The organism is Tolumonas osonensis (genome assembly GCF_014202415.1).
GTDB classification, from domain to species: Bacteria; Pseudomonadota; Gammaproteobacteria; order Enterobacterales; family Aeromonadaceae; genus Tolumonas; species Tolumonas osonensis.
Genome location: NZ_JACHGR010000001.1, coordinates 230686 through 461371 on the forward strand (window position 1 = coordinate 230686; position 230686 = coordinate 461371).

Annotated in this window: 207 protein-coding genes, 1 tRNA gene, 1 other RNA gene and 3 pseudogenes (2 of these 212 running past the window's edge); 105 read left to right on the plus strand and 107 right to left on the minus strand. The window is 51.1% G+C overall.

From position 1 onward, the window contains the following. Together HNR75_RS01040 and HNR75_RS01045 are read right to left on the minus strand one after the other, a co-directional pair. On the minus strand, window positions 1-95 hold the beginning of the coding sequence (locus HNR75_RS01040) for a YceI family protein (RefSeq protein WP_188025158.1). Its footprint begins 466 nt before the window's first position; 95 of the gene's 561 nt are visible here — the first part of the coding sequence; the start codon lies at window positions 93-95; the stop codon falls past the left edge of the window. Next, a complete protein-coding gene (locus tag HNR75_RS01045; RefSeq protein ID WP_188025159.1) occupies window positions 92-637 on the minus strand; it encodes a cytochrome b in 546 nt (181 codons plus the stop codon). Before HNR75_RS01045 ends, HNR75_RS01040 begins: the two co-directional genes overlap by 4 nt. A gap of 117 nt (window positions 638-754) precedes the next feature. Between HNR75_RS01045 and HNR75_RS01050 the strand changes: the two genes are divergently transcribed. Further along, the gene (locus HNR75_RS01050) at window positions 755-1648 is read left to right on the plus strand and encodes a LysR family transcriptional regulator (RefSeq protein ID WP_188025160.1); all 894 of its coding nucleotides are present in this window, start codon (window positions 755-757) and stop codon (window positions 1646-1648) included. A 153-nt stretch (window positions 1649-1801) separates the two neighbouring features. Here HNR75_RS01050 and HNR75_RS01055 read toward each other — a convergent pair whose 3' ends face one another. The 3 genes from HNR75_RS01055 to pepA are packed head-to-tail and all read right to left on the minus strand — an operon-like array spanning window position 1802 to window position 6667. Next, on the minus strand, window positions 1802-4654 hold the full coding sequence (locus HNR75_RS01055; protein ID WP_188025161.1) for a valine--tRNA ligase: 2853 nt from the start codon (window positions 4652-4654) through the stop codon (window positions 1802-1804). Between the two features lie 18 nt (window positions 4655-4672). Next, on the minus strand, window positions 4673-5134 hold the full coding sequence (locus HNR75_RS01060; RefSeq protein WP_188025162.1) for a DNA polymerase III subunit chi: 462 nt from the start codon (window positions 5132-5134) through the stop codon (window positions 4673-4675). Window positions 5135-5164: 30 nt separating this feature from the next. Beyond that, the gene (gene pepA / locus HNR75_RS01065; protein WP_188025163.1) at window positions 5165-6667 is read right to left on the minus strand and encodes a leucyl aminopeptidase; all 1503 of its coding nucleotides are present in this window, start codon (window positions 6665-6667) and stop codon (window positions 5165-5167) included. Window positions 6668-6832: 165 nt separating this feature from the next. Here pepA and lptF point away from each other — a divergent pair, with 165 nt between their 5' ends. Then, a complete protein-coding gene (gene lptF, locus HNR75_RS01070; RefSeq protein WP_343043231.1) occupies window positions 6833-7936 on the plus strand; it encodes an LPS export ABC transporter permease LptF in 1104 nt (367 codons plus the stop codon). After that, window positions 7936-9006, plus strand: a complete 1071-nt coding sequence (gene lptG, locus HNR75_RS01075; protein WP_188025165.1) for an LPS export ABC transporter permease LptG — start codon at window positions 7936-7938, stop codon at window positions 9004-9006. Before lptF ends, lptG begins: the two co-directional genes overlap by 1 nt. A gap of 52 nt (window positions 9007-9058) precedes the next feature. Here the strand turns inward: lptG and HNR75_RS01080 are convergent, their stop codons facing one another. Beyond that, window positions 9059-9592 (minus strand): RDD family protein, encoded by a 534-nt coding sequence (locus HNR75_RS01080; protein WP_188025166.1) that lies wholly within the window; start codon window positions 9590-9592, stop codon window positions 9059-9061. Window positions 9593-9793: 201 nt separating this feature from the next. Here HNR75_RS01080 and HNR75_RS01085 point away from each other — a divergent pair. Then, window positions 9794-9879, plus strand: a tRNA-Leu gene (locus HNR75_RS01085). 58 nt (window positions 9880-9937) lie between these two features. Here the strand turns inward: HNR75_RS01085 and HNR75_RS01090 are convergent. After that, entirely contained in the window at window positions 9938-10261 is a 324-nt protein-coding gene (locus HNR75_RS01090) for a type II toxin-antitoxin system RelE/ParE family toxin (RefSeq protein ID WP_188025167.1), read from the minus strand. Further along, complete coding sequence (locus HNR75_RS01095; RefSeq protein ID WP_188025168.1) at window positions 10236-10466, minus strand: ParD-like family protein; 231 nt, start codon at window positions 10464-10466, stop codon at window positions 10236-10238. The genes HNR75_RS01090 and HNR75_RS01095 overlap by 26 nt, the downstream gene beginning before the upstream one ends. Before the next feature lie 333 nt (window positions 10467-10799). Between HNR75_RS01095 and ettA the strand changes: the two genes are divergently transcribed. Then, window positions 10800-12467: an energy-dependent translational throttle protein EttA gene (ettA, locus tag HNR75_RS01100; protein WP_188025169.1), complete on the plus strand. Its 1668-nt coding sequence runs from the start codon at window positions 10800-10802 to the stop codon at window positions 12465-12467. A 312-nt stretch (window positions 12468-12779) separates the two neighbouring features. Beyond that, entirely contained in the window at window positions 12780-13253 is a 474-nt protein-coding gene (locus HNR75_RS01105; protein WP_188025170.1) for an Lrp/AsnC family transcriptional regulator, read from the plus strand. A gap of 259 nt (window positions 13254-13512) precedes the next feature. Here the strand turns inward: HNR75_RS01105 and HNR75_RS01110 are convergent, their stop codons facing one another. Next, on the minus strand, window positions 13513-13794 hold the full coding sequence (locus tag HNR75_RS01110) for a type II toxin-antitoxin system RelE family toxin (protein ID WP_188025171.1): 282 nt from the start codon (window positions 13792-13794) through the stop codon (window positions 13513-13515). Continuing rightward, window positions 13784-14035, minus strand: a complete 252-nt coding sequence (locus HNR75_RS01115) for a type II toxin-antitoxin system Phd/YefM family antitoxin (protein ID WP_188025172.1) — start codon at window positions 14033-14035, stop codon at window positions 13784-13786. The genes HNR75_RS01110 and HNR75_RS01115 overlap by 11 nt, the downstream gene beginning before the upstream one ends. A 484-nt stretch (window positions 14036-14519) precedes the next feature. Between HNR75_RS01115 and purH the strand changes: the two genes are divergently transcribed. The 8 genes from purH to HNR75_RS01155 all read left to right on the plus strand — a co-directional run bounded on the left by purH (window position 14520) and on the right by HNR75_RS01155 (window position 23317). Beyond that, window positions 14520-16112, plus strand: coding sequence for a bifunctional phosphoribosylaminoimidazolecarboxamide formyltransferase/IMP cyclohydrolase (gene purH, locus HNR75_RS01120; protein ID WP_188025409.1), 1593 nt, complete (start codon window positions 14520-14522; stop codon window positions 16110-16112). Window positions 16113-16478: 366 nt separating this feature from the next. Beyond that, complete coding sequence (gene purD / locus HNR75_RS01125) at window positions 16479-17765, plus strand: phosphoribosylamine--glycine ligase (protein ID WP_188025173.1); 1287 nt, start codon at window positions 16479-16481, stop codon at window positions 17763-17765. A gap of 279 nt (window positions 17766-18044) precedes the next feature. Then, window positions 18045-18470 (plus strand): pilin, encoded by a 426-nt coding sequence (locus HNR75_RS01130; RefSeq protein WP_188025174.1) that lies wholly within the window; start codon window positions 18045-18047, stop codon window positions 18468-18470. A gap of 74 nt (window positions 18471-18544) precedes the next feature. Then, a complete protein-coding gene (gene pilB, locus HNR75_RS01135) occupies window positions 18545-20251 on the plus strand; it encodes a type IV-A pilus assembly ATPase PilB (RefSeq protein ID WP_188025175.1) in 1707 nt (568 codons plus the stop codon). Between the two features lie 17 nt (window positions 20252-20268). After that, entirely contained in the window at window positions 20269-21531 is a 1263-nt protein-coding gene (locus HNR75_RS01140; RefSeq protein ID WP_425506752.1) for a type II secretion system F family protein, read from the plus strand. Between the two features lie 14 nt (window positions 21532-21545). Continuing rightward, window positions 21546-22421, plus strand: coding sequence for a prepilin peptidase (locus HNR75_RS01145; RefSeq protein WP_188025176.1), 876 nt, complete (start codon window positions 21546-21548; stop codon window positions 22419-22421). Further along, complete coding sequence (coaE, locus tag HNR75_RS01150; RefSeq protein WP_188025177.1) at window positions 22421-23050, plus strand: dephospho-CoA kinase; 630 nt, start codon at window positions 22421-22423, stop codon at window positions 23048-23050. The genes HNR75_RS01145 and coaE overlap by 1 nt, the downstream gene beginning before the upstream one ends. A 48-nt stretch (window positions 23051-23098) precedes the next feature. Next, window positions 23099-23317 (plus strand): DNA gyrase inhibitor YacG, encoded by a 219-nt coding sequence (locus HNR75_RS01155; protein ID WP_188025178.1) that lies wholly within the window; start codon window positions 23099-23101, stop codon window positions 23315-23317. Here HNR75_RS01155 and mutT read toward each other — a convergent pair. From mutT to mraZ, 17 genes are all read right to left on the minus strand, one after another. After that, window positions 23314-23712, minus strand: a complete 399-nt coding sequence (gene mutT, locus HNR75_RS01160) for an 8-oxo-dGTP diphosphatase MutT (protein ID WP_188025179.1) — start codon at window positions 23710-23712, stop codon at window positions 23314-23316. The two genes, HNR75_RS01155 and mutT, sit on opposite strands and share 4 nt — an antisense overlap. 94 nt (window positions 23713-23806) lie before the next feature. Further along, the gene (gene secA, locus HNR75_RS01165) at window positions 23807-26530 is read right to left on the minus strand and encodes a preprotein translocase subunit SecA (RefSeq protein ID WP_188025180.1); all 2724 of its coding nucleotides are present in this window, start codon (window positions 26528-26530) and stop codon (window positions 23807-23809) included. A 263-nt stretch (window positions 26531-26793) separates the two neighbouring features. Beyond that, window positions 26794-27717: a UDP-3-O-acyl-N-acetylglucosamine deacetylase gene (gene lpxC / locus HNR75_RS01170; protein WP_188025181.1), complete on the minus strand. Its 924-nt coding sequence runs from the start codon at window positions 27715-27717 to the stop codon at window positions 26794-26796. A gap of 124 nt (window positions 27718-27841) precedes the next feature. Further along, a complete protein-coding gene (gene ftsZ / locus HNR75_RS01175; protein ID WP_188025182.1) occupies window positions 27842-29005 on the minus strand; it encodes a cell division protein FtsZ in 1164 nt (387 codons plus the stop codon). Window positions 29006-29041: 36 nt separating this feature from the next. Continuing rightward, window positions 29042-30298 (minus strand): cell division protein FtsA, encoded by a 1257-nt coding sequence (ftsA, locus tag HNR75_RS01180; protein WP_188025183.1) that lies wholly within the window; start codon window positions 30296-30298, stop codon window positions 29042-29044. Next, a complete protein-coding gene (locus HNR75_RS01185) occupies window positions 30258-31094 on the minus strand; it encodes a cell division protein FtsQ/DivIB (RefSeq protein WP_188025184.1) in 837 nt (278 codons plus the stop codon). The genes ftsA and HNR75_RS01185 overlap by 41 nt, the downstream gene beginning before the upstream one ends. A gap of 112 nt (window positions 31095-31206) precedes the next feature. Further along, on the minus strand, window positions 31207-32661 hold the full coding sequence (gene murC / locus HNR75_RS01190) for a UDP-N-acetylmuramate--L-alanine ligase (RefSeq protein WP_188025185.1): 1455 nt from the start codon (window positions 32659-32661) through the stop codon (window positions 31207-31209). A gap of 18 nt (window positions 32662-32679) precedes the next feature. Further along, window positions 32680-33747 carry an undecaprenyldiphospho-muramoylpentapeptide beta-N-acetylglucosaminyltransferase gene (gene murG, locus HNR75_RS01195; protein ID WP_188025186.1) on the minus strand — a complete coding sequence of 356 codons (1068 nt, stop codon included), beginning with the start codon at window positions 33745-33747 and terminating at the stop codon, window positions 32680-32682. Continuing rightward, on the minus strand, window positions 33744-34898 hold the full coding sequence (gene ftsW, locus HNR75_RS01200; RefSeq protein ID WP_425506755.1) for a cell division protein FtsW: 1155 nt from the start codon (window positions 34896-34898) through the stop codon (window positions 33744-33746). Before ftsW ends, murG begins: the two co-directional genes overlap by 4 nt. Window positions 34899-34918: 20 nt before the next feature. After that, on the minus strand, window positions 34919-36211 hold the full coding sequence (gene murD, locus HNR75_RS01205) for a UDP-N-acetylmuramoyl-L-alanine--D-glutamate ligase (protein ID WP_188025187.1): 1293 nt from the start codon (window positions 36209-36211) through the stop codon (window positions 34919-34921). 6 nt (window positions 36212-36217) lie between these two features. Further along, on the minus strand, window positions 36218-37300 hold the full coding sequence (gene mraY / locus HNR75_RS01210) for a phospho-N-acetylmuramoyl-pentapeptide-transferase (RefSeq protein ID WP_188025188.1): 1083 nt from the start codon (window positions 37298-37300) through the stop codon (window positions 36218-36220). Then, complete coding sequence (gene murF / locus HNR75_RS01215) at window positions 37294-38667, minus strand: UDP-N-acetylmuramoyl-tripeptide--D-alanyl-D-alanine ligase (RefSeq protein WP_188025189.1); 1374 nt, start codon at window positions 38665-38667, stop codon at window positions 37294-37296. The genes mraY and murF overlap by 7 nt, the downstream gene beginning before the upstream one ends. Then, window positions 38664-40133: a UDP-N-acetylmuramoyl-L-alanyl-D-glutamate--2,6-diaminopimelate ligase gene (gene murE / locus HNR75_RS01220; protein WP_188025190.1), complete on the minus strand. Its 1470-nt coding sequence runs from the start codon at window positions 40131-40133 to the stop codon at window positions 38664-38666. The genes murF and murE overlap by 4 nt, the downstream gene beginning before the upstream one ends. Further along, on the minus strand, window positions 40117-41877 hold the full coding sequence (locus HNR75_RS01225) for a penicillin-binding transpeptidase domain-containing protein (protein ID WP_188025191.1): 1761 nt from the start codon (window positions 41875-41877) through the stop codon (window positions 40117-40119). The genes murE and HNR75_RS01225 overlap by 17 nt, the downstream gene beginning before the upstream one ends. Further along, window positions 41874-42185: a cell division protein FtsL gene (ftsL, locus tag HNR75_RS01230; RefSeq protein WP_188025192.1), complete on the minus strand. Its 312-nt coding sequence runs from the start codon at window positions 42183-42185 to the stop codon at window positions 41874-41876. The genes HNR75_RS01225 and ftsL overlap by 4 nt, the downstream gene beginning before the upstream one ends. A gap of 2 nt (window positions 42186-42187) precedes the next feature. Beyond that, window positions 42188-43114, minus strand: coding sequence for a 16S rRNA (cytosine(1402)-N(4))-methyltransferase RsmH (rsmH, locus tag HNR75_RS01235; RefSeq protein ID WP_188025193.1), 927 nt, complete (start codon window positions 43112-43114; stop codon window positions 42188-42190). Between the two features lie 18 nt (window positions 43115-43132). Next, window positions 43133-43591, minus strand: coding sequence for a division/cell wall cluster transcriptional repressor MraZ (gene mraZ, locus HNR75_RS01240; protein ID WP_188025194.1), 459 nt, complete (start codon window positions 43589-43591; stop codon window positions 43133-43135). Window positions 43592-43928: 337 nt separating this feature from the next. Here mraZ and greB point away from each other — a divergent pair, with 337 nt between their 5' ends. Further along, window positions 43929-44414, plus strand: coding sequence for a transcription elongation factor GreB (gene greB / locus HNR75_RS01245; protein ID WP_188025195.1), 486 nt, complete (start codon window positions 43929-43931; stop codon window positions 44412-44414). Between the two features lie 23 nt (window positions 44415-44437). Continuing rightward, entirely contained in the window at window positions 44438-46750 is a 2313-nt protein-coding gene (locus HNR75_RS01250; RefSeq protein WP_188025196.1) for a Tex family protein, read from the plus strand. Between the two features lie 65 nt (window positions 46751-46815). Here HNR75_RS01250 and bioH read toward each other — a convergent pair whose 3' ends face one another. Further along, window positions 46816-47580 (minus strand): pimeloyl-ACP methyl ester esterase BioH, encoded by a 765-nt coding sequence (bioH, locus tag HNR75_RS01255; RefSeq protein WP_188025197.1) that lies wholly within the window; start codon window positions 47578-47580, stop codon window positions 46816-46818. Window positions 47581-47935: 355 nt separating this feature from the next. On the opposite strand from bioH, the gene amt reads away from it, so the two are divergent. The 3 genes from amt (at window position 47936) to nfuA (ending at window position 50861) form a co-directional block, all read left to right on the plus strand. Continuing rightward, window positions 47936-49417 carry an ammonium transporter gene (gene amt, locus HNR75_RS01260; RefSeq protein WP_188025198.1) on the plus strand — a complete coding sequence of 494 codons (1482 nt, stop codon included), beginning with the start codon at window positions 47936-47938 and terminating at the stop codon, window positions 49415-49417. Between the two features lie 84 nt (window positions 49418-49501). Further along, window positions 49502-50212, plus strand: a complete 711-nt coding sequence (locus tag HNR75_RS01265; protein WP_188025199.1) for a ComF family protein — start codon at window positions 49502-49504, stop codon at window positions 50210-50212. A gap of 70 nt (window positions 50213-50282) precedes the next feature. Beyond that, the gene (gene nfuA, locus HNR75_RS01270) at window positions 50283-50861 is read left to right on the plus strand and encodes a Fe-S biogenesis protein NfuA (protein WP_188025412.1); all 579 of its coding nucleotides are present in this window, start codon (window positions 50283-50285) and stop codon (window positions 50859-50861) included. Between the two features lie 72 nt (window positions 50862-50933). Here nfuA and gpsA read toward each other — a convergent pair whose 3' ends face one another. The 3 genes from gpsA to HNR75_RS01285 are packed head-to-tail and all read right to left on the minus strand — an operon-like array spanning window position 50934 to window position 52894. Continuing rightward, the gene (gpsA, locus tag HNR75_RS01275) at window positions 50934-51938 is read right to left on the minus strand and encodes an NAD(P)H-dependent glycerol-3-phosphate dehydrogenase (RefSeq protein ID WP_188025200.1); all 1005 of its coding nucleotides are present in this window, start codon (window positions 51936-51938) and stop codon (window positions 50934-50936) included. Beyond that, a complete protein-coding gene (secB, locus tag HNR75_RS01280; protein WP_188025201.1) occupies window positions 51938-52411 on the minus strand; it encodes a protein-export chaperone SecB in 474 nt (157 codons plus the stop codon). Before secB ends, gpsA begins: the two co-directional genes overlap by 1 nt. Before the next feature lie 51 nt (window positions 52412-52462). After that, a complete protein-coding gene (locus HNR75_RS01285) occupies window positions 52463-52894 on the minus strand; it encodes a rhodanese-like domain-containing protein (protein ID WP_188025202.1) in 432 nt (143 codons plus the stop codon). A gap of 205 nt (window positions 52895-53099) precedes the next feature. Between HNR75_RS01285 and gpmM the strand changes: the two genes are divergently transcribed. The 8 genes from gpmM to HNR75_RS01325 all read left to right on the plus strand — a co-directional run bounded on the left by gpmM (window position 53100) and on the right by HNR75_RS01325 (window position 63118). Next, entirely contained in the window at window positions 53100-54638 is a 1539-nt protein-coding gene (gene gpmM, locus HNR75_RS01290; protein ID WP_188025203.1) for a 2,3-bisphosphoglycerate-independent phosphoglycerate mutase, read from the plus strand. A gap of 33 nt (window positions 54639-54671) precedes the next feature. Further along, window positions 54672-55904 (plus strand): murein hydrolase activator EnvC, encoded by a 1233-nt coding sequence (gene envC, locus HNR75_RS01295; RefSeq protein ID WP_188025204.1) that lies wholly within the window; start codon window positions 54672-54674, stop codon window positions 55902-55904. A 172-nt stretch (window positions 55905-56076) separates the two neighbouring features. Next, window positions 56077-57738, plus strand: coding sequence for a hydroxylamine reductase (hcp, locus tag HNR75_RS01300; protein WP_188025205.1), 1662 nt, complete (start codon window positions 56077-56079; stop codon window positions 57736-57738). Between the two features lie 79 nt (window positions 57739-57817). Further along, the gene (locus HNR75_RS01305; RefSeq protein ID WP_188025206.1) at window positions 57818-58864 is read left to right on the plus strand and encodes an FAD-binding oxidoreductase; all 1047 of its coding nucleotides are present in this window, start codon (window positions 57818-57820) and stop codon (window positions 58862-58864) included. Between the two features lie 3 nt (window positions 58865-58867). Further along, on the plus strand, window positions 58868-61417 hold the full coding sequence (gene nirB / locus HNR75_RS01310; protein WP_188025207.1) for a nitrite reductase large subunit NirB: 2550 nt from the start codon (window positions 58868-58870) through the stop codon (window positions 61415-61417). After that, a complete protein-coding gene (gene nirD / locus HNR75_RS01315; protein ID WP_188025208.1) occupies window positions 61414-61743 on the plus strand; it encodes a nitrite reductase small subunit NirD in 330 nt (109 codons plus the stop codon). Before nirB ends, nirD begins: the two co-directional genes overlap by 4 nt. A 2-nt stretch (window positions 61744-61745) precedes the next feature. Next, a complete protein-coding gene (gene nirC / locus HNR75_RS01320; RefSeq protein WP_188025209.1) occupies window positions 61746-62555 on the plus strand; it encodes a nitrite transporter NirC in 810 nt (269 codons plus the stop codon). A gap of 227 nt (window positions 62556-62782) precedes the next feature. Next, window positions 62783-63118: a hypothetical protein gene (locus tag HNR75_RS01325; RefSeq protein WP_188025210.1), complete on the plus strand. Its 336-nt coding sequence runs from the start codon at window positions 62783-62785 to the stop codon at window positions 63116-63118. 49 nt (window positions 63119-63167) lie between these two features. Here HNR75_RS01325 and truC read toward each other — a convergent pair whose 3' ends face one another. Then, window positions 63168-63896: a tRNA pseudouridine(65) synthase TruC gene (gene truC / locus HNR75_RS01330; RefSeq protein ID WP_188025211.1), complete on the minus strand. Its 729-nt coding sequence runs from the start codon at window positions 63894-63896 to the stop codon at window positions 63168-63170. Beyond that, window positions 63893-64228 (minus strand): YqcC family protein, encoded by a 336-nt coding sequence (locus HNR75_RS01335; protein WP_188025212.1) that lies wholly within the window; start codon window positions 64226-64228, stop codon window positions 63893-63895. The genes truC and HNR75_RS01335 overlap by 4 nt, the downstream gene beginning before the upstream one ends. 76 nt (window positions 64229-64304) lie before the next feature. Between HNR75_RS01335 and HNR75_RS01340 the strand changes: the two genes are divergently transcribed. Together HNR75_RS01340 and HNR75_RS01345 are read left to right on the plus strand one after the other, a co-directional pair. Next, a complete protein-coding gene (locus tag HNR75_RS01340) occupies window positions 64305-64733 on the plus strand; it encodes a DUF3301 domain-containing protein (RefSeq protein WP_188025213.1) in 429 nt (142 codons plus the stop codon). Window positions 64734-64762: 29 nt separating this feature from the next. Next, window positions 64763-65083, plus strand: a complete 321-nt coding sequence (locus HNR75_RS01345) for a hypothetical protein (protein WP_223157714.1) — start codon at window positions 64763-64765, stop codon at window positions 65081-65083. On the opposite strand, the gene syd is transcribed toward HNR75_RS01345, so the two are convergent. Then, the gene (syd, locus tag HNR75_RS01350; RefSeq protein ID WP_188025214.1) at window positions 65049-65630 is read right to left on the minus strand and encodes a SecY-interacting protein; all 582 of its coding nucleotides are present in this window, start codon (window positions 65628-65630) and stop codon (window positions 65049-65051) included. The genes HNR75_RS01345 and syd overlap by 35 nt on opposite strands. A gap of 51 nt (window positions 65631-65681) precedes the next feature. On the opposite strand from syd, the gene queF reads away from it, so the two are divergent. The 4 genes from queF to xni all read left to right on the plus strand — a co-directional run bounded on the left by queF (window position 65682) and on the right by xni (window position 71055). Next, window positions 65682-66533, plus strand: a complete 852-nt coding sequence (queF, locus tag HNR75_RS01355; RefSeq protein ID WP_188025215.1) for an NADPH-dependent 7-cyano-7-deazaguanine reductase QueF — start codon at window positions 65682-65684, stop codon at window positions 66531-66533. Window positions 66534-66609: 76 nt separating this feature from the next. Further along, window positions 66610-68865: a tetratricopeptide repeat protein gene (locus tag HNR75_RS01360; RefSeq protein WP_188025216.1), complete on the plus strand. Its 2256-nt coding sequence runs from the start codon at window positions 66610-66612 to the stop codon at window positions 68863-68865. Between the two features lie 51 nt (window positions 68866-68916). Beyond that, complete coding sequence (gene ppnN / locus HNR75_RS01365) at window positions 68917-70269, plus strand: nucleotide 5'-monophosphate nucleosidase PpnN (RefSeq protein ID WP_188025217.1); 1353 nt, start codon at window positions 68917-68919, stop codon at window positions 70267-70269. A gap of 3 nt (window positions 70270-70272) precedes the next feature. Next, window positions 70273-71055 carry a flap endonuclease Xni gene (gene xni, locus HNR75_RS01370; RefSeq protein ID WP_188025218.1) on the plus strand — a complete coding sequence of 261 codons (783 nt, stop codon included), beginning with the start codon at window positions 70273-70275 and terminating at the stop codon, window positions 71053-71055. Between the two features lie 64 nt (window positions 71056-71119). On the opposite strand, the gene rlmM is transcribed toward xni, so the two are convergent. Both rlmM and HNR75_RS01380 read right to left on the minus strand, forming a co-directional pair. Continuing rightward, entirely contained in the window at window positions 71120-72220 is a 1101-nt protein-coding gene (gene rlmM / locus HNR75_RS01375) for a 23S rRNA (cytidine(2498)-2'-O)-methyltransferase RlmM (protein WP_188025219.1), read from the minus strand. An 82-nt stretch (window positions 72221-72302) separates the two neighbouring features. Then, window positions 72303-73211 (minus strand): transcriptional regulator GcvA, encoded by a 909-nt coding sequence (locus tag HNR75_RS01380; RefSeq protein ID WP_188025220.1) that lies wholly within the window; start codon window positions 73209-73211, stop codon window positions 72303-72305. 575 nt (window positions 73212-73786) lie between these two features. Here HNR75_RS01380 and HNR75_RS01385 point away from each other — a divergent pair. The 3 genes from HNR75_RS01385 to HNR75_RS01395 all read left to right on the plus strand — a co-directional run bounded on the left by HNR75_RS01385 (window position 73787) and on the right by HNR75_RS01395 (window position 80337). Beyond that, window positions 73787-78391, plus strand: coding sequence for a glutamate synthase-related protein (locus HNR75_RS01385; RefSeq protein WP_281364914.1), 4605 nt, complete (start codon window positions 73787-73789; stop codon window positions 78389-78391). Continuing rightward, a complete protein-coding gene (locus tag HNR75_RS01390; RefSeq protein ID WP_188025221.1) occupies window positions 78391-79857 on the plus strand; it encodes a glutamate synthase subunit beta in 1467 nt (488 codons plus the stop codon). The genes HNR75_RS01385 and HNR75_RS01390 overlap by 1 nt, the downstream gene beginning before the upstream one ends. 93 nt (window positions 79858-79950) lie before the next feature. Beyond that, window positions 79951-80337, plus strand: coding sequence for an acetyl-CoA sensor PanZ family protein (locus tag HNR75_RS01395; RefSeq protein ID WP_188025222.1), 387 nt, complete (start codon window positions 79951-79953; stop codon window positions 80335-80337). Between the two features lie 70 nt (window positions 80338-80407). Here HNR75_RS01395 and glpX read toward each other — a convergent pair whose 3' ends face one another. Then, entirely contained in the window at window positions 80408-81415 is a 1008-nt protein-coding gene (gene glpX, locus HNR75_RS01400; RefSeq protein ID WP_188025223.1) for a class II fructose-bisphosphatase, read from the minus strand. 234 nt (window positions 81416-81649) lie between these two features. Here glpX and HNR75_RS01405 point away from each other — a divergent pair, with 234 nt between their 5' ends. After that, window positions 81650-82777 carry a porin gene (locus HNR75_RS01405; RefSeq protein WP_188025224.1) on the plus strand — a complete coding sequence of 376 codons (1128 nt, stop codon included), beginning with the start codon at window positions 81650-81652 and terminating at the stop codon, window positions 82775-82777. A 141-nt stretch (window positions 82778-82918) separates the two neighbouring features. Here the strand turns inward: HNR75_RS01405 and HNR75_RS01410 are convergent, their stop codons facing one another. Further along, window positions 82919-84163 (minus strand): malic enzyme-like NAD(P)-binding protein, encoded by a 1245-nt coding sequence (locus HNR75_RS01410; protein WP_188025225.1) that lies wholly within the window; start codon window positions 84161-84163, stop codon window positions 82919-82921. A 179-nt stretch (window positions 84164-84342) separates the two neighbouring features. Next, window positions 84343-84555 (minus strand): 50S ribosomal protein L31, encoded by a 213-nt coding sequence (gene rpmE / locus HNR75_RS01415; protein ID WP_081741466.1) that lies wholly within the window; start codon window positions 84553-84555, stop codon window positions 84343-84345. Window positions 84556-84698: 143 nt separating this feature from the next. On the opposite strand from rpmE, the gene priA reads away from it, so the two are divergent. Next, on the plus strand, window positions 84699-86900 hold the full coding sequence (gene priA, locus HNR75_RS01420; RefSeq protein ID WP_188025226.1) for a primosomal protein N': 2202 nt from the start codon (window positions 84699-84701) through the stop codon (window positions 86898-86900). 7 nt (window positions 86901-86907) lie between these two features. Further along, a complete protein-coding gene (locus HNR75_RS01425) occupies window positions 86908-90213 on the plus strand; it encodes a bifunctional diguanylate cyclase/phosphodiesterase (protein ID WP_188025227.1) in 3306 nt (1101 codons plus the stop codon). 48 nt (window positions 90214-90261) lie between these two features. On the opposite strand, the gene aguA is transcribed toward HNR75_RS01425, so the two are convergent. Next, window positions 90262-91356 (minus strand): agmatine deiminase, encoded by a 1095-nt coding sequence (gene aguA, locus HNR75_RS01430; protein WP_188025228.1) that lies wholly within the window; start codon window positions 91354-91356, stop codon window positions 90262-90264. A gap of 26 nt (window positions 91357-91382) precedes the next feature. Beyond that, on the minus strand, window positions 91383-92267 hold the full coding sequence (aguB, locus tag HNR75_RS01435) for an N-carbamoylputrescine amidase (RefSeq protein ID WP_188025229.1): 885 nt from the start codon (window positions 92265-92267) through the stop codon (window positions 91383-91385). Between the two features lie 174 nt (window positions 92268-92441). Between aguB and HNR75_RS01440 the strand changes: the two genes are divergently transcribed. Next, window positions 92442-93344: a LysR family transcriptional regulator gene (locus HNR75_RS01440; RefSeq protein ID WP_188025230.1), complete on the plus strand. Its 903-nt coding sequence runs from the start codon at window positions 92442-92444 to the stop codon at window positions 93342-93344. Here the strand turns inward: HNR75_RS01440 and HNR75_RS01445 are convergent. From HNR75_RS01445 to HNR75_RS01455, 3 genes are all read right to left on the minus strand, one after another. Next, window positions 93341-93997 carry a ChrR family anti-sigma-E factor gene (locus tag HNR75_RS01445; protein WP_188025231.1) on the minus strand — a complete coding sequence of 219 codons (657 nt, stop codon included), beginning with the start codon at window positions 93995-93997 and terminating at the stop codon, window positions 93341-93343. The two genes, HNR75_RS01440 and HNR75_RS01445, sit on opposite strands and share 4 nt — an antisense overlap. Continuing rightward, window positions 93990-94568, minus strand: coding sequence for a sigma-70 family RNA polymerase sigma factor (locus HNR75_RS01450; RefSeq protein WP_188025232.1), 579 nt, complete (start codon window positions 94566-94568; stop codon window positions 93990-93992). The genes HNR75_RS01445 and HNR75_RS01450 overlap by 8 nt, the downstream gene beginning before the upstream one ends. A gap of 149 nt (window positions 94569-94717) precedes the next feature. Next, window positions 94718-95302 carry an LON peptidase substrate-binding domain-containing protein gene (locus HNR75_RS01455; protein ID WP_188025233.1) on the minus strand — a complete coding sequence of 195 codons (585 nt, stop codon included), beginning with the start codon at window positions 95300-95302 and terminating at the stop codon, window positions 94718-94720. Window positions 95303-95561: 259 nt separating this feature from the next. Here HNR75_RS01455 and argS point away from each other — a divergent pair, with 259 nt between their 5' ends. The 4 genes from argS (at window position 95562) to hslU (ending at window position 100319) form a co-directional block, all read left to right on the plus strand. Beyond that, window positions 95562-97304, plus strand: a complete 1743-nt coding sequence (gene argS, locus HNR75_RS01460) for an arginine--tRNA ligase (protein ID WP_188025234.1) — start codon at window positions 95562-95564, stop codon at window positions 97302-97304. 3 nt (window positions 97305-97307) lie between these two features. Beyond that, complete coding sequence (locus tag HNR75_RS01465) at window positions 97308-98306, plus strand: SPOR domain-containing protein (RefSeq protein ID WP_188025235.1); 999 nt, start codon at window positions 97308-97310, stop codon at window positions 98304-98306. A 113-nt stretch (window positions 98307-98419) separates the two neighbouring features. After that, the gene (hslV, locus tag HNR75_RS01470) at window positions 98420-98962 is read left to right on the plus strand and encodes an ATP-dependent protease subunit HslV (RefSeq protein WP_188025236.1); all 543 of its coding nucleotides are present in this window, start codon (window positions 98420-98422) and stop codon (window positions 98960-98962) included. Between the two features lie 25 nt (window positions 98963-98987). Beyond that, on the plus strand, window positions 98988-100319 hold the full coding sequence (gene hslU, locus HNR75_RS01475) for an ATP-dependent protease ATPase subunit HslU (protein ID WP_188025237.1): 1332 nt from the start codon (window positions 98988-98990) through the stop codon (window positions 100317-100319). A 45-nt stretch (window positions 100320-100364) separates the two neighbouring features. Here hslU and HNR75_RS01480 read toward each other — a convergent pair whose 3' ends face one another. The 6 genes from HNR75_RS01480 to parC form a co-directional block, all read right to left on the minus strand. After that, the gene (locus HNR75_RS01480; RefSeq protein WP_188025238.1) at window positions 100365-100604 is read right to left on the minus strand and encodes a DUF2960 domain-containing protein; all 240 of its coding nucleotides are present in this window, start codon (window positions 100602-100604) and stop codon (window positions 100365-100367) included. A gap of 63 nt (window positions 100605-100667) precedes the next feature. Beyond that, the gene (locus HNR75_RS01485; RefSeq protein WP_188025239.1) at window positions 100668-101588 is read right to left on the minus strand and encodes an AEC family transporter; all 921 of its coding nucleotides are present in this window, start codon (window positions 101586-101588) and stop codon (window positions 100668-100670) included. A 7-nt stretch (window positions 101589-101595) separates the two neighbouring features. Beyond that, window positions 101596-102747, minus strand: coding sequence for a 3-phenylpropionate MFS transporter (locus HNR75_RS01490; RefSeq protein ID WP_188025240.1), 1152 nt, complete (start codon window positions 102745-102747; stop codon window positions 101596-101598). A 234-nt stretch (window positions 102748-102981) separates the two neighbouring features. Beyond that, window positions 102982-103650, minus strand: a complete 669-nt coding sequence (locus HNR75_RS01495) for a DedA family protein (protein WP_188025241.1) — start codon at window positions 103648-103650, stop codon at window positions 102982-102984. 99 nt (window positions 103651-103749) lie between these two features. Further along, complete coding sequence (locus tag HNR75_RS01500; protein ID WP_188025242.1) at window positions 103750-104472, minus strand: 1-acylglycerol-3-phosphate O-acyltransferase; 723 nt, start codon at window positions 104470-104472, stop codon at window positions 103750-103752. 11 nt (window positions 104473-104483) lie between these two features. Continuing rightward, window positions 104484-106754 (minus strand): DNA topoisomerase IV subunit A, encoded by a 2271-nt coding sequence (gene parC / locus HNR75_RS01505; protein WP_188025243.1) that lies wholly within the window; start codon window positions 106752-106754, stop codon window positions 104484-104486. A gap of 155 nt (window positions 106755-106909) precedes the next feature. On the opposite strand from parC, the gene HNR75_RS01510 reads away from it, so the two are divergent. Further along, a complete protein-coding gene (locus HNR75_RS01510; RefSeq protein WP_188025244.1) occupies window positions 106910-107230 on the plus strand; it encodes an HI1450 family dsDNA-mimic protein in 321 nt (106 codons plus the stop codon). A gap of 50 nt (window positions 107231-107280) precedes the next feature. Here the strand turns inward: HNR75_RS01510 and HNR75_RS01515 are convergent, their stop codons facing one another. Then, on the minus strand, window positions 107281-108183 hold the full coding sequence (locus HNR75_RS01515; protein WP_188025245.1) for a YihY family inner membrane protein: 903 nt from the start codon (window positions 108181-108183) through the stop codon (window positions 107281-107283). Between the two features lie 334 nt (window positions 108184-108517). Beyond that, entirely contained in the window at window positions 108518-108835 is a 318-nt protein-coding gene (locus HNR75_RS01520; protein WP_188025246.1) for a hypothetical protein, read from the minus strand. Between the two features lie 136 nt (window positions 108836-108971). Here HNR75_RS01520 and HNR75_RS01525 point away from each other — a divergent pair, with 136 nt between their 5' ends. Together HNR75_RS01525 and HNR75_RS01530 are read left to right on the plus strand one after the other, a co-directional pair. Beyond that, complete coding sequence (locus HNR75_RS01525) at window positions 108972-109622, plus strand: HAD-IA family hydrolase (RefSeq protein ID WP_188025247.1); 651 nt, start codon at window positions 108972-108974, stop codon at window positions 109620-109622. Between the two features lie 22 nt (window positions 109623-109644). Then, window positions 109645-110493 carry an AraC family transcriptional regulator gene (locus HNR75_RS01530; protein WP_188025248.1) on the plus strand — a complete coding sequence of 283 codons (849 nt, stop codon included), beginning with the start codon at window positions 109645-109647 and terminating at the stop codon, window positions 110491-110493. Here HNR75_RS01530 and HNR75_RS01535 read toward each other — a convergent pair whose 3' ends face one another. The 7 genes from HNR75_RS01535 to ptsP (HNR75_RS01565) all read right to left on the minus strand — a co-directional run bounded on the left by HNR75_RS01535 (window position 110494) and on the right by ptsP (HNR75_RS01565) (window position 119352). Then, on the minus strand, window positions 110494-110844 hold the full coding sequence (locus tag HNR75_RS01535) for a PTS fructose transporter subunit IIB (RefSeq protein WP_188025249.1): 351 nt from the start codon (window positions 110842-110844) through the stop codon (window positions 110494-110496). Between the two features lie 129 nt (window positions 110845-110973). Beyond that, window positions 110974-111297, minus strand: coding sequence for a PTS fructose transporter subunit IIB (locus HNR75_RS01540; protein ID WP_188025250.1), 324 nt, complete (start codon window positions 111295-111297; stop codon window positions 110974-110976). 63 nt (window positions 111298-111360) lie between these two features. Then, the gene (locus HNR75_RS01545; protein WP_188025251.1) at window positions 111361-112614 is read right to left on the minus strand and encodes a class II D-tagatose-bisphosphate aldolase non-catalytic subunit; all 1254 of its coding nucleotides are present in this window, start codon (window positions 112612-112614) and stop codon (window positions 111361-111363) included. Window positions 112615-112680: 66 nt separating this feature from the next. Further along, window positions 112681-113748 carry a PTS fructose transporter subunit EIIC gene (locus HNR75_RS01550; protein WP_188025252.1) on the minus strand — a complete coding sequence of 356 codons (1068 nt, stop codon included), beginning with the start codon at window positions 113746-113748 and terminating at the stop codon, window positions 112681-112683. An 88-nt stretch (window positions 113749-113836) separates the two neighbouring features. Further along, entirely contained in the window at window positions 113837-115828 is a 1992-nt protein-coding gene (gene tkt / locus HNR75_RS01555) for a transketolase (RefSeq protein ID WP_188025253.1), read from the minus strand. A 43-nt stretch (window positions 115829-115871) separates the two neighbouring features. After that, window positions 115872-116855, minus strand: a complete 984-nt coding sequence (tal, locus tag HNR75_RS01560; RefSeq protein WP_246358667.1) for a transaldolase — start codon at window positions 116853-116855, stop codon at window positions 115872-115874. After that, on the minus strand, window positions 116839-119352 hold the full coding sequence (ptsP, locus tag HNR75_RS01565; protein WP_188025254.1) for a phosphoenolpyruvate--protein phosphotransferase: 2514 nt from the start codon (window positions 119350-119352) through the stop codon (window positions 116839-116841). Before ptsP (HNR75_RS01565) ends, tal begins: the two co-directional genes overlap by 17 nt. Window positions 119353-119840: 488 nt before the next feature. Between ptsP (HNR75_RS01565) and HNR75_RS01570 the strand changes: the two are divergent. After that, a pseudogene (locus HNR75_RS01570) lies at window positions 119841-121041 on the plus strand (IS256 family transposase). Window positions 121042-121179: 138 nt separating this feature from the next. Here HNR75_RS01570 and typA read toward each other — a convergent pair. Then, the gene (gene typA, locus HNR75_RS01575; RefSeq protein ID WP_188025255.1) at window positions 121180-123003 is read right to left on the minus strand and encodes a translational GTPase TypA; all 1824 of its coding nucleotides are present in this window, start codon (window positions 123001-123003) and stop codon (window positions 121180-121182) included. 341 nt (window positions 123004-123344) lie between these two features. On the opposite strand from typA, the gene glnA reads away from it, so the two are divergent. The 4 genes from glnA (at window position 123345) to glnG (ending at window position 127995) form a co-directional block, all read left to right on the plus strand. Continuing rightward, window positions 123345-124754 (plus strand): glutamate--ammonia ligase, encoded by a 1410-nt coding sequence (gene glnA, locus HNR75_RS01580; RefSeq protein WP_188025256.1) that lies wholly within the window; start codon window positions 123345-123347, stop codon window positions 124752-124754. Between the two features lie 108 nt (window positions 124755-124862). Next, the gene (locus HNR75_RS01585; protein WP_188025257.1) at window positions 124863-125405 is read left to right on the plus strand and encodes a DUF4124 domain-containing protein; all 543 of its coding nucleotides are present in this window, start codon (window positions 124863-124865) and stop codon (window positions 125403-125405) included. A 98-nt stretch (window positions 125406-125503) separates the two neighbouring features. Next, window positions 125504-126556 carry a nitrogen regulation protein NR(II) gene (gene glnL, locus HNR75_RS01590; RefSeq protein WP_188025258.1) on the plus strand — a complete coding sequence of 351 codons (1053 nt, stop codon included), beginning with the start codon at window positions 125504-125506 and terminating at the stop codon, window positions 126554-126556. A 14-nt stretch (window positions 126557-126570) separates the two neighbouring features. Further along, the gene (gene glnG, locus HNR75_RS01595; protein ID WP_188025259.1) at window positions 126571-127995 is read left to right on the plus strand and encodes a nitrogen regulation protein NR(I); all 1425 of its coding nucleotides are present in this window, start codon (window positions 126571-126573) and stop codon (window positions 127993-127995) included. 254 nt (window positions 127996-128249) lie between these two features. Here the strand turns inward: glnG and HNR75_RS01600 are convergent, their stop codons facing one another. Both HNR75_RS01600 and dsbB read right to left on the minus strand, forming a co-directional pair. Continuing rightward, window positions 128250-128654: a hypothetical protein gene (locus HNR75_RS01600; protein ID WP_188025260.1), complete on the minus strand. Its 405-nt coding sequence runs from the start codon at window positions 128652-128654 to the stop codon at window positions 128250-128252. Between the two features lie 818 nt (window positions 128655-129472). Further along, complete coding sequence (gene dsbB, locus HNR75_RS01605) at window positions 129473-129982, minus strand: disulfide bond formation protein DsbB (protein WP_188025261.1); 510 nt, start codon at window positions 129980-129982, stop codon at window positions 129473-129475. Window positions 129983-130335: 353 nt separating this feature from the next. On the opposite strand from dsbB, the gene HNR75_RS01610 reads away from it, so the two are divergent. Then, the gene (locus HNR75_RS01610; RefSeq protein ID WP_188025262.1) at window positions 130336-131388 is read left to right on the plus strand and encodes a DMT family transporter; all 1053 of its coding nucleotides are present in this window, start codon (window positions 130336-130338) and stop codon (window positions 131386-131388) included. A gap of 55 nt (window positions 131389-131443) precedes the next feature. Beyond that, window positions 131444-132085: a thiol:disulfide interchange protein DsbA/DsbL gene (locus HNR75_RS01615; protein ID WP_246358669.1), complete on the plus strand. Its 642-nt coding sequence runs from the start codon at window positions 131444-131446 to the stop codon at window positions 132083-132085. Window positions 132086-132153: 68 nt separating this feature from the next. On the opposite strand, the gene lnt is transcribed toward HNR75_RS01615, so the two are convergent. Continuing rightward, window positions 132154-133710: an apolipoprotein N-acyltransferase gene (lnt, locus tag HNR75_RS01620; RefSeq protein WP_188025263.1), complete on the minus strand. Its 1557-nt coding sequence runs from the start codon at window positions 133708-133710 to the stop codon at window positions 132154-132156. A gap of 224 nt (window positions 133711-133934) precedes the next feature. Here lnt and lspA point away from each other — a divergent pair, with 224 nt between their 5' ends. The 4 genes from lspA (at window position 133935) to chrA (ending at window position 138439) form a co-directional block, all read left to right on the plus strand. Continuing rightward, window positions 133935-134426: a signal peptidase II gene (lspA, locus tag HNR75_RS01625; protein ID WP_188025264.1), complete on the plus strand. Its 492-nt coding sequence runs from the start codon at window positions 133935-133937 to the stop codon at window positions 134424-134426. 172 nt (window positions 134427-134598) lie between these two features. Then, window positions 134599-136857 carry a heavy metal translocating P-type ATPase gene (locus tag HNR75_RS01630; RefSeq protein WP_246358672.1) on the plus strand — a complete coding sequence of 753 codons (2259 nt, stop codon included), beginning with the start codon at window positions 134599-134601 and terminating at the stop codon, window positions 136855-136857. 81 nt (window positions 136858-136938) lie between these two features. Then, window positions 136939-137232 carry a TFIIB-type zinc ribbon-containing protein gene (locus HNR75_RS01635; protein ID WP_246358674.1) on the plus strand — a complete coding sequence of 98 codons (294 nt, stop codon included), beginning with the start codon at window positions 136939-136941 and terminating at the stop codon, window positions 137230-137232. Continuing rightward, complete coding sequence (gene chrA / locus HNR75_RS01640) at window positions 137168-138439, plus strand: chromate efflux transporter (protein WP_425506753.1); 1272 nt, start codon at window positions 137168-137170, stop codon at window positions 138437-138439. The genes HNR75_RS01635 and chrA overlap by 65 nt, the downstream gene beginning before the upstream one ends. A gap of 123 nt (window positions 138440-138562) precedes the next feature. Here chrA and HNR75_RS15430 read toward each other — a convergent pair. The 5 genes and pseudogenes from HNR75_RS15430 to HNR75_RS01665 all read right to left on the minus strand — a co-directional run. After that, window positions 138563-138649 (minus strand): annotated as a pseudogene (locus tag HNR75_RS15430) (transposase); the annotation flags it as partial. A gap of 732 nt (window positions 138650-139381) precedes the next feature. Beyond that, entirely contained in the window at window positions 139382-139876 is a 495-nt protein-coding gene (locus tag HNR75_RS01650) for a MarR family transcriptional regulator (protein ID WP_188025266.1), read from the minus strand. Between the two features lie 11 nt (window positions 139877-139887). After that, a complete protein-coding gene (locus tag HNR75_RS01655) occupies window positions 139888-140418 on the minus strand; it encodes a hypothetical protein (protein ID WP_188025267.1) in 531 nt (176 codons plus the stop codon). After that, window positions 140415-141182 carry a BRO-N domain-containing protein gene (locus tag HNR75_RS01660; RefSeq protein WP_188025268.1) on the minus strand — a complete coding sequence of 256 codons (768 nt, stop codon included), beginning with the start codon at window positions 141180-141182 and terminating at the stop codon, window positions 140415-140417. The genes HNR75_RS01655 and HNR75_RS01660 overlap by 4 nt, the downstream gene beginning before the upstream one ends. 12 nt (window positions 141183-141194) lie before the next feature. Beyond that, a complete protein-coding gene (locus tag HNR75_RS01665) occupies window positions 141195-141440 on the minus strand; it encodes a helix-turn-helix transcriptional regulator (RefSeq protein WP_223157716.1) in 246 nt (81 codons plus the stop codon). Window positions 141441-141637: 197 nt separating this feature from the next. Between HNR75_RS01665 and HNR75_RS01670 the strand changes: the two genes are divergently transcribed. Continuing rightward, entirely contained in the window at window positions 141638-142066 is a 429-nt protein-coding gene (locus tag HNR75_RS01670) for a hypothetical protein (protein ID WP_188025269.1), read from the plus strand. Here HNR75_RS01670 and HNR75_RS15640 read toward each other — a convergent pair. After that, window positions 142060-142737: pseudogene (locus HNR75_RS15640) on the minus strand (transposase). The gene HNR75_RS01670 and the pseudogene HNR75_RS15640 overlap by 7 nt on opposite strands. Window positions 142738-142856: 119 nt before the next feature. Here HNR75_RS15640 and HNR75_RS01680 point away from each other — a divergent pair. The 4 genes from HNR75_RS01680 to HNR75_RS01695 are packed head-to-tail and all read left to right on the plus strand — an operon-like array spanning window position 142857 to window position 146457. Further along, window positions 142857-143075 carry a DUF6471 domain-containing protein gene (locus HNR75_RS01680; RefSeq protein WP_188025270.1) on the plus strand — a complete coding sequence of 73 codons (219 nt, stop codon included), beginning with the start codon at window positions 142857-142859 and terminating at the stop codon, window positions 143073-143075. A gap of 7 nt (window positions 143076-143082) precedes the next feature. Then, the gene (locus HNR75_RS01685; RefSeq protein WP_188025271.1) at window positions 143083-143778 is read left to right on the plus strand and encodes a hypothetical protein; all 696 of its coding nucleotides are present in this window, start codon (window positions 143083-143085) and stop codon (window positions 143776-143778) included. Window positions 143779-143831: 53 nt separating this feature from the next. Beyond that, a complete protein-coding gene (locus HNR75_RS01690; protein ID WP_188025272.1) occupies window positions 143832-146237 on the plus strand; it encodes an Eco57I restriction-modification methylase domain-containing protein in 2406 nt (801 codons plus the stop codon). 37 nt (window positions 146238-146274) lie between these two features. Then, entirely contained in the window at window positions 146275-146457 is a 183-nt protein-coding gene (locus HNR75_RS01695; protein WP_188025273.1) for a hypothetical protein, read from the plus strand. Between the two features lie 287 nt (window positions 146458-146744). Here the strand turns inward: HNR75_RS01695 and HNR75_RS01700 are convergent, their stop codons facing one another. From HNR75_RS01700 to HNR75_RS01710, 3 genes are all read right to left on the minus strand, one after another. Further along, window positions 146745-147605 (minus strand): hypothetical protein, encoded by an 861-nt coding sequence (locus tag HNR75_RS01700; RefSeq protein ID WP_188025274.1) that lies wholly within the window; start codon window positions 147603-147605, stop codon window positions 146745-146747. A gap of 93 nt (window positions 147606-147698) precedes the next feature. Beyond that, window positions 147699-148922, minus strand: coding sequence for a tyrosine-type recombinase/integrase (locus HNR75_RS01705; protein WP_188025275.1), 1224 nt, complete (start codon window positions 148920-148922; stop codon window positions 147699-147701). Between the two features lie 752 nt (window positions 148923-149674). Further along, window positions 149675-150202, minus strand: a complete 528-nt coding sequence (locus tag HNR75_RS01710) for an outer membrane lipoprotein (protein ID WP_223157718.1) — start codon at window positions 150200-150202, stop codon at window positions 149675-149677. A gap of 209 nt (window positions 150203-150411) precedes the next feature. Between HNR75_RS01710 and HNR75_RS01715 the strand changes: the two genes are divergently transcribed. Beyond that, entirely contained in the window at window positions 150412-151266 is an 855-nt protein-coding gene (locus tag HNR75_RS01715) for a helix-turn-helix transcriptional regulator (protein ID WP_223157719.1), read from the plus strand. Window positions 151267-151273: 7 nt separating this feature from the next. On the opposite strand, the gene ptsP (HNR75_RS01720) is transcribed toward HNR75_RS01715, so the two are convergent. The 7 genes from ptsP (HNR75_RS01720) to HNR75_RS01750 form a co-directional block, all read right to left on the minus strand. After that, complete coding sequence (ptsP, locus tag HNR75_RS01720; protein ID WP_188025277.1) at window positions 151274-153772, minus strand: phosphoenolpyruvate--protein phosphotransferase; 2499 nt, start codon at window positions 153770-153772, stop codon at window positions 151274-151276. Window positions 153773-153805: 33 nt separating this feature from the next. Then, a complete protein-coding gene (locus tag HNR75_RS01725) occupies window positions 153806-154105 on the minus strand; it encodes a PTS fructose transporter subunit IIB (RefSeq protein ID WP_188025278.1) in 300 nt (99 codons plus the stop codon). Window positions 154106-154121: 16 nt separating this feature from the next. Then, window positions 154122-155159 carry a PTS fructose transporter subunit IIC gene (locus HNR75_RS01730; RefSeq protein ID WP_188025279.1) on the minus strand — a complete coding sequence of 346 codons (1038 nt, stop codon included), beginning with the start codon at window positions 155157-155159 and terminating at the stop codon, window positions 154122-154124. Between the two features lie 240 nt (window positions 155160-155399). After that, window positions 155400-156776: an L-serine ammonia-lyase gene (locus HNR75_RS01735; protein WP_188025280.1), complete on the minus strand. Its 1377-nt coding sequence runs from the start codon at window positions 156774-156776 to the stop codon at window positions 155400-155402. Between the two features lie 145 nt (window positions 156777-156921). Further along, window positions 156922-158295: an oxygen-independent coproporphyrinogen III oxidase gene (gene hemN, locus HNR75_RS01740; RefSeq protein ID WP_188025281.1), complete on the minus strand. Its 1374-nt coding sequence runs from the start codon at window positions 158293-158295 to the stop codon at window positions 156922-156924. Between the two features lie 248 nt (window positions 158296-158543). Next, the gene (locus HNR75_RS01745; protein ID WP_188025282.1) at window positions 158544-159344 is read right to left on the minus strand and encodes a Cof-type HAD-IIB family hydrolase; all 801 of its coding nucleotides are present in this window, start codon (window positions 159342-159344) and stop codon (window positions 158544-158546) included. Between the two features lie 18 nt (window positions 159345-159362). Beyond that, window positions 159363-160130: a DeoR family transcriptional regulator gene (locus tag HNR75_RS01750; protein ID WP_188025283.1), complete on the minus strand. Its 768-nt coding sequence runs from the start codon at window positions 160128-160130 to the stop codon at window positions 159363-159365. Window positions 160131-160596: 466 nt separating this feature from the next. On the opposite strand from HNR75_RS01750, the gene HNR75_RS01755 reads away from it, so the two are divergent. Both HNR75_RS01755 and HNR75_RS01760 read left to right on the plus strand, forming a co-directional pair. Further along, entirely contained in the window at window positions 160597-161409 is an 813-nt protein-coding gene (locus HNR75_RS01755; protein ID WP_188025284.1) for a Cof-type HAD-IIB family hydrolase, read from the plus strand. Between the two features lie 42 nt (window positions 161410-161451). Further along, entirely contained in the window at window positions 161452-162516 is a 1065-nt protein-coding gene (locus HNR75_RS01760; protein WP_188025285.1) for a LacI family DNA-binding transcriptional regulator, read from the plus strand. On the opposite strand, the gene yihI is transcribed toward HNR75_RS01760, so the two are convergent. Continuing rightward, on the minus strand, window positions 162501-163082 hold the full coding sequence (yihI, locus tag HNR75_RS01765; protein WP_188025286.1) for a Der GTPase-activating protein YihI: 582 nt from the start codon (window positions 163080-163082) through the stop codon (window positions 162501-162503). The genes HNR75_RS01760 and yihI overlap by 16 nt on opposite strands. A gap of 120 nt (window positions 163083-163202) precedes the next feature. Continuing rightward, a complete protein-coding gene (locus HNR75_RS01770; protein ID WP_246358679.1) occupies window positions 163203-164111 on the minus strand; it encodes a 1,4-dihydroxy-2-naphthoate polyprenyltransferase in 909 nt (302 codons plus the stop codon). A 210-nt stretch (window positions 164112-164321) separates the two neighbouring features. Here HNR75_RS01770 and HNR75_RS01775 point away from each other — a divergent pair, with 210 nt between their 5' ends. The 6 genes from HNR75_RS01775 to menE all read left to right on the plus strand — a co-directional run bounded on the left by HNR75_RS01775 (window position 164322) and on the right by menE (window position 171346). Continuing rightward, entirely contained in the window at window positions 164322-165641 is a 1320-nt protein-coding gene (locus tag HNR75_RS01775; protein ID WP_188025288.1) for an isochorismate synthase, read from the plus strand. Next, the gene (gene menD, locus HNR75_RS01780) at window positions 165634-167355 is read left to right on the plus strand and encodes a 2-succinyl-5-enolpyruvyl-6-hydroxy-3-cyclohexene-1-carboxylic-acid synthase (protein ID WP_188025289.1); all 1722 of its coding nucleotides are present in this window, start codon (window positions 165634-165636) and stop codon (window positions 167353-167355) included. The genes HNR75_RS01775 and menD overlap by 8 nt, the downstream gene beginning before the upstream one ends. Then, window positions 167352-168098: a 2-succinyl-6-hydroxy-2,4-cyclohexadiene-1-carboxylate synthase gene (gene menH / locus HNR75_RS01785; RefSeq protein ID WP_188025291.1), complete on the plus strand. Its 747-nt coding sequence runs from the start codon at window positions 167352-167354 to the stop codon at window positions 168096-168098. The genes menD and menH overlap by 4 nt, the downstream gene beginning before the upstream one ends. Before the next feature lie 12 nt (window positions 168099-168110). Further along, complete coding sequence (gene menB, locus HNR75_RS01790) at window positions 168111-168971, plus strand: 1,4-dihydroxy-2-naphthoyl-CoA synthase (RefSeq protein WP_188025292.1); 861 nt, start codon at window positions 168111-168113, stop codon at window positions 168969-168971. A 93-nt stretch (window positions 168972-169064) separates the two neighbouring features. Beyond that, complete coding sequence (gene menC / locus HNR75_RS01795; RefSeq protein WP_188025293.1) at window positions 169065-169991, plus strand: o-succinylbenzoate synthase; 927 nt, start codon at window positions 169065-169067, stop codon at window positions 169989-169991. Further along, window positions 169979-171346 carry an o-succinylbenzoate--CoA ligase gene (gene menE, locus HNR75_RS01800; protein WP_188025294.1) on the plus strand — a complete coding sequence of 456 codons (1368 nt, stop codon included), beginning with the start codon at window positions 169979-169981 and terminating at the stop codon, window positions 171344-171346. The genes menC and menE overlap by 13 nt, the downstream gene beginning before the upstream one ends. A gap of 15 nt (window positions 171347-171361) precedes the next feature. Here menE and HNR75_RS01805 read toward each other — a convergent pair whose 3' ends face one another. Beyond that, window positions 171362-172936, minus strand: a complete 1575-nt coding sequence (locus tag HNR75_RS01805; protein WP_188025295.1) for a bifunctional GNAT family N-acetyltransferase/carbon-nitrogen hydrolase family protein — start codon at window positions 172934-172936, stop codon at window positions 171362-171364. 853 nt (window positions 172937-173789) lie between these two features. Here HNR75_RS01805 and HNR75_RS01810 point away from each other — a divergent pair. From HNR75_RS01810 to HNR75_RS01820, 3 genes are all read left to right on the plus strand, one after another. Further along, the gene (locus HNR75_RS01810) at window positions 173790-174512 is read left to right on the plus strand and encodes an NYN domain-containing protein (protein WP_188025296.1); all 723 of its coding nucleotides are present in this window, start codon (window positions 173790-173792) and stop codon (window positions 174510-174512) included. Window positions 174513-174613: 101 nt separating this feature from the next. Further along, window positions 174614-175420, plus strand: a complete 807-nt coding sequence (locus HNR75_RS01815; RefSeq protein ID WP_188025297.1) for a GIY-YIG nuclease family protein — start codon at window positions 174614-174616, stop codon at window positions 175418-175420. Between the two features lie 110 nt (window positions 175421-175530). After that, window positions 175531-176073, plus strand: a complete 543-nt coding sequence (locus HNR75_RS01820) for a hypothetical protein (RefSeq protein WP_188025298.1) — start codon at window positions 175531-175533, stop codon at window positions 176071-176073. Between the two features lie 101 nt (window positions 176074-176174). On the opposite strand, the gene HNR75_RS01825 is transcribed toward HNR75_RS01820, so the two are convergent. Next, a complete protein-coding gene (locus tag HNR75_RS01825; protein ID WP_188025299.1) occupies window positions 176175-176477 on the minus strand; it encodes a helix-turn-helix domain-containing protein in 303 nt (100 codons plus the stop codon). A gap of 3 nt (window positions 176478-176480) precedes the next feature. Then, entirely contained in the window at window positions 176481-176825 is a 345-nt protein-coding gene (locus HNR75_RS01830; RefSeq protein ID WP_188025300.1) for a type II toxin-antitoxin system RelE/ParE family toxin, read from the minus strand. 430 nt (window positions 176826-177255) lie between these two features. Here HNR75_RS01830 and HNR75_RS01835 point away from each other — a divergent pair, with 430 nt between their 5' ends. Then, window positions 177256-177825 carry a recombinase family protein gene (locus HNR75_RS01835; protein ID WP_188025301.1) on the plus strand — a complete coding sequence of 190 codons (570 nt, stop codon included), beginning with the start codon at window positions 177256-177258 and terminating at the stop codon, window positions 177823-177825. A gap of 290 nt (window positions 177826-178115) precedes the next feature. On the opposite strand, the gene HNR75_RS01840 is transcribed toward HNR75_RS01835, so the two are convergent. The 4 genes from HNR75_RS01840 to rsmI form a co-directional block, all read right to left on the minus strand. Then, a complete protein-coding gene (locus HNR75_RS01840; RefSeq protein ID WP_188025302.1) occupies window positions 178116-178703 on the minus strand; it encodes a YagK/YfjJ domain-containing protein in 588 nt (195 codons plus the stop codon). A 722-nt stretch (window positions 178704-179425) separates the two neighbouring features. Further along, window positions 179426-181228 (minus strand): tyrosine-type recombinase/integrase, encoded by a 1803-nt coding sequence (locus HNR75_RS01845; protein ID WP_188025303.1) that lies wholly within the window; start codon window positions 181226-181228, stop codon window positions 179426-179428. A gap of 49 nt (window positions 181229-181277) precedes the next feature. Beyond that, an RNA gene (gene rnpB / locus HNR75_RS01850) (RNase P RNA component class A) lies at window positions 181278-181658 on the minus strand. Between the two features lie 36 nt (window positions 181659-181694). Beyond that, window positions 181695-182540 carry a 16S rRNA (cytidine(1402)-2'-O)-methyltransferase gene (gene rsmI / locus HNR75_RS01855; protein ID WP_188025304.1) on the minus strand — a complete coding sequence of 282 codons (846 nt, stop codon included), beginning with the start codon at window positions 182538-182540 and terminating at the stop codon, window positions 181695-181697. 81 nt (window positions 182541-182621) lie between these two features. Between rsmI and HNR75_RS01860 the strand changes: the two genes are divergently transcribed. Genes HNR75_RS01860 through dolP form a run of 4 tightly spaced genes read left to right on the plus strand, consistent with a single transcriptional unit; the run spans window position 182622 to window position 186016 of the window. Next, on the plus strand, window positions 182622-184505 hold the full coding sequence (locus HNR75_RS01860; protein WP_188025305.1) for a penicillin-binding protein activator: 1884 nt from the start codon (window positions 182622-182624) through the stop codon (window positions 184503-184505). Then, entirely contained in the window at window positions 184459-184833 is a 375-nt protein-coding gene (locus tag HNR75_RS01865) for a YraN family protein (protein WP_188025306.1), read from the plus strand. Before HNR75_RS01860 ends, HNR75_RS01865 begins: the two co-directional genes overlap by 47 nt. A gap of 9 nt (window positions 184834-184842) precedes the next feature. Next, the gene (locus tag HNR75_RS01870; protein WP_188025307.1) at window positions 184843-185421 is read left to right on the plus strand and encodes an SIS domain-containing protein; all 579 of its coding nucleotides are present in this window, start codon (window positions 184843-184845) and stop codon (window positions 185419-185421) included. A 16-nt stretch (window positions 185422-185437) separates the two neighbouring features. Next, window positions 185438-186016 carry a division/outer membrane stress-associated lipid-binding lipoprotein gene (dolP, locus tag HNR75_RS01875; protein ID WP_188025308.1) on the plus strand — a complete coding sequence of 193 codons (579 nt, stop codon included), beginning with the start codon at window positions 185438-185440 and terminating at the stop codon, window positions 186014-186016. A gap of 63 nt (window positions 186017-186079) precedes the next feature. On the opposite strand, the gene HNR75_RS01880 is transcribed toward dolP, so the two are convergent. After that, entirely contained in the window at window positions 186080-186523 is a 444-nt protein-coding gene (locus HNR75_RS01880; RefSeq protein ID WP_188025309.1) for a ClpXP protease specificity-enhancing factor, read from the minus strand. Window positions 186524-186534: 11 nt separating this feature from the next. Continuing rightward, complete coding sequence (sspA, locus tag HNR75_RS01885) at window positions 186535-187167, minus strand: stringent starvation protein SspA (RefSeq protein ID WP_188025310.1); 633 nt, start codon at window positions 187165-187167, stop codon at window positions 186535-186537. On the opposite strand from sspA, the gene HNR75_RS01890 reads away from it, so the two are divergent. The 6 genes from HNR75_RS01890 to HNR75_RS01915 all read left to right on the plus strand — a co-directional run bounded on the left by HNR75_RS01890 (window position 187151) and on the right by HNR75_RS01915 (window position 193755). Continuing rightward, a complete protein-coding gene (locus HNR75_RS01890; RefSeq protein WP_188025311.1) occupies window positions 187151-187378 on the plus strand; it encodes a hypothetical protein in 228 nt (75 codons plus the stop codon). The genes sspA and HNR75_RS01890 overlap by 17 nt on opposite strands. Then, on the plus strand, window positions 187362-187760 hold the full coding sequence (hslR, locus tag HNR75_RS01895; protein ID WP_188025312.1) for a ribosome-associated heat shock protein Hsp15: 399 nt from the start codon (window positions 187362-187364) through the stop codon (window positions 187758-187760). The genes HNR75_RS01890 and hslR overlap by 17 nt, the downstream gene beginning before the upstream one ends. 42 nt (window positions 187761-187802) lie before the next feature. Continuing rightward, window positions 187803-188699: an Hsp33 family molecular chaperone HslO gene (gene hslO / locus HNR75_RS01900; protein ID WP_188025313.1), complete on the plus strand. Its 897-nt coding sequence runs from the start codon at window positions 187803-187805 to the stop codon at window positions 188697-188699. A 255-nt stretch (window positions 188700-188954) separates the two neighbouring features. Further along, entirely contained in the window at window positions 188955-190562 is a 1608-nt protein-coding gene (gene pckA, locus HNR75_RS01905) for a phosphoenolpyruvate carboxykinase (ATP) (RefSeq protein WP_188025314.1), read from the plus strand. A 332-nt stretch (window positions 190563-190894) separates the two neighbouring features. Further along, window positions 190895-193018, plus strand: coding sequence for an anaerobic ribonucleoside-triphosphate reductase (gene nrdD / locus HNR75_RS01910; RefSeq protein ID WP_188025315.1), 2124 nt, complete (start codon window positions 190895-190897; stop codon window positions 193016-193018). 125 nt (window positions 193019-193143) lie between these two features. Further along, on the plus strand, window positions 193144-193755 hold the full coding sequence (locus tag HNR75_RS01915) for a hypothetical protein (RefSeq protein ID WP_188025316.1): 612 nt from the start codon (window positions 193144-193146) through the stop codon (window positions 193753-193755). On the opposite strand, the gene HNR75_RS01920 is transcribed toward HNR75_RS01915, so the two are convergent. Then, window positions 193756-195066, minus strand: coding sequence for a CHASE domain-containing protein (locus HNR75_RS01920; protein ID WP_188025317.1), 1311 nt, complete (start codon window positions 195064-195066; stop codon window positions 193756-193758). Between the two features lie 198 nt (window positions 195067-195264). Here HNR75_RS01920 and pfkB point away from each other — a divergent pair, with 198 nt between their 5' ends. Beyond that, window positions 195265-196197: a 6-phosphofructokinase II gene (pfkB, locus tag HNR75_RS01925; RefSeq protein WP_188025318.1), complete on the plus strand. Its 933-nt coding sequence runs from the start codon at window positions 195265-195267 to the stop codon at window positions 196195-196197. A gap of 43 nt (window positions 196198-196240) precedes the next feature. Here pfkB and HNR75_RS01930 read toward each other — a convergent pair whose 3' ends face one another. Next, window positions 196241-197602: a (Fe-S)-binding protein gene (locus HNR75_RS01930; protein WP_188025319.1), complete on the minus strand. Its 1362-nt coding sequence runs from the start codon at window positions 197600-197602 to the stop codon at window positions 196241-196243. A 186-nt stretch (window positions 197603-197788) separates the two neighbouring features. Here HNR75_RS01930 and HNR75_RS01935 point away from each other — a divergent pair, with 186 nt between their 5' ends. Beyond that, window positions 197789-198070 (plus strand): HlyU family transcriptional regulator, encoded by a 282-nt coding sequence (locus HNR75_RS01935; protein WP_188025320.1) that lies wholly within the window; start codon window positions 197789-197791, stop codon window positions 198068-198070. A 54-nt stretch (window positions 198071-198124) separates the two neighbouring features. Here the strand turns inward: HNR75_RS01935 and HNR75_RS01940 are convergent, their stop codons facing one another. After that, window positions 198125-198976, minus strand: coding sequence for a DMT family transporter (locus HNR75_RS01940; protein ID WP_188025321.1), 852 nt, complete (start codon window positions 198974-198976; stop codon window positions 198125-198127). A gap of 99 nt (window positions 198977-199075) precedes the next feature. Between HNR75_RS01940 and HNR75_RS01945 the strand changes: the two genes are divergently transcribed. The 3 genes from HNR75_RS01945 (at window position 199076) to HNR75_RS01955 (ending at window position 202046) form a co-directional block, all read left to right on the plus strand. Beyond that, window positions 199076-199597: a MarR family winged helix-turn-helix transcriptional regulator gene (locus HNR75_RS01945; RefSeq protein WP_188025322.1), complete on the plus strand. Its 522-nt coding sequence runs from the start codon at window positions 199076-199078 to the stop codon at window positions 199595-199597. A gap of 75 nt (window positions 199598-199672) precedes the next feature. Then, the gene (locus HNR75_RS01950) at window positions 199673-201373 is read left to right on the plus strand and encodes an ATP-binding protein (protein ID WP_223157720.1); all 1701 of its coding nucleotides are present in this window, start codon (window positions 199673-199675) and stop codon (window positions 201371-201373) included. Next, on the plus strand, window positions 201366-202046 hold the full coding sequence (locus HNR75_RS01955) for a response regulator (RefSeq protein WP_188025323.1): 681 nt from the start codon (window positions 201366-201368) through the stop codon (window positions 202044-202046). The genes HNR75_RS01950 and HNR75_RS01955 overlap by 8 nt, the downstream gene beginning before the upstream one ends. Before the next feature lie 63 nt (window positions 202047-202109). On the opposite strand, the gene HNR75_RS01960 is transcribed toward HNR75_RS01955, so the two are convergent. The 5 genes from HNR75_RS01960 to citS form a co-directional block, all read right to left on the minus strand. Then, on the minus strand, window positions 202110-203084 hold the full coding sequence (locus HNR75_RS01960) for a fumarylacetoacetate hydrolase family protein (protein WP_343043232.1): 975 nt from the start codon (window positions 203082-203084) through the stop codon (window positions 202110-202112). Window positions 203085-203093: 9 nt separating this feature from the next. Further along, a complete protein-coding gene (locus tag HNR75_RS01965; protein ID WP_188025324.1) occupies window positions 203094-204395 on the minus strand; it encodes a sodium ion-translocating decarboxylase subunit beta in 1302 nt (433 codons plus the stop codon). Between the two features lie 12 nt (window positions 204396-204407). Beyond that, window positions 204408-206237: a sodium-extruding oxaloacetate decarboxylase subunit alpha gene (oadA, locus tag HNR75_RS01970; RefSeq protein ID WP_188025325.1), complete on the minus strand. Its 1830-nt coding sequence runs from the start codon at window positions 206235-206237 to the stop codon at window positions 204408-204410. A 40-nt stretch (window positions 206238-206277) separates the two neighbouring features. Beyond that, on the minus strand, window positions 206278-206538 hold the full coding sequence (locus HNR75_RS01975; RefSeq protein ID WP_223157721.1) for an OadG family protein: 261 nt from the start codon (window positions 206536-206538) through the stop codon (window positions 206278-206280). A 65-nt stretch (window positions 206539-206603) separates the two neighbouring features. Then, window positions 206604-207944: a citrate/sodium symporter CitS gene (citS, locus tag HNR75_RS01980; protein ID WP_223157722.1), complete on the minus strand. Its 1341-nt coding sequence runs from the start codon at window positions 207942-207944 to the stop codon at window positions 206604-206606. 400 nt (window positions 207945-208344) lie between these two features. Between citS and citC the strand changes: the two genes are divergently transcribed. From citC to citG, 6 genes are read left to right on the plus strand one after another with little or no spacing between them, the layout of a single operon-like run. After that, on the plus strand, window positions 208345-209385 hold the full coding sequence (gene citC, locus HNR75_RS01985) for a [citrate (pro-3S)-lyase] ligase (RefSeq protein WP_188025328.1): 1041 nt from the start codon (window positions 208345-208347) through the stop codon (window positions 209383-209385). A gap of 47 nt (window positions 209386-209432) precedes the next feature. Beyond that, entirely contained in the window at window positions 209433-209732 is a 300-nt protein-coding gene (gene citD / locus HNR75_RS01990; protein WP_188025329.1) for a citrate lyase acyl carrier protein, read from the plus strand. Continuing rightward, the gene (citE, locus tag HNR75_RS01995; protein WP_188025330.1) at window positions 209729-210607 is read left to right on the plus strand and encodes a citrate (pro-3S)-lyase subunit beta; all 879 of its coding nucleotides are present in this window, start codon (window positions 209729-209731) and stop codon (window positions 210605-210607) included. Before citD ends, citE begins: the two co-directional genes overlap by 4 nt. 8 nt (window positions 210608-210615) lie before the next feature. Then, the gene (gene citF, locus HNR75_RS02000) at window positions 210616-212136 is read left to right on the plus strand and encodes a citrate lyase subunit alpha (protein WP_246358682.1); all 1521 of its coding nucleotides are present in this window, start codon (window positions 210616-210618) and stop codon (window positions 212134-212136) included. A 6-nt stretch (window positions 212137-212142) separates the two neighbouring features. Further along, window positions 212143-212712: a citrate lyase holo-[acyl-carrier protein] synthase gene (gene citX, locus HNR75_RS02005; protein WP_188025331.1), complete on the plus strand. Its 570-nt coding sequence runs from the start codon at window positions 212143-212145 to the stop codon at window positions 212710-212712. Continuing rightward, window positions 212696-213586 (plus strand): triphosphoribosyl-dephospho-CoA synthase CitG, encoded by an 891-nt coding sequence (gene citG / locus HNR75_RS02010; RefSeq protein WP_188025332.1) that lies wholly within the window; start codon window positions 212696-212698, stop codon window positions 213584-213586. Before citX ends, citG begins: the two co-directional genes overlap by 17 nt. A gap of 101 nt (window positions 213587-213687) precedes the next feature. Here citG and HNR75_RS02015 read toward each other — a convergent pair whose 3' ends face one another. Beyond that, the gene (locus HNR75_RS02015; RefSeq protein ID WP_188025333.1) at window positions 213688-213912 is read right to left on the minus strand and encodes a DUF1127 domain-containing protein; all 225 of its coding nucleotides are present in this window, start codon (window positions 213910-213912) and stop codon (window positions 213688-213690) included. Window positions 213913-214168: 256 nt separating this feature from the next. Here HNR75_RS02015 and HNR75_RS02020 point away from each other — a divergent pair, with 256 nt between their 5' ends. Next, window positions 214169-215845 (plus strand): SulP family inorganic anion transporter, encoded by a 1677-nt coding sequence (locus HNR75_RS02020; protein WP_188025334.1) that lies wholly within the window; start codon window positions 214169-214171, stop codon window positions 215843-215845. 24 nt (window positions 215846-215869) lie between these two features. Here HNR75_RS02020 and HNR75_RS02025 read toward each other — a convergent pair whose 3' ends face one another. From HNR75_RS02025 to nudF, 6 genes are all read right to left on the minus strand, one after another. Further along, the gene (locus HNR75_RS02025; protein WP_188025335.1) at window positions 215870-216073 is read right to left on the minus strand and encodes a CopG family transcriptional regulator; all 204 of its coding nucleotides are present in this window, start codon (window positions 216071-216073) and stop codon (window positions 215870-215872) included. A 74-nt stretch (window positions 216074-216147) separates the two neighbouring features. Next, on the minus strand, window positions 216148-218037 hold the full coding sequence (gene parE, locus HNR75_RS02030; protein ID WP_188025336.1) for a DNA topoisomerase IV subunit B: 1890 nt from the start codon (window positions 218035-218037) through the stop codon (window positions 216148-216150). A 19-nt stretch (window positions 218038-218056) separates the two neighbouring features. Next, window positions 218057-218632, minus strand: coding sequence for a YqiA/YcfP family alpha/beta fold hydrolase (locus HNR75_RS02035; RefSeq protein WP_188025337.1), 576 nt, complete (start codon window positions 218630-218632; stop codon window positions 218057-218059). A 1-nt stretch (window position 218633) separates the two neighbouring features. Next, on the minus strand, window positions 218634-219458 hold the full coding sequence (gene cpdA, locus HNR75_RS02040) for a 3',5'-cyclic-AMP phosphodiesterase (protein ID WP_188025338.1): 825 nt from the start codon (window positions 219456-219458) through the stop codon (window positions 218634-218636). Between the two features lie 87 nt (window positions 219459-219545). Then, window positions 219546-219914 (minus strand): DUF1249 domain-containing protein, encoded by a 369-nt coding sequence (locus HNR75_RS02045; RefSeq protein ID WP_246358701.1) that lies wholly within the window; start codon window positions 219912-219914, stop codon window positions 219546-219548. 71 nt (window positions 219915-219985) lie between these two features. Then, window positions 219986-220627, minus strand: a complete 642-nt coding sequence (gene nudF, locus HNR75_RS02050; protein WP_188025340.1) for an ADP-ribose diphosphatase — start codon at window positions 220625-220627, stop codon at window positions 219986-219988. A gap of 185 nt (window positions 220628-220812) precedes the next feature. Here nudF and HNR75_RS02055 point away from each other — a divergent pair, with 185 nt between their 5' ends. Genes HNR75_RS02055 through tehA form a run of 6 tightly spaced genes read left to right on the plus strand, consistent with a single transcriptional unit; the run spans window position 220813 to window position 226785 of the window. Next, complete coding sequence (locus tag HNR75_RS02055; RefSeq protein ID WP_188025341.1) at window positions 220813-221475, plus strand: CerR family C-terminal domain-containing protein; 663 nt, start codon at window positions 220813-220815, stop codon at window positions 221473-221475. After that, a complete protein-coding gene (locus HNR75_RS02060; protein ID WP_188025342.1) occupies window positions 221468-222424 on the plus strand; it encodes an HlyD family secretion protein in 957 nt (318 codons plus the stop codon). The genes HNR75_RS02055 and HNR75_RS02060 overlap by 8 nt, the downstream gene beginning before the upstream one ends. A gap of 3 nt (window positions 222425-222427) precedes the next feature. Then, window positions 222428-223354: an ABC transporter ATP-binding protein gene (locus tag HNR75_RS02065; protein ID WP_188025343.1), complete on the plus strand. Its 927-nt coding sequence runs from the start codon at window positions 222428-222430 to the stop codon at window positions 223352-223354. 8 nt (window positions 223355-223362) lie between these two features. Beyond that, entirely contained in the window at window positions 223363-224499 is a 1137-nt protein-coding gene (locus HNR75_RS02070) for an ABC transporter permease (RefSeq protein ID WP_188025344.1), read from the plus strand. A gap of 19 nt (window positions 224500-224518) precedes the next feature. After that, a complete protein-coding gene (gene tolC, locus HNR75_RS02075; protein ID WP_188025345.1) occupies window positions 224519-225832 on the plus strand; it encodes an outer membrane channel protein TolC in 1314 nt (437 codons plus the stop codon). Beyond that, the gene (gene tehA, locus HNR75_RS02080) at window positions 225829-226785 is read left to right on the plus strand and encodes a dicarboxylate transporter/tellurite-resistance protein TehA (RefSeq protein WP_188025346.1); all 957 of its coding nucleotides are present in this window, start codon (window positions 225829-225831) and stop codon (window positions 226783-226785) included. The genes tolC and tehA overlap by 4 nt, the downstream gene beginning before the upstream one ends. A 16-nt stretch (window positions 226786-226801) precedes the next feature. Here tehA and HNR75_RS02085 read toward each other — a convergent pair whose 3' ends face one another. Beyond that, complete coding sequence (locus HNR75_RS02085; protein WP_188025347.1) at window positions 226802-228076, minus strand: ferredoxin reductase family protein; 1275 nt, start codon at window positions 228074-228076, stop codon at window positions 226802-226804. 121 nt (window positions 228077-228197) lie between these two features. Further along, window positions 228198-229637, minus strand: coding sequence for a bifunctional D-glycero-beta-D-manno-heptose-7-phosphate kinase/D-glycero-beta-D-manno-heptose 1-phosphate adenylyltransferase HldE (gene hldE, locus HNR75_RS02090; RefSeq protein ID WP_188025424.1), 1440 nt, complete (start codon window positions 229635-229637; stop codon window positions 228198-228200). Window positions 229638-229778: 141 nt separating this feature from the next. Here hldE and lpxL point away from each other — a divergent pair, with 141 nt between their 5' ends. Beyond that, on the plus strand, window positions 229779-230686 hold the 5' portion of the coding sequence (gene lpxL, locus HNR75_RS02095; protein ID WP_188025348.1) for an LpxL/LpxP family Kdo(2)-lipid IV(A) lauroyl/palmitoleoyl acyltransferase. The gene runs 46 nt beyond the window's last position; the window shows 908 of its 954 coding nt (coding positions 1-908); its start codon is at window positions 229779-229781; its stop codon lies off the right edge, out of view.

Sequence of the window (230686 nt, forward strand, 5' to 3'; positions counted from 1 at the left end):
CTTTGCTTCACATCCACCTGGGTGTATTCCGCCGCCTGGGTTGCCAGTGGCAGCAATGCAGCAAGTACGCTCATACGAAATAAGGTCTTCATCATCTTTTGTCCTTCGCTGAACCTGGCAACATCCGGGTCAGGATGTCATCTTTGTCAATAAAATGGTGTTTGAACGCCGCGCCGATATGACCAACCAGTACGGCAATAAACAGATAATTCAAGCTGACATGCACGGTGAGCAGCAAATCGCCCAATTCCTTGTTTTTCTCCAATAAATCCGGGATTGGCAGTACGCCGAACCAGACAGTCTGAAATCCTTTCGCCGAGCTCATCAGCCAGCCGGAAAGCGGGATCAGAAACATCAGCATATACAGCATGTGGTGGCCGGCATGCGCCGCGACCTGCATCAGCCGAGGCATGGAAGCCGGTAATGCTGGCGGACGATGCGTCACCCGCCACGCCAGACGAATTAACGCCAGCAGAAACACCGTGACACCGATCCACTTATGCCAGGAATAAAGCTTGAGCTTCTCCGGCGATAACGGCAGAGCCTGCATGTAAAAACCCAGGCCCAGCATGCCGAAAAACAAAACAGCCATCAGCCAGTGCAGACTTTTTGCTGTAGTGGTGTAATGTGAACTCATGGTGCCATCTCCGTTTCGTCGGAAACGAATGTTATTAATTTGTGAATAAACTATACCCTCGCAGATTGATGCCAGATAGAGGGTTATTTCGAATTATCTATTGCTGGAATAGCAACAATGAACCGACTTGATGCCATGCACTTATTTGTGCGAATCGCAGAATTAGGCAGTTTTACCGCCGTTGCCGAACAGATGGGGCTGGCCCGCTCTGTCGTGACCCGTCAGATCGCTGCGCTGGAAGAACATCTCGGTGTCAAACTGATGGTGCGGAACACCCGCCGCCTTTCGCTGACCTCGGCGGGAGGCGCCTATCTGGAGAAATGCCGCGTTATTCTTGATCTGGTCGAAGCCGCCGAAGCCAGTGTCATAGAAGAGCGTCTGGCACCCCGGGGCAATATCCGCATCGGCCTGCCGCTCAGTTACGGGCTGAAAAAGCTGTCGCCATTGTTACTCGAATTCTCACAACGCTATCCGGATATCAATCTGGAAATGGATTTTGATGATCATCAGATGAATCTGATTGAAGAAGGCATCGATCTCTCCATCCGTATTGCCGGACAGCTGGAGCCCGGCGATATCGTGCGCAAACTCAGCAGTTGCCGCTTACTGACAGTGGCCTCCCCCGGCTACCTGAAACAGCATGGCCGGCCAATGCACCCCTCAGAGCTGATTAATCATGAATGTCTTGGTTATACTCTGACGGCCGGAGGGATGAGCTGGGCATTTATGATCGATGGACGGCATGAAACGTTTTATATCCGCAGCCGCATCAAAGCCAACAACGGCGATGCGCTGACCGAAGCCGCCGCCAACGGGCTGGGTATTACGCTGCAACCCGATTTTATCGTGCAGGATTATTTAGCCTCCGGACGGGTGGAAACCCTGTTGGATGAGTTCACGCCGGCGGAATTAGGTATTTACGCGATTTTGCCGAGCAACCGCTATGTGCCGCACCGGGTGCGGGTACTGCTCGATTTTCTGGCCAATCAGCTGGATAAAAAAAAGCGCTGATCTCTCAGCGCTTTTTTCGCATCCAACTATACCCAAAGTAATTGGGGTTGCAGCTAGCCGACCAGTGAACTCATCCCCATGAGCATAGATAAACTATGTGATTGGGGTGAGTAAACGCAGTCAACGACACTGCAGCTTCAAGTACAAAGGGTATTACAGTGATTTGATGGTTTCCTGCTGTTCTTTCAGCTTGGTCAGCTGAGAGTGGTAATCAGCCAGTTTTTCACGCTCTTTGGCGATCACCGCTTCCGGTGCCTTGGCAACAAATGCTTCGTTACCCAGTTTGCCTTCGATACGGCCACACTCTTTTTCCAGCTTCTCGACTTCTTTCGCCAGACGCGCCAGCTCCACTTCCTTGTCGATCAGACCCGCCATCGGGATCATCAGCTCGGTATTCCCGATCAGTTTCTTCACCGACAACGGCTCAGCTTCACCTGCTGCCAGCACGGTGATGCTTTCCAGCTTCGCCAGTGACTTCAGGAACGCTTCGTTGTCTGCAGCACGTTTCGCATCAGTGGCATCCGCTTTCAGCAATACGGTCAACGGCACGCTTGGTGCCACATTCATTTCGGCACGGATGTTACGCACGCTGACAATGAACTGTTTCACCCATTCCTGATCGGCCAGTGCCACTTCATCCACTTTCGCCGCATCAAATGCAGGGTAAGCCTGCAGCATCAGCGTATCTTCGTTGATGCCTGCCAGCGGAGCCACTGATTTCCAGATAGACTCGGTCATGAACGGCATGATTGGATGTGCCAGACGCAGCAACGTTTCCAGCACCGTTACCAGCGTATGACGGGTGGCGCGCTGTTCGGCTTCGCTACCGTGCCACAGCACCGGCTTGGTCAGCTCCAGATACCAGTCACAGAACTGGTTCCAGATAAACTCGTACAGCACACCCGCTGCCTGGTCAAAGCGGTAGGTATCCATCGCATGACGCAGTTCCTGAATGGTCAGTTGCAGCTGAGAGGTGATCCAACGATCCGCCAGACTGAACTGCATCTCGCCACCGGCAAAACCGCAATCCTGCTCTTCGGTGTTCATCAGCACATAACGGCTGGCGTTCCACAGTTTGTTACAGAAGTTACGGTAACCATCCAGACGTTTCATGTCCCAGTTGATGTCACGACCGGTTGACGCCAGTGCCGCCAGCGTGAAACGCAGTGCATCGGTACCATGCGCTTCAATCCCTTCCGGGAACTGCTTCTCGGTACGCTTGCCGATCTTCTCGGCCAGTTGCGGCTGCATCATGTTGCCGGTGCGTTTTTCCAGCAGATCCGGCAGGGAAATACCGTCGATCATATCCAGCGGGTCAAGCACGTTGCCCTTGGATTTCGACATCTTCTGACCTTCTTCGTCACGGATCAGACCGGTCACATACACCGTCTTGAACGGTACCTGTGGCGTGCCATCTTCGTTTTTCACGAAGTGCATGGTCATCATGATCATGCGCGCAACCCAGAAGAAGATGATGTCAAAGCCGGTCACCAGCACATCGGTCGGATGGAACATGTCCAGCTCAGGTGTTTTTTCCGGCCAGCCCAGTGTGGAGAAGGTCCACAGTGCAGAACTGAACCAGGTATCCAGCACATCTTCGTCCTGACGCAGCGCCACATCTGCCGCCAGGCTGTAATTCGCACGGACTTCCGCTTCATTGCGGCCAACATAGACTTTACCGTTGACGTCATACCACGCCGGAATGCGGTGACCCCACCACAGCTGACGGGAAATACACCAGTCCTGAATATCACGCATCCAGGAGAAGTACATGTTTTCGTACTGTTTCGGTACGAACTGAATACGGCCATCTTCCACCGCTTCAATCGCCGGTTTCGCCAGTACGTCCGCACGCACATACCACTGGTCGGTCAGCATTGGTTCGATCGGTACACCGCCACGGTCGCCGTAAGGCTGCTGCAGCACGTGATCTTTGATCTCATCCATCAGGCCTTTCGCTTCGAGCGCAGCAATGATCGCTTTACGCGCGGCATAACGCTCCAGACCCGCAAATTCAGCCGGCATGGCAGCCGGATAAGCTTCGCTCGGGTTGCCTTTGCTGTCATACACTTCAGCTTCCGCACGAATATGTGCATCCAGCGTGAAGATGTTGATCATTGGCAGGTGATGACGTTTACCCACTTCATGGTCATTGAAATCGTGCGCCGGAGTGATCTTCACACAGCCGGTACCTTTTTCCATGTCCGCATGTTCGTCAGCGATGATCGGAATACGACGACCCACCAGTGGTAACTCGATGAATTTGCCAATCAGCGCCTTGTAACGCGGATCTTCCGGGTTCACTGCCACCGCAGTATCACCCAGCATGGTTTCCGGACGGGTAGTCGCCACGATCAGGTAATCTTTGCCTTCAGCCGTCTTCTCACCATCCGCCAGCGGATAGCGCAGATGCCACATGTTGCCTTTGACTTCTTTGTTCTCAACTTCCAGATCAGAGATCGCAGTGTGCAGTTTCGGATCCCAGTTCACCAGACGTTTACCGCGATAGATCAGATCCTGTTCATACAGACGTACGAACACTTCCTGTACCGCATGAGACAAAGCCGGGTCCATGGTGAATGCTTCACGGTCCCAGTCTACAGAAGCGCCTAAGCGACGCATCTGACGGGTGATGGTACCGCCGGATTCTTCTTTCCACTGCCAGATCTTGTCGATGAAGGCGTCACGGCCATAATCGTGACGGGTTTTATTTTCTTCCGCCGCGATCTTGCGTTCTACTACCATCTGGGTCGCGATACCGGCATGGTCAGTACCGACCTGCCACAGGGTATTTTTACCCAGCATACGCTGATAACGGATCAGCGCATCCATGATGGTCTGCTGGAACGCATGGCCCATGTGCAGGCTACCAGTGACGTTTGGCGGCGGGATCACGATGCAGTAATTGCCGTTGCTGGTGTCGCCACTTGGTTTGAAGTAGCCCTGGCTTTCCCAGTGCTGGTACATCGCCTGTTCAATGGCGTTCGGATTAAACGTCTTTTCCATCTGTCTTCATCTGTCTGATTATGGGAGTTGCGGTGCAGGCACCGTCTCCAGCGTGAAACCCAGCGCCCGATACTGCTTGTAACGTTCGCGCGCCTGTTGTTTTTGAATTTCGTCAGTAGGGACGAAATCAATGATCTGAGCAAAACGATGAGCAAAAGCCGGTACGGTCTCTGCCAGATTGATCAATATCAGCCGGCTGCGTTTTGGCAACCCCGTACCAATTTCGACCGGAGCCTGTGTCACCGTTGCTTCATCAGAAAGCCCGTGTGGCACAAAGCTGTGCGGATCCTGCTGCCACAGCATTTCGTCTAACTGTTCAGCCTGTGCCTGGGTCTGCGCCAGCATAAATACCGTCTGATTCTGACGAAAACGTGCTGTCGTCAGCTGGCAGGCTAATACCACTGCCGCCTGATTGATGCCATCCGCATCGGCAGCAGCAGGCGAATCGTCGGGTAGTATATAAAAAGTGACTTGCGGCATAAAGTAAAGGGGCGTTACCGCCCCATCCTGTTAGTCTTCGACATCAACACCGGCGCGGCTCAGCAGGAACTGCGTCAGCAAAGGAACCGGACGACCGGTCGAACCTTTCTCTTTACCCGATTTCCAGGCAGTACCGGCAATATCCAGATGCGCCCAGTTGTACTTCTTGGTAAAGCGGCTGAGAAACGCCCCGGCGGTAATGGCCCCGGCAGGACGACCACCGGTATTCACCATATCCGCGAACGGACTTTCGATTTGATCCTGATATTCATCCCACAGCGGCAGGCGCCAGGCTTTATCGCCCGACAATTCCGCTGCGTTCAGCAGCTCATGCGCCAGCGGATTATGATTCGACATCAGGCCGGTGGCATGGCTGCCCAGCGCAATCACACAGGCGCCGGTCAGCGTCGCAATATCAATCACCGATTCCGGTTCGAACCGTTCCACATAGGTCAGCACGTCACACAACACCAGACGCCCTTCCGCATCGGTATTCAGCACTTCGATGGTCTGACCGGACATCGACGTCAGAATATCGCCCGGACGATAGGCTTTGCCATCCGGCATATTCTCGGCACCCGCCAGCACACCAATCACATTGATCGGCGGCTTCAGTTCCGCCAGTGCAGTCATGGTACCTAATACCGACGCTGCCCCGCCCATGTCGTATTTCATCTCGTCCATGCCTTCGGCCGGTTTGATGGAAATACCACCGGAATCAAACGTCAGCCCTTTGCCCACCAGCACAATCGGCTTGGCATCCGGATGACCTTTATATTCCATGATCGACATCATGGCTTCATTGGATGAGCCTCTGGCCACCGCCAGATAGGCGTTCATGCTCAGCTCGGCCATCTGCTGTTCACCAATCACCCTGGTGGTGATATATGGGCAGCTATCAGCCAGACGACGCGCCTGCGACGCCAGATAAGCTGGCGTACAGATATTCGGCGGCATATTGGCCACGTCACGGCAGATCTTCATACCGTTGGAAACGGCCAGGCCATGCACAATTGCTTTCTCGCCAATCGCCAGTTCGCGACGGGTGGCGACATTAAACACCAGCTTTCGCAGCGGCCGGCGCAGTTCTGCCTTGTTGGTCTTGAATTGATCAAAAGTATAAAGACTGTTTTGCGCCGTTTCGACCGCTTGTCTTACCTTCCAGTAGGCATCCCGTCCTTTGACATGCAATTCTGTCAGAAAACAGACCGCTTCCATCGATCCGGTTTCATTCAGTGTACTGATGGTTTTCTGAATGATCTGTTTGAACTGACGTTCATCCAGCTCACGCTCTTTACCACAACCCACCAGCAGTACACGTTCGCTCAGCACCCCGGGTACCTGATGCAGCAACAACATCTGACCGGTTTTACCTTCCAGATCACCACGACGCAGCAGAGAACTCAGATAGCCATCACTGACGCGATCCAGCTGTTCCGCTACCGCAGATAAACGACGCGGTTCGAAGACACCCACCACAATACAGGCACTGCGTTGCTTCTCCGGGCTGCCACTTTTAACGCCGAATTCCATGAGGACTCCTTGCTACTAAAGACAAAGCCCACCGATTGGTCGATAATAGAGGCCGACCCACCTGTTCAGGATGAACAGGTTCGGTACGCAAAACATCATAAAATGGAATTAAGGCAACTATTTTTTAGCGATTCGCCAGTAATTACAAGTTTTCCCGAGGCCTGCGTGATAGTTTTCCGTTATATATTTAAAGAAACGCTCAAAACTCAGCTTTCAATCCTGCTGATCCTGATGCTGATTTTTACCAGTCAGCAATTTATCCGGATCCTGGCGAAAGCTGCGGATGGTTCTGTACCGACATCGCTGATCGGTCAGATGATGCTGCTCAATATTCCGTATATGGGATTATTGCTGCTGCCAATCAGCCTGTTTATCGCCATTTTGTTTGCGCATGGCCGTCTGTATGCAGACAGCGAAATCACCGTCTTGCGCGCAACTGGTGTCGGTCCTTCTTACATTATGAAGATCAGCATGGTGCTGGCATTGCTGACGACAGTAGTCGCTGCGGCGAATACCCTGTGGCTGGCGCCAACGGCGCGGGAAATGCAGTCGCAGCTGCTGGATGCCGCCAAGGCCGATCCGCTCTCCATTCCGCTGGAAAGCGGCCGCTTCTTGAGTCTGGATGGCGGGCAACTGACCGCCTATGTGGAAGATGTACAGGAAAGCGGGCGCAAATTGCAGCGCATCTTTCTGCTGCAACGCAGCCCGGATCCTGCTGAAGCAGCAATCATTGTGGCCGCAGAGGGACATCTGACGACAGATGCCCAAGGTACCCCCTGGGTCACGCTGAGTGATGGCAAACGCTATGCCGGTACACCACCGTCAACCAAATTCAGTATCGCCAACTTCAGCGAATACCGGGCACAGCTGCAACGTAAGGACATCGAACCGTCCAACCGCAAAGCAGCAGCCATCCCGTCAGCCCGGCTTTATCACGGCACCACCAACAAAGAAATCGCGGAATGGCAGTGGCGTATCGCCTTGCCGTTGTCGATCCCGGTGCTGACCCTGATCGCCGTTCCGCTGGCCAGCGTCAATCCGCGTCAGGGCCGCTATGCCAAACTGCTGCCGGCGGTCATGCTCTATCTGAGTTATTTCCTGTTACTGAGTGCCGGCCAGTCAGCCATTGAACGCGGACAACTGCCCGCGACGCCGGGGCTGTATATTATTCCTGCGATCTTCGCGTTGCTGTTTGCTATCCCGATGAATCTGAAAAACACCCGGCTCTGGCAACATCTGCGTCTTTACTGGCATAAGGAGAAATGCTGATGTTTGGTATTCTCGACCGCTATATCGGACGCACCGTGATCATGGCCATCCTGCTGTGTACCTTCATGCTGGTTGGTCTCTCCTCGCTGATTAAGTTTGTCGATCAGTTACAGAGTGTCGGTGAAGGTTCCTACACCACCTTGCATGCGGTGTTAAGGGTCGCCTACGCCATGCCGGGAGACATCGTGCTGTTTTTCCCGATGGCGGCATTGCTGGGCGGCGTGGTAGGTCTGGGTCAGATGGCCAGCAGCAGTGAACTGGTTGTCTTGCAGGCGGCAGGTCTGTCCCGGGCGAAAATTGTCATTTCGGCACTGAAAACCGTCATTCCGGTCATGATACTGGTCATGCTGCTCGGTGAATACGTGGCACCAATCGCTGAACAGAGAGCGCACGACATCAAAACCACGGCGGTCAGCGGCGGCAAGATTACCGCGTCAACCTATGGTATCTGGGTCAAGGAAGGACATGACTTTATCAGTATCGGCGCCTTGCTCCGCGATGGCAGCCTGCGTGATGTGACGCTCTACCGCTTTAATCCGGCAGGAGATTTACTGGAAATCATCCGCTCCGGCCAAGCGTTATACCAGAAGCAGGCCTGGCATCTGAAAAACATTGTGCACACCCGGTTGCAGGACACAAAGCAGATCCGCTCAGAACGCAAGACCGACTGGTTGTGGCAGACCAACCTGACCCCGGACAAACTGGGCGTGGTCTCCGTCTCGCCGGACGAGTTGTCCGCTCAAGGGCTGTATAACTACATCAATTACATGGAAAGCAATGGCCAGCAGGTCGATGATTACAAGCTGGAATTCTGGCGCAAACTGCTGGCACCGCTCAATGTCATCGCCATGCTGCTGCTGGCTGCATCCACTATTTTCGGTCCGTTACGTTCGGTCAGTATGGGCGCACGGTTGATTTCCGGCGTGATGATCGGGTTCAGCTTCTATGTGGTGAACCAGGTATTGGGGCCGTTCAGTCTGGTGTATCACGTGCCGCCCGTGCTCGGGGCCAGCGTACCCAGCCTGATCTTCATGAGCGTGGCCATCCATATGCTGCGCCGTCGCAACTAAACGATTTACCGGCATCTGCACATGCACGCGGATGCCGGTATCTTCTTGGTGCTTAATGTCCGGCAGTTGGTGACGTCACCACCACTTCACAGTTTGCCCAGTAATCCTGAAACGCCAGAAACTCACGGCGATCAAAAATCACCATCAGATTACCCAGTCCGAATGCCGACGTGCCAAGCCGTACCAGCGCCTGGCCAATGCTCAGTAAAGAAGCGTCGGTATTCTGTACCCGGATCTGAAACCGGCGCATACCCGGGGTTTGCCCTTCCCGGCACCAGAACCAGACAAAATAACTGCATAACACACCCGCTAGCCAGAGACTGAACCATATCTGATGCGCCAGCCAGCCGGCGGTAGTCAGGCCGTCACTCAGGGAAACCAGACCACTGAGCACCAGCAAATGACTCAGGCCATAGCCAAGATAACCGGCCACAGTCAGCAGCGGGATCACCAGCAAGGAATCAATAGCCCAGGCACCGAAACGACGACGGAAACCGGCACGCGGCGTTCTGGGAATAGTCGCCGCAGAAGAAGCCGATGATTTGACAGACGCAGAGCGTGAGCGGGAACGGGTTGTTTTACTCATAAATTCATACACACCAGAAATCAGGGAAAACCATTCTAACTGAGTCGCACGACGAGATGCGAATCATCCGTTCGGGCATTTATTCAGCATCTGAGACAGATCACGCGAAAAACAATTTGCGCTCACGAGCCAGCTTTGTATAATGCGAGCCCGTAAGATACACCGGATGATTTTTCAGAAAGTCAATATCTTACCTTGTGTGCCCAGGTGGCGAAATCGGTAGACGCAGCGGATTCAAAATCCGCCGGTGAATAACTGTGTCGGTTCGAGTCCGACCCTGGGCACCAACTAATTCAATAAGTTAAAGGCCACTTTTGTAGTGGCCTTTAATTTTTCTGCTATTTGTTAACTTATTAGTTTTAAATCTGCTTTACTTCTATTCTTCATCTCGTCATAAAAATTCTCATGAGGCCCGACACTCAGCAAATAGAGTTCAAATTTTGTCTCTTGCCATGAGTACCCCAAGAGAACCAGGTGACCATTCATCTTGAATTTATGTACCCACAGATATGATAGATCGCCCTTTTTTCTTTCACCGATTTCAGGGTTTTCAATCACTTTATCAATCTCGTCCTCAACAAGTGCCAGATCCTTTTCTGACAGTTTTTTTAGTTGTTTCTCAAACAAGTTCGACTGATAAATCTCAATTTCTTTTTGTTGTTCTGACATAGCGGGTTACTTGCCCCTCTTTGACTTGCTCTGCCGCTAACATCACATCCTTGATAAAACTGAATGGTAGATCCGGGTTATCTTCAACCATACGGCCAATCTTAGCCCAGTATTCAATCTGCTTTGGTAAGGAACGATGAGCCGCAGACGCATGAACTTTCACGTCAGCGACAAATTCATCGTCTAAACGCACCGTTTGAGCCATAGTTTTCCTCACTTCTCATATATTCAATTCAATGTTCTTTAGTTCAATGTTCTTCAATTCATCATTGAGTTCAGAAACATGCTCGAAGAAATAATATGCAACATTTTGTCGCGTTTCAAGACAATAAGTGGCTTTTCCTGATATCTTCCACCTAAATTCGTCACTCTTGGCTTATTTTTCCTTAACATTCAAGGAGGTTATTCTTCCTGAAACCCTTCCTGGCTCAACTCTGCCAGCTGTTTGACCCGCAGAAATAACTATCCCAGTGATCCGGAAAAAGCGTAAAATCCTTATTCTAAACTACCCACAACCTAGACTGATTCCGAGAACACCATGGCGCAATTTATTTACACCATGAATCGCGTGGGCAAAGTGGTTCCGCCCAAGCGTCATATTCTGAAAAATATTTCTCTCTCCTTCTTTCCCGGCGCCAAAATCGGCGTGCTGGGTCTGAACGGTGCCGGTAAATCAACCCTGCTGCGCATCATGGCCGGCCTGGATACCGAAATCGAAGGTGAAGCCCGCCCGCAACCTGGCATCAAGATCGGTTATCTGCCGCAGGAACCGAAACTGGATCCGGAGCAGACGGTCCGTGAAGCCGTTGAAGAAGCGATGGGTGACCTGAAGCGCGCCATGGCCCGTCTGGACGAAGTCTATGCCGCGTATGCCGATCCGGATGCCGACTTCGACAAGCTGGCCAAAGAACAGGGCGAGCTGGAAGCGATCATTCAGGCGCATGACGGCCACAACATGGAAAACCAGCTGGAACGCGCCGCCGATGCGCTGCGTCTGCCTGCGTGGGATGCCCAGATCAAACACCTCTCCGGTGGTGAGCGTCGCCGTGTCGCACTGTGCCGTCTGCTGCTGGAAAAACCGGACATGCTGCTGCTGGACGAACCGACCAACCACCTGGATGCCGAATCCGTGGCCTGGCTGGAACGCTTCCTGCACGACTACGAAGGCACCGTTGTAGCGATCACCCACGACCGTTACTTCCTCGACAACGTCGCAGGCTGGATCCTGGAGCTGGACCGCGGTGAAGGTATCCCGTGGGAAGGCAACTACTCCTCCTGGCTGGAACAGAAAGATGCCCGTCTGGCGCAGGAAGCCTCTACTGAAGCGGCCCGTCGTAAGTCGATCGAGAAAGAACTGGAGTGGGTTCGTCAGAATCCGAAAGGTCGTCAGGCGAAAAGCAAGGCGCGTCTGGCCCGCTTTGAAGAACTTAACTCACAGGATTACCAGAAACGCAACGAGACCAACGAGCTGTTTATTCCGCCGGGACCACGTCTGGGCGATAAAGTGATCGAAGTGGAAGGTCTGAGCAAATCCTACGGCGATCGCCAGCTGATCGACAACCTGTCATTCAGCATTCCGAAAGGGGCGATTGTCGGTATCATCGGTCCGAACGGCGCCGGTAAATCGACCCTGTTCCGCATGCTGAGCGGCATGGAGCAACCGGATGCCGGCACCATTACTCTGGGTGATACCGTGGTACTGGCGTCAGTGGATCAGTTCCGTGACAGCATGGATGACAAGAAGACCGTGTTCGATGAAGTGGCCAATGGCCAGGACATCCTGAAGATCGGCAACTTCGAGATCCCGAGCCGCGCCTATGTCGGTCGCTTCAACTTCAAAGGCACCGATCAGGGCAAACGGGTTGGCGAACTCTCCGGCGGTGAACGCGGCCGTCTGCATCTGGCCAAACTGCTGCAGGCCGGCGGCAACGTGCTGTTACTCGACGAACCGACCAACGACCTCGACGTGGAAACCCTGCGTGCGCTGGAAAACGCCCTGCTGGAATTCCCAGGCAGTGCGATGGTCATTTCGCACGATCGCTGGTTCCTCGACCGTATCGCCACGCACATCCTGGACTACAGCGACGAAGGGAACGTCCGCTTCTTCGAAGGCAACTTTACCGACTACGAAGAGTGGAAGAAGAAAACCCTGGGCGCCGATGCCGTGCAACCGCACCGCATCAAGTACAAGAAAATTGCTAAATAATTTAAACGAAAAAGGTCTGCAACAAAGGTTGCAGACCTCTCTGGGGTAACGATGATTACCTTTTTTGGCAGCGGTAACTGGATCCAGTCCATCTGAGCGTCCGGTAAGCCGTCAGACGTTGCGGCAAGCTTCCTCCGGTAAGAGTACCTTGCAAAATTTAGTCGTAGTGTCCGTTCCACCCGAACGAGATAAATAATACGCCATCCACATTAGAATGTGATTGCAAAAATTGCATTAAAAGCTAGTTTTTGCGCACGAATTCACCAATAATAAACACTTCTTTAATCAGTTGTTGCTGAATAATCGGAATTTATGAAATTAGACCGTTTAGACAAAAAAATTCTGAACCTGATGCAGCGCGATGCCCGCATCAGCAATCTGGATCTGGCCGAACAGGTAGGTTTATCCCCTTCCCCCTGCTCGCGCCGCATCAAGGCACTGGAAGAATCAGGGTTGATTCTGAAGCACGTCACGCTGCTGAATCCGGAAAAACTGAATCTGAAACTCACCGCCTATATCCATATCAACATGGATAAACACACCCCTGAGCGGCTGAACAACTTCAATCAGGCCGTATCAGAAATGCCGGAAGTCATGGAATGCGCCCTGATCACCGGTAACGACGCCGACTACCAGCTGAAAGTCGTCGTACCGGACATGGAATACTACCAGCATTTCCTGCTGGAAAAACTGACCCGCATCGACGGCGTCACCGGCGTCCGCTCCAGCTTCGTCCTGCAACAGGTCAAACAATTCACCTCCCTGCCGCTCGATCACCTGGAGTAAATAATCCAACAGGAAGGCAAAGGGAACAATGTTACCGACCCACCGCGCCAGGGAAGGCGCGGCGGAGCGCCCATGGATGGATTCACGACGTGTCAGGTGAAGTTGCTTCCTTTGCTTTGGCTGAACCGTCCCCTGTCCGGCCGAAGAGAACAACTTCAGAGACCCTCCGCGCCAGGGAAGGCGCGGCGGAGCCTCCATGGATGGATTCACGGCGTGTCGGGTGAAGTTGTTCTCTTTGGCCGGTTTTGCAATGAATGGATTAACGACTGCTGGCAGTATTATAAATATCTGAGTTTTCGCGTTTACCAACGGCAATCACACTGACAACCACTTCGTCATCAAACACCTGGTAAATCAACCGATAACCCGCTGACCGCAACTTGATTTTATACCGATCCGCATGACCACTCAGTTTGTCATTCGGAACACGAGGATTTTCCAGACGTTCAGTCAGTTTCTTTTTAAACTGCTCTCTGACCGGATAACCCAGCTTTTCCCACTCTTTCCAGGCCCTTTTCTCGAATTTCAGTTTATAGGTCATCGATGTTGATCTCGATAAACTCAGGATCACTCATTCGTTCATCAGCAATCCGGTTCAATTCCGCATCCTCGGCTAACTCCTGAAAATAGCCAAACAGTGCAGGCGGCACGATATAAAAAGCCGGTTCATTGCGATTCAGAATAGCAACCGGCTGACCTTCGCCTTCCATCGCCGTTCCCATCGGATTTTTCTTCAGCTCAGTAATGCTGGCCGCAACAGATGTCAGAATTTGATATGCCATATTCAATACTCCTATGCTTACGTATTTATTATAGCACCATTAAAAGCACCTTTAAAAACTCTATAATTCACACAGCGGACGAAGGACACAACTTCAGAGACCCTCCGCGCCAGGGAAGGCGCAGCGGAGCCCCCACGGATGGGTTCACTGCGTGTCGGCGAAGTTGCGTCCTTTGGCCGATCTCACAGAACATGACCAGTGAAGACTCAGATCATCCAGGCAGCCAAAGGGAACAATGTTACCGACCCTCCGCGCCAGGGAAGGCGCGGTGGAGCGCCCATGGATGGGTTCACAGCGTGTCAGTGGCGTTGCTCCCTTTGGCCGCCTTCGCAACAGACAGATTCACGACATGTCGGCTGAAAAAGATCCTACCGCCCCCGCTTTTGGTGTAAAATATCGCGCCGAATCTCGGAGACAGCCAGTTATCACCGGTTGTCCCTCCCTTCTGAATATTGACCGTGAACAAATTGAGGACAAAGTAGAGATGGAAAACGCTCGCCCAATCCGCCGCGCCCTGCTCAGCGTATCTGACAAGACCGGTATCGTGGAGTTCGCCCGTGCCCTGCAACAACGTGGTGTAGAACTGCTCTCCACCGGCGGAACTGCGCGCCTGCTCGCCGATGCCGGCTTACCTGTAACCGAAGTGTCCGATTACACCGGCTTCCCGGAAATGATGGATGGCCGCGTAAAAACCCTGCACCCGAAAGTTCACGGCGGCATTCTGGGCCGCCGCGGCACCGACGATGCCATCATGACACAGCATGACATCAAACCGATCGATCTGGTCGCCGTGAACCTCTACCCGTTTGCCGCCACCGTGGCCAAACCGGATTGTTCACTGGAAGACGCCATCGAAAACATCGACATCGGTGGCCCGACCATGGTGCGTTCTGCGGCGAAAAACCACAAAGACGTCACCATCGTGGTCAATGCGAAAGATTACGACCGCGTACTGGCTGAAATGGACGCCAACGCAGGTTCTCTGGCTTACGCTACCCGTTTCGATCTGGCGATTGCCGCGTTCGAACACACCGCTGCTTACGACGGCATGATCGCCAACTACTTCGGTACCAAAGTGCCAACCTATGGCGTACAGGACGAAGCCTCTGCCGACTCCAAATTCCCGCGCACCATCAACTTCCAGTTCATCAAGAAACAGGATATGCGCTACGGTGAAAACAGCCATCAGGCCGCTGCCTTCTACGTTGAAGCCGATGTGCAGGAAGCCTCTGTCTCTACCGCTACCCAGCTGCAGGGCAAAGCCCTCTCCTACAACAACATCGCCGACACCGACGCCGCGCTGGAATGCGTGAAAGAATTCGCGGAACCGGCCTGTGTGATCGTGAAACACGCCAACCCGTGTGGTGTGGCGCTGGGCAACGACATTCTGGAAGCCTACAACCGCGCTTACCAGACCGACCCGACCTCCGCGTTCGGCGGTATCATCGCTTTCAACCGTGAACTGGATGCCGCGACAGCCGAAGCCATCGTCAGCCGTCAGTTCGTTGAAGTGATCATCGCGCCGGTCGTCAGCGAAGAAGCCAAAGCCGTGGTCGCGAAAAAAGCCAACGTCCGCCTGCTTGAATGTGGCCAGTGGCAGGGCAAAACCGCCGGTTTTGACGTCAAACGCGTTAACGGCGGCCTGCTGGTACAAGACCGCGATCAGGGCATGGTCACCCTGGCCGACCTGAAAGTCGTTACCAAACGTCAGCCAACCGAACAGGAACTGAAAGATCTGCTGTTCTGCTGGAAAGTCGGCAAATTCGTCAAATCCAACGCCATTGTTTACGCCAAAGACAGCATGACCATCGGGGTCGGCGCCGGTCAGATGAGCCGCGTTTACTCCGCGAAAATCGCCGGTATCAAAGCTGCTGACGAAGGTCTGGAAGTCAAAGGTTCCGTCATGGCCTCCGACGCCTTCTTCCCGTTCCGCGACGGTATCGACGCTGCGGCCGAAGCCGGTATCACCTGTGTGATCCAGCCAGGCGGCTCCATGCGCGATCAGGAAGTGATCGACGCTGCCGACGAACATGGCATGGCAATGGTATTCACGAACATGCGTCATTTCCGCCATTAATCTTTTTCGTGCTGCCCTGGCAGGCAGAATGCTTCGTTGCTGGCCGGTATGTGCATCCTCATTGACCATCAGTCAACTGCGGTGCCCCTCCCGGCCAACGCCTCGCCTTCTATCCTGCCAGAACACCACTTAGTGCTTGGGTAGTTCATTTAAAGAATTATTGCTCCGGTCAAAAGGAAGCCAACTGCTTCACTTTGCGACCCTCTGCGCCATGGATGGCGCAGAGGGTCGCAAAGTGGAGTGGTTGGCTGACACGATACTGGAAAAATTGATTGATCCGGCAGAGTAGATCAATTGACTGATGCCCGCAGAATCCAACGAATGACATACACTGAAAAGCGACTTCTCAGTGCAGGAGAATACAGGATGAACATTTTAATTATCGGTAATGGCGGTCGTGAACATGCGCTGGCATGGAAAGCCGCTCAGTCACCGCTGGCTGACAAAATCTATGTCGCACCGGGCAACCCCGGTACCGCCCGCGAAGCCAAAGTAGAAAACGTCGCGATCAGTGCCACCGACATCCCGGCGCTGGTCAAATTTGCCCGCGAAAAAAACATCGGCCTGACCATCGTCGGCCCGGAAGCCCCGCTGGTGATCGGTGTGGTTGATAAATTCCGCGCCGAAGGTCTGAAAATTTTCGGCCCGACCGAAGCCGCTGCCCAGCTGGAAGGCTCCAAAGCCTTCACCAAGGATTTCCTGGCACGTCATCACATCCCGACCGCCGATTATCAGAACTTCACCGATATCGAACCGGCACTGGCCTACCTGAAAGAGAAAGGTGCACCGATCGTGATCAAGGCCGACGGTCTGGCTGCTGGTAAAGGCGTGATCGTAGCGATGACGCTGGACGAAGCCGAAGAAGCCGTCCGTGACATGCTCTCCGGTAATGCCTTCGGCGACGCTGGCAGCCGTGTGGTGATTGAAGAGTTCCTCGACGGTGAAGAAGCTTCCTTCATCGTCATGGTCGATGGCAAAAACGTGCTGCCAATGGCCACCAGCCAGGATCACAAACGCATCGGTGACGGCGATACCGGCCCGAACACCGGTGGTATGGGTGCCTACTCACCAGCCCCGGTTGTCACGCAAGATGTGCATGACAAAGTCATGCAGCAGGTGATCTGGCCAACCGTCAAAGGCATGGAAGCAGAAGGTAATCCGTATACCGGTTTCCTCTATGCCGGCCTGATGATCGACCCGCAGGGCAATCCGAAAGTGATCGAATTCAACTGCCGTTTCGGTGATCCGGAAACCCAGCCAATCATGCTGCGCATGCAGTCTGATCTGGTGGAACTGTGTCTCGCCGCCTGCGACGGCAAGCTGAACGAGAAAACCGCGCAGTACGATCCGCGCCCGGCAGTGGGTGTGGTGCTGGCGGCAGCCGGCTACCCGGCTGATGTGCAAAAAGGCGATGTGATTGCTGGCCTGTCAACCGCGGCAACCGATACCGCCAAGGTATTCCACGCTGGTACCGCAGAAAAAGACGGTCAGGTCATCACCGCTGGTGGCCGTGTGCTCTGTGCTACCGCACTGGGTGCGACGGTAGCCGAAGCGCAGCAGAATGCTTATACCCTGGCGGCCACGATCAGCTGGGACGGGATTTATTACCGTAAAGATATCGCCTGGCGCGCTATCGCCCGCGAGCAGCAGTAATCTGCAAGGTGCAGAATGGTGCAAACCGACCATTCTGCACCATTCTGGTTTGGCGGCTAAACAAAAAATAACATTATAAATCAACCGGCTATTCCGCTTTTCTGCAAAAATATCTCTTCCGTATCACAATTCTGTAATCTATTATCTGTTAGACTCAAAAGAGCGTGGACGCTTTTTATCTGAGCGTCTACACTTTAGTCTGTATCCGGTTCTGATGTCCGGATGCCTGCTCTCTCAACCTATAAACGGGAATACAGTCTAACTGTAAGGAAACTACATATGAAAAAACAATCCGGTTTTACCCTTATTGAATTGATGATCGTAGTGGCGATCGTGGCGATTCTGGCGGCAATTGCATTACCAGCTTATCAAAGCTATACACAGCGTTCCAAATTTACAGAAGTGACAACAGCCGCATCTGCTTTAAAAGTGCAGGTTCAGCTCTGTAATTTGGACAAAGGGGCTTTAACTGGTTGTGCTAATTCAACTTCAGGTGCAGGATGGACAATTGGTGCGGCAGCTGATTATAAGACTGACTACGTTAACGATATTGCTGTTGTTTCAGGTGCTATTACAGCAACAACAACAACAACTGGAACCAAACCGTTCGGGGCTACGGCTGTAACATATAAATTAACACCAACAGCAAATACTGCAGGAGCTTTGGTGTGGACAGCTGTGTGTTCAGATCCAGATCTTTGCTAAAAACTTAACCGTATATCATCAGCCAGTAATAATTTTACTGGCTGATGTCGTCTTTAGATTCCAGAGAAATCCACATGAACGTTCCCGCCAATGGTTTATTAATCAGTCTGATCCGGGCCGGACTCATTCAGCAGGACCAGTCCGAGCAGGTGCAGGAACGCGCCCGCTACGAAAAAAAAACCCTCGTCACCTATCTGATTGATAACGATATCATCAGCAGTGAACAACTGGCGGAGCTGTGTGAACTGGAGTATGGCATTCCACTGCTCGATCTCGATGCCTTTGAACTGGGCGAAATCCCGCACAAATACCTCAATACGCCATTGATCGAAAAGCACCACGCGCTGCCGATCTATACCCAAGGCAACACCCTCTATATTGCCGTCTCGGATCCGACCAATATCACCGCACTGGAAGATTTCGGCTTTACCTTCAACCTGCACACCGAAGCGCTGCTGGTCGATGATCGCAAGCTGCACCGCGCCATTCAGCGCCTGACCGAACCGACCAGTGACGAATTTTCCAAATCGATCTCCGATGACCATATCAGTGATATTGAAATCGGTGATATCGATGACGCCCGGTTGCAGGAAACGGTCGACACCAACAGTGAAGACGACGCGCCGATCGTCAAATACATCAACAAGGTGCTACTCGATGCCGTCAGAAAGGGCGCCTCGGATCTGCACTTTGAACCCTATGAAAAGAAATACCGTATCCGCTTTCGTATCGACGGTATTCTGTATGAAATTGCCACGCCGCCGGTTAATCTGGCCAACCGCTTTTCTGCACGCCTGAAAGTCATGGCGCGGCTCGATATCGCCGAACGCCGCCTGCCGCAGGATGGCCGCATCAAGTTGCGCCTGGCCAAAAACAAATCGGTGGATCTGCGTGTCAGTACCCTGCCCACCATGTGGGGCGAAAAGGTGGTGCTGCGTATTCTCGACTCTTCCGCCGCTAACCTGGATATCGAAAAGCTCGGTTTTGATGAGCTCCAGAAACAGCTCTATCTCGATACCCTGGCCCGGCCGCAGGGCATGATCCTGGTCACCGGCCCGACCGGTTCCGGTAAAACCGTATCGCTCTATACCGGCCTGAATATTCTCAACACCAGCGAGCTCAATATCTCCACTGCCGAGGACCCGGTAGAAATCAACCTGCCCGGCATCAACCAGGTGCAGATCAACCCCAAATCCGGCCTCACCTTTGCCAGTGCGCTACGCTCCTTCCTGCGTCAGGATCCGGACGTGGTCATGGTCGGTGAGATCCGCGATCTGGAAACCGCCGAAATAGCGATTAAAGCGGCGCAGACCGGTCACCTGGTACTGTCAACACTGCATACCAACTCCGCCGCCGAAACCCTGACCCGCCTGCTCAATATGGGCGTACCGGCCTTTAACGTTGCTTCCTCTGTCACCCTGCTTATGGCACAGCGTCTGGCCCGTCGCCTCTGTCCGCACTGCAAGAAGCCGCACCATATTCCCGACAGTGAGTTACTGGGGATGGGCTATACTCAGGAAGAAGTCGCAGCCGGGATCACACTCTATCAGCCGGCTGGTTGCGTGGAGTGCTCAAACGGCTATAAAGGACGGGTCGGCATTTATGAAATGTTGCCGATGTCAGAAAACATTGCCAACCTGATCATGGAAGGCGGAAATTCACTGCAGATTGCCGAAATGGCCATCAGTGAAGGCATGGTGACCCTGTATCGCTCCGGTCTGGAAAAGGCAAGACTGGGCGTCACCAGCCTGGCCGAAGTCAACCGGGTAACCTGCCTGTAATTTAAGGATGAAGCATTATGGCTGTGGCTCAGCAACACACCGCCGCTGCAATGGCGAATAAACAGAAACCGAAAGTCACGCAGGCCTTTACCTGGAGTGGTGTTAACCGCCGTGGCCAGAAGGTCTCCGGCGAGCTGAAAGGCGAATCGCTGGCACAGGTTAAAGCCGAGCTGATCCGCCAAGGCGTGGCAGTGCAGAAAATCAGTCAGCGCCGCGAATCGCTGATGACCAGTTACACCCAGAAAATCAAGCCGATGGACATCGCGGTGCTGACCCGCCAGATCGCCACCATGCTGACTGCCGGGGTGCCGCTGGTACAGACATTGAAACTGCTCTCCGACAGTCATGAAAAGCGTCCGATGCGTGAAATGCTGGCTACTATCTGTGCCGACATCGAAACTGGGACGCCACCATCCAAAGCACTGCGCCAGTTCCCGCGCTATTTTGATGATCTCTACTGCGATCTGGTCGCCTCCGGTGAACAGTCCGGTGCGCTGGATACCATCTTTAACCGTATCGCCATCTACAAGGAAAAAGCCGAAGCACTGAAATCCAAAATCAAGAAGGCGCTGTTTTATCCGGCCACCGTGATCCTTGTGGCCATTGTGGTCACCGCGATTCTGTTGCTGTATGTAGTGCCGGAGTTCGATAAGATTTTCAAAAGTTTTGGTGCCGAACTGCCCGCCTTCACCCGCATGGTGATTAACCTGTCCCATATCGTGCAGGCCTACTGGTACTGGCTGTTAGGTGCCATTGTCGTGCTGTTGTTTATCTATGTCCGCGCCTACCGGCGCATGAAGTCGGTACGTGACGCTACCGACAAGTTCATCCTGAAACTGCCGATTGTCGGCAACATTTTGCAAAAAGCGGCGCTGGCGCGTTATGCCCGCACCCTCTCCACCACCTTCTCGGCCGGCCTGCCGCTGATTGATGGCCTGATTGCGGCCGCCGGCTCGTCCGGTAATGCGGTTTATCGTGACGCCATCATGAACGTACGCAGCGAAGTCATGGCCGGGATGCAGATGCACGTCGCCATGCGCACCACCAACGTGTTCCCGGAAATGGTGATCCAGATGATCATGATTGGCGAGGAATCCGGTTCGCTGGACGATATGCTGTCCAAAGTGGCCGGTATCTACGAACAGCAGGTGGATGACGCCGTCGATGCCCTTTCCAGCCTGATCGAACCGTTGATCATGGTAGTGCTGGGGATTCTGGTCGGTGGTCTGGTTATCGCCATGTACCTGCCCATCTTTAAGCTTGGTAGTGTTATTAGATAACTTAGTGGATTTTCATGGATCTGATTTTTATGCTCTATAGCCAGTATCACTGGCTATATTTTTGTTTGCTCGGTCTGTTCGCGTTACTGGTGGGCAGTTTTCTCAACGTGCTGATCCACCGTCTGCCCATCATGCTGGAACGCAGCTGGCAGCAGGAGTATCAGGATTATTTTGCACAGGGCGACAATCCGCCGCTGCCAGCCGAACCGTATAATCTGTTTTTGCCGCGTTCTGCCTGCCCGCATTGCGGCCATCAGATCACCGCGCTGGAAAATATCCCGCTGCTGAGTTGGCTGTTCCTGAAAGGCCGCTGCAGTGCCTGCCATCACCCGATCAGTGCCCGTTATCCGCTGGTTGAACTGCTATGTGCACTGGCTTCTCTGGCGGTCGCAGCTTACTACCCGCCGGGCTGGACGCTGGCCGGCGCGCTGCTGCTGACCTGGGTGCTGCTGGCACTCACCTTTATCGACTTCGATAAACTCCTGCTGCCGGATCAGCTGACCCTACCCCTGCTCTGGTTAGGCTTGCTGCTCAATATTTCCGGGCAGTATGTCTCGCTGACCGATGCCGTGATCGGCGCCGCCTCTGGCTACATGGTGCTGTGGTCCATTTACTGGGCCTTCAAGCTGCTCACCGGCAAGGAAGGCATGGGCTATGGCGATTTCAAACTGCTGGCTGCCCTCGGTGCCTGGCTTGGCTGGCAATCACTGCCGCTGATCCTGATCCTCTCCTCCTGTGTCGGCGCCGTGCTCGGCATCACGCTGGTGGTGATGAAACGTCAGCATCAGGAAAAACCGATGCCGTTCGGCCCTTATCTGGCGATTGCCGGCTGGATCGCCCTGCTCTGGGGTGAGCCGCTGACCCGCTGGTATCTGGGGTTACTCGGCTGATGTTTATTGTCGGACTCACCGGTGGCATCGGCAGCGGTAAATCCACCGTCGCCCGCGATTTCACCGCGCTGGGGGTACCCTGCATCGACGCTGACCAGACCGCCCGCGACGTGGTTGAGCCCGGTGAGCCGGCGCTGGCTGCTATCGTGCAGCATTTTGGCCGGGACATTCTGCAACCCGACGGCACGCTGGATCGTCGCCGTCTGCGGGAAAAAGTCTTTGCCGAACCGGCCGCCAGAGCGTGGCTGAACCAGCTGCTGCACCCGCTGATCCGCGAGCGCATGCTGCAGCAATGCCAGCAGGCGCAAGGCCCTTACTGCCTGCTGATGGTACCGCTGCTATTTGAAAATCAGCTGCAATCCTTGGTGCAGCGCACACTGGTCATTGATGTCGACGAGGCCACCCAGATCCGCCGCACCATGCAGCGCGATAACACCACTGAAGAACAAGTCAGGGCCATCATCTCCACGCAATGCCCGCGACAGCAGCGACTGGCACTGGCGGACGATGTGCTCAACAACAGTGATAATGTCACCCCGGAGCAACGCCGGCAGGCCGTAGCTGCCCTGCATCAGCACTATCTGCAACTGGCTGCTGCAACTGACAGCACCGCACCACCATCGCGATGATGTGGTATAATCGCCTCATCTTTGAGCAATAAGTGTGATCGTTAAGAAATGAGTCTGAAGGTTGACTGCCCGACTTGCGGCACCTCCACCGCGTGGAGCCCGCTTAATCCGTTTCGTCCTTTTTGCAGCGACCGCTGCCGTCTGATTGATTTGGGCGAGTGGTTCAGTGAAGACCGCGCTATCCCTGGTGATGAACCGACACCCACGGAAAATCCCGCCATGCTGCAACTCTCGGCAGAAGATCTGGCCCTGCTGGAGCAGGATTAATTTCCTGCTCTTGCCTTCAATGCCTCAATGATCGGCAGATTGGCCACCGGAAAATCCAGCTGACCCAGTTCATCCAGCGCGACCCAGCGGTTCTCCAGCCCTTCCAGACTCTGCGCGGTTCCGCCAAATACAGTGACCAGCCAGACATCCAGTTTCACCGCTTTGTCGCTGTAGGCATGTTCAATCACCAGCAGTGGTTCTGCGGCCTGCACGCTGATGCCAATCTCTTCCTGCAACTCTCTTTGCAGTGCCTGCTGCACCGTTTCGCCGGCCTCGACCTTGCCACCGGGAAACTCCCATTTGCCGCCCTGATGCTGATGTGCCGCCCGACGGCAGATAAAATAACCCAGCTGCGGATCATGGATAACACCGACAGCAACCCATATCTGTTTCATTGATGTACCTCTTGTAGCAAAAAAGTGCAGCAAATAAGGTGTAACAAAAAGGCGGCCGCAGCCGCCTTGTATCATCCTGTTAACCGGTTTTAAATCAGCTCAGCTGACCATGGCAATGCTTGTACTTTTTGCCTGAACCGCAAGGACAAGGATCGTTACGTCCGACCTTGGCGCCATCGCGGACAAACGGCTCAACAGCCTGCCCATCCACCTCAGCTTCCTTTTCCTCGGCCAGTGCGTTGCTTTCCTCATGACTGTAGGTACGAGTCTGGGCTGCCTCTGACTGACGGCGCTGCTCTTCAATCGCATCCACATCCGGTTCCTGCACCTGAACACGGCACAGCACGCTCACAACCTGCTGTTTCAGCGCTTCCAGCATCTGGGTAAACAGTTCAAACGCTTCACGCTTGTATTCCTGTTTCGGGTTCTTCTGCGCATAGCCACGCAGATGGATGCCCTGACGCAGGTGATCCATCGCTGCCAGATGCTCTTTCCACAGATTGTCCAGCGTCTGCAGCATCACTGATTTCTCGAACTGACGCAGCACGTCGTGGCCGGCCAGTTCTTCCTTATGCGCATAGCTGGCTTCGATTTCGGCCAGAACACGCTCACGGATTTTCTCTTCGTACAGCTTGTCGTCATCCTTGATCCACTGCGCAATTGGCAAATCGATCGCGAAATCGGTGCGTAAACGCTGTTCCAGACCGGCAATATCCCAGCTCTCATCCAGCGAGTGCGGCGCAATATACTGATCAACCACCCGGTTGATTACATCGCCGCGGATCAGATTGATGGTTTCAGAGATATCCGCGCTTTCCAGCAGTTCGTTGCGCTGTTCATACACCACTTTACGCTGGTCATTCGCCACATCGTCAAATTCCAGCAGGTTTTTACGGATGTCGAAGTTACGGCCTTCTACCTTGCGCTGCGCGTTTTCAATCGCCTTGCTGACCCACGGATGTTCAATGGCTTCGCCATGTTCCATACCGAGTTTCTTCATCATGCCACTGACACGATCCGACGCGAAAATACGCATCAGGCTGTCTTCCATCGACAGATAGAAACGGGACGATCCCGGATCACCCTGACGACCGGAACGGCCACGCAGCTGGTTATCGATACGGCGCGATTCATGGCGTTCAGTACCGATGATGTGCAGACCACCCGCCGCGATCACCGCGTCATGACGTACCTGCCACGCATTTTTGATGGCTGCAATCTGTTCTTCGGTCGGGTTTTCCAGCGCATCAATTTCTGCCTGCCAGCTACCACCCAGCACGATATCGGTACCACGACCCGCCATGTTGGTGGCGATGGTCACCGCGCCCGGACGACCAGCCTGTGCCACAATCTGCGCTTCCTGAGCGTGGAATTTGGCGTTCAGAACTTTGTGATCAATACCTTCTTTGGTCAGAATACTGGACAGCAGTTCCGAGTTTTCAATCGAGATGGTACCGACCAGCACCGGACGCTGTTCAGCGACACGGATCTTGATATCGTCAATGATCGCGTCATATTTTTCCTGCTCGGTCAGGTAGACCAGATCGCCCATGTCATCACGGATCATCGGCCGGTTGGTTGGCAACACCACGGTTTCCAGCGCATAGATCTGCTGGAATTCATAAGCTTCGGTATCGGCAGTACCGGTCATCCCCGCCAGTTTTTCATACAGACGGAAATAGTTCTGGAAGGTAATCGAGGCCAGTGTCTGGTTCTCATTGCGGATCTTCACACCCTCTTTGGCTTCAATCGCCTGGTGCAGACCTTCGGACCAGCGACGGCCAGCCATGGTACGGCCAGTGTGTTCATCAACAATGACCACTTCGCCATCTTTGACGATGTAATCCACGTTGCGCTCAAACAGGGTATTGGCACGCAGTGCCGCATTCACATGATGCAGCAGGGTGATATTGGTCACCGAGAACAGCGAATCATCTTCGCTCATCATGCCCTGTTGTTTCAGCCATTCTTCAACAAAAATCTGGCCATTTTCAGTCAGGTACGCCTGACGGGCTTTTTCATCCACGGTGTAGTGACCGTCACCCTGATACTCTTCAGAATCTTCTTTATCCTGTTTTTTCAGTGACGGGATCAGCGTGTTGATCTTGATATAGAGTTCAGAACTGTCTTCTGCCGCGCCGGAAATGATCAGTGGCGTACGGGCTTCATCGATCAGCACGGAGTCAACTTCGTCCACCAGCGCGTAGTAGAGCGGACGCTGCACACGCTGTTCGGCTGCAAACGCCATATTATCGCGCAGATAATCGAAACCGAATTCGTTGTTGGTACCATAGGTGATATCACAGGCATACGCGGCCTGTTTCTCTTCATGGCTCATGCCCGGCAGGTTACAGCCGACGGTCATGCCGAGGAACGCGAACAATGGACGGCTCCACTCCGCGTCACGGCGGGCCAGATAATCGTTCACGGTAACAATATGCACGCCACGGCCGGTCAATGCGTTCAGATAGGCAGGTAATGTTGCGGTTAGGGTTTTACCTTCACCGGTTTTCATTTCTGCGATCTGATTATTGTTCAGTACGATGCCTCCCATCATCTGCACATCGAAATGACGCATGGCAAATACGCGTTTTGACGCTTCACGGACAGTCGCAAACGCTTCTGGTAACAGGGAATCCAGTTCTTCACCTTTTTCCAGACGCTCACGGAATTCGACTGTCTTTGCCTGTAAATCGGCATCAGCCAGAGAGGCAAACTGCGGTTCAAGCTCGTTGATTTGTTTTACTATTTTTTTTAACGCTTTTACGGTGCGGTCATTACGACTACCAATGATCTTGGTAAATAGTTTGGTGATCATTATTACCCAACTCTCAGGCTATTGATTATTTTCTGTCCCGACGGACAGCGATTCGGAATCTGTAAGTTATGACACGATATATGGGGACAGGAAATCTGGGATTCAAGGAAAGAATGTCTGGAATACCCCATTTACGGCAGAAAAAGATTACCACAACGCAGCTTGTGCGTCTGCTATTGTCTCAGGCAGAAACAAGGAATCAGAAACAACAAAGCACCGGGCGGAGAACCGGTGCTTTGGGATATATTCAGCAGAAATCGCGTTTATGCTAAAACAAGTCGGGTTCCGAAGTAAGCGATCGGTGATTTGGCGGCTTCTTCTTCGAAGGTCACCATCTCCCAAGCTTCGGCATCCGCCAGCAACGCGCGCAGCAGTTTGTTATTCACTGCATGACCGGTTTTATAGGCGGTAAACTGACCGAGGATGCTGTGATTGCACATATACAGATCACCAATTGCATCCAGCAGCTTGTGTTTCACGAATTCGTCTTCGTAGCGCAGCCCTTCTTCGTTCAGTACACGGTAGTCATCCAGTACAACAGCGTTGTCCAGACTGCCACCCAGTGCCAGATTCTGAGAGTGCAGATATTCGATATCCTTCATGAAACCAAAGGTTCTTGCCCGGCTGATTTCCTTGGCAAATTTACTGCCGGAAAAATCAAAGACCAGATGCTGGTTCTGTTTATCAAACACCGGATGACGGAAGTCGATTTTTAAATCCATACGGAAACCGCGGTGGTAAGGCGCAAACTCGGCCCATTTGTCACCGTCTTCTACCCGTATTTTCTTTTTAATACGGATAAACTGTTTCGGTAAGGATTGTTCTTCGATACCACCAGACTGCAGCAGATAAATAAACGGATGCGCACTGCCATCCATTACTGGCACTTCCGGTGCATCAACTTCAACATACAGGTTATCGATACCCAGTGAAGCCAGCGCTGCGGACAAATGTTCAACGGTGGAAATACGCACACCCTGTTCGTTAACCAGTGCTGTACACAGCACGGTATCACGCACAAATTGTGCATCCGCCCGCAGTTCAACTTCAGGTTGCAGATCGGTTCTGACGTAGACGATACCCGTATTCACCGGCGCCGGACGGAATGTCAGCGACACTTTGCGGCCAGAGTGCAAACCCACTCCGGTGGCATGAACCGGTTGCTTGAGCGTACGTTGTCTAATCATAAATATCCTCACCACAGACTTTCTGAGGCCATAGCCCGTCCGTGCCACTGTAACACAGCTGCCACATTGACGCTAATTTTTGTGCAGCTGCGCACATTCTCTTCTTATTTTAGCTTATCCGGTATTAGTCAGCCTGCTTACGCAGGAAGGCTGGGATATCCAGATAATCCGGTTCGCTGCGTGGTTGCGGCTCAGCATTCACGGTCTGTTGCTGAATCATGCGATCTTCATAACGAGGAGCATGAGTCTCGTGAATCATTGGACGCATCGGACGCTCGATCGCCGCTTTCTGTGCGTTTTTAACCAGAGTGATATCTGGCTTGCGTTCGTTACCGATACCGGTCGCGACCACAGTCACACGCAGTTCATCTTCCAGCGCAGGGTCAATCACGGCACCCACCACCACAGTCGCGTTTTCAGAAGCAAACGCTTTAACCGCGTTACCCACGGTTTCGAATTCTTCCATGGTCACATCCAAACCTGCGGTGATGTTAACCAGAATACCTTTGGCGCCAGCCAGATCGATATCTTCCAGCAGCGGGCTGGAAATCGCTTTCTCTGCGGCTTCCTCGGCACGGTCATCGCCACGAGCAGAACCGGTACCCATCATGGCGGTACCCATTTCACGCATAACAGTACGTACGTCGGCGAAGTCCACGTTGATCAAACCAGGACGGGTGATCAGTTCAGCAATACCCTGTACCGCACCCAGCAATACATTGTTTGCCGCCTTGAAGGCATCCAGCAGACTGACGCCACGGCCCAGCACTTTCAGCAGTTTGTCATTCGGGATGGTGATTAATGAGTCAACTTGTTTTGACAGTTCATCAATCCCCTGCAACGCATAACTCATGCGTTTTTTCCCTTCGAAATTGAAAGGCTTGGTCACCACGGCAACTGTCAGAATGCCCAGTTCTTTCGCCACTTCCGCCACGATAGGCGCCGCACCGGTACCGGTACCGCCACCCATACCGGCCGCGATGAAGACCATGTCAGAACCCGCCAGCATCTGACGAATATCATCCCGATTCTCCAGTGCAGCTTCACGGCCCACATCCGGATTCGCACCGGCACCCAGACCCTTGGTGATGTTGGCACCAATCTGAATCGTGGTTTCAGCGCCGGAATTACGTAATGCCTGAGCATCCGTATTGATCGCTACGAAATGAACACCTTCGATGTTCTCACGTAACATGTGTTCAACAGCATTACCGCCACCACCACCGATGCCGATAACCTTAATCAGTGCATCATCACCCTGACTGCCAACCGGTTCAAATGTAAACATGATTATCTCTCCGCCATTGCTTCGCTTTCGCAAAAACTAGAATTCGCCTTTTAACCAGTTAGTGACACGTTTGAACCAACCAGTCACACTGGCTTTTTCACGTACATCCACCACGGTTTGTCCCTGATGCAATTTACCGTATTGCAATAGCCCGACTGCTGTTGCGTAAGCCGGAGCTTCCACATAATCAGTCAGACCCCGAATATTGGTCGGGTGGCCGATACGAACCTGGCACTGGAATACCTGTTCGGCACACTCGACGATCCCTTCAATTTCTGCTGCGCCACCGGTTAATACAACGCCGGCTGCCAGCTGATGTTTCACGCCCTGCGCTCTCAGTTCGGACTGAACCCGCATGATTTCATCATGCACCATACCAAGCAGCTCGGTATAACGGGGCTCAATCACTTCTGCCAGCGTCTGACGCTGTAAGCTACGCGCAGGACGACCGCCAACACTAGGTACTTCAATGGTGTCTTCTTTACTCACCAGACGACCTAATGCGCAGCCATAACGCATTTTAATGGCTTCCGCATCCACAGGCGGGGTACCAAACGCATAGGCAATATCGCTGGTCACAGCCTGGCCCGCGTAAGGAATCACCTTGCTGTAGCGTAATGCGCCGCCGGTAAAGATCGCGATATCCATCGTACCGCCACCAATATCAACAACACAGACCCCTAATTCTTTTTCATCATCGGTTAATACGGCATAACTGGATGCCAGTGCCGAGAAGATGATCTGATCCACTTTTAATCCGACCCGTTCCACACATTTTTCAATGTTGCGGGCCATGTCGTTATGGCAGGTGATCAGGTGCACTTTGGCCCCCATACGAACACCGGACAAGCCGATCGGATTTTTTATGCCTTCCTGATAATCAATCGAGTATTCCTGCGGAATGACGTGCAGCACCCGGTGCTCTTCCGGCAAACGGACTGATTTCGCTGTATGGATAACATTATCCACGTCTTCCTGCGTCACTTCTTCATCAGAAATAGGAACTATGCCCTTTTCATTCCGGCATTCAATATGTTTTCCGGAGATACCAAGAAAAACTGATGAAATATGGCATTGAGCCATCATTTCAGCTTCTTCTACCGCGCGCTGCAGGGATTTGACGACGGATTCCAGATCGTTGACGCCACCTTTATCCATGCCTTTGGCGGCATGGGTTCCCAGACCAACAATATTGACCTCTCCATCAGGCAGCACTTCACCAACCAGAACCGCAATTTTGGTTGTACCTATATCAAGTCCGACTATCAGATTTCTGTCTGGGGTTTTGGTCATCACCACTCCCTTCTTGTTGTTTCCAGCTGACGGCTACCCCAGTGTCATAACGAAGATCGATATAATCGATCAGTTCCCTATTTTCCAGCTGCGGATAAACATCAATAAATTGTTGTAATTTCACCAGCATTTCATTCCGGCCGAGGATCAATTTCAGCCCTGATGCCAGTTTTATCTCCCATGAGTGACGGTTAGTCATATGAACCGCCGCTACATGGTAGCCATTCAATGCGAGCACACGTTCAAACTGCTGGTACTGATCCCAGATTTTCCCGGCCATATTGTCCGGGCCGGACAGTTGCACCAGCGGTTTATTCAGTCTGTCTCGCGGCGCCTTGAAAATCGTGCCGCGGACACTGAGTAAACGATCATCCCCCCACAGTGCGCACGGGGTTTGCTCAACTATATAAACATACAGCAACGCGGGCCAGCGTTTACGCACAGAAGACTGATAAACCCACGGTAACTCTTCAACTTCCTTCTGCAGCTGATTCACATCCAGCGTGAAGAAGTTATTAGTCTCGGGATTAGTCGCCAGTACCTTACGGACCTCATCCGTATTGACATACTCCAGGTCACCCTGCAGCACTAATCCGCTAACCGGTATTTTATCTTCATCAAACAGCCAGCGGCGAATATCTGACGCCGTTGACCATAATCCGCAGACAACCGAAATAAAAAACACCAGCCCGAACAAGAATTCACCACGGGTACGGGTGGTTGTTTCCGTTGTCTGCCTGCGACCGCCGACCGGCGCTGAATCCTGTTCATCGGAGGTTAATCGCGCCTGTCGCACATCTTCACCTTAACCAATATTCATGTCCGGATTGACGCAGCATTATAGCTGTACGCCATGATCGGTCAAAACCACAAAGACTCAAAAAAGTCCAATTCATCAATTAGTATAGCTAAATTGTTGTTTTCATCTCATTTATATTCAGTTTCAGCTCTGCCAATTTGCGGCAGAGTTGTCCGACATTACCTGCGCCCTGGGTCAGAACGACATCACCGTCCTTCAGTACATCCGCCAGAACGGCCGGAACTTCGGCTGGTGTGGCAACAAAAATAGGATCCAGCGTACCCCGCTGCCGGATGGAACGGCACAAGCTGCGGCCGTCTGCACCAGGGATTGGATCTTCACCCGCGGCATAGACATCCAGCATGATCAGCACATCCACTTTTGCCAGCACCTCAGCGAAGTCATCGTATAAATCGCGGGTACGGGTATAACGGTGCGGCTGGAAAATCAGCACCAGCCGGCGTTCAGGCCACGCAGCGCGCGCAGCGGCCAGGGTCGCACGGACTTCCGTCGGATGATGGCCATAATCATCCACTAATAATACCTCGCCGGCACCGGTGTCAAATTCACCATATTGCTGGAAACGACGGCCAACACCGGCAAACTGGGCCAGTGCATCGACAATAGCGCCAGTAGAGATCTGATCTTCCCGGGCTACGGCAACTGCAGCGGCGGCATTCAGTGCATTGTGACGCCCTGGCAGATTGAGACGCAGCGGCAACACAGAACCATCCTGTAACCGCAACTGGAAACGACTCTGACTGCCTTCCTGAACAAATTCCTGTACCTGAATATCCGCATCTTCGCTATAGCCATAGGTGATCGTGGCGCGGCCAATTTCCGGTAGCAATCCCCGGATCACCGGATCATCGATACAGACGACCGCCAATCCGTAGAACGGCAGGTTATGCAGAAACTCCAGGAATGTCGCCCGCAGTTTGGTGAAATCACCGCCATACGTGTCCATATGGTCAGCTTCGATATTTGTCACGACCGCGACCAGCGGCTGCAAATGCAGGAAAGAGGCATCGCTTTCGTCTGCTTCCGCAATCAGATAGCGACTGGTCCCCAGACGCGCATTGGTTCCGGCACTATTCAGCAGTCCACCGATAACAAAGGTAGGATCGGCGCCGGCCTGGGCATAGACACTGGCAATCAGACTGGTAGTCGTTGTTTTGCCATGGGTACCGGCAATCGCAATGCCATGCCGGTAGCGCATCAGCTCCGCCAGCATTTCCGCACGACGTACTACCGGGATACGTAATTCATGGGCCGCCATGACTTCCGGGTTATCGGCATGGATGGCCGTAGAAACCACCACCACACTGGCACCCTGTACATTTTCGGCTTTATGGCCAATATGAATTTCAGCGCCTAATGATGCCAGATGCTCAGTCACCCGGTTATTCGCAATATCAGAACCACTGATCTGATAGCCTTCGTTAGCCAGAACTTCAGCAATACCACCCATCCCTGCACCACCGATACCAATAAAGTGGATTCGGCGTACCCGGCGCATTTCCGGAATCATGGTTCTTAATTTGGCTAACTCAACCTTTGTCATCTACGTTTTGTCTCTTAATTAAATTAGTGCTTTGCATTCACTTACCACACGATCAGTAGCATCAAGAATCGCTGCTGAACGGGAAAGCTGAGCCATTTTTTGTAACTGTCGCGGATCAGCCTGCCACTGTGCGAGCAAGGCCGCCAGTTTATCCGCTGTCATCTCTTTTTGTGGCAGCAGTACAGCGGCTCCTTGCCGGGTCAGGCTTTCCGCATTACGGGTCTGATGATCATCAACCGCGTGCGGCAATGGAATAAAGATGGCCGGGACGCCGGCGGCAGCCACTTCTGCCACGGTCAAGGCACCGGCACGGCAAATTAATACGTCCGCCCATTCATAGGCAGCCGCCATGTCAGTGATAAAATCCATCACGCTGACCGTCGTCACACCCAGTGACTGATAAAGTTCACTGACGGTAGCCATATTTCCCTTGCCACACTGATGGTGGACATCAATATTGTTCAGTTTCGCCAGCGCATGCGGCACGATCTGATTTAACGGTCTCGCCCCCAGGCTGCCACCGACAATCAGGACTTTCAGCGGATCGCCGCTCTGATAGCGTTTTGGCGCTGTCCGGGCCAGTTGCAGAAATTCCTCACGAACCGGATTACCCACTATCCGGGCACGCTCGCTGAGCGGAAAAGCGCCTTCAAATCCCATCAGAATGCGGGTGGCAATTTTAGACAACAGACGGTTCGTCAATCCGGCAGCAGCGTTCTGTTCATGCAGGACCAGCGGGATCCCCAGTAATTTGGCCGCAACACCACCCGGGCCGGCAGCATATCCGCCCATACCCAATACCACATCGGGTTTGAGACGTCGCAGGATCATCAGTGCCTGTAAAACCGCCTTGCAGATCTGAAACGGCGCCAGCAATTTGCGGATCAGTCCGTGGTTACGTAATCCGCGGATGTTAATGAACTCGATCGGAAAACCATGCGCCGGTACCAGGTCGGCTTCCATGCGATCCGGGGTGCCCAGCCAGTGAATCTGCCAGCCATCCGCCTGCAGACGATGCGCCACCGCCAGCCCCGGAAATACATGCCCACCGGTACCCCCGGCCATGATAACGATAGAACGACTCATGCAGCCTCCCGCTGGATGACCTGACTGGTATCCAGCCGGCGCTCAAAATCAATCCGCAATAAAATAGCCACGGCCACAGTAATGGCAATCAGACTAGAACCACCGTAACTGACTAACGGTAGTGTTAACCCTTTGGTCGGTAACATGCCCGCCGCCGCACCGACGTTAACCACGGTCTGAAAGCTAAACCAGATCCCAATACCGCAAGCCAGGTACCCTTCAAACAGCTTATTACGCAACAAGGCAGTCCGGCCAATATGTAATGCTTTCATGGCCAGCAGTAACTGCAGGAATAACACCACCAACACCCCGAAATAACCCAGCTCCTCACCCAGAATGGCAAATACGAAATCGGTATGCGCTTCCGGCAGATAGGATAATTTCTGGACCGAATTGCCTAGCCCCTGACCAAAAAAACCACCCCGGCCAAACGCCATTAATGATTGCGTCAGCTGATAGCCGCTGCCAAAAGGATCGGCCCAGGGATCAAGAAACGAGGTCACACGACGCATACGATAGGGCTCAAAAATAATCAGCCCGACCAGCGCCGAAATCCCGGCGGCGATGATGGCGATAAACTGAATGAGCTTGGCGCCGCCGATAAACAGCAGGCCGAAGGTACAGACAAACAGCACCACCACGGAACCCAGATCGGGTTGCGCCAGCAACATAATCGCCAGCAGAAACACCACGCCCAGCGGCTTCAGAAAGCCAATGAAATGTCCCCGGACCTCATCGCTGCGGCGAACCAGATAACTGGCGATAAAAACAATCAGGGCCAGTTTGGCCAGTTCTGCAGGCTGAATGTTGAAGAAACCGAACCCGATCCAGCGTTTGGCGCCGTTCACTGTACGGCCGACCGCAAGAACTGCAAACAGCAGCCCCAGTGCACCGACCAGCAGCTGGCCACTCCACTTCTTCCAGCGATCAACCGGCAGATACAGTGTTCCGACACCAATCATCAGACAAAGAATCAGGAAAATCAGATGCCGCTTGGTGAAATAAAACATGTCACCACCCGGTCCTTCTTTGATTGATGCCGAAGCAACCATCATCAGGCCTATGCCCATCAGAGAAAACATCAGCGCCAGCAGGCCACGATCATAAAAAGACGGTCTGGCAGGAACAAACCAGCGCCATACCGCCTGCATCATGGTCAGGAAGAACTGCTTCATAGTGCATTCACCAGATCGGCGAACCGCTGACCGCGTTGCTCAAAATTACGGAACTGATCCAGACTGGCACAGGCCGGAGCCAGCAACACCCAGTCACCGGGCTGAACTTCAGCCGCAACAGAACGAACCGCTGCATCCAGATCAGCCACTCGTTGGGTATTATCAGCCAGCTTCATCAGAATATCCGCGTCCTGACCAAAGCAAACCATCCGGTAAATCTGACCCGCTAATAGCGGCTGTAACGGGGAAAAATCCTGTCCTTTTCCCTGACCACCCGCCAGCAGCCACAGGCGGCCTTTGACACCTTCACTCACCCCGGCAACCGCTGCCAGCGTGGAACCAACATTGGTGGCTTTCGAATCGTTAATCCAGCGGACGCCATTGACCTCACGGACAAACTGGCAACGGTGAGGCAAACCCGCAAAGGAATGCAGAACCGCTAACTGCGCAGCCTGCGGAATGTTGACTGCATCAGCCAGCGCCATCGCCGCCAGCGCATTCATCTGGTTGTGTGCACCCACGATATTGAGTTCTGCAACCGCCAGTACCGGTTTGCCATCAACACTCAGCCACAAACCGTCATCCTGCTGAACACGGCCATAAGAGTCGCTGTTCAGACCAAAACTTTTCCAGTACGCCTGTTCTGGCGGAATGGTGGCGGCGTCATCACGGTTAATGACAATGTGGCTGGCATGATTAAAAATGCGCTGCTTTGCTTTCAGATAACCGGCCATACCATCATACCGATCCAGATGATCTTCACTCAGGTTCAGAATGGTGGCCGCGGCAGGTTGCAGTGATGAGGTGGTTTCCAGCTGAAAACTGGATAACTCCAGCACATATAAATCCGCCGGTTCCAGCAGTAAATCCAGCGCCGGAGTGCCGATGTTGCCGCCGACACCAACCCGGAACCCTGCCTGCTCTGCCATCAGACCAACCAGGGTGGTCACCGTGCTTTTACCGTTTGAACCGGTGATCGCGACCACCGGTGCTTTGGCTTCGCGGGCAAACAACTCGATATCACCGATAATCTCGACACCGGCAGCCTGCGCTGCCTGCAATGCCGGCGTTGCCAGCGCGATACCCGGACTGGCAACAATCAATGAGGCCGAACATAGAATTTCAGTGTCCAGCGGACCTGTAATCAGGCGGCAATCAGCCGGTAATGACTCTTTTCCCGGTGGATTGTCACGGGTATCCATAACCAGAGGTGTAATACCACGCTGACGGAAATACGTCACACAGGAAAGACCTGTTTTACCCAGACCGATGATTACAACCTGTTTCATCCGCGACTACCTCAGTTTCAGAGTGACCAGACCCAGTAACACCAATACCAGCGTGATGATCCAGAAACGGACAATCACACGAGGTTCCGGCCAGCCTTTTAATTCATAATGATGGTGGATAGGAGCCATGCGGAAGATACGCTGGCCTCTCAGCTTGTAAGAGCCAACCTGCAAAATGACCGACATGGTTTCCATGACAAAGACGCCGCCCATAATGAACAGCAGGAATTCCTGACGGACCAGGACGGCAATAATCCCCAGAATTGCACCCAACGCCAGTGAACCGACATCACCCATGAATACCTGTGCCGGATAGGTGTTAAACCAGAGGAAACCCAGACCAGCACCAATAATGGCGGTGCAGATCACCATCAGCTCAGACGCATTGGCAATATAGGGAATATGCAGATAATTCGCGAAATTGACGTTACCGGTCGCCCAGGCAATCAGGGCAAAGCCAGCGGCGACCATGACGGTTGGCATGATGGCCAGGCCATCCAGACCATCGGTCAGGTTAACTGCGTTGGAGGCACCCACGATCACAAAATAGGTCATCAGAACGAACAATAACCCCAACTGCGGCATGATGTCTTTGAAGAAAGGCACCACCAGCGTGGTTTGTGCATCGGTAGTGGCTGTTGCATACAGGAAAAATGCGACTACCAGTGCAGATGCAGACTGCCAGAAGTATTTCCAGCGGGCAATCAGGCCATCCGGATTTTTGCGGATCACTTTTCGATAGTCATCAACAAAACCGATTGTGCCGAAGCTGACCAGGACAAACAACACCACCCAGACATAGGGATTACTGAGACGGGCCCACAGGATTACCGACAAAAAGATAGAAAGCAGGATCATGATCCCACCCATGGTCGGTGTACCCGCTTTGCTGAAATGCGATTCCGGGCCGTCGTTACGCACGACCTGCCCAATCTGCAGCAGTTGCAGACGACGGATCAGACGTGGTCCAATCCAGAGCGCAAATCCCAGTCCGGTCAGAATGGACATAATGGCTCTGAAGGTCAGATACGAGACCACATGGAAAAAAGATAAATGGGGCGTTAACCACTCCGCCAGCCATACTAACATGCTTGTTCCTCACAGGATTTGACAAAAGTGACTACGTCTTCCATACGGGCACTACGCGCACCTTTGGCCAGAATCGTCACCGGTCGTTGTTGTTGCATTAATTCTTGCAGCGCCTGGTTCAGGCTGTCCTTATCGGAAAAATGCCGGCCACCCGCTGCCTCGGCAGTATGACGGGACAGTTCACCGACCGTCAGCACTGCATCCAGTTTTTTCAGACGGGCATGTTCCCCAATCTGACGGTGCAAACTGGCTGCGTCTGCACCTAATTCACCCATATCACCAAACGCCAGTACCCGATATCCCGGCATAACAGACAAGGTGTCGATGGCAGCCATAACCGACTGGACACTGGCATTGTAGGTATCATCGATCAGGGTGAGGTCATCAGATAGCTTCTGCACACAGAAACGCCCTTTAACCGGCAACATATTCGCCAGTCCGGACTGAACCTGTTCCAGCGACACGCCCAGTGAAGTGGTTACTGCGGCGGCGGCCAGCGCATTGCTGACATTGTGTATACCAGGGATTGGTAACTGAATTTCAGTCTGCCCCAATGGGGATATCAGGGTAAAACGGGCAATACCCTGTTCATCCTGCGTGATATGTTCGGCCCGGAAATCCGCTTTCGGATTTTCTAGACCAAAACTCAGCGTACGAACGGATAAAATTTCACGCCACCAGTCATAAAACTCACTGTCCGCATTAATCACCGCCGTACCACTCTCCGATAAACCGGAAAAAATTTCCGTTTTTGCCACAGCGACACCACGCAATGAGCCGAAACCGGCCAGATGGGCTGCTGCGACATTATTAATCACGGCCACATCCGGTTTGACCAGTGATGTTGTCCAGGCAATCTCGCCGGGATGATTAGCACCCAGTTCGACGACAGCATACCGTTCATGGGGGGTTAAACGCAGCAAGGTCTGAGGCACACCGATTTCATTGTTCAGGTTACCCTGGGTCGCCAGTACCGGTGCAATCTGCTGCAAAATGGCGGCGCACATCTCTTTTAATGTGGTTTTGCCGCAACTGCCGGTAATCGCGACAATCTGCAGATCAAGCTGAGCCCGAACCCAGGCCGCAATCCGACCCAGCGCAATACGGGTATCCGCAACCAGAATCTGTGGAATCGCACTATCAGGTAACGGACGGGAAACCACAGCAGCCACCGCACCTTTAGTCGTGGCCTGATCGACGAACTTATGAGCATCAAAGCGCTCACCCAGCAGCGCCAGAAACAGAGCTCCCGCAGAAACTGTCCGGGTATCTGTACTGATATGGCTAACCTTTTGCGTTGCATCAGAGCAATTCAATAATTGCCCGTCGGTCACCTGCGCTATTTGTGCTAACGTCATAGGTATCATGGCATTACTCCCAGTAGCTGCATGACTGTTTCGCGATCACTGTAATGATGTTTTTCTTTACCGATGATCTGGTAATCCTCATGGCCTTTACCCGCCAGCAAAATAATGTCTCCGGGCACAGCCTGCGCCAGCGCAAGCCGGAGCGCTTCAGTACGGGAATGTTCAATATGGACACGTTCCGGTTTCTGCAAACCGGCACACATATCCGCAATAATGGCCGCAGGATCTTCAGTGCGTGGATTATCGTCGGTCAGGATCAGGGTATCCGCCCATTGCTCTGCAATGGCGGCCATCTGAGGTCGTTTGCCTTTATCGCGATCACCACCACAGCCAAACAGACAGAAGAGACGTCCATGGCAATGCTGTCTGGCTGCTTGTAATGCTTTTTCCAGACCATCCGGTGTATGTGCGTAATCGACCACGACCAGAGGCTGGTCCTGATTACCGAAACATTCCATCCGACCAGTAACAGGCTGCAGGCGGGAGGCCGTCTGACACAGCGTTTCAAAGTCGTACTGCAAAACCAACATCACTGCTAACGCGGCCAGTAAATTTGATACATTAAACTTTCCCAGGAGGGGCGCAGATAATACACCATCCCCCCACGAAGAGTGAATGCTGATAGTGATGCCTTGCGGGTGATATTTTACATCGCTGGCATAAACGAATGGTCCGGGATGGTTCGGCAGCCGCTGGTCAATGGCATAGATGACAGCTTGTGGCATATCCTTTAACCAAGTGCACGCGGTTGCGTCATCGGCGTTCAGAATGCAGTGTTCAGGTGTTGCCTGTTTAAAGATCTGGCGTTTGGCATCTGCGTACGCTTCCATCGTGTGATGATAATCCAGATGGTCACGGCTCAGGTTGGTAAATACAGCTGCAGCAAATTGCAGTGCGGAGACCCGGTGCTGCACCAGCCCATGAGAGGAGACCTCCATGGCGGCAACATCCACGTTTTCAGCTACAAACCGCGCCAATTCCTGCTGAATCGAAATCGCACTTCCGGTCGTATTCTCGGTAGCCCGCAACTGACCAAACAAGCCGTTACCCAGTGTACCCAGCACGCCGCCGCGCTGTCCGAGCAGTTCGGCCCAGTTAGCAATCAATTGCGTGCAGGTGCTTTTACCATTGGTTCCTGTCACACCAACCAGTGCCAGCTTCTGTGCAGGCGTCTCATAGAACAGCCCCGCCAGTTCACTGACCTTTTCAGCCAGGCCGGATACGGCAATGCAGGGAATATTCAGAGCCGGCGGTTCAAAGCCGTCGGTGTTATCAAACAAGATTGCGGCAGCACCTTGCTGTTCCGCCTGTTGCATAAACAGGCGGCCATCCACAGCATGGCCTTTCAGCGCTAAAAACAATGAGCCCGGTTTTAATAACCGGGTGTCCAACTGGATATCACATAATTCGATTGCCGGGGCCGGTATATTCAGGCCAGCAAGTAATTTATCAAGAGCGAGTGGCATTTTTCTTTCCCTCGCTGCGTTGTGCGGTATTCATATCAGCAGCCTTAGGATCAGGAAGGGCATCCGGCGGTACGTTATACATCTGCAAGGCACTACTCATGACTTCGGCGAAGGTCGGGCCGGCCACAGAACCACCATAATATGCGCTGCCATGAGGTTCGTTAATAATTACGACCATGGCAAACCGGGGATTGCTGACCGGTGCAAAACCGGCAAACGTACCGACATAGTCTTTGCCATAGCCGCCGGCAGTCGCGACTTTGGCAGTACCGGTTTTACCCGCTACACGATAACCCGGCACGGCCGCTTTTCCGCCGGTACCATCTTCCACCACCCCCTCCAGTGCATGAATAACCTGCTCGGCGATCTGAGCATCAATGATTCTTTGCCCCTGGGGTGCCTGTGTGGTTTTCAGAATAGAAATCGGCTTGCGTATCCCTTTGTTGGCTAAAGCGGCATAAGCGGCCGTTAGCTGCAATGGCGTAACTCGCAGACCATAGCCAAAGCCCAGCGTGGCCAGTTCGATTTTCGACCAGCGGCTGCGCATCGGGATCATGCCGGAGCTTTCCCCCATCAGGCCGGTGCCGGATTCCTGACCAAGACCAAATTCTTCAAATTTGCCAGTGATCCAATGCGGCTGCATACGCAGAGCCAGATGTGCCATACCGATGTTCGAGGAATATTTGAGAATGTCATATAATCCGCCAGTAGCCATACGGTGACTGTCGGTGACGACCTTGCCACCGATAGAAAACGGACGAGTGTCCATCACTTCTTTCCAGTTGGTGACTCCGTGCTCCAGCGCGCTCATGGCGACGATAGGCTTCACCGTAGAACCAGGCTCATAAGTATCGGTTACCGCACGGTTACGGGCACGGAAACTTTCATATTGTTCCCGGTTGTTCGGGTTATACGAGGGGGTATTCACCATCGCCAGTACTTCCCCGGTAACCACATCCATCAATACCAGTGAACCGGAGGTTGCCTTGTTGATTTCGGTAGCGTATTTCAGTGAACGGTAAGCAATGGACTGCAGACGCTGATCAATACTCAGCACCAGGTTATTGGCTTTTTTACCCTCTTTGACAACACCAATATTCTCGATCACCCGTCCCTGCCGGTCTTTACGGATCTTATATTCCGCCGGCGTGGAGCTCAGCCAGTCATTGAAAGCACGTTCAACCCCTTCAATCCCCGCACTATCAATATTGGTATTACCCACCAGATGAGCACTGATTTCACCGCTGGGATAATAACGGCGAGTTTCCCGTCGCAGATGCACACCGGGAAGTTTTAATTTTGCAATATAATCAGCAACCGCCGGTGTAATCTGACGCTGCAGATAGACAAACCGGCGTTTAGGATCAGCAACACTGGAGGTGAGTTTCCGCATATCCAGGCCCAGCACATCGGCCAGCGCCATCCATGCGGCGGTATTTTTCAGACCATCGGCAGCATGAATTTCTTTCGGGTCAGCCCACACCGCCTGGACAGGTACCGATACAGCCAGCTGTTCACCGTTACGATCCGTCACCATACCACGGTCAGACGGATCTGCGGTTGTCCGCAGGGAACGCATATCGCCTTCCTGACGCAGCCGATCAGGCTGAATAATCTGAATCCATGCGGTCCGGGCCACAAGGCCGGTAAATCCCACCAGGATGAAGCCGAGCAGTAGCATGAAACGCCACTGTGCTACGCCGGTATCCTGTTTTTTATTATGTTTTTTTGCAGTTGTTCTCATGGCAGACTAATTACCTTTTCTTCTAAAGGTTTAGGTCGGGCCATTGCCATTTTGATTCTGGCAATATCCGATACACGCGAATGTTCAGCCAGCGCGTTTTGTTCCAGAACCAGATGCCGCCATTCCACTTCCAGCTCATCGGTAATACTCTGTACCTTGTTAAGTTCAGCCGTCACTGTGCGTGTATCGTCTGTCACCACGATCGTGGTGAGAGCGGAACACAGAATGGCTAATCCCAGAATGACCTGAAACAGATGCCGCTTCAGATCCAGCAGGATCAGTAAAGCAAGATTCAGCCGGCGATCCATGCTCAGTCTCCCAGACGCTCGGCAACTCGCAACACAGAGCTACGTGAACGGACATTGCCTGAAATTTCACTGTCATTGGGTTTCATCGCTTTACCAACAGAACGCAGCGTCTGCGTCTTGCGGATCTGATCTTCTGTTATCGGTAATCCTCTCGGTGGCTGCACGCCCTTTTCCTGCTGACGAATAAATTGTTTCACCAGACGATCTTCCAGCGAATGGAAACTGATCACGGCCAGACGGCCGCCAGGTGCCAATACCGACAAGGATGCCTGCAGGGTTTGTTCGATCTCTTTCAGTTCCTGATTCACATGAATACGCAAAGCCTGAAAACTGCGGGTAGCCGGGTGTTTATGCTTTTCTTTGATGGGGACGACACGGGAAATCATGTCGGCCAGTTGTCTGGTGCGGGTATACGGTGTCGTCACCCGATCGGCGACAATGGCCCGGGCGATCCGGTTGGCAAACCGTTCTTCACCATAGGTACGTAATACCCAGGCGATCTCGTCAGCATCCGCATACGCCAGCCAGTCCGCAGCACTTTCACCGTGCAGCGGATCCATGCGCATATCCAGAGGACCATCCTGCATAAAGCTGAAACCACGCTCGGCTTCATCCAATTGTGGCGAAGAGACGCCCAGATCCAGCAGTAACCCGTCCACTTTACCCAGCAGCCCCCGCTCAGCCATGTAGTCATGTAACTGAGAGAACGGGCCGGAAATGATTTCAAAGCGGGGATCCTGCCACTCTTTAGCAACGGCAACCGCCTGAGGATCGCGGTCGATAGCATACAAGCGGCCCTGAGGACCCAGTTGCTGCAGAATCAGACGGGAATGACCGCCCCGTCCGAATGTACCGTCCACGTATACGCCGTCCGGGCGAATAGCCAGCCCGTCCACCGCTTCCTGCAACAGTACAGTGATATGTTCCATTCGTTTTTATCCCCAGTGCTAAAGTGAAAAATCGCGCAGCTTATCCGAAGTAGTCCAGTCCATTTCCGGCAATGCCTGAATGTCCTCGTCTACTTGCTGTAACCAGCGGGCTTCACTCCAGATCTCAAATTTATTTAATTGACCAACCAACATGATTTGCTTATCCAGCCCGGCATGCTGACGTAACGGTGCGGATAACAACAAGCGTCCGTTACTATCCAATTCGCATTCACATGCGTACCCCAGCAGTAAACGCTGCAAACGACGTTCGACCGGATTCATGCTGGAAAGGGATTTCAGTTTTTTTTCTACTTCTTCCCATTCGCACAGCGGATACAACAGCAGGCAGGGATTGGCAATATCAATGGTGCAGACAAGCTGGCCCTCGCACTCTTCGCGAAGCCAGTCTCGGTACTTTGTCGGAACTGCTAACCGCCCTTTGGTATCAAGAGCGATGGCGTGTGCTCCACGTAGCATGCCGCACCTTGCTGTTTTGGTTATATCCTGCCAGCCTGCGGGTATGGCGGATTTACTCAGCCAGACTCCACAATATCCCACTTTTTTCCACCCAAGAAGTTTAAGTATGCCTATGACCCTTTGCAAGGGTCAGCCGGCCAGGATCTCGGTGAACAACAGGAGATTTTTTTCATCCATCACTGAACCGGCTGATTTTTCAGCAAAATGCCATTTAATAAATATTTATTACTTTGCGAAGCCGGTCACTTTTACACATCTCTTTCGCCGGATATTTGGCGATTTCAGGTAAACATCTTATGCTGCGAGCACATGAATTATCTCTGTCAGAGTGACGGCAATGAAAACCAACCTCATTACCCGGGCCGGATGGCAAAAGCTCGAAGATGAGCTCAAATATTTGTGGAAAGTGAAACGGCCACAGGTTACTCAGGCCGTATCTGAGGCGGCCGCCCTCGGTGATCGCAGTGAAAATGCGGAATATAAGGAAGGGAAGCGGGAGCTTCGCGCCATTGATCGCCGGCTGCGTTTTCTGACCAAGCGACTGGATGCCCTCAAGATCGTGGAGTATTCCCCGCAGCAGGAAGGAAAGGTCTATTTCGGTGCCTGGGTCGAGCTTGAAAACGACCAGGAAGAGATAGTGCGTTACCGCATTGTCGGCACGGACGAAATTGATACCAAAAATAACTACATCACCATTGATTCACCGATGGCCCGGGCTCTGATAGGTAAACAAGTCGATGATGAAGTGCGGGTACTCACGCCATCGGGCGAAAAAGAGTGGTATATCAATAAAATACAATATCAACCGTTTTCTGAAGAATAACGGCGTTTAACACGAGGACAAACATGCCTTCCATTAATCAGATCATTGCCGGCGAACTGAATGCCAGCACTGAACAGGTGACCGCTGCAGTACAGTTACTGGACGACGGTGCCACTGTTCCGTTTATTGCCCGCTACCGTAAAGAAGTGACCGGCGGACTGGACGACACCCAGTTACGTCATCTGGAACAACGCTTGAGTTACCTGCGGGAACTGGAAGACCGCCGTCAGACGATTCTGAACTCGATCAGTGAACAGGGTAAACTGACTGACGAGCTGAAAGCGGATATTCTGGCTGCCGATACCAAAACCCGTCTGGAAGATCTCTACCTTCCCTATAAACCCAAACGCCGCACCAAAGGCCAGATTGCTATTGAAGCGGGTCTGGAACCGCTGGCGCTCAGTCTGCTGAACAACCCGGAACTGAATCCTGAACAGGAAGCACTGGCATATCTGAACGCAGAACATCAGATTAACGACAGCAAAGCCGCGCTGGACGGTGCCCGTTACATTCTGATGGAGCGCTTTGCCGAAGAGGCCGGACTGCTGGAAAAACTGCGTAGCTATCTGTGGCAGTCGGCTTTACTCCGGGCACAGGTGATCCAAGGCAAAGAGGTGGAAGGCGCCAAGTTCAGCGACTATTTCGATCATCAGGAACCTATCGCCAAAGTGCCGTCGCACCGTACGCTGGCAATGTTACGCGGCCGGAATGAAGGATTTCTGGCGCTGAGCTTGCAGGTAGAGCAAACCGGTGATGTACATCCCTGTGAACAGATGATCGCCAGTTATTTTGCATTGTCATTCCGCGGTCGTCCGGCCGATAAATGGCTGCAGAGCGTGGTGAACTGGACCTGGAAAATCAAGCTGTCCCTGCAGATGGAAACCGAGTTGATTGGCCGTCTGCGTGATGCGGCGGAAACCGAGGCCATCCGGGTCTTTGCCAGCAATCTGAAAGACCTGCTGATGGCGGCGCCGGCAGGTATGAAAGCCACCATGGGATTGGATCCGGGGATCCGCACCGGCGTCAAGGTCGCTGTGGTCGATGAAACTGGCAAGGTGGTTGCCGTACACACCGTCTACCCGTTCGAACCGAAGCGTCAGTATGATCAGGCGATCGAAATTCTGTATGCCCTGTGTGAACAATTTAAGGTTGGCTTGATCAGTATCGGCAACGGCACGGCATCGCGGGAAACGGATCGTCTGGTCGCGGATATGCTGCATCGTCATCCAACCTGCAAAGCGCAGAAAGTGGTGGTCAGCGAAGCCGGCGCCTCTGTCTACTCGGCTTCGGAACTGGCCGCGCTGGAATTCCCGCAACTGGATGTCTCGCTACGTGGCGCGGTTTCAATTGCCCGCCGGTTGCAGGACCCGCTGGCCGAGCTGGTAAAAATCGAACCGAAAGCGATTGGTGTCGGCCAATATCAGCATGACGTCAGTCAGAATCAGCTGGCCCATAATCTGGACACCGTGGTGGAGGATTGTGTTAACGCCGTCGGGGTGGATGTGAATACCGCCTCGGTGCCGCTGCTGACCCGGGTTTCCGGTTTAAACAAAACGCTGGCACAGAATATCGTGACCTATCGTGATGAAAACGGCGCATTTGGTGATCGCCGTGAATTGCTGAAAGTCGCACGTCTCGGCCCGAAAGCCTATGAGCAGTCTGCCGGTTTCCTGCGTATCCATGCTGGCAAAAATCCGCTGGATGCGTCGGCCGTGCATCCGGAAGCCTACCCGGTCGTGGAGAAAATTATCGGTAAACTGGGTAAGCCAGTATCCGAACTGATGGGCAACAGCAGCTTGCTGAAATCACTGAAACCGGCTGACTATACCGATGAGCATTTTGGTATTCCGACCGTGACCGACATTCTTCAGGAACTGGATAAACCGGGTCGTGATCCGCGTCCGGAATTCAAAACCGCCACCTTCCGCGAAGGGGTTGAAGAGCTGAAAGATCTCAAACCGGATATGATTCTGGAGGGCGTTGTCACAAACGTCACCAATTTTGGTGCTTTTGTCGATATTGGTGTGCATCAGGATGGTTTGGTACATATTTCCGCGCTGACCAACCGCTATATTTCTGATCCGCGGGACGTCGTTAAAGCCGGTGATATCGTGAAAGTGAAGGTAGTGGAAGTCGATATTCCGCGTAAACGTATCGCGCTGACCATGCGGCTGGACGATGAGGTGGCAAAAGGTAAAGCCGCACATCCGAAGACCTCACATGAGCAACCCCACAAACCAGGATCCCGTCATCACCATCATCATGGCAAGCCGGCGGCGGATAGCGGTAATAACGCGTTTGCCGCTGCCTTTGCCAACGCCAAGCGCAATAAATAAATCATGCAGCGAAATCTGTGGTCCGGCTTATGCCGGCCACAGATCCCTGTACCGCGCAGATATTCTTAATCCAGAAATTGCCGTAATGCTTCGGTAAATAGCTGCGGATGGGAAATAAACGGCGCATGCGCCGCCTGAGGAAAAATGACGGCACGGCTGTCGGCCATCAAGGCGTCAATCCGGGGCACCGCGGCCGCAGGCACCAGACTATCCAGACGACCATACAAACCCAGCACCGGACAGCGCAGCGAAGATAATTCCGGACGCAAATCAACGGATTCCAGCAAATGCAGCCCGGCGCTCAGCGCCACTGGATCAGCCTCAGGACGCAGTTGCAGCCAGGCTTTCAGCCTTCTGACATCCTCTTTTACCGACTCACTGCCCATCGACTGAATAGCCAGAAAGCGTTCAATGGTCTTGCGCGTATTCTGTTGCAATGAGTGGTTAAATCCAGACAACACATCAGGATGAATGCCCGGCCAGCTCTCCTGCTGCAAAAAACAGGGAGAACTTCCGGTCAGGATCAGACGGTTAATCCGGGCAGGGTGATCCAGCGCCATACGCAAAGCGATTAATCCGCCCATGGACCAGCCAAGCAAATCAAAACGCTCCGGCAACGCAGCTAATACCGTTTCGCTCCAGGCCTGCAGGTTGTTATCCGGCATAACGATATCCCGGCTATAGCCAAATCCGGGCAAATCGACCAGATGTAATCGGTAATAAGGCTGCAATAACGGCACAATCTCCTGCCAGACTGCACCATTTAGTCCCCAGCCGTGCAGTAAGACCAAATCCGGACCGGAACCTATCCGTTCAACATACATACTCATCATTATCCCGCTAGTACTTAACTATGCCTCTGATATGGCTGCATGATACCCGGCTACCTCAGCGATGCGAATGTCATTCCGACCATTTATCAGAATCCCGGCCATCGCTGTTTATTTTTTGTGCACCAAATAAGCACACAATAATCGGCCCTCGCCTCAAAGATGTGCGCTATCTGCACCATTTTGCCCGTAACACAAGCCGGAATGATTATTTTGAGCCATTTTTAATGTGATCCAGGTTGGCATAATTCCTGCGAAGGAAATATCAGGTTAGTGACATCCTCGTCCGACCAACGAGTTCTCAGACCTCCGCTTGTCGAGATCAGGACACGGTATTATCAGGGAGATATCTACAATGAAACGATTGTTTGCAATCTTAGCGCTGGTGGGGGCTTTCGGGCTGGCAACACCGGCATGGAGTGAGGAAGCAACTCCAGCTCCGGCTACATCGACTGCGGTGGCTGCTCCGGCGGCAGAAGCAGTTCCGGCTGCCGCGCCTGCTGAAGCAGCGGCAGCACCGGTAGTCACCGTCAATAAAGGCGATAATGCCTGGCTGATGGTTTCTGCTACCTTTGTTATTCTGATGTCCATTCCCGGCATCGCTTTATTCTACGGTGGCCTGGTCCGCAGCAAAAACATGCTGTCTGTACTGATCCAGGTGCTGGTGGTATTCAGTCTGGCAACTGTTCTGTGGGTCACCTACGGCTACAGCCTGGCTTTCACCGAAGGCAACGCATTCTTCGGAACGCTGGATAAAGCCTTCCTGAGTGGCATCACCCCGGATTCTATTGCTGCAACCTTCAACAAGGGTATCGGCATCTCTGAATTCATTTATGTCGTTTTCCAGGGGGCGTTTGCCTGCATTACCTGCTGTCTGATTCTGGGCGCGTTTGCTGAACGCATCCGTTTCTCTGCCGTACTGCTGTTCATGGTGTTCTGGTTCACGCTGTCTTACATCCCGATGGCACACATGGTGTGGTACTGGGCGGGTCCTGATGCCTACACTGACGCGGATGCAGCAGCTAAAGCCGGTGAAACAGCGGGCTGGTTGTTCCAGCACGGCGCGCTGGACTTCGCAGGTGGTACAGTTGTTCATATCAACGCCGCTGTCGCAGGTCTGGTGGGTGCCTACTTCCTGGGTAAACGTGTTGGTTTTGGCCGTGAATCCATGGCACCGCACAGCCTGACCATGACCATGATCGGTGCTTCCTTGCTGTGGTTTGGCTGGTTTGGTTTCAACGCCGGTTCTTCTCTGGAAGCAAACGGTGTGGCAGCACTGGCGCTGGTTAACACCTGGGCAGCCACTGCAGCAGCAACCCTGACCTGGACTTTCGCCGAATGGGCGCTGAAAGGTAAACCATCCATGCTGGGTGCGGCTTCCGGTGCGGTAGCCGGTCTGGTTGCCATTACCCCTGCGGCCGGTTTCGTAGGCGTGATGGGTGGCATCGTGATCGGTGGCCTGGCTGGTGTGGTATGTCTGTGGGGTGTGCATGGTCTGAAACGCATGCTGAACGTTGACGACTCACTGGACGTATTCGGTGTACACGGTGTGGGCGGTATTCTGGGTGCAATCCTGACAGGCGTGTTTGCCTCTCCGGATCTGGGTGGCACGGGTGTCTGGGATTATGTTGCCAACGCAGTAGCACCGGATTACTCCATCGCAACACAGGTTAAAGTTCAGGCGATCGGTGTCATCACCACCATCATCTGGTCTGGTCTGGTCTCTATCGCTGGTTACTTCATCATCGATAAACTGGTCGGCCTGCGTGTACCGGTAGAAGCAGAACGCGAAGGTCTGGATCTGACTTCTCATGGCGAACGTGCTTATACCAACTAATAATCTCATCGCAGATTTATCAGGGCGCCGTAAGGCGCCCTTTTTATTACAGTAACCGTACCGGTTCATTTCTTTCTGTAAATCATGTTAACCACACTGCACCGCTTCTTTTCATCCGTCCTTTATCCCGCCTGTCAGGGAATTTGCCTGTTTTGCCGTCAACCCACCACCCGGCCATTACTGTGTCACTGCTGTGCCGAAGAACTGCCATTGCTCGACCATCATTGCCGGTTATGCGGCTCACCGATGGCCGGCAAAGATGATGTCTGCGGACACTGTCTGCTGCAGCCACCTGCCTGGGATTTCCTGCATATCCTGGCTGACTATCAATTCCCGTTAAACGGACTGATTCATCAGCTGAAATATCAGCATAAGGTGTTACCGGCTGTACTGTTCGGCCGCATGCTGGCAGAACTCTACCCGGCGAATGAACCGAAACCCGAGGTAATTTTGCCTGTTCCGCTGCACTGGCGACGTCAGTGGCAACGAGGCTACAATCAGGCGCAGGAATTGGCCCGTCCGGTATCGAAACAACTCGGTATCCCCTGTCATCCCCGTCTGCTGCGACGAATCCGGGCTACGCAGGTGCAGGCCGGATTGTCCCGCGAATTACGGCTGACCAACCTGAACCATGCTTTTCGTATCCGTCCGCACAACTACCGGCATGTTGCGGTGCTGGATGACGTTGTCACGACCGGTGTCACCGTCACAACATTGGTACATCTTTTGAAAGAAAGTGGTTGCCAGCGCGTCGATGTCTGGGCAATCTGCAGGACTCAGCTGCACGATGAATAAATGTTGTGACATATACGCAATGGGGCGTATGATAATACCTTAGTTATTTAGTCAGGATTAGAGGATGGCGATGATCACGATCTCCGAAAGCGCTCAGGCTCATTTTCGTAAACTGCTGGAAAAGCAGGTGGAAAACACCAATATCCGCGTATTTGTAATGAATCCGGGCACACCGAATGCAGAGTGTGGCGTTTCCTATTGCCCGCCTGATGCGGTCGAGCCGGAAGATATCCGTCAGTCATTCGATGGCTTTGATGCCATTATCGATCCGAACAGCGCACCCTTTCTGGAAGAAGCCGCCATTGATTTCATCAGCGATCAAATGGGCTCGCAGCTGACCCTGAAGGCACCTAATGCCAAAATGCGCAAGGTGAATGATGATGCACCGCTGGCTGAACGCGTCGAATATGTGCTGCAATCACAGGTTAATCCGTCGCTGGCGGCACACGGTGGTCGTGTGACCCTGACTGACATCACCGAAGACGGTGTGGCTATTCTGCAATTTGGTGGCGGCTGTAATGGTTGTTCGATGGTCGACGTGACACTGAAGGAAGGCATTGAAAAACAGTTACTCGAGTTATTCCCGGGTGAACTGACCGGCGTCAAAGACGCGACTGAACATGCCCGTGGTGAGCATTCGTTCTACTAATCACTGCCCTGTTTTCAATCAGAACAATAACGCCAGCAGATGCTGGCGTTATTTTTATCCGGCCAACGGGGATTATTCGCCTTTCTGATCGCGTCCCAGTAACGCCTGTGCGGCCTCCTGAGCCGATTTACCCTGATACAGGATCTGATAAATCTGTTCACAGATTGGCATCTCGACGCCCTGACGGGCAGCCAGTGCATGCACTTCTTTGGTATTGCGGTAACCTTCCACCACCTGACCAATTTCCTGCATCGCTAGCTCCACCGTTTTGCCCTGCCCTAACGCCAGGCCAAAACGACGGTTACGGGATTGGTTATCGGTACAGGTCAGTACCAGATCGCCTAACCCGGCCATCCCCATGAAGGTTTTGGCATCTGCACCCAGAGACAAACCAAGACGCTGTAATTCGGCCAGGCCTCGCGTGATCAGCGCTGTCCGGGCGTTGGCGCCGAATCCCAGACCATCGGAAAGCCCGGCACCGATAGCAATCACGTTTTTCACCGCACCACCGATCTGCAAACCAATGAAATCCGGATTGGTATAGACACGGAATGATTTACCGCAATGCATCAGCGCAGACATATCCGCAGTAAACTGCTCGTCTGTACCTGCAATGGCAATCGCGGTCGGCATCCCGGCAGCCAGTTCCTTCGCAAAAGTAGGGCCGGACAACACCGCCAGAGGGGTCTGTTCGCCCAGGATTTCTTTGGCGACATCCCCCAGCAAGCGCCCATGTTCCGGCTCCAGCCCTTTGGTAGCCCATGCCACGCGGGTGTCGGCACGCAGGAACGGTTTAATACGCTGCAGCACGTCACCAAAGACATGACTCGGTACCACCACCAGCAAATCCCGGCTGGCAGCAACCGCATAGGCCAGATCGTTGGTGACCTGCAGCGAATCAGGAAACGACACATCCGGCAGGAATACCTGATTGCAACGATCCTGCTGCAGACGAGCGACTTCCTGAGGGTCATGTCCCCATAACAGGACTGGCTGACCTTTACGGGCCAGCGAAATGGCAAGGGCGGTACCATAAGATCCCGCCCCCAGCACGCTCAGTACAACGGATGAATCCATTACTGAACGCCTGCTTTTGCCTGCTCAGCTTCCAGTTGTGCAATATGAGAAGCGAACAGCGCATCAAAGTTAACCGGAGCCAGGTTCAGTTGCGGGAATGAACCACGGCTAACCAGGCTGGCGATGGTTTCACGCGCATAAGGGAACAGAATGTTCGGGCAGAACGCACCCAGGCAATGCGCCAGATTCTGTGCATCCAGATTAGAGGCAGTGAAAATACCCGCCTGTTTCACTTCACACAGAAAAGCGGTTTCTTCGCCTAGTTTGCAGGTCACGGTCAGTGTCAGTGCCACTTCATAGACGTCCTGGCCCAGAACTTGAGTCTGGGTATCCATATCCAGCTTGATTTCAGGATTCCACTCTTTCTGGAATACAACAGGGGTATTAGGTGCTTCGAAAGAAACATCTTTGATATAGATACGCTGGATCTGAAATTCGGGTTGTGCCTGATTATTATTTGCTGCTTCTGTCATTTTATTGCCCTTTATTAGCATTGTTTGATGGCTGTAATTTCAAAAAAGAGATTAACGTTTTTTCGTGACCGGCAAGTTACTGGCACGCCACTGGGTCAGACCGCCGCGTAATAAATACACTTGCTGAAAACCGGCCTTGACCAGTTTGGTTGCGGCCGTATCCGCACGCGCACCGGTTTCACAGACAACAATCACCGGCTTCTCTTTGTGCTTGTCGATTTCAGTGGTATTACCCTGTTCAATCTGCGCCAGCGGAATATGATGAGAACCGGCGATATGACCGCGGGCAAATTCGTCCTGAGTACGAACGTCGACCACCAGCGCGTCCTGTTTGTTTATCAGCGCCACCGCGCTCTGGTTATCGGCCTGTTTTACCGGCGATAATTTTGCCTTTACGGCGGAGGCAATTAATGCTGTCGCCAGACCGATCCATACCAGAACCAGAATCTCGTGACGCATAGCAAAATCAATATATTCCTGCATTCTTTGTTTCCCAACAACACTGAAAAAATAATCGCAACAGTATTACATGCGAACCGGCAGATTTACAGTATTCCACCGGCAATGAAAATTCCTTCCGTGAAATGCGTTGTGAAATGTGGTGAAAAGGTGACTAATCCCACAGATATTGTAGAATTGAAAGCAGTCGAACTTGTTTTCGTAAATTCCCAAAAAGAGGCCACACACAATGTCTACAGCTAAAAAGCCACTGGCACTGATCATCATGGATGGTTGGGGTTACAGCGATAAAAAAGAAGGTAACGCCGTTGCCGCCGCTAACACACCAAATCTGAATGCTCTGTGCGCTAAATACGCTAATACCCTGATCTCCGGTTCTGGTATGGACGTAGGTCTGCCAGACGGTCAGATGGGTAACTCTGAAGTGGGTCACGTCAACATCGGTGCCGGCCGTGTTGTTTATCAGGAACTGACCCGTGTGACCAAAGAAATCCGTGACGGTGATTTCTTCAAAAACGAAGCACTGTGCAAAGCGGTTGACGTTGCAGTTGCAGCAGGTAAAGCAGTTCACGTGATGGGTCTGATGTCACCAGGTGGTGTTCACAGCCACGAAGACCATATCATGGGTATGCTGGAACTGGCTGCTCAGCGTGGTGCTGACAAGCTGTACTTCCACGCGTTCCTGGACGGTCGTGACGTTGCTCCGCGTTCAGCGCAGGAATCTATCGAGAAATTCGATGCCCTGTTCAAAAAACTGGGTAAAGGCCGCATCGCGTCCATGGTTGGCCGTTACTACGCAATGGATCGTGACAACCGTTGGGAACGTGTTCAGGAAGCTTACGACCTGCTGTGCGAAGGCAAATCTGAATTTGCTAACTACGCTGATGCAACCGCAGCCCTGGCGGCAGCTTACGCGCGTGGCGAAAACGATGAATTCGTGAAAGCCAGCGTGATCGGCGCAGAAGCAGCCGTTCTGGAAGACGGCGACTCGCTGATTTTCATGAACTTCCGTGCTGACCGTGCGCGTGAAATCACCCGTACTTTCACTGATGCCGACTTCTCTGGTTTCGCTCGCAACAAACAGCCTAAACTGGCTGATTTCGTGATGCTGACCGAATACGCAGCCGACATCAAAACTTCCTGTGCTTACCCGCCAACAGCACTGACCAACACCCTGGGCGAATGGCTGGCTAAACATGACAAAACCCAGCTGCGTATTTCCGAAACCGAGAAATATGCGCACGTGACTTTCTTCTTCAACGGTGGTGAAGAACAGTGCTTCCCAGGTGAAGATCGTGAACTGATCGCCAGCCCGAAAGTAGCGACTTACGACCTGCAGCCAGAAATGAGCTCAGGCGAATTGACCGACAAACTGGTTGCAGCAATCAAGAGCGGTAAATACGACGTGATCGTTTGTAACTACCCGAACGGCGACATGGTGGGTCACACTGGTGATTTCGCTGCCGCTGTTAAAGCCTGTGAAGCGGTTGATGCTTCTATCGGTCGTGTAGTTGCAGCACTGCAGGAAGTAGGTGGCGAGTGTCTGATCACCGCTGACCACGGTAACGCAGAACAGATGACCAACGAAGAAACCGGTCAGGCGCACACTGCGCACACCAACCTGCCAGTTCCGCTGATCTATGTTGGCCGTGAAGCGACTGCACTGGAAGGTGGTAAACTGTCTGATCTGGCACCGACCATGCTGACACTGATGGGCATGGAAGTACCAGCTGAAATGACTGGTAAGCCACTGATGGTTCTGAAATAATTCTCGCCCATGAGGGCAGAGCAGTTGTTTCCGATGAAATACAATCGCGTCGGCCTGTTGGTCGGCGCGTTGTTTTTTAGCGCCGCCATACAGGCAGCAAAATCCACACCGGAGAACTCCGAGTTATCCAGTGTGCGTGAGCAAATCCAGCAAAAACAGCAGGCTATACAGGTTCAGAAAAAGGATCTGGCTTCGCTGCAGCAACAACTTAAAGCGGATGAAGATGCCATTTCAGCCGCCAATCAGAAGTTACAGAATTCACAAAGTCAGCTCGGTAAAGTCCGCAGTAAACTCCAACGACTGGAAGCACAGCGCGCCAAACTGGAAGCACAGTCGCGCCAGCAGGAACGTCTGCTCGCTGAACAGTTCGATGAAGCCTATCGCATGGGTCAGCATGACTATGTGAAATTATTGCTGAATCAACAGGATCCGGCAGCCGTCGATCGTACCATGGCCTATTACGGTTATATGAACCAGGCCAGGCTGAAAATACTGAAACGGCTGGACGCAACCAAAGCAGAACTATTACAAAATAAAAAAGAAACCAGCGAAAGCAGTCAGGAACTGTATTCCCTGATCGATGCTCAGAAACAGGATCAGTTAACACTGCAGCAGAAACAGCAGCAGCGGGAAAAAACCGCGCAGGAACTGAACGAATCACTGAAAACGGATCAGCAACAGCTGACCAAATTGCAGTTGGCTGAAAAAGCCATGCTGCAGAAAATCGAAGAACAACGCAAACGTCTCGAAGCCGAACGTATTCGCAAGAAAAAAGAAGCGTTAGCCAGAGCCAGAGAAAAGGCCAGGCAGGAAGGCAAATCGCAGGAAGCGGCGGCACGTAAAGAAGCGGCACGGCTGGCTAAAAATGATCTGCAGGGTTTAGGTAAATCCGGACGAATGAGCTGGCCGGTTCGAGGTACCGTCATTCGCAAATTTGGTGAGCATCGTACCGGCGAAGTCGCCTGGAAAGGCATCCTGATCAAGACCGGTCAAGGCGCGCCGGTGAAAGCGGCTGGCAGTGGCGACGTGGTATTTGCCGACTGGCTGGATGGTTTCGGTAATGTATTGGTGATCGACCATGGCCGTGGTTATCTCAGTCTGTATGGCAATAACCAGAGCCTGAACAAGCAGGTCGGTCAGCACGTCAATACCGGCGATGTGATAGGCAGCGCAGGGAACAGCGGCAATACCGGTGCGACCGGGGTTTACTTTGAAATTCGCAAAGCAGGTCGTCCTGTTAACCCGGTATCGTTACTGGGCAGATAAACAGGTTAAAATGACACACCAAGTCAAAAAGACACAGGGCCGCCCCTGTGTCTTTTTATCTCACCTGAACATGAAAAATACAATAAAACCATATAAATCAATAACATAAAATATTGGCACGCACCTTGATATAGCTATCTCCATATCGGCTAATCAAATCAAGGAAACTCCAATGTTTTGTATTCAGTGTGAACAGACTATCTCTACCCCAACCGCAAAAGGTTGCAGCTATACCATGGGCATGTGCGGTAAAACCGCAGAAGTTTCTGACCTGCAGGATGTGCTGATTTATCTGCTGCAAGGCGTGTCTGATTATGCCGTGAAAGCACGTTCTGTCGGCATTGTTGATCGTGATATCGATGCCTATGTCTGTCAGGCGCTGTTCTCTACCCTGACCAACGTTAACTTCGATGCAGCCCGTATCATTGCCTTCATCAACGAAGCGCAACAGAATCGTGACTCACTGAAATCCCGTTATGAAGCGGCCTGCCTGCTGGCGGGTAAAGCACCGGAAGCAGCGACTGGCCCGGCAGCACTGATCCTGACGGCGGATAAAGCCGAACTGCTGGCATGGGCACCAAACGCTGCAGTAAACCGTAATAAAGAAGCTATTGGTGAAGATATTCTGGGCCTGCGTCTGCTCTGCCTGTATGGCCTGAAAGGTGCAGCGGCTTATATGGAACATGCCCGTGTACTGGGTCAGCAGGAAGATGACATCGGCGCGGAATACCATCAGATCATGGCCTTCCTAGGCTCCGAACCAACTGAAATGCAGCCACTGATTGATTGCGCAATGCAGATCGGTCAGATGAACTATAAAGTCATGGCGATGCTGGACAAAGGTGAAACCGAGACGTTCGGTCACCCTGAACCGACCAAAGTGAACATGAAGCCGGTCGCAGGTAAAGCGATTCTGGTTTCCGGCCACGATCTGCATGATCTGGAAAAAATTCTGCAGCAGACCGAAGGTAAAAACATCAATGTTTATACCCACGGTGAAATGCTGCCGGCACACGCTTACCCGGCTTTCAAAAAATATCCGCATCTGGTCGGTAACTACGGCTCTGCCTGGCAGAACCAGCAGAAAGAATTTGCCGCCTTCCCGGGTGCCGTTGTCATGACGTCAAACTGCATCATCAACCCGAATGTCGGTAAATACAGCGATCGTATCTTCACCCGCAGCATCGTCGGCTGGCCTGGTGTGACCCATATCGAAGGTGACGATTTCAGCACCGCGATCGAAAAAGCGCAGTCGCTGGAAGGTTTCCCTTATGCCGAGATCCCGCACTACACCATGACCGGTTTTGCTCGTAACGCGCTGATGGCGGCCGCACCGGCTGTTATCGATCAGGTCAAAGCCGGCAATATCAAACACTTCTTCCTGATCGGTGGCTGTGACGGCGACAAACAGGAACGTGGCTACTACACCGAAATGGCGAAAGCGGTACCGCAGGACAGCCTGATCCTGACCCTGGCGTGTGGCAAGTTCAAATTCAACGATCTGGAATTCGGTGACATCAACGGTATCCCGCGTCTGCTGGATGTGGGTCAGTGTAACGATGCCTACTCTGCCATTCAGCTGGCACTGGCACTGGCTGACGCGTTTGAATGTGGCGTCAATGATCTGCCGCTGTCTCTGGTACTGTCCTGGTTTGAACAGAAAGCGATTGTGATCCTGCTGACCTTGCTGTCACTGGGCGTGAAAGGTATCCGTGTCGGACCATCCGTACCAGGCTTCCTGACACCGAACCTGCTGAACTTCCTGAGCGAAAACTTCGATCTGAAAACCATCACCACGGTGGAACAGGATCTGAAGGATATCCTCGCCGCCTGAGAATAAACCGCTGGCAGAGTGATGCCGATGAATCACTCTGCCCGGTTCAGCCATTACTTTGACTCGACAGGAATAATGCATGACACAATCCCCCCAACCCGCTGTCTGGCAAAATTCACAAACCCTGTGCTGTGTTGAACGGCGACAGGAAACGGTCGATGCCGTTACGTTGGTTTTTCGTCCGCTGCAACCGTTGGCTGTTAACTATCTGCCAGGACAGTTTCTGCTGCTGACCGTTGAAATTGATGGTCAGACGCATAGCCGTGCTTACTCGCTTTCTTCATCCCCTTCCCTTTCTGCAGATCTGGCTGTCACCGTAAAACGGGTCGCTAATGGTCTGGTTTCCAACTGGCTGCTGGATCATTTCCACGCCGGGGATACCCTGACTGCACAGGCGCCGACCGGTACCTTCTTCCTGCCCGCCGATTACAGCGCACCAAAAATTCTGCTGTGCAGCGCCGGCAGCGGGATCACACCGATGATGTCGATGGCGCGCTGGTTACTGGATAACAACTGCACGACAGAAATCCATTTCCTGCACAGTGCCCGTCACGCCGACGATATCATTTTCCGTGATGAACTGATGACCATGGCGGCCGCTTATCCGCAATTCAGATTATCGCTGGTTCTGGATACCGTGACCGATGCCTTCTCCTGCTATCAGGGTTACCTGAATCCGGAGTTATTCAACGCGTTAGTGCCGGATCTTAATGACTGTCATCAGTTCATGTGCGGTCCGTCTGTGTATATGGATGCACTGGAACAGATGCTTCAGGATCGTGGTTTCCCAATGGAAAACAGCCACAAGGAATCCTTCACGCCAGCGGCACCGCTGATTGCAGAAGCCGCCACCAGCCAGCAGTTCCGTCTGGAAGTACCTGGCTTTGGCGCCAGCGGCGAGATCAGCAATCAACAAACCGTGTTGGATGCGCTGGAAGCACTACAATTACCTATTATCGGTGCTTGTCGTTCCGGGATCTGTGGTTCCTGCAAATGCAAAGTCGTCAGCGGCAACGTCGAGAATATCAGTGAACAACCCGGCCCCCTGACCGAAGAAGAGCAGCAGCAAGGGTATATTCTGGCGTGCAGCAGCCGCGCCGGCTCGGATTTAGAACTGGAGCTTTAAGTCATGCAGAAACATCGGATTATCGTAATCGGTAACGGTATGGTTGGTCACCGTTATCTGGAAGAACTGGTCGATAAAGCAGATCTCAGTCAGTATGAAGTGACGGTATTTGGCGCAGAACCACGCGAAGCCTATGACCGTGTGCATTTATCTTCCTATTTCTCTCATCATACTGCCGCAGAGTTGAGCCTGGTCAAACCCGGTTTCTATGAAAAACACGGCATCAAGCTGTTCCTGAATGAAGCGGTAAAGCTGATTGATCGGAATAAGCAGGTTATCGAAACCAACAAAGGCCAGACGCTGCCGTATGACACGCTGGTACTGGCTACCGGTTCTTACCCGTGGGTGCCAAACATTACCGGCAGTGCGCATCACGAATGTTTTGTGTATCGCACCATTGAAGATCTGAAAGCGATCCGCGAAGCCGCGAAACAAGGCAAAAGCGGTGTCGTTGTCGGTGGCGGTCTGCTCGGCCTGGAAGCGGCTGGCGCCCTGAAAGCGCTGGGACTGGAAACGCACGTTATCGAATTTGCGCCAGTGCTGATGGCCGAACAGCTGGATCGCCAGGGTGGCGAGATGCTGCGCCGCAAGATCGAAAGTCTGGGTGTCACCGTTCACACCAGCAAGAATACCCGCGAAATTGCTCACTATCAGGGCAAAGAAGGCCATCATCAGATGCGCTTTGCCGATGGCAGCGTGCTGGATGTCGATCTGGTGGTGTTCTCAACCGGCATCCGCCCACAGGATACCCTCGCCCGTTACTGTGATCTGCCGGTTGCGGAACGCGGTGGTGTCGAAATCAATGATCACTGTCTGACCGCCGACGAACACATCTACGCGATTGGCGAATGTGCCGCCTGGCATGGCCGTTTCTTCGGTCTGGTTGCGCCCGGTTACAAAATGGCGCAGGTCGCCGTTGATCACCTGTTAGGCAACGACAATGCCTTCACCGGCGCCGATATGAGCGCCAAGCTTAAGCTGCTGGGTGTGGAAGTGGGCAGTATCGGTGATGCGCATGGCCGTACACCGGATTGCCTGAGCTACGTCTATCAGGACGATGCCGCCGGAGTGTATAAGAAAATCGTCGTCAGCGGTGACGGCGCCAAACTGCTGGGTGCGGTGCTGGTCGGTGATACCACCGATTATGGCAACCTGCTACAGATGAAGCTGAATGATATGCCGTTGCCAGCGCATCCGGACACACTCATTCTGCCGGCCCATGCCGGTGCCAAACCGGTGCTGGGGGTCGATGCTTTACCCGAAACCGCGCAGATCTGCTCCTGCTTTGACGTCACCAAAGGCCGGATCGCCGAAGCAGTCGCTGCCGGCTGTCATACCGTGGCCGCCATCAAAGCGGAAACCAAAGCCGGTACCGGTTGTGGTGGCTGCGTGCCATTGATCACGCAGGTGCTGAATGCCGAGCTGTCCCGTCAGGGTATCGAAGTCAAAAATCACCTGTGTGAACACTTCGCCTTCTCCCGTCAGGAGCTGTTCCATCTGATCAAGGTCGGTCAGCTGAAAACCTTTGACGAAGTATTAAGCAAACACGGTCATGGCCACGGCTGTGAAATCTGTAAACCGACGATCGGTTCTATTCTGGCATCCTGCTGGGGCGAATATGTACTGAAAGCCGCGCACACCCAGCTGCAGGACACCAACGATACCTTCCTCGGCAACATGCAAAAAGACGGTACCTACTCCGTGATCCCGCGTATGCCAGGTGGGGAAGTGACACCGGAAGGTCTGATGACCGTGGCGGAAGTTGCCCGTGATTATGACCTGTACACCAAGATCACCGGTGCGCAGCGTATCGGCCTGTTTGGTGCCCGCAAAGAAGATCTGCCGGTCATCTGGGAACGACTGATCAATGCCGGTTTCGAAACGGGTCATGCCTACGCGAAATCACTGCGCATGGTGAAAACCTGTGTCGGCAGCGCCTGGTGCCGTTACGGCGTGCAGGACAGCGTCGGCTTAGGCGTCGAACTGGAACACCGCTACAAAGGCATCCGTTCACCGCACAAGATGAAGTTCGGTGTCTCCGGCTGTACCCGTGAATGTGCCGAAGCGCAGGGTAAAGATGTCGGCGTGATTGCTACCGATAAAGGCTGGAACCTGTATGTCTGCGGCAACGGCGGGATGAAGCCTCGTCACGCAGATCTGCTGGCAGCCGATCTGGATAAAGAGATCCTGATCCGCTACATCGACCGTTTCCTGATGTTCTATGTCCGCACCGCCGACAAGCTGCAGCGTACCGCGAGCTGGCTGGATAACCTCGAAGGTGGTCTGGATTATCTGAAATCCGTCATCATCGATGACAAGCTGGGGATCGCGGCCGAACTGGAACAGGAAATGGCCTTCATCCGCGAACAGTACCACTGCGAATGGAAAGAAACGCTGGATAACGATCAGCAGCAGTTACGCTTCCGTCATTTCATCAACAGTGCTCAGCCTGATCCGCTGGTACAGTTTGTGGCAGAACGCCAGCAGCACCGTCCGGCCAAACCGGAGGAACGCATTCCGACTTACAACATTTCGCTGGAGGAGTCCGTATGAGCTGGACCGATATCTGCGCACTGACTGACATCATTCCCGGTACCGGCGTCTGCGCGCTGCTGGGCACCCATCAGGTTGCCATCTTCCGTCCGCAGGAGGATGAACAGGTGTATGCCATCGACAACGTGGATCCGTTCTATCAGGCCAGCGTACTGTCCCGTGGCATTCTGGCGGATCTGCACAACGAATGGTATGTCGCCAGCCCGCTGAAAAAACAGCACTTCCGCCTCAAAGACGGCGTCTGTCTGGAAAATACCGGCTTCTCCGTTCCGGCTTATGCGGTACGGGTCAATAACGGACGGGTCGAGCTGAAGGAGTCAGTGTAACCATGTATCAGGAAACCATTGAGAAATGTGCGGCAGTCGCCAGCCGCATCAAAAACACCTCGGCCAATAACCCGCTGAGTTTCTGGATTGGCAGCCTGATGGCCGGCGCTTACGTCGGTCTGGGCATCATCCTGATTTTCACCCTGGGCAATCTGGTTGATCCGGCGATCCGTCCGCTGGTAATGGGCGCGACCTTCGGGATCGCCCTGACGCTGGTGATCATTGCCGGTGCGGAGCTCTACACCGGTCACACCATGTTTCTGACTTTCGGTATCAAAACCGGACGGCTGAACACGGTTCAGGCGGTGGGCATTCTGGCGCAGTCCTGGACCGGCAATCTGCTGGGTTCCATACTGGTTGCCTACCTGTTCTATCTGGGTGGCGGCGGTCAGATCCTGCCGGTGGATAGCAGTCTGCTACACAAAGTGGCCCTGGCTAAAACCACGGCACCGGCACTGGTGCTGTTCGCCAAGGGCATACTGTGTAACTGGCTGGTTTGTCTGGCAATCTGGATGTGTCAGCGTGTTGAAGGCGCCGCTAAATTCATCGCCATCTGGTGGTGTCTGCTGGCCTTTATTGCCTCCGGCTACGAACACTCGATTGCCAACATGACGCTGCTCGCCCTGTCCTGGTTCGGCGCGCATACGCCGGAATACACCCTGGGCGGAATTGGTTACAACCTGCTGTGGGTGACACTGGGGAATACCGTCTCCGGCGTACTGTTCATGGGTTTAGGCTACTGGTATGCCACGCCTCGGGCACAGCGCCCGGCAGTTGCAACCGAAGCCAAAAAACACGCGCAACACGCATAATCACACAAGACCGTCCATGCCGCACCATGGACGGTCTTGTTTCTTGCCGCTGAGCTGGCCTTCCCCTCGTTTTTGATCCGGAAAAATCTTTTCTCGTCCTGCCTTAACTGAATCTATGCTTTAAGAAGAGCCTGCTATCAGTTCTTGTCGCCTCATCAGTCGTCTGTGATGAAGAAGAAGCAGCGTGTTTGCAGCCAATAAATTCTTTACAGAACAAGGAGTTGATTATGAGTCATCTCATGACTGAATACGTCGGAAAGATCGTTCTGGTCAAATTCATGCCCGGCTATGTGGAAAGTGCACAATCGCTGATCCAGCCGAACGATCCAGCATGCTCAGAATATTATGTCCGCCTGGCGGGTGTTGAAAACGCCGGGATCTGGGTGGATAACAAAGAGTGGCAGACACAGGACTTCTTCTCCACGCCGCCGGATGTCTATCATGCCGCGATTTTTATTCCCTGGCACCAGATCGAATCGCTGGCCGCCTTCCCGGAACGGGAATTCTCGCATGACGAAGAGCCTTACCGGGAAAGAGACATCGGTTTTCTGGCGGCCAAATAACACTAGCACATCCAGCACCGCAACATCCCGCTGCGGTGCTTGTTTGTGGTCAGATCTGTGTCGTCCAGCCAAATTCCTGCAAGCGTTGCTGCCAGCGCTCATCCAGTGACGCTTTGATTGTCATCATTTCATTTGTATGCGGATGACGGAAACAAAGCTGATGATGATGCAGCATCAGACGATCGCAGCAGAACCGCTCCCGGAAGAAACGGTTATGTTTGCCATCACCGTGCGAGGTATCACCGACAATCGGATGCCGTAAGTGCGCCAGATGACGGCGTAGCTGATGCTTGCGGCCGGTCAGCGGTAACAGTTTTACCAGGCTGTACCGACTGCTAGGATGACGCGCCGATACCGCAAACGGCAACTCGACCCGCCCCAGACAGCGGATATGCGTTTTTGCCGGTTGTGCCGCTTTGTCCTGATCGGCAAATTTATCCGCGATGCGATCCAGCTCTTCTTTCAGTGGATAATCGAGAAATTTTTGCAGCGGAGCCCAGCCCCGAACCAGCGCCAGATACTCTTTCTGCATCCGGTGCCCGGCAAACGCTTCGGTCAGCAACCGGGCGGTCTCCGGATCCAGCGCAAACAGCAAAATGCCGGAGGTCGGACGATCCAGACGATGCACGGTATAAACATGCTGACCAATCTGATCCCGCGTCATCTGCATCGCAAACTGCGTTTCACCCTTGTCCAGCCAGCTGCGGTGCACCAGCAAGCCAGCCGGTTTGTTAATCGCGACCAGGTGTTCATCCTGGTACAGAATTTCCAGTTTCATTGCAGACGACCAACCGGTTTACCACTGAGCTCTTCGTCCAGACGGGCCAGCACATCCAGCAGAAGCGCATATTTTTCCAGTTGTTCCTTATACACTTCGGTTGCCATCGGATAGATCGCGACCGCCGAAGGTAACGCTTGTCCGGTCGCCACCATGAAACGCATGCGATCCAGAAAAATAAATTGTAACCACTGGTGAAACTCCAGCGTATCCAGGGCAAACGGCTGGATACTGGCCAACGCCTCTTCCGGCGGCATCTCCTCCTGCCATAACTGCAGACGCTGTAATGTCAGCTCCAGCTCTTTCAGCAAAAACACAACTTGTCGCGACATAACACACCGATTTCCTGTTACGCTTAAATTCCGGCTAATATATCACTACCGCCGTTTTTTACTGAGTAGAGATGTCATGACTGATCTGTTGCTGTTTTTTGTGATCTGCCTGATTGGTGCAGAGGCCTGGCAACGTCGTCAGCAGTCGGAACTGGCAGAGCGTCTGATCCGCCACTACTGCCAGAACGCCAATCTGCAACTGCTGAGCGTCGCCCGTCAGTCTTTTGGTATCCCTTTGTTTCTGGCTCAGGTAACACAGAAAGCGAATGCGTTTGTTTTTGAATACAGCGCCGATGGGGTAAGCAAAGAAGAAGGGGAACTCTATCTGACCGGACTGCACCAGCCTGTTTTCCGGGTAAATCCGGCCGGACAGAACACTAACCGCAGCAATGGCACCGATGGCATTGTCATCAACATGCCCGCCAATCATGAGAATCACGATGTCCCGCCGGTAAAATCAGACCATAACAACAATGTTATTCCTTTTACCCGGAAACGACATTAAACACACCGTTATATCCGGAGCCTATTCTGATGGATGAAATCTTCCGCATTGCGAATCAACTGGCGGCGAACGGCCAGACACCCAGCACCGCACTGGTTAAGGCGCGACTGCACCAGCCAGTACCGATGGCAACCCTGATCACCGCCATTCAGCGCTGGAAACAGAATCCGGAAGCCTATAAATCATTAGGTTTTCCCGGTCAGACCGAACTGACAGCGGCAGAAGCCGTGCCGCCGCAGGAAGAATCAGCCGCTGACCGGCTGGAAATGCTGCAACGCCAGGTGGATGAGTTGCAGCAGCAAGTCGCCATGCTCGCTAAGCGGGTAAGTTTACTGGAGCAACTGGGGTAACTGCCGGTTGAGGTAAAGGGGAAAGCCGCTGCAGGAAGGCCGGTAGTGACTCGGCCAGCACCCAGCGTTTTTTCTGACCCAATTGCTCCAGCACCACCTCGCCGGTTTCATTATCCAGACTGATCACCCGTGATTCATCAGGCACCGTCGCCAGAAACAGGGTAATGGGTAGCTTGAGCCGGCGCAGCATTAAGACATGGGCGACCAGATTCTGCTGTAACCGCTCAAAATCTTCTTCATTCCAGGATTGTACCAGTGTCACCGCCAGGCCTTTAAACGAGGCGGTCACCGGACCGGCAAATCCATGTCCGTAATAGTCATGAATCGCGGGATGAAATTCGCATTCCAGCGCAGACGCAATATTTTGCAGGCTAACAGGCTGCGGACGTGACCAGGGTCTCCAGCGTTCAGGATCTTCGACATCATAACGACAGGGAGAAGGCCGGTTTTCATCCGCCGGACAACAAACCCGGATCCCCCGCTGCGCCTGGTAGGCGAACCAGCGCGCAAATACATCAGATAGTGCGCAAATAACTTGATCAGTCACGGTTTTTCCCGACAATTAAAGATATCCCGATTTTAACTGAGCGAGCCCGTCATGTCTCACGCCTCCCCTTACGAAAATAACCCGCTGCTAGCCAACCTGACGCTGGGTCAGAAAACAGATTATGTGGCAGAGTATTGCCCGCAACTGCTGCAGCCGGTACCACGTCAGTTAAACCGGGATGCCCTGAATCTGGCCGGTCACCTGCCCTTCCACGGTGAAGATCTGTGGACGATGTACGAGCTTTCCTGGCTGAACAGCAAAGGAAAGCCGGTAGTTGCCGTTGGAGAGGTCCGGATTGATGCCGGCAGCGTCAATCTGATTGAATCCAAATCATTCAAACTCTATCTGAACAGCTTTAACCAGACCCGGTTTGCTGATTTGGCCACCGTGCGGCATACACTGGAACAGGATCTTGGCAAATGTGCGGAAGGGTCGATCAAGGTCACCTTGTACCCGCTGGCGGAAGCGGCGCACCATATCAGTACCTTCCCGGGAGAGTGCATTGATGATCTGGATATCGTCATTGATGAATACCATTTCTCCAGTGACTGGCTGGTACAGGCCGGCGATCACAATATGATCGTCGAGGAAACCCTGCACAGCCATCTGCTGAAATCCAATTGTCTGGTGACCGGACAGCCTGACTGGGGCAGCGTTGTCATTCACTATAAAGGCCCACGCATCAACCGTGAGAAAATGCTGCGCTATCTGATCTCGTTCCGGCAACACAATGAATTCCATGAACAATGCGTGGAACGGATTTTTGTGGATCTGCAACGTCATTGTCAGCCGGAAAAACTGACCGTGTATGCGCGTTATACTCGTCGCGGTGGGCTGGACATCAACCCGTTCCGCAGCAACTGGGAAACGGCGCCGGCAAATATGCGACTGATCCGGCAATAACTCACTGATAATCCGTGAAATATAGCGCATAATCAGATTGCGGAAACCAACAGAGATCGGATGAAAAGATAAATCTATGACGTTACTGCCTCTGGTTTTTCTGTTGAACGGACTCAGTGTTCCTGTGCCTGAACTGGATCCGGCTGATCTTTCTGAGTCGTTACAGCAGGCACAGCAGATTGCCGTTTCCAATCCGGAACATTGCATTCAACTGACCGAGCCTATGCAGCAGTTGCAGGATAACCCGCTGTTGCCCGGCAGAAATAACAGAAGCAGTTCTTCCGAACGGTTACGTGACCGCATGCTGTTGCGGAACAGCCGGCAACAGATCCAGTCACTGCTCATCAGCGGTTCCTGTTATGCCCTGCAGGAACGCTTTACCGAAGCACTGAACGCATTGACCGAGGCAGAACAGCTGGCCAATCGTCAGCATTTCGATGACCTGGCCGGTATCAGTCTTTACCGTCAGATCATCATTCTGGGGCTGGACTTCAACAAACCGATTCTGGCACACCACGCCTCGCGACGCCTGAATGTCCTGCTGCAAAATGACTCGCTGTCAAACAGTGCGTTACCGGTCTATGTCGGTTTGCTGAACAGTGCACTGGCGATTCACCGACAATTGCCGGAGCTGGCGAAAGAAATGCTGTCGCAGGTTCGCACCCTGCTGGTGACCAGCCCGAACCCGCAACTGGCCGCATGGGCCGATATGCTGGAAGGGGATCTGCTGCATCTCACCGGACAGGATGAACACAGTCTGCTGTCCTATCATGAGACGCTGGAGCAGGCAGCAAAGAACTATCAGCTCACGCTGCAGCTTCAGCTGACCACCCGCATCAGTCAGTTATTTACGCAAAAAGATGACCTGGCGAATGCCATCCGCTATGCCGAACAGGCACTGGAGCTTACCCAGCAACTTGGCAATGAAAGCTGGCAGGCCGATGCCATCATCCATCTGGCACAACTGAAACGGGAAGCCCGGGATACCAATCTGGCACTGGCGTTACTGCTCAATGCTTCCGGTGTTTATCAGCATTCTACCCGTCCTCAGGATCTGGCGCGGCTGCATCTGGAAATTGGTAAAACCTATCAGCAACTGCATCGTTATAATGAAGCCCAGGCCTACCTGACGGCGGCTTACGAATTGTTTCAGCGCCAGCATCTGCCTTACTACGAACGTTTATCGCTGTTATCGCTGGCCGAACTGTATACGCAACAGGAAGACCCTGGCCGGGCCATCGTTCTGCTGGAGCAGATGCTGAATACCCCCATTCCGGAGCAAAAGAGCCTGGAGACAGAGTTGTATCGTCTGTTATCCATTGCCTATGAAAACAGTCAGCAATTCGATAAAGCCTTGCTGAATTACAAACTGTTTACCAACAGCCAGCATGAATCCACCACCACCGAAGAGCCGCCGCAAAGTGACTTCTTTGCCAATTATACCCGGCTGGATCAATCACAACGCCTGCAGGAACTGGATAACGAAAAACACCGCCTCGACAGCGCGTTAGACTGGTATTTTAAAGTCGGCATCACTGCCGCACTGATCATGACCATACTGGGAATCGCACTGCTGTGGCATATCCGTAAACTGCGCCTGTTTCGGCAGGAAAAGCAGACTATGCAGCAACTGATTGATTACGACCCGATCACGAATATGGGTACTTCACTGTTGTTGCAGAAAGAATTAAGCCGGCAGAGTAAAACGCCCTGGCAACCGGATGCGCTGCATAGCATGCCTCCGGCAACCGTTATGCTCCTGTTTCGGGCCTGTGGCCTGACAGATCTGGAGTGCCGGGTCGGGCTTAAAAAAGCGCAATCCATTCTCCGGCAAGTCTCTCACTCCATCCGCCAGCGGATGCCGGAACAGAGTCAGTACTTCCTGCTGTCGGATCGGTTATTGCTCTGCACCATTCCGGAAAGTGCCATTGATCAACATAATGAAATTATTGTGCGTATAGAAAATCGCCTGGGTGTGATTATGCGCAAATATGGGCTCAATGAGCGCGTCATTTGTGGCAAAGTGCAGTATCCTTTCTTAAGTAAATCCGTAAATGCGCTGAAGCCTGTCCAGACATTAGAGGTGTGTGGCATCGCACTTGCCGGCGCCATGCAACTGGCAGACAAATTAGGTAAAAATGTCTGGGTTGAGCTGTTTGCCATTGATTATCAACAGGCTGCCTTTTTTAACGGCGAATTAAGAACCAAAACCATAGAGGCCATCACCAAAGGATTGGTCAAAGTCAGTTGTTCTGAAAAGAATGTCAGTATCGACTGGAATGCATTGCTTGTTCCTTCGCAGAACAGAGAGCAGCAGGCAAATAAAACATAACAACAGTTCGAACGGAATGGCACGATAACTCTTTAATTCTCGGGTATAACCATGATCACCTATGTAAATCCTGTCGGTAGTATGGCACTGCTGTCCCAGCTGGAAGTGGATGACCTCCAGCAAGCTGCAGCGGGTGAAATCTACCAGCTGTACCGCAATTGCTCCCTGGCCGTACTGAACAGCGGCAGTAAAACCGACTCATCGAAAGAGATCCTGGAAAAATATCAGAACTTTTCCGTGAACATTATCAGCCGTGAGCGGGGCGTGAAACTGGAGTTGTTTAATGCCCCGGCTTCCGCGTTTGTCGATGGTGAAATTATCCGTGGTTTACAGGAACACCTATTCTCTGTACTGCGCGACATTCTGTATGTCAGCAAACTGGAAGCTGAAATTGGCCTCAATCTCAGCAGTCCGGCACATATCACCAATCTGGTCTTTTCCATTCTGCGTAACGCCCAGACCGTGCGTACCGGCGAACTGCCGAATATCGTCGTCTGCTGGGGTGGCCACTCGATCAACGATGATGAATATCACTATGCGCGGGAAGTCGGCTATCACCTGGGCGTGCGGGAGCTGAACATCTGTACCGGCTGTGGCCCGGGCGCCATGGAAGGGCCGATGAAGGGCGCGGCGGTCGGACACGCCAACCAGCGCTATCCGTCCCGTCGTTATATCGGGCTGTCCGAACCTTCAATCATTGCGGCCGAACCGCCGAACCCGATTGTCACCGAACTGGTTATTCTGCCGGACATCGAGAAACGACTGGAAGCCTTCGTGCGTCTCGGCCACGGTATCATTATTTTCCCGGGTGGTGTGGGTACTGCAGAGGAACTGCTCTATATCCTCGGCATTCTGATGAACCCGGCCAACCAGCATCAACCGCTGCCGGTTGTCCTGACCGGGCCGAAAAGCAGCGCAGCCTATTTTCAGTCACTGGATAAATTTGTGCGGGCGACACTCGGCGATGCCGCCGCCCGTCACTATGAAATTATCATCGGTGACACCGAAGCCGTTGGCCAGTTAATGAAAACCTCCATGCCGCACGTCCGGGATTTCCGCAAAGCGATCGGCGATGCCTACTCATACAACTGGGCGCTGCACATTGAGCCTGACTTCCAGCTGCCGTTTGAGCCGACCCATGAGAACATGGCCAAACTCAATCTGCACCGGGAGCAGCCGCCGGAGCAACTGGCCTGCAACCTGCGCCGGGCTTTCTCCGGTATCGTAGCCGGAAATGTGAAGGAAAAAGGAATCAAAGCCATCGAGGAACACGGACCATTCCAGCTGTCCGGGGATAAAGACATCATGCAGCTGATGGATCAGTTGCTGCAGGATTTTATCGCCCAACAGAGAATGAAACTCCCGGGCAGTACCTACGTCCCCTGCTACGAAATCCAGCTGTAAACGATGGCTCACCTGTTAATCCTGGATGCGCTGAATCTGATCCGACGCATCCACTCTGTTCAGAGTAAACAACATCCGGACGATGCCGCCGCACAGCTGGCCGCCACTGATATCACCATGCAGCGGGCAGTCGCAACTATCCTGCAGGAAGCGGCGCCTACCCATGTTATTGCCGTCTTTGATAGCGACACACCCGGCTGGCGTAAAGTCCGGTATGCCGCTTACAAAGAAGGACGAACTGCCATGCCGGAGACATTGCGGCAAGGACTGCATCAGTTGCAGGATTCGCTGTTCCGTCTTGGTATTGATTCACTCGTCTCGGAAACGGATGAAGCAGACGACCTGATCGCCACTCTGGTCAAACCTCTGGTGGCTAATGCCCATCAGGTTACGCTGATTTCTACCGACAAAGGGTTCTGCCAGCTACTGGACAGCGGATTGCAAATCCGCGATTACTTTAACAAACGCTGGCTGGACCATGCCTTCGTGCAGCAACAGTATGGCTTGCTCCCTTCGCAACTGGTCGATTTCTGGGCCTTGACCGGCATCAGTGGCATGAATATCAAAGGCGTACCCGGGGTCGGCGAAAAAACGGCACAGCAGCTATTAGCGGAATACGGTTCATTAGCCCAGCTACTGCAGGCTGATGCCGGAAATAACAAGAAGCTGCAACTGGTACAGCAGTATCGTGACGTCTGCTTACTGGCTCAGGAATTGGTACGGTTGAAAGAGGATATCCCGCTGGGATTCAATCTGAAGGATTTGCGCTACACGCCACCGGCATAAACAGGGCGATCAAAAAGAGCGACACCCGGTCGCTCTTTTTATATTCAGATACCACAATCAGTAATCAGTTAAATGCACCGGAACGACGACGCGCCAGTTTGCGTTCATCATATACATGCACAGTGATCTCTTCACGATCATGATAAAGCTGTTTTGCCTGAATGACATAGTCACCCTCGAGCTCCGTCAGCCACTCTTTCAGTACCGCCAGATTATGCTCCACTTCCGCATAGCGTTTTTTCATCGGCAGTTTCAGGTTGAAAATGGCTTCCTGACATAATCCGTCACGGAACCACTGCGCAATCAGATGCGTGATACGGGCCGGTTTTTCCACCATATCACAGACCAGCCAGTACGGATTTTTCTTGGTCGGACGGTATTTGAATCCATCTTCCATCACGTGTTTTACCTGACCGGTTTCCATCAGTGCTTCAGCCATCGGGCCGTTATCCACTGCGGTCACCATCATGCCACGCTTGACCAGCTGATAAGTCCAGCCACCCGGACTGGCGCCCAGATCCACCGCTGTCAGCCCGGAGCAGAGACGATATTCATCATCTTCCACCGGAATGAACATATAGAACGCCTCTTCCAGTTTCAGTGTGGAACGGCTTGGCGCATCAGACGGAAAACGCAGACGCGGGATCCCCATCAGATAAGGCGAATTATTGTTCGGATAGGAATAACCCAGCCAGACGGTGTCATTTTTCAGGAAAAACAGATGCAATACCGGACGGCGATCGTTCTCTTCCCCGGACAGCTTACCGGCGGACCGCAACGCCTGACGCAGTGGCACACTGAACTTACGGCAGAAAGTAGACAGCTCTTTGGCTTCATTGGTATCGGCCGTTTCGACCCGCAGTTCGCCAAACTCCGGCATCCCTTCCAACGCTTCCACTATTGGAGTGATACGATCTTGCAGATCCAGACCGCTCAGCTGTTTAAACATCACCAGCATCTGACGGGCAAAAATCAGTTCGCGGAATGGCAGACGGCGCGCCAGCTTTTCGGCATCCGATTCGCCATAGCATTCATACAACACAAAACCGCTGTTATCCACGACACGGGAAAAGCCGAAACACTCCAGTGCCACTGCCTTATCCTGGATCTCCGCGGCCATATCTTTTTCAAATCCCGGACGACAATAGAACATCAGGTGGTTCATTTACGCTTCTCCCCTCACTCACCTTGAAAAGTGCGACACCATACACTGAAGCAGACAAAGATGCTGCTTTTTTAGCATGTAATCATACCGCCGAATTAAACTCATCCTCTTCCTGCTGCACCCTGCCTACGATCCAGTCACGAAAAGCAGCAACCTTCCCCAGCGAATCATGCCCCGGCGTCATCACCAGATAATAGGCTTTATCACTGACCAGGGTTTGCGGTAACGGACAGACCAGACGGCCAGCCTGAATTTCCGGACGGGCCAGCAAGCTATGCCCGAGCGCCACACCCTGCCCCAAGACAGCCGCCTGCAATACCATCGCCGAATGGCTGAAGATCGGCCCCTGCGCGGCATTCGGAATAGAGATTCCGTTATCATGCAACCAGCGGGACCAGTCACGACGCGAGCCATCATGCAACAAGGTAAACCCGGCCAGATCGTCCGGTTTTGACAAACCCTTTCCCTGTAATAATGATGGCGCACAAACCGGGATCCGGTATTCGGAATGGAGTTTATACAACTGCAACTCCGGCCAATGACCATCGCCATAATAAATGGCAATATCGACATCATCGACCAGCGTGCCTTCATCCTGATCGACGGCCTTGATCCGCACATCAATTTCAGGATGGAGCTGACTGAACTGCATCAGTCTGGGTACCAGCCACTGAATGGCAAAACTCGGCTGCATGGTCACTGTCAGCGTGCCTTTGGCACTGCGGGCAATCAGCCGTTCCGTCGCCTCACAGACAGAACTGAAGATGGAACGGATGTCCTGGTAATATCCCTGGCCTTCCTCGGTCAGTAACAAACTGCGGTTACGACGCAAAAACAGTTTCAGCCCGAGAAAGTCTTCCAGCGCTTTAATCTGATGACTAATCGCAGCCTGCGTGACAAACAGCTCTTCCGCCGCCTTGGTAAAACTCAGATGGCGGGCAGCAGCTTCGAATGCTTTCAGCGCATTCAGCGGAGGTAGTCGTCGGGACATAAAAACCGGCATCCTTTTCCTGCAGGAACTGCGTTTATTATATAAAGTCCCGTCTGTAATACAGAAGTAAATAAAGCTGCAGAATGAATGGATATTACGCTGGATCAATAAGCCACATGTCGGATACCAATGCCTATTTTTGTTACAAGTTAATTACATCATTACAAACCGACAAAATAGGTGAATATTTATGCATTTGAAGTGCTTAACAGTAGTTAACTCCGCATTGAAATAAATATAAAGAATAATTATCCATAAGAATGCGAAATGTCATCTATACTCACAATGAAATGTAATTCGTTCGTGCGATATAAAAATCTTTCGCACCATTTTGGTGATTGCACTTATATTTATGATTTAAAAGTAATTTTATCCTATATAGCTACATATGAAACCCCATTCTATTGCCTTGAATTGGGGCGAAAATCACAGTATATTTTTTGGTTACGAGCCCTCAGAGTTAAAACGATAAAGCTGGCCCCCTAAGCCAGCTTTTTTTAACGACTGCGGATGGACGCGTATCTACAGAGAGGATTAATAACGTGATGGAACCGGCGGTACCCCAACGACAAGGGATGTATGACCCCGTAAACGAACATGATGCGTGCGGTGTCGGATTTGTGGCCCACATGAAGGGTCAAAAAAGTCATAGCATTGTCGAACAGGGTTTGTTGATCCTGAAGAACCTCGATCACCGTGGCGCAGTAGGTGCAGATCCGCTGCAAGGTGATGGCGCTGGTATTCTGATTCAAATCCCTGATCAACTGTATCGCGAGGAACTGGCCAAGCAAGGTATTAACCTGCCAGTTGCCGGCGAGTACGGCGTTGGTATGGTGTTCCTGCCGCAGGAAGCGGCGTCTCGTCTGGCGTGCCAGGAAGAAATCGAGCGTGCGGTTCGCGGTGAAGGTCAGATCGTACTGGGCTGGCGCGACGTGCCGGTCAATCGTGACATGCCAATGTCTCCGGCAGTAAAAGCCAAAGAACCGGTGATTCGTCAGATTTTCGTTGCCCGTGGTCCGGATGTACTGGTGACCGACGCGCTGGAACGCAAACTGTACATTATCCGCAAGCGTGCATCCCATGCGATTCGTGCTCTGAAACTCAAACACTGTTACGAATTCTACGTGCCGTCATTCTCTGCACGTACCGTGAACTATAAAGGTCTGCTGCTGGCAGATCAGGTCGGCGTTTACTATAACGATCTGGCCGACCCACGCTGCGATTCAGCACTGGCACTGGTGCACCAGCGTTTCTCCACCAACACCTTCCCGACCTGGGATCTGGCACATCCATTCCGCATGATCGCGCACAACGGTGAAATCAACACCGTGCGTGGTAACGTAAACTGGATGCGTGCCCGTGAGCGTTCTGTGACCTCGCCGGTTCTGGGTGCAGATCTGGACAAGGTATGGCCGCTGATTTATCCGGGTCAGTCAGACTCTGCGTCTTTCGATAACGCACTGGAACTGCTGATCATGGGCGGTTACTCCATGGCGCATGCCGTGATGATGATGATTCCGGAAGCGTGGGAGAAACACTCCCTGATGGACGAAAACCGTCGCGCATTCTATGAATATCATGCAGCCATGATGGAACCATGGGACGGCCCGGCTGCGGTTGCGTTCACTGACGGTCGTCAGATTGGTGCAACACTGGACCGTAACGGTCTGCGTCCGGCTCGTTATCTGGTGACTAAAGATGACCTCGTGGTAATGGCTTCCGAGTCTGGCGTACTGCCAATCGAAGATTCCCGTATCGCGAAAAAATGGCGTCTGCAACCAGGCAAGATGTTCCTGATCGACATGGATCAGGGTCGCATCATCGACGATAAAGAACTGAAAGACTCGCTGGCCAACTCCAAGCCTTACCGTGAGTGGTTGAGCAAAGTTCGTATCAATATCGACGAAATCCCGGGTGAAGCACAGCCTTTCGACAAGAAAGAATCGATGCTGGATTACCAGCAGGCGTTCGGCTACACCATGGAAGACACCAAGATGCTGCTGGCACCTATGGCTGAAAATGGCGAAGAAGCCATCGGCTCCATGGGTAACGACTCGGCATTACCGGTTCTGTCCAGCAAAAACAAAACGCTGTACAACTATTTCCGTCAGTTGTTTGCGCAGGTAACCAACCCGCCAATCGACCCGATCCGTGAAGAAATGGTGATGTCGCTGGTGTCCTTCATTGGTCCGCGTCCTAACCTGCTGAACAATGCTGACATCAATCCACCAATCCGTCTGGAAGTGGCGCAGCCGATCCTGAATGCAGCGAAGATCGAGAAGATCCGTAACATTCAGCAATACACCAACGGCAAATTCCGTTCTCACGAACTGAGCATCTGCTACCCACAGGCGTGGGGCAAAGAAGGTGTTGAAGCCCGTCTGGCCTCTCTGGCGGCAGAAGCGGAAGATGCAGTACGTGGCGGTGCCAACATCCTGCTGATTTCTGACCGTTGCATTGATCGCGACCATATCGCTATCCCTGCGCTGCTGGCAACTTCTACCGTGCATCTGCACCTGGTGAAAAAAGGTCTGCGTACCAACACCGGTCTGGTCGTGGAAACCGGTTCTGCCCGTGAAACTCACCACTTCGCTCTGCTGGGTGGTTACGGTGCTGAAGCTATCCACCCATGGCTGGCGATGGAAACCCTGCGTGAAATGGCAGGCGGCGATGCAGTGAAAGAAGAGAAATACGTTGCCAACTTCGTTAAAGCTGTTGGCAAAGGCCTGTGCAAAGTCATGTCCAAGATGGGTATCTCCACTTACATGTCTTACACCGGCGCGCAAATCTTCGAAGCTGTTGGTCTGAAGAAAGCCTTTGTAGACAAATACTTCTCCGGCACACCATCCAAAGTGGAAGGTATCGGCCTGTTCGACGTCGCGGAAGAAGCAATCCGCATGCACGAAAGCGCCTTCTCTGCTGATCCGGTACTGGAAAACATGCTGGAAACCGGTGGTGAATACGCGTTCCGTACCCGCGGTGAAGATCACATGTGGACGCCGGACGCGATCGCCAAGCTGCAGCACTCTACCCGTAGCGGCAAATACGAAAGCTATAAAGAGTACGCGAAGATCATCAACGACCAGACTAAACGTCATCTGACGCTGCGCGGTCTGTTTGAGATCAAGAAAGCGGCTGAGCCAATTCCGCTGGAAGAAGTTGAATCCGCGAAAGAGATCGTTAAACGTTTCGCAACCGGCGCGATGTCACTGGGTTCTATCTCTACCGAAGCACACACTACGCTGGCTGTGGCGATGAACCGTATCGGCGGTAAATCCAACACCGGTGAAGGTGGTGAAGACGCGAACCGTTTCATTCCGGTCAGCCAGCCAACACTGCTGTCCGAAATTATCGGCAAATCACGTATCGAACGCGATCTGGAACTGCAGGCTGGCGACAGCTTACGTTCTGCGATCAAGCAGGTTGCATCAGGTCGTTTCGGTGTCACTACCGAATATCTGGTGAACGCTGATCAGATCCAGATCAAGATGGCTCAGGGTGCTAAACCAGGTGAAGGTGGTCAGCTGCCAGGTCACAAGGTTTCCGAATACATCGGCTTCCTGCGTCACTCTGTACCGGGTGTAGGTCTGATTTCTCCGCCGCCACACCACGATATTTACTCGATCGAAGATTTGGCTCAGCTGATCCACGATCTGAAAAACGCCAACCCGTCAGCGTCTGTTTCGGTGAAACTGGTGTCTGAAGTCGGTGTGGGTACTGTTGCTGCGGGTGTATCCAAAGCGAAAGCAGACCACGTGGTTATCGCTGGTCACGATGGTGGTACCGGTGCATCGCCACTGTCATCCATCAAGTACGCTGGTTCTCCATGGGAACTGGGTCTGGCTGAAACGCAGCAGACTCTGGTACTGAACCGCCTGCGTGGTCGTATCCGCGTTCAGGTTGACGGTCAGATCAAGACCGGCCGTGACGTGATCATCGGCGCCCTGCTGGGTGCGGACGAGTTCGGTTTCGCTACCGCGCCGCTGGTTGTTGAAGGCTGTATCATGATGCGTAAATGCCATCTGAACACCTGTCCGGTTGGTGTCGCGACTCAGGATCCTGAACTGCGTAAACGCTTCTCAGGCCAGCCAGAACACGTGGTGAACTACTTCTTCTTCGTTGCAGAAGAAGTGCGTGAACTGATGGCTGAGATGGGTATCCGCAACTTTGAAGACCTGATTGGTCGTTCTGACCTGCTGGATAAACGTGCCGGTGTTGAACACTGGAAAGCCCAGGGTCTGGATTTCAGCAACGTATTCTATCAGCCAGCTGTTGCTGCTGATGAACCACGTCTGCATGCCGGTACTCAGGATCACGCGCTGGAAAAAGCGCTGGATCAGGAGCTGATCAAACTGGCTCAGCCAGCACTGGAAAAAGGCGAAGCCGTTCGTATCGAAGTTCCGGTGAAAAACATCAACCGTACTGTCGGTACCATGCTGTCAGGTGAAGTGGCTAAACGCTTCGGTGGCGCAGGTCTGCCGGATGACACCATCCATGTGACCCTGAACGGTACTGCGGGTCAGAGTTTCGCGGCTTTCCTGGCGAAAGGTGTGACACTGGATCTGGTGGGTGAAGGTAACGACTACGTGGGTAAAGGTCTGTCAGGCGGTCGTATCATCGTTCGCCCGAACGCGAACTTCACCGGCAATACTCACGAAAACACCATCATCGGTAACACCGTCATGTACGGTGCGACTTCTGGTCATGCGTATCTGAGCGGTGTGGGTGGCGAACGTTTTGCTGTCCGTAACTCCGGCGCAAGCGCAGTGGTTGAAGGCGTTGGTGACCACGGTTGTGAATACATGACTGGCGGTACTGTGGTTGTTCTGGGCCAGACTGGCCGTAACTTCGCTGCAGGTATGTCGGGCGGTATCGCTTACGTACTGGACGAAGACAACACCTTCGCGACCCGTTGCAACCTGTCCATGGTGACCCTGGAGAAAGTCCTGCCAACCGCAGAACAATCTGCCGCCGAACCATGGCACAACGACCAGAGCGATGAAGAACATCTGAAAGCGCTGGTAGCACAACATGCTAAATACACTGGCAGCCCGCGCGCGCAAGCGATTCTGGCTGACTGGGATGCTTACCGTGGTAAGTTTGTAAAAGTTTATCCGAACGAGTATCGCCGTGCTCTGAAGGAAATGACTGCTGCACCGCAGGAAAAGGAGATTGCGTAATGGGTAAGCCAACCGGTTTTCTCGAATTTGAACGCGTGAAGGAACACTACGCTCCTGTTGAAGAACGTGTAAAACATTACGGGGAATTTGTACCGTCTCTGACCGTACAGGAAGCCTCTACCCAGGGCGCACGCTGCATGGATTGCGGTATCCCGTTCTGTAACAACGGTTGTCCGGTGAATAACATCATTCCTGACTGGAATGATCTGGTGTACCGCGGTAAAGCCGAGATGGCGATCCGTGTGCTGCACTCCACCAACAACTTCCCAGAATTCACAGGCCGGATTTGTCCGGCCCCTTGTGAAGCGGCCTGTACTCTGGGCATCAATGCAGATCCAGTTGGCATCAAGTCAATTGAGCGCTACATCATTGATACCGCATGGGAAAATGGTTGGGTGAAACCTCAGCCAGCAGCCGTTAAAACTGGCAAGAAAGTCGCGGTTGTCGGTTCAGGCCCAGCAGGTCTGGCCGCAGCACAGCAGCTGGCCCGTGTGGGTCATGATGTGACTGTGTTTGAAAAGAACAGCCGTGTCGGTGGTCTGCTGCGTTACGGTATTCCGGATTTCAAACTGGATAAAAACACCATCGATCGCCGTGCTGCACAAATGGAAGCCGAAGGTGTGGTATTCAAGACCAGCACTCTGGTTGCGCTGGACAACAACCTGCCTGCGGGCGTGGCTAACGATGCCACAACCGTTGTGACTCCGGCTCAGCTGGACGCAGAGTTCGACGCAGTCATTCTGGCGGGTGGTTCTGAAACCCCACGTGATCTGCCGGTTCCGGGTCGTGAACTGAACGGTATTCATTTCGCGCTGGAATTCCTGATCCCGCAGAACAAAGAAGTCGCTGGTGACGGTGCCAACCCGATCAACGTGAAAGGTAAACACGTTGTGGTGATCGGTGGTGGTGATACCGGTTCTGACTGTGTGGGTACCTCTAACCGTCACGGTGCTGCTTCTGTGACTCAGCTGGAAGTAATGCCACAGCCGCCAGTGCAGGAAAACAAAGAACTGACCTGGCCATACTGGCCACTGAAACTGCGTACCTCTTCTTCTCACGAAGAAGGCTGTGTGCGTGAGTTCGCGGTGTCTACCAAAGAGTTTATCGGTGAAAACGGTAAACTGACTGGGCTGAAACTGGTTAAGGTTGAATTCAAAGACGGCAAACTGGTTGAAATTCCAGGTTCCGAATTTGAATTGAAAGCGGATGCTGTCTTCCTGGCAATGGGCTTTACCAACCCGCTGGCGAAAGTACTGGATGCTTTCGGCGTGGAAAAAGATGCCCGTGGCAATGCGAAAGCAACCACCGAAGATGAAGGCTGTTACGCGACCTCTGTACCTAAAGTGTATGCTGCCGGCGATATCCGCCGCGGTCAGTCACTGGTGGTATGGGCTATCCGTGAAGGCCGTCAGTGTGCTCGTGAAGTCGATGCATTCCTGATGGGCTCCAGCCTGTTACCTCGCTAAGCTGTGTCTGATTAGCAAAAAAGCCCCGTCCTGATGATGGGGCTTTTTATTTAGTGGTACACTGCCTTTTATTTGTATCGGAATACCAGATTTATGCGCTTAACCGTTCATCACTCTCATGATGTTTTGCCGCTGTGGCAGGACAGTCTCGGCAAGTTATTAGCTGCCCATCAATTAACCATCGACGCTGCCCATGCCTTGGGTGACTGGCATCTGGCAACGTTCAATGACCGCGTGGTCGGTCTGGCAATTAGTGAAGGGGATAACTTGCGCTATTTCGCGGTGCGCGATCTGACCCGTCGTCGTGGTATTGGCCGTTATCTGCTGGCGGATACCCTTCGCTGGCTGATCGCACAGGGGCAACAACAGATCACCATGGATCTCGGAAACGTCGATGCGCAGGAACTGGCTGGTTTGCAGGCTTTTTTACGCCAGGCCGGATTTTATGCCGAAGGTAATCAGTGGAAGCTCGGTTTGTGATCTTGCTGACTGAACACCAGCGCTGATGTCTGGTGTTCAGTTTGTTAAAGCGGCTTAATGCTGATTCAGATTAGAAAATAATTTTCTGGATCTGCGGATCTTTACGCTGCAGGTAATGCGTGGAATGAATGCGGCGGATAGTGCGTGACTTACCACGGATCAACAAGGTTTCAGTCGTAGCCAGCATGCCATCACTGGTAATCCCTTCCAGCAAATCGCCTTTGGTAATACCGGTAACAGAAACGATCACGTTGTCGGTTTTCGCCATATCACGCAGAGTGAGAACCGCATTCACATCAATACCCATTTTTTCGCAACGAGCTATCTCCTGTGCACCCAGTTCACGGTTTTCCGGTGTATCGCCTTTAACCTGGTGGCGAGGTAACAAGCGGCCTTGCATATCACCATCCAGCGCACGTACAGTCGCAGCGGAGATCACGCCTTCCGGTGCACCACCGATGCAATACAGCATATCGATTTCGTTATCTGGCAGGCAGGTCAGCATAGATGCGGCAACATCACCATCCGGGATCGCAAACACACGCACGCCCATGTCCTGCATTTCTTTGATGGCAGCTTCATGGCGTGGTTTCGCCAGCGTGATAACACTCAGACGATGTAATGGCTTATCCAGTGCACGAGCGACCGCAATGATATTTTCCGCCAGTGGGCGATTCAGATCGATAGCCCCTTTGGCTTTCGGGCCAACGATCAGTTTTTCCATATACATGTCTGGTGCTTTCAGGAACGAACCTTTGTCACCGGCAGCCAGCACAGCCACAGCATTGTTCTGACCCATGGCCGTCATGCGGGTACCATCAATCGGATCGACCGCAATATCCACCCCATCCCCACCGCAACCAACTTTTTCACCGATATACAGCATTGGCGCTTCATCGATTTCACCCTCACCGATCACAATCTCGCCATCAATTTCAATCTGGTTCAGTACAAAGCGCATCGCTTCAACGGCAGCACCATCAGCCAGGTTTTTATCACCACGACCCAGCCACTTATAACCAGCCAGTGCGGCCGCTTCAGTTACACGGGAAAATTCAATTGCCAGTTCACGTCTCATTGGGGGTTCCTGCAGATCAGATACGTTCAGAATTGTGGCTTTACAGCCAATGCGCGCGAGTTTATCACACTTGGGTATGACTGCCGAGTATACAACCATAGCCGGATAAATTGTGAACACGATCAACAAAAGCTTAATTTTGCTGTAACCGAAACGTCATCGATGCACCCTAACCTTTCTTTCGGAATAAATCGGGAGCACCCCGGCCCTCACAAAAAAAGTTAAGGATCGATGATGAAAAAGTTAACTGCTGTAGCCATTGCTCTGCTGGTTGCAACCCAAGCCAACGCTGCTGAAGTCTATAAGAATGAAAAAGTATCTCTGGATCTGAATGGTCGTGCTTATGCCGGTCACTTCTTCGGTACCAAAGAGAAAGCGGGCACCCCAGGTGAAAAGAGTGAAAAAATCGGTGCGAACCAGTTCATTCGTTTCGGTGCCAAAGGTGATGCGGTTGTCAGCGGCACAACCAAAGCCATCGGCGTGTACGAAGCACAATTCAACATCGGCAACAGTGAGAAAACGCTGGCTGGTGACAAGACAGAAACCATCACCATTGACGGTGAAGAATACACCGTTACCACCTCTGATTCTAACGACGGTAACCTGCGTACCCGTCTGGCCTACGGTGGTCTGAAAGATGAGAATTGGGGTCAGGCCACTTTCGGTCGTCAGAAAGGCGCTGTGTCGCTGATCAGCGACTGGACTGATAAGTCACTGACTGACGGTTACGGTAACGAAGCACTGGGTGTAGCGACTGACACCTACGCGACCGGCCGTGCGGCTGACGTACTGAAATACTCAGGCATTTTCGGTGCAAACAAAGAATTCATGCTGGATGCCAGCTACAAATTTGATGGCGACACCAAAGAAGAAGCTGGTGGCAATACAAACGACAGCAAGAGTGCCGATGCGTACGGTATCGCGGCTGCCTACAACCTGCCAATGAACTTCAGCATCGGTACTGGTTACAACGTTGGTAAATACGAAAAAGACGGTGAAAGCACCGATGCCAAACTGTGGGTAATTGGCGCGAAATATGATGACAAAGCTACCTATGCTGCGGTGAACTATGCTCAGGGCACTGACTTTGTTGGTGTTGGTAAAGATCACACCGGTATCGAAGCAACTGTAGGCTATGACTTCATCAATGGTTTTGGTCTGATGGCTATGTATAACAACCAGACCGTTGAACAGTCAGGCAAAGAAGACGTAGATACTGTTAAATACTACACCCTGGGTGCTCAGTACAAGTTCAACAAAAACCTGCGTGTAGCGGCTGAATACCGTATCAACGACAAAGATACCGACAGCAAATACGACTATAAAAACGATATGCAGCTGGCCGTTCGCTACGATTTCTAATCTTTCCATACTGCCGGGATAAACATACTAAAGCCGCCTGCTCAAGGCGGCTTTCTTGTTTCCAGGCTGCAAAGCTCCATTTCTGTTGCTCATACAAAAACACCTCCCGAGGGAGGTGTTTTCATCCGATTGCCTGCAATCTTACAGCATATAATTGTTCGGCAATGGAATACGGGCAACACCGGATTCTTCCGCAGCAATAGCAACAGCCCGGGCAACGCGCGGTAACAGGCGAGGATCCATCGGTTTCGGCAATACATAATTCACACCGAACGTCAGTTCCGTTTCACCGGCGGCCTGTAATACTTCCACCGGTACCGGCTCCTTGGCAATACCGCGGATCGCTTCAACAGCAGCACGTTTCATGGCACTGTTAATGCGGCTGGCGCGCACATCCAATGCGCCCCGGAAGATGAACGGAAAACAGATCACATTGTTGACCTGATTTGGATAATCCGAACGGCCAGTACCGATAATCAGATCATCACGTACTGCTTTTGCCAGTTCAGGCCGAATTTCCGGATCCGGATTGGAGCAGGCAAAAATCACCGGTTTCGGCGCCATGGTTTTCACCAGATCGGCAGATAAGACATCCGGGCCAGAAACGCCCACAAAGACATCCGCGCCATCCATCACCTGTTCCAGTGTTCTCAGACCGGAATCATTCACAAAGCGGCGCTTATGCTCATTGATATCAGAGCGACCTGAATGGATCACGCCTTTGCGATCCAGCATGTAGATATTTTCCGGTTTCGCGCCACACACGATCAGCAGATCCATACAGGCGACCGCAGCAGCGCCCGCGCCCATACAGACAATGCGCACATCAGAGAGTTGCTTGCCCTGGATTTCGAGAGCGTTCAGCATACCGGCGGCAGTCACAATCGCCGTACCGTGCTGATCATCATGGAATACCGGAATATCACACAATTCAATCAGTGCTTTTTCAATTTCAAAACATTCCGGTGCCTTGATATCTTCCAGATTGATACCGCCGAAGGTATCGGCAATATTCGCGACAGTACGGATAAAATCGGCACTGTCGGTATGTTTTACTTCAATGTCGATTGCATCAATACCGGCAAAACGCTTGAACAGCAGTGCCTTGCCTTCCATCACGGGTTTGGACGCCAGCGGACCCAGATTTCCCAATCCCAGAATAGCTGTACCATTTGTGATCACCGCAACCAGATTGGCTTTGGAAGTATAGCGATAGGCATCCGCCGGATTCGCTGCAATTTCACGCACCGGTTCGGCAACGCCAGGGCTGTAAGCCAGAGACAGGTCATCGGCTGTTTCAGCCGGTTTGGTCAGAGCAACAGCGATTTTGCCAGGAACAGGATTAGCGTGATAATCAAGAGCGGCTTGACGAAGGTCGGCGGACATAAAGACTCCCTGAACAGAAATTACATAACCAGTCATGGTTAAATCGCTGTGATCATAAATCAGCAAACACCAATCACAAGGGCTGTTCGAGTCTTTAATGAAAATATTTATACGCCAGAAAAGCACAAAGCCAACCCGAAGGCTGGCTTTGCTTGAAAACGCATTGAACAGAGGGAAGATTAGTTCTTGCCGCCCAGTACGTTGAAGCGTTTTTTGAAGCGGTCGATACGACCACCAGTGTCCAGAACTTTCTGTTTACCGGTGTAGAACGGGTGACATTCTGAACATACGTCCAGGTTCAGGTCTTTACCGGTTGAACGGGTTACGAACACGTGACCACAAGAGCACTTTGCAGTGATTTCGTGGTAGTCTGGGTGAATACCTTCTTTCATGGGAAACCTCTGATTCAGGCCGTGTCGCCATCTGACCCGAAGCCAGACACCACACGAAACATTAAACGGATATTTTCAAGGGTCAGAATGATATAGGATAGGCCTTACCCCCGCAAGTATATGCGCAGAAAAAACAGACATCCGTGCCCGAATCATTAACACTTATTCAGGTCGCATTGCCGGTACCGCTTTATCGCCGCTTCGACTACCTTGCTTCTCAGCCATTACCGCCGGTTGGCTGTCGTGTACTTGTGCCCTTCGGCAAACAGCAATTAGTAGGGATTGTGGTCGCCCACCCGACGGAAAGCGAGCTGGCATTATCCAAACTAAAATCAATCTCACGGCATTTAGACACAACGCCGCTGTTTCCGCCCGCATTGTGGAAGTTGTTACTGTGGGCGGCGGATTATTATCACCATCCTGTGGGTGAAGTGCTGCATCATGCCCTGCCGGTGTTATTACGTCAGGGGGAAGCGGCTGAACGTAAACCGATCCCGTGCTGGCAGCTAAACGCTGTAATAGAAGAGGCAATCACAACGCTGAAACGGGCGCCCCGTCAGCAGCAGGCTCTGCAACTGCTACAGGATGGGCCGTTACCTGCCGCCGAATTACGGGAACAGGGCATTGATACGCCAGTATTGAAACAGCTGGCGGCTAAAGCGCTGATAAAACCGTTTGATCTGCATCTGCAGACCCGGGAATGGCTGGATCACCTGTTACTGCATGAAGACGATGCACCCTATCTGAATACGGAGCAGGCGGCAGTGCTGGCCGCAATCAGTCACAGCGATGATTATCGTCCTTTTCTGCTGGAGGGCGTGACAGGTTCCGGTAAAACCGAAATTTATCTGCAACTGATACGCACCCGGCTGGCCCAGGGGCAGCAGGTGTTGGTACTGGTACCGGAAATCGGGTTGACACCGCAGTTATTACGCCGCTTCCGCCGCCGGTTTCATGCGCCTATATTAACACTGCATTCCGGGATGAATGACCGGGAGCGGCTGGATACCTGGCTGGCCTGCAGAGCCGGTGAAGCAGCCATTCTGATCGGTACCCGTTCCGCCATTTTTACGCCCTTTAAATCACTGGGCCTGATCGTCGTGGATGAAGAACATGATTCTTCGTTTAAACAGCAGGAGGGCTTCCGTTATCACGGCCGCGACCTGGCCATCATGCGGGCACAACGGGAACAGATCCCTATCGTGCTGGGTTCGGCTACGCCCTCGCTGGAAAGCCTGCATAACGCGCTGCAAGGCCGCTACCACCATCTGCAGATGACCCGGCGGGCCGGTGGCGCCCAGGCCGCGCAACAGCATCTGCTGGATGTCAAACATTTGCCGCTGCAGGCCGGCATCGCGCCGCAATTGCTGCAACTGATGGACGAACAGCTGGCAGCCGGCAATCAGGTCATGCTGTTTCTGAATCGCCGGGGGTATGCGCCCGCCCTGCTGTGTCATGATTGCGGCTGGGTAGCGGCCTGTCCGCACTGCGATGCCTTTTATACCTGGCATCAGCAGGATCGGCGATTACACTGCCATCACTGTGATGACATGCGCCCGGTACCACATCAATGCCCGGAATGTCACAGCCGGAATCTGGTCAGCTCCGGGGTCGGTACGGAACAGCTGGCGCAATTTCTGCAGCAGCGTTTTCCGGCTTACAAAACGATCCGGATCGATCGGGATAACACCCGGCGCAAAGGTGAACTGGAGGCGCATCTCAACGCCATCCGGCAACAGGAATATCAGATCCTGCTCGGCACACAGATGCTGGCCAAAGGTCACCATTTTCCGGATGTGACCCTAGTCGGGATTCTGGATGTGGACGGCGCGCTGTTTGCGTCTGATTTCCGGGCGACAGAACGGCTGGCTCAGCTCTATGTCCAGGTCGCCGGCCGGGCCGGACGTGCCAGTAAACCCGGGATGGTCGTGCTGCAGACACATCATCCGGAACATGCCTTGCTGCAGGACCTGCTGAACAATGGATATCCCCATTTTGCCCGGACCTGTCTGCAGGAACGGCGGGCGCTGACACTGCCGCCATTCAGCTATCAGGCCGTATTACGGGCGGATGCGCCATCACGGGAACCACTGGCGCTTTTCATGCAGCAGGCAGCGCAAATCTGCCATCACTACGGTGCACCGGATCTGCAATTGCTGGGACCGCTCAGCCCGGTGATGGAACGACGGGCCGGACGCTATCGGATGTTGCTGATGCTGCAGAGTCCCCAGCGGATGCATCTGCAGCATTATCTGCGACAGTTACTGCCGGCGATTGATACGTTACCCATTCATCATTCGTTACGCTGGCATCTGGATGTAGATCCGCTTGAGGTGGCAGGTTGAGTCGGACATGAAAAAGAACCAGAATACGCGATCACGGGAGTTCACGTCGGCAAGCATCGTGTTGTATTACGCCTTGTTTGCCGCACTCTGGATTGCTGTGTCCGACAAACTGCTCGCCTGGTTGATCAGCGATCGCGAGTGGCTGACTTTCCTTTCTATCGTCAAAGGTTTTCTGTTTGTTGCCCTGACCAGCTTTCTGCTTTATCTGATGCTGAATTGGCAGCAGCGCAAAACAACCAATCAGAAACAGCAGACCTCCTCACGCCGGTTATACTGGCTGTTTGCTTTCCAGATATTACTGATGCCGTTAATTCCGGTACTGTTGTATGGCATTCATGGTCAACAAATCAGGCAAGACAGCCACAATACCTTGAATACGCTGGCTAAAGTAAAAGCGGAACAGATTGAAACCTGGTTGCAGGAGCGTCTGGCCGATGGCCTGATGATGCAAAGTGATCAAGCTTTCACCCAAGCGGTAGCATTAATCAATGCCGGAGGCCATGCCGCCAACGAAGCCATCCGGAATCCACTGGCACTATTGGCCCGCAACAAACATTACCAATCGCTGTTATTGCTTGATAAGCAGAATGCGCCACGATTTATTATTGGCCATGTCCCGGTGCATAAAACCGTGATTGACGCCCATTCTCACCCTTCGCCAGGGCCGCACGATCATCAGCTCGGAGTCGGCTCATTAAAGACCAGCTGGTACTGGGACGAAAATAACCGGGTTTACCTGGATATACAGGTACCACTCATCGATACCCGGAGCGATGAACGTATTGGCACGCTGATCATGAGTCAGGATCTGCAGGCCAATCTGTTATCACTGATACAAAACTGGCCCGGCGCCACGCAAACCGGCCTAATCTATCTGCTGCAACCGCATGCCGAATGGTTATCGTATATCGCGCTGCCGGCCAATGACGCAGAACGGACCCAGGCCACCACCCGCTGGTTCAAAACTGCAACACTCTCGCTGCTGAAACAGGCACTCCGTGATCAAGCAGGAATTTTGGAAGGAAAAAATGCAGACGCAACCGATGTGGTTGCCGGTTACATTCCCGTCAGGTATTCCGGCTGGCATATTCTGGTTCAGCAGGATCGGGCCGAGATCTATGCGCCGCTGCATAATCTCGTCTACTGGATCACACTGGTCGTATTCTTCGCCGGCCTGCTGGTCATCTTTGTCGTGACGCTACTGTGGCGACAACAGCAATACACCAACCAGCTGGAACTGCAGCGGCAAACCAGTGAAAAAGATCGCTTGCTCAGGCACTTCTTTGAATTGCCATTGTTCGGTATGGCCATTACACACGGACAGACAGGCCACTGGATCCGGTACAACCATCAGCTAAGCGAGTTACTGGGCTACAGTCACAGTGAAATGACAGAACAGACATTGCTGTCACTGACTGCGGACGAATATCAGGAAGCGGACATCACGGCAATGTATCAGATGACCCAGGATCTTTGCGATGGCTACCGCTGCGAAAAACAGCTGAGGCGCAAAGACGGGCGACTGATTTATGTGAATGTCGATACCCGTTGTGTCAGAACTGCGGAGCGGAATATTGCGTTTGTCATTTCCGTCATTGAAGATATTTCCGCACAAAAAGAAAATGAAGCGATCTTAAGACAATCTGCCACGGTGTTTGATAACACGCGTGAAGGCATCATGATCACGGATAAAAATGCCCGGATCACCAGAGTCAACCCGGCTTTTGTCGAATTGTTTGGTTTTTCCCAGCAGGAATTACAGGGAACAACCCCCGTTATCTTCAAGTCAGGCAAGCATACAGACGCGTTTTATCAGAATATCTGGAATGCGCTTAATACCTCCGGTTTCTGGCGGGGGGAGCTCTGGAACCGTCGAAAAGACCACCAGGTCATTCCCCTTATCTGCAGCATCAGCGCCGTCAGAAATGACAAGCAACAATTGACGCATTACGTCAGTGTTTACAGCGATATCAGCAAGCTCAAAGCCAGCGAGGCCAAACTTGCACATCTGGCGCACCATGATCCATTGACGCAGTTACCCAACCGAGCACTGCTGACGATTAATCTCACCCATGCCATCGATCTGGCGGTCAGGAATCATCACCGGCTTGCCCTGCTGATGCTGGATCTGGATCGGTTTAAGGACGTCAATGACAGTTTTGGTCATCCGATTGGTGATGCGTTATTGCAGGAGGTCGCCGGGCGATTACGTCAGCGTGTCCGGACCTCGGACACCATTTGTCGTCTGGGCGGCGATGAGTTCACGGTATTAATTGAGGGAAACCCTGCTCTGCACGATGTGGAACATCTTTCGGAAGACATACTGCAATTGCTGAAAGATCCCTTCCATTTACCCAATGGCAGAGAAGTCATCATCAGTGCCAGCATTGGGATCAGCCTCTATCCGGAACACGGCCAGACACCCAAGGAACTGCTGCAGCAGGCCGATGCGGCCATGTACCGGGCGAAAGCCCATGGCCGCAGCTGTTTCCGTTATTTCTCCGATGAACTGACCCGGGCAGCAGAACAACGACTGGATCTGGAAGTACGCCTGCAGCGGGCGCTCAGACAAAATGAGTTACGTATCTATTTCCAGCCACAGATAGATATCAGCACTAACCGGATTATTGGTGCCGAAGCACTGGTTCGCTGGCAGGATCCGGTGCATGGCCTGATCTCGCCGGCCCGGTTTATCCCGGTGGCAGAAGAAACCGGGCTGATTAAGCAACTCGGTGAATGGGTTTTGCTGGAAACCTGTCGTCAGGGCAAGGAATGGCAACAAAAAGGACTGCCTGCCATTAATCTGGCCGTGAATATCTCTCCGGCACAGTTCCGCAACAGTCATATTCTGGAATCTGTTTTCAATGCGCTGGAGCAGACTGGCTATCCGGCCTCGCTGCTGGAGCTGGAGCTGACAGAAAGCGCCCTGATGACCCATGAAAATGAGGCGGTGGAAACATTAAATGCCTTACGGAAATATGGTATCCGGCTGGCAATTGATGATTTCGGAACGGGATACTCCTCATTGGCTTATCTCAAGCGATTCCCGCTGGATGTACTGAAAATCGACAAGAGTTTCGTCGAGGATATTCCGCACCAGAAAGACGATATGGAAATCGCTGCCGCCATTGTCGCCATGGCGCATACCTTGCGCCTGAAAGTGCTGGCGGAAGGGGTTGAAACCGAAGAACAACTGGCCTTCCTGAAAGAGCAAGGGTGCGACTGCTATCAGGGCTATCTGGTGAGCCCGCCGGTGCCGGCCGATCAATTTGAACAGTTGTTGCGGGCTCAGATGGAAGACACCGAGAAGTAACCTGACACAGGAAAAACAGAAGGCACGAATATTCGTGCCTTCATGGTATTAACCTTGCGGGATCTGCTGGGTAATGCAGTGAATGTTGCCGCCACCGAGCAGGATCTCGCGGGCAGGTACACCGACCACGGTATGTTCCGGGAAGATCTGCTGCAGAATTGCTTTAGCTTCATCATCCGTTTTCGGATCGAGCAGTGGATAGACAATCCGGTCATTAGTGATCAGGAAGTTCACGTAAGATCCTGCCAGACGGCCACCGGCATCGCGCGGCACACCGGAACCATCCACCACACCCGCAGATTCTTCTTCCGTGCAGTACAGCGGACCCGGCTGCGGCAGTTTCCAGATTTTCAGCTTACGCCCTTTGGCATCGACCGTTTCTGACAGTACCTTGTACGCCGCCTGTGAACGCGCATACTGCGGATCATTTTCATCGTCCGTCCAGTGCAGGAGCACTTCACCCGGACGGGCAAAGCAGCACATGTTATCGATATGACCATCGGTCTCATCCATATACACGCCCTCTTCCAGCCAGATAAAGGCACTGACGTTCAGATAATCGCGCAGATAGGCTTCAATCTGTTCTTTGGAAAGATGCGGATTGCGGTTTTTATTCAGCAGACATTCCGCCGTGGTCATGCAGGTGCCTTCGCCATCGACATGGATCGAGCCGCCTTCCAGAATCAGTGGCGCTGCATAACGATCGAAACCGTGTACTTCCAGCATCTGTCGCGCCACCAGCTCGTCCTGATCCCATGGGAAATAAAGTCCGCCATGATGACCGCCCCAGGCATTGAAGCCCCAGTCGATGCCACGGCATTCACCGTTACCGTTGATCACCACCGTCGGCCCGGTATCCCGCGCCCAGCAGTCGTCAGAATTCATGGGAATCAGTTTCACGGCCGCCGGCATGATGGTTTTCGCCTGTGCCATAAACTGTTCCGGCACCGCCATATATACCGGCGTCGCACCACCAATCGCTTCGGCGACCTTGGCAAACGTGGCTTGGGCAAACTTGCCGGCTTCACGCCAGTTATCGGGGCGAAATGGCCAAATCATCCACACAGCCTGCTGTGGAGCCCACTCGGCCGGCATAAAAAAACCGTCCTGCTTCGGCAGGCCGGTTACTGTCTTAATTGTCATATTCTGATGTCCTTGATTACCGCTGATTACCAGGAGGTTTCGCCATCAGAAGTCATGATGGTGCCGTACATCGCCGGGCGGCGATCGCGGAACAGACCCCAGCTGATACGCTGTTTGCGGATCGCATCCAGATCAAAGGTATGCACCAGTACGCATTCGCTGGTTTTATCCGCCTGTTGCACCAGTGCACCGGTCTGATCAGCGATGAATGAAGAGCCGTAGAATGTCATTTCCAGACCTTCCACAAACTTGCTCTTTTCAGTGCCGATACGGTTAGAGGCAATCACCGGAATGATGTTGGCCGCGGCGTGGCCCTGCTGTACGCGAGTCCAGTGTGGCTGTGAATCAATTTCCGGATAAGCCGGTTCAGAACCGATCGCGGTCGGGAAGAAAATCACGTCCGCACCGAGCAGTGCCAGACTGCGGGCCGTTTCCGGGAACCACTGATCCCAGCAGATACCGACACCAACATTGGCGTATTTGGTTTCCCAGACGATGAAGCCGGTATCACCCGGGGTGAAGAATTGTTTTTCCTGATAAGCCGGGCCGTTCGGAATATGGGTCTTGCGATACACATCCAGCACTTCACCGTCGGCATCGATCATCACCAGCGAGTTGTAGTGCGCATTACCGGCACGTTCGAAAAACGACAGTGGCAGTACCACATCCAGCTCTTTCGCCAGTGCCGAAAAATGTTGGATCAGCGGGCTTTCTTCCAGTGTTTGTGCCAGATCGAAATGTTCCGGACTCTGATCGATACAGAAATAAGGCGTCTGGAACAGTTCCTGGATCAGGATGATCTGCGCGCCCTTGGCGGCAGCTTCACGCACCAATTTTTCTGCGCGCGCGACGTTGCCGTCGATATCCCAGCTGCATGCCATCTGCGTGGCGGCCACAGTTACTAATGCCATAACAAGCTCCTTCTGTGTGAAAGCGTATCTGAACTACGAAAGTGTGTCCGGCGGATTTCTCCGTCAGTCCGGTATTAGGTATAGCTTAAATTTTCTGAGCCGCAGTTTAGAAAGATGCACCATCATCCATCAAATGAATTATATTTATTCAGTGATAAATGAAATGAATAATCCATGAAACTCCACCAGCTCGATCTCAATCTATTACTGGCGTTTGACGCTTTGATGACCTGTCGTCATGTTACCCGCGCCGCCGAGCAGCTCTATATCAGCCAGCCGGCGATGAGCCATGCCCTGAACCGCTTGCGCGAGCAGTTTGCCGATCCGCTGCTGGTGAAAACGCCGCAAGGTATGCAACCCACCGCCAGAGCGCTGAAACTGCATGCCGGAGTACAGCAGGCATTGCATCTGCTGGAGCAGCAACTGGGAGAGATGGAAGAGTTTGAGCCGCAGCATTCCGCGCGCCGGTTTGTCATCAGCACCACCGACTATGTGGAGTGTGTGCTGATCCCGCCGCTGATCCGCCGGTTAAAAGAAATTGCCCCGCAGATCCAGATCGAAATTGCCATCCTGCGTGATCAGTTACCGGAAGCTGAACTGGCGAATGGCGAGATCGATCTGGTCCTGGGCTTTGATGAGTATATGGATGTGCCGCGCTATCTGTGCCGGGAAACCTGGCTGCAGGAGCCACTGGCCGGGCTGGTACAACGGGATAATTCACTGGCCGGAGAAAAACTGGATCTGGCACAGCTGATCGCCCTGCCTCATGTGTTTCACTCACCGCTCGGTACGCGCGAATCGATGGTGGATCGGTATCTGGCCCGTCATGGTCTGCAGCGCCGCATATCGGCCAACAGCCAGAGTTATCTTTCTGCAGCGGCCATTGTCAGTCAGACCGATCATCTGCTGGTGCTACCCAAAAAAGTGGCCAGTATGCTGGCGGGCAACTGGCCTCTTCGTATGGTTTCACTGCCGGATGATATGCCCTGCTACCATTTAAACTGTGTCTGGCATCCGGCGCAGGGGGAACATCCGTCCGTGATCTGGTTACGGCAACTGATGCGGCAACTGCTTTAGTACAGCAAATCACCAAAGTTATTCAGGATCCGTGGCAGACCCTGGGTAAATTGCACCGGCGCATCCAGCAGGGCAAAACAGAGACAACCTTCTTTCGAACGCGGCTGATGGGCAATGCGACTGTCCCGCAGGATGAAGTCACCCGGAATATATTCCCCCAGCTCATCCCGGAAAGCACCGCTGATGGGCAGAGTCAGTTCCATCCCCTTATGTGTATGCTGTGGCACGGATGCGCCTGCGGAAAGGAACATCAGACTGGCCCGTCCGGACGACGCTTCGTCCAGCAGCAAACGGCTGCGACCGATATCTCCCATCTGCTGCCAGTTCTGCCGGCCGATATGGCGTAAGGCACGCGGTAACCAGAAGGATTGCCCGTTAATTTCGATAGCCGGTTCGGCCGCCGGTAGCGCAAGAGGTTCGGCCGGCTGCGCCAGAATATACGACAACATATCATCAAACGCGGGTTCAGCGGGCGCATCGGCAGGTTCGGCGATCAGGACACTCTCTGCCAGACGGCGCTCAAAATCGGCAACCCGCTGTGCACAGGCCGGACAAAACTCCACATGAATGGCGACCGCCAGAGTCATGGATAATGGCAGTGTATCGGCCGCATAAGCCGCCAGCAGAGCATTATCAGGATGAAAATTAATCATGCTTATGCTCCTGCTCAATTTGTTCGCGTAATTTGGCCAAGCCCAGACGTAATCTTGATTTGATTGTACCCAGAGGAACCTGCAGCCGATCCGCGATCTCCTGCAGCGTTTGTTCCTGCAGATAGACACTGCGTACCACCTCTTGCTGCGCGGCAGGCAGCAGATGCAGATAATGCGCTAACTGACGGGTCAGGATGTCATGTTCACCGGGATCATTTTCATCATCCTGAACAGCCTGATACTCCAGCACCGGCCAGATATCTTCCGCCACCAGATCCTCTTTGGACACCTGCTGGCGGCGTAACATATCGAAACACTGATTCCGCATGACCGTGTAGATCCAGGTTGTCGGCGCACCCTTTTCCGGATGATACAGCGCCGCCTTTTGCCAGACAGCCAGCAGGGTTTCCTGAACCAGCTCCATCGCCTTTGCTTCAGAACGCAGATGACGCAGGCCGTAATGCCGGATACGGGGGGCAAAATAGTGAAAGAGCTGGCTATAGGCAGCCTTACTCCGGTGTGCGGACACCTGTAACAGTAATGCGGTGAGATCGAGGTTGGCTTCTTCCATCAACATCCTCTGCGGAGGCAGTCGGTTCGACTGAATAGCCGCAGTATATCCCATGTTTCCCCATCCCATACTGAAACACCCTGACTAAATTGCGTAATCGTTTATTACGCAACCAGTCAGAAGGCGGATCATTTACAGGGATAATTCAGTTAGTGCCGGTGTACTGCAGCCTCTTCTTCCTGTACCACCCGCAACAAGAAATGCAATGCATCATGAAAATCATTGCTGGCCATCAGATTGAATTTCTCCTCCGCATCCAGCGGTAACACCTCCAGCCAGCGCTGGACGACCCAGCAGGCATCACTCCACTGTGGAGCCGGATAATAAGCCGCATAATCCGGATGTTCATAAAACAACTGTCCCAGTTTTTCCGCCAGAATATGTTGTTCCGGCAGTAATGGCGCATGCTCCCAGCCGGGCAAGATATCAACCTCGGCACTGAGCAAGCCATCAGCTTCGACATTCATGGCATGGATGCGGAAACGTTCCATCCCCTTCATGGTAACCGCGAGTGTACTGTCTGCCAGCTGGTCAAAATCAATGATTTCAACCCGGGTCCCAATTGTCAGTAACGGTGAAAATCCGCCATCAATTGACTTACCCAGCAAACACAAACCCATTCCACGTTTTTGCGATTCGGCAATCATACGGATATAACGCTGCTCAAAAATGCGCAACGGTAAAACACCATCAGGTAATATATTGATACGTAAGGGAAATATAGCTAGTTGCATAGCTGCCTCCTCTTTTTGATATGAACAGGAGTCGCATTGAGACGGATTCCCGGTCGCTGATGTGTCTCTGTCATCAGCAGCCACAACTAACCGTTTTACCACTGTGCTATCGTTATTAATGTCTTATTTTAATTGTAGCTGTATAGCGCCAACTTTCCTGAAAGCCGATTGAAAAGGTAGTCAGTGCACGGCATTCCGAGTAAAATTTCCTGCTCAGCCGACCGGCTACCCGTATTCGAGTCAGGAACCGTCAGACACAATGAAAGCACAGATCCAACAACTCCTTGAGCAAACCGTATCCAGCCTGAAAGCTGCCGCCTTAATTCCCGCCGAGTTAGAACCGCGTATTCAGGTCGATAACACCAAAGACAAGGCACATGGCGATCTGGCCACCAATCTGGCAATGTTGCTGGCTAAACCGGCCGGTAAGAACCCGCGCGAACTGGCGCAACTGATTATTGCGCATCTGCCTGCCTCCACCCTGGTGGCCAAAACCGAAATCGCAGGCCCGGGTTTTATCAACTTTTTCCTGGACAGCACCTGGCTGGCAAAACAAATCGAAGCGATCGCCGCCAGCCCGAAAGCTGAAGTGAAACCGGCTTCTCCGGCACAAACCATCGTCGTGGATTATTCGGCACCGAACGTTGCCAAAGAAATGGCCGTGCACCACATCCGTTCTACCGTGATTGGTGATGCGGTTACCCGTACACTGGAGTTTTTAGGCCATAACGTGATCCGGGCGAACCACATCGGCGACTGGGGTACCCAGTTCGGTATGCTGATCGCCTATCTGGAAAAAGTACAGAATGAGCAGGCCAGTGAACTGGAACTGTCCGATCTGGAAGCATTCTATCGTGAAGCAAAAAAACATTACGACGAAGACGAAGTGTTCGCTGAACGTGCCCGTGGTTATGTGGTGAAACTGCAGGGTGGTGATGAATATTGCCGCGCCATGTGGAAGAAACTGGTCGACATTACCATGGCCCAAAACCAGATCATCTATGATCGCCTGAATGTCAGTCTGAGCGAAAAAGATGTGATGGGTGAAAGCCTGTACAACCCAATGCTGAGAGCTGTCGTTGAAGATCTGACTGCAAAAGGACTCGCGGTAGAAAGTGAAGGTGCACTCGTTGTTTATCTTGATGAAATCAAAGGTAAAGACGGCGAAGCGATGGCCGTTATCATCCAGAAACGCGATGGTGGATTCCTCTATGCGACAACCGATATTGCCTGTGCCAGATACCGTGTTGAAACGCTGAAAGCCGACCGCGTACTTTATTTTATCGACTCCCGCCAGCATCAGCATCTGCAGCAAGCCTGGCTGATTGCGCGTAAAGCCGGTTATGTACCAGAACAGGTTTCTCTGGAACACCACGCCTTCGGCATGATGCTGGGTAAAGATGGCAAACCATTCAAAACCCGTACTGGTGGCACCGTTAAATTGTCAGAACTGCTGGATGAAGCAGAACTGCGTGCCGGCGCCTTGATCGCGGAAAAATCAGCTGATCTGCCAGAAGTTGAAAAAGCGAAAGTGATCCATGCGGTAGCGATGGGCGCGGTGAAATATGCGGATCTCTCTAAAAACCGCACCACCGACTACATCTTCGACTGGGACAACATGCTGACCTTCGAAGGTAACACCGCACCATATCTGCAATACGCCTACACCCGTATCCAGTCCATCTTCCGCCGCGTTGGTGACGAAGCACAGGCAGGCGCCGTGCAAATCACCGCACCGGCAGAAGAAACACTGGCCAACAAACTGCTGCAGTTTAACGATGTAGTCCATAACGTCGCACAGAAAGGGATGCCGCATCTGCTGTGTACTTATCTGTATGAGCTCTCCGGCTGCTTTATGAGTTTCTATGAAGCCTGTCCAATCAACAAGGAAGGCGTGACCGCAGCAGAGAAAGCCAGTCGTCTGACCCTGTGTCAGGCCACTGCAAAAACGCTGACTCTGGGTCTGTCCCTGCTGGGTATTGAGACTCTGGAGCGCATGTAAACGATGACCCGGGATTATGTGCGCAGTTCACGTCCTGCCAAACGCAAACCGGCAGGCAGGAATGCTCCAGGCCGCAAAAGCAGCGCCAGCAACAACGCGCCATTTCCGATGGTGCGTGCTGTGCTGGCTCTGGCACTGGTGATTGGTTTTGGTATTTTCCTGTATCACATCAGTGGTTCTTCCGGTGAAACGGAAGAAGTCACGACGCAACAGACTGCAGCACAGGCACCGATCCCGATTGAACAGCAACGTCCGGCCAAAGAACAGTTCGACTATATGCAGCTCCTGCAAAACAAGGAGGTGCCGGTCGAACTGCCGGATGGCCAGGTGATCAGCGATCCGAGCAAGGATCCACAGATCCTCGCACAACAGCAAAAAATGCAGGAAATGCTGCGTGCTCAGCAGGAACGGGCAAAACTGCTGGCCCAGCAACAGAACGGTCAGTTGCCCGCCGGCAGCACGACACTGACTCAGACAACCAGTCAGACGCTCAATCAGACGGCGCCGGTCACCAACAACCAGGCGGCGACAGTGACAGCCCGTACCACCGAAACCCCGGTACAAACCGCTGATCCGCGCAAACCCAAATCCTTCGCGGACGTGATCGCGAAGGAATCAGGCAAAAGCAGCAAAACCGCTGCCGCGCCCGTAACCAAAACAGCGACGCAGGAACGCGATGAGGCGTTGGCGATGTTCGGTAAACCCCGCCCTTACGTCGCGGAGACCGCGAGTGGCAATACCGGCAGCAAAGCCTCGGTGGCCACCGGCAAGCGCTATATGATGCAGTGCGGCGCCTTCCGGACCGCCGATCAGGCCAGTTCTCTGCAATCACGTATTGCCGTCCAGGGTCAGAGCGCTCAGGTCCGCAAAGGCAGCAGTACCAGCGGAACCTGGCACCGGGTTATTCTGGGTCCATACAGCAGCCGGGCAGCGGCGGAACAATCGCTTTCCCGTCTGAGAGGGGCCGGAACTGTGCAGAACTGCACAGTCTACGCACAATAACGCTTTTCAGCACAATTCCACTGCGGGAAACCTTGAAATGAGGACTTCCCGCCCCTATCTCCTGTCTCATGAATCTTCGCCGGCAACGCCGGCTACCCGCAATCGAGGTTTATGTGACTACAATCGTTTCTGTTCGGCGCAATGGCCAGGTAGTAATTGGTGGCGATGGTCAGGTTTCTCTGGGCAACACCGTGATGAAAGGCAACGCCCGCAAAGTCCATCGTCTGTATAACGGCAAGGTGCTGGCTGGTTTTGCCGGCGGTACTGCTGACGCCTTCACCCTGCTGGAGCGGTTTGAAGCCAAACTACAGGCACATCAGGGTAATCTGGAGCGGGCCGCCGTTGCTCTGGCCAAAGAGTGGCGTACCGATCGTGCCTTGCGTCGTCTGGAAGCCCTTCTGGCCGTGGCTGATGCCCAGCGTTCCTTCATCATTACTGGTAATGGTGACGTCGTACAGCCGGAAAATGATCTGATTGCCATCGGCTCCGGCGGCGCTTTTGCCCAGTCCGCAGCCCGTGCGCTGCTGGAGAACACCACGCTTTCCGCTGAAGATATTGTCAGAAAAGCACTGACTATCGCGGGTGATATCTGCGTCTTTACCAATAGTTTCCAGACCATCGAAGTGCTGGACTATCCAACTGTCACCCCTGTTTAACTGAATGCAGACCAAGGATACCCAGATGTCTGAAATGACCCCGAGAGAAATTGTCCACGAGCTTGATCGTCATATCATTGGTCAGGCCGAAGCAAAACGTGCTGTCGCTATTGCCCTGCGTAACCGCTGGCGCCGCATGCAACTGACTGACGATCTGCGTCAGGAAGTGGCACCGAAAAATATCCTGATGATTGGCCCGACTGGTGTCGGTAAAACCGAAATAGCCCGTCGTCTGGCTAAACTGGCCAACGCACCGTTTATCAAGGTGGAAGCGACCAAATTCACCGAAGTGGGTTATGTCGGTAAAGAGGTGGATACCATCATCCGCGATCTGACCGACATGGCACTGAAAATGATGCGTGGTCAGGAAATGGAAAAGGTCCGGTTCCGGGCTCAGGAAGCGGCCGAGGAGCGCGTTCTGGACGTACTGCTGCCACCTGCGCGCACCAACTGGGGTGAAGCGGAAAAATCCGATACCGGTGCACACACCCGCCAGATCTTCCGCAAAAAACTGCGGGAAGGTGAACTGGATGACAAAGAGATCGAAATTGAAGTAGCCGGCCCGCAAATGGGCGTGGAAATCATGGCACCTCCGGGTATGGAAGAGATGACCAACCAGTTGCAGGGCCTGTTCCAGAACATGTCTTCCGGTAATACCCGTAAGCGCAAGCTGAAAGTAAAAGAAGCGCTGAAACAGCTGGTAGAAGAGGAAGCGGCCCGTCTGCTGAATCCGGAAGAGCTGAAAGAAAAAACCATTCATGCAGTGGAAAACAACGGCATCGTCTTTATCGACGAGATCGACAAGATCTGTAAACGCGGTGAAAGCAGTGGTCCGGATGTGTCACGCGAAGGCGTACAGCGTGACCTGCTGCCACTGGTTGAAGGTTGCACCGTCAATACCAAGCACGGCATGGTGAAAACCGATCACATTCTGTTTATTGCCTCCGGTGCCTTCCAGATCGCCAAACCGTCGGATCTGATCCCGGAACTGCAGGGCCGTTTGCCGATCCGGGTTGAACTGAAGAGCCTGACGGTCGATGATTTCGAGCGCATCCTGACTGAACCAAATGCCTCGCTGACCGAGCAATACCGGGCACTGATGGCAACCGAGCAGGTCACGGTGGAATTCACGCCGGATGGTATCCGCAGCATCGCCGAAGCCGCCTGGAAAGTGAACGAACGCACCGAAAATATTGGTGCCCGCCGTCTGCATACTGTGCTGGAAAAGCTGATGGAAGATATTTCCTATGACGCAGCAGACAATCCGGGACAAGTGATCAGCATTGATGCCGCTTACGTTGACCGTTATCTGGGTGAACTGGTGGAAGATGAAGATCTGAGCCGGTTTATCCTGTAATAACGCAAAACAAAACGCCGCTTTTAGCGGCGTTTTTATATTCTCTTACTCTTTGATAACTTTGATATCACTGAAGCCAAATTCACGGAATTTGTTATCCCGGAAATCTTTCACTGCCCCTGCCTTTTTGGACAGGGATGCCAGTTGTCGCTCCATGGCCAGATAAGCCTTCAGATCCACGCCTTCTTCCGCGGCAATCGCTTCATAGATATCGTGAAATTTGTCATTCGCGTAATTAATCTCGCGCGGCTGACCGTTGTAACTGTAACTGATTCGTAACGCCATGATGCCTCATTCATTGTGATCGGGATATGCTGCTACATCCCGTACCGCTATTCTACCCTGAAGCTAACTCATGGTCGAAAAATGAAACACCAGCCAGCTGAATAAAATACTCAGCAGCACGGACGCATTCAGCATAGCCCCGGTCAGGCGCCGGTCATAACCAAATATCACCGAATAAGTCAGAACCATGGTCGGCAATGGCAACAACCCGGCCAGCAACAACGTATGCCGGAATAAGGCATCGAAAGGCAACAGCCAGCACAATAACCCGCCGATGGTACCGCCGATAATATATTTGCTACACAAGGCCTGTAACAGCAATTTGCGCTGCTCCGCCGGAAACGAGAAATTAAGATACATCCCGAGCAAGAGCAGACTCAGTGGCATGTTGGCCTTGGAGATGACCCCTGTGGTCTGTAACACCAAATCGGGTAGCTGGATCCCCAGCAGGTTGATCGACAGCGCCAGCAGGCTGGCCATCACCGGTATGGAACGCACTACCGAATGCAGCAACTGGCGCCAGCTTAAAGGCTTTTCTCCCGAGAAATAGGCGCCGACCGTGTAGCAGACCAGAAACACCATATAGGAGTTGCCCAGATCGTACATGGCAATATACGTCAGCCCCAGTTTTCCCCAGATAGCCTCCACCAGCGGATAGGCAAACAGGCCGATATTGGCGCCGGGAAGGGCCATCCCCATCATGCCGCGGATATTGCGCGGATGTTTGCGGAAGATGAACAAAAGACACAGACAGAGCACCGCATTCGCCGCAAAGCCCAATACGGGCAGTAACGCCAGTTGTGGCTGCAGTGGCAGCGAGGAAAAGACATTAATCACCAGTGCCGGCAAGGTGATATTGAATATCAGCTGTGCGATGGACTCGCCTTCTTTTTCCGTCAGATAGCGGGTTCGTTTGGCAAGATAGCCGAGCAGAATAATGCAGATTGAAAGCAAAAACTGTTGATTAACATCCGTCGCTTGCATTTATGCCTCACTGTGCAGGCCGGGAAATAGTCATTCGTTTCCCGTGCCAGATCAGATAAAAAACCGGCAGCGCAATCACTGCCATCACCAGGAAAACATGCTGTTGCATATGCCGGTACATCATTCCGCTTAATACGGTAAACAGGGCTAACGATAACGACTGACCGATCGCGGAATACAGCGTCTGCCCGGAAATAATCGCTTCACGCGGTAACCGCTGTGACAAGAACTGCATCGCCCCTAAATGGGCCAGTGTATAAGTAAACGAATGCAGCGCCTGCGCCGGAAACAAGAACCATAAATTCAGGCTGGTACCAATGGTTATCCACCGGATAACAGCCCCTATCGTAGCCCAGAAAAACAGACGTTCCGGTGACCAGCCCGCCAGTAAACGGCGACTGGCAGCAAACATGATAATTTCAAACACCACCCCTGTGGTCCAAAGCGCACTGATGGTCGACGCAGAAAAACCCTGCGAATGCCAGTAGATAGCGCTGAAACTATTATAGGCAGAATGACTGCCGAAGATCAGGGCTTCAATCGCCAGAAAATTCAGGAAAGCCCGGTTGCGCAATAACATGCCATACCCGTGGCTTTCACTCTCCTGCCCGATGGTTCGTGGTGCGGGTTTCATCGGCATATGAATACAGAAACCCGCAACCAGTAGACCAAGCACGATACAGTGCAGGATCCAGGATTGCCCAAGGTGTTCAATCACGATACCGATCAGGGTAGTGCCGACAATAAAAGCGGCGGATCCCCATAAACGCACATTGCCATAATCCAGATTAACCTGAAGTACCATTCTGGAAGCTATCGCATCGGTTAACGGTAATAATGTCGGATAAATAAAATTGACCAGCAGCGTAAACAGAAAAACGACCCAGAACTGGGAAGAGAAATAAAAACCGACAAAACTGAGCAGTCCACCCCAGACCAGTATCCTCGCGGCCGGAATTAACAACTCGGCCCGCCTTACCTGGCGCATGATCGTCAGACTGCCGCACAGACGCATGGCAAAACCGATCCCCAGTAACAGACCTATTTGCTCGGATTTTAAACCAACGGATTCCAGCCAGACGCCCCAGAACGGCGAAAAGATACCCAGAACTAAATAAATTGCTGATAAATTCAGCGCTAACCAGGGATAAGGTAACATCGAACTACAGATGGGGGAGTAATAGCCGAGAGATTAACAAATTGCCGGCATTATTGTCAGGACAGACAGACAGAATATTTGCGGAGCAAGTCACAGCGTTACCGGAAACAAACCCCAAAAGAAACCGGTTTCAGTCTCATTTCAGACTAAATGTACATGATCAGCAAGATACTGGTGAGCAATAAAAAACGCCCGGTAAAATTCACCGGGCGTTACAGATAGTATTCTGTCTAATTAAGCTTTAGTCGACTGGGCGGCACATTTCACCCGGATCGCCTGAATCACCATCGGTAACAGTGATATCACAATGATTCCCATCATCAACATCGTGAAGTTTTTACGCACAAACTCCTGCTGCCCGAATTCAAAACCGGCATAGACAAATGACATAACCCAAATCGCACCGCCAATCAGGTTGAACGCCATAAACCGCTTATAGGTCATCGCCCCCATACCTGCCACAAACGGCGCAAATGTGCGGATGATCGGAATGAAGCGGGTAATGATGATGGTTTTACCGCCATGCTTTTCAAAGAAAGCATGCGTTTTTTCCAGATGATCCTTCCGGAACACTTTAGAGTTCGGATTCTGGAACAATTTTTCACCGAAAAAGTGGCCGACGGTGTAGTTGACAATATTACCGGTTACGGCAGCGGTCATCAGCAGCATCACCAGCGTATGCACATTCATGGATTCCGGCGAGCCCTGTGTTGCCGCCACCAGCGCACCCGCCGCGAACAGTAGGGAATCACCCGGCAGAAACGGCGTCACCACAAAACCGGTTTCGCTGAAAATAATCAGAAAGAGAATGCCATAAACCCAGATACCGTAGGTGGTAAAGAGTTCCTGCAGATGCACATCGATGTGTAATACAAAATCGACGATCAGATGTAACCATTCCATAAATGAGATCCCGCTCAAAAAGTTGTGCAGAGTCTAAGCGATCCTATTCGGGGCGGCAATCGCCCCGGAGAGAGATTTTTATTCGTTTTTTCGGAATGATCAGGATGGTTTTCTCGTAATGGCATCCAGTTCTGCCAGTTTCTGCACCATTTGATTCCGGACAGTTTCTGTCAGGTCTTTCACTGTCTCACGGCTCCATTGTTTGGTATCCACCGGCGGCATTACCTCGACGATAATTTCACCATTATCCCAGCGGTTTAAATCAATCTGATCCGCATAACTGGAACAGACGATCGGGACAATCGGCACTTCAGCCATCAGCGCAGTATGGAACGCACCGGTTTTGAACGGCAGTAATCCGCGGCCTTTTGAACGGGTTCCTTCCGGAAACATCCAGATTGAAATGCCTCGCTCTTTAATCTTGGCAACTACCTGTTTCATCGAATCCACCGCACGACTGCGGTTGGCGCGATCAACCAGAATATTACCGCTCAGGTAATAGAGAATGCCGAAAAATGGTACCCAAACCAGATTTTTTTTACCCATCGAGACCACACCCGGCAGGTTGCAGCCAGTCGTAACGAAAATATCGTAATTGGACTGATGATTCACCGCATACACCACAGAACCAATGTTCCGGCTGCAATCCGGAATGATGGATTTTACTTTTACACCAAACACCGGACACATCATGTTCAGCATCCGGCCAAGCAGAAAGACATTGTTTTTATGACGCGGACGCGCCAGGCAAATCACCAGCCCGACCAAAAACCAGACGATCATTAAAAATATCAGTACGATGATTCTCAGAATTTTTAACATCAAAATACCCTTTATACTTCGCTGTTGGTTGCCATCGGTTCAAGCTCGATCCGATCAACCCGTTGTAAGCCCCGCGGTAACTTGGCACCACGACGACCACGTTCACCATGATAGAGCGCCATGTCTGCCGGTTTTAATGTCAGCTTCCGTTTACCGGCATACAGTGTGACCGCCTGCTCGGCACGGACAACCGCAACATGGATAACGAACTCTTCCCGGCTGGCCACTTTATCTGCCGGAATGCCAATCAGTTTGTTGCCTTTGCCTTTACCTAACTGAGGCAAGGTATTCAGCGGGAATAGCAGCATCCGGCCTTCATTACTGATCACCAGACATAAAGCATCATCCGATTTTGCAGCAAGCTGTGGTGGTAATACCTGCGCTCCTTCCGGCAGCGTCAGTAACGCCTTACCGTTTTTATTTTTACTGATCAGGTCACTGTAGGCACACAGGAAACCATAACCGGCATCAGAACAAATCAGATAGGTTTCTTCTTCATTACCCAACAACACATAGCGGGTTTGTTCCCCGGCTGTGAAACTGAGTTTACCGGTCAGCGGTTCACCCTGTCCCCGTGCCGACGGCAAGGTGTGCGTCTCCAGCGAGTAGGTCCGGCCCAGATTGGTCATGAATACGGCCTGCTGGTTACTGCGTCCCGGTGCGCTGGCCAGATAGCTGTCACCCGCTTTGTAACTCAGTCCCTGCACATCCACATCATGGCCTTTCGCGGCTCGCACCCAGCCCATTTCTGAAACCACGACAGTGACCAGTTCGCTTGGAGTCAGCTCTTTTTCCGTCAGTTGCTTCGCTTCCTGACGTTCTACCAGTGGCGAACGGCGCTCGTCACCATATTTCTCGGCATCAGTCTGGATCTCTTTTTTCAGCAGATTGCCCAGCTTGCGTTCAGAGCCCAGCAGACCTTCGAGGTACTCACGTTCTTTATTCAGCTCATCCTGTTCACCACGGATCTTGATCTCTTCCAGCTTCGCCAGATGACGCAGTTTCAGATCCAGGATCGCTTCCGCCTGAATATCCGACAGGCCAAAGCGGCGCATCAGTTCCGCTTTCGGCTCATCTTCATAACGGATGATGGCAATCACTTCGTCGATATTGAGATAGGCGATCAGCAAACCGTCCAGGATATGCAGACGATTCAGCACCTTATCCAGGCGGAACTGCAGACGGCGACGCACCGTTTCCCGGCGGAACGACAGCCACTCGCTCAGAATGGTACGCAGATCCTTCACCTGCGGGCGATGATCCAGCCCCAGCATGTTGAGGTTTACGCGGTAGCTCTTTTCCAGATCGGTACTGGCGAACAGATGCTGCATCAGCTGTTCCACATCAATGCGGTTAGAGCGCGGCACAATCACCAGACGGGTCGGGTTTTCATGATCGGATTCATCGCGCAGATCACTGACCATCGGCAGTTTTTTCGCCTGCATCTGCGCGGCGATCTGCTCCATGATACGGGCACCGGAAGCCTGATGCGGCAGTGCGGTGATGACGATATCACCGTCTTCCATATGATAAACCGCGCGCGCTCTGATGGAGCCACGGCCCTGTTCATAGATCTTGCGGATATCCGAACGGGGCGTGATGATCTCGGCTCTGGTCGGATAATCCGGCCCCTGCACATACTCCAGCAGATCTGCTGTCGTGCTGTCCGGCCGCTCCAGTAAAGCGATACAAGCCTGCGCCACTTCGCGCACGTTATGCGGCGGAATATCGGTGGCCATACCAACCGCAATCCCCGTGACGCCGTTCAGCAGAATATGCGGCAGCCGGGCCGGCAGGATCTGCGGCTCTTTCATGGTGCCGTCAAAGTTTGGCTGCCATTCCACCGTGCCCTGATCCAGCTCGCTTAATAACAACTCAGAGAAACGGGATAACCGCGCCTCGGTGTAACGCATGGCCGCGAACGATTTCGGATCATCCGGCGCCCCCCAGTTCCCCTGCCCATCGACCAGCGGGTAACGGTAAGAAAATGGCTGCGCCATCAGCACCATGGCTTCATAGCATGCCGAATCACCGTGCGGATGATATTTACCGAGCACATCCCCGACAGTACGGGCTGATTTCTTGTGTTTTGCCAGTGCTGACAGGCCCAGTTCGCTCATGGCATAGACGATACGGCGCTGTACGGGTTTCAGGCCGTCGGCAATATGCGGCAGCGCACGATCCATGATCACATACATGGAGTAGTTGAGATAAGCCTGCTCAGTGAAGGTTCGCAGCGGCTGACGCTCGACACCTTCCAGACTCAGTTCAGCATCACTCATGTTTCTTATTCTCTTGGTATCTCTCTGATTACTGGGTGCTAGCCTATCATAATCACTGCCTGACAGCGCGATATTTGCAGCCTGACAGCCTGACAACCTCTCGCTACCTGACAGTGATCGTGCTGTAATAGCGCCGTAAAAAATGAGGTGAAAATATGACAGCAACTGATAACCAAAACGATCAACTTATCGATCAGGCTTACGAACTTTTTCTCGAGCTGGCGGCCGATAATCTGGATGAAGCGACTATTGCCCTATTCAACCGGGAGTTCCCGGAACATGGCGGATTGGGTGACTGCGAACCGGAAGCCGACTGGGAAGAAGAAATTCAGGCGGAAGTGAAACCCGAAGAATGGCTGGAAGTCCGGGTCGGTTTGCTGAATGCGGATGAAGAATTAGAATACCTGTTTGCCCGCATGCTGATTAACCGCGATCCGGAAAGTCAGGAATGCCATATTCTGTGGCAGCCGGAATAAGCCATTTTTAATTCAGAACCCCGGCGTAAAAGGGCCTGGTTATGCCAGAGTCATCGACGGGGTTTACGCCCCCGTAATGTCCGGTTCTGCTGCCACTCGCCCAGCGTGGCGGTAAGCTCCGCTCCCAGCAGTACCACCAGCCAGCTCACGTACAGCCATACCATCAGAATAGGAATACCAGCCAACGCGCCATATATCGATTTGTAGGTGCTGAAATGCTGTACATAATAGGAAAATACGCTTTTGGCACCCTCAAACAATAAAGCGGCTGTCATGGCACCAATAAAAGCATGCCGCCACATGACCACAATTGTGGGCACCAGCTTATAGAGCAGTAAAATGCCGCCAGTCGAAAGCAGATAAGGAAAAATAGTAGCGGCAGTGTCACTGACCGATACCACAACAGATACATCCCACCACTTTTGCGCCTTGACATACGACGAGAGCAATAAGCTGCCACCGACCAATACTGGCACCACAATCAGCATCGATACATAGATAACCCAGGTTTTATACCATTTGCGTTGTCCACGGGTACGCCAGATATGATTCAGGTTCTCGTCCACAGCCGCAATCAGTAATACGGCCACAACCAATAACGTTAATAATCCGATAGAGGTAGTCTGGGACGCGTTTTTCACAAATAGCGAAAAATGATAGCGGAATGCAATTTCCGTCTCCGGCACCAGATTGCTAAAAATAAACACCTCAACCTGACGACGAAGATGAGAAAAGCGTGGCATCCAGGAGAATACGGAAAACACCACGGCAAGGAATGGAACAATTGATAATAGAGAAACATACGCCAGATGGCCCGCCAGTACCGGCAACCGGTCATGCCAGACCCGTTTCCGGAAAAAGGCAGAGAAACGGCGGATACGCAGACAAAACAGGCGACTCTTTGCCCAGCGCTGATTACGCAGCGCCAGTAATCGGGTTGGATCCTGAACCATCTCTATCCTCTGAGCTGCTAATACCACGCCTAGCATACCGCTGAAAAAAAATACATGTACCTGAAAATTAGATTTAAAAATTAGAAAAGCCAGTGCTGGAGCGGCTTAAAAGGCAATTATCTAATTTTTAGTGACTTATCTAACTTCTCTGTCCATTTTACCATCAATCTTAAGGTTTTTTATGATAGAAAATTAGATTCGTATCTAATACAAAATATCTAATTTATTGTAGCTTCGGTGGAATATGGCTGCCAGTCACCAGATACATGGCATTTTATCTTGCATCACCTGATAAGCTAATGCAGGTGTCGGCATTACACCATAAAAAGCAGGTTTAACACCGGCCTGAATCATCGCAGCTGCACAACATCGCATAGCTACTTGATCGATTATTGATGGCTAATGCCATCTGAATGTCATCAAACTCTTGGCGCATAATAGCCACAAATGCATGTGTAAAAGCAGCACAAACCTGTGGCATGAAATCAACAACAAAACCTCGCGCACCACTTGTTCCGAACACAATACCACCTTCAGAAATAACAACTTTAGTACTCAATATAACTGCCATAAATAACCAGATCTCTTTTATAGATATAAAATTTATAAATTTTTTTGTAAGACATACAGGAAAACCCAACAAAAAAATCATGTGTAAACCATATTTATTTGCAATCAAAAATCATTATGAAAGTATCAAATAAGCAGATGGAAATAGCTGTTTATTTTCATATAAAATTCGTTTAAATTATATTACCACCTAACCGAACAAATATGTATATTCAGACATGCAAGCAAAATGTTTTCTTTTTGATTTAGATGGCACATTAATTGATTCATTACCAGCATCAGAAAGAGTTTGGACCCAATGGGCGCATGAACACAACGTTCTTGTTAATGATGTTTTAAATTATATCCATGGTAGACAAGCGGTAGAATCATTACGACATTTCATGCAAGGCTGTACTGAAAATGAAGTTCAGCTGGCATTATTAGATCTGGAAAGAAGAGAGTGTAATGAAACTCATGACATTGCTGAAATTGACGGTGCGATTAATTTCCTAAATGAGTTAAATCGACATAAAACTCCTTGGGCTATTGTAACGTCTGGTACTCCAAAACTCGCTCGAGCTCGACATCAAGCGGCAAAGTTGCCAATGCCATCTTTATTTATTACCGCTGAACATATTAAAAACAGCAAACCTCATCCAGAAGCTTATTTATTAGCTGCAAATACTCTTGGTTTTAAGCCTGAGGAATGTATTGTCGTTGAGGACGCACTAGCCGGCATTCAATCTGGTGTTGCAGCCGGATGTCAGGTGATTGCAGTAAATCATAAATATAAAAATGATACGAGTGTCAAACTCCATATCACTTCTTATCATCAAATTGCGTTGAATTTTCTTGAAAATGATATGATTACGGTTTCATTGAAGTAGTTATGTGCTCTAGGAAACCCTGATGAATCATGATCTTATTAATACTCTCGACGGTTTTATGTCTGCAACTGACTCGTTGTCTAAAATCATTTTTTCAGGGGAGACAACAACTCCATTACCAATGGCATATCAGGTCAACTTTCCCCGTTTGGAATTAGTTGTTGATGGTTCAATTGAAATGACTATTGGCGGATATGCTGATGATATCAACAAAATACAACAAACAAGATCAACTGCATTGTTTGTCCCTCCTGATGGATGGAATAAACCAGAATGGATGTCACCGGTAACGACACTAAGCCTTTTATTTAGTAAACAACAAATTGGGTTTAGTTTAATGCATTGGAGTGGATCTAATTTTGAAATTTTAGCTAAAGACCATATTACAATTAGCAAATCCAGAATATGCGAACTGCTTATCCAAGCACTCAATGAAATTTCATTACAAACAGAACATCAAGATACAGCTATTCAATTAGTGAAAGCGCTTATTAGTTTCTCTATTGAGAGCTTAAGAGATACAAAAACTCAGTACTCTCGTGGCTATGCGTTGTTTAACGCAGTAAGGAATTTCATTGAAAAAAATTATCAGCAACCACTCACAAGAGAATCAGTTGCAGCTGAATTTTTTATTTCTCCGAATTATCTTTCTTGGTTGTTCAGGAAAGAGGGCCATATTACGTTTAACGACTTCATTAATTTTGTCCGGTTGGAAAGAGCTAAGTATCTATTGAAGCGGTTTGATATAACTATCCACGAGATAGCACAACAATGTGGTTTCAATGATTCAAATTATTTTTGCCGGATCTTTAAAAAGAAAACCGCACTAGCCCCATCTGAATACAGAAAACAATTTAGAATTAATCAATAATCAGAAGTCTAATCTTGTTCCTTTCGGATGATTGAGGATTTTGTCGATAGCACGGAATAGCTTTTCAGTGTTGAGCATAACATCGCTAATGCTGATTGAGATCAAACGGCAAGGAACATCAAAACGCTCAGCCCCTGCGATATTGATATCAGAAGTGATAATCACAACATCTGCATTTCTGATGTCTTCTTCATCAACGTGTTGCTCAGAACCTAGAACACCTTGGGTTTCCACTATGATTTTATGCCCATAAGTAGCACAATACTTTCTGAGTTTTTCAGCTGCCATATATGTATGAGCCACACCAGTGACACACGCAGTCACAGCCACTATATTCAAATTAGTTTTCATCTTGAACTCAAAACATAGTAGAAAATATTGCGATAATACTACTATGTTTTATATTTTTTATCAAGTTACATACAAATGTGACATTTGTTTTATATAAAAAGGGGAGCTTACTCCCCTTTTTATTAATAGCTATGCACTCTGCTTAGCCATATATGCTTCTATTTTATCCATCAATTTTTTAGAGCTTCTGATAATTTCACTACAACCAGCTTTAATTACAGGTTTGCCTTTAAATCGTTCTTCACCTTTAATAGCGACATCGGTTGACAAAATCACTATATCAGCACATTTAATTAAATCATTATTTAAAGGATTATCAATCCCTAAAGATCCTTGTGTTTCAACAGTTACTTTCCAACCTTTTTCTTCAGCTGAAGCAATTATTGCTTCAGCTGCCATGTAAGTATGAGCAACCCCTGTAGGGCATGCAGTAACGCCTACTATACTAACCATGATAATATTCTCTCTATAAATTGTTTCTGATATTAAATATTACAAATATCGAAATTCATTTAATTACATTGCAGAGACGGCTTTTGTCAGACCTGGCATATTGAAACATTCGGCTTCATTTTGAATCATGTCTTTAATCTTATTGATTAAATAACGATTCGGTGTGATGCCAAAGTTTTCCAGGTTTTTAAACATGATCTCTTTTTCACGAAGAACTGATTCTTTTTCATAGTTATAGTGACCACTTAATTCACATACAACTTGAAGCAACTCTTCATTCTTCAATAACTCTTCGTCTGTGATATTTTTATGTTCTTCTGTCATCCATTTTTTCCATTTATGACTCAGAACACACTCTTTTTTCAGTTGAGTTGTGAAAGATGAACAATTACTAATCAGACCTTTCGCTGCAAGATCTTTTTCTACTTCATGCAATTTGAGGTATGCGCGCGTTTCAATTGTTCCATAAGCTGGCGCAACGTTCATTGCAGTGATGCCTAATCCAGGGTGTTTCAGAAGAATATCATCAGGTAAGTAGTCGCCATTGTGTTCTTTCAAACCAACACCATAACGAGCAGCAATTTCACCTAAATTGTGTGATTGAACTTCATTAAAATGACCAACATTCTGTGTTAAACGAGTCAAAGTACCTGTCTGACCAACGATAAAGACTGGTTGAGGTAAACCTTTATCTTCCAGACGTTGGCTTAATGTCTTAATGAAGTTTTCATATGTTTCAAGAGATGTTAACCCACCATTGGTTTCTTCAGTGCCTACTTCGTAGAACACTTCTGCGAGGTTATTTTCTTTACGATATTCCTCACAAAACTCAATTAAATCAACAGTACGTTCAAGAACAACGTTGATATCAATTACTTTACCCATCACGTAAGGATCTTTAGTTGGATCGATATGCAACAGATCGAAACCTGCGTTCATATCTTCCATATAAGATTTACGTGCAAGTTTCATCGCTTCAGCTTCTGGCAGGTGATTAGTACGTTCCGCATCACGTTGCCATGGTCCGCCATGGTCACGACATAAGAAATAGTCGCCACCAAAGGATACTTTGTCCGCGATAGCTTTCAGGTCAGCAGCAAAGCGATATTGATCCCAACCGTTTACATAGCCAGCACCAAATTCATCTGCATCAACTTGATTTCGGCTGGCAATGAACATAATTGGCATATCAAGGTCACGGCCCAATTCGAAACAAGCTTGAATCAAATTTGGTGACATAGGGCCAATTCCGAGCATTGTTACTTTATTATTATTTTTTACAATGTAATCTACATATTTCTTTAATGAGTTTTTCATTTTTAACCTCTGGTACTACTTATTGGCTTGTAGGCTTATGGGGTACTGACTCTGCGTTTGGCAGCTTTAATTTAGGGTGATATTAAAATCGTCGTCCGCAGAGTCAGTGATTTCTTGTTTAGAACTTTTCCAGTATTTTTTCAGCAACATAACTACTACAGCTGTAGTCAGTGCGCCTAAAGCAACCGCGATAACATATCCAACAGGGTTACCAACAATCGGCAGAACAATCAGACCGCCCCATGGAGCATGGTTAGTTGCACCGAAAATCAGAGAGACAATTGACGCAACTGCACCACCAACCATATTTGCAGGGATAACACGCAGTGGATCTGATGCAGCAAACGGAATTGCACCTTCACTGATACCGATACAACCCATGATTAATGCTGGTTTACCGGCTTCACGTTCTTCTGAAGTGAATACGCCTTTGAAGAGGAAAGTTGCTAAAGCCATACCCAGTGGTGGTGTACATACTGGTGCAGCTACCGCAGCCATCAGTTCCGGAGTTGTGCCCATCAATGCAACAGCAAAGAAAAAGGCAGTTTTATTCATCGGGCCACCCATGTCGAAGGTGATCATGCAGCCCAGGATGATACCCATCACAACTTTTGATGAGTCCTGCATTCCTGATAACCAATCGCCGAGGAACTTCATGATGCCAGCAATTGGATCGCCGATGATATAGATAACAATCATTCCGGTCAGGAAGGTTCCTAACAATGGAATAATGAAGATTGGCATGATTGATTTCAGAAAATCAGGCAATTTCAAAGACTTGATAATCTGAATGATGTAATAGACAAGGATGCCTGCAATCAAACCAGATAACATGCCACCTAAGAAGCCGGCGCCCATGCTATTTGCCAGATAGGCACCAATTGCGCCTGGAGCAATACCTGCTTTATCACTAATCGAATAGGCAATAAAACCACCTAAGATTGGGATAAATAAGGTCAATCCAGCGATACCAATCGTAGACATTGATTTCAAAATGCCTGCGTCAGGAACAGCTGCTTTACCGCTGATCATGACGGCTAAGGCTAATAAAACACCGCCAGCGACTACGAACGGGATCATATAGGAAACACCGGTCATAAAGTGTTTCCGAGTATCTTTTAGAATCGACAACATAAATATTTCCTTTTGAAGTTGCATTTCAATTTAATATGGATAATTACTTCATCCTGTTATTAACTGGAACCAGAAATTTAAATTGCCATTATTTATGTTCTTTGATTGCTTTGATTAAATTTTCTTTAGTGATACCGAAATGCTCATACAACAATTCAGCAGGAGCCGACTCACCAAATGTTTCCATTCCGATAACAGAACCATCTAACCCTACATATTTAAACCACAGGTCTTTACTTGCAGCTTCAATAGCAACACGGTTTCTAATATTTGTAGGTAATACTGAGTCTTTATATTCTTTAGACTGAGCATCGAAAACATCAGTTGATGGCATTGAAACCACTCTGACATTTATTCCCTGTGTTGCTAATTCATCAGAAGCCTGAATTGCAAGGCTAACTTCAGAGCCTGTTGCAATAATAATTGCCTGGACTTCTCCCTCAGGCTCTTTTAATACATAGCCTCCTTTCTTAACGTTATTTAATTGCTCAGTTGTTCTTATGTGTTGAGCAAGATTTTGTCTGGAGAAAATTAAGGCTGTCGGGCCGTTTTTATTCTCAATCGCAAATTTCCAAGAAACTGCTGTTTCAACCTGGTCGCAAGGGCGCCATGTAGATAAATTAGGTGTACTGCGTAGAGAAGTTAACTGTTCAACAGGCTGATGAGTTGGACCATCTTCACCCAACCCAATAGAGTCATGGGTATATACAAAGATCGAACGTTGCTTCATTAAAGCTGCCATACGAACAGCATTTCTTGCGTATTCCATGAACATCAGGAACGTCGCACCGTAAGGAATAAATCCACCATGTAATGCAACCCCATTCATTAATGCAGACATCCCAAATTCACGGACACCATAATGAATATAGTTACCAGCAGCATTTTCAGGTGTGATTGATTCTGAACCACTCCACATTGTTAGATTTGAAGGCGCTAAATCAGCTGAACCGCCTAATAGTTCGGGCAAGAATGCTGCGTAAGCTTCAATCGCATTCTGACTTGCCTTACGAGAAGCCAAAGTCGCTGGTTCAGCCTGCAATTTTTCAACGAAACTAACTGATTTTGCAGCCCAAGTTTCAGGAAGTTCACCATTTACACGGCGAGTAAACTCTTGTGCTAACTCTGGAAATTGTTTGCTGTACTCAGCGAATTGTTTATCCCATGCGCTTTCTTTTACTTGACCAATTTCTTTGGCGTCCCACATAGCAGCGATTTCAGTTGGGATAACAAATGGCTCATATGACCAGCCTAAAGCCTCACGAGCAGCTTGAACTTCAGCCGCGCCTAAAGGTGAACCGTGACAGTCATGTGAACCTGATTTATTTGGAGAACCAAAACCAATGATTGTTTTACAGCAAATTAGCGTTGGTTTATCTGTGACTGACTGAGCTTCTTCGATAGCAGCCTTGATCGCAGCCGCATTATGACCATCAACTTGACGAATAACATGCCAACCGTAAGCTTCGAAACGAGCAGGAGTATTGTCTGTAAACCATCCTTCCACATGGCCATCAATGGAGATCCCATTGTCATCCCAGAACGCGACCAGTTTGCCCAGTTTCAATGTACCAGCAAGTGAACAGACTTCATGAGAAATACCTTCCATCATGCATCCATCGCCCATGAATACATAAGTGAAGTGATCAACGACATCAAGACCTGGGCGGTTAAAATGAGCGCCTAACACCTTCTCAGCCAAAGCCATACCGACACCATTTGCGATGCCTTGACCAAGAGGGCCTGTAGTTGTTTCTACGCCTGGTGCATAACCGTATTCAGGATGACCTGGAGTTTTAGAATGTAACTGACGGAACTGTTTCAGGTCTTCAATACTAAGATCGTAACCAGTCAGATGTAACAATGAATACAGCAACATTGAACCGTGGCCATTTGACAGAATGAAACGGTCTCGGTTACTCCATTGAGGATTTGAAGGGTTGTGATTCATGAAATCACGCCATAAAACTTCAGCAATATCGGCCATGCCCATTGGTGCGCCAGGATGACCTGAATTCGCTTTTTGAACCGCATCCATTGATAAAGCGCGTATAGCATTCGCTAGAACTCGACGTTCCATAAAAAACTCCAGTAATAAATATTTAATTCAGAAATATTGAAGATCAGATGCTATTTAATTTCTCAATAATAATTTTCTCTAATTTTTCCTGATCTTGAGCAAATGCTCTGATACCTTCTGAGAGTTTTTCTACTGCCATCGCATCCTGATTATGTTCCCAACGGAAACCTGGCTCGGTAATTTCTGTCTTCGTAATAGCTGTATTATTTAAATCACGGATAGCAGGAATAATATCACCATCCATATTGCTCAATGCTTTTAATAAATCAGGGCTAATAGTTAATCGGTCACAACCAGTAAGGGCAATGATCTCATCAACATTTCTAAAACTAGCGCCCATAACAACAGTTTTATAATTATTTGATTTGTAGAAGTTATAGATATTTTTAACTGACAATACGCCTGGGTCATTCTCAGCAGTAAAAGTTGTTCCTGTTTTAGCCTTATACCAATCCATAATTCGGCCAACAAATGGAGAAATCAGATATACACCAGCATCGGCACATGCTTTGGCTTGTGCAGTTGAGAATAATAAAGTCAGGTTACAATTTACACCTTCTGCTTCAAGCACTTTCGCTGCTTGAATACCTTCCCAAGTTGAAGCGATTTTAATTAAAATACGGTCTTTAGTTACTCCGTATGATTCATACAGATCAATAAGTTCTTTTGCTTTTCTTATTGTTTTCTGTGTATCGAAAGAAAGTCTTGCATCAACCTCGGTAGATATACGACCAGGAACAATATTTAAAATTTCCTTACCAATACCAACAGCCAACAAATCAGAAATATATGACACTTTCATATCGCTAGGCAGATTTTCTTTCTCAACTTTAACTAAAGCATCATCGAGAAGATAATTATATTTACCGCTAGCCATAGCTTTTAAAATCAGCGATGGGTTTGTTGTTGCATCTTCTGGTTTTAATTCTTTGATTGAATCGATATCACCAGTGTCTGCTACAATAATTGTGTGTCTTTTTAAAGCCTCTAATTTGTTCATTACTGCACCCTTACGCCAGATGTTCATTAAATATATCGTGAATTTGACTAGTGGAATTAGAATCAAATATTTGATTTCTAAAATCCTTGTTCATTATTTTCTTTGCAAGTTTAGAGAAAATCTTCATATGATCATTTCCACCTGCATCTACAGATTCTTTACGCAAAGCCAGCATGACAATAACTGAGACTTCAGAGTTACCCCAATTAATTGGTTCAGCTAATTTACAGATACTAATTGTATTACTAAGCATTTGTTCTGATTTTGAATGAGGAATAGCAAACCCAAATCCAATATCTGTTGTATATGCTTCTTCCCTTAACCATAAGTCATCAATAAACTTAAATCTATTTTTGCATCTACCAGCTAGATATAATTTATCAACGATACCTTTTAATGCTTCTTCTTTATTTTTGAAATCAGCATCATATAAGATGCAATCTTCAGAAATAATACTGTCATTCCTAATCTGTGTTTGTTCATGTTCTAAAAGATATTCGACTTCTTCTGCTGTTTTTGCATTGCAGAGTTTATCCACCAACGCAGAACACAAATTAAAATCTAATTTTGATAGTTCTTCTTTAGTTCTGGCAATAGCATTGCAGCTCATACTAATTTCATCTAAACCCAGACCTGTCAGGATTGGTAATGCTTTCTGCATTCCACCCATTTCACCGCAGAGACCAATCCATTTACCGTTCTTATGAACACTGTCTGCAATGAATTTCAGAGCTTTGATAAAAGCAGGACTGAAACAATTATAATATTTGCTGACGTTGTGGTTATCCCGATCGACAGCAATCAGATATTGCGTTAAATCGTTGCTACCAATACTAAGGAAATCAAGGTGTTCGCAGCAAGCATCGATCATAAACATGATAGATGGTACTTCAATCATGATGCCTAGTTGATACGAATCACTATAAGTTAACCCCAGATCTCTTAAGGTTGTTTTTGCTTTTTCAACCTCGGACTTAATCCAAAGAACCTCTTCATATGAAGAAACCATTGGCACCATTATTTTTATTTTCCCTAATGGTGTAGCACGCAGAATTGCTTTTAACTGATCTTGGAAGAGTTGGTTATATTCTTCACAAATTCGAACACCTCTATATCCTAAAAACGGATTATGTTCTTTTGGAATTTTGATAAATTCAGCAGGTTTGTCACCGCCAATATCCATTGTGCGAATAATGACTGGTTTTCCATCTGCAAATTTAACTGCGGTGCAAAATGCCTGATATAACTCTTCCTCCGTTGGTGCTGATGGTCTATCCATATAGAGCATTTCTGTTCTGAAAAGACCAATCCCATCAGCTCCCATAGCAAATGCTTTTTCTGCCTCATCACCAGAGGCGATATTTGCAGCTATTTCAAATGATTTGCCATCATTTGTACATCCAGCAGATTTACTATGAACGTTTTGCTTTATGGCTTGTAGGCTTAATACTGTAGATTCTTGTTGATAATAACGAGATACCTCATCATTCATCTCGTAAACAACAATTCCGAAATCACCATCAAGAATTACAGTTTTATTTTCTAATGATGACAATGCTGATGTTTCAATACCAAGCACTGTTGGAATGCCAAATGATCTAGCCAGAATAATTGTATGTGATGTTGCTCCAGCATGGGTTAATACTAGACCTTTTAGGTATTTTTTATCCATATCAATAAACTGACCTGGAGTCAGGTTATCAGCAACACAAATTGAATCTTCTGTCAGTTTGAATTCATTTTTAACTGATACATCTGGAGCAAGAATACTAAGAATTTCACTCGCAACATCAATTACATCTAACTCTCTTTCTTTTAGATATTGACTATCAGCATTTCTAAACATTTCACGATAACTATTAATTACACTCATTAATGCAGAAACGCTTCCATCTCCTGTCTTGATGTTTGTTTGTATTTTTTGAATAAAATCTTCATCAGATAAGAAGGATAACTGAAAGTTTAATATTTCTGTTTCTGTTTTAGAGCATGTAGCTAACTTGTCTTGAATTTCTTTGATTGTTTTATCTATCGCACTTACAAACTTATTTTGTTCAGCTTCAACTGGAGAAACAATATAATCAATGTCTTTGAAGTCATCCAAATTTACAGCATTCAACGGTTTGATAATACCTTTGGCTATTCCATGAATAACCGATTTACCTTGAATATAAGTAGGATTTGCTTTTACTAGTGTTCTTGGTAAAGAGGATGCTTCTTCTTCAGTTTCTGTTGTTTCAAGTACAGAATCACAAGCTTCTAATTCATTTTCAATAAAATATGAAACATCTTTAAATGCTTGTTGTTCATCTTCACCAGTAATAACTAATCGACAATCATCCTCAAACAATGTGTTTGTTCCAATTAACGAAAGAACACTTTTAGCGTTGCCTTTATTCTTATTTCTTTCGTTAATCCAAACAATTTCAGAATTAAAACGATTACATAATTTTTCTAAATGGCTGGCGGGTCTGGCATGAATGCCATTTGTTAAAGCACAACGAAAACTATATTCAATACTCATGGTTGCCATAACCCCCAGATATATATTTTAGAAAGCAGAAATGTTTTTTCTTGATGTTATTAAGATAAGTCAGCCTACAAAGACTAGCTATTGGACGGAAGGGTAAAAATCTGGACAAATGTACGATCAAGATAGAAGTGTGACAAACGTCGCAAATATTACCTTGTGTAACAATACGAGTTATTTTTTATAAAAATACATAAATATCAATCATATATATAATGATTGAAGTTAATAAATTGAGCGGACAACGCATCTAAATAAATTTTCGACATCATCAAATCTGGATTTACGTCACATTTATTCCCGTGTAAATGCAAAATCAGGTCATACAGCCCGATCTTTTAAAGAATCTCAAACTCATCAATATGTTTGTAACATCTAGATTCTAGAAATTTGAATAAATGAGCAGGACTTTTATTCAGAATCGAGAGTGTAAAAAATTTGTGTAAGTGGCATTCTGAACACCCTGTTAAAAGGAAACTGGAATGCCAATTACCGACCAAATCCTCGATCAGCTTCTTGCTGATTGTAAATCACCTGAAGACCTGATGGGTGAACAGGGTTTACTCCGTCAGTTAACTAAAAAGCTGGCTGAACGAGCTTTAGAAGCGGAGATGGAACATCATCTTGGTTATCCCAAAAACTCGTCTTCGGGTAAAAACACCGGTAATTCCCGTAATGGGAAAACAACTAAAACCGTTCGCTTGGTTCATGGTGACATTGAACTGGATATTCCCCGTGACCGAAACAGTTCCTTTGAACCTCAACTGGTGAAAAAGGGCGAAAAACAGCTTGGTGGTTTCGATGACCGCATTCTCTCACTTTACGCCAGAGGTATGTCTACCCGGGATATTCAGGCTCATTTTGAAGAAGCCTATGGTGTTGAGGTTTCAGCGACATTTATTTCGCAGGTTACCAATGCCGTACTGGACGAAGTAAAAGCCTGGCAGCAACGGCCACTCGCTGCGGTTTATCCGATTGTCTATCTTGATTGTTTAATCGTTCTTCGGGTGTCGTACAAAACAAGGCCGTTTATCTGGCTCTGGACGTGAACACCGAGGGCGAGAAAGAATTACTGGGGTTATGGCTGGCACAAAATGAAGGCGCCAAGTTCTGGTTCAGTGTCATGAATGAGCTTAAAAATCGGGTGTCACCGATATTTTCATTGCCTGCTTTGACGGCTTGAAAGGGTTTCCAGAGGCCATTGAAGCCGTCTATCCGAAGACGCAAATTCAGCTATGCATTGTGCATCAAATTCGTCATAGTCTGAAATTTGTGCACTGGAAAGAACGCAAGGCGGTAGCTGCCGATTTACGAACCATTTATGCCGCAGCAACCCTGAACGAAGCGGAAGCAGCACTGAAACAATTTGCATCGAACTAGGACAGCCAGCATCCACAAATCAGTCAATCATGGCGAAATAACTGAATCCAGTTGAGCTTCTTTTTTGATTATCCGCCATAGATCCGTAAAGTGATCTATACAACGAATGCGATAGAGTCATTAAATGCCAGTTTGCGGCAAGTAACGAAAACATGGTGTTCATTCCCGAATGATGATGCGATCCTGAAATTGCTGTATCTGGCTTTACATCAGATAGCGAAGAAATAGACAATGCCGTTAAGGGATTGGAAACCCGCCATGAAGCAATTCGTTATCATGTATGGTGACTGTTTACCGATGTGATCAATAAACAGCCACTTACACAGAAAATTTTACAGACTCTCTACTTGATAATCTAAAATTACTACTATTCGTCTAAGTTGAAAGTAAAAAAAGCCCCGCAAATGCGAGGCTTCTTTGATCACCGGTTTCAGCGAAGAATTAATCTTCTTTAGAACCACGGTTAGCACGCTTACGATCCATCTCGGTCAGTAATTTCTTACGAACACGGATGTTCAGCGGTGTCACTTCAACCAGTTCATCATCATCGATGAATTCCATCGCCTGTTCCAGCGTCATTTTGATTGGCGTCGTCAGCACGATCGCTTCGTCAGTACCGGAAGCACGCATGTTGGTCAGCTGTTTACCTTTCAGACAGTTTACTGTCAGATCGTTAGAACGGCTGTGAATACCAATGATCTGGCCTTCGTATACTTCGGTCGCGTGTTCAATGAACAGACGGCCACGATCCTGCAGGTTGAACAGAGCGAAGCCCAGTGCCTTACCGGTCGCGTTAGAGATCAGAACACCGTTCTGACGCTGACCGATAGAACCACCTTTGAACTCGCCGTACTCTTCGAAAGTATGGTACAGCAGACCGGTACCAGAGGTCAGAGTCATGAACTCGGTCTGGAAGCCGATCAGACCACGAGCCGGGATCATATAATCCAGACGTACACGGCCTTTGCCATCCGGCACCATGTTACGCAGGTCAGCTTTACGCTCACCCAGTTTTTCCATCACGGAACCCTGATGCTGTTCTTCGATATCGACAGTCAGCGTTTCCATTGGTTCCATCTTCACGCCATCGATGACACGCATGATAACTTCCGGACGGGATACCGCCAGTTCGAAGCCTTCACGACGCATGTTTTCGATCAGGATACCCAAGTGCAGTTCACCACGGCCAGATACACGGAATTTATCCGGATCTTCGGTTTCTTCCACACGCAGTGCCACGTTGTGACGCAGTTCGTTCTGCAGACGTTCCAGAATATTACGGGAAGTTACGAACTTACCTTCTTTACCGGCAAACGGAGAAGTGTTTACCTGGAAAGTCATGGTCACAGTCGGTTCATCGACAGACAGCGGAGGCAGTGCTTCTACCGCAGCGTTTGAACAGATGGTGTCAGAGATTTTCAGCTCACCCAGACCAGTGATCGCAATGATGTCACCTGCCTGTGCTTCAGTTACTTCAGTCCGGTTCAGACCCAGATAACCCATGACCTGACCAACTTTGCCGGTACGGGTTTTGCCATCAGCACCAACAACAGTAACCTGCATGTTTGGCTTCACGCTACCACGGGTTACACGACCGATCCCGATCACACCTACGTAAGAAGAGTAGTCCAGCTGAGAAATCTGCATCTGGAACTCACCAGCCGGATCGGCTTTTGGCGGTTCAACGAAATCAACGATGGCCTGGAACAGTGGATCCATGTTGTCTGAAGGAATCGATGGGTCCATGGTTGCAAAGCCGTTTAACGCAGAAGCGTAAACGATCGGGAAGTCCAGCTGTTCGTCAGTCGCGCCCAGGTTGTCAAACAGATCAAATACCTGATCAATAACCCAGTCAGGACGTGCGCCCGGACGGTCAATTTTGTTCACAACCACGATTGGACGTAAACCACGGGCAAACGCCTTCTGGGTCACGAAACGGGTCTGTGGCATCGGGCCGTCAACGGCATCAACCAGCAGCAGAACGCAGTCAACCATGGACATTACACGTTCTACTTCACCACCGAAGTCAGCGTGACCTGGGGTGTCTACAATATTAATACGGTAGTCATTCCAGCGAATAGCGGTGTTTTTGGCAAGAATGGTGATCCCGCGTTCTTTTTCCAGATCATTGGAATCCATAACGCGTTCCTGACCTTCCACGGAGCGGTCCAGGGTTCCTGACTGTTGCAACAGTTTGTCAACCAGAGTCGTTTTACCATGGTCAACGTGCGCTATGATCGCAATATTGCGGAGTTTATCTAACATCCTCGCCTCAAGCTAAAAAGTGACTAAAAATCGGGCGCTCATTCTACCTACCCCAACGTGATCTGCATAGCAAATTTGCTGTAAAAACGAAGAGCATATTTTTGCAGGATCTCTGTATAATCATCTTCGGCAGAATGTGCGTGCGTTGCTGCACCACAAGAGAGCACCAATTTAGGGCTTTAACGCACCAAAATGATCCACAAATGGAGCATTGATATGGCGCGATTAACGGTTATCCCTTGATTAACTGAAGAGTTTTTAAGTTGGCCCGCTTTTTGCTCATTAGCGAAAAGAATTTAAATATCGCTATCTGATTTTAATGACACCGGAGGTTAGCTAGCATGTCCGCTGCAAATGTTCTGAATATGATCAAAGAAAACGAAGTTAAATTCGTTGATCTGCGTTTCACTGACACTAAAGGTAAAGAACAACACGTTTCTATTCCTGCACACCAGGTTAACGAAGATTTCTTCGAAGACGGTAAAATGTTCGATGGTTCTTCAATCGCTGGCTGGAAAGGTATCAACGAATCAGACATGGTTCTGATGCCTGACGCAACGACTGCCCTGATGGATCCATTCACCGAAGAGTCTACTCTGATCGTTCGTTGTGACATCCTGGAACCAGCAACCATGAAAGGCTACGATCGTGACCCACGTTCTATCGCCAAACGTGCTGAAGAATACCTGAAAGCAAGCGGTATCGCTGACACCGTTCTGTTCGGACCAGAACCAGAATTCTTCATTTTTGAAGACGTTCGTTTCGAAAACACCATGAGTGGTTCTTTCTTCAAGATCGACGATCCTGAAGCTGCATGGAACTCTGGCAAGTCTTTCGAAGGTGGTAACAAAGGTCACCGTCCAGGCATTAAAGGTGGTTACTTCCCAGTAGCTCCTGTTGACTCTTCACAAGACCTGCGTTCTGCAATGTGTCTGATCCTGGAAGAAATGGGTCAGGTAGTAGAAGCGCACCACCACGAAGTGGCTACTGCTGGTCAGAACGAAATCGCAACCCGTTTCAACACTCTGACTAAGAAAGCGGACGAAGTTCAGGTTCAGAAATACGTTATCCATAACGTAGCTCATGCTTACGGCAAAACTGTAACCTTCATGCCAAAACCAATGTTTGGTGACAACGGTTCAGGTATGCACTGCCACCAGTCTCTGGGTAAAGATGGCAAAAACCTGTTCTCTGGTGACGCATACTGTGGTCTGTCAGAAATGGCACTGTTCTACATCGGCGGTATCATCAAGCACGCTAAAGCACTGAACGCTTTCACTAACCCAACAACCAACTCATACAAACGTCTGGTTCCAGGTTATGAAGCACCAGTAATGCTGGCTTACTCTGCACGTAACCGTTCTGCTTCTATCCGTATCCCTCTGGTACCGAGCCCGAAAGCAGCCCGTATCGAAGTTCGCTTCCCGGATCCAGCAGCTAACCCATACCTGGCGTTCGCTGCACAGCTGATGGCTGGTCTGGACGGTATCATCAACAAGATCCACCCAGGCGATGCTGCAGACAAAGATCTGTACCACCTGCCACCAGAAGAAGCAGCTCAGATCCCACAGGTTTGTGGCTCTCTGGACGAAGCACTGAAATCTCTGGATGCTGACCGTGAGTTCCTGACTCGTGGTGGTGTATTCTCTGAAGACTTCATCGATGCTTACATTGATCTGAAAAACGTTGACGTAGACCGTCTGCGTATGACTCCATCACCAGTAGAATACGAACTGTACTACTCTGTGTAAGTCTCACGTTTCTGAAAAAACCCGCTCCGGCGGGTTTTTTTTTGATTATGATTTAACCTGATGTATTTGTTTGCACTTTATTATTAATCATGAGCAGGGAACCGCACTATGCAACGACTATCAGGTATATGGCTGGCACTGGGTTTATCCTGGGCTGTGCAGGCTGCAGAGGAAAATACGGCCATCTATTACTGGACCGATGCCAACGGCGTGACACACTTCAGTGACCGACCGGTCGCCGGAAAACCAGCGCAGACCATGCAAGTCGAAATTTCAAATCCGCCGGTCAACAACCCGAATCCCGTTCCTGAAACCCCAACAGCAGCAGAACCCGCGGTTTCTTCTGTCAGCTACACACTGAGCATCACCTCTCCGCTGATGGAAGAAACCATCCGGGATGGTGAGGGTAAATTCACCGTCAGCAATCAGCTGACGCCAGCGCTGCTGCCGGATGACGATGCGGCAGCGTTGTTTATTTATGTCGATAGCAGCCGTTATCCCTGTGATACCGCAACCCTGAGCTGTCAGGTGCAAGATCTTGACAGAGGGGCTCACCAGCTGAGAACCGAACTGATCGCACAAACCGGCAAGGTACTTGCATCATCAGAGACAATTACAATTTATTTGTTCCGGCCTAGAGCTATCAGGTAATTTTCGCCTGACAAAAGCACTATTCTGGTTCGGTCGCACCACTATATAACAACGAATAGCACCACATTAGTGCAATCAGTATCCGGGAGATCACCACTGTGAATAGCCGTCCTGATTTACCAAAATTACTGCTGGATAATTTGCTGACGGCCGTCATTCTGCTGGATAAACATCTGATTGTCCGGTATGTCAATCCGGCGGCCGAACAGCTGATGGGTGTCAGTGCCCGCCGGCTGCTGGACCATGCGCTGGAGCAGGTGGTTGATTACATTTCGCTGGATCTGGAACGTTTACGCCATTGCCTGACCCAGGGACAGGGGTTTACCGATAACGAGGTCACCCTGGTGGTCGAAAGCGAACCGCGCAGTGTCGAAGTCAGTGTCATTGCTGTCTATGACAATCAGGAACAGATGGCGCTGGTCGAACTGCGCAAGATTGACCAGCAGAAACGCATCAGTCAGGAGCAGCAGCAACACTCGCAGCAACTGGCGGCCCGGGATCTGGTTCGCGGCCTGGCGCATGAAATCAAAAACCCGTTGGGCGGCTTGCGGGGTGCGGCACAATTGCTGGAAAAAGCGCTACCGGATGAACAACTGAAAGAATATACCGGCATTATCATCGCGCAGGCGGACCGGTTACGGAATCTGGTGGATCGCTTGCTGGGGCCGCAGCGGCCCGGACGGCATCAGGTACATAACGTACATTCTGTCCTGGAGCAGGTGCGCCGTCTGGTGGAAATGGAGCTGCCACCGGGAATCAAGATTGAACGGGATTATGACCCCAGTATTCCTGATTTCGAAATGGAACAGGAACAGCTGCAGCAGGCGTTCCTGAATATAGTCCGTAACGCGGTGGAAGCCATGCACGGGCACGGCACGATCAAACTGAAAACCCGCACCGTCTTTCAGATAACCATCCATGGCAAACGCTACAGGCTGGCAGCAGAGATCCGCATTATTGATGATGGTCCGGGCATACCGGAAAACATCCGGGATACCCTGTTCTATCCGATGGTCACGGGCAAGGAAGGCGGTACTGGTTTAGGTCTCTCGATCGCACAGAATCTGATTGATCAGCATAAAGGCCGTATCGAATGTGTCAGTTGGCCGGGACACACTGAATTTTGCATCTATTTACCGCTTCGTAAGTAATAAGGATATACACCATGGCAGCCAAAGTCTGGATTGTCGATGATGACAGCTCTATCCGCTGGGTTCTGGAACGGGCCCTGAGTGCAGAACATTTCGAATGCCTGTCATTTGAAGATGGTGAAAGTCTGCTGGCAGCACTGGATAATCACCAGAATATTCCGGATGTGATCGTATCGGATATTCGTATGCCCGGTATCGACGGCATCTCTTTATTACAGCTCATCCAGGGAAAACAGCCGGATATCCCGGTCATTATCATGACCGCGCATTCGGATCTGGACAGTGCGGTCAATGCCTATCAGAGCGGGGCATTTGAATATCTGCCGAAACCGTTTGATATCGATGAAGCCGTCGCCCTGGTACAGCGCGCTGAAAGTCATCTGCACGAGCAGAGAAATAAACGCCGGGCCCGTCAGCAGGTCGCCACCACAGCGCCGGAAATTATCGGTGAAGCGCCAGCGATGCAGGAGGTGTTCCGCGCCATTGGTCGTCTGGCCCGTTCTTCTATTTCCGTGCTGATCAATGGTCAGTCCGGTACCGGTAAAGAGCTGGTGGCCCATGCCCTGCACCGTCACAGCCCACGGGCGGCCAAACCGTTCATTGCCCTGAATATGGCTGCCATTCCGAAAGATCTGATTGAATCAGAGCTGTTCGGGCATGAAAAAGGCGCCTTTACCGGCGCCAACAGTGTACGTCAGGGGCGTTTTGAACAGGCCAATGGCGGCACCCTGTTTTTAGATGAAATCGGCGATATGCCGCTGGACGTTCAGACCCGCTTACTGCGCGTACTGGCCGATGGCCAGTTCTATCGGGTGGGCGGACATCAGTCGATTCAGGTGGATGTCCGCATTATTGCCGCGACCCACCAGGATCTGGAAAAGCGTGTCGCGGATGGTGATTTCCGTGAGGATTTGTTTCATCGCCTTAACGTGATCCGTATCCATATCCCTTCCTTGCGCGAACGACGTGAAGATATCCCGAAACTGGCGCAGCATTTCCTGTTGCGGGCAGCCAAGGAGCTGAATGTCGAGGCGAAAATGCTGCATCCGGATACCGAAGCCTATATGAGCCGTCTGCCCTGGCCGGGGAACGTACGTCAGCTGGAAAACGTTTGTCGCTGGCTGACCGTGATGGCTTCCGGTCAGGAAGTGCTGGTGTCCGATCTGCCGCCTGAACTGTTGCATCCGGTCGAAGAACGCCCGGTCGCCGGTAAAGAACCCGTCTCTCTGCGCTGGCAGGAACAGCTGCAGCAATGGATCGCGCAGAAACTGGCGCGGGGGGAAGTGGATATTCTGTCTGAAGCCTTGCCGGAGTTCGAGCGGATCATGCTCAATACCGCGCTGCAGCATACACACGGCCATAAGCAGGAAGCGGCCCGTCTGCTGGGCTGGGGTCGTAATACGCTGACCCGGAAGCTGAAAGAGCTGGATATGAACTAATATCAATTAGGCACAACGTTGAAATAAAAGGCATTTTCATTAATTGATTAATGCCTTTTTATTTTTTGTGACACACCATGTGACACACCGCTTAAAATGTCCTGTCTTTTGATGTAGTTCTACAAGCTATTACCGCATGGGGAAATAGCACTGTAATTGAATCGAGCGCATCTCATTCGTAATGCGAAGCTCGAATTGAAATTCATACAACAAAGAACCCGCACTGAGGCGGGTCTGTCGTTTATTATAGGCTGTTAATTTGCACAGAACTTTTTCCATGCCTCTTTGAATGAGGTATCTGAATCTTCAATGATTGCTATCTTCCCATCGGATACAAATCGTTTTTCTCCGCTATAGCCACCAAAAGAGTTTTTGGCGTTCACTACTCCGCAGCCAGCACCAGAGGTTGAAACATAGAACGCGCCAAACTTGGCTGAATCAGGATCTTTTAACTGCGATTTCACAGATCGCTCTGACTTAACCTGGAGCATGGTATCGATGCGGTTTGGTTTCGGTTGATTGGCTGCTTTGCTTGGTGCTGCTTCCGCTGCTGGCAATGGTTTGTTTGTTGTTGTGAATTTAGAACCAACAACAACTAAAACAACTACGGCAATAAACACAAACAGCGATATTTTCAAAAACCGTTTAATCATATTCATTCAATTCCAACTCGTTAATGCTTCTTCCTTGGAAATAGATTACTCGCATTCATAGCAAAGTCATTTGAAGCTCACAATAAAAGGATACAGTCACCTGTTATTTATGTCAGGTATCTTGGGTGAAATAGGCTTGAAACAATGATGACTAGATTTATCCCGTTGTAGTTTTTGCCCACCAGCTAGTGGGCTTTTCTTTTTGCAGTGACGACCTAAAAAAGCTGGAGGCCACCGACAGAAAACCATTGAGCGCATATTTACGCTCGGTAATCAGCCGCACGTGGCGACTCGCCCACTGTTTCGCAAATGCGAATCGTCAACCTTTCGCGCTACCCAGACTCGACATCAGCGGGCTGTTCACCTGGTTGTCAGAATGGAATTGCCCGCTGAGATATAACAAATGTGGTGTGCGATTTTCGCAATTCGCAGTGCGGATCTCTGCGTAGAACAACAGCTTTTTAATGGGAGGATTACCATACCCACAAGGATTAACTGAAACAATGAGTCACAACCAGTCATTCGTTCAAAATTCTCAACCAGCGCTTACAACGCAATCTGTAGCAACAGGGTGTGGCCTTTGGCAATTCTCAGTACGAGCGGTTATCCGAAAACCAGTTTTTAGGTAGTGAAGTCTAACTTGCTTTTGTCCAGACATGACAGCCTGAATCATTTATGCCCCATTCTGCGTTAGCATCAACAATCTATCTCTTGCGTTTCAGCATCAATTAACCAAATGCGGTTAATGTTATAAAGCGATAACAAACATCAGCATCACGACGTCCTGCTCATGATGCAGTATTATTTTGCGTTAGATTGCATAATTATCTTTTGATTAAATTACCGGAAATGATGATAAAGCTGCACGCAACATAAATACCGAATGCCACAATCAGCCACTGAGGCATCGTCCACGTCAGAAATTGCCATTGGATCTCTGAACAATCGCCGGTGCCGTTGAAGAACCATGGCATCCATTGATTCAGTGGCAACCATTGCGGGAAGGTTACAAATAAATCACAGGTGTTAAATGGTGACGGATGAAGCTGGATATCAGTTTGCTGTAACGCTATCTGTAGGCCCTGAATCGAGGAATAAGCCCATAGCAACAGACCGGACCAGCGCAGAAGCATATTCTTCGGATTGATGAAGCCTATCACTGCCCCCGCCATGATCCCCAGAACAGCGACACGCTGATAAATACACAACACGCAAGGCTGTAGCCCCATTACATGCTGAAACACCATGGCACAGAGTTCAAGAAACAGGGTTGACCCGAGAAGCACTGCCCATGCAATTCGGTTCTGCGTCATTTTACGAATAAAAATAATCATTTTGCCATCCGATCTGATTAATGCTTATTAGCGGGATACTTGACGTTTTATTGAGTTTCCCAAAGGCAGAGACACTCGTAAGCAGAAAGCTCATCCGGCGAATCGTTATCCATCAACCGGAATAAATACATTCTTGCGGAGCCAAGCATGCCACTGACACGGATTTTTTTCACTAACTGGCAAATAATTAATAGGCATCCGTTTTTTGCAGCAATATCTCAGAGACAGCGCAAATACTGAGACCTCAAGAGTTGTGAAAAATGACTTTTTCAGCAACAGATTCTCTGCGAAGATCATTATCAGGAAAATGATGTAAGTAAGAATTAACAGTTACAGCAAAATAGGCTTATGTGATGAAAATAATAGATGGACTGCGGCAGCAGGGTGTTCCGGCAGCGTTATTTGCGGCATTGCTATTTGGGGCAGGAACTCCACTGGCTAAATGGTTGCTTGATTCGGTGAGTCCATGGTTACTGGCGGGACTTCTTTATCTGGGATCAGGTGTGGGACTAACTATTTACCGCCTCATCAGCCGGGCAGAACCTTGCCGGCTAGCACGCACTGAAATGCTATGGTTCATCGGTGCTATCATCTCCGGTGGGGTTATTGCGCCTGTGCTACTGATGCTTGGACTGACGCATGCGCCTGCATCAGGGGCTTCATTGTTATTAAATGCAGAAGGTGTTTTTACAGCTCTGCTGGCATGGTTTGCTTTCAAGGAAAACTTTGATCGGCGTATTGCCCTTGGCATGGTCGCTATTGTTGCCGGGGCGATCTTGTTAAGTTGGCCGGGCGAAGCCGAGTTTTCTGATGTATGGGCGTCTCTGGCAATCTTGGGGGCTTGTTTTGCGTGGGGGATTGATAACAATCTAACCCGGAAGGTATCACTCTCTGATGCAACCTGGATCGCCTCGGTCAAAGGGCTGGCAGCCGGGGTGGTTAACCTTGTTCTGGCATTGTTGTTGGGCGCGTCATTACCAGCACTGCCTGCTATGGCTGGGGCTATGGTTGTCGGATTCTTATCCTACGGCGTTAGTCTGGCGTTATTTGTGCTTGGACTGCGTTATCTGGGCACCGCCAGAACGGGCGCTTATTTTTCGATTGCTCCATTTATCGGTGCATTGATTGCCTTGCTGATGGGGGAGCCATTAACGCTGACCTTAGTGATTGCCGGTAGCTTCATGGCGGTGGGGATCTGGTTACATCTGACCGAGCATCATGAGCACGAGCATACTCATACCGATATTGAACATGAGCACGAACATATTCATGATGAACATCATCAGCATAGTCATGATTTTCCTTTAGAGGATGGCGTTAAGCATAGCCATTTGCATAAGCATGATCCACAACGTCATTCTCATGCTCACTTCCCTGACATGCACCACCAGCACCGGCATGACTAAAAGTTCAGTCATGCCTGATTTTACTTGACCCTAAAGTCACTACAGGCTTTTTAATATGGCTGCTTATTCTAAATTCAAGGAAGCATCTATGTTGAAAAAAGTAGCGCTGTTATTTGTCTGCTTATGGGTTCCCTTTACACAGGCTGCACCACAGTTTAAAGAAAATGTAAATTATGAGGTGCTCCAGCCTGTCGTTTCAGCCCAACCGGAAGTGATGGAGTATTTCTCATTTTTTTGCCCGCATTGTTATCGGTTTGAGCCAGTGATGGAGGAGTTGCAAAAACAGTTACCGCAAGGAGTTACATTCAAACAAACTCCGGTTGCCTTTATTGGTGGGGATATGGGGGCTGAATTGCAGAGGGCTTATGCGGCTTCTCTGCTGCTGAATGTCAAAGAATCGGTCTCTGCTACATTGTTTCGTCAGATCCATGAAGAGCGCAAACAACCAGGAAGCCGGGCAGATATTCGAACTGTATTTGTCAAAGCTGGTATTGATGGTGCTGTATTCGATAAAACGATAGAGAGTACGACAGTGACGGACATGGTCGCTGAATACAATCAGAACACCCGCATTAACAAGATAGATGCAGTACCGATGGTGATCGTTAATAAAAAATACCGGGTTAAAACCGAAGGTATTAACAGTGCAGAAGAGTATTTTCAGCTGATTAATTTTTTGGCAAAAAAACGAAATTAATACGTAATACGCATTTCTGGAAAACTCAAAAACGGGATCAGCTGAATGGCAATCCCGTTTCCAGAAGCCTACCGTACCGAAATTCCTGCTATTGATACAACCTGCAGCCTATAAGCCAGAAGAAGCGAGGAGACAACATAAATAACGAGCGGGATTGATCCCCACTTGGTGTAAGGCGTTGTACCGGTCGTTGTTTTCACTTTTACCCGCAAAGCAGCCATTTCAAACTGAGGCAACGAGGCCAGCAGACGGCCTTTTTCATCAAACGCTGCCGTAACACCGCTGTTGGTCGGGCGTAGCAATGGTTTTCCGAACTCGATTGCCCGCATTCTGGCAATATTCAGATGCTGCCACGGCCCGGTCGACTCTCCGAACCAACTGTCATTCGACACATTCATGATAAATTGCGTATCGTCATGAATATTTTGTCGCATCTCATCAGAGAACTCTGTCTCGTAACAGATTGCTGTGGCGAATTTATATCCTTTGACGAGAATATTGGCTTGTTTGGCATTCCCTCTGCTGAACGATGACATCGGTAAATTAAAAATGGGCGCCAGAGGCCGCAAATACGTTTCAAAGGGAACAAATTCACCGATGGGTACCAGATGCTGTTTATACCAGCGATTATTCCGTCCATACTGATAAGATTGTTGCCCTTCTTTATCGATAAGGCCGATACCGACAACGGCATTATAAGATTGATTATTCTGCTGGTCGTAGTATTGGATCCCTGTAATGAAGCCTGTGTTTTTACTGCGTAGTGTTTCATCCATGTTTGTCATGAACTCACGCATATCATTTTCCATCGCAGGCACGGCTGATTCAGGCCATGCAACAATATCTGCATCCATATTTTTCTGTGTCAGTGTCAGGTATTTCAGCAAAGTGGGCCTGATTTCAGAAGGTTCCCATTTCAGCGATTGTGGAATATTTCCCTGTATCAGTGCGAAATCAACCTCTTCACCTGGCGTTGTCCATTCCTGACGTTGCAAACCATATCCGCCTATGAACAACATGACTGGAATGAACAACCAGCGGATCTTGCGTTGTGTGATTGCCAGTACTAATGCAGCTGAAGTGCAGACCACGGCCAGCGTGACAGACTGAACACCAAAAAGAGGAGCATAACCAGCCAACCAGGTATCCGTCTGACTGTATCCAATCCACATCCACGGAAAGCCAGTCAGTGCCTGACCAAACATCCAGTCACTCATTAGCCATAAGGCCGGAAATGCTAGTAATAACCGACTGGCATTTCCTGTCGGGAAAAAACGGTTAAGAAGATAGCCAACCATAGCCGGATAGAGCGAAAGGTAGGCGCATAAAACCGCAACCAGACTATAAGCGGCTGCCAGCGACATCCCGGAAAATGTGCTCATACTGACGTGGATCCACGATAAGCCGGTGATGTTCATTCCCATCGCAAACAACCAACAGAGACGGAAAGCTCGCCATGGTGTTTGATTCTGTAGATGAAACAGAAAGCCTGTCATAGCAATGAAAGCAAGCGGCCACCAGTTATAAGGTGCAAAAGTACCGGTCATAAGACAGCCACATAAAAATATGCTCAATGAGGCATATTTTGAATGGCTGGGGAAACACAGCGAATTATTCCTGTTCATGTTCAATTAGGCATCGGATCCGTTAGGTTAAACCCCATCAGCAAACAGAATACTGGGTGCTCAGTTGAGAGGCTTTCTGTTGAAAGCGCGCCGATATTCTCATAGTCCTTCAGGTGGCAACAGCGCTGATTATCTGGCAGATAAAAAAATTTATTCGTCTTGACCCTATAGTTCCTTCAGGGTGTTGAATAAGAAATTTACAGTGAATGCAGGGAAATAGCCATATGCTAAAACGCTTTATTATTCTGTCTGTTGCAATCATCAGTTGTGTTGCTTTCGAACAACAAACAAAGGTCTGGGCACAGGAATGGCTTCAGCCGGGAGTGTCTGTTAAATATCTGAGCGGAATATTCCAGTTCATACTTGCTGAAAACCGGGGGGCATTTCTTGGGCTGGGCGCACAAATGCCGGAGTTTATGAAGATTGTTATCTTCACAGGGATCATCCCTGCTTGTTTATTAGTGGGATTTATCTGGGTAGTACAGGAAAAGCATTTAACTATCATGGGTTCTCTGGCTGCCGTCCTGCTGATTGCCGGAGGTATAAGTAATGTGATTGATCGCGCTTTCAATCATGGCGTGGTGATTGACTTTATGTATCTGGACATCGGCCCTTTGCATACCGGCATATTCAATGTGGCTGATATTTTTATAATGACCGCTGTGTTCATTATGGTTTGTTTGTCCTTCAGTCAGGAAAAATCCGCCAGAAATTAATCTCCGTTTAGTATCACAGACTTTTTTCTGATCACAGCTTGACCCTGTAGTTACTTTAGGGTGTTGAATTATAACTAGACGGAAAAGACGGAGTAGTATCATGACTCGCAGTTGTAATCATGACCATCACGATAAAAAAACAGTTCCGGGTTCAAAACCCAGATTTAAGGCTATGACACCCGCTGAACCGGAGCACTTCTTTGTAAAAAATAAAGTGGCTGCTGTGCCGCAGGAAACAGTATGTTCTGATGAGCATGACCATGACCGCTCTTGTGGCTCATGCTGTGCCCCCGCCTCGATCAATCTCACTGGATTAACCGCATCAGAAACAGTTGCGGAAGGTATGTGTACACCGATCCGGATTATGCAAATGGATTGTCCGGTTGAAGAAAATCTGATCCGGAAAAAGCTAGGCAATATGGCAGCTGTGAAGAGCCTGGAATTCAACCTGATGCAACGGGTCTTAACGGTAGTACATGAACCAGAAGCGCTGGAATCAGTGCTGGAAGCTATTCGCTCTCTGGGTTTCAGCCCGGAGCTACCGGATACCAGCGGCAAGCTGACAACAGCCAAAGAACCAGCCAAATCATGGTGGCCATTGGCACTGTCAGGCCTGTTTGCTTTGTCATCAGAAATTTCCAGCTGGATGGATTTCCCTGAATGGTCGGCAGCACTGCTGGGCATACTGGCGGTGGCTTTATCTGGCGTTTCAACCTACAAAAAAGGCTGGATTGCCGTTCGTAATGGCAACATGAATATCAACGCGCTGATGAGTATTGCTGTTACCGGTGCATTACTCATCGGTCAGTGGCCTGAAGCTGCTATGGTGATGGTGTTATTTACCATCGCCGAATTGATTGAAGCTAAATCGCTGGACCGGGCACGAAATGCGATTGAAGGCTTACTGAAACTGGTGCCCGAAACCGTCACCGTATTAGAACCCGATGGCAGTTGGCGGGAAATGGAAGCTCGTGCCGTGGAGGTTGGACGAACTGTGCGGGTCAAGCCGGGCGAACGGATCGGACTGGATGGCAAAATCATCCGGGGAAATTCGAGCGTTAACCAGGCACCAATCACCGGTGAAAGTCTGCCGGTGGAAAAGAGTGAAGGTGATGCTGTCTTCGCCGGGACAATCAATGAATCCGGCTCTTTTGAATATCAGGTGACAGCTGCAGCCAGCAATACAACTCTGGCCAGAATTATTCATGCCGTGGAGGAAGCGCAGGGGAAAAAGGCACCGACACAGCGGTTTGTTGATAATTTTGCCCGCATCTATACCCCGGCAGTGTTCATCGTAGCGTTGCTTGTCGCCATATTACCGCCATTAGTTGCAGGCGCTGACTGGCATGAATGGATCTACAAGGCGTTGGTATTGCTGGTCATCGCATGCCCTTGTGCACTGGTGATCTCGACACCAGTGACAATTGTCAGCGGACTCGCGGTAGCCGCCCGTCATGGCATCCTGATCAAAGGGGGGGTCTATCTGGAAGAAGGGCACAAATTAACATGGCTGGCGCTCGATAAAACCGGAACGATTACTCATGGGAAACCTGCACAGACCGACTTTGAAATCCTGTCGGATGTGAATGCTGTGCGTTGCCGCAGTCTGGCAGCCAGCCTGTCAGGCCGAAGTGATCACCCTGTTTCCCGCGCCATTGCGGCGGCGGCGGCAGAGGTTCAGACTCCCGTGTTTGCTGTGGAATCCTTCGAAGCCCTTGCTGGCCGTGGTGTATACGGCGTCATTGATGGTAAAAAATATGCGTTAGGGAATCACCGGCTGATCCATGATCTGAATCTTTGTACGCCTGCCTATGAAGCACAGATTGAAGCACTGGAACGGCTCGGGAAAACCGTTGTATTGCTGGCAGATGAACACCGGGTGCTCGCACTGTTCGCGGTTGCCGATACGGTAAAAGAAAGTAGCCATGCCGCTATTGGTGCATTGCACCGCTTAGGTGTGAAAACCGTGATGCTGACAGGTGATAATCAGTTCACCGCAGATGCAATTGCACAACAGGTTGGTATCGATCTGGCACGGGGCGATCTGCTGCCGGAAGATAAACTGCAAGCCGTGGAATCATTCGGACAGGAAGGCGTGGTCGGCATGGTGGGTGATGGCATTAATGATGCGCCTGCACTAGCCAGAGCGCATATCGGATTCGCTATGGGGGCCATGGGTACCGATACCGCGATAGAAACGGCCGATGTAGCACTGATGGATGATGATTTAAATAAAATTCCCACGTTTGTCCGGCTTTCACGGGCAACACGTTCGATTCTTGTTCAGAACATCAGTTTGGCGTTAATCATTAAAAGTGTGTTCCTGATCCTAACGTTAGTGGGTTTAGGTACCATGTGGATGGCTGTATTTGCGGATGTGGGGGCCAGCCTGCTGGTTGTCGGCAATGGTTTACGGTTACTTCGCAAATAAGGTGAATGCACAGGTTGCTATTTCACCGTAGTGACCTGTTATCTAAAAAATTAAAGATCTGAGTAGATCTATGATGGAGAGATGATGATGAAATGTCCGGTGTGTGCAGATGCGACGCTGATAATGAGTGAGCGCCAGGGGATCGAGATCGACTATTGCCCGCAATGTCGAGGAGTGTGGCTGGATCGGGGAGAGCTTGATAAAATTATTGAGCGCTCAACTGCTGTATCCAGTACACCTGTCAGCCCAACACCTCAGCAACCACCCCATTCAACGCCGGTATATCAAGAACGGCAATATCATGATAAACATGGTTACAATGATCGTCATCATGGCGGACATCATAAGTCGTTCTGGAAGGATTTATTTGACTGATATTAGGTCGGGTATGGCAATAGCAAAACAAAATCCATGGCATGTTTTCCTGATATTTCTCCGGCTTGGTCTAACTTCATTCGGTGGGCCAATTGCTCATTTAAGCTATTTTCGTGATGAGTTTGTGATACGGAGACAGTGGTTGAGCGAACGCAGCTATGCTGATTTAGTTGCTCTCTGCCAATTTCTGCCGGGGCCGGCCAGTAGTCAGGTTGGGATCGCTCTCGGACTATCTCGATCTGGGTATGTGGGGGCTTTGGCCGCCTGGGCAGGATTTACGCTGCCGTCGGCTATTGCACTTATTTTCTTCGCACTCGGTCTATCGAGCCATGCGATAGCTATTCCAGAAGGAGGACTGCACGGCCTTAAGGTGGTGGCTGTCGCTGTGGTTGCGCAGGCGGTATGGGGTATGGCAAAGAATCTATGTACCGATCCGCCTCGGATCGTCATCATGACGGTTTCGTCTTGTGTTGCGTTGATAGCTCCATCGGCACTTGGTCAGGTTGGAACTATCGTTGTAGCTGGCATTTCGGGGCTTATTCTATTCAAACCAACATCCCACGAAGATCATTCCTCGTTCCTAGGTCAATTCAGTCAGCGGTCTGGTGTGCTGTGGTTAACACTGTTCTTCTGTTTATTGGCGGGCCTGCCAATGTTGGCATCGTTGCTACCTTACCAAGCCATTGCAGACATAAGTGTATTCTTTCAATCAGGGGCTTTGGTTTTTGGCGGCGGCCATGTTGTGCTACCTTTGCTGCAAACAGCTATTGTCCCTCAGGGTTGGGTCAGTAATGACGCGTTCCTGGCTGGATACGGTGCGGCGCAAGCTGTTCCCGGCCCTCTGTTCACATTTGCTGCCTTCTTGGGAGCGTCAATGAATGTCACCCCGTCAGGGTGGCTCGGTGGTATAGTCTGTTTACTCGCAATATTCATACCGTCATTTTTGTTGGTGCTAGGGGCATTACCGTTCTGGGAGCAACTGCGCTGCAATGTGCGAATGCAAGCTGGGCTGATGGGGATAAACGCGGCAGTAGTGGGTTTATTGTTGGCAGCGCTCTATAACCCCGTATGGACTAGTGCCATTCACACACCGAAAGATTTTGGTATTGCGCTAGTCGCTTTCATCACACTGATGTTTTGGAAGTTGCCGCCTTGGTTAGTCGTGGCGAGCTGTGGTGTAACAGGTTGGCTGGTCAGTATGCTTTGATTAACGAGACGGAACGATGGCGCTCTTTCGCTGCAATTAGTTAACAAATGTTAACTTTAAAGTCTAAGAAGCTTTTGTCCAGAAACGAGTTTCGTTCAACGGATCAGCCCCCCGCGTTTCGTTTTGACAGACATCTTTCATGGTTCGGCCAGCTTCAACGGCTTTGATCACGGCGATGATTTGGCTTTCAGTAAAACGAGCTTTGCGCATAGGGTGTTCTCTTTTGAGTTTCAAAATTAAGCAAAGCTATTTCACAGAACCACCAGCCAGTGCCAGCACAGAGCACATAGAATCAATTTTAAAGCTAAATTAACACTCATATAGCCATACATCACATCTACCATGTAAACGCCATTTATGTGGCTTAAACTTGATGTGAATTTTTAATTTTTCAGATAGTGAGGCCAACGCAATTTTGCGCTGGCTGTTTAGCTGATCTGGCTAATCATTGGCTGCCTTGGTTAATGCTCTGGCATATATGAATCAAGCATCCGTCAAATAATCATCAAGCATGGGTGAAGCATGATGCCTGTACGATGTTGTGTTGGTGATGTTGATTGCTGGTGGAGTAACTGAGCGCTGAGTCATTGAATCGGCAGGAAGGGCCGTTTTTGTTTTGCCGTTTTTGGGCCTCGCGCATCAAAACAGACGTTTTCAGACTAATAGTCTAACCCTATTGCTCTGGTAATATTACTAAGTGGTCCGACTATCGGAGCGGGTGAAGGCTAAAAAATGGCGTTTTTGCTCCGACTACCGGAGCGGAAAAGATAAAAATCGTAGCAAATTCTGATAAAAACAGGCTCGATTGCTCCGACTCCCGGAGCGGCTCCGCTCCGACTATCGGAGTGGGAAAAATCGAAATTGAGTGGAACGAATTTAGTTACCAGATTAAACAAAAAAACCCACTAGGTTATGGTGGGTTATCTTGATTACTTGCAGTTGCTACGCGGCCTCATACTGAATACTGCCGTCATATGGCCCTGAAAAGTCCAAACGCAAAGCCCGCTTTGTACCCTTAACTGTAGGTATCCATTTATCACCTGACTTAATGCCTATATCATCAACACGAAGCCATGTTAAAGCATACAAAGAGCACATCCTGCGACCATCAACCCCAGCATAGCCATTGCGAGTCTTAACGATAAAACCATGTTCTATCAACTCTTTTACAGACCGATTGATAGTGTCACTACTACGGATGCCATGCTTTATCATTTCCGCTTTTGTAGCTGATAAATCGCCATTATTTGCCCCGTTGTACTGACATAACAGCGCAATCAAAACACGAACGGAGGCATTATTCAGGGTTTTGAAGTCATCGCACATAAATACCCAGGTAGGAATTTGAAGAATTCCGCCTTTATGCTTCCAGTCAGACCATAAACCACCTTGTGAACAGTACTCATTCTTTCGTCCTTGCGTACCGGAAGAACCCATACATTCACCTCTTAATGAATCGGCTGACTCATGGCGGCGTTTAATGGCTGACCTTGTGAGAGCACCTCAAAAGCCATTTCAGCCCATGAATTGAAAAGCTCACTCATAATTGTGACGCCAAGTTCTGACAGCTCGCCAGAGCTTTCAAATTGCTGCGTTTCGTCAATCATGGCGTTAAGCATTTCAGCGGAGTTTATCTCCCCCTGCTCTGCGCCATATTCAGCAATAAGTGCGCCTTCAATGTTGTTCTGAATAGCTAAAGCAATTATGTCGGGGCTTACTTCCATCCTGATCCGGTATTGCTCGTTCTGATACCAGGGGCCACCGTTCAATACTTGAAGCTTGACGTGATAACAGGCCACAGCCTCACGGATGGTAGAGAATGTTTGTTCTGCGCTCATATATAGTTCTTGATTGGCTACATCGTGTGATTGATATTTATTCATATGAATTGATTCTGTGGGCGTTGCCAGCAATGACACTGATTCATTCATAGAGCGCACCTTCTCAATGCGGCTTATTATTTTACTGTTATTGTTCATGCCGCCACCTCAATTGATTTGTCATGTGTGAATAAGCCATCCCATGTCTTTTTCATTGGCAGCTTTCCTTTGGCGTACAAATCAAACAGGCGAACGGCACCAGCGCGGAGCAATGTTGGCTGATATTTAATGAAAGACGGTTTGTCTTCTGGCGTGATCTTGGTTTCTTTCTCAGTAAGATACTTATCGCGGGCATAAGAATTGACGCGCCATCCGTGTTTGTCGTGGCGTAACCAATTTTTATCCAGAAGGAATTCATTTACTTTCTGGCAGTTAACGCCATTCAGTTTCTTAACGAACTGAGAAGGGGTCATGCCTTCATTGAACAGGGTGTGCAGCTGGCTGATCTCTTCTTCTTGCTGTTTGTTGATCAGTAACAGGGCTTCTTTTTCTTCTTCGGCCTGAACGATCATCAAAGCGAGATCTTTTCTTGATAGCTCAGCTGCTGAATAAGATCCGGTTTTACGGATAGACGGCAAAACATCAGATGTAACCCACTTCTTGAATGCTTTCGCTTCTGGCTTGCGGCTACGAAGAATTGCAGAGTACAAACCAGATTCATTGATTACTGATACTGACTGCTCACCACCAAGGGTCCGCACAATCTGCGTACCCTTTTCATCATCATCAAGAATGCGGGTCATGTCGTGAGCATCGCGATATTCAAGAATTGACGCGATATCAGTCGCCACAAACCAAGGATCGTTGTTGATTTCAACAACACGGATCTGTTTTGACTCAAAATTGAAAGGAATAATGTTCATGCTGCCACCCGCTTACGCTACCTGCAAACCATTAATCCAAGCCTGAATATCAGACTCACGCCAACGGATAGAACGGCCTAGCTTGATGTGTTTGGGGAATTTACCTTCCCTCTCCCAACGCCAAATAGTTACACGGCTTAATTGAACCTGTGGCTGTACTTGGTGGAAGCTCAAAAGACGGTTTTGGGTAGGGCTTTCTACAGCCTCTTTTACCATGGCTTTTAACTCATGAATGGTAGGTATTTTGTTGCTAGGCATTATCAATGCTCCTGTTTGTTAATGTGTGTTGCAGGAGCAATTCTTTCTCGTTTGATTAGATGAATGTGGGAGTTACTGAAAACTCCCTAGGAGTTATTAGTTATTTCTAATTTGCGGAATTATGTAGCAAACGCACAAGACTAGCCCCCCGATCAAACCCAAATACCCCTGTTTCCATCTCGGACAGGGTTATTTTCATGGCTGAATCTCATGTGGTTTCTGGCTTGGTCGCCAAACGGTCGGAAGTCTCTGGCCTGATCTCGCACTATCAGCACGAAATCGCTCGGCTACAAGACGATATGCAGCACCTTGATGCCACCATCAAGCTATTCGACCCGGAGTATTACTTACGTACCATCCGGGCCAAGCAAGTAAGGCAGCACAGCCGCCTGTTTGCCAATGGCGAATGTCATCGGCTAATGCTGGAGGCGTTGCGAGAGATGGGTGGGCAAGGCAGTACCGGCGAGATTGCCCAGCGCATTCATGCCCGCAAAGGCTTTGAAGTCAAGGCTGTTCATCATGGAGTGGACGCAATGCTGCGTCGCGCCGCCAGTTCTGGCTTGCTGGTGAAGGGTGGCCGCAACGAATCCGGCAACCTGTGGAAACTGGCTGATTTGGCTCAGTGAACCAGGTGTTCCATCAGGCGCTTGTTGCCTTGCCAGTAGCCGCCAAAATCTCGCGAGGTGCACTTCATCAGGATATCGAAGAACATCTCACCGTTGCTCATGCGGCGATTGTCTTCCCGGTAGGCGGCTTCATTGGCGTAGTGGTTCAGATGCATGATGCCGAACTTGTGTACCTGACCGTACTGCATGCGGCGGAAGCGCGAGAAGTAGCTTTCAGCCACATTGGTAGTTACGCCCTATCCAACTCCACCTCGCCATCCAGCTCGGTTTCATCGCGTTGAGTCATCAGCTATTCCCGAATCTTGTGCGCCAGGGCGAAGGCAGTCTTGTTCTGCACGTCCAGGTCACGCGCCAGTTGCAGTGCCGACAAGCCTTTCACTGCATTGCAGTAGATAGCGATGGCGGCGAGGTAGACCTTCAACGGTAGCTTGTGGCTGTCGAAGATCGTGCCGGACGTGACCGAGAAGGTGTGATTGCAGTCGCGGCAGCGCCATTGGCGGCGGATCTTGATGAAATAGTGCTTGGCAACGCTGGCAGCATGGGCAAATAGTGTCGTGATGGCCCCAACGGCTCTGCTTGAACATCTCGAATGCCTGATCGTCGCTGAGCGAAAAAATATTGCACAGTGACAGGGTACGAGCTTGGGCGGAGAGCAGGAAGTGTTGTGACATGGCAGCAACTCGTTTCTACATATATGTGGATCACATGCCATATCTGCGCCTTATCAAACTTATATTTAGGGAAATATCCCTTTTTTGGTAGAATATTCTTCATAAATAGCGAGGTTGCCATGAATGAACAGACTTGGAATCAACGCGCCACCAACCTACTGAAGTCGCAGATGGTGCTGGCGGGGATGAGCTACGAGGAACTGATACAGCGTCTGGCCGCAATTGGCGTAGACGAGAGCTACAAGGGCATTGCCAACAAGATCAACCGGGGAACGTTCAGCTTTGTGTTCTTTATGCAATGCATGAAAGCGTTGGGTGTTAACGAAATTCGACTGTGAGCCGACTATGTATCAAGAACTGACAGACCGACTGACCAGCGGCATAGCACGCTGTGTCACCGAAGAAGAAGTACGATTTCTCTGGCTGAGCGAACTGAAAAGCACGCTGGGCGTGCAATTTCAGGCTGAACGCGAACGAAACGATGCCTACTACAACGGTGTTGTCATCGAATTCAAGAATGCTGGCCTGTTTGGCGGAAAGACCAGCAGTCCCGCATTCAAGGAGGCGGTGTACGACCGTCTGGATAAGTACATCAAGCGCCGTTCAGAGAATGAAGGTGAAGACCCCGCAGACTACATCGGTATTGCGACAGACGGCTGCCATGTCGCCTTCGCTTTTATGCAGGACGACCAAATTGTGCATCGCCACCTGATGCCGATCTGCGAGTCATCGGTGTCGTTGGTCGCACAGGCACTGAAAGACGCCAAGCGCCGTGCAGTCACCCCAGAAAACCTGATTGAAGATTTCGGCCACATGTCCCCAACCGGTGCAGGCATGATGCAGGCGCTAGCTGATTCGCTCATGAGCCAGTTGGCCACGAAAGGCCCGAACAAGATCAAGATGCTATTCGAGGAATGGCGTCACCTGTACGGGCAGGTGGCCGATCTGTCGGTCAATCAGGTTGATGACATCTTGCGCAGCATTGGCTTTAATCTGACCTGCAAGCAAGCAACAGCATCATTCCAGCCGCACTATTTGTAATTCACACCTATGACTCTCTCCTCATCAAGCTGCTCGGTGCCGAAATCGTCTCCATGCTTGACGACCATACGGCTTACAAGGGCTTTGCCGAGGCAGCTTCGGTACTTGGTGATGGCGAACTGACTCAGCGCATTGCCGCCGAGATCGAACGCGGCGAATTCTTTAGCCGTGCAGGGATTCAGGGTTTTGTTGAAGAGGCCATTTTCAGTTGGTATCTTGACGCGGCTACCGATCCGGCACATGGAGACGACATCTGCCGTGGCCTGCGGCAAGTTCTGGTTAGCCTAGCGATGTACCGCACTGACAATCTGACCGTAGCCCGTTCTCGGGACGTGCTCAAACACTTCTACCAAGACTTGGTGCCCGATGCGCTGCGCAAGAGCTTGGGCGAGTTCTATACCCCGGACTGGTTGGTAGAGGTCACGCTCGACAAAACCGGCGTCTCTGACTGGATCGATAAACGCTTCCTTGACCCAACTTGTGGCTCTGGATCGTTCCTGCTGGCAACGATCAAGCGCATTCGTCAACAAGCCGAAGAGGCGGGTTGGTCACAAAAAGCCACGCTGGAACATATTACCCATAGTGTATGGGGCTTCGACCTTAACCCCTTGGCTGTGCAAGCGGCACGGGTCAATCTGCTGATTTCCATTACCGATTTACTGGCGGCCTGCCCTGGCTCTCGCATTGAACTGCCGGTTCTGCTGGCTGATGCGGTGTATTCACCTGCTCGCAATCCAGACAGCGATGAAGACACAGTGGAGTACACCATCGGTAGTCAGGTCGCCAACCTGAAAGTGACCTTGCCTGCTGCTTTGGCTCTGGATCGCAAACGCCTCGACGCGGTGTTCTCGACTATGGGGGAACTGGTTGAAGCAGATACCGACTACCCTGACGTTGAGAAAAAGTTGATCGCTCGTCGCCAGTTAAGCCAAGGGGAAGCCGATTCTTGGCGTTTCCCTTTGTCGGAAACCTATGGGCGGGTGCTTGATCTGCATCGCAAGAACTGGAATGGCATCTGGTTTCGCATCGTGCGCAACTTTTTCTGGTCGGCCACTGCTGGAGAATTTGACGTAGTGATCGGTAATCCGCCGTGGGTGCGTTGGTCGAAGCTGCCGGAGTTGTATCGGGAGCGGGTCATGCCAACCTGCCGCGACTATGACATCTTCTCCAGTACGCCGCACCATGGCGGCAATGAGCTGGATATCTCTGCGATGATTTCTTACACGGTGTCCGATAAGTGGCTAAAGGAAGAAGGCCGACTGGCCTTCCTGGTCACGCAGACCCTGTTCCAGTCTCCCTCATCGGAAGGCTTCCGGCGCTTCCGCATCAAGGATGGCTATAACCTGATCCCCGAATCGGTAGACGACCTCAAGTCGCTTAAACCCTTCCCGGATGCGGCCAACAAGACGGCCATTTTTGTTGCCAGCAAAAGCCGGTCGCGTGTTCCTAGCTACCCGCTCCCCTACTATGTATGGAATGCTGCGCCTGGGGCCAAGAAAGTCATTTCGGCGTCACTGGACAAGGCCGCCGCGCTGTCCGGCGTGATCATTGACCAGCAGGAGGCTACCCCCGTTGGAGGTGCAGGCTCTCCGTGGGCGGTACTGCCAGTTGGGGCGTTTGTCTCGATGGCCTGCCTGACCGGACAAAGCGAGTGGGCACAGGGCCGCAAAGGCGTCACCGTGGACTTGAACGGGATCTATTTCGTGTCAGTCACCCGCATCAGCGAAGACGGCAACTTGGTACAGATCGAAACCCGCCCCGAGGCAGGCAAGACCAACATTGGGCCAAAGCAGCGTCATTGGATTGAGCCGGACATGCTCTACCCGTTACTGAAAGGAGCCAGCGACTTTTCGGCTTGCTACGTCAGCCCGAAAGACGAGCTGTATGCCTTGGTGCCGAACCGGGGCATTACCAAGGAAGAGTACGATGGAGCCGAAGCGCTGATCGATGCCGATATGCCACAGTTGGGCCGCTATTTCGCGTCATTCAGCGAGCTGCTGGCCCGTCGTTCGACCTATCGCGGGCGGATGCCTAACGCACCGTACTACGCCGTCTACAACGTCGGAAACTATACCTTCGCGCCATGGAAAGTGATATGGGCAGAGCAGAAGGATTTCTGCGCCGCTGTCGTGTCCACTGCTACCGTACCGGGTGCTGGCGAACGGGTTGTCGTGCCCGACCACAAGTTGTTCTTTGTGGATTTTGATGCAGCAGAACCGGCGTACTTTCTGTGCGGCATGCTGAATACTGCGAAAGTGCACCAGTTCATCGAAAGCCACGTCATCAAGACCCAAATTGGCAACGTGTTCAAGCATCTGAGCGTGCCGCAGTTCGACGCGAAGAACCCACGGCACCGTGAACTGGCCGCACTAGTCGAGCAGGCGCACGCCGAACACGATCAGGCTAAACGGCAGGTGCTGCTGGCGAAAATCAGCGACCTCGGCAGCAGGCTGCTGTAACAGCGACATTCAAACAGAAGTGCAAGAGGGAGGCCGCATGCAACATGACGACATTCGCCATCGTTACCGTTGGCAGTTCAAAACAGGATGGGGAGTCGATAACAGAGTGCCGGATAGATGGCTGTCGGCTATATCCTCCCTATGCGCCAATGTCGATGTGCTGATTCAAGGCGAACTACGTGAAGGCTTTCATTGGCTGGATATCAAAGAAAAAGCATAGGATGCTGTCGGTGTCTTATGCGGCTCCAGCATCCTAGCTGCCGGTTGATGGACTTGGCAAGCCGTTGTCTACATCGAGGATATGCCGCCCTCGCTACAGGTCCATTTCATGACGTGGCTGGAGCAGCAGCCGCTGTCCATTTCTCGCCCTCCGCTTGGCTTGCCAATACGGGGACAAGCCTACTTTGCTGAGGACGTACTGACTTCGATGGATTCCACCCCTCATTAAATGCACAAAGCCCGCGATCTTGCGGGCTTCTGACTTTGTGCGTTTGCTACATAATTCCGCTAATTTGTTGCCTTGCTTAACCAATCGCGGATTGTTTTTGCGTCAGAAAATGGGATTTTGACTCCCTTTTTTGAACATAGCTTTTCAAGCTCTGTCATTAAGCCGTTAGCATTATTAACGAGCCCTTCCAATTTGGGGTGTATCAAGATCAATGTTTTAATCATGTCTGATTGCTTAGCCGTGACTCTAAATTTGTTCTCGGGCAGGGTTTTTAATTCTTGTTCTCTATTTTTCTGAGCTAGTTCCGTATTGTTATAAATATTATCCAACACTCCGCCACCGTGAATGGCTTTGTATAATCGTTCAAGATCTGGACGAATTATGTAAATATCATTCAATTTCGGATCACTAACGCGGGTGTCATTTGGTGTATGAATGATTCCTCGGTATGTCCAACCATTTTCATCTGGTAGTGGGGAAAATATTTTAATCTCATTATCTATCCCACCTAATGAACCAAGTTCAGCAAGCACATCAGAGATATCCAGAATATAAAATGGGTCTATTGCCCAAAATCCTTCAAAATATACAGGAACGTCACAAACATCTTGAGCAGTCATTTTCACCAGATCATCATGAAAGTACTCACTACTGAATGACTGGTCAAAGCTGGAATATAAAGAAATACGAGTTAAATCATAAGAATCCTCATATATCGCACGAATAAAATCAGCAATTTCTTCGGTGCTTTTGGCTTTATCTACTTTTTCTATATCCAGTAAAAGACCTGACCCAGCGCCATTTAGACACAACTTTATAGCACCAATACTTCCCCAATGAAGTAGGTCTTGAACCTCACAATCCAATAATCTTGAAGCTCTTTCTAACGTGCAATATTCAAGCGGTAATAAGTTTTTCATGCTGCGCCCCTTGCGCTACCTGATTTGTTACTGGGTCAGGCTGGCAGGGTATCCAGCTTTTCGATTGGCCGATCTAGGCCCAGTAAATACTGGTTATGCTGTTCGATTAAATGTTGCTGGTATGACGTTTTCTTGCGGTTCTGCCAGTAGTTCCAGACGGTCAAGATAACGATTCAATACCTGTAATTTTTCCTGCAGATACTCAGCCCGGTTGTAAATACTGAACACTCCACCAAGTTCATGACCTGCCAGCAATTCGACAACGTGTGGAGGTGCGCCTAAATCCGCATTCTTAGTGATGAAGGTGTGCCGCAAATTATGGACAGTCCAGCTCTCTTTATGCTTTAGCCGTTTGTAAAATCCTCTGGTGTTCTGGCTAACGGCTGTATCTTCTTTAAATTCACCAAGGATAAATGGCCCTTCATTTCGTTGACGCATATCCACCAGCCAAGGCAAAACCCGATCTGGTATTGGTCTGGTGATTCTATTTCCGTTTTTGCTGTTTTCTTTAGGTACCGTCCAGAGTTTATTTTCTAAGTCCCATTCATCCCAGGTTGAAAGCCTAACCTCTTTCGTTCTGGCACAAAAAACCATGATCAGCTTCATCAGGTCTCTGTAATACGGCTGTACACCATCATTCATTAACCAGCACCACAAATCCCTAAGCTCATTATCTGTAAGTACTCTGTCGTCTTTTGCCTGTTTCTTGCCTACATCAGGGATTGTTAACCGCTCCAAAGCCATGCTGGTGGCATAGCCGCGCCTATCACAATATCTGAGCGCTTGTTTACACATTTGCAGGACATAACCAGCGGCAATCGGTGAACCTTTACGGGTTATTGCCTCCAAAGCATCCAGCCAGTGCCTGCGATCAGTTAGGTGTAGCGGTAGCGAACCAATGACGGGGTAAATGTGTGCGCTTAACTGCGCCCTGTGGCGCTCATGGTTTTTACGGTTATAAACGGCATAGTTATCAAGCCAGTACTCAAGGGCATCCTTTACAGTGATAGGGGCCAATGATTGCTGGCTTTCTTTATCCAACATGAATCGAGGGTCTTTGCTTTCCGCCAGCCATGCTCGGCATTTGTCTTTTAGTTTTCTCGCTGCTGCTAGTGGCAGATCAGGGTATTTACCAAGACACAGGCGTTCTCCCTTACTTTCTCGTCCACCAAGCCGGTAGCGGTAATACCACGTTAGATTGCCGCTAATCTGTGCTCTGAGTGTTAATCCGTCACCATCAGCGATCCATGTTTCCTTTTGTGGCGGGTTTCTTAGCAAAGCCTTTAGTTTGTTATCGTTTAATTTGTTAACACTCATAATGACTTACCCGCAAGACCATGTGACATACCATGTGACACACCATGTGACACACCATGTGACACACGTAGTATAGTATCTATGCGAATTTAAAGGAAACAGGCAGAAACAAAGAGAGGGTAAAATACACATATATCACTTATTTATCATCAAGTTACTAACAATAAGCAGATACATCATGAAGCAATGAGAAATTATTATTTTGATAACTGGATATGAACTAAGTTCCTACCGATAACGAACCGGAATGCACCGCCATTTATTTGCCGGTGCATTTTTATTTCTAGGTGGGGGAAACCCGCTGAATGAGCATCATGTGAGTCAGCGGTTCAATGAAGCAATTCGAAAGATTTCCGCGCTGTTTACGGAAAAACAATGCGTTATTGTGCATCTCAGCCGCTATCGAAACAATTTCCGGTCATTTCCGCTGTTATGAACGATACTTGAGGTAAGGAACCAGGGAAGAATGTATCGGAAAAAACAGTTCAGGAAGGTGTGAGATGAAACAATTCATTGTGACTCCTCATCGGTTACCTCCTTATCACGAGCAACAGATACGCCGTATTATTCATACGATTGAAAAAATGCTCAGACAGAATGACTCCGATAAGAAACGATGACAGGTTATGTTATCGTTCTGACCGACTGACGAATTACCAACCGTTTTTTCAATCAGGTCAGCAGGCAGGAATACCGGCGCTATAAAAAACAAAACCCGCCAGATGGCGGGTTTGAGATAAAGACCGGATGAATTACTGAACCGGAGTATAACCTGGCTGCACAACAACCGGTGCTGCACCGGAATTGGTGTTGCTGACCAGAGAAGCGGTGGTACGACCACCTGCATCAACTAAACGTACACGCGAGCCAACCTGGAAGTTAGGATCGTTAGCCTGTACCACGGCGATGGACTGGCCATTGTCCAGACGGATTTCAAGCTCCATGCCAGTGGTTTTGTTAGCCTGGTTCTGGATCGCATTACCTGCCAGACCACCAGCAACCACGCCGCCCACGGTAGCCAGTTGCTTACCGGTACCGCCACCCACGGAGTGACCCAGAATGCCACCCACAACAGCACCCGCAACCGCACCTACCGGCAGATTGCTGCTGTCATCCTGAATAGTAACCTGACGAATATTAGTTACAGTACCGTAACTGACGTTCTGTACAATACCAGCACGATTTCCCTGATAAACATCCCCGGAATGGAGATTGGTACATCCCGCAGCAACGAACATTGAAGCGACAACGCTCAAAACGACACCTGATTTGAATTTCATAAGAGCCCTTCCATTACACAATTTTTTCATCGCACCCTAATAATAAGAATATGGTGCATTACTACGGTGACCCTGATATTCAGTCAATGGCTGTAATATCGCCTATCTGGTTAAATATCCACGGCAACGATATAACTTTCCGGGACAAGACGCAATCTACTGCAAATCTGTTGCGTTACAATATGTACGACCTTATTTGAGAATAGATCATGCAGCAGGTATTTCAGGATATATTCAGCGTTATTACCGAAGAAGAGCTATCGGAACATACCCATCAGCTGGTGTATGCCCGGGATACCTGTTCCCCCCCTTTATACGCTTTTCAGGTGACGTTTCCCCGCCTGGAATGGGTTTTGTCCGGCAACTATCAGAATATACTCTGTGACAGCCATGGCGACAAAATCGAACAGCGTCTGACGACCGGACAGTTTCTGTTTGTGCCGGCCAACTGCTGGAACAAACCGGTATGGGAGGAGGATGTCTGCGTACTGAGTCTGTTGTTTGGCCGCCGGCAACTGGGCCTGAGTCTGGTGAACTGGAGTCAGCAGCAACAGAAGTTTATCGATGTGCAGAAATACAGTTATCCGCTCTCGGTGAAAAGCCCGGTGCACAGCATGTTACAGGCGCTGAGCGATTTGCAGCCCTCCGGAGCACAGAATCCACGTAGTCTGCAACTGCAGCTCATGAGCATACTGGCGTTTACCCAAGAATTGCTGCATCAGCCACAACCGGAAAAATATCAGCGGGCACAAAGTGTGTTTCAGCGGATCTGTATTTACGTGCAGGAAAACTTTCATAAAAACATCAGCCGGGAGACTGTCGCCCAGCGGTTTAACATCAGTCCGAATCATCTGTCCCGCCTGTTCCGTCAGCAAGGTCACATGAATTTCGCGGATTATATGGTGTATGTGCGCATCGACCGCGCGAAGTTTATGTTGCGTCGTTACCCGATGCATCTGGAGGAAATTGCGCATCGCTGCGGGTTCCGGGATACCAACTATTTTTGCCGGGTGTTCAAGAAAAAGACTGGCCGGACACCGACCGAATACCGCCTGGAAAAATAACGACGTCTTATATCTTTAATTCTTGCCGCAATACCTCACAGAGTGCCTGTTCATCCGGAGCCTGGCGCAGTTGCTGACGAAACTCCTCGTACATGATGCGGCGCGCCAGCCGGGAAAAAATACGCAGATGCTGTTCTCTGCCTTGCCGGTTGCTGAGAGTCAGCATGATCACCAGATCCACCGGCCGGCCGTCCAGCGCATCCCAGTCAACCGGTTGCGCCAAACGACAAATGGACAGTGCCGAGTGTTCGATTACATCGGACACCGCATGCGGGATCGCAATACCATGACCCAGCCCGGTGGAATAGGCCTCTTCCCGTGACCAGAGCGCCTCTTCCAATTGCAATGGTTGCGTGGTACAACCGGTCAGCCAGAGATGATCCGCCATTCCCTTGAGCACTTCGGCTTTGTTCCGCCAGTCCTGCCGCAAAATGATGTTTTCCGGACGCAGCATCGGACGAGGTTCACTAACCTCCGCGGCAGCCAGTAACGTCAGCACCTGCTCGCGGCTATCGGCATCGCATACCTGCCGGAGCAGCTGACGGCACCGACCGGCATGCAACTGCAATAACGCGCTTTTGTGCCCGCTGATCTGCCTGGCTGACAGACTGATTTCATCCAGACCCAGTCCGAGCAGTAACGGCAGAAAACGCGGATCCCCTCCCAGCTCGCCGCAAAGACCAATCCAGCGGCCATGCTGATGCGCCTGCGTCACAATCTGTTGTAGCAACAGCCACAACGCCGGATGCGCATAGTGATAGTAATGGGCCACCCGGGGATTGTTCCGGTCTACGGCCAGCAGATACTGCGTCAGATCATTGCTGCCGATACTGAAAAAATCCGCCTGCGGACAGAAGGCCTCCAGTTGTAGTGCGGCGGCCGGTATCTCCAGCATCATTCCCAGCGCAAAAACGGCATAAGGCTGCTGCGCCGCCCTTAATTCCGCGATTTCTTCATCAATGCGTTGCCGCACCCAGTGCAGCTCTTCCGGTTGTGACACCATCGGTAACATGACTTTCAGCGGACCGTGACAGGCCGCCCGCAGCAAGGCCCGCAGTTGTGAGCGAAACAGCGACTCGCAGTGCGGATAAAGCCGTATCCCGCGCAGCCCGAGAAATGGATTCAGTTCCGGCGGTAATGTCAGATAGGACGCCGGCTTATCCCCCCCCATATCGAAGGTGCGGATAATCACCGGCTTTCCATCGGCGGCCTGCAGCACTGCCCGGTAGATCTGGTACTGCGTTTCCTCATTCGGCGGGGTGTCCTGACCGATAAACAGCATTTCGGTGCGAAACAGACCGATCCCTTCGGCACCGGCCTGAAAGGCTGCCACGGCATCTGCTACCGAAGTGATATTGGCCGCGATTTCCAGCCGCTGCCGATCCGCGCTGTACCCGGCAGAATGGTTTTGTTGCTGTAACTGCTGCCGGTATTGCTGTTTTACCTGTAACGCCAGCGCATAGTAACGTTCCGCCACCGCATCCGGCTGCAGCAGACAGCAACCGAGTTCGGCGTCGGCAATAATGGGTTGTCCGGCCATCGGCAGTAACCGCTGATCCGTCAGCCCCGTCAGCACCGGAATACCGGCCGCCCGGGCCAGGATGATGGTATGCGAGGTTTGCCCGCCCTTGCTTAGCAACAAGGCCTGCAGATGGGTTTTATCCAGTTTAAGGAACTGACTGGGGGTCAGATCATCCGCCAGCACCACGCTGGCCGCTCGCAGTGCCGGTATTATTTCCCCGGCTTGTCCGGGATAAAGCAGTGTCAGCAACTGCTGACAGACATCGCGCAGATCCAGTTCGCGTTCCTGCAGATAATGGCTTTCGGATGTCCGGAACTGAGCCTGAAAATGAGACTGTGTCTGCCGGATTGCCTCGGCGGCTGAAGTTACATCCGGCAAAAAATGGTGCAGGACCTGCTGAAATTCACGATCCGCGACCAGCGATAAATGTGCCTGCAGCACCTGTGACACGGGGGCGTTCGCCTGCTGCAATTGTTCCTGGAACTGTTCCTGCAACTGTTCCAGCGCAGACTGTAACCGTTGCTGACGCTGCGTCAGCGATTCCGCCAGCACTGCCAGTGGCAAAACCGGTTCTTTGGCCGACATCACGACCAGTTCGCCCCGACCAATCCCCGGACTGACCGCCACGCCATACACCAGCGGACTTTGGGTCGCCTGCAGACTGCGCGGTATCTGAACAGGACCGAACGAGTTAGCTTCGGTTACCGCTTCCTGCAGCTCATAACGCAGAAAATGCAGCAACTCCCGAGCCGCTTTACCGGCATCATCACCTGACAACCGGAGTTCACACAGATCGCCATATAAGGTATCCGTTCCCAGCAAGGCCAGGACGCTTTTAGCATCCGCGCAACGCCCGTTTCGCTGGTTGCACCACTCAATCCGGGCACGGAACCGCTGGCAGACCACCTCTAACTGTGTGGCCGGCCGCGCATGCAGGCCATGCGGCAGACTGCAACGATATTCAATTTTGTAACTATCCATCATATCGCGCTCCCGGCCGCTCCGGACAGATCACCCTCAGGCTTCCAGTCGTTTAAAGACCGCTTTGGGATCTTTCAGTACATCCTGAATAGGGACTTTCAATACCGTCCGGTTATCGAAACGTTCCTCGCCTTCAATGACAATATCGATTGCCATCAGTACCCTGTCTGCCGCTTTGATGTCATGGGACGAGAGTTCGTTTTCGATCCCCATCGCGCCCTGTGTTTCCACCTTGATCTCATGCCCCAGCGCTTTGGCCGTCGCCATCAGCTTCTCCGCTGCCATGTAGGTATGGGCAATGCCGGTCGGACAGGCAGTCACTGCCACGATTCTCATTGTTCGCTCCCTGTTATCATTCCTGTTCGGCTACCACCGGGGCGCCGGAACGGGCTTTAAGAAAATTAGTCAGTAACGCCGTGACCACCACACCAACCGTGATCGCCACCAGGTACATCAGCCGGTTGTCTATCACCGGTAACACAATCGGACCGCCATGCGGGGCGTGGTCGGCTACGCCGGACAACATCGCAATGACACTGCCAACCGCCGAACCAAAACAGATCGTCGGAATGATCCGCAGCGGATCGGCAGCCGCAAACGGGATCGCGCCTTCCGTAATCCCGATACATCCCATCGCCAGCGCTGCAGAACCGGCTTCCTGTTCCTGGGCTGACCAGAGTTTTTTATTCAGTTTGGTCGCCAGGCCCAGCCCCAGCGGCGGAATACAGATTGCGGTGGCCACCGCGCCCATGATGGTCGGATTGCCTTCGGCGATCATGGCGGAACCAAAGAAAAAGGCAGTCTTATTGATTGGCCCGCCCATATCGAACGCCACCATCGCGCCCAGCACCGCTCCTAATACCACCGCATTCGCCGTGCCCATGCCTTTCAGCCATTCCGCCAGAAAAACCATGGCATTGGCCAGCGGCACCCCGACGACTTCAAACATCAGCGCACCGACAATCAGGGCCGACAGAATGGGGATGATCAGGATCGGAGTCAGCGGCCGGAATGCCTTGGGAACCGGCATCTTTTTCAGCAACTCGACGACCCAGCCGGCGAGTAATCCCGCCACCAGCGCCCCGATAAAGCCGGCATGGATCGTGGCGGAAATCTGTCCGCCCAGCATCCCGGCTACCAGTGCCGGTTTGCCGGCCCGGGCATACGCGATATAACCGGCCAGCACCGGCAGCAGCAACGCGAAGACCTGATTGCCGATATCCACGATCAGCTTCAGTACAGGGGAGCCACTGAATGACGGCCCCTGCGCCGTCATCGGAACAAAAGCCACAGCGAGCGCAATCAGGATCCCGCCACTGGCAATAAAAGGGATCACGTGAGACACGCCGGTCAGCAGATACTGCTTATAGCGCTGCAGCTGTTCTTTCATATCTGGCTCCATTCGTGTTCGGATGTGTTGTTATTCTTATTAAACGGATCATTATTCCAGCCTGACGACAGGACGGTATTGGAAAAAGCACTCATCAACTGGAATTTTGTAACATTAATAAGGCTTTGTGACTGAGATCGGCTTTCCATTCTGAATATTCTGTATTTGCCAATTTCAGCTGGGAGACAAACAGGAAACAGGATCTGCTGATTTAATCAGCAGACCCGTAAATGATGCGGGTTAGCATTCCGTAATATTAATTGCCAGCCCGCCACGGGAGGTTTCTTTGTATTTATCCAGCATATCCTTGCCGGTATCCCGCATGGTGGCGATGACCTTATCCAGCGAAACGAAATGCTGACCATCCCCGCGCAGCGCCATACTGGCGGCATTAATGGCTTTGACCGACGCCATCGCATTGCGCTCAATACAGGGAATTTGTACCAATCCGGCCACCGGATCACAGGTTAAACCCAGGTTATGTTCCATGCCGATTTCCGCGGCGTTTTCTACCTGATCCGGCGTACCACCCAGCACCGCCGCCAACCCGGCGGCCGCCATCGCACAGGCTGAACCGACCTCGCCCTGACAACCGACTTCCGCCCCGGAAATCGAGGCATTGAGTTTGCACAGCATGCCGATCGCGGCGGCTGTCAGCAAAAATTCGCGGACTTTCGCCGTCGCAGCCTGGGTACTGAATTGCGGACAGAACTGCATGTAGTAATGCAATACGGCCGGAATGATCCCGGCAGCGCCATTGGTCGGCGCGGTCACTACCCGCCCGCCAGCGGCATTTTCTTCATTGACGGCCAGCGCATACAGGTTCACCCACTCCATTGCATTCCAGCCGGGTGAACCGAGCTGTTTTAGCAGGCTTTCATGTAGCTTTGCCGCCCGCCGCCGGACATTCAATCCTCCCGGCAGAATTCCCTGCTGCTGGATGCCGCGTTGCACACAATGCTGCATGGTGTGCCAGATCTGCTCTATACCGGTGTTAATCTCCGCGTCACTGCGCCATACCCGCTCATTCGCCAGCATCAATTCGGCGATCGATAACTGATGCTGATGGCAAAGTGCAATCAGCCCGGCGGCCGAGGTAAACGGATAAGGTACACCGGCCGCATCTGCGGCAACCGCGTTGTCCTGCTCGTCGTCATCGACCACAAACCCGCCACCGACGGAATAGTAGGTTTTGGTCAGCAGGGTTTGTCCCGTGGCATCAAATGCAAACAGCTGCAGGCCATTGGTATGCCGTGGCAGGCATTCCCAGCGCAGGACAACGTCACGGGTTTCATCGAATGCAATAGCATGCTGGCCGGCCAGTGTTAATTCCGCGCCGGCCTGCAGCGCCTGATAACGGGTGTTGATCCAGTCCGGATCCACCGACTCCGGCTGAGCCCCTTCCAGACCCAGCAGCAGCGCCGGAGGCGTGCCGTGGCCTTTGCCGGTCGCAGCCAGTGAGCCGTAGAAAATGACTTGAACCCGCGCGACACGAGTTAATAATCCCGTCTGCTGCAATAACTGACTGAACAGATAACCGGCCTTCATCGGCCCGACCGTATGTGAACTGGACGGACCGATACCGATTTTGAAGAGATCAAACAAACTGATAGTCATTACAGATCCTGCTATTACCTTGAATTCAGAAAAACGCGCTAAAGATAGCGCATATTAAAGAAACAAATAACATTCCAGCAGGAATAATCAGCATAATGCGTTATCAGTCATGCTAATGACGTGAAATTGTTCTGAATGAAAACATTCAAATCACGCGGGAGAATTGCTGCTGACGCGCTTTCTGCCGCAGATAGACATCAAAACACATGCAGATATTGCGGATCAGCAGACGCCCGGTCGCGGTCACCCGCAGACACTGATCTTCCACTTCCACCAGACCGTCATTCACGAACGGCTGCAGCAGCTTCAGATCTTCGGCGAAATACGCCGCAAACGAGATGCCGTAAATGGCCTCAATCTGTTTTGGATCCAGCGTGAAATTGCAGATCAGCTGCTTGATCACGTCACGGCGGATCAGATCGTCCCGCTCCAGCGCACAGCCCTTCCACTGCGCATGACCAAGCTGCGTCACCTGATCGTAATACACCTGCAGCTCTTTCTGATTCTGCGAATAGGCATCGCCCAGCATACTGATGGCCGAGACGCCCAGCCCCAGCAGATCGCAATCACCCTGCGTGGTATAACCCTGGAAATTGCGGTGCAGCACACCTTCCCGCTGCGCCTGAGCCAGCTCATCGTCCGGTTTGGCAAAATGATCCATGCCGATGTAGAGATAGCCCTGCGAGGTCAGGTATTCGATGGTTTCCTGCAACATCGCCAGTTTTTCCGCCGGAGATGGCAGCAACTCTTCCTTGATTTTGTGCTGTCCGGCAAAACGGGCTGGCAGGTGCGCGTAGTTGAACACCGACAGGCGATCGGGTTGTAATTCGGCGATCTGTTCCAGCGTATGGCGGAAGCTTGCCCGCGTTTGCAGCGGTAAGCCGTAAATCAGATCGAGGTTGGTCGAGCGGAAACCGAGTTCTTTCGCCCGGCGGATCATGGCACGGATAAAGTCGTTATCCTGCTCGCGGTTCACCACTTCCTGCACGCGCTTGTCAAAATCCTGCACGCCGAGGCTGATGCGGTTAAAACCGACCTGTTTCAGCAGATCCAGTGTATCCAGCGAGATTTCCCGCGGATCAATCTCGATGCTGAACTCGCCTTCGGCTGCGAACCGGAAATTATTCTTCAGCATGGTCATCAGGCGGGCGATCTGTTCATGCGACAGATAGGTTGGCGTGCCGCCGCCCCAGTGCAGTTGCGTCACGGTGCGTCCGGCAAACAGCTTCGCCTGCTGCTGGATCTCTTTTTCCAGATAGCCCAGATACTCTTCGGCCTTATGCCGCTGCCGCGTCACGATCTTGTTGCAGGCACAGTAGTAGCAAAGCTTGTGACAGAACGGGATATGCACATACAGCGACAGTGGCCGCTGCGGATATTGCTGTGCGGCGCGCACGAACTGCGGGTAATCAAACGACTCGGAAAACTCCAGCGCAGTAGGATAGGACGTATAACGCGGGCCGCTGTAATTGTATTTCTGGATCAGGGCATCATCCCAGATCACATGCTGTGTCGACATGAATGTAAGCAACCTAATTGATTGAATAGAGAGACTTAAAAAGTTAAGTCACACGCATGGTATAGCTATAGCAAAAAATCACGTATCGTGCAGATGGTTATATCCGGTGTACGACGCACACTGACATTCAGATCATCATCACACTTACTATACACAACTTTCTTGCTATAGCCCGCCACAACATCCAACGGTGCTTACCCGACAAACGTGCTTACCCGGCAGAAAACTACAGCAGCCCTTGCCTTCGGTTACGGCAGCAGATTCAACATATGGATGATGGTTTTCATGACACCATCTTCATCGTTGGAACGCGCGATATAATTGGCAACCGCTTTGGTTTCATCAAAGGCATTGCGCATGGCAAAACTATAGGCGCCTTTTTCCATCAGCTCGATGTCGTTCAGACCATCACCAAACACCATGGTTTTCTCCGGGGCGACACCCAGCATAGTCTGCAGTTTTTCTACTGTGGTTCCTTTATGGACACCGGCATCAGCAATATCGATCCAGGCGGCTTCCGACACTACGATATAGGCTTTATCAAAGAATTCGGCCAGATGCGGTTTGGTATCGTGACAACGACCCTGTTCGTCATACACGGTGATTTTGACGAAATCGTCTGTCAGCTCGGCATAATCGCCAACTAACCGCACATTGGTGTAAGACTTTCTGACTTTATTCAGTAAATGCGGAGCAATAGAGCCTTTAACCACAGCACCATTCGGCGTACAGGCGATCACCACATGGTCATCCCGAACTGATTCCAGCGTATTTATAATTTCAAGGCCCAGACTATTTTTAATCAGCGACTGATAGACATATTCGCCCTTGTGTTTGATACGGGTCGCGCTGTCACCCAGGATCCAGAAGTTATGGACATCATCACCAAATAACTCTTCCACGCGTTCACATTGTTTACCAGTACATAAAGCAAACTTAACGCCTTTGGTATGCATAAGCTCTTTTACTTCGGCAAATAAGGGCCGGTTAAAATCACCATGACTATTTAAGAAGGTACCATCCATATCGGTGATAATTAATTTAATCATAACTGTTCCTTTAAAATGCTATTCGTTATACAGAACCAAGCCGCCGGCATCGGTTACCTGCTTTTCCAATTGGGTATTACTGGTTGTATATAAAATCAAATGATCGATATCTTTCGTATCCATGATTTTATACGGTGCGTATTTATCGATTTTATCCTGCGTACATAAGACCGCGATTTCACCGGCGCGATCAATCAGCGTGCGTTTGAATTGCGCATCCTGATAATCGACAGCAGAAAAACCACTTTCACTGCTCCAGGAACAGACCCCGACCAGTGCCAGATCGAATTTGAAAATAGCCAGTTCCTGGATCGCCTTGCTATCGACCGCGCCGCCGATCAGTGGATTTAACTCCCCGCCCAGCACGATCGTTCTGATCCCTGAATGTTCTAATAAACGTGTGGCGATACTGACGCTGTTGGTCACGACCGTCAGGTTTTTATCCCGCGGCAGCAGACCCGCCAGAAGTAAATGCGTGGTGCTGGCATCCAGAAAGATCACCTGATTGTTTTTAATCAGACGCAGTGCCGCAATCGCCAGTGCGTTTTTTTCATCCGAGCTGATGGATTTACGTTCCAGCGGCGTCGCGATGATGGCGGACTGCGCCAACGCACCGCCATGGATGCGTTTGCATAAACTATGGTCAGACAAATAGCGCAGATCCCGGCGAATGGTCGCTTCCGTCGTGTTTAATCGCGCCGCCAGATCCATCGCCAGCACTTTTCCTTCGGCCTGCAATAAATCCAGAATGATTTGCTGACGCTCTTCAGGAGCCAGTTTTTCCACTTTTCATAACCTCAACATCGACATTCAGGTCAGTATAAAGAAATGAACACCAATGAACATTACCCACAAAATGTAACCGGTTACATTTTTAGGTAAAAATAAGTTCCCGCTTACTGTTCTGCAATGATCTCAATCAGATTGCCATCTTGTTTGTTCATCTTCCAGGTCCAGAGAACGATGTGCCCTACTTTCATGCCAACTCCTCAATAGAAATTCGGGGTGATCACACACGCAGTAAAGCGGCTTTGCCTCGCTGCTGCGATTTCTCCATCCGGTTCAGCCTGTTCAGATAAGAAACAGGCGGAATATACATAAATGAACATAAGCGATCAATGCAAATTAACACATTCGTACATTTGTGATTAATGTCACACTCATAGTGCTTGGCACAATAACCCAACCGGGACTATTATTTTTACAAACTGAAACCGGTTTCACCTGTTCATGTATTTTTCAGGGTAGGTATATGTCTGCACAGGGTTTTAACGACACCATCAAGCTAATTGTCGTAGATATGGATGGCACATTTCTGAACGATCAGATGACTTATGACATCGAGCGGTTCAAACGACAATATGCACTGATGAAGGAACGAAACATCAAATTTGTGGTTGCCAGCGGGAATCAGTATTACCAGCTGAAATCCTTTTTTGAACCCTTCCAGGACGAGTTGGCCTATGTCGCCGAAAACGGGGCACTGGTGGTTGACGAGGCCAAGATTATTCATGTGAATGATATCCCCGGCCAGGTTGTGGACGACGTGATTGCCTGTTTACAGCAGCATCCGTCATTAAGACCGATCATCTGTGGTGTTAACAGCGCTTATATCCTGAACGATGCGGATGAGACGCTGTATAACCATGCCTCCCGTTATTATCACCGGCTGAAGAAAATCGGCAGTTATGACGAAATCGATGACGTCATCATTAAATTCGCGTTAACGACGCCTGATGTCAGCTATTTTGAAAATCAGCTGACAACTCAACTCCCCCGCGAAATAACACTGGTCACCAGCGGCCATGACAGCATCGATTTAATTTCCAATAACAGCCATAAAGCGGCCGGAATCGCCAAATTGCTCACCCGCTGGAAAACCAGTTTCGATAAATGCATGGCGTTCGGTGACAGTAATAATGATCTTGAAATGCTGCATAGCGCCAAATACAGCTATGCCATGGCCAATGGCAACGATAACGTGAAGCGAGTCGCGAACTACATCGCACCGGGCAACAATGAACATGGGGTATTGTGTGTCATTGATGAATATTTAAATCATTAGCGCAAAGACCAACCAAATATAAAGATAACTCAGGAGACTACGATGGTTAAAATGGACGATATCGCACAATTAGCGGGTGTTTCAAAAGCCTCTGTCTCCCGGGTTATTAATAACAAACAGGTTTCGCCAGAGATCAGGGAGAAAGTAGAGAAGATCATCAATGAACTGCATTATCAGCCCAACCTGATTGCGCAGTCGTTAACGACCAAAACCACCAATGTCATCGGTCTGATCATTCCGACCAGAAGCAATTACTATATTAATACGTATGATTTTATTACCACCTGCATCGATTTATTGGCGGAACGGGGCAAGGTGGCCATCGTCGTTGAAATGGATGACTCGGAATCTTCGTTTATCGATTCGGTCAATAAACTGATGGTGCATCAGTGCGATGGCATCATCTATTACCACAGCTCCTTTATCAATGTGGATTTCACCAGTGAAAACATCCGGAGTGCGCTGGATCATTTACAGAAACCCATCGCTATTCTGAACAAGAAAGGTGAGCAGCAGACAGAAAAATATTTCTGGTTCGATAATGAAAAAATCGCCGCGCTGGCTACAGAGTTTCTGTTATCGAACGGGCACGAAAAGATCGCCTATCTGTCAGCCCCGCTGTCGGAAGAAACCGCCCGCACCCGGATCACCGGCTTTAAAAACACCATAGCAAAACACGATAAGATCTTCCCGCTCAGCCATTTCTCCGAAGGGACCCGGGATATTGATGGCGGTTATTCCGCCTGCAGAGACTTGCTCCGCAAAACCAAGGATTTCACCGGCTTACTCTGTTTTAACGATGCGATGGCATTAGGCGCGGTGAAATATCTGTCCGAAGTCCATGACATAGCACAAGGCGATATCGCCATCGTGGGCATGGGTGCCGATCCATTGATCAACAAGATCTACCCGTCACTGGTGACCGTCTATACGCCGTTAAGAGAATTGATTGCTAACGCGGTGAGTTATGTTCTGGGGGAAAACAGCGACATTCTGGAAAATGAACTGCCGGGCATGCTGTATATGGATGAACGTCTGCAGAAGGCGAGCCGTAGCCACACGAAATATCCCGTGTGGCTACAGAATTCCTATCAGTCTTCTTTATAGCGGCTGTCAAACTGGCTCGGATCAAAATCGTTGTCGATAAAGCGCTGCAGCAACTCATCCTGATCGCTGCTGCCTTCTTTATCTTCTTCATTCAGACCCAGCAGCTTCAGCAGTTCCTGATGACGCGCCAGTTTCTTGTCCAGCCATTCCTGTTCTTCCTCAGAAACCGGCTGTTCCAGCTCCAGCTTGTCCAGTAACGCGTTCAGACGATCGTCGTTTTCCAGCTTGTCCAGCTCGCGTTCCCATTTGGCAATCTGCTGTTCCGGGGCCACTTCTTTCTTTTCTGGCTTTGGCTCTGCTGGTTTGACTGGTTTCACCGCTTTGACCGGCGCCTCTGCCACCAGCGCGACCGGTTTGCGGGAACCGACACGCGCATCCTTGTTTTTCGCTTCACGCGCCTGTTTCTGTTCTTTGCTTTCCACACTATTACGTGCGCCTGGCTTCAGACCTTTGCGTTTCGCATCTTTTTTCTGATCACGGCCATCCTGAGCAGTAAATACCGGTTTTTTCTTCTTGCTGTCAGGGCGTTTTGCATTCCCAACTGATTTCGCTGGCTTGGTCGCCATGATTTACTCCAAAACTCGACTGGTTATCTGATTGTCTATTCTACATAACAGCATGGATTGCGCGTAGTCACGTTTCAAGTTTCGCTGTTATTCATTCGGGAAAATATCAATAAAACCCGATTAATCGAGTGCAAACCCGATCGCCAGCAACAGATTAAATAACAAACTGCCAATGGCGGTGCGTTTTAACTGTTTATCCAGCAACACCGGATCCTGACTGGTCTCCACGATCCAGGCGGCCCGCAGCAAAGGTATCCATGCCGGCAGACAGAGCAATGGCCAGAGCGAATGCGCCCGCAACGCGATATAAATCAGGGCGGTCAGGCCACCGCCAACCACCAGGAACCAGTGGTAACGTCGCGCCCAGCTGCGTCCTATCCGCACCGCAAATGTCAGTTTGCCGCTGGCAACATCCGTATCCATATCGCGGATATTATTGATATTCAGCACGGCAGTCGCCAGAAAACCACAGCCCGCCGCCGGCAGGATCAGATACGGATCAAATTGCCGGGTAAACAGATAATAGGTTCCCAGTACGCCGAGCAGACCAAAAAACAGAAAAACCGACAGATCACCCAGCCCCCGGTAGCCATACGGTCTGCGGCCGACGGTATAAGTCACGGCCGCTATCAGTGCCAGTCCGCCAAAACCGATAAAGGTCAGGATCGCCGGCCAGTCGCCGGAAAAGGCGGTCCATAACAGACTCAGACCACTCAGAATCGTCAATCCGGCCACCAGCGCCATGGCGCGCTGCATCTGTTCTCTGGTGATCAGACCACTCACCACGGTGCGCTGCGGGCCGACCCGATCTTCATTATCAGCCCCGGAAACGGCATCACCGTAATCATTCGCCAGATTCGACAAAATCTGCAGACCAATCGCAGTCAGCAGACATAATGCGAATACGCTGCCGCGAAACTGATCCGCGCCGGCTGCCAGTCCACTCCCTAAAAACACCGCCGCACAGGCCAGTGGCAACGTCCGCAGACGCGCTGCCTGCATCCAGATTTTCCAACGTGGTTTATTCATCAGACCACTCATTTCCTTTCATCCGACAGTGACTTGGCGTCACAACTGATACAGGTGGGTTTACCCTTGGTGCACTCAGCCCTATACTGATGCGATTCTTCGGGCGGACGCCGCTCCTGCAAAGGGCGTACTATACCGGATGCCAACGCCTTTTGGCAGTTTCCCGCCCCTATCGCGACCGATGGCATCCCGATTTATGCGATGATTCCCATGCTGGCTCAAACTCGTTTACTGGAACAACTCGATTCGCTTCCTGCCGCCGAACAACATGGCTTTGTTCGCCTGCGCACAGCGATGGACGTCACCTCACTGATTGGCTGGTTAAAGGCACAGCCGCTGTTTCCCCGCATTTACTGGCATGCCCGTGAGCGCGACCGGGAGTTTGCCGTACTGGGGGCCATCCGCGAACTGACGGATCCGGCTCAGCTTTCAGCGCTCACCGGTCAGCCCCGCCCGTCCGCCGGCAGCTATCCCCGTTATTACGGCGGCTTGGCTTTTGATTATCAGCAACCGGTCAACGGCGAATGGCAGGACTTCGGACAATGTCGTTTCGTGCTGCCACGCATCGAACTGATCCGGCAGGGCAATCAGACGGAACTGGTCTGTAACCTCTTGTTTGACGGACAGAATACGCAGCAGGAACTGGCCGCAGCGCGCAGCGCGCTGACGCAGTTACAACCGGAAAAAACGTTGCAGAAATATCTGCCGGCCCAGCGCAGCCGCCAGGATATGCCGGACAAGCCCCACTGGCAGCAATGGCTGTCGCAGGTATTGCATCCGGACGCATTAAAAACGATCCCGAAAGTCGTGCTATCCCGCCGTTCTGCGCTGACCTTCAGCGAACCGTTGGAACCCTGGTCACTGCTGGCCAGCTGGCAGAGCGCGACGCCGGCCTGTTTCCATATCGGGTTCCAGTTTTCGCCGGAGAGCTGCTTTATCGCCAGTTCCCCGGAACGACTTTACCGCCGGCAGGATCGGGCGCTGTCCAGCGAGGCGCTGGCCGGCAGCATGCCCCGGACCGGCGAACCGGAACAGGATGCCGAACTGGCGGAGCTGTTACTGCAGGATGGCAAAAACCGTCTCGAAAACCGCTTCGTCCATACCGATATTCTGACCCGCCTGGACGGACTGGCGGATACCGCAGTGGTCTCGGAAGCCCGGATCCTGCCACTACGACATATCCAGCATATCAAACGCGAAATTGAAGCGACGCTGCGGCCGGATACTTCCGACTGGCAGTTACTGAAAAACCTGCATCCGACCCCGGCCGTCGGTGGTAGCCCCCGCCGCAAGGCACTGGCTCAGATCCGGGCGCTGGAACAGCATCAGCGTGGCTGGTATGCCGGCGCCTGTGGCTTCATCAGTGAAGATGTCTCGGAATTTACCGTCGCTATCCGCAGCGGTCTGTGGCATGACAATCAGCTGTATCTGTATACCGGTGCCGGGATCCTGAACGGTTCCGATGCCGACGCCGAATGGCAGGAACTGGATACCAAACTCAACAGCATGCTGGGTGTCTGGCATGACTGAGCCGTGGTCATCGCTGGACAGTCAGAATGCCTTGTGGAGTGCCTTGCTGATTGAAGAGCTGACCCGGCTGGGCGTACAGGATATCTGTATTGCCCCAGGCTCCCGTTCTGCCCCGCTGACACTGGCCGCCGCCGCCCATCCCCGGCTCCGTACCCATCTGCATTTTGACGAACGCGGTCTGGGCTTTCTGGCGCTGGGGCTGGCGCAGGGCCATCAGCGTCCGGTCGCCCTGATTGTCACTTCCGGCAGTGCCGTCGCCAATCTGCTGCCGGCGGTGGTGGAAGCCCGGCAATCCGGTATTCCGTTATGGCTACTGACCGCCGATCGTCCGGCCGAGCTGATTGCCTGCGGCGCCAATCAGGCCATCGAACAGTCACAGATCTTTGCCGGTTATCCGGTACATCAGCTGCAGCTCCCGGTACCGGACAACGGCATCGCGCCTTCCTGGTTACTGGCCGCCCTTGATCAGGCCGCCTTTCAGCAGCAACAGATCCCCGGCCCGGTACAGGTGAATTGCCCGTTCCGGGAACCCTTGTACCCGGTAGCCGGACAGCAACTGCCACCCGATGCCCTGCGCGGACTGGACACCTGGCTCGGCAGCACGCAACCCTGGACACAGTATCAGGCGATGCAGCCGGTCTGTCCGGCCAGCCCGCTATGGCCACAGGTACGCCAGAGCAAAGGCATTATTGTGGCCGGCCGGCTATCTCGCCGTGAAGATGCGGCCGCCGTGCTCCAGCTGGCACAACAAACTGGCTGGCCACTGCTGGCCGATATCCAGTCACAACTGCGGTTTCATCCGCAGGCTGTGACCTATGCTGATCTGGCACTACATCACCCGCAATTCAGGAAAGAACTGGCCCAGGCAGAGACGCTGCTGCTGTTTGGCGGTCGTCTGGTGTCAAAACGCCTGCAGACCTTTCTGAACGACCATCCCTGGCAGCACTGCTGGCAAATTGACAGCCGTTCAGAACGGCTGGATAACGGTCTGTCCGTACAGCAACGCTTCGTCGTCTCACCGGAATCCTGGTGCCGGACGCATCACTGTGAACCGCAGCGCATCCCGTGGTTGCCGTTACAGACCTGGGAGCAGAAACTGGCCGGGCTGATTGCAAGCAACCTGCCGGACTGGGGCGAGATCACGCTGTGTCATCAGCTGAACCGTCAGTTGCAGGGCATCCTGTTTGCCGGTAACAGCATGCCGATCCGGCTGCTGGATATGCTGGGAAGCGCAGGCGTTCACCCCGCGCATGTCTATACCAACCGCGGCGCCTCCGGCATTGATGGCCTGATCGCCACGGCCGCCGGCGTTGCCAAAGCGCATCCGGAGCAGGCGACGACCTTGCTGCTCGGGGATACCTCGGCACTGTTTGATCTGAACAGCCTGGCCTTGCTGCGCACCCTGACCACGCCGTTTGTATTAATCATTATTAACAACGATGGCGGCAATATTTTTCATCTGCTGCCGGTGCCGGAACAGAATCGGATCCGCGAACAGTATTATCAATTACCACACGGGCTCAAGTTCCGGGCCGGTGCGGAACAGTTCGAACTGGCTTATGCCGCGCCGACTGATGCGCCGACCTTCCATCAGGCCTATCAGACAGCCCTGACGCAGCCGCGGGCCACTGTGCTGGAATGTCGGGTTGCAACCGGTGAAGCGGCCGACTGGCTGAAAAATTTCGCCCTGCAGGTGCGGAGCCTGCCAGCGTGAGCAAACCGGTTCTCGTGTTGTTACATGGCTTTCTCGGTGCCGCCAGCGACTGGCAGGAACTGCAAACGAACTTACCTGACGTCCACTGTGTTGCCTTGGATCTGCCCGGTCATGGCGCGTCAGCAGACATGCCGTTACACCGCATGGCCGATTTTCCGGCATGGCTGCACCAGCAGTTAACCTGCCGGAACATCCGCCACTATCATCTGCTGGGCTATTCACTGGGCGGGCGACTGGCGCTGCAGTTTGCGGTAACCCGACCAGAGGGCCTGCAAAGCCTGATCCTGGAAAATGCCCATCCCGGCCTTGATTCGCCAACCGCGCGCGCCAACCGGGCACAGGCCGATGCCCGCTGGGCAAAACGCTTTTACCGGGAAAAGCTGACTGAGGTGCTGGCCGATTGGTATCAGCAGCCGGTCTTTCATGACTTAAGCCCGCATGAACGCGCACAACTGATTATTGCCCGCAGCCACAACCAGCCGCGTGCACTGGCCAGCATGCTCTGCCGCTGTTCCCTCGCCAGACAGGCCAGCTATCAGGACTGGATCAAAACCACCTCGCTGCCGATGCTGTATCTTTGCGGTGAACAGGATCTGAAATTCCGAACGGTCGGAGAACAACTGGCCGCGACAAATCCGCAGTTACACGTAACCTGTCTGGCCGGTGGTCATAATCTGCACCGGGCCAATCCCGATTCCATGGCTGTTGCCCTCCGGCAGTGGCTGAATGCCTTCACTTTTTGATGAGAGAAAAATATGCAACTTCACGATGACGACGCCCGCTGGTACGCCCCCATCGAATGGCAGGATTGCAGTGCCGGTTATCAGGATATCCGCTATCACAAATCCGCAGAAGGTATTGCCAAAATCACCATCAACCGGCCACAGGTGCGCAATGCGTTCCGTCCGCTGACCGTGATCGAAATGATGAAAGCGCTGCAGGATGCCCGCTTCGATGCCGGCGTCGGCGTGATCATCCTGACCGGTGAAGGCGATCTGGCGTTCTGCTCCGGCGGCGACCAGAAAGTGCGCGGTGATTACGGTGGATACAAGGATGACGAAGGCACCCACCACCTGAACGTGCTCGACTTCCAGCGCCAGATCCGTACCTGCCCGAAACCGGTCGTGGCGATGGTCGCCGGTTATGCGATCGGTGGTGGCCACGTGCTGCATATGCTGTGCGATCTGACCATCGCCGCGGAAAATGCCCGCTTCGGCCAGACCGGTCCGAAAGTCGGCTCCTTCGACGGCGGCTGGGGCGCCTCCTATATGGCGCGTTTGGTGGGTCAGAAAAAAGCCCGCGAAATCTGGTTCCTCTGCCGTCAGTATGACGCCAAGGAAGCGCTGGATATGGGGCTGGTCAACACCGTTGTTCCACTGGCCGATCTGGAAAAAGAAACCGTACGCTGGTGCCGTGAAATCCTGCAGCACAGCCCGATGGCGATCCGTTGCCTGAAAGCAGCACTGAACGCCGACTGTGATGGTCAGGCCGGCCTGCAGGAGCTGGCCGGTAATGCCACCATGCTGTTCTACATGACTGAAGAAGGTCAGGAAGGCCGCAACGCCTTTAACGAAAAACGGGAACCCGACTTCAGCAAATTCCCGCGTAACCCATAAGCGACAGATGATAACCCGGTGCCGATCCCGGCACCGGGATTCTGGTATAAGATGATAGAAGACTCGTTTTATCGCGGATAAGGACAGCCCATCATGGATATCACTCTGTACCGCTATCAACTGCCCCTCACCCAGCCCATGACCTTCCACGATCAGACGATCGCACAGCGTGAGGGCCTGTTACTGCACTGGGGAAGCAGCTGGAGTGAAATAGCTCCGTTACCCGGCTTCTCCCGCGAAACACTGGAGCAGGCGCAGCAGGAAACTATTGCCTTTCTGACCGCATTCAAACAGGGCAAGACCATTCCGGTTACGTATCCTTCGGTCCAGTTTGGTCTGGATTGTGCCCGTCGCAGCTGGCCGATACTGAAACATACGCCGCTGCCACCCTACCTGCTGCTGCAGGGATCCCCGGACGATATTATCTGGAGCTGGAAAGAGTGGCTGTATGACTACCCCTCCCGGGTGAAACTGAAAGTGGCCCGTTATCCGATGCGGGATGAACTGGCCATGATCCGGGAGTTGATACGCCTGGCACCGAAAACCAGATTTATCCTTGATGCCAACCAGCAATGGACCCGGGAAGAAGCTTGGACATTTATGGCACAGCTGGATCCGTCACATATTGAATATGTTGAGGATCCCTGCCCCAGCTATGCCGATATCCGCTCCGTCGCCACGCATACCGGGGTCGGTGTCGCCCTGGATGAGATCCTGTGTTGTGAAGGGCACTGGGACTTTTTCCCACAGCTTAAAGCCTTGATTCTGAAGCCCATGCTGATCGGTTCTCTGGAAAAATGTCACGATCTGGTGGTCAAGGCCAAAGCCAATAACGTGAAGGTAATAATTTCATCCAGTCACGAATCACAGCTTGGTAACCGCCTGCTGGCCTTGCTGGCTGCGGAATGGTCACCGGAGCAGGCACCGGGGCTGGATACATTGCGTTATTTCACCGATACCGTTCTCGATGACAAGCAACAGATCGATATCAAGAAATTACAGGTCGTATGGAAGAGTTAACCTGTCCAATCCGGTGGCGGGCACAACAAAATCCAGCCTCGCCGGCATTATGGGATGCCGGCGTGACCCTCAGCTACCAGCAACTGGATGCCCGTCTGAATGCGTTGCAGCAGCAACTGCAACAAGCTGGCATCCGGGCCGGTGAGCATCTTTTTATCTGCAGTAAAAACAGCGCCGAGCTGGTCATGCTGCTCTGGGTCTGCTGGCGCGAACAAATCGTCTGCTGCCCCGTGAATCCGGCATTTCCGCTGGCACGACAGCAGGCATTGCTGCAGCAGGTTCATGCCACCCATTGCTGGCCCTCGCCCGGATTGCAGTTTGATTTTTCACAGGAAATGCCTGCGACCAAGGCGTGCCGGCTGGATGAGGATCAGCTCAGCAATCTGATTTTTACCTCCGGCAGCAGCGGCTCGCCCAAAATCGTCGCTCACCGCCTAGGGAATCATCTGGCCAATGCTCGCGGCAGTCTCGTTCCAATCGGCGAGAATGACGGCTGGCTATTATCCCTGCCACTGTTTCATGTGGGCGGATTGGCCATCCTGTTTCGCTGTTTTCTCGCCGGCGCCTGTGTGGTGTTACCCGATCCTGCCTGTGCACTGCCGGAGCTGCTGCAAAAGGCCCCTGTCACTCACCTGTCACTGGTACCAACGCAGCTTTACCGTCTGCTGCAACAACCTGATTTTCACTTCTCGGCCACCCGGGTAAAGCATCTGCTGCTGGGCGGCGCCCCGCTGCCGGAGAGCCTGATCGCCGCCTGTCGCGAACAGCAGCTACGGCCCTGGGTCAGCTATGGCTTATCCGAAATGGCCTCGCAGGTGTGTACGGCCGCTGCCGGGCAACCGGGTCTGGTTGGTAAGGCCTTGTCCGGCCGGGAAGTCACAATCAAGCACCACGAGATTTGCGTCCGGGGACAAACCCTGTTTGCCGGCTATTACCAGCCGGATGGTTCGCTGTTACTTCCTCTGGATGACGAAGGCTGGTTTCATACCGGCGATGCCGGCTACTGGCAGGACGACGCGCTGGTGATCAACGGGCGTATCGACAACCAGTTCATCAGCGGCGGCGAAAACATCCAGCCGGAACAGATCGAACAGCAATTGCTGCAACATCCGGCGGTCGCGCAGGCCGTGGTGGTGCCAGTCCCGGATGCGGAATGGGGCATGCGTAGCGTCTGTTTTATCGACTGGCAACACTCCGCCATTGCATTCAGCGAACTGACCGACTGGCTACGCCAATACCTTCCCGCCTACATGCTGCCCAAGCAATGGCTGCCGTGGCCACAACTGCCTGCCGGACAACTGAAAATACAACGCGCGGAATTTAAACGACTGGCGGCATCCGGGAAAGCCTCCTGACCATCCCGGACAGAACTACTCGATGGGTTCGTCAATCCACTCCACCCGGTACAGCTCATGCCGCCGGTCGTTGTAATTACGAACTCCGCCTTCATAACGAAGCTGCTTCAATTTCTCCAGCTCCAGATCGGTGATCAGCAGCATTTCCGTATTCGGGGTACTCTCCGACAAGATAGAATCATGCGGAAAACAAAAATCAGACGGCGTAAAAACGGCAGACTGCGCATACTGAATATTCACGTTATCCAAGCGGGGCAAATTACCGACACTGCCACTGATAGCCACATAGCATTCATTTTCAATCGCACGCGCCTGAGCGCAATACCGAACCCGCAGATAGCCATTTTTCGTTTCTGTCCAGAACGGAATAAACAGGATCTGCAGGCCTTGATCCATCAGCAGACGGCCCAGCTCCGGAAACTCACAGTCGTAACAGATCAGAATGCCTACCTTGCCGGCATCGGTATTAAAGATCCGGAGTTTGTTCCCCCCTTTCATATTCCACAGGCGGCGTTCGGTCGGCGTGATATGTAATTTGTACTGACAATCCTGAGTACCGTCACGGCGGAACAGATAAGCAACGTTATACATTTCGCCTTCTTCCAGCTGCGGCAGACTCCCGGCAATAATATTGATGTTGTAATGCACCGCCATCCGTGCAATTTCTTCGCAAAGCGGCGCGGTGTATTCGGATGCCAGCAAGCGCATCGCTTCGGCAGTCGGTGTATCCAATGGGAATTGCCCCATCAGCGGCACATTGAACAGCTCCGGCAATACCGCAAAATCCGCTTTATAGTCCGCCAACGCATCAATGAAATATTCCACCTGATGCACCAGTTCCTCCAAGGATTCCACCCGGCGCATTTGCCATTGAATCGTGCCAATACGGACATTGCTCTTCTTGCCGCCGACCAGCGGACGTGGCCGGGCCTGATAATCATGATTTTCCCAATACAGCAGGGTGGCATAACCGGAAGAGTCCTTGTCCTCTGGCAAATAACCCTCCAGTAATCCCTGCACCTCAAAATCATTTGAAAGCTGGAAGCTCAAGACCGGATCGTAAAACTCTTTTGCCTTTACCTTTTCAATATATTCCTCCGGGGACATGCTATCCATATGGTCGTGATAGCCGGGAATACGCCCCCCCGCAATGATGGCCTTGAGATTGAACTTGCGACACAACTCCTTGCGGGCATCATACAACCGCCGCCCCAGCCGCATACTCCGATATTCCGGCTTGATAAAGACATCGACACCATAAAGGACATCCCCTTGAGGATCATGCGTCGACAGGGTGCAATTGTCGGTAATTTCAGAATAAGTGTGCTGGTTACCAAAAGTCTGATAATCGACAATCATCGCCAGCGCTGCGGCGACCACTTTGCCATTATCTTCAATACAGAGCTGTCCTTCGGGAAAGCGGGCAATCTGCTGGCGGTATTTGGTCTTGGTCAGCCGGAACAGCCCGCCCAGTCCGCCATAAACTTCCTGCCATACGGCTTTGATATCGTCGAAATCCTGAGGTCTGAGCTGACGTAAACGCAACTTATGTGATGCTTCGGGAATAACCGTGTCCTGGATATCAGTCATAAGAATGCCTTCCTTAATTCAGAACAAGAAGAGTTGTGCACGGATGACATGCCTCTGAATAACAAGAGAAAACGATACACCCTCTCCCTGAATCAATGGACCGGGAACGCCAAATCGCAACCCCGGATAAAAAAGATACCAGTAAAAAGTGTAGTTCATATGGCGTGACAGAAGGCGAAAGCGGTTAACTACGGCTCCTGCCCATAAACAAAAAGCCCAACGGTCAAACCGTCAGGCTTTTGATTTTCTTGAATTAGTGGGGTTGGCCTGTAAGCCCGCAAGCCAACTCCAGTTTAAGAAATGACTTAACGGAAGTTGTTGAAAAATAGAGAGTGATTAAAAATCATACTCTGGCTTGTTCCCCAAAGTGTTGCACAGTTTGTATCACAGTTCCAATCTCGGCCCCAGAAATTCACAGCCACGCCCCACAACCTTTAACCATCGTCCAACAGCAAGATCTCAAAGCGAAGCCTCAGCGGTGCTGAGTGAGCGAGCTAGTGCATACCAAATAGAATCATAAAAAAAATTAAAACCCCAAACGGATCCGCATCACTCTATCTGGCTGCTGGTGAGATAGCAGACTCAATCAATAACGAAGCTGATATAACTGACTAAAAACTGACTTCGGTCAAAAGCCTAGATTGAATCCAATACAGAATGAGACTAGGATAAAATTTGTCTGTCTTATCTGACAGAAATAGGCCTAGATCGCACTTATGTGATCCTGCGGTAGCTTTGTCTGACAAAAAATGAAATATGGAAAAAATCCGTATAAGCGCACTGGATTCGTATAAATTACGGAATTATTCTTGATAATAAATTGTTAGGCTTTCATTTCAAGTAAGGTGAATCATTGAAAAAACAAAACTTTAACATAGCTGTTTATATAGACATGGAAAACGTGTCATCCTCAGATTTCATTCTCGAAGATTTAATGAATGCCTTGTTAAGTACCGATGATGGTTTAAATTGCATATTTGCAATTAAATCTGCATACGGAAATCAATCTATATCTAAAAAAACACTGAAAGAACAAATTATAAACCATAATTTCACCATATTAGACACACCTAAAATTGGTACAGAGAAAAATCGTGCTGATTTATTTATTAGCATGGATGCTTTCGAAACCTTATATCTTGGAAATCCACAAATAGATCGATATTGCTTTCTTACAAGTGATTCTGATTTCACAGTCATTGGCGATCGACTAAGGAAATTTGGTAAAGAAGTTTGGCTTGTATGCAAACGTAAAGATAAAGATCGAGCCATCCTAGCTAAATCATTCGATAATTTACTTTTCCTAGAAGACTTTTCACATAAAAACTCTATTAAAATCGACAATGAAATTGAGCGTCTTTTTGTTGCTGCCATAAAAAATATAAATAGAGACAAACTGCCTAATAATGTATCAATTGCAAACTCAGGGATGAAGGTTTTAGATCCTAGCTTTGATATATCAAAAACTGAATATAAAGTATTCATGAACTTAATACGAGAGATGGGCACTAAAGGTTATATAAAATACGAAATATTGCCTTCTGGTTTAAACAGACTAACTGAAATATTGATATGACGTTAAAAATCAACTGAAAGCCTAACAAAAAATTAGTGTCGGATGGCTTTCAGCCACCGCACAATTCGAAGTTAAATTACTTTTCAGCCTCAAGGAATGTCATGTTTTTAAATGAATTATTGAGCATCTATGGTCTTGAGCCAAGTGATATTAAGTTACACATGGCTATGGGCGAAAAGGTGAAAATTGAGCCTCTACTTGCATTTACTAATGGTGATTTTAAAACATGGCAAGAAGGTCAACGTAACGCATACTTTGGAAGAAAATACATTCTAAGCCTCATATATCTCAGGAATAATGAATGGCTATTCGGTGGTGTCTATTCCGTTAATGGTTGTAATCAAGTAAGTGAAAAAAAATTCAAATATGATACGACCCTGCAGGCTTATGGTTCAGATTTAATCGGCCGAGTTGTTTTATACTATGAGAAAAATTTTAGAAATAACTATCTGATTGCAGAAAACCACATTTCTAACATGCAATTAATTGAAATTCTTAGAGATAAATTCATATGCGATCCATTCCCCGGTTACGCCAACGCAACAATATCTTATGAACAATTAAAACAAATTACAATCACTGAAGAAAATAGCTGGAAAACAGCATTATCAATAGTAAATGGCATATACGTCATTACTGATATTTCGACAGGAAAGCTATATATAGGCAAAGCTGATGGTGAAGAAGGCTTATGGCAACGTTGGTGCTATTATGCTTCAACTGGGCATGGTAGTAACATTGATCTTATAGAACTACTCAAAAATAAAAGCGAAGATTATAAATTAAACTTCCAATACACAATTCTTGAGGTTATTCCTAAAGCATCCAATCAAGAATTTATTAATGAGCGCGAAACGTATTGGAAAGATGTGTTCTGCACCAGAAAGCATGGCCACAACAAAAATTAATTTAACAAAAACTTGGTGTTGGATTGCTTCGCAACCCCACAAGTAAAAGTTATGCATTTATATCGTTCTCCACTATTAACCCTGTGTATCATCTACTTCAAGGATATAAAATGAAATATGATAAAATCATTGAAAAAATCAATTCAAAGACATTGTCACGAGCAGAATTATCAAAAATAAAACAAAATGCAGAACTTAAAAATAGACAAGGTGATACTGATGCAATACATGTTATAAATGCAATACATCAAGCAACCCCAGCTGATGCATATATTCTCTTCATGGGATTCTGCCCTAGTGCTGACATCCATAACAGATTAGATATTGAATGGCGACAAAAAGGAATTTGTCGATTTGATTTTTTAGAAAGCGAACATCAAGCTGCTAGATTTAATACAATCTGTGCTGGTGATTTGGTTATTCTGAAAAAAAGAGAACAATTTGGTAAAACGATGAAATTGTATGGACATGGCCGTGTTACTGGTGTCGCATATGATAAAGATAATATCAGATACCTTACTATGAATTGGTCTGAACAAGATAAAGTAATTGAAGTCCCGTTAATAGGGTGTAATTCAACAGTCGATGTAAAATCAATCGAATTAGTCGAAAATGAAATGCCAAATGAATTTTATGAGTGGCTAAATACATAACAAAAATTTGGTGTTGGATGTGGACTTCACCCACTTTTTCGGACACGCAAAGTTATAACTATGAGCAAATATCAGCATTTACCCATAGTCAAAAATATAAATCAGAAATTCATGCCTATATGACGACCGTCAGGTAATTGGACATCAACTGTCAACTTCCCGCCCATCGCTTCAACATAGCGTTTCAGTGAAGACAGTTTAATTTCCTGACCTCGTTTTTCCAGATTCGCTACAGAGGGTTGTGAAATACCTAAACGGTGTGCCATTTCGACTTGTGATAATTCCAACTGCTCACGAAGCATCGACAACCTGAGCTCCAGTATTTCCTGCTCTGCTTGTTCTTTTGCCGCCTGAACAACGTCAGGGTTTACTTTTTTAAGTAACTCATTCAGTGGTTTAGCCATAGCTCACCTCAGTGTGTCCAGATGGTCTAAAAACTCCTGTTCAGCTATCGGGAGCATCGTTTCATAAAAACGCTTATTCCCTGTTTTATCGCCACCACACAACATGACAGCTTGTCTGAGTGGGTCAAATGCAAAGAAAATCCGATAGGGTTTTCCGCTATGCTGAACACGAAGTTCTTTGAGGTTTTTAACTTTTTTGGTGCCAGCTAAGGTGTCTACATCTGGACGCCCTAACATGGGACCAAGCTCTTGAAGTTTGAATACGCCGGTTAAAATACTTTTCTGCTCACTTTCATCAAGATTCAGAAACCATTCATCAAACCGCTCTACGGTGACAACAGTCCACATACAAGCTCCTATGTATGCATAAATTATAGCTCATAACCTATATAGCGCAAGAGCTATATGCTGATAACAAATATCCAGATCAGGAGCTATTCGCATAAGCACAGCATCAGATCACGTACCCTATCTTCTATTTATTTCAAAATATTTCATATGAGACCCACAAAAGGTAACACCTATCCGAGAAAGCTATCAAAACACCATAATTTGTAGAATTTAAATTTCTCACCACAAAAAGGCAGAACTTGTCTGATTTTTAATGTCTTTTTTCTTTGCGGTAACTGTATAGGCTCGTATCAACAAACCTTCGTTATCTGATACTAGTTAATGTGGTGATTTTTTGGTATCAACAAAATAGTATTTGATATTTATGATACCAGCGTTTATTATTGATACCGTTAAGTGATACCAATAAACTTAGAAGGATACGGATATGAGTAGAATTTTTGCGTATTGCCGTGTTAGCACCACAGAGCAAACGACTGAGAATCAAATTCAAGCCATTAAAAGACATGGTTATGACGTTCGAGATGACCGTATAGTGTCTGAAACTATATCTGGCAGTGTTCAGGCAATGCAGAGAGCTGAGTTTGCTAATTTGGTCACTCACAAAATGGAGTTAGGCGATACGCTAGTGGTCTTAAAGCTGGATAGACTCGGAAGAGATAACATTGACATTCAGCAAACGATTCAAATGCTAACAACGAAAGGGATTAAAGTTGTTTGCTTAGATCTGCCTGTGCCTGACCTTAGCAGTTCAGAAGGCAAGTTAATGCTCCAAATGTTCTCAGCTTTTGCAGAATTTGAGAGAAATAGGATTAAAGAACGAACCAGAGATGGTCTGGAACGCGCTAAGACAGAAGGAAAGACATTAGGTAGACCAGAAGCCATCGAGACCACGGAAAAGGTTCTGGAAGCGAAAGCAGAAGGGTTATCTCAGAGTGCTGTAGCTAAAAAGCTGAGTATCAGCATTGCTACTGTTAAGCGTCATTGGAATAAGTAAAAGGTATTAATTGGGTTAGACGTTGGTGAAAAAACCACGGAAGATTCGTTTACTTTCCACCGTAAGACGTGATGATTTAACGTGTTAATTTATATAAAAACAGGCAATTACAGCAAGATTAATAGGCTTTTTATGTAATAAATTGTATGTTAGTTAATCAGATGTAAAGCAATAGAAAATCTTGCTGTGACTGGCTGCAATTTTATCATTATCAATATTGATAATTTATTTGTTTTTAAAAAATAAAATTAAAATGAGGGAGAGAAGGCTTTTGTTAAGCAAAACAGCCATTAAGCTGCTTGTCTGTAATTCTCTTTATCAGTAATGGATTTTAACTGCGTCATATTGAACATTCTTTCAGAGCTATCAGTTTTTTGAGACGTTTTGCATAAATAACTTAAACCATATATTACATCATCAAATTTTTTGACATCCGCCCGTCTGAGCAATCCAACGGAGTTTCTTTCGCCTTTTGCTGCATCATATCGCCCTACCGAACCGAATAGACCAGTCTTCAATGTCCACCAGCACAACAGATGTTTCATGTGTTTATAGTCTGATTTGTATTTATGTCCATTCAGGAAAATAACAACATGATAGTGTTTACCTTGTTTGCCATGCTCATTGGAGTTCTCACAACTCCAGGCATAACCGAAGAAGTCAGAGCCATATTTGTCTTTTGCTTTAGCAATTAAGAATTGTATGTCTTTATGGTCTGGTAAGCTGTGAGCTAATAAGTCTAATCGACAAACCAGTATCTTCTCATGCCTATCAATTAGTGTTTCAAGCAAGTTAATTAGTTTTGTAAATTGACGTGAGTTTGGAGCGGCTTGATATGTTGGTGTACTCGGATAGTTTTTTGTTTGTTTTCTTTTCATCCATTCTCCTTTAGTTATTGTATGTAATGTAATACTTGTCTACTAACGTAGTATTTCATAAAAACCCACCAGTATTGTGTGTTAGCTAAAACCCATAAACCCCACATATACACAGTATTGTGGTTTAATTAACGCGCAAAAGCCCCACATACAGTGTATGTAGGGTAAAATCATTCAATTTATTTCGGCTTGAAATGAGTGATTTTTTTAATCAGAATCATCACTTTTTTAGCATACCTTGTTTTTAATTAAAAAGCAACAAAAATAAGGTTCAAACTAAGGTATCGCGTTAGGTGTACGTATCTAATCTAAGTCTGAGCCTGCTTTTGTTGCGTCAACTATCTTGTAATAGCACCTATTACACCGTTCTTTAGCCCACTTTACGAGCCTAGAATCAATTCTTTTGGTATTGCCAATACCTATCCATAGGATGGCTGGTTAGAATTGATTTTAGCGTTCATAGAGGGCTTTTTATTGCAGGTTTCTTTGAAGCATGGGAATGCCTTAAACTGTCAAATTTAGAAGCAAGATTAAGCCTCATGATAAACATAGAGTTTAAGGCCTCTTAGAGCGATTTTAAGCGTTTCTGATAGCTCATGAATGGAAACCCATTGCCTATACCATAGAAATTGATTCTAGGGCCTTTATGTGGGTGTTTTAGCTAAGGTTTTATGTGGTATTGCTGGTGGTTTTTTGTGTGACCCACCAGCGCTGATAATTAATTACCAAGGCAAACAGTCAACAACACAAGTTAAGTCCTGAACTGGGAAAACATGTGTGTATCGGTCAGTAATTGTTTTATTAGTTTGATGTCCTACAACCTTCTGCAATACAGGGTCTGTAATGCCTTTAGAACGAGCTTTTGTTATTAGTGAATGCCTTAGGCTATGAAAGACGCGGCGTTGCTCATATTCATTTTCATGCGGTATAGCAAGGGTTTCTCTTGCTTTTCTCAGTTCATCGTTTATTAACTCAGGCTTCTTAGAATAAAGTTTCTGGTTAGGTCTTAACTGATTCAAATATTCGATTAAACCTGTAGCTTCTAATTTTTTACTAATCGGAATGACACGACGGGCAGCATCTGTTTTGCCTTTCTCAATAAAAATATAGTTATAGCCTGATTCTGTGTCATGCTTGACCGATTCTGATGTTAAATTACATATTTCACTCAGACGCATTCCAGTATAACAAGCCGTTAATATAACCAACTGTTTGTCTGAAATTTCTTGTTGTTCATAGTAACTAACAATCGAATTCATTTGTAAATCTGTATAATTTGCATACGGAATTGATTGATATTTAAAGGTAACGTTTTCAGTAGGCGATTTCGTTAATATATCTTTTGATTTAAATAAGTAAGCAGAGAAGAAAGACTGATAAGATTTCAGCGTTTCTCTGACCGACTTAGAAGATACACGATGCTCCTCTGGAATTTCGATTAAATCGTTTTTGATCGCGTAAACAACAGCCTTCAATCCCTGCTCTTTATAAGGTTTTAAACTCATTTTTGGCATTTCGGATTTTATTTGCAAAGACTCTTTTATATCTTGTTTGGTCACTCGATTAACAGGTTTATCACCTATCGAAAAAATCAAAAACTCAAGATCTCTTTTGTATCCATTGATAATATCTTCTGATCTGCTTCGTTCATCCCACGATAAAAAATCAGGAATATAATGAGAAATAACTGGCAAATCTTGTTCTTTTTTTATTGGTTGTGATTGCTGAATAACTTGCTGGTTTGTAAGCTTTTCTTTCAAATCTGCTATAGTTGTTTCAGTTAAAACACGCTGATATTTAGAGTTTAAATCTGCAGAAATAGCATTCAACCTATTGGTATCATCAGAAATCATTGCCTCACCCAATTCCATCGGCATCTTCCAATGAGTATTAAAATACATTTTTAAAGTTTCTCTTAAAAAATCTTCACCATATTCATCATAAATAGGTTTGAATCTAGCATAGAAACATGATTCTAATTTGTCACTATTATTTTTTATATCCTCAACCAAATCACTCACCACCATCTTAAAAGCTATACTTCTCTCAATTAGTGAAGAAGATAAATATTCATTCAGATCCGAGCAATAATTATCGGACAATTCTGATGAGGAGTTTTCATAATTTTCTATTTTATCTAAGTAATCATCCTCATAGCTTTCAAGGTTATTGATAGCAATTTCTAAAAAACCACGTTTAATTTGTAGCAATGACTTATCTGAATCATCCATTTGAATACCTTTAATCCTATTTGTCATACCAGTATCAAAGGGAGCCAATATAGCAGTTAATTTATCTGTATTGCGATTTTGGGAGGCTTCTTTTGCAGATGTTATGACATCAATCAATTTAGATTGGCGTTGTTTAGCTATGAGAACATCTCTTGTTCTCAGGCTGTAACGAAGGACTCTGGGTTTATCGACTAACGAGCTGGGGACACGATAGCAAAAGTAGAAAATACCGTTGCGATTGGTCAGGTATGACGGGGTTTTGTTCCCCAATTTGTTGCACAGTTTGTTGCTCATAAACAAAAGGCCTAACGGTTAAACCGCTAAGCCTTTGATTTTCTTAGATTAGTGGGGTTGGCCTGTAAGCCGGGTTCTGTTCCGCTTGCGCGGTGGCAATCATTCCTCTAGGCCTGAAATCGCTCGCAGGCTCAAGCAACCTACCCGCTCCCGACGCGGGCCGCGCCAAGGGAGCCTATTTGGTCTTGCTCCGGGTGGAGTTTACCGTGCCACGAACTGTTACCAGTCGCGCGGTGCGCTCTTACCGCACCCTTTCACCCTTACCTGATCCCTTACGGGCCATCGGCGGTCTGCTCTCTGTTGCACTGGTCGTAGGCTTGCGCCTCCCAGGCGTTACCTGGCACCCTGCCCTATGGAGCCCGGACTTTCCTCCCTCTTGTTCGTCTACCCGAAGGTACAACAACAAAACGGCGATTGCCCGGCCAACCCCGCGCGCATTATAGGGAGTATCGCCCTCTGCGGCAAACTATCTCTCAGAATTCTGCTTTTCCAGGCCCCAGGCATACAGTGCATTCTTCTTCACACCGTAGATTTCCGCCGTCAGCGCAGCCGCTTTTTTCAGCGGTAAATCGTTCATCAGCAGCGTCAGCGTACGCAATACTTCCGCTGGTAACTCATCGCTATTATCTGCTTTACCGGCAACCATCAGCACAAACTCGCCACGGGTACGGTTGTCATCTTCCTGTAGCCACGGGATCATTTCCGATAATGGCAACGCGTGAATGGTTTCAAATGTTTTGGTTAGTTCGCGGGCGGCCACCACCAGCCGTTCGCCGAACACTTTCTGCATCGATTCCAGCGTATCAATCACCCGGCGCGGCGACTCGTAGAACACCATGGTGCGGGTTTCATCCGCCAGGGCCTGCAGGCGATCTTCTTTCCCCTTTTCCTTGGCTGGCAGAAAACCTTCAAACACAAAGCGATCCGTCGGCAAACCGGCCGCGCTTAAGGCGGTAATGGCCGCGCACGGCCCCGGCAATGGCACGACTTTGACTCCGGCATCCCGGCAGGCTTTCACCAGATGATAGCCCGGATCACTAATCAGCGGCGTACCGGCATCAGAGATCAGCGCGATGCTTTGCCCTTGCTGAATACGCTGGATCAGCAGGCCAGCCCGTTGCTGTTCGTTATGATCGTGCAACGCCAGCATCGGAGCTTTGACGTCCAGATGCTGCAACAGCACCCCGCTGTGCCGGGTATCTTCTGCCGCAATGCAGTCCACGGATTTTAGAACCTCTATCGCCCGCAGTGTAATATCCGACAGGTTACCAATGGGGGTCGGTACGATATACAGACAAGGTGAGATAGTCATGAAAACTCCTGTCGAAAATTTGTGTCGTTCCGGTGTGACGATTACACTAGAGACCAGACGTAGGTAGGTTGGAGATAAATCTTGAGCCGGATTAGCAAGTTGCGCACTGTACCACATTTCTGGTGGCTGTTTGCCATTGTCCTGTTGTTATCAGGCTGTGCCGCCGGAGACCGGAGCGGCAGTTACGCCGATAATGCACCGTTATCAGCATTCGGCCCATTAACTCACGACAGTCAATGGTATCTGTCACAGATTGATAACGCGGCCCCCGAGGATCGCTTTGCGTTACAGGTACTGGCCACCCGTCGCCTGATTGCGGATGGCGATAACTCGCAGGCCACCGCCATCCAGCAACAACTGGCCAGAGAAGCGATTACGCCACGGCAAAAAGTCGCGCTCCGCTTGCTGAATGCATTGCAACTGGGTAAACAAGGCCAGTCCAGCAAGGCGCTGAACCGGATCGCCGGCATCGATTTGCGTCCGTTAGACAGCCCGACGGTACAATTTTACTACCGTCTACAATCTGAACTGTTGTTAAAGACCGGTCAGAAAACGGCCGCGGCTAACAGCCTTATCTCGCTGGATCCTTACCTGTCAGGGGATCTGGTCAGCAAAAACGAGCAACAAATCTGGCTGTTATTAAAAGACAGCGACAGCAATACGCTGAAAAACTACAGCAATGCCGCGATCCGCATGAAACGTGAAAAAGCGGCCGGTTGGTTTGAATTGGCCCAGATCGCCAAAGCATCAACCAATCAGAGTCAGTTGTTCGCAGACTGGCAGCAACGCTATCCGCAGCATCCGGCCGGCGCGTTCTTTACGCCTGCAGCCGAATCGCAGCAGCCGGCTATCACAGACAGTAGTGGTATCACCGCTACCGCAGATATTCAGAAGGTAGCGGTATTGTTGCCTTTATCCGGCAAGCTGGCTGAACCGGCCAATGCGCTTAAAGCCGGTCTGGAACAGGCCAATCTGGCCGCTGGCAACAAGCTCTCCTTTAGCTATTACGATGAAAACAGCCTGCCAATGCCGGAATTACTGGCGAAAGTACAGCAGAATGGTGCTCAGCTGGTGATCGGACCGTTGCAGAAGAACAAGGTAGAACAGCTGTCTGCCAGCCACGTTGCCATTCCTGTGCTGGCACTGAACCAGCTGGGGAATCAGCCGGCGGCCGATAATCTCTACTACTTCTCGCTGTCACCGGAAGATGAAGCAGCTCAGATTGCTCAGAAAATCCATGAGGATGGTCTGAAGAATCCGCTGTTACTGCTGCCGTCGAATGCCCTGGGCGATCGGACCGCGGCCGGATTTAACAGCTACTGGCAATCACTGGAAATCGGTGAGGCCACCGTTGCCAAATTCCGCAGCCGGGATGAATTGCTGAGTTTATTACGCCAGAAATTAGGCGGCAGCGCTACCGGCGCACCACTGCAGGCCGGTCAGGTTCAGTCGCTGGCCGATGATCCGGCGAATGATCCGAACCGGGTTGACGCCATCTTCATGCTGGCATCGGCCTTTGAGGCGTCCAACATCAAATCCAGCATTGATATGATGCTGGGTGATTCACCGGTACGCCCAACCTACTATCTGGGTTCAAAAAGCAACAGTAGCGGTCTGCGCGCCGATGTCGCACTGGCACTCAACGGGATGCAACTGGGCGATATGCCATGGATGCTGAACCGTATGCCAGAGGAATTCGCTATCGCCAAAACCGCGTTACCTCAAGCTTCCGGCGATCAGTTACGTCTGTATGCGATGGGCTATGACGCCGCCAAACTCGTCAGCCAGCTGAGTGAACTACGCCAGAATCCGGATATGACCATGAATGGCCTGACCGGGATATTGCGTGTCACCACCGATGGCGTCATTTTGCATGACCTGTTCTGGACCCGCTACACCAACGGACAATTGGCAACCGATGAATCAACCCTCTCTCAACCCGCCGTCCAGCAACCGGCGCAGTAAGGGACAGTACTACGAACAACAGGCCCGTCGCTTTCTCGAGCAACAGGGGCTGCTGTTTGTCTGTGCCAATTATCACTGCCGTCAGGGCGAATTAGATTTAATCATGCGGGAACAGGACACCCTGGTCTTCATTGAGGTGCGTTACCGGGCCTCGCGTGACTATGGCGGCGCGTTATCTTCTGTTACCCCTGCCAAACAACATAAAATCCGTCATACTGCCCGTTATTATCTGATGAGTCAGAGAATAAACGAGGCGCATCAGGCTTGCCGTTTTGACATAGTGTCGTACGATGACGGGCAATGTAACTGGTTAAAAAATGCATTTTAGGAGAAAGGTTTGGATCGGATCAGAGAAAACTTTACCGAGAGTATTCAGACAAAAATAGCGGCCGCCGAAGTGCTTTCCGAAAGCATTCAGACGGCCGCGCAGATGCTGGCGATTTGTCTGCTGAACGGTAACAAGATCCTGGCCTGTGGCAACGGCGCCTCCGGTGCCCTGGCCCAGCTGTTCGTCTCGCATCTGATGAGCCGTTTTGAAACAGCCCGGCCATCGCTGCCGGCCATCGCGCTGACCTGTGACGGCAATCTGATGAGTTCGCTCAGTCATTACGGTAAATTCGCGGATGTCTACGCGCATCAGATCCGGGCGCTTGGCCAGCAGGGTGACATTCTGTTGCTGATCACAACCGAAGAAAACAATCAGGAACTGATTCATGCGGCAGAAGCGGCATTATCCCGCGATATGACGATGGTGATCCTGAATACCGGCAACGGTGGTGAACTCGCCGGTCTGCTCGGCCCGAGCGATGTCGAAATCCGTTGTCCTTCCGCCCGCTTTTCCCGCATTCTGGAAGTACATCTGCTGGTCCTGAATTGTCTGAGCGATCTGATTGACCAGACCTTGTTCCCCCAATAACCATTGAGGAATTGTTATGTTGCGTAAACTGCTCCCGTTATCACTGGCCAGTTTATTACTGCTGCAAGGCTGTGTCGGCGTACTGCTGGCTGGCGGCGCCACTACCGGTGTCATGGTGGCAAAAGACCGGCGCACGGTAACTGCGCAGATGGATGATCAAAAGATCGAATTAAATACCCGGCATGAGCTGTCTGAACGCACCGATATCTCACGGATCAGCCACATTTCGATAAACAGCCACAACGGCATTGTATTGCTGGTCGGACAAACCCCTTATCGCAAACACAGCGATGAAGTGCGCGCCATGGCAGAACGTCAGAATGGTGTGCGCAAGGTGTATAACGAAATCAAGGTTGGCGAACCGATTGGCTATGATATCCGTACCAATGACAGCTGGATCACCTCAAAAGTCCGGACCCGGCTGATTGCAGAGAAAAACTTTGATAGCAGCAATATCAAGGTCATCACAGAAGACAGTCAGGTATTTCTGATGGGACTGGTAACCCGGGATGAAGGTGAGCTGGCGGTAGAAATTGCCCGTAACGTTTCCGGCGTGTCCAAAGTGATCCGGGTTTTTGAGTACGTACAGCAGTAAACCGGCTGTAGCCGATAGCATCAAGAAAAAAGGGAATCATCAGATTCCCTTTTTTGTCTCGCGTTACTTGACGACACGTAACGTCGGCCGACCATCCGGACGGGACGTTGCGGCAGTCTCATCAGCCTTCGGCTTTGCTTCTGCATCCGCGGTTTTTGGGTCAGCGGCTGCATCAGCCTCTGTCCAGGCCGCATAAGCCGGTTCCGGCGGGAAGAACGTGCCGGCACCGTTTTCACGGGAATGGATCGCCAGCACAGCTGCCATCGGAATGTAAAGCTGATGCGGAACACCACCAAACCGGGCATTAAAGCTGATCGCCTCATTGTCCATGGTGAATGCCACCACAGCCTGCGGAGCAATATTCAGAACAATCTGCCCGTCCCGCGCGTACTGCTGCGGCACTTGTACCATTTTGGCTTTTGCGTCCACCAGCAGATGGGGTGTCATCCCGTTATCAAGCAACCATTCATAGAATGCCCGCAACAGATACGGGCGACTGGGCGTCATGTTCGGTGCCATTACAGTTGTCCGCTACGCATTTCACGTTCGATATCGGTCAGCGAAGCCTGGAATGATTCACGCTCAAACAAGCGGCTCATATAGGCTTTCAGCTCTTTTGCACCTTTACCGGTGAATTCAATACCCATTACCGGCAGACGCCACAGCAACGGCGCCATGTAGCAGTCTACCTGGCTGAACTCTTCGTTCATGAAATAAGGATATTCCTGGAACAGTGGCGCCATCGCCTGCAGATTTTCACGCAGTTGTTTCCGGGCCACTTCTGCATCCGGTGCATTGTTCAGGATCTTGTCTGCCAGGGAATACCAGTCCAGTTCGATACGGTGCATCATCAGACGGCAGTTACCACGGGCGACCGGATAAACCGGCATCAGCGGCGGATGTGGGAAACGCTCGTCCAGATATTCCATGATGATGCGGGAGGTGTAGAGCACCAGATCACGATCAACCAGAGTGGGCACAGAGTTATACGGGTTTAACTCCAGCAATTCTTCCGGCAGATTATTTACATCCACCATGCAGATATCAAAGGTCACACCTTTCTCGGCCAGGACGATACGCACCTGGTGACTAAACATGTCATTGCCGGAGAACAGGGTCATGACGGAGCGCTTGTTGGCAGCGAAAGCCATTGTTCCCTCCATTCAGAACAAGAAAAACACGATGGCCACAGCCATCATTAATCCGGGGTGTATTACGTGGGTAACACAAGCAGGCTGGCTAGTATATCAAATTTTCAGCAGTTTGAGGATAGAACAATGTCAGTTGTTCGCCTTGATATTTGCATCTGGTAAACTGATCATCACCATTATCCCGGAGGAATGTTATGCCGGAAGCAACTGACAACAGTGAAGTCCGCCTTGATAAGTGGCTCTGGGCCGCCCGTTTTTACAAAACACGGGCACTGGCGCGCAGCATGGTCGAAGGTGGTAAGGTGCATTACAACGGCCAGCGGTCCAAGCCCGGGAAGCTGGTTGAAATCGGCGCTATGCTCCGGATCCGTCAGGGATATGACGACAAAGAAGTGCGGGTGCTGGCGCTGAGTGTCCAGCGGTTATCTGCACTCCAGGCACAATTACTGTATGCCGAAACAGAAGAAAGCATTAAGAAACGTGAACGTAATGCCGAAGCGCACCGGCTGAACGCATTATATGCGCCACACCCCGACAGTAAGCCGGATAAGAAACAGCGACGCGATCTGCTGCGCTTTAAACAGGGTGAGTGATGCTCCGGCGTCGTTCCGAATTTAACATTGAGAATATCTGATATGAGCCAAACTCCGGATCAACTGCATCGTTTTATTTTTGAAAATTATGAAGTCCGTGGCGAGCTGGTACAGCTGAACCAGACCACCAAGGATATGCTGGGCGGCCATCATTATCCGCTGGCGATCCAGCGTTTACTGAGCGAGCTGCTGGTTGCTACCAGTCTGCTGACCGCGACGCTGAAATTTGAAGGTTCCATTACCGTTCAACTGCAGGGCGATGGCCCGGTACGTTTTGCGGTCATTAATGGTGATCATCAGCAACAATTGCGTGGTGTGGCCCGCTACGAAGGTGTGATTGCCGAAAATGCCGGTCTGCATGAACTGATTGGCAAAGGTCATATGATGATCACCGTGATCCCGAACGAAGGCGAACGCTATCAGGGGATTGTCGCGCTGGATGGCGATACCCTGGCCGCGTGTCTGGAAAGCTATTTTGCCCAGTCGGAACAGTTACCAACCCGCATCTGGCTGAAAACGGAACAGCACGAAGAACAGCCGAAGGCCGCCGGGATGCTGATTCAGGCGATGCCAAACAGCAACAGCGAACAGCATGCGCTGGATTATGAGCATGTGGTCACGCTGACAGACACCATCAAAAGTGAAGAACTGCTGGATCTGCCGGCCGGAGAAGTCCTGTATCGCTTATACCATCAGGAAGAAGTGCGTCTGTTTGAACCGCAGGATGTCAGTTTTGTCTGTACCTGTTCGCGCGCCCGTTGTGAAGCGGCACTGCTGCAGTTAGGAAAAAGCGAAGTGGACTCATTACTGGAAGAACACGACGAAATCAGAATGGACTGCGATTACTGCGGTACGGAATATCATTTTTCCGCCAGTGATGTCGCCGTACTCTTCAATGATCAGCTGACGCCGCCGGAAGCGCCGCACAAACTGCACTAAAATATAATATCGAATAAAAACCACCAGTTAGCAGATTTAGCTGTTAACTGGTGGTTCTCTGACTTGTCTTAACGGCGTATTCTGCCATCTCAAATGGCTACGTTCTGTTGCCATGATCGCAAAACAAACTTAATCCGTAAAAACTGTAAGCTTATCCTCATTATTTGAAGTCGCCGCTATAAATCACGCCAGAAGCTCCTAAACTGAATCCAGTTGTACCGACTCCCTTAATTGGTCACATACAGGAGCACTATTATGACTACTGCCCGTTTAGACCTTGAACGCTATGGTATTGTTAACGTAAAAGAAATCGTCCGTAATCCCTCTTATGATCAGTTATATGAAGAAGAACTGAATCCGGATCTGGTTGGCTATGAACGCGGTGTTGTCACCAAATTAGGTGCCATTAACGTCAAAACCGGCATTTTTACCGGCCGTTCCCCGAAAGACAAATACCTGGTCATGGATGATACGACCCGCGACACCGTCTGGTGGTCTGAGGGTGGCAAAAATGACAACAAACCAATCACACCGGCGATCTGGTCTGAACTGAAAAAACTGGTAGCAGAAGAACTTTCCGGAAAACGTCTGTTTGTCATTGACGGTTTCTGCGGCGCCAATCCTGACAGCCGCCTCGCGGTGCGCATTATTACCGAAGTCGCCTGGCAGGCTCACTTTGCCAAAAATATGTTTATCCGCCCCAGCGAAGAAGAGCTGGTGGGTTTTGAGCCTGATTTCGTGGTGCTGAACGGCGCGGAAACCGTGAATCCGAACTGGAAAGAACAGGGTCTGAATTCGGAAAACTTTGTCGCCTTCAACCTGACAGAAAAAATGCAGGTCATCGGTGGCACCTGGTATGGCGGCGAAATGAAGAAAGGGCTGTTCTCTGTCATGAACTACCTGCTGCCGCTGCGTGGTATTGCCTCCATGCACTGCTCTGCCAACGTCGGTAAAGACGGTGATGTGGCTATCTTCTTTGGTTTGTCCGGTACCGGCAAAACCACGCTGTCTGCGGATCCGAAACGCCTGCTGATCGGTGATGACGAACATGGCTGGGACGATGACGGTGTCTTCAACTTTGAAGGCGGCTGCTATGCAAAAACCATCAAGCTGAGCAAAGAAGCCGAGCCGGATATCTATAATGCCATCCGTCGTGATGCCCTGCTGGAAAACGTGACCGTGGATGCCGAAGGCAATGTCGATTTTGATGACGGCTCAATCACGGAAAATACTCGGGTATCCTATCCGATCTATCACATTGATAATATTGTCAAACCGGTATCGAAAGCCGGTCCGGCGAAAAAAGTGATCTTCCTGACCGCCGACGCCTTCGGGGTATTGCCACCGGTCTCCAAACTAACGCATGACCAGACTCAGTATCACTTCCTGGCAGGCTTTACCGCCAAACTGGCCGGGACAGAACGCGGAGTCACCGAACCGACACCGACGTTCTCGGCCTGCTTCGGCAAGGCGTTCCTGACGCTGCATCCGACCCAGTACAGTGAAGTGCTGGTAAAACGCATGGAAGCCTCTGGTGCTGACTGCTATCTGGTCAATACCGGCTGGAACGGCACCGGCAAACGTATCTCGATCCATGATACCCGCGCCATTATTGATGCCATCCTGGACGGCTCCATTGATAAGGCACCGATGAAAACCTTGCCGATCTTTAACCTGGCAATGCCGATTGATCTGCCGGGCGTAAATCCGCAGATCCTGGATCCTCGGGACACGTACACGGATCCGGCAGAATGGCAACGTAAAGCGGAAGATCTGGCGCAGCGTTTCATCAAAAACTTTGTGCAATACACTGACAATGAACAGGGTAAACGCCTGATTGCCGCCGGTCCGCAACTGCCCTGATTTTATATCCGGGTAGCGGCGTAACAGCTTGTTTACATCTCCGGGAGCCACATAATGTGGCTCCTTTATTTTACTAAAATACATTGCTTTTTCTGCAGCCCTTATCTGGCAAGGGCTACAGGATTTTCAAGTGATTCTGTCACACAAAGAACACTTTTTTTCACTGATGAAGCGCTATCCAAATCTTGCGATTCCCTGTTTTAGATCAAAAAAATACCAACTATCTTTCTGCAGAAAATCGCAATATATAGTTAAATTCGCTCCAACTTGAACTATATATAGTAGTACCACCACAACGACACACAATGTCGGATTAGCACGAGGGCTAAGAAATGCAAGCAAAACCGCTGGTAATCAAACGCGACGGATGCCGCGTATCGTTTGATGGCTCACGCATATGGCAGGCGGTGGCAAAAGCCGCTGAAGCCGTAAACGTAAGAGACGACGCGTATTGCGCCTCAGTAGCTGGTCAGATCGCGTCACAGTTAGCCGGACGTGATGAAGTCGATATCAGTGAAGTACAGACGCTGGTCGAAAACCTGTTGATGGAAGGTCCGCACAAGAAGCTGGCGCGTGCCTACATTGAATATCGCCACGACCGTGATTTAGCGCGTGAAAAACAAGGCCGTTTGAATAAAGAGATCCAGGGACTGATCCATCAGACCAATGCCGAGCTGCTGAACGAAAACGCCAACAAAGACAGCAAGGTGATCCCGACCCAGCGCGACCTGCTGGCCGGTATCGTTGCCAAACACTACGCCAAACAGCATATGCTGCCGCGTGACGTCGTGCAGGCACATGAAAGTGGCGAGATCCATTTCCATGATCTCGACTATTCGCCGTTCTTCCCGATGTTCAACTGTATGCTGATTGATATCGAAGGCATGCTGACCCATGGTTTCAAAATGGGTAATGCAGAAATTGATACCCCGAAATCAATCTCTACCGCGACGGCGGTAACGGCTCAGATCATCGCTCAGGTTGCCAGCCATATCTATGGCGGTACCACCATCAACCGCATTGATGAAGTTCTGGCACCGTACGTGACCCAGAGTTTCGAAAAACACCGCAAGGTTGCGGAAGAGTGGTCGATTGCGGACGTGGAAGGCTATGCGCATGCGCGTACCGAAAAAGAGTGTTATGACGCCTTCCAGTCACTGGAATATGAAGTCAACACGCTGCATACCGCCAATGGTCAGACACCGTTTGTGACCTTCGGTTTTGGCCTGGGTGAAAGCTGGGAATCCCGCCTGATCCAGAAGTCGATCCTGCAGAACCGTATTGCCGGTCTGGGTAAGAACCACAAGACAGCCGTGTTCCCGAAACTGGTGTTTGCGATCCGTGACGGCATCAATCACAAGAAAACCGACCCGAACTACGATATCAAGCAACTGGCGCTGGAATGTGCCAGCAAGCGGATGTATCCGGATATTCTGAACTACGATCAGGTCGTAAAAGTGACCGGTTCGTTCAAAACGCCGATGGGCTGCCGCAGCTTCTTGGGTGTTTACGAAGAGAACGGTAAACAGTATCACGAAGGCCGTAACAACCTGGGTGTAGTCAGTCTGAACCTGCCTCGTATCGCACTGGAAGCCCGTGACGAAGCCCATTTCTTCGACCTGCTGGATAGTCGTCTGCGTCTGTGCAAAAAGGCTCTGATGGCACGTATCGAGCGTCTGAATGGCGTGAAAGCGCGGGTAGCGCCGATCCTGTATATGGAAGGTGCCTGTGGCGTTCGTCTGAAAGCTGATGATGATGTTTCTCAGATCTTCAAAAATGGCCGCGCCTCTATTTCGCTGGGCTATATCGGCGTGCATGAAACCATCAATGCGCTGTATGGCAATCAGAAACACGTATTCGATGATGAAGTGCTGCGTCAGAAAGCGGTGGCAATCGTGCAGAAACTGCGTGATGCGGTTGATGCCTGGAAACAGGAAACCGGCTACGGTTTCAGCCTGTACAGCACACCAAGCGAAAACCTGTGCAACCGTTTCTGCCACCTGGATACCAAAACCTTTGGTATGCGTGACGGTGTAACCGATAAAGGCTATTACACCAACAGTTTCCACCTGGATGTGGAGAAGAAGGTAGATCCTTACGCGAAGATCGATTTCGAGATGGCTTATCCGCCTATCGCGAACGGTGGTTTCATCTGCTACGGTGAATATCCTAACATTCAGCACAATCTGGAAGCGCTGGAAAATGTCTGGGATTACAGCTACGACCGGGTGCCTTACTACGGTACCAACACCCCGATCGATGAGTGTTACGAATGTGGTTTTACCGGTGAGTTCGAGTGTACCAGCAAAGGTTTCACCTGCCCGAAATGCGGCAACCACGACTCGACCAAGGTATCGGTGACCCGTCGTGTCTGCGGCTACCTCGGCAGTCCGGATGCCCGTCCGTTCAACGCAGGTAAACAGGAAGAAGTAAAACGCCGGGTGAAACATCTCTGATAGCCCACCTGGCACCAGTTCAGGGAAAAAAACCGCCGGACGGGAAACTGCCGGCGGTTTTCTTTTCCGCGCGATCCGAAAAAGTGAGCTATCATGCCGCTCATTTCTGACTGTAGTAGATGTAGATGAAGACTCCACTGTTTGCAAAACCGGCCGGTGCGGTGCCGGCGAGACATGCCTGTCGTTTTCTGCTGGCCACGCTGCTTTGCTCCGGTCTGGCCTTATCCGGTTGTACCCGTTTCGAACCTGATGCAGCAAAAAACAGTGCTCAGAGTACCCTGAAGCAACCATCACTGCCGGGGCAAACATGTTCCCCTGCCCGCCCGCAGACCGGACTGGTCGGCCTGCTGGATGAAACGCTGGCGAAAACCAAAGAGGCGAAGGCATGGCCGGTCAGCAAGAGTGATCGCTGCAAGCATCAGTTTCCCTATCACTTCACCGTGATTTCCGTCTCGCCGGTGCTGGTTATAGGGACACCGCTGACCTCCCCGGCAGAGGCAAACTGCGTCTCCGGCAATGCCTCCATTCATTGTCTGCGCTCGGAACGGTTTGCCGGCAGATATGAAGTGGCCGATACATTTACCCACGCGTCGGGACTGGTCTGGTTTTCCCCGGAACATGGTCCCCGGTTGTTCGATATTCCCCAGCATGCAAAAAGTATGTATCTGCTGATCAATGGCAAATCGCTCAGACTTAAGCGGAAGGGAAACCAGTGGGTATTTGCCCATAAGCGGTAGTTATCTGAAGCGGCTGATATCAAACATCACCCCTTCCAGCCACAGCGGTGTGCCGGATTCATCATAAAGAACGCGGCCCCGTAGGTTGCTCCACAGGATCCGGCCGTCATCACGCTTGATCCGGAGTGTGACATCGAAGGCGGCCGGCCGGGTTTTCGCCTCAGTCACCGCCGCCGTAAACCGGGCCTGATCATCCGGATGGATCACCTGATCCAGGGATAACGCTTTCGTCAGGAAACGCTCCTGCGGGATGCCGGTCAGCGCTTCAATGCCATGCCCGATATATTGTACCTGCCATGGGAATTCCGGTTTGACCCGGAATACCGCGCCAGAAAGATGCTCTTCCAGCCGGTTAAAATTCTCGTCAGTCAGCTCCAGCCTGACCGTCAGTTCACGGATCGTGCGCAGACGATTGCTATTAATAAACAGCACAACAAACAAGAGCAGATCCAGCGCCATGCCGCCGAAGCGGATGATTGCAGGTAACCAGCTGATGGTACTTTCCTCAAATTCCGGTGTGCTGCGAAAATGAAGTGTCCAGATATGGCCATCGATCGCGAGTTCTCGTTCTGTGGCGTAGCGGGTCGCCGGATCACTTGATGTGGAGGAATACAGTAGATTTTCCCGGACGGGTTTCCCGTCAAATAACTCAATGACCACATCACGATTAACCTGTTCCGCCAGAACACTTTGCATGAATTCCGCAGCCCGGAACGGGATATAGGCAAAACCGAGCAATGCCCGGCGCCGGGCTGGTATCGTATCGACGGGCTCATGCTGCTGATAAATAGCCAAATACAGCACAAAATTCGCTGGTTCCAGGGCATCGGTCGTCAGTCCGGAGGTTATCCGGCGTGACAGCGTGATCTGACCACTGTCGCGGGCCTGCTCCATGGCCATACGCAGCACTGGATCGGCGTTCAGATGATCACCTGGTGGTTCAATGAATACCACCTTGCCGAGCGGATCCTGAATGCCTAAGCCTCGGCTACCGGCCAGATATCGTTCCGGTTTCAGCGTACTGACATAGTCATGCCAGCTGGCCCGGGTGACCTCATCGGCGGTGGCAAACAGTCCGGCCGTCGCATGCAGAGCCTGAATGTAATCCTGCAGCCGGTTCACAATACCGGTTTTTTGTTTTTCCACCCGGGAGTGAAAGCGATCCAGTGACTGGTTAATCAGCGTGATTTCCGCGTATTGCCATAAGCCGGTGGTCGCGGTCAGCATGCAGACCAGCGCGAACCAGGGAAAACCTTTGCCGGAAAAACAGCTGCGGAGCCACTGCAATACAGGCGCTTTGATGCCAGACATCGTCACCCCCGTAAAATCAGTCGTCCTATTTATAAGTATATAAGAGTTCCGGAGGCTGTAGTCCGGACCAGGAGATCTGCAGGTTATCTGTCGCAAAGTCGACGAAAAAAGCGGTGGATGCACTTGTATACTTTCTGCCGGGACACCATAACTAATGACAGGACTTCGTTAACCAGCTTCGAACCTGAGGAGGCTTTTATGCCACTGATTGTTACTCTGACGCTGACTCCGTCACTGGACACCGCGACCAGCACCGCAAAAGTATATCCGGAAGGAAAACTGCGCTGTCTGACGCCGGTGTTTGAACCCGGTGGTGGCGGTATCAACGTCGCCCGCGCCATCACGCACCTCGGCGGACAGGCTACCGCCCTACTCCCCTCCGGTGGCCCGACCGGCGCCCATCTGGTGGAGCTGCTGCAGCAGGAAGGGGTTACCGTGGATGCCCTGCAGACCCATGACTGGACCCGGCAGAACCTGCATGTGGTATCCGACGCCACCGGTGAACAGTTCCGCTTTGTCATGCCGGGTGCGGCATTGCATGACGATGAATGGCAGCAGTTGCTGGCGAAAATCGCGCAATTACCGGCCGGTACATTACTGGTGCTGAGTGGCAGTTTGCCGCCGAATATGACCACTGTCGCCGTGACGGAACTGCTGCAATGTGCCCGGCAACATGGGCTGCGCACTATCGTCGACAGCTCCGGCGAGGCACTGAAAGCCGCCGTTGCCTTTGGTGGTTTGGAACTGTTAAAACCCAACCAGTCCGAACTGGCCGAGCTGACCGGGCAATCACTGGAACAGCCCGATCAGGTAGTGAATGCGGCCCGGGCACTGATTAGTCAGGGCGCCGCGAAACGTATTGTGGTCTCGCTGGGTCCACAGGGTGCGCTGGCGGTAGATGCGGAACAATGCATTCAGGTGGTACCACCGCCGGTCATCAAACGCAGCACGGTCGGCGCTGGTGACAGTATGGTTGGCGCCATGGTGCTAAAACTGGCCGAAGATGCGCCGCTGGCGGATATGGTGCGTTTCGGTGTCGCCGCCGGCACCGCCGCCACCATGAATCTCGGCACCAAACTGTGCAGTAAAAAGGATACGGAAAAACTGTATCAGTATCTGCAGCAGCAATAAGGATTTCCGGCAGCCGGACAGAACGCTGTCCGGTCTGATCCGGTTATTCCGGCTCTTGCGCCAGCGCCTGCCGCAGCAGCGTCGCTAAATGCAGGGGATGTCGTCCGGCGGTAACTTTGATCTGGTGCGCACAGCCAAAACCGTTACAGACCACCAGCGCATCCGGCGCTGCCTGCAAAGCCGGCACCAGTGATTGCTGCGCCATCTGGTGCGAGTAGTCAACGTGTTCAGCCTCCAGCCCAAACGTACCTGCCATGCCACAGCAGGATGACTCAATAAAACTGAACTCCAGCCCGGGCACCGTTTTCAACACCCGCCGCACCGATTTCATCGCACCAATCGCTTTCTGATGACAATGACCGTGGATCAGCACAGGCTGCGTGATTTTACCGGCCTGAAATGGCACCCGGAAACCACCCCGCGTCAGTTCGGCGGCAATAAATTCTTCCAGCAGCATGGCCTGTTTTGCCAGTGTAACCGCCGGTTGCCCTAACCCCAGCGTTTTATATTCATCACGCAGCATCAGTAAGCTGGATGGTTCCAGACCCACGACCGCCAGACCTTGCTCCACATACGGTGACAATACCGTCAGTAACTGTTTTGCCAGCGAACGAGTCTCATTGACCAGTCCGAAGGTCAGCAGGGAACGGCCGCTGTCGAGCACCTCGCCTTTGACCGATAACGGGTGGATCACATGCACCGTGAACCCGGCCAGCCGCAGTAAATGCAGTGCGTCTTCCGCCTGTTGCGGTGCAAACAGCGTGGAAAAGCTGTCCAGCCAGAGTACCACGGTACGGGCTTCACCAGACGGATGCGCTACTAACGGCGCAAAACTGCATTCTGCCGGTGCAAAAGGATGTAGCGCAACCTCCGGCAACGGGACTTTCGCCGCAATGCCCAGTAACCGCTCTCCCCACTGCGCCAGCAAGGGCGAGCGATTGCGCCAGTGGATCAGTTTGCCTAACCACGCATAACGATTCAGCCACAGGGGGGAATAGGCAAACAGGCGACTGCGCCAGAGCAGAGGCTGGTTTTTCAGTTGCTGCGCCAGATATTCGATCTTGATCTGCGCCATATCGACATTGTTTTCGCATTCCCGCTTGCAGCCTTTGCAGGCCACACAGAGATCCATCGCTTCGGCCAGTTCCCGATCAGACGTCAGCGCCTCAGCATCACTATTCAGTGCCCGTTTCAGCAACTGCACCCGTCCGCCCGGAGAAAGCAGCGGTTTTTCTGTTATCCGGAAGCTCGGACACATCACACCCCGGCCATGTTGTTCACACACGCCACTGCGGATACAAACCGCCACGGCTTTGGCAAAATCCCCGCCCGCCCTGGGAATATCGGCATAGGCATCGCCCATACCGCGGTCCTGATAGTCTGACCAGTCTAATTCTGTGCGCATCCGTCTGTCCTGCGATCGTTTTATCCGATCCCATCAAGAAAGATGCCGGAATGGTTTATAGAGATAACAAGGAGTTAGAGATCATCGCTGCGTCACAAAGCAGACAAAGTGACAAGAATCCGCGCAGTATGCCGGCTTGCAGTCGCTATCAGTTATGGTCAGAATAGCGAAAAAAGGAGCGTTGCCATGTTCGGTAAATTATTTAAATCCCTGTTTTCCGGCGCAGAAAAAACCGTCGCCCCCGTCGAACCGGTGGAATATAAAGGTTATCTGATTTATGCCGAACCGATGGAGGAAGGCAGTCAGTACCGTCTGGCCGGCCGGATCTGCAAAGAAATTAACGGCGAGACGAAGACCCATACCTTCATCCGTTCTGATCTGCTGCCTTCCAAAGAAGAGGCCTGTCAGTGGATGGTGCGTAAAGCCGAGCTGTTTATCGATCAAAGCGGCGACAGTATGTTCAAATAAAGGCAGGTTTGGCAGACTGATTTCGCAGTCTGCCTTACTAATCGGCGCACGGAGCTACGCGGCAGCCCGAGCGCGTTTTGGCCGCAGCCATAATTCCAGCAGGAGAGAGGCAAATACGATCAGCACACCCAGCCACTGCCAGTGATTGAGCGCCTCATGCATCAGTATGCTTCCCGCCAGTACCGCCGTCAGCGGATTCAGCAATGTCATCAGTCCCAGACGATTCAGGGGGATATTGGCCATGCCCCACAGCCAGAGCACGTAGGCCAGCGCCGAGTTCAGTAAAATCAGCCACGCCAGACCAAACCAGTCATCCCCTGCCGGAATGGGCATGCTTCCCTCCATCCAGACAGCCAGTGGCAGAATCATCAGCCCGCCGAGCAGCAACTGCCAGCCGGTAAAGCTGATCAGCTCGCCATGCCAGGGACGCTGCTGTAACAATAAACTGCAGACGCCAATCAGCAGCGTCGATGTCAGTGCGGCGCCGACTCCGATCCAGTTCAGTTCAGCGCCCGGACCCAGCAGCAGGATAATGCCGCCCAAGCCCAGCAGCGCACAGATCAGCGCCTGACGGGAGGGACGCTTATGCAAGAACAGCCACTGCAGTCCCAGCAGCAGCAGCGGCAATGTCGCCGCTAATGTACCGGCCACCGATCCTGGCAGATACAGTGCGGACACAAACAATAACGGGAAAAATCCACCGATATACAGAAAGCTGATCAGGAGCAGATACGGCACCTGCCGCCACGGCACTTTGGCCGGACGGATGGCCAGTAATAACAATCCCGGCGGGATCGCCCGCATCACCGACAGCCACAGGGCGGGCCATTCCGCGAGGTATTTCCCGGTAATAAAGTAGGTCGTTCCCCACAGGATCGGCGTCAGTGCCACGAGAATGGGCGGCATATATGTCTCAACACAAAGAATCTTTACATGGAGATATTTTGGCTTGTTTTTGCCCTTTCCGTCAACTATCTTTATGTGAAGATAAAAAGGAGGTAAACAATGCAAACGGATCATGTCGATCGCATTCTCAGTCAGTGGCAACACGAACGTCCGGAGCTGGATCTGCTGGCAATGAGTATTTTTGGCCGCTTGTGGCGCCTGAATGCCATCGCCGGCAAGGCCATCGAACAGGTGCACCTGCAGTTCGGACTGACCCAGCCGGAATTCGATGTCCTGGTCGCGCTGCGTCGCAGTGGCGAACCTTACACCTTAAGCCCGACCGCACTCTATACCTCGCTGCTGCTCTCCTCCGGCGCCATGACCAACCGACTGGATAAACTGGAAGCCCGTGGTCTTATTTACCGCGAACCCTCACCGGAAGATCGCCGCAGCATGCTGGTCTCCCTGAGCAAAAAAGGACTGGCGCTGATCAATGAAACCATGACCGCGCATGTCGCCAATGAACAGCGGTTGTTAAGCTCGCTGGATCGGGAGCAGCAACAGCAACTGGCTGACTTGCTGCGAACGTTACTGCTGCATATCGGTAAGGATCAGGCAGAAGCCGGGCAATCTGAGCAATAACCGTGGTTTTTATGGTTTTTATCATATTTAATGCGTTAATTGGTTTTTGCGATTGCCTGCGAAGAGAGTCACGGAATGCAGGCAATCAACCCTTATAATGGCCGCCCGATTCAAATCTTTACGAATAAAATGCGCTTAAAACCCTTGCTGAAGCCTTATGCCACCAGCATGACTTTTCAAAACCGTCTGTTTTTGTTGCTTATACTGGTAATCGGCCTGCAACTGCTGGTTATTGGTGTTTTTGTGCATCACCGCATCGCGGATATTCTGGATAAAGAAGTCGGTAACAGAGCGCTGATGCAGGCCCGGCAGATTGCGACCCGCCCGACCATCATTGAAGGGATAGAGACGCATAATTATGATGAAATCAAAGCCTACGTCGATGAGCTGCAGACATTTTATTCTGATGCCAGCTTTATTGTCGTCGGCGATGCCAAAGGCATACGCATCGCGCACCCCGATCCGGGCAAAGTCGGCTTCCCGATGGTGGGTGATGACAATACCCTCGCGCTAATCAACAAGAAATCTTATGTTTCACTGAGTAAAGGCACGCTGGGCTTTGGTATGCGGGGCAAGGCGCCGGTACTGAACAGAAAAGGGGATGTGATCGGCATCGTCTCGGTGGGCTATCTGCTGAACAGTATCGCATCTTGGCGCAATCTTTATCTCAGTCCCGTCATGGCGATGCTGGCCATCATGCTGCTGAGTGCCATTGTGGCCGCTTACTTCTTTTCGCGCCATATCAAAAAACAGATGCTGAATATGGAACCGGATGAGATAGCGCTTTCCCTGCGGATGGAGTCCGCCATTCTGGAATCTGTCTATGAAGGTGTTGTCGCCATTGACCATGAAGGTCTGATTTATTCCATCAATCAGAATGCACGCCGGATACTGGGGATCAGCAGCAACACAGAACAACTTCACGGCACCCCCATCAACGCACTAATCACACCTAGTGATTTCTTTATTCCGGGATCACAGCAAACCGCACAACATGCGGTGAAAGATGAAATTCTCTCCCTGAACGGTGACTACGTCATTGCCAGCCGGGTACCCTGCCTGCTAGACGGTAAAGCCTTAGGCTGGGTGATCAGTTTCCGGCGTAAGGATGATATCAATACGCTTTCCCTCCAGTTATCTCAGGTTCAGCAACATGCGGAAAACCTGCGGGTCATGCGCCATGAATACGCGAATAAACTGTCTACCGTTGCCGGGTTGATACAACTGGGCGCCTACGAGGATGCATTAAAAACCATCCGCAAGGAAACAACACAGCAACAGCAACTGGTCGATTTTTTCATTACCCGCTTTAACAACAACCGGGTCGCCGGTCTGCTGCTCAGCAAATATATCCGCGCGCAGGAACTAGGCCTAGAACTGATCCTGGATCCGGGCTGTGAAATGCGCAAGGCATTACCCGATGCACTCGACACCGATGCATTGACCACCATTCTGGGCAACTTGCTGGATAACGCGTATGAAGCGACGTTGAAGAATCCGGCAAGTTCCAAAAAAATCACGCTCCTGCTGACCGATGCCGGTGACGAACTGGTTATTGAGGTGGCAGACAATGGGACAGGGATTGCCCCTGCTGTCGCAGACACACTGTTTGAGCGCGGTGTTACAACAAAAAAAGAAGATGGGCACGGTTATGGAATGTATTTGATTAACCGCTATGTCAGACATGCTGGCGGCTACATCATCATTGATGAGGCCGATCCGGTTGGTGCCATCATTTCTCTGTTTATACCGTTAAAAGGACCTGCTTATGAATAAATTCGACGTGCTGATTGTCGAGGATGAATTACGCATCGCCGAATTGCATTCGCAATTCATTCACCAGCATCCCCGGTTTAAGCCTGTTGGTATTGCCAGTACCCAGGCTGAAGCCCGGCGTATGATTCGTGTACTGAAACCCGACCTGATCCTGCTGGATAATTTTTTGCCGGATGGACTGGGCATCGAAGTGATGCGCGATTTGCTGGCCGAAAAACAGGCACCGGATGTGATCTTTATTACCGCGGCCAGTGATATTGAAACCGTGCGTGAAGCCGTACGCTGCGGCGCTTTTGATTATCTGCTAAAACCGATTGGTTATGACCGTCTGCAGGATACGTTACAGCGTTATCTGCGCTACCGCAGTTCAATCAATGCCAGTGATAATGTCAGCCAGCGTCATGTGGATGAGATGTTTAACCTTCAGGCCCGGGAACTGACTTATCGTAATTTGCCGAAAGGCATTGATGAACTGACATTGGAAAAAGTAAAAGAAGCCTTTATGTCAGGTGACACCTTCCACACCGCAGAATCATTAGGCGAGTTGATCGGTATTAGTAAAACGACCGCCCGCCGTTATCTGGAACACTGTGCCGCACTCACCTATCTGCATGCGGAGGTCGTACATGGAAAAGTGGGCCGTCCGGAACGGATTTATCGCAAAGCCGGATAAAAAAAGCCTGCAGGATGACGACGGAGAAATAATCATCCTGCAGGTATCCCTCATGGAACACGGTCAGAGCAATTTACTTTCACTGATTATCTGATTTCGTAAACGGCCTATTTTTTCAATTTCAACTTCAACAATATCCCCCTCTTTTAAAAACAAAGGAGGCGTTCTTTTTTTGCCAACACCACCCGGCGATCCGGTAATAATGACATCGCCCGGTGATAAAATGGCAAAGGTGCTGATATATTCAATCAGCTCGACAACGGAACGAACCATATTCCCGGTATTATCATCCTGCACTAATTGTGCATTTAAATAAGTTCGTATATCCAATTCATTAGGGTTGGCTATTTCATCACAGGTGACCAGCCAGGGGCCGAAAGCGCCCGTCTCCGGCCAGTTTTTACCCGCAGTGAACCAGCTATGCTGCCAGTCGCGGACTGAGCCATCCATATAACAACTATACCCGGCAATATAATCCAGTGCGTTTTCACGGGTGATATGCTTGCCGGCTTTTCCGATAATAACCGCAAGCTCACCTTCATAATCAAATTCATTACTGATATCGGGTTTTAACAAATAGCAGTCGTGACCGGTCTGTGAATCAGGAAATCGCACGAACAGTGTCGGTGCGTCATTATGTTCATCAAACTCCTGTCGTTTGGCCTGATAATTCATGCCGACACAAAGTATTTTATTCGGCGTCTCCACGACAGGCAGAAATTTAATTTCATCCACCTGATAATCAACCGGCTCGCCGATAAATTTTTCCGCAAGCGTTAAGGCTTCCGCTTTTAACAGCTCTTTAATATTCCGGAATTTAAAGCTTAATCTCAGCCCTAAATCTATGACACCATCCCCCTGAAACAGGCCATAACTCTTGCTGCCATCGGGACGGATAAAACTTAACAGTTTCATTTGTCTTGTTCTCGTATTTATTCTGAATAAACAAACAGTGTTATAAATACGAAATAAGATAAAGAAACTTATATGCTTTTTATTTCCACAAAACAAAAAAATAAAGAGTGGCTTTACAGCCACTCCTTTTTATTACATAGCAAGGATATATTTAATCATGACGCCGGCAGCGATTGCCGACCCGATAACACCCGCAACGTTCGGGCCCATCGCATGCATCAGCAGGAAGTTTTGGTGATTGGCTTCCAGACCCAGTTTGTTAGACACACGCGCCGCCATCGGTACCGCCGAGACACCCGCAGAACCGATCAGTGGATTGATTTTGTTCTTGCTGAAAACGTTCATCAATTTGGCCATCAGTACGCCACTGGCTGTACCGATACCAAATGCAATGACCCCAAGGACCAGAATCCCCAGCGTTTGCGGTTGCAGGAACTTATCCGCCATCAGCTTTGAACCAACCGACAGACCCAGGAAGATGGTCACAATGTTGATCAGCGCATTCTGAACCGTGTCACTCAGGCGTTCCACCACACCACATTCACGCATCAGGTTACCAAAGCAGAACATCCCCAGCAGCGGTGCCGCATCCGGCAGAATCAATGCCACCAGCAACAGCAGAGTCACCGGGAACATGATTTTCTCCCGCTTTGAGACGACACGTAACTGGGTCATGACGATCTGACGCTCTTGCTCTGTGGTCAGCGCACGCATGATCGGCGGCTGGATCAACGGAACCAGTGCCATGTAGGAATAGGCGGCAACCGCAATCGCTCCCAGCAGTTCCGGCGCCAGAATACTGGAAAGATAGATCGCGGTCGGACCGTCCGCACCACCGATGATACCGATAGCCGCCGCCTGTGGTAGCGTAAAGCTGATGACCCCCAGCATATTCAGTAACAATGCGCCGATAATGGTCGAGAAAATACCAAACTGAGCCGCAGCGCCCAGTAACAAGGTACGCGGGTTGGCCAGCAGCGGACCAAAATCGGTCATCGCGCCAACCCCCATAAAGATCACCAGCGGCGCAACACCTGAGGCAATCGCGACCTTGTAAAAGGTATATTGCACACCATCACTGTAACCGAAGTTGGATACCAGCTGTTCAATGCTATGCATAATTGCCGGCGACACTGTCGGTAATGCCGCTTTGATAGCCGCAGCGTCCGGCAGACTGCCGACCTTGTCAGCAATAGCGGCAATCACATCCGGTTGTGCCCGGTATAACGCCATTTCCAGTGCGGAATAGGCCAACCCTGCGTCCGGAATGTTGGCCAGCAAACCACCGAAACCAATAGGCATCAGCAGTAAAGGCTCGAACTTCTTGACGATAGCCAGCCATAGCAGCAGTAAGCTGATCACGAGCATCACCGCCTGACCACCGGTCAGGCTCATGATGCCCAGTCCCTGAAATAATGCTTGTAAGCGATCCATGTGACCTACCTCTTATGCCAATGTCAGCATACAGTCACCCACCGCAACCGCATCGCCTTCTTTCACCTGCACGGCGCTCACCACCCCGGCGCGGGCCGCACGAATTTCGGTTTCCATCTTCATGGCTTCCAGGATCACAACGACATCCCCTTCCTGAATGTTCTGTCCTGCTTTCACCAGCACCTTCCAGATATTCCCGGCCAGCGGTGCAGTTACCGGTTCAGCATTTGCTGCAGGGGCTGCGACAGGCGCGGAGACAGGTGTAGCCGGTGCAGATGCCGCCTGGTTAGCAACTTCATGGAAATGCTGAATATCCCCGCCTTCGCTGACTTTCACCACATAACTGCGACCTTCCACCTCAATGGTGTAAACCGCCGGTTCTTCCGTTTTTGCCGGAGCAGGCGCAGTTGCCGCTTCAGCCTTCGCTACCGGAGCGGCGGAAAGAACAGGATGAGGTTCAAAAGCTGCCGGATTACCGCGGTTCTCCAAGAATTTCCACGCAATTTGCGGGAACAGCGCCACGGTCAGCACATCATCAATCGGCGTTGCAGCCAGTTTAATGCCTTTTTTCGCGGCTTCCTCAATGACGCTGGTTTCCAGTTTATCCATTTCCGGCAACAGGTTATCCGCCGGACGGCAGGTGATCGGCAGCTCGCCATCGGCGAGGACGCGCTGCTGCAATTCCGCATTCACCGGGGCTGGGGTTGCACCGTATTCCCCTTTCAGAATGCCGGCGGTTTCTTTGGCAATACTCTTATAGCGTTCGCCCATCAGCACATTCAGTACAGCCTGCGTACCCACGATTTGAGAAGTTGGCGTCACCAGCGGGATGAACCCCAGATCTTCACGGACCCGCGGGATTTCCGCCAGTACCTGATCCAGCTTGTCGCCGGCGTTCTGCTGCTTCAGCTGACTTTCCAGGTTGGTTAACATGCCGCCCGGTACCTGTGCGATCAGGATACGGCTGTCGATGCCTTTCAGCTGTCCTTCAAAAGCATGGTATTTTTTGCGGATATCACGGAAATAGGCGGCGATTTTTTCCAGCCTGGTCAGATCCAGACCCGTGTCATAAGGCGTTCCCTGTAATGCAGCGACCATGGCTTCTGTTGCCGCATGGCCGTAAGTGCCACTCATGGAAGAGATTGCGGTGTCCACACGATCCACGCCTGCTTCAATGGCCTTCATCAGCGTCATCTCGGCCATACCGGTTGTCGCGTGGCAGTGCAGGTGTAATTCCACATCAAACTGTTCTTTCAGTTTGCTGACCAGGTTATAGGCTGCGGTCGGCGACAGAATGCCGGACATATCCTTGATCGCGATGGAATCAACCCCGATTTCCAGCAGCTGTTCCGCAAGATCGATCCAGGTTTGTTCATTGTGGGCCGGGCTGGTGGTATAGCTCAGTGTACCCTGAGCATGTGCCCCCTGTTTTTTCACGGCCTGCAGCGCGCAACGCATATTGCGCGGATCATTCATGGCATCAAACACGCGGAACACATCAATACCGGTTGTCGCCGCCCGTTCCACAAAGTTTTCCACCACGTCATCCGCATAATGACGGTAGCCCAGCAGATTCTGACCACGCAGCAACATCTGCTGACGGGTTTTTGGCATCGCCTGTTTGAGTTCACGCAAGCGATCCCACGGATCTTCGCCTAAGAAACGAATACAGGCGTCAAATGTAGCGCCACCCCAACTTTCTAAAGACCAGTAGCCAACTTCGTCCAGCATGGCAGCCGCCGGTAACATGTCATCAAGGCGCAGACGAGTGGCAAACAGAGACTGGTGCGCATCACGCAATACAACATCAGTAATAGCAACAGGACGCGGAGTAATAATCATTTTTTTCTCCATCAATCAAAAAAACAGTTCGAATCAAAAATCAGTTATGGCCGCGGGTACGACGATGGTGATGAACAGCCGCCGCCAGTACGGCTTTAATTCTTTCGTTATCAGCAGGCGGAGTGGATACTTCGTGTCGTACCACAGGGGTCAGTACAGGCACCGGTTCAGGGGTGAAGCGGATCACCAGATGTGACATCAATTTGACGGCATACACCAGAATGACCAGAAACATGAACACAAAGCCCATACCAAAAAGCATCAGGTAAAGACCTTCACGAAGTAACTCGGATTCAGACATCATTCACCTCAAAATCAAAGAATACACGCATACCCATACAGGTATGCGTGACCACAAAAACAGATTTACACAAACATGCCGAATACGACACTCGCTATCACCAGCACAATACCACCACCCAGACGGGAAGAGATTTGTGCATAAGAGATCAGTGACATACGGTTACAGGCTGATAATACTTCCAGGTCACCGGATCCACCCCGGTTTGCCATGCACAGACCAGCGGTAATAGACGCCTCAACCGGATAAAATCCAATCAGCCAGCCAGAAACAGCAGCACCTACGATAGCACCAAGTACAATCACTGCGGCTATAACAACGTTCGCAAATGTGATGGCCTGCATGATTTCACCCAGGTCCGTATAGCAAACACCCACACCAACCATCAAAAGCCACAGCATCTGTTTGGAGAAGAAATTAGAGAGTCGTTTTGCGCCTTCCTTGATTTCCGGAGGGCAGAGATTTGACGCATTCAGTGCAGCTACAACCAGAACCATATAGGCAAATGTGTGGATCTTGATACTCCCAAAACCTGGCAGCAGTGATTTTGACAGCACCATAGAGAACAGTAAGCAGCAGGTTGCCAGCACTAAACCAACCACGATCTGACGATGTGTGATTTCACCGACTTTCTCATCTTCATCCACTTTGAAATTGGCTTTACGTACCAGTTCACCATTGCCGGTTAATGACGGCATTTTTTGACCAACCACATCCAGAATGGCGGCGGCAACAATCGCAAAAATGTTGGCAATGGTCAGGATCGCAATTGCAACAGAGTAATACTCTTCACGGGAACGACCTGTTACGGAATGGTAGATTTCCGACAGCGGGATCGCACCGGCACCGTTACCACCGCCCATGATAGGCAGGACATACAGCATCAGAACGCGATCCACCGGAATACCAAACACCAGACCAATAGCCATACCAAATACGGCAGCCCCAGCTACAGCAGCCAGGATAGTCGGGACATAACCCACTAACGAGCGCAGCAGCAATTTACGGTTTACCGACAAAATCGAACCGGTAATCAGCACGGCAATGAACAAGTCCAGGAAGTTACTAACTTCCATCACACTGTTGATCGCATCAATTTCCTTTTGGGTAAAGATGCCGGCATACACAAACCAGGCTGCGGCCAGGAAAATCAGCACCGGTGCGCCACCAATGTATTTGTTAAAAATCGGGAGTCGCTTACCGATTTCACCAAAAACGGCACCAATCACAAACATGATGGCAAAACCGCCCACCAGATCGATGGGTAATACGCCGGTAAAATGAGATAAAGCAATTGTAATTAACGTGAAACCATACAAGGGAAGTGGCATGCCAAATATTTTGGCAGACAAGAGTGACTTGATACCACCTTCGTCCTTAATGGCAATTGTTGCTGTTTGGTTCATAAGCGTCATCCTGTATCAGGTAGCTGAGGAATTGTTTCAATGCAGAAACGGCACGCTAATAGTAATTAATTAAAAGTCATACAAATTGTGATGCCAGCCAATAAACGCCGGGGGTTTAATGTTGTTAATTATCTTATTGTTTAAATCAATTTAATTTTCAAATTAATCCATATATATCAACGTATTAACAAAAACTTATCAGGAGCAATAAGAAATTTTATATTTTCTTGTTGCTTAATTTTTCTGCTTTTCCTATATTAAAGTGACAGAACAATAATTAAATTCATAAAAATCATATCTGCTTTTTAAACCGCCTTTTCGCTTGAGAGCGATCAAGAAAACAATTCAAAAAATATTCTTTCATATATACAGCATTTATTAGCCATTAAGGCTCGTATATATGAATGATGAATATATCTTCTGTTGCGTTTTAAATACGGAACTATTCCGCTGGCAGCAGATTGCTGATTTTCTGAGAAAAAATAATCTCGATATTGATCCGGATATTGAGCAATTCATCATTGCTCTGGATGACGCACAGCAAATCGTGGCCTGTGGCGGTATTGCCGGACGGGTACTGAAATGCATCGCCATTGATCCACAGTTACGGGGACAAGGCCTGGCATTAACGCTCATGACAACGCTGATCAACCAGGCATTCACCCTGCAGCGCTATGAGCTGTTTCTCTATACCAAACCTGAAAATGAAGCGCTGTTTACCGAGTGTGGTTTTCACCTGCTGGCCAAGGTTGATGGCCAGGTCATTCTGATGGAAAACAGCGCCACCCGGCTGCAACGCTACTGCCGTCATCTGACGGAATTACGACGTGAAGGTGATGTCATTGGTGCCATCGTGATGAATGCCAATCCATTCACGCTGGGTCACCGCTACCTGGTGCAACAGGCATGCAAGGAGTGTGACTGGGTACACCTGTTTGTGGTGCAGGAAAATGCGTCCGAATTTCCTTATGAAGACCGGCTGGCACTGATTAAGGCCGGCGTGTCAGATCTGGGTAACCTGACTATTCATCCCGGATCCGATTATCTGATCTCCCGTGCCACGTTTCCCAGCTATTTTCTGAAAGATCAGAAGATCATCAACGAATGCCATATGGCGCTGGATTTACAACTCTTCCGTAATGCTATTGCGCCTGCGCTCGGTATTCAGCGCCGCTATGTCGGTACCGAGCCGTTATGCCCGGTTACCGCCCAATACAACCAGGCCATGGCTTACTGGCTGACCACCCCGTCCCTGCCTTCGCCGGCGCTTGAATTACACGAAATAGAGCGTCGTTTGCTGGCGAAAGAACCCATTTCTGCCTGCCGCGTTCGCACGCTGTTAGCACAGCAAGGTCCCGCGGCCGTGAAAGGCTTAGTCCCGGAAAGCACTTATCGGTATCTGTGGCAACACTATGCGCCGCCACAGCGGATCAGTGTCTGACCGGATTTATTCATTACAGCAAAACCACTGAGAACAAGGTCTGAACGATGAAGATAGTACAGCAGTCTCATGCCGGCACACTGGAGTCCGGCGATGTATTGATCCGCATCCAGCCTATCGATTCCCCTGAAATCGAAATTGAGTTGGAAAGTGTAGTCGGCAAACAATTCGGTGATGCCATCCACCGTCTGGTTCACGACATCCTCAACAAATTAAACATTTATGGTGTCCGCGTGATCGTGGAAGACAAAGGTGCTCTGGATTGCATTATCCGCGCCCGGGTTCAGGCGGCCTTGATCCGCGCCACCGGAACGCAACTGATGAGCGTCAACTGGAGTGCATTATGAGTAAGTTACGCCGTAGCATGCTGTTTGTTCCAGGCTCGAATGCCGCAATGCTCAGTAACAGTTTTATCTATCGTCCCGACGCGCTGATGTTTGATCTGGAAGACTCGGTCGCTGTTACTGAAAAAGACACCGCGCGTTTACTGGTGTTTCATGCGCTGCAACTGCCGATGTACCGGGAAATCGAAACCGTCGTTCGCGTCAATCCACTGAACTCGGCCTATGGCAAGCTGGATGTGGAAGCAATGGTCCGGGCTGGCGTGGACGTCATCCGGTTACCGAAAACCGATTCCGCAGAAGATATTCTGGAGATGGAACGCCATATTCTGGAAGTCGAACGGAGTTGTGGCCGCAAAGAAGGCAGCACCAGAATGATGGCCGCGATTGAAAGTGCCATGGGGGTCATTAATGCCCCGGAAATTGCCAAAGCGTCTCCTCGGCTGATCGGAATTGCGCTCGGGGCGGAGGATTATGTCCGTGATTTACGTACCGAACGTTCGCCGGAAGGCATCGAGCTGATGTTCGCCCGTTGCTCGATCTTGCAGGCCGCCCGCGCCGCCGGTATCGCCGCCTTTGATACCGTCTACTCCAATGCCAATAACGAAGAGGGCTTTATTCACGAGGCGGAACATATCAAGCAGCTGGGTTTTGATGGCAAATCACTCATTAATCCACGGCAGATCGATCTACTGCATAACGTGTTCGCACCAACCCGCAAAGAAGTCGGCAATGCCCGTCTGATCATTGAAGCCGCAGAGAATGCAGCACAACAAGGGCTTGGCGTGGTGTCACTGAACGGCAAGATGGTCGACGCTCCGATCATCGAACGAGCCCGTTGGGTGTTACAACGCGCAGAAGCATCCGGTATCAGACAATGAGGTTGACCATGACAATGAATGTATTATCCCGTCCGATCCCGGACACCATTTCAGCACAGCTGCCCCATATCCCGTTATTTGGTGGTGCCGCTGGCAAAACAGAACAAAGTGCAACCGGCCACCGCAGTAAACTGCAGTCTTCTCTGGAAGATGCGATCCGGCAAAGCGGTCTGCAGAACGGCATGACCATCTCCTTTCACCATGCCTTCCGCGACGGCGACAAAACCGTCAACCTGGTGGTAGACAAACTGGCCGAGATGGGGTTCAGAAACCTCGTGCTGGCCGCCAGTTCATTGACGAACTGCCATGCACCGCTCATTGATCATATCCGTAATGGCGTCGTCCGTAAGATCTACACCTCCGGGCTGCGCGGAAAACTGGCGGAAGCGATTTCCCGGGGCCTGATGACTGAACCGGTACATATTCACTCCCACGGTGGCCGGGTTCACTTGATCAAAAGTGGCGAACTGAACATTGATGTCGCTTTTCTTGGTGTTCCCTGCAGTGATGAATTCGGCAATGCGAACGGTTTTTCCGGCAAATCCCGTTGCGGTTCGCTCGGTTATGCCCGGGTCGACGCCGAATATGCCCGTCATGTGATCCTGCTGACCGAAGAACTGACCGGTTATCCGAATTATCCGGCCAGTATCGCGCAGGATTGTGTCGATGCCATCGTCAAGGTCAACGAAGTCGGCAATCCGGACAAAATCGGTGGTGACGCTACGCGCATGACCACCAATCCGCGTGAATTGCTGATCGCGAAAATGGCGGCCGATGTCATTGAGCATTCCGGCTATTTCAATGATGGTTTTTCGCTGCAGACCGGTACCGGTGGCGCCTCGCTGGCGGTCACCCGCTTCATGGCCGACCGGATGGTGCGCAATAAAATCAAGGCGAAATTCGGTCTGGGCGGTATCACCGCCAGTATGGTGGCGCTGCATGAGCGCGGCCTGATCGAAACGCTGCTCGACGTTCAGTGCTTTGACAGCGTTGCTGCCGAATCGCTGGGTAAAAACCCGCATCACCAGGAGATCTCGGCCAACCAGTACGCCAATCCGTCCTCCAAAGGCACCAGTGTGGAACAGCTGGATGTCGTGATCCTGAGTGCGCTCGAAATCGACACCGGATTCAATGTCAACGTGATCACCGGCTCTGACGGGGTCTTTCGTGGTGCCTCCGGTGGCCATTGCGACACAGCTGCTGCCGCGAATATGACCATCGTGGTTGCCCCGCTGGTGCGTGGCCGTATTCCGACGGTCGTGAAACAGGTGACAACCTGCATCACCCCCGGGAACAGCATTGATGTTCTGGTGACTGATCACGGCATCGCGGTGAATCCGGCGCGTCCGGACATCAAGGCTAGACTGGAAGCCCAGAAATTACCGCTGATCAGTATTGAAGAGCTGAATGCGCGGGCCTATTCACTGACCGGTGTTCCAGCGGAGATTGAGTATACCGACCGGATTGTCGGTGTGATCCGTTACCGTGATGGCAGCATCCTTGATGTTGTGAAACAAGTAACAGAGTAAGCCGCTATGGAACTGATGTGCTCCCGCCCGACCCACCTGCGCGTCGGGGTAACCCAAATGCTGGCCGCCCGTGATGAACGGGTTCGCCGCCAGCAGATCTGGCTGGATCGGTATAAAGGCAGTCTGATTTCCTTCTGCATCAATATGCCGGGCGAAATCAAAGATAATGCGGAAGCGCATCAGTTACAGGCTGCCGGCATCATTGCCGTAGAAAAAGAGATCAAGGCCCGAGGCTGGGTCATCACGGCCCATTCATCCTGGCGCTTTATTACCGGTCCGGAAGCCTTCTGGAGTGTGCAGATCCCGGCCAGGGCACTGAAAGAGGCCATGATCACTCTGGAACAACAGCATCCGTTGGGCCGGTTATTCGATCTGGATGTCTCCGGTGCCGACGGTCGCAGTCTCTCGCGGCGGGAATTCGGCCTGCCGCCACGCCAGTGTCTGCTCTGCGATGATCTGGCGGCTGTTTGTGGTCGCAGCCGGCGCCATAGTCCGGAAGCATTACTGGCGCATATCCGGCACACCCTGTACTCCTATTCATCAGCTCAGGAACAACATCATGTATGCACTGTTTGATACCGACTGTGCCGCGCCGCTGGCCATAAAGCCAGCAATTGTGCGGGATATGGCGGCACTGGCTCATCGCGCGATGCTGGTGGAAGTTTATACAACCCCCAAACCGGGTCTGGTGGATCTCGCCAATAACGGTGCCCACCGGGATATGACGGTTGATACCTTTGAACGCAGTGCCAATGCCATTGCGCCATGGTTGGAACAGTTTACCGATACCGGCATCCGCAGTGCGCATCAGCCGGTGGATCAGCTGTTATCGGCATTACGCCATCCCGGCCGGCAATGTGAACAGGATATGTATCTGGCAACCGCCGGAGTCAATACCCACAAAGGCATGCTGTTCTCAATGGCGCTGCTCTGCGCAGCAGGCGGACGTTTATGGCAGCAGGGAAAAGGCTTAAACCAGCATTCGCTCTGTCAGACGGTGGCCAATGCGACCGAAGGATTGGTAGAGCGGGAACTGGCCGCGAACACCCACCCCCGTACTGCTGGCGAGCGCTTTTATCATCAGTATGGTCTGCGGGGGATCAGAGGCGAAGTTGAATCCGGTTTTCAGACAGTCCGGAGTTATGCGTTGCCGGTCTATCAACAGGCACTGGCGCAGGACGCCGATCGGAACAGCGCGCTGCTAGAGGTGATGCTGGCCTTACTGGAACATAACGATGACACCAATCTGGTTCACCGGGGCGGGCCTGATGGACTGAACTATGTGAAACAGCAGGCAAAATGGATCCGCACCCATACCACCTTTCTGTCGGTTGAACGCATGAAGGCATTACAACAGCTCGATCAGCAGCTTATCAGCCGCCATTTAAGTCCGGGTGGCAGTGCTGACCTGCTGGCGGTGACCTGGCTGTTGCAACAGCTCGCGCATTAAGTCGGCCTCTCCTCTTTTTCTGCCTGCGGCACAAAAATAAACCCCGGAATCACGTTCCGGGGTTTATACATAATTCATCGGTGTTTGCACCTGCAGTCATTCTATGGCTCCCAGAACGACTTGTTCAGCTCTTCCTGGCGCTGTGATTCTGTCAGACCAACATCCCGCAGGTCTTCAGCGCTCAACTGGGCCAGCTGACGCCGGGTTTGCCAGTTCTGCTTCCATAACAACAACATATGTTTGAGATGAGCGAATGTGGATTGGCCCCGATCAGGGCGCTGTGCATACTGCGGTATTTTGGCATGCACCAGAGAATGCTTAGTCATAGATACCTCCGCGGCTCGTAGCGTAATGCGAGGGGAATGCACTGGACTCACCAGCAGCATATGCTATTAATTTTAGATTATTACAGATAAAAATGTGGGAGCTTTGCCGCAAATCATACACAAATATCTGCCTGGTCACGCTCGCGCTGAAGGCGGAATTTTTTTGATTTGCTTTCATGATTTGCGCCGCCGTAAAGCGTAGAATGCAACATATGGTTATCACCATATGTTAATGTTATTAGTATTTGAGGTGGTTATGATTGCAATACTGGAGGCGCAGCAAGCCGGTCTGCTACGCATCAAAAACTGGCTTCCCAATCTGGTTGCCGGGATCATCGTTGGCGTCGTGGCACTCCCGCTGGCCATGGCATTTGCCATTGCCTCCGGCGTCAAACCAGAACAAGGGCTCTATACCGCCATGGTGGCGGGTGCAGTCGTTTCCATTTTTGGTGGCAGCCGTTTACAGATTGCCGGGCCAACCGGCGCCTTCATCGTAATCCTGGCCGGGATCACCGCCAAATTCGGTATCAGCGGGCTGCAAATCGCCACCCTGATGGCCGGTGTTATCCTGATGCTGATGGGTTTCAGCCGTCTCGGCAGCATCATCAAATTCATCCCGGCGCCGGTAATTGTCGGCTTCACCAGCGGGATCGGTGTCATCATCTGGGTCGGTCAGTGGAAAGATTTCTTCGGCCTGCCCAGCGTGACCGGCGAACATTTCCATGAAAAGCTGTGGCACCTGATCCAGCAGTTCCCGAATGCCAGTCTGACTACCAGCGCGCTGGCGCTCTGCAGTCTGGCGCTGGTGATTCTGACACCCAAACTGCCCTATATGAAAAAAGTACCTGGCCCGCTGGTGGCCATGGTGTTCGCTACACTGGTGGTTTCCGTTTTCCATCCGGAAGGCGTCGCGACCATCGGTAGTGCTTTCGGCGGAATTCCACAGAAATTACCGGATTTTGCTCTACCAGAATTCAGTTTTGGCCAGATAGTTCAGTTGATTGGTCCGGCGTTCACCATTGCCATGCTGGGGGCTATCGAATCATTACTTTCCGCCGTGGTCGCGGACGGGATGGCCGGTACCCGGCATAACTCCAATCAGGAGCTGATTGGACAGGGCCTCGCCAATATCATCGCGCCCCTGTTCGGTGGTTTCGCGGCTACCGGCGCCATTGCCCGTACCGCGACCAACATCCGTAACGGCGGAAACAGCCCGCTGGCCGGGATTATCCATTCTATCGTGCTACTGATGATCCTGCTGTTTCTGGCGCCGCTGGCCAACAACATCCCGCTGTGCGCACTGGCCGCGATCCTGTTTGTGGTCGCCTGGAACATGAGTGAACTGCCGCATTTTGTGGAAATGGTGAAGAAGGCGCCGAAAACCGATACCGCGATCCTGCTGATCACCTTCCTGCTGACGGTCTTTACCGATCTGGTGGTGGCGGTGAATATCGGGGTTATCCTGGCCGCATTCAGTTTTATGCAGCGTATGGCCGGCGCGGTCGAAATCCAGAAACACACCGCCAGCGATCTGGACAAGGAACTGCAACTGATTGGGCACAAGCACCTGCCACCACAGGTTCTGGTCTACAGTATCGACGGGCCGCTGTTCTTTGGTGCGGCAGAAACCTTCCAGCGTGCACTGGCACAAACCAACACCGAACCGAAAGCGCTGATCCTGCGACTGAATCATGTGCCGTTTATGGATTTCACCGCGCTGCAATCGCTGGAGCACGTGATCCATCTGTTATCCAGACACAACGTCACCATTCTGCTGTGTGAAGCCAACAAGGCGGTACAGCAGAAGCTGACCAAGGCCGGTCTGATCGAGCTGTTAGGACAGGGACACTGCTTTACCACGTTTGATGAAGCACTGAACTACTGTGAGCTGCGTTTTGCGGAAGACAGCAAGAAGATGGTTGTAAACGAATAGTATTAAGAGGAAGCAGACCGCGTCTCAGGACGCGGTCTCATCGGTTTTGACTTTTACACCCAGCTTGCTTTTGGTCGCATAGCTGACACCATGTTCATCCAGATAATCGCGGATCATCTGACGAACGACCTGCGACGGCGTCAGATCCTGCGCCGTACAGAGATCTTCAAAGGCTTTTTTCTTCACCGGATCAATCAGTAAAGTTAACCGCGCGGTCTTTTTTTCCATCGGCGAACGCTCTGTATGTTAATAAGATTAACATACATTATAGCGGGATGACCACACAGGCTCCAGCGGCAAAACTACCCGATATCCGCCAGATTGCCCTTGGTTTCCAGCCACTCACGACGATCGCCGGAGCGTTTCTTCGCCAGCAGCATATCCATCAGCTGCATGGTTTCCTCCGTTTCATCCAGTGTCAGCTGAACTAAGCGGCGGGTGTTCGGATCCATGGTGGTTTCCCGCAGCTGTTTCGGGTTCATTTCACCCAGACCTTTAAAGCGGGTAACCTGTGGGGTGCCGCGTTTCTTCTCGGCTTTCAGCCGCTCCAGAACACCCTGCTTCTCGTCTTCATCCAGCGCGTAATAAACCTCTTTGCCCAGATCGATACGGAACAGCGGCGGCATGGCGACATAGACATGACCGTTTTCCACCAGCGAGCGGAAATGTTTGACGAACAGCGCGCACAGCAAGGTGGCGATGTGCAGACCGTCCGAATCCGCATCGGCGAGAATACAGACCTTGCCGTAACGCAGCCCGCTCAGATCGTCGGAATCCGGATCCATGCCGATGGCGACCGAGATGTCATGCACTTCCTGCGACGCCAGCACTTCCGACGCATCCACTTCCCAGGTATTCAGGATCTTGCCACGCAGCGGCATGATCGCCTGAAACTCACGTTCCCGCGCCTGCTTGGCACTACCGCCTGCCGAATCCCCTTCCACCAGGAACAGTTCACCCTGCAGCGGATCGGAACAGTTACAGTCGGTCAGTTTGCCGGGCAGTGCCGGTCCCTGCGTGATCTTCTTGCGCACCACGGTTTTCGCGGCCCGCAGGCGACGCTGGGCGCTGCTGATACACAGTTCTGCCAGCTGCTCGGCCAGTTCGATGTTGGCGTTCAGCCACAGACTAAAGGCATCTTTCACCACACCGGAGACAAATGCCGCACTCTGGCGGGAAGACAAACGCTCTTTGGTTTGACCGGCAAATTGTGGATCCTGCATCTTGATCGACAGAATATAGGCACAGCGATCCCAGATATCATCCGGCGTCAGTTTGACACCGCGCGGCAGCAGATTACGGAATTCGCAGAACTCGCGCATCGCATCCAGCAGACCCTGACGCAGACCGTTGACATGGGTACCACCCTGCACCGTCGGGATCAGGTTGACATAGGATTCGCTGATCAGTTCGCCGCCTTCCGGCAGCCAGCACAGCGCCCAGTCCACGGCCGAATTATCGGCACTGAACTGGCCGGTAAACGGTTGTTCCGGCAGACGTACAAACTCTTTTAAGTTATCCAGCAGATAGTCGCGCAGACCATCCTGATAGCACCAGTCGTAGGTCTGCTGATTGACCTTATCGTCAAAATGAATGGTCAACCCCGGACACAGCACTGCCTTGGCTTTGAGAATATGTACCAGACTGCGGGCCGAAAATTTTGGTGAGTCGAAATACTTCTCTTCCGGCCAGAATTTCACGCGGGTACCGGTATTGCGCTTGCCGCAGGTGCCGGTGATGGTCAGATCCGAGACTTTCTCGCCCTGCTCGAACGCCATTTCATAGACGTTACCATCGCGGCGCACGGTGACTTCCACGCGGCGTGACAAGGCGTTGACCACCGAGATCCCCACCCCGTGCAGACCCCCGGAGAACTGATAGTTGCTATTGGAAAATTTACCGCCGGCATGCAATTTACACATGATCAGCTCGACCGCCGGCACCCCTTCTTCTGGGTGAATATCGACCGGCATACCACGGCCGTCATCGATCACTTCCAGCGACTGGTCTTCATACAGAATGACATCAATCCGGCTGGCATGACCCGCCAGCGCCTCGTCGACGCTGTTATCAATGACTTCCTGGCCGAGATGGTTCGGACGGGTAGTATCGGTGTACATACCGGGGCGACGACGCACCGGTTCAAGACCATTGAGTACCTCAATGGATTCAGCGGTATAAGCTTGAGTCATGGTAGTCCGTGAGTACGGTTTATAACTGCAGGAATCTTACAATCTGAGCACAGTAACGTTCAAATTCTGTGAAGGCGTGATTACCGCCCAGCTCTACTGTAGTTCGTGCAAAATGATAAAATTGTAATGCGTTGCGATAGTCTAGCACTTCATCGCCCTGTTGCTGTAACAGCCAGATCCGTTCCGGATACTGCAATACCGGCAGATCCAGCGCCCGCAGCTCCTCCACGTGATGCGGCTCCAGCAGATATTCTTCCCCGGTATAAGGGTTACGCTGCGGCCCGAGCAGTTGTTGCAGCAGATAATGCGGATGCACCGCCGGGTTGATGACCACAGCCTTGTGTCCGTAAACTTCCGCCACTTTGGTGGCCCAGAAACCGCCCATGGAGCTGCCGACCAGCCCAATCTTGCGCTCGCCCAGAGCTGCCAGTGTCTCCTGTATCGCCTGCCAGGATGCTGCCGGGGTATTCGGCAGTTTCGGTACACAGACCTGGATATCCGGCAGTTCCTGTGCCAGATAGTCGGTCATTTGCCGGGCTTTAACTGAATTCGGGGTGGAATTAAAACCGTGCAGATAAATCAGCGTAGGTGACATCTCAATAGCCTGTAGATTGTAAATCAGGAACAAACCGGCCGGGTTCAAGACGCCAGACCTGGGTCGCAATACGCCCATCCGGATACAGCTGCAGATAACGCCAGCCGGGAGACATGCCATCCAGTGAAAAATCCACACTCAGTGGTTTGAACTGAATACAGGTGGAGGGTGAGGTCAGAAAACGGATCCCCTGATGATACTGATCATACTCTTGATGTACATGGCCGCAGAGCACCGCTTTAACCCGCGGATAACGCGCCAGTATCGCCAGAAAATCATTGGCATTCTTCAGATCGTGCTGATCCAGCCAGATCGAACCAATGGGAAAGGTATGATGGTGCAGACAAATCAGGGCATGCTTTTCCGGATGCTGTTGCAGTGCGGCTTCCAGTTGTTCCAGTTGCAGATGACTCAGCCAGCCGTGCGGCGTACCGTAAACCTGGCTGTCGAGCAGGATCACTTGCCAGTGTTCGCTCACCAGCCGCATTTCCGGACGGATGCCGGCCGCCAGCAGTTCATTTTGCATCAGGACGCGGTGATCGTGGTTACCCGGCAGCCAGTGGATCGGTTTCGGCAATGCCGCTGATGCCATACGGGCAAAACGCTGATAGGAGTCTGCGGAGTGATCCTGTGACAGATCCCCTGTTGCAAGCACCACATCATACGGCTGCGGCAATTCAGTAATGGCATCCAGTACTGCCTGAAAACTCTCTGCCGTGGCAATGCCTAGCAGATCCCGGTCGGAACCAGCGAACAGATGCGTATCTGAAATCTGCAATAGCCGAACGACGCCATCGTCCTGGTTATTTAATGTGCAGGTTTCCAAAATCTCTCTCTATATTTGTTTGCGGACAACGCCTTCATTTACCCTTCATGCATGGCAATCCGGGTAACTGGCATCATCACTTTATTATTAATATGCCAGCGCCTGAGCGCTATACCCGTGTGCCAGACAGAAACGCAACCATTCTGCCAGAAAGTGATTACACTGCTCTTTTTCATCCCGCTGATGCATAGCCGGATTAGGATAATCATAGCTGGGGAGTAGACGGGAAATCTGCTGACTGACACACACTTCCGCCATACGCGCATCGTGGTATAGCCGAACTTGCATATGACTTCTCAGAAAATCAGGTAACTCGTCATTGTGCTGGCAAATTTCCAGCAACGTGGTGTAGCGGGTATTTTCCAGAATGCGAACCGCGAATTGTAATGATTGTGCGACGTTATACAACCTCGCACCGCCATCTTCTGTTGAAGGTAACAACTTCATCAGCGCCATGTAGTTGGTTTCATAGGCCCGGTGCAGTTCAGGCAGATCGGGTACATGGCGTTTGGCTATACAGACTGTCGTCACGATTCACCCAGCCAGCGACGTTGTAATTCGGCATGGTGCAGTTGCAGCCATTGCAGGGCGATCACGGTGGTCGCATTATCAATACGGCCTTCTTCCACCCAGCGGTAAGCCTGCTCGCGGCTGACCACATGTACGCGGATATCCTCGCCTTCATGCGCCAGACCGTGCAGCCCATTGGCCAGAGAGGAATCGACTTTACCGACATACAGATCAATGCGCTCGGTGGTACCGCCCGGGCTGACCATATAGCTCAGGACAAAATCCGCCCGTTGCAGTGTCAGACCTGATTCTTCTTCGGCTTCGCGGTGGATCACTTCGTCCGCCTGTTCACCGGGTTCGATAATGCCCGCCACCAGCTCCAGCAACCACGGATCCTGTTTGGTTTCATACGCGCCAAGACGGAACTGTTCCAGCAAGACCACCTTATCGTTTTCGATATCGTAGGGCAGCACAGCGGCCGCATGGCCCCGCTCGAACATTTCACGCTGGATCACCGGCCCCCAGCCACCGGCAAAAAGTTTATGCCGCAGGTGATAGCGGTTAATGCGGAAGAACCCTTTAAAACAAGGCTCGCATTTAATTATCTCCACATCATTACGATCGTAATGCTGATCTGCAGCCAAGGCCTGATCTGTCATCGTAACCCACTCCCGATCCAATCCCGTACTGGCGATATGCCAAAGAAAGGGCAGGTTACTCCTAAGGTTCCGGCGGAGCAATAGTGAACCTGTATCACAAAAGAATCAGAAAAAATTTTCTGATTCGCTTGCGTCCGGACGCTTTATGCACAATGATTAGAAAAAGTTTTCTAATTGAGGTACCCATGACCGAGTATTCCTCTTTGAATGAATCCGCTGCCAGTGCACACGGGGAAGAAACCCGCCTGAAACTGATTCATGCGGCAACGCCTGAGTTTATCGAACAGGGTTTCCGCGCTGCCCGGGTACAGCAGATCGCCGCGCGGGCCGGTGTCCGCTTATCCGCGATCAATTATTACTTTGGCAGTAAAGAGGGGCTGTATCTGGCTGTGCTGCGTTACCACGGCGAACTGGCCATCACCCAGCAACCGTTGCTGACTGACAATGCCCTGCCGTTGCCGGACCAGTTCCGCTTTCTGATCCACAGCGTGTTGTTACGGATGCTGGACGAACAGCAGGGCTGCCGGATAGCACAACTGGTGCTGCGGGAAATGGCCAATCCGACTGCCGCTCTGGATGATATTTATCAGCGTTTTCAGCAACCCCAGCTGCAGCAGATGTTCAGCCTGTTGCAGCAGATCCTGCCGGACGCCACCCGGGAGACGTTATTACGCTGCGTACTCAGCCTGATGAGTCAGTGCATCATGTATGTGCTGGCCCGCCCGCTGATAATCCGCACCAGCCCGCATCTGCTGACCGATCCCGGCTGGCTGGATGAGATCGAAAACCATATTGTCCGTTTTAGCTGGGCCGGTCTGATGGCCTTACGGGAGGAATCGCATGCGTAAGTACATCCCATTGTTTGCTGCCTTGGGCTTAAGCGCTTGTCAGCCGGCAACGGAGAATACCCTGCCTGGTTATGTCGAAGGCGACTATATCCGGATTGCGACTCCCGTCGCCGGTTATCTGCGGGAGCTGGCGGTCAGCGAAGGACAACAGGTTCAGACCGGCCAGCCGTTGTTCCGTCTGGAAAGCAGTGAAGTCAGCAGCAATCAGCAGGCGGCGCAGGCGACCTTAAAGAAAGCGCAGGCCCAGGCCGCCGATCTCAGTAAAGGCAAACGCAGTGAAGAGATCGCCTCCCTCAACGCCCAGCTCGGTACCGCGCAGGCGGCGTTACGCCTGAGTGAACAGGAGTTGCTGCGCCAGCAACGTCTGCGGAAACAGGGATTCAGCAATCAGGCGACGCTGGATCTGGCAATCAGCAGCCGCTCCCAGGCCGAAGGCAAAGTCCGCGATCTGAAAGCACAGCTGGCGTTGGCCGTACAGGCTGCCCGCTCCGATCTGCGTGAAGCCGCGCAGGCGGATATTACTGCCGCAGAAGCTCAGTTCAGTCATGCCGGCTGGTTACAGGCCCAGACTGCGCCTACCAGCCCGGTGACAGCAACGGTGGAAGAAACCTTATATCAGCTTGGTGAATGGATCCCGGCCGGTTCCCCGGTGGTGACGCTGTTAGCCCCCGAGGCGGTGAAGATCCGGTTCTATATTCCGGAAACAGCGCTGGCGACAATCAAGGCCGGGCAAAACATCGCCATCAGCTGTGATGGCTGCAAGGCGACGATTCCGGCCAGGATCAGTTTTATTGCCAGTAACGCGGAATACACCCCGCCGGTTATCTACAGTAAAGAAAACCGCGCCAAACTGGTGTTTATGGTGGAAGCCAGACCGCTGGATACCAGCACCTTCCCGCTGCATCCCGGACAGCCGGTCGCTGTTGCACTGTCACCAACGGAGCAATAGGCCATGAACAGTGAAAACTGGATCATTGATGTGCAGGGGTTAAACAAGAGCTTCGGTGACAAGCTGGTCGTGGATAACCTGAGTCTGCAGGTACAACGTGGCGAGATCTTCGGTTTTCTCGGGCCGAACGGCAGCGGCAAAACCACCTCGATCCGCATGATGTGCGGTCTGCTGACTCCCGACAGCGGGTCCGGTCATACACTGGGCTATGACATTGTCCGGCAGGCGGCCGATATCAAACGCCATGTCGGTTATATGACGCAGCGCTTCGGCTTGTATGACGATTTAAGCCTGCGGGAAAATCTGGATTTCATTGCCCGCATTTATGGCATGCCGCAGCGGAAACAACGGGTTCAGCAGGCGCTGGAGCGACTGGGTTTGCAGGGGCGCCAGAATCAGCTGGCCGGTACCTTGTCCGGCGGCTGGAAACAACGGCTGGCGCTGGCGGCCTGCATGCTGCACGAACCGCAACTGTTGTTGCTGGATGAACCGACGGCAGGGGTTGATCCGAAAGCCCGCCGCGATTTCTGGGACGAGATCCATGAGCTGGCCGCAGAGGGTATGACCGTGCTGGTTTCCACGCATTACATGGATGAAGCCGAGCGCTGTCATCGTCTCGGTTATATCGCCTATGGCAAACTGTTGGCCGGTGGTACACCGAAAGAGCTGATCCAACAGAGTCAGTTTACGACCTGGCTGGTTGAGGGTGAGGTCGACGTTCTTTTGTCGGTGCTGCAAAACCACCCTGCGATCACCCTGATTACCCGCTTCGGTAACAGCGTGCATATCAATGGCCTGGATGCCTCTGCTTTAGCGAGGGCAATCGAACCATTCCGGCAACGCAGCGATCTGCGCTGGCAATTGATCACACCGCAACTGGAGGATGTGTTCATCCATCTGATGCAGCAAAGTCAGGATAATTTCCGCTAGAGGTGCTTATGAATCAGATAATAAGCTGGCACCGTCTGCTGGCGATGATCGCGAAAGAGTTTATCCAGCTGCGCCGGGATCGACTCACTTTCGCCATGATGCTGGGTATTCCGCTGATCCAGCTGATCCTGTTCGGGTTTGCCATAAATGGCGATCCCAAGCACCTGCCAACCGTCATCGTGGCGCATGAACAGACGCCGTTTACCCGCGCCATCGTGCAGGGATTAGAAAACAGCGCTTATTTTCAGCTGGTCGCAACCGATCTGGGTGAGGCCGAAGCCGATCACTGGCTGGAAGAAGGCGATGCCCAGTTTGCCGTGGTCATTCCGGCCGGATTTGCCAAAAAACTGCAACGCGGAGAACGGCCGCAACTGCTGGTTGCAGCCGATGCCACCGATCCTTCCGCGACCGCCAACGCGATTGGTGCCCTGCAGCAGCTCAGTCAGCAATGGCTGCAATACGAACTGACCGGCGCACTCAGTTCCCTGAATGGTAAGGCGCAACCCTATGAGGTGGTGATCCAGCGGCGGTTTAATCCGGAAGGTCTGACGCAATACAACATTGTGCCCGGCCTGATGGGCGTGATCCTCACCATGACCATGATCATGATGACCGCGCTGGCCGTTACCCGGGAAGTGGAGCGCGGCACGATGGAAAATCTGCTGGCCACCCCGGTGCGGCCACTGGAAGTGATGCTGGGCAAGATCCTGCCTTATGTGCTGATTGGCTTTGTGCAGGTCGCGGTGATCCTTTCGCTGGCAAAGCTCTTGTTCGCAGTGCCATTTATTGGTCCGGCCGGCTGGTTGTTACTGGGCATCCTGGTGTTTATTGCCGCCAACCTCAGCATCGGCATCACCATCTCCAGCGTGGCCCGCAACCAGACCCAGGCGATGCAGATGACCTTTTTCTTTTTTCTGCCATCCATGCTGCTGTCCGGCTTCATGTTCCCGTTCCGTGGCATGCCGTTCTGGGCTCAGCAGATTGGTGAGCTGTTACCCCTGACACACTTTATCCGCTTGATCCGCGGAATTATGCTGAAAGGAAACGGCATGGCGGAAATGTGGCCGCATTTGTGGCCGTTATTACTGTTTTTATTCGCTATGCTGTTAATAGGTGTGCTGCGATTCCGGAAAACGCTGGATTAAAACTGGAGTGAATGATCCGATGAAAAAATCATTATTGTCTGCCCTCATACTGCTGGGGTTTTCCCCGTGGGTGTATGCCGAAAGCCTGCTCGACATCTATCACCAAGCCCGGGAAAAAGATCCGCAGTTGCAGGAAACCCAGGCGCAACGTAATGCCGCCTTTGAAAAAATCAACGAAGCCGATGCCGCCAAACTGCCGCAGATTGGTCTGGATGCGAATGTCAATTATCTGAAATCAAACAATGATGACGCCTATACAGCCCGCACTACCGGTGCGGGGATCACCCTGACCCAGGCGGTATTCCGCCAGTCAATCTGGATGAATTCGGATATCACCAGCAAACAGGCGCTGGCCAGCGATGTCGCACTGAATCTGGAGAAACAGAGCCTGATTTTGCGTACTGCGCAAGCCTATTTCAGTGTGCTGGCCGCACAGGATAGTCTGGAATATTCCCTCGCCAACGAAAAAGCGCTGCAGCGTCAGCTGGATGAAACCCAGCAGCGGTTCGATGTCGGCATGACGGCGATCACCGATGTCCAGGAAGCCAAGGCCGCGCATGATCTGGCGGTGGCTGATACCATCAATACCCAGAACACCCTGTCGAACAGCTATGAAGCGCTGCGCCAGCTGACCGGTACCGAACACCGGTTTCTGGATGTACTGAATACCGAACGCTTCAGCCCCGGTCAAATGACGCAAAGTGCCGATCAATGGCTGAAACAGGCCCAGGATCACAGCCTGACGCTGAACCAGTTACGTATCGCCAAAGACGTGGCCAGACAACAGATTGATCTGGCCAAAACCGGTCATCTGCCGACACTGGATCTGAAGCTGGGCGCCAACTCCGACTACACCGATTATGAAAAAAATACCACTTCGAAGCAGGATGGCACCGTCAATCAGGGCACCATCGGCCTGCAATTCAACCTGCCACTCTATTCCGGCGGCGCGACGCAGTCACAGGTAAAACAGGCGCAGTTTAACTATGTCGCGGCCAGCGAAAATCTGGAAAAGACCTACCGCAGCATGCAGGCGGATCTGTATAAAAACTACAACAACGTGTTCGCCAGTGTCGGTACCATCAAGGCGTATCAGCAATCGGTCATTTCTGCCGACAGCGCCCTGACCGCCACACAGGCCGGTTATCAGGTGGGAACCCGTACCATCGTGGACGTACTGACCGCGACGACCAAACTCTATTTTGCCAAGCAGAAACTCTCCGATGCCCGTTACAACTACATCCTGAATACTCTGCAACTGAAACTGACGGCCGGCATATTGTCGGAACAGGATCTGCTGGACATCAATAACGGACTGATAACGAAAAAATGACACAAAACCGCATTCCCGCTTCTTTCTTTGGCATGGTGCTCGGCCTGTCCGGTCTGGGACAAGCATGGCGTATCGCCGCGCATCTGTGGCAGTTACCGGCGCTGATTGGCGAGAGCCTGCTACTACTCGCCGGCATGGTCTGGGCTGTATTGCTGCTGACTTATTGTTTACAGGCGATCCGTCACTTTGAACTGGTAAAAGCCGAATTTCTGCATCCGGTACAGGGTGGCACCCCCGCATTGCTGGGCGTTTCCACGCTCTTGATCGTCCTGGCGGTATTGCCCTATTCCCTTACCGCCGCATGGCTGCTGACAATAGCGGGTATCAGCTGGCATCTGGTGTTTTCCCTGTGGCATACCGGCACTCTCTGGCAGGGTGGCCGCGACACGCTGGATACCGCGCCCACGCTCTATCTGCCGACCGTCGCCGGTAACTTTACCAGTGCGGCCGCCCTAGGGGCTTTAGGACATGCCGACTGGGGCTGGTTGTTTCTCGGCGCCGGCGTGTTCTCCTGGCTGGCGCTGGAATCACTGATTATTCAGCGCCTATGGCATCCGAAAACCATGCCGGTCGCTCAGCGCCCGTTGCTCGGAATTCAGTTTGCGCCACCGGTCGTCTGTGCCATGGCGTGTCTAATGTTAATACCGGGCAGCACCGAACCCTGGCTGCTGATGCTGTGGGGATATGGATTGTTTCAGTTACTGCTGGGATTACGTCTCGGTCGCTGGCTGGGGGCACAGGCGTTTGCACCCTCTTACTGGGCGTATACCTTCGGTGTTGCTGCCACCACGGTCAGTGGTCTGAAACTGGCGGCCGCCGGATTACCATCCGCACAATGGCTGGCGATCCCTATTTTTGCCGGTGCGAATCTGTTTATTGGTTATCTGGCCTTCCGGACAGTGCAGTTGCTGCTGCGCGGTCAGCTCTATGGAAAAGGGAAAGCCGCCAGATAGCTGGCGGCTCCATTAATCAGCGGAAATCGAACTGTTCGTAATGCAGCTGGGCGGCGGGAACATGTTTTAACAGCATATCCCGCATGGCTTTCGGGCCACAGAACCAGAGCCGGGTATCTTCATCGATCTCCAGACGTGTCGGATCCAGAAAGCCGTCGGTTTGCCGATCGACGATGGTGAGTCTGACCCCGGTCTGTTTCGCCAGTTGCTGCAGACGCTCGGCGAACAGGATCTCCTGCTGGCTGTTCACACAGTAATAGAGATGCGCGCCCGGTCGGTGATACCCCTCTGCGGCCAGCCCTTCCAGCCAGGCCAGAAACGGCGTGATGCCAATGCCACCGGCAATCCAGTACTCCTGACCACCGGACTCTGGCAGCACAAACCGGCCATACGGCCCTTCCACCGTGACCTCATCGCCCACCTGCACCTGTTCTGACAACTGGCGGGTATAATCGCCCAATGCCTTGATCGCAAAAATGATGCTGCCATTCTGCACATCTTCGCGCACAATCGTGAACGGGTGCGATCCTTCGTCTTTATGCAGTGTCAGCAGGGCAAACTGCCCCGGCAGATACTCGTCCTGAAAGTCCATCGGTAGTGCCACTTCGATCTCCAGCACATTACCTTCATGCTGACGCAGTGCGATGACTTCGCCCTGATAACGCTGTAAGCGGCCAATCTGGCCGAACAGACTCCACAAGGCAGCCAACGACCCCAGCACACCGGCGGTCAGCGTCAGCAGGCCAAACGGCGCCCAGCGGGTGTCATCAGGTAACAGATAAATACTGTGGAAGGCCGCCAGCAGAAACAGTACCGCACCGACTTTGTGGATCTGGCGGAAACGGCCATAGGGCAGGACTTTAACCAGACTGATGATCATGAACAGGATCATGGCATAGAAGCAGTATTCCCCGGCCTCTTTGGCAATACCACGCCAGGCATCCGGTACATGTGTGCCCGCCGGTCTTGGCCCTAACGTGATAAGACCCCAGTCCACCAGCCAGCGGGGTGATTTGGTCAGCAGCCAGTGCAGCAGTACCATGCTGCCGGCAGTGATACCGCTCCATTTATGCAACTGATACAGATGATCCAAGCCCCCTAACCGCTGTTCCAGCCAGGACGGACGGGTCGCCATCAGCATTAACGCCCCCATCAGGGCAAGCGCCAGAATGCCGGTTAACTGAATGCCCTGATTACGCCAGAACAGAAACCCCTGTTGCAGCGCATCGGTGGGTAACGCTAAAACCCAGCAGATGAGAGAAATGACAAGAAGTGAAATCAGATAACGCATATAAAGACATCCTTTTAGTCCCGGATATCTTTAAGTAAAACAAAGAGTCGTGGCAAAGCTGTGCCACAAGTGTGACAAAGTGCAACACCCTGCTCCGAACGGAACAGGGTGTTACCTCAATTTACCGGCATTCGCGTTCGATGATGGTTTTGACGATGTTGCTGGTCGAACAGCCATCTTCAAAATGCAGCACCCGAACCTCGCCGCCATTAGCGGTCACTTCGGCATAACCGGCAATATCCTCCGGCTGGTAGTCACCGCCTTTCACCAGCAGATCCGGCAGGATCTCGGCGATCACGCGCTGCGGCGTGTCTTCGGTAAACGGCACCACCCAGTCCACTGAATCCAGTGCCGCCAGGACCGCCATCCGTTGATCTTCCGGTACAATCGGGCGTTTTTCGCCTTTCAGACGACGCACCGAGGCATCGTCATTCACCGCCACGATCAGGCGATCACCCAGTTTATGTGCCGCCTTCAGATAAGAGACATGCCCGGCATGCAGAATATCGAAGCAACCGTTGGTCATGACGATTTTCTCGCCACGGCGACGCGCCGCCAGCACAGCGGTTTTCAGCTCGGCTTCATTCATCACCCCGAACGCCTGCTCCATGCTGCTGTGTTCATGCAGCGCCTGCGCCAGCTCCTGCGGACTCACGGTGGAAGTACCGAGTTTCGCCACCACGACCCCGGCTGCACAGTTGGCAATCGCACAGGCTTCTTCCAGCGATTTGCCGGCCGACAGGGCGGTTGCCAGCGCACCGACCACGGTATCACCGGCGCCGGTCACATCGAACACTTCGCGTGCCTGAGTGCGCAGCGTCAGCACCGCACCGCCACGGCGCACCAGCAGCATGCCGTTTTCGGAACGGGTTACCAGCAGCGCTTCCAGATCGAGTTCATTCAGCAGATTTTTCGCTTTCTCGATCAGATCATCTTCGTTCTTCACTTTGCCGACGATGGTTTCAAACTCCAGCATATTGGGTTTGATCAAGGTCGCACCGCGGTATTTCTCAAAGCTGGTACCTTTCGGATCAATCAGTACCGGCACCTTGTGTTTCCGTGCCAGCTGAATAATATCCTGCACGCAGGTCAGTGCCCCTTTGGCATAGTCGGAAAGGATCAGCACATCAAAATCCGGCAGGGCCGCATCCAGTTTTGCCAGCAACGGCGCCGGATCAGCCGTGGCGAACGAATCTTCAAAATCCAGGCGGATCAGTTGCTGATTACCACTGAGAATACGCAGCTTGGTAATGGTCGGCAGGTCCGCGACCTTGACCAGATCCGAGGCCACCTTGTGTCCCGCCAGTTTCGCTTCCAGACTATCCGCCGCCTCATCCTGACCGACAAAACCCAGCAGTGTCGTTTTACCGCCCAGCGCCGCGACGTTTAAGGCGACGTTGGCCGCGCCACCAGGGCGATCCTCATTTTTTTCGACTTTTACCACCGGTACCGGGGCTTCGGGGGAAATACGACGGGTCGGACCACTCCAGTAGCGATCCAGCATGATATCGCCGACCACCAGCACACGGGCAGCGGAAAAATCAGGTAAGGTAATGCGCATAGTCATGATGTTTACTCAATACTGACTCTGAATTGCGCGCAGTCTATCACAGCCCGGATGATGATTCGCCTCCCTGAGCGCCATTTGCTAAACTGGGGAGGCTTTTATCATTTTCTAAACCTAATTTTCCGGTCATCTGCCATGCAAGCGACACAGTTACCCGATTCCGCTCCACGTCTGACAGCCAGCCTGTTTCATCCGCGTTACTGGCCACAATGGTTCGGGCAGGCCGTATTATGGCTGATCGTGCAGTTACCCTACCCGGTCCTGATGCAGCTGGGTGCCGCGCTGGGCTGGTTCACCATGAAGATCCTACCGCGCCGGGTCCGGATTGCGCGCACCAACCTGCAACTGGCCTTCCCGGAATGGGACGAGGCGACCCGGGAACAGCAAATCCGGGAAAATTTTGCCAACGTCGGCCGGGCGATATTTGAAACCGGGATGGCCTGGTTCTGGCCGGATCGTCGGATCCGCAAGGTCATGCAGGTGGTGGGCGCGGAGCATGTCGAACAGGCCGTCGCCAATAAACAGGGGATGCTGCTGTTATCCGCCCATTTTATGACGCTGGAGCTGAATGCCCGCATGTTCGGCCTGCTGCGCCCGGGCGTCGGCGTCTACCGCCCCAACACCAATCCGGTACTGGAGTACGCGCAGTATCATGGCCGCTGCAAGAGCAACAAATATCTGGTCAACCGGGATGACGTGAAAGGCATGATCAAGGCCTTGCGTCAGGGAGAAGCGCTCTGGTATGCCCCGGATCATGATTACGGTCCGCGGGCCAGTGTCTTCGTCCCGTTCCTGGCCGTCCGTGATGCCGCCACGGTTACCGGCACCGCCACACTGGCTCGGGTAAAAAACAGTGTCGTTCTGCCCTGCTACAACATCCGTCTGCCAAAAGGCGGCTATCAGCTGATCATCGAACCACCACTGCAGAACTATCCGACCGGTGATGAGATAACCGATGCCACCCGCAGCAATCAGGTGCTGGAAGAGGCCGTCCGTAAAGCGCCGGCCCAGTATATGTGGCTGCACCGGCGCTTCAAAACCCG

What these genes read in the sequence shown, in the direction of transcription:
- HNR75_RS01045 (WP_188025159.1), bottom strand. Translation starts at nt 637, where the DNA reads ATGAGTTCACATTACACCACTACAGCAAAAAGTCTGCACTGGCTGATG.
- HNR75_RS01050 (WP_188025160.1), top strand. Translation starts at nt 755, where the DNA reads ATGAACCGACTTGATGCCATGCACTTATTTGTGCGAATCGCAGAATTA.
- HNR75_RS01055 (WP_188025161.1), bottom strand. Translation starts at nt 4,654, where the DNA reads ATGGAAAAGACGTTTAATCCGAACGCCATTGAACAGGCGATGTACCAG.
- HNR75_RS01060 (WP_188025162.1), bottom strand. Translation starts at nt 5,134, where the DNA reads ATGCCGCAAGTCACTTTTTATATACTACCCGACGATTCGCCTGCTGCT.
- pepA (WP_188025163.1), bottom strand. Translation starts at nt 6,667, where the DNA reads ATGGAATTCGGCGTTAAAAGTGGCAGCCCGGAGAAGCAACGCAGTGCC.
- lptG (WP_188025165.1), top strand. Translation starts at nt 7,936, where the DNA reads ATGTTTGGTATTCTCGACCGCTATATCGGACGCACCGTGATCATGGCC.
- HNR75_RS01080 (WP_188025166.1), bottom strand. Translation starts at nt 9,592, where the DNA reads ATGAGTAAAACAACCCGTTCCCGCTCACGCTCTGCGTCTGTCAAATCA.
- HNR75_RS01090 (WP_188025167.1), bottom strand. Translation starts at nt 10,261, where the DNA reads ATGTCAGAACAACAAAAAGAAATTGAGATTTATCAGTCGAACTTGTTT.
- HNR75_RS01095 (WP_188025168.1), bottom strand. Translation starts at nt 10,466, where the DNA reads ATGGCTCAAACGGTGCGTTTAGACGATGAATTTGTCGCTGACGTGAAA.
- ettA (WP_188025169.1), top strand. Translation starts at nt 10,800, where the DNA reads ATGGCGCAATTTATTTACACCATGAATCGCGTGGGCAAAGTGGTTCCG.
- HNR75_RS01105 (WP_188025170.1), top strand. Translation starts at nt 12,780, where the DNA reads ATGAAATTAGACCGTTTAGACAAAAAAATTCTGAACCTGATGCAGCGC.
- HNR75_RS01110 (WP_188025171.1), bottom strand. Translation starts at nt 13,794, where the DNA reads ATGACCTATAAACTGAAATTCGAGAAAAGGGCCTGGAAAGAGTGGGAA.
- HNR75_RS01115 (WP_188025172.1), bottom strand. Translation starts at nt 14,035, where the DNA reads ATGGCATATCAAATTCTGACATCTGTTGCGGCCAGCATTACTGAGCTG.
- purH (WP_188025409.1), top strand. Translation starts at nt 14,520, where the DNA reads ATGGAAAACGCTCGCCCAATCCGCCGCGCCCTGCTCAGCGTATCTGAC.
- purD (WP_188025173.1), top strand. Translation starts at nt 16,479, where the DNA reads ATGAACATTTTAATTATCGGTAATGGCGGTCGTGAACATGCGCTGGCA.
- HNR75_RS01130 (WP_188025174.1), top strand. Translation starts at nt 18,045, where the DNA reads ATGAAAAAACAATCCGGTTTTACCCTTATTGAATTGATGATCGTAGTG.
- pilB (WP_188025175.1), top strand. Translation starts at nt 18,545, where the DNA reads ATGAACGTTCCCGCCAATGGTTTATTAATCAGTCTGATCCGGGCCGGA.
- HNR75_RS01140 (WP_425506752.1), top strand. Translation starts at nt 20,269, where the DNA reads ATGGCTGTGGCTCAGCAACACACCGCCGCTGCAATGGCGAATAAACAG.
- HNR75_RS01145 (WP_188025176.1), top strand. Translation starts at nt 21,546, where the DNA reads ATGGATCTGATTTTTATGCTCTATAGCCAGTATCACTGGCTATATTTT.
- coaE (WP_188025177.1), top strand. Translation starts at nt 22,421, where the DNA reads ATGTTTATTGTCGGACTCACCGGTGGCATCGGCAGCGGTAAATCCACC.
- HNR75_RS01155 (WP_188025178.1), top strand. Translation starts at nt 23,099, where the DNA reads ATGAGTCTGAAGGTTGACTGCCCGACTTGCGGCACCTCCACCGCGTGG.
- mutT (WP_188025179.1), bottom strand. Translation starts at nt 23,712, where the DNA reads ATGAAACAGATATGGGTTGCTGTCGGTGTTATCCATGATCCGCAGCTG.
- secA (WP_188025180.1), bottom strand. Translation starts at nt 26,530, where the DNA reads ATGATCACCAAACTATTTACCAAGATCATTGGTAGTCGTAATGACCGC.
- lpxC (WP_188025181.1), bottom strand. Translation starts at nt 27,717, where the DNA reads ATGATTAGACAACGTACGCTCAAGCAACCGGTTCATGCCACCGGAGTG.
- ftsZ (WP_188025182.1), bottom strand. Translation starts at nt 29,005, where the DNA reads ATGTTTACATTTGAACCGGTTGGCAGTCAGGGTGATGATGCACTGATT.
- ftsA (WP_188025183.1), bottom strand. Translation starts at nt 30,298, where the DNA reads ATGACCAAAACCCCAGACAGAAATCTGATAGTCGGACTTGATATAGGT.
- murC (WP_188025185.1), bottom strand. Translation starts at nt 32,661, where the DNA reads ATGACAAAGGTTGAGTTAGCCAAATTAAGAACCATGATTCCGGAAATG.
- murG (WP_188025186.1), bottom strand. Translation starts at nt 33,747, where the DNA reads ATGAGTCGTTCTATCGTTATCATGGCCGGGGGTACCGGTGGGCATGTA.
- ftsW (WP_425506755.1), bottom strand. Translation starts at nt 34,898, where the DNA reads ATGCAGGCGGTATGGCGCTGGTTTGTTCCTGCCAGACCGTCTTTTTAT.
- murD (WP_188025187.1), bottom strand. Translation starts at nt 36,211, where the DNA reads ATGAAACAGGTTGTAATCATCGGTCTGGGTAAAACAGGTCTTTCCTGT.
- mraY (WP_188025188.1), bottom strand. Translation starts at nt 37,300, where the DNA reads ATGTTAGTATGGCTGGCGGAGTGGTTAACGCCCCATTTATCTTTTTTC.
- murF (WP_188025189.1), bottom strand. Translation starts at nt 38,667, where the DNA reads ATGATACCTATGACGTTAGCACAAATAGCGCAGGTGACCGACGGGCAA.
- murE (WP_188025190.1), bottom strand. Translation starts at nt 40,133, where the DNA reads ATGCCACTCGCTCTTGATAAATTACTTGCTGGCCTGAATATACCGGCC.
- HNR75_RS01225 (WP_188025191.1), bottom strand. Translation starts at nt 41,877, where the DNA reads ATGAGAACAACTGCAAAAAAACATAATAAAAAACAGGATACCGGCGTA.
- ftsL (WP_188025192.1), bottom strand. Translation starts at nt 42,185, where the DNA reads ATGGATCGCCGGCTGAATCTTGCTTTACTGATCCTGCTGGATCTGAAG.
- rsmH (WP_188025193.1), bottom strand. Translation starts at nt 43,114, where the DNA reads ATGGAACATATCACTGTACTGTTGCAGGAAGCGGTGGACGGGCTGGCT.
- mraZ (WP_188025194.1), bottom strand. Translation starts at nt 43,591, where the DNA reads ATGCTACGTGGAGCACACGCCATCGCTCTTGATACCAAAGGGCGGTTA.
- greB (WP_188025195.1), top strand. Translation starts at nt 43,929, where the DNA reads ATGAAAACCAACCTCATTACCCGGGCCGGATGGCAAAAGCTCGAAGAT.
- HNR75_RS01250 (WP_188025196.1), top strand. Translation starts at nt 44,438, where the DNA reads ATGCCTTCCATTAATCAGATCATTGCCGGCGAACTGAATGCCAGCACT.
- bioH (WP_188025197.1), bottom strand. Translation starts at nt 47,580, where the DNA reads ATGAGTATGTATGTTGAACGGATAGGTTCCGGTCCGGATTTGGTCTTA.
- amt (WP_188025198.1), top strand. Translation starts at nt 47,936, where the DNA reads ATGAAACGATTGTTTGCAATCTTAGCGCTGGTGGGGGCTTTCGGGCTG.
- HNR75_RS01265 (WP_188025199.1), top strand. Translation starts at nt 49,502, where the DNA reads ATGTTAACCACACTGCACCGCTTCTTTTCATCCGTCCTTTATCCCGCC.
- nfuA (WP_188025412.1), top strand. Translation starts at nt 50,283, where the DNA reads ATGATCACGATCTCCGAAAGCGCTCAGGCTCATTTTCGTAAACTGCTG.
- gpsA (WP_188025200.1), bottom strand. Translation starts at nt 51,938, where the DNA reads ATGGATTCATCCGTTGTACTGAGCGTGCTGGGGGCGGGATCTTATGGT.
- secB (WP_188025201.1), bottom strand. Translation starts at nt 52,411, where the DNA reads ATGACAGAAGCAGCAAATAATAATCAGGCACAACCCGAATTTCAGATC.
- HNR75_RS01285 (WP_188025202.1), bottom strand. Translation starts at nt 52,894, where the DNA reads ATGCAGGAATATATTGATTTTGCTATGCGTCACGAGATTCTGGTTCTG.
- gpmM (WP_188025203.1), top strand. Translation starts at nt 53,100, where the DNA reads ATGTCTACAGCTAAAAAGCCACTGGCACTGATCATCATGGATGGTTGG.
- envC (WP_188025204.1), top strand. Translation starts at nt 54,672, where the DNA reads ATGAAATACAATCGCGTCGGCCTGTTGGTCGGCGCGTTGTTTTTTAGC.
- hcp (WP_188025205.1), top strand. Translation starts at nt 56,077, where the DNA reads ATGTTTTGTATTCAGTGTGAACAGACTATCTCTACCCCAACCGCAAAA.
- HNR75_RS01305 (WP_188025206.1), top strand. Translation starts at nt 57,818, where the DNA reads ATGACACAATCCCCCCAACCCGCTGTCTGGCAAAATTCACAAACCCTG.
- nirB (WP_188025207.1), top strand. Translation starts at nt 58,868, where the DNA reads ATGCAGAAACATCGGATTATCGTAATCGGTAACGGTATGGTTGGTCAC.
- nirD (WP_188025208.1), top strand. Translation starts at nt 61,414, where the DNA reads ATGAGCTGGACCGATATCTGCGCACTGACTGACATCATTCCCGGTACC.
- nirC (WP_188025209.1), top strand. Translation starts at nt 61,746, where the DNA reads ATGTATCAGGAAACCATTGAGAAATGTGCGGCAGTCGCCAGCCGCATC.
- HNR75_RS01325 (WP_188025210.1), top strand. Translation starts at nt 62,783, where the DNA reads ATGAGTCATCTCATGACTGAATACGTCGGAAAGATCGTTCTGGTCAAA.
- truC (WP_188025211.1), bottom strand. Translation starts at nt 63,896, where the DNA reads ATGAAACTGGAAATTCTGTACCAGGATGAACACCTGGTCGCGATTAAC.
- HNR75_RS01335 (WP_188025212.1), bottom strand. Translation starts at nt 64,228, where the DNA reads ATGTCGCGACAAGTTGTGTTTTTGCTGAAAGAGCTGGAGCTGACATTA.
- HNR75_RS01340 (WP_188025213.1), top strand. Translation starts at nt 64,305, where the DNA reads ATGACTGATCTGTTGCTGTTTTTTGTGATCTGCCTGATTGGTGCAGAG.
- HNR75_RS01345 (WP_223157714.1), top strand. Translation starts at nt 64,763, where the DNA reads ATGGATGAAATCTTCCGCATTGCGAATCAACTGGCGGCGAACGGCCAG.
- queF (WP_188025215.1), top strand. Translation starts at nt 65,682, where the DNA reads ATGTCTCACGCCTCCCCTTACGAAAATAACCCGCTGCTAGCCAACCTG.
- HNR75_RS01360 (WP_188025216.1), top strand. Translation starts at nt 66,610, where the DNA reads ATGACGTTACTGCCTCTGGTTTTTCTGTTGAACGGACTCAGTGTTCCT.
- ppnN (WP_188025217.1), top strand. Translation starts at nt 68,917, where the DNA reads ATGATCACCTATGTAAATCCTGTCGGTAGTATGGCACTGCTGTCCCAG.
- xni (WP_188025218.1), top strand. Translation starts at nt 70,273, where the DNA reads ATGGCTCACCTGTTAATCCTGGATGCGCTGAATCTGATCCGACGCATC.
- rlmM (WP_188025219.1), bottom strand. Translation starts at nt 72,220, where the DNA reads ATGAACCACCTGATGTTCTATTGTCGTCCGGGATTTGAAAAAGATATG.
- HNR75_RS01380 (WP_188025220.1), bottom strand. Translation starts at nt 73,211, where the DNA reads ATGTCCCGACGACTACCTCCGCTGAATGCGCTGAAAGCATTCGAAGCT.
- HNR75_RS01385 (WP_281364914.1), top strand. Translation starts at nt 73,787, where the DNA reads ATGTATGACCCCGTAAACGAACATGATGCGTGCGGTGTCGGATTTGTG.
- HNR75_RS01390 (WP_188025221.1), top strand. Translation starts at nt 78,391, where the DNA reads ATGGGTAAGCCAACCGGTTTTCTCGAATTTGAACGCGTGAAGGAACAC.
- HNR75_RS01395 (WP_188025222.1), top strand. Translation starts at nt 79,951, where the DNA reads ATGCGCTTAACCGTTCATCACTCTCATGATGTTTTGCCGCTGTGGCAG.
- glpX (WP_188025223.1), bottom strand. Translation starts at nt 81,415, where the DNA reads ATGAGACGTGAACTGGCAATTGAATTTTCCCGTGTAACTGAAGCGGCC.
- HNR75_RS01405 (WP_188025224.1), top strand. Translation starts at nt 81,650, where the DNA reads ATGAAAAAGTTAACTGCTGTAGCCATTGCTCTGCTGGTTGCAACCCAA.
- HNR75_RS01410 (WP_188025225.1), bottom strand. Translation starts at nt 84,163, where the DNA reads ATGTCCGCCGACCTTCGTCAAGCCGCTCTTGATTATCACGCTAATCCT.
- rpmE (WP_081741466.1), bottom strand. Translation starts at nt 84,555, where the DNA reads ATGAAAGAAGGTATTCACCCAGACTACCACGAAATCACTGCAAAGTGC.
- HNR75_RS01425 (WP_188025227.1), top strand. Translation starts at nt 86,908, where the DNA reads ATGAAAAAGAACCAGAATACGCGATCACGGGAGTTCACGTCGGCAAGC.
- aguA (WP_188025228.1), bottom strand. Translation starts at nt 91,356, where the DNA reads ATGACAATTAAGACAGTAACCGGCCTGCCGAAGCAGGACGGTTTTTTT.
- aguB (WP_188025229.1), bottom strand. Translation starts at nt 92,267, where the DNA reads ATGGCATTAGTAACTGTGGCCGCCACGCAGATGGCATGCAGCTGGGAT.
- HNR75_RS01440 (WP_188025230.1), top strand. Translation starts at nt 92,442, where the DNA reads ATGAAACTCCACCAGCTCGATCTCAATCTATTACTGGCGTTTGACGCT.
- HNR75_RS01445 (WP_188025231.1), bottom strand. Translation starts at nt 93,997, where the DNA reads ATGATTAATTTTCATCCTGATAATGCTCTGCTGGCGGCTTATGCGGCC.
- HNR75_RS01450 (WP_188025232.1), bottom strand. Translation starts at nt 94,568, where the DNA reads ATGGAAGAAGCCAACCTCGATCTCACCGCATTACTGTTACAGGTGTCC.
- HNR75_RS01455 (WP_188025233.1), bottom strand. Translation starts at nt 95,302, where the DNA reads ATGCAACTAGCTATATTTCCCTTACGTATCAATATATTACCTGATGGT.
- argS (WP_188025234.1), top strand. Translation starts at nt 95,562, where the DNA reads ATGAAAGCACAGATCCAACAACTCCTTGAGCAAACCGTATCCAGCCTG.
- HNR75_RS01465 (WP_188025235.1), top strand. Translation starts at nt 97,308, where the DNA reads ATGACCCGGGATTATGTGCGCAGTTCACGTCCTGCCAAACGCAAACCG.
- hslU (WP_188025237.1), top strand. Translation starts at nt 98,988, where the DNA reads ATGTCTGAAATGACCCCGAGAGAAATTGTCCACGAGCTTGATCGTCAT.
- HNR75_RS01480 (WP_188025238.1), bottom strand. Translation starts at nt 100,604, where the DNA reads ATGGCGTTACGAATCAGTTACAGTTACAACGGTCAGCCGCGCGAGATT.
- HNR75_RS01485 (WP_188025239.1), bottom strand. Translation starts at nt 101,588, where the DNA reads ATGCAAGCGACGGATGTTAATCAACAGTTTTTGCTTTCAATCTGCATT.
- HNR75_RS01490 (WP_188025240.1), bottom strand. Translation starts at nt 102,747, where the DNA reads ATGTTACCTTATCCCTGGTTAGCGCTGAATTTATCAGCAATTTATTTA.
- HNR75_RS01495 (WP_188025241.1), bottom strand. Translation starts at nt 103,650, where the DNA reads ATGGAATGGTTACATCTGATCGTCGATTTTGTATTACACATCGATGTG.
- HNR75_RS01500 (WP_188025242.1), bottom strand. Translation starts at nt 104,472, where the DNA reads ATGTTAAAAATTCTGAGAATCATCGTACTGATATTTTTAATGATCGTC.
- parC (WP_188025243.1), bottom strand. Translation starts at nt 106,754, where the DNA reads ATGAGTGATGCTGAACTGAGTCTGGAAGGTGTCGAGCGTCAGCCGCTG.
- HNR75_RS01510 (WP_188025244.1), top strand. Translation starts at nt 106,910, where the DNA reads ATGACAGCAACTGATAACCAAAACGATCAACTTATCGATCAGGCTTAC.
- HNR75_RS01515 (WP_188025245.1), bottom strand. Translation starts at nt 108,183, where the DNA reads ATGGTTCAGGATCCAACCCGATTACTGGCGCTGCGTAATCAGCGCTGG.
- HNR75_RS01520 (WP_188025246.1), bottom strand. Translation starts at nt 108,835, where the DNA reads ATGATTTTTTTGTTGGGTTTTCCTGTATGTCTTACAAAAAAATTTATA.
- HNR75_RS01525 (WP_188025247.1), top strand. Translation starts at nt 108,972, where the DNA reads ATGCAAGCAAAATGTTTTCTTTTTGATTTAGATGGCACATTAATTGAT.
- HNR75_RS01530 (WP_188025248.1), top strand. Translation starts at nt 109,645, where the DNA reads ATGAATCATGATCTTATTAATACTCTCGACGGTTTTATGTCTGCAACT.
- HNR75_RS01535 (WP_188025249.1), bottom strand. Translation starts at nt 110,844, where the DNA reads ATGAAAACTAATTTGAATATAGTGGCTGTGACTGCGTGTGTCACTGGT.
- HNR75_RS01540 (WP_188025250.1), bottom strand. Translation starts at nt 111,297, where the DNA reads ATGGTTAGTATAGTAGGCGTTACTGCATGCCCTACAGGGGTTGCTCAT.
- HNR75_RS01545 (WP_188025251.1), bottom strand. Translation starts at nt 112,614, where the DNA reads ATGAAAAACTCATTAAAGAAATATGTAGATTACATTGTAAAAAATAAT.
- HNR75_RS01550 (WP_188025252.1), bottom strand. Translation starts at nt 113,748, where the DNA reads ATGTTGTCGATTCTAAAAGATACTCGGAAACACTTTATGACCGGTGTT.
- tkt (WP_188025253.1), bottom strand. Translation starts at nt 115,828, where the DNA reads ATGGAACGTCGAGTTCTAGCGAATGCTATACGCGCTTTATCAATGGAT.
- tal (WP_246358667.1), bottom strand. Translation starts at nt 116,855, where the DNA reads ATGAACATCTGGCGTAAGGGTGCAGTAATGAACAAATTAGAGGCTTTA.
- ptsP (WP_188025254.1), bottom strand. Translation starts at nt 119,352, where the DNA reads ATGAGTATTGAATATAGTTTTCGTTGTGCTTTAACAAATGGCATTCAT.
- typA (WP_188025255.1), bottom strand. Translation starts at nt 123,003, where the DNA reads ATGTTAGATAAACTCCGCAATATTGCGATCATAGCGCACGTTGACCAT.
- glnA (WP_188025256.1), top strand. Translation starts at nt 123,345, where the DNA reads ATGTCCGCTGCAAATGTTCTGAATATGATCAAAGAAAACGAAGTTAAA.
- HNR75_RS01585 (WP_188025257.1), top strand. Translation starts at nt 124,863, where the DNA reads ATGCAACGACTATCAGGTATATGGCTGGCACTGGGTTTATCCTGGGCT.
- glnG (WP_188025259.1), top strand. Translation starts at nt 126,571, where the DNA reads ATGGCAGCCAAAGTCTGGATTGTCGATGATGACAGCTCTATCCGCTGG.
- HNR75_RS01600 (WP_188025260.1), bottom strand. Translation starts at nt 128,654, where the DNA reads ATGAATATGATTAAACGGTTTTTGAAAATATCGCTGTTTGTGTTTATT.
- dsbB (WP_188025261.1), bottom strand. Translation starts at nt 129,982, where the DNA reads ATGATTATTTTTATTCGTAAAATGACGCAGAACCGAATTGCATGGGCA.
- HNR75_RS01610 (WP_188025262.1), top strand. Translation starts at nt 130,336, where the DNA reads ATGAAAATAATAGATGGACTGCGGCAGCAGGGTGTTCCGGCAGCGTTA.
- HNR75_RS01615 (WP_246358669.1), top strand. Translation starts at nt 131,444, where the DNA reads ATGGCTGCTTATTCTAAATTCAAGGAAGCATCTATGTTGAAAAAAGTA.
- lnt (WP_188025263.1), bottom strand. Translation starts at nt 133,710, where the DNA reads ATGAACAGGAATAATTCGCTGTGTTTCCCCAGCCATTCAAAATATGCC.
- lspA (WP_188025264.1), top strand. Translation starts at nt 133,935, where the DNA reads ATGCTAAAACGCTTTATTATTCTGTCTGTTGCAATCATCAGTTGTGTT.
- HNR75_RS01630 (WP_246358672.1), top strand. Translation starts at nt 134,599, where the DNA reads ATGACACCCGCTGAACCGGAGCACTTCTTTGTAAAAAATAAAGTGGCT.
- HNR75_RS01635 (WP_246358674.1), top strand. Translation starts at nt 136,939, where the DNA reads ATGATGATGAAATGTCCGGTGTGTGCAGATGCGACGCTGATAATGAGT.
- chrA (WP_425506753.1), top strand. Translation starts at nt 137,168, where the DNA reads ATGGTTACAATGATCGTCATCATGGCGGACATCATAAGTCGTTCTGGA.
- HNR75_RS01650 (WP_188025266.1), bottom strand. Translation starts at nt 139,876, where the DNA reads ATGGGTTCTTCCGGTACGCAAGGACGAAAGAATGAGTACTGTTCACAA.
- HNR75_RS01655 (WP_188025267.1), bottom strand. Translation starts at nt 140,418, where the DNA reads ATGAACAATAACAGTAAAATAATAAGCCGCATTGAGAAGGTGCGCTCT.
- HNR75_RS01660 (WP_188025268.1), bottom strand. Translation starts at nt 141,182, where the DNA reads ATGAACATTATTCCTTTCAATTTTGAGTCAAAACAGATCCGTGTTGTT.
- HNR75_RS01665 (WP_223157716.1), bottom strand. Translation starts at nt 141,440, where the DNA reads ATGCCTAGCAACAAAATACCTACCATTCATGAGTTAAAAGCCATGGTA.
- HNR75_RS01670 (WP_188025269.1), top strand. Translation starts at nt 141,638, where the DNA reads ATGGCTGAATCTCATGTGGTTTCTGGCTTGGTCGCCAAACGGTCGGAA.
- HNR75_RS01680 (WP_188025270.1), top strand. Translation starts at nt 142,857, where the DNA reads ATGAATGAACAGACTTGGAATCAACGCGCCACCAACCTACTGAAGTCG.
- HNR75_RS01685 (WP_188025271.1), top strand. Translation starts at nt 143,083, where the DNA reads ATGTATCAAGAACTGACAGACCGACTGACCAGCGGCATAGCACGCTGT.
- HNR75_RS01690 (WP_188025272.1), top strand. Translation starts at nt 143,832, where the DNA reads ATGCTTGACGACCATACGGCTTACAAGGGCTTTGCCGAGGCAGCTTCG.
- HNR75_RS01695 (WP_188025273.1), top strand. Translation starts at nt 146,275, where the DNA reads ATGCAACATGACGACATTCGCCATCGTTACCGTTGGCAGTTCAAAACA.
- HNR75_RS01700 (WP_188025274.1), bottom strand. Translation starts at nt 147,605, where the DNA reads ATGAAAAACTTATTACCGCTTGAATATTGCACGTTAGAAAGAGCTTCA.
- HNR75_RS01705 (WP_188025275.1), bottom strand. Translation starts at nt 148,922, where the DNA reads ATGAGTGTTAACAAATTAAACGATAACAAACTAAAGGCTTTGCTAAGA.
- HNR75_RS01710 (WP_223157718.1), bottom strand. Translation starts at nt 150,202, where the DNA reads ATGAAATTCAAATCAGGTGTCGTTTTGAGCGTTGTCGCTTCAATGTTC.
- HNR75_RS01715 (WP_223157719.1), top strand. Translation starts at nt 150,412, where the DNA reads ATGCAGCAGGTATTTCAGGATATATTCAGCGTTATTACCGAAGAAGAG.
- ptsP (WP_188025277.1), bottom strand. Translation starts at nt 153,772, where the DNA reads ATGATGGATAGTTACAAAATTGAATATCGTTGCAGTCTGCCGCATGGC.
- HNR75_RS01725 (WP_188025278.1), bottom strand. Translation starts at nt 154,105, where the DNA reads ATGAGAATCGTGGCAGTGACTGCCTGTCCGACCGGCATTGCCCATACC.
- HNR75_RS01730 (WP_188025279.1), bottom strand. Translation starts at nt 155,159, where the DNA reads ATGAAAGAACAGCTGCAGCGCTATAAGCAGTATCTGCTGACCGGCGTG.
- HNR75_RS01735 (WP_188025280.1), bottom strand. Translation starts at nt 156,776, where the DNA reads ATGACTATCAGTTTGTTTGATCTCTTCAAAATCGGTATCGGTCCGTCC.
- hemN (WP_188025281.1), bottom strand. Translation starts at nt 158,295, where the DNA reads ATGTCGACACAGCATGTGATCTGGGATGATGCCCTGATCCAGAAATAC.
- HNR75_RS01745 (WP_188025282.1), bottom strand. Translation starts at nt 159,344, where the DNA reads ATGATTAAATTAATTATCACCGATATGGATGGTACCTTCTTAAATAGT.
- HNR75_RS01755 (WP_188025284.1), top strand. Translation starts at nt 160,597, where the DNA reads ATGTCTGCACAGGGTTTTAACGACACCATCAAGCTAATTGTCGTAGAT.
- HNR75_RS01760 (WP_188025285.1), top strand. Translation starts at nt 161,452, where the DNA reads ATGGTTAAAATGGACGATATCGCACAATTAGCGGGTGTTTCAAAAGCC.
- yihI (WP_188025286.1), bottom strand. Translation starts at nt 163,082, where the DNA reads ATGGCGACCAAGCCAGCGAAATCAGTTGGGAATGCAAAACGCCCTGAC.
- HNR75_RS01770 (WP_246358679.1), bottom strand. Translation starts at nt 164,111, where the DNA reads ATGAATAAACCACGTTGGAAAATCTGGATGCAGGCAGCGCGTCTGCGG.
- HNR75_RS01775 (WP_188025288.1), top strand. Translation starts at nt 164,322, where the DNA reads ATGCTGGCTCAAACTCGTTTACTGGAACAACTCGATTCGCTTCCTGCC.
- menD (WP_188025289.1), top strand. Translation starts at nt 165,634, where the DNA reads ATGACTGAGCCGTGGTCATCGCTGGACAGTCAGAATGCCTTGTGGAGT.
- menB (WP_188025292.1), top strand. Translation starts at nt 168,111, where the DNA reads ATGCAACTTCACGATGACGACGCCCGCTGGTACGCCCCCATCGAATGG.
- menC (WP_188025293.1), top strand. Translation starts at nt 169,065, where the DNA reads ATGGATATCACTCTGTACCGCTATCAACTGCCCCTCACCCAGCCCATG.
- menE (WP_188025294.1), top strand. Translation starts at nt 169,979, where the DNA reads ATGGAAGAGTTAACCTGTCCAATCCGGTGGCGGGCACAACAAAATCCA.
- HNR75_RS01805 (WP_188025295.1), bottom strand. Translation starts at nt 172,936, where the DNA reads ATGACTGATATCCAGGACACGGTTATTCCCGAAGCATCACATAAGTTG.
- HNR75_RS01815 (WP_188025297.1), top strand. Translation starts at nt 174,614, where the DNA reads ATGTTTTTAAATGAATTATTGAGCATCTATGGTCTTGAGCCAAGTGAT.
- HNR75_RS01820 (WP_188025298.1), top strand. Translation starts at nt 175,531, where the DNA reads ATGAAATATGATAAAATCATTGAAAAAATCAATTCAAAGACATTGTCA.
- HNR75_RS01825 (WP_188025299.1), bottom strand. Translation starts at nt 176,477, where the DNA reads ATGGCTAAACCACTGAATGAGTTACTTAAAAAAGTAAACCCTGACGTT.
- HNR75_RS01830 (WP_188025300.1), bottom strand. Translation starts at nt 176,825, where the DNA reads ATGTGGACTGTTGTCACCGTAGAGCGGTTTGATGAATGGTTTCTGAAT.
- HNR75_RS01835 (WP_188025301.1), top strand. Translation starts at nt 177,256, where the DNA reads ATGAGTAGAATTTTTGCGTATTGCCGTGTTAGCACCACAGAGCAAACG.
- HNR75_RS01840 (WP_188025302.1), bottom strand. Translation starts at nt 178,703, where the DNA reads ATGAAAAGAAAACAAACAAAAAACTATCCGAGTACACCAACATATCAA.
- HNR75_RS01845 (WP_188025303.1), bottom strand. Translation starts at nt 181,228, where the DNA reads ATGAGCAACAAACTGTGCAACAAATTGGGGAACAAAACCCCGTCATAC.
- rsmI (WP_188025304.1), bottom strand. Translation starts at nt 182,540, where the DNA reads ATGACTATCTCACCTTGTCTGTATATCGTACCGACCCCCATTGGTAAC.
- HNR75_RS01865 (WP_188025306.1), top strand. Translation starts at nt 184,459, where the DNA reads ATGAATCAACCCTCTCTCAACCCGCCGTCCAGCAACCGGCGCAGTAAG.
- dolP (WP_188025308.1), top strand. Translation starts at nt 185,438, where the DNA reads ATGTTGCGTAAACTGCTCCCGTTATCACTGGCCAGTTTATTACTGCTG.
- HNR75_RS01880 (WP_188025309.1), bottom strand. Translation starts at nt 186,523, where the DNA reads ATGACGCCCAGTCGCCCGTATCTGTTGCGGGCATTCTATGAATGGTTG.
- sspA (WP_188025310.1), bottom strand. Translation starts at nt 187,167, where the DNA reads ATGGCTTTCGCTGCCAACAAGCGCTCCGTCATGACCCTGTTCTCCGGC.
- hslR (WP_188025312.1), top strand. Translation starts at nt 187,362, where the DNA reads ATGCCGGAAGCAACTGACAACAGTGAAGTCCGCCTTGATAAGTGGCTC.
- hslO (WP_188025313.1), top strand. Translation starts at nt 187,803, where the DNA reads ATGAGCCAAACTCCGGATCAACTGCATCGTTTTATTTTTGAAAATTAT.
- pckA (WP_188025314.1), top strand. Translation starts at nt 188,955, where the DNA reads ATGACTACTGCCCGTTTAGACCTTGAACGCTATGGTATTGTTAACGTA.
- nrdD (WP_188025315.1), top strand. Translation starts at nt 190,895, where the DNA reads ATGCAAGCAAAACCGCTGGTAATCAAACGCGACGGATGCCGCGTATCG.
- HNR75_RS01915 (WP_188025316.1), top strand. Translation starts at nt 193,144, where the DNA reads ATGAAGACTCCACTGTTTGCAAAACCGGCCGGTGCGGTGCCGGCGAGA.
- HNR75_RS01920 (WP_188025317.1), bottom strand. Translation starts at nt 195,066, where the DNA reads ATGTCTGGCATCAAAGCGCCTGTATTGCAGTGGCTCCGCAGCTGTTTT.
- pfkB (WP_188025318.1), top strand. Translation starts at nt 195,265, where the DNA reads ATGCCACTGATTGTTACTCTGACGCTGACTCCGTCACTGGACACCGCG.
- HNR75_RS01930 (WP_188025319.1), bottom strand. Translation starts at nt 197,602, where the DNA reads ATGCGCACAGAATTAGACTGGTCAGACTATCAGGACCGCGGTATGGGC.
- HNR75_RS01935 (WP_188025320.1), top strand. Translation starts at nt 197,789, where the DNA reads ATGTTCGGTAAATTATTTAAATCCCTGTTTTCCGGCGCAGAAAAAACC.
- HNR75_RS01940 (WP_188025321.1), bottom strand. Translation starts at nt 198,976, where the DNA reads ATGCCGCCCATTCTCGTGGCACTGACGCCGATCCTGTGGGGAACGACC.
- HNR75_RS01945 (WP_188025322.1), top strand. Translation starts at nt 199,076, where the DNA reads ATGCAAACGGATCATGTCGATCGCATTCTCAGTCAGTGGCAACACGAA.
- HNR75_RS01950 (WP_223157720.1), top strand. Translation starts at nt 199,673, where the DNA reads ATGCAGGCAATCAACCCTTATAATGGCCGCCCGATTCAAATCTTTACG.
- HNR75_RS01955 (WP_188025323.1), top strand. Translation starts at nt 201,366, where the DNA reads ATGAATAAATTCGACGTGCTGATTGTCGAGGATGAATTACGCATCGCC.
- HNR75_RS01965 (WP_188025324.1), bottom strand. Translation starts at nt 204,395, where the DNA reads ATGGATCGCTTACAAGCATTATTTCAGGGACTGGGCATCATGAGCCTG.
- oadA (WP_188025325.1), bottom strand. Translation starts at nt 206,237, where the DNA reads ATGATTATTACTCCGCGTCCTGTTGCTATTACTGATGTTGTATTGCGT.
- HNR75_RS01975 (WP_223157721.1), bottom strand. Translation starts at nt 206,538, where the DNA reads ATGTCTGAATCCGAGTTACTTCGTGAAGGTCTTTACCTGATGCTTTTT.
- citS (WP_223157722.1), bottom strand. Translation starts at nt 207,944, where the DNA reads ATGAACCAAACAGCAACAATTGCCATTAAGGACGAAGGTGGTATCAAG.
- citC (WP_188025328.1), top strand. Translation starts at nt 208,345, where the DNA reads ATGAATGATGAATATATCTTCTGTTGCGTTTTAAATACGGAACTATTC.
- citD (WP_188025329.1), top strand. Translation starts at nt 209,433, where the DNA reads ATGAAGATAGTACAGCAGTCTCATGCCGGCACACTGGAGTCCGGCGAT.
- citE (WP_188025330.1), top strand. Translation starts at nt 209,729, where the DNA reads ATGAGTAAGTTACGCCGTAGCATGCTGTTTGTTCCAGGCTCGAATGCC.
- citF (WP_246358682.1), top strand. Translation starts at nt 210,616, where the DNA reads ATGACAATGAATGTATTATCCCGTCCGATCCCGGACACCATTTCAGCA.
- citX (WP_188025331.1), top strand. Translation starts at nt 212,143, where the DNA reads ATGGAACTGATGTGCTCCCGCCCGACCCACCTGCGCGTCGGGGTAACC.
- citG (WP_188025332.1), top strand. Translation starts at nt 212,696, where the DNA reads ATGTATGCACTGTTTGATACCGACTGTGCCGCGCCGCTGGCCATAAAG.
- HNR75_RS02015 (WP_188025333.1), bottom strand. Translation starts at nt 213,912, where the DNA reads ATGACTAAGCATTCTCTGGTGCATGCCAAAATACCGCAGTATGCACAG.
- HNR75_RS02020 (WP_188025334.1), top strand. Translation starts at nt 214,169, where the DNA reads ATGATTGCAATACTGGAGGCGCAGCAAGCCGGTCTGCTACGCATCAAA.
- HNR75_RS02025 (WP_188025335.1), bottom strand. Translation starts at nt 216,073, where the DNA reads ATGGAAAAAAAGACCGCGCGGTTAACTTTACTGATTGATCCGGTGAAG.
- parE (WP_188025336.1), bottom strand. Translation starts at nt 218,037, where the DNA reads ATGACTCAAGCTTATACCGCTGAATCCATTGAGGTACTCAATGGTCTT.
- HNR75_RS02035 (WP_188025337.1), bottom strand. Translation starts at nt 218,632, where the DNA reads ATGTCACCTACGCTGATTTATCTGCACGGTTTTAATTCCACCCCGAAT.
- HNR75_RS02045 (WP_246358701.1), bottom strand. Translation starts at nt 219,914, where the DNA reads ATGGCGCTGATGAAGTTGTTACCTTCAACAGAAGATGGCGGTGCGAGG.
- nudF (WP_188025340.1), bottom strand. Translation starts at nt 220,627, where the DNA reads ATGACAGATCAGGCCTTGGCTGCAGATCAGCATTACGATCGTAATGAT.
- HNR75_RS02055 (WP_188025341.1), top strand. Translation starts at nt 220,813, where the DNA reads ATGACCGAGTATTCCTCTTTGAATGAATCCGCTGCCAGTGCACACGGG.
- HNR75_RS02060 (WP_188025342.1), top strand. Translation starts at nt 221,468, where the DNA reads ATGCGTAAGTACATCCCATTGTTTGCTGCCTTGGGCTTAAGCGCTTGT.
- HNR75_RS02065 (WP_188025343.1), top strand. Translation starts at nt 222,428, where the DNA reads ATGAACAGTGAAAACTGGATCATTGATGTGCAGGGGTTAAACAAGAGC.
- HNR75_RS02070 (WP_188025344.1), top strand. Translation starts at nt 223,363, where the DNA reads ATGAATCAGATAATAAGCTGGCACCGTCTGCTGGCGATGATCGCGAAA.
- tolC (WP_188025345.1), top strand. Translation starts at nt 224,519, where the DNA reads ATGAAAAAATCATTATTGTCTGCCCTCATACTGCTGGGGTTTTCCCCG.
- tehA (WP_188025346.1), top strand. Translation starts at nt 225,829, where the DNA reads ATGACACAAAACCGCATTCCCGCTTCTTTCTTTGGCATGGTGCTCGGC.
- HNR75_RS02085 (WP_188025347.1), bottom strand. Translation starts at nt 228,076, where the DNA reads ATGCGTTATCTGATTTCACTTCTTGTCATTTCTCTCATCTGCTGGGTT.
- hldE (WP_188025424.1), bottom strand. Translation starts at nt 229,637, where the DNA reads ATGCGCATTACCTTACCTGATTTTTCCGCTGCCCGTGTGCTGGTGGTC.